Raw genomic sequence first — 230686 nt, 5'->3', positions numbered from 1 at the left:
TCATCCGGGGCAGACCCCGGGCCCGTTCATCGCAGCGGCCGACGCTCTGATGCACGCCTGGCGTGTGCACGGGGTGCGGGTGACCTCCCCGGAGCGGGGAATCGTGTTGATCACGGCGACCGCCCGGGATCCGCTGGAGCGGCCCGGTCTCGCATCGGCTCCGGTTGAGCTGCTGTGTGCGGTGGTCGGCGTGCTGGAGTCGGGCGGGGCTTGGGTGGTGGACCTGCGGCAGATTCCCCATTGGCTGATCACCGGGGCGACCCAGTCGGGCAAGTCCACTCTGCTTGCCCGGCTGGTGTGCCAGCTCGCCCCGCAGCCGGTCGCGCTGGTCGGCATCGACTGCAAGGGCGGCATGGAACTGGGCCTGTTCGGCGATCGGCTGACTGCGCTGACCACCAGCCGGCGGGAGGCGGTGGCGGTACTCGGCGCGCTTGTGGTCGAGATCCAGGGCCGGATGCGCATCTGCCGCCAGGCTGGGGCCCGCTCCACCTGGGAACTGCCGCACACGCGGCGACCGGTGCCCGTCGTGGTCATCGTCGACGAGCTCGCCGAGCTCTACCTGACCGACGGCACCAGGGAGGGCAAGGCGGAGGCGGAGCAGTGCTCCACCTACCTCCTGCGCCTCGGGCAGCTCGGCGCGGCCCTCGGTGTGCATCTCGTGGTCGCCGGGCAACGCGTCGGTTCCGACCTCGGGCCCGGGGTGACCGCGCTGCGCGCTCAGCTGGCCGGGCGGATCTGCCACCGCGTCAACGACCCCGCAACAGCGGAAATGACCCTGGGCGATCTCAACAAGGACGCCGTTGCCGTCGCCCAGTCCATCACCTCGCAAGAGAAGGGCGTGGCCGTGTGCACCGGGACGGAAGGCGGCTGGGACCGGGCCCGGTCCCACCTCACCACCACCGAAGAGGCGCGTAAGACCGCCACCGCCTACGCAGGCATGACGCCCGAACTGCCCGGCCTGGACCAGGCCCTGAAGGCCTCGGTAGGGAGTGAGATCCATGAGTGAGGAAGCCTCGATTCCCTTCGCCCTGGTCTTCGGGATCATCACCGTCCTCCTGGTGCGCTCCCGCGATGTGAAGACGTGGGAAGCCGTGATGATCGGCCTGTTCGGCCTCTACCTCGGCCAGACCCCCGTCATCTTCACCGTGGATGGCCTCGTGACCTGGCTCTTCTCCGGGTTCACCCACACCTGACAGGGAGCCGTATGCCGATGCGCCGCGTGCGCTGCCCCGTCTGCAAGGGCGAGCGCTACCGCAAGACCCGCACCGGACACCGGCGGCGCTGCCGCTGCTGCCGCGGGACCGGAACCATCCGCTGACCCAACCGGCCAACTGGCCATCCAACGAGGAGTGATCGCCATGGACACAGCCCACCCATCCACCGTCCGTGCCGCTGCGGCGGCCCAACCGGGAAGGTCCCCACCATCACCGCCGACATCACCTCGGCTGACAGACGCGCCGTGCTCGACCGCGCGGCGCGTCTGCGTCAGCTCCCCGAAGTCGACCAAGACACCATCCGCCTCGCCCAAGACCCGCAGTTCGCCCGCTGGCTGGAACAAATCACCGCCACCGGCGGCTGCGCCCACCCCATCCACCTCACCGGCGCCACCACCGTCCGCGACACCCACAGCGGCGAAATCCTGCACCACTACGACACCACCACCGAACCGGGCGAACGGCTCCTCGTCCGCTGCCGCAACCGACGCGCCACCGTCTGCCCGCCCTGCTCCCGCCTCCACGCCGGAGACACCTTCCACCTGGTGCGCGCCGGACTCGTCGGCGGCAAGACCGTCCCCGCCCACGTACGGGAACATCCCCGGCTCTTCGTCACCCTCACCGCCCCCGGATTCGGCCCGGTACACCACATCACCACCGGCACAGAGCGCTGCCGCCCCCGCCGCGCCGGGCAGTGCGAACACGGGCAGCCTGTCGGCTGCTCCGCCCGGCACACCGACACTGACCCCCTCGTCGGCCAGCCGCTGTGCCCCGACTGCTACGACTACCCGGGCCACGTCCTGTGGCACGCCCACACCGGGGAGCTCTGGGCCCGCTTCACCCGTACCGTCCGCCGCACCCTCGCCTCAGCCGCCGGGATCGCACAGACCCGCTTCCCCGACCACGCCCGGCTCTCCTTCGCCAAAGTCGCCGAGTACCAGAAGCGCGCAGCCATCCACGTCCACGCCGTCGTGCGCCTCGACGGCCCGGCCGGTCCCCACGACCCGCCCCCGCCCTGGGCAACCGCCGACACGCTCACCACTGCCGTCTGCTCTGCTGCACGCGCCGTCACGGTCCACAGCCCCTACAGCCCGGCCACCGGACAACACATCCTGCGGTGGGGCACCCAACTCGACGCCAGGCCACTGCGTGCCTTCGACGACGCCGACGGACTCTCAGACGACGCGGTCGCCGCGTACGTGGCCAAGTACGTCACCAAGGGCGCGGCCGACACTGCCGCCGGCACCGACTACCGGCTGACCTCCGCCGACGACATCGAGACCGCCGTGGTCTCCCCACACCTGCGATCTCTCATGCGCGCCTGCTGGCGACTCGGCGGCCTGCCCGAATTCGCACCCCTACGGCTCCGGGAGTGGGCACACACCCTCGGCTACCGCGGCCACATCCTCACCAAATCCCGCGCCTATTCCACCACCTACACCACCCTGCGCGCCGAACGCGCCGAACACGAACGCACCGCCGCCGGGGCCGATCTGCCCGACGAGCCCGAGGCGGTCACTGACGCGAACTGGCGTTACATCGCCTCCGGTCACACTCCCGGAGCGGCACTCATCGCGGCAGGAGTCGCCGAAGACCTCAGCCGTAACCGGGAGATCGCCCACGAAGAGATCAGCCGATGGGCGGTGGACTGATGGCGCGACAGAACCCCGAGAAGTGGAGACGTGCTGTTGAACGAGAAGCGGCGAAGATCCCTAAACGCATAGGGCCGAAGAGCGCTGCCCGTCTGGCGCGGCTCCTCGGCCCCGGTTCGGTTGATCGTTAGGGGAGTGGGTTCGGCTTGACCTCGACGCGGTCTGTATCGAACCCTCGGCCTCGCGTCTTGGGAGGGTGCACGATGACGGCGGAGAAGAGGAACCGGTAAATCGCGTTCATGCGGGCGTAGTTCTCCCGCCTCTCCAGCTCCGTCCAGTTGGCCTCGGCATCCGGGCCCGCGATGCCTTCGAGCACAGCCACCGGCCGCTGAACGGTCCTGCGCTGGCGTTCCTTCATCCTCTTGACGATGACGCCACGCATCGACTGGTACTCGCTCGTAGAGAGATCATCGTCAAGCCAGAGCTGATTCAACTCTTTGAGCTTCTTCTCGTCCTTCTCTTCGGCCTCCACGTCGGCTTCCGGGCGCACCGTGCTGACGAGCGGGCGGCCGGATACATCGATCTCCGTTAGCCCCTTGACCGCGACATCTCGCATGAACCTCTCCAGCGGCCCGGCTGATACGGAACGACCACACCTCTGCTCGCCGTTCAGCGCCGCTCGGGTGCACCGGTAGTACGCGTACCTGCCGCCGTTCGTGCCGGCCATGCGCATCCCGCAAGTGCAGGTGGCCACTCCACGGAGCAGGTAGTAACGATCGGGCCGTTTACGTTCCTTGTCGATGCGCGCGGCGCGGTGCTTCCGGTACTGCTGTACTTCGTCCCACTGTCCCCGATCGATGATGGCGGGCCAAGTGCCCGGCCCGATCTCCTCGCCCTGATGAACACGAATGCTGGCGACGTAGTTGGAGGACAGCAGGTGTCGCACGTTCTCCGGCTGCCAGCGCTTCCCTTTGGACGTCGGGACCTTGCGGGCGTGGAGGTCCTGAGCGATCGCACTGGGTGACTCCCCGTCCAGGTAACGGCGGTAGACCTCCCGCACGATCTCGGCTTCCTCCTCGATGATCGCGTGCCCGCTCCTGGTGTATCCGTACGGGCGATTCCCGATGTGCGGAGTGCCCGCCTCGGCCATTTCCTTGAACGCGTCCTTGAGCCGACGCGATGTGTCATCGGATGAACGGCAGGCATGTGCGACTTCGATGCGCAGGATGAAACGGTCGTCCGGGTCGGACAAGTCACGACGGTTGGCCTCGCCGTGCAACAGGACGCGTTTGTCCTCGGCTATGGACAAGAGCTCTTCAAGGTCCTTCGGCTGCCGCATCAGCCGGTCCGGGTGATAAACGATCACGTGCCGGATGGCACCCTCGCTCATCATTTTGAGCATCTCGTCCCAACCCGGACGCTTGCGGTTGCGCTGCCAGGCTGAACGGTTGTTGTCCACGTAGACGTGTTCCGGCGCGATGCGTAATTGCAGGCGCTCGGCGACCTCCCGACAGATGCGCTCCTGTCGGTCTACACCGGTCTGATCGTCGTCCTTCACGTGCGAGATCCGGCAGTAGATCGCCGCGTCATCGCCGGGAGTGACGCTCACCTTGCTCTTAGATCGGCTCATGACAAATACGGTACGAGCCAGGTATGACTGACGACTCGCGCAGCGCCGCTATCGGAGCGAGCGGCGCTCGGGTCTGCGCCCACAGCACCAACGAGTAGGCGGCGATGGACAGCACCGCGCCGAGCAGTCCGCGCGCCGCGTACGGGCGCAGCTTGGCGAGCAGACCGCCCCGGTGGACATAGAGCGTGTACGCCGGGATCAGCGACCCCTCCAGGATCATCAGCCAGGCGATATAGCCGAGCGGCGTGCCCGACGCACGTACGCCCACACCGTCCACGACCGTGTAGGCGGCGATCGAAAGACCGGTCGCCAGCGCGGCGAGCAACGCGGGCCAGTGCGGGCGGGTACCCGAGCCCCGGATGCCCCACAGAGCCACGCCGACGAGTCCCGCCGAGGCAAGCACCACCCCGGCCAGCTGCCAGCCGTTCAGGCTCTCGCCGATGAACAGCGCAGCGAGCACGGTCACCACCAGTGGCGCGGTACCCCGGGCGATCGGATACATCTGGCCGAAGTCGCCCAGGCTGAACGACCGCATCAGCAGCGTCTGGTAGCCGATGTGGAGCAGCGCGGAGGCGATCAGGTACGGCCAGGCGCCGGCCTCGGGCAGCGGCGAGAAACAGGCCAGCACGGCCCCGATCACCGTGCCGCCGCCGGCGATCAGTGTGAAGGCGACCAACTGATCGGTGATGGTATGGGCGATTGCGTTCCAGCCGGCGTGTGTGACCGCGGCTATCAGGACCGCCGTGGCGACGAGAACCGTCACGCCGTGCGCTCGCGTACATCCACCAGCGTGCCGCCCGCGTGCGCGATCAGCGTCTTGGGGTCGAGCGGGAAGACCGTGTGCTGGGTCCCCGCCGCCGCCCGCACCACGGCGTGGTCGAGCAGTCCGCGGCTGGCCGGCACTGGCGTCCTGGTGGCATGGCCGAAGGGCGGTACGCCGCCGATCGCGTAGCCGGTGGTCTCCCGGACGAGATCGGCGAGCTCGCGCAGAGCCTCGGCGAAACGGGGGCGCGCGTCGGTGTGGTGACTGCTCATGGCCCGCACGCTAGCGGTAGTTGTACGGGCCATGCGAGCTGCTTTTCCGGTCGGCCGGCGGGTCGGCGGGCCTGTTTCCTCGCCGACCGGCGGGTCAGTGGGCCTGCCTTGTCGGCCGGCGGGTCAGCGGGCCTGCAGCACCGAGGCGACCACCGGGCCTGCCGCGTCGCCGCCGTGCCCGCCGGACTGCACGACCGCGGCCGCCGCCAGATCGTCGGCGTATCCGGTGAACCAGCTGTTGGACTTGCCCTGTCCGTCGACCTCCGCCGAGCCGGTCTTGGCGCCCTTCTCGCCGCGGACCCCGGCCATCGCGGCCTGGCCCGTGCCGTACTGCGCGGTGGCGCTCATCATCTCGCGCAGCGCCCTCGCGATGGAGCCGGGCAGCGGCTGCGCGGTGGCCAGTTCACGGTGGTCGAGGGACTGCGGGACGATCACCGGCTGGTGGAAGACGCCGCTCTTCGCGGTGGCGGTGATGGACGCCATGTTGAGCGCGTTCATCGTGACCTTGCCCTGTCCGATGTACGAGGCCGCGGTCTCCGCGCCCGCCGACTCGGGCACATTGCCGTCGACGGTGACGATGCCCGTCTGCCAGTCGAGGCCGATGCCGAAGTACTTACGGGCGGTGCTGCCCAGCGCCGTACCGGCGATGTTCTTCTCGGTGAGCGGCTTGACGGCCTTGATGAAGGCGGTGTTGCAGGAGCGGCGGAAGCTGTCCTTGAGAGTGCCGTTCTTGATCTCGAACTTCTTGAGATTCTCGAACGTCACTCCCTCCCACGAAACGGTCGGCGGGCACTCGACCTTGGCGCCCGGGCCCTGGACGATCCCGTTGTCCATCAACATCGTCGCGGACACGATCTTCATCGTGGAGCCAGGAGCCTGCGCGCCCTGCACCGCCGCGTTGAAGCCGCTCGCCGGGTTGTTGGCGATCGCCCGGATCTCACCCGTACTCGGCTTCACCGCGACGACCGAAGCCTGCGAGTACTTCTTCACCGCCCGCTCGGCGGCCGCCTGCACATCCGCGTCCAAGGTGGTGGTCAGCTTGCCCTCCTTGCCCTTGGTCAGGGTCAGCAGGGTCTGGTCGGGCGTGGAGGCGTTCGCGGACGAGATGACCAGCTCCACGCCCGCGGTGCCGCCCGCGTCCTCGCCGTACTTCTTGCGCAGGCTGTCCAGGACGGGTCCGAGCGACGGGTACTTCTCCTTCGTCAGCTCCCGGCCACCGCGGTCGACGGCCTTGATCGGCGGTTCCGAGGCCTCGCCCGTCTTGAGGCTGGTGCCCTTCGTCAGCTTCGGGTGAACCACCGTCGGCGCCCAGTCGACGAGCGGCCTGCCGGTGGTCTGCCCCCGCACCACGGTCAGCGCGGAGGCGTACGACCAGGGCTTGCTCTGCCCTTCGTACGTCACCGTCGCCTTGACGGTGAACGGCACCGTCGCGCCGACTGCCGTACCCGGAGTGATCACGGCGGCGGAGACACGGGCCTGATCGCGGTAGCCGGCGATGAGCGGCTCGGCTTCGGCGGCGTTGTTGGTCAGCTGAGCTGCTTCCGGAGCCTTGCCCCCGGCCCACGCCGCCAGGAAGTCCTTGGCGGTCTCGCTGATCTCGTCCGTACTGGGCGGCCCGGTCTTCTTGGGCGCCGATGCCGACTTGGTGTCGGCCCCGCCACCGCCGCCACCGCCGGTCAGCCCGCTGTACAGGTTGTAGCCGCCGTAGCCCACGCCACCGGCGACCACCAGAAACACGCCGCCGACGACGGCGACTTTCGCTCCACTGCGCATTGCTGCGGTCCCTCCCCCATGAGCGCACCTCCGTGACCTGCCTATTGAAAAGCGTGTTCAAGGAGACGCATCGCGTGCACTCTACGGGACAGGAGTTACGGGGGCTGTGGCTGTTATCGGACCGCGACGATCGGGCCGGGCGAGGTGAGTCTCAACCGGTTGCGAAGGATTTCGATCCGCCACCGCCGAAGGAGCCAAGCCCGGCGGGTCAGGTCCATCGGGCGGCGCCATCGACATCCTCGCAACCTGTGGATGTCAGCCGCGGCCAGGGCGTGTCGTCCGGATCTTCCGAAGGAGGCCGGCCAGGAGACGAACCAGGTTGCGTCCTCGTTCCTGCCGGGCCTCCCGGTCGGCGAAACTGCGGTCCATGAGCTCGGTTCGCCGCGGGTCCAGCGCGGCGAGCGCCGGATGCGTGAGGGAACGGCAGCGGTCACCGAGCCGATCGGTCCTGGCCGGCGCGGGGCGCATCGCCCGCCACGCGCCGGGCAGGGCGAGAAGGGCCGTGACTGGGCCGTGTGGCAGCACTGCCTCAGCGGCGGCGCAGACGCAGCGCGGTGAGCACGCCGCCGGCGCCGATCAGGGCGGCGGCCAGGGCCGCGTACCGGGTGGTGTCGGAGGAGCCCGTGGAGGCGAGCGCACCGGTGGTGGTGACGGGGGTGTTCGCGCCGGTTGTCGCCGTGGCCGTGGCCGTGGCCGAGGCGGACGGAGTCGGGGACGCGGACGCCGATGCCGTGGGCGACGGCGTGGCGGACGGGGTCGCCGACGGCGTTCCGCCCGGCGTCGTGGTGCCGCGCTCGGGGGCGATGGTGATCGCGCCGTCCGCGCCCAGGAACGGCGTCCTGTTGCCCTCGGTCAGCGAGCTCGACGCGTGCAGCTTCAGCTTGAGCGGCTTCTGGATGCCCTTGAAGTCGACCACGCTCACGCGAAGGGTGGTGCGGTGCACGATGAAGTTCTTGCCGATGTCCGACAGCTGCCACTTGTTCTGGCCGTCGATCCGGGTGGCCCTGACGTAGCTGCCGTCGGCCGCGAGCTCCTCGACCACGAGCTGGGGGACGGACCGCGTGTCGTCGGGGCCCTGCTCGACCTCCAGCGTCGTCTCCAGGTCGGAGTCGAACGTCGCCGTGCCCTTGAGCTGGTGGATCAGGGAGACCTGGCCGTACGTGCCGGGCTTGATGGGCGTCTTCGGGTCGGACAGAAGGCGCAGACTGGCCGGACCGGACTCGACCTTCGGGCTGGTCTCGAAGACGAGGACGTCGTCCTTCTCGCGCTGGGCGTGGTCGAGCAGGTCGGCCGCGTTCAGCTTCAGGTTGCCGTTGTTGGAGGGGTACTTCTTGCCGAGGCCGACGGACACCTTCCAGCTCAGCTCGCCCTTGGCGGGCACCGAGAACGAGTCGCCCTTCTGCTTTCCGGCCGGGTAGAAGAGGCCCTGCGCAGAGCCGTCCTGCTGCATGACGTAGTCGTCCGTCGCCGGGGCGTTCACCGGCTCCACGTCGAAGACGATGTGGGAGGACGCCACGGGGCTCGCACCGTCCGAGTCGGCGACCATCCACGGCAGGAAGTCGACCGCCTTGTCCGAGGAGTTCTTCACGGTGAACGTGAACGTCTCGGTGGCCCCGCCCCGGGCCAGCGGTCCGGCCGGCGCCGGGGTGCCCAGCTCAATCGTGAGGGGCTTGCCCGAGGCCACCGGCGCGGCATACGCGGTGAGCGGGACGAGGGTGGTGCCGACGGCGGCGGCGACGGTGAGAGCGGCGGCGGAGGCGAAGCGAGCGGACATGGTGGACTCCCCCCAAGGAATCGACTAGGGGCCGGGCTTCCGCTGGATGGGCGGGCGCCGGCCGAACGCAGGAGCAGCGCGGCGAAGTGCCGCGGCAAGGTGAAGCAGATGAGAGGTGGTACGGGACAGCGCAAAGGGAACGAGGCAGTGCGGGTGGAACTGATCGGGCAGCGCGGAGAGGCTTACCCGGTGGTGCGTGGCGCGAGAACTCGCCTTCCGTCCGGCCCTGTTCGGTTCCGGCTGTGCGGCGATGTGCTCATCCTCACCCATCAAGATCGACCGGACAACCCCGCACTGTCACCACTCTGCAACAGCGCCCGTCCGCCAGAACTCACCGTTGACCTGGGCGTCCTGGCCGGGCGGGACCGCGGCGGGGAACCTGGCCCGACGCTCAACCGGCGTTCGGGGTCGGGAAGATCCTGTCCCACCGACCACGACGGCGGGTGCCGCACCAACCGGTGCCGCACCCGCCGTCGTTCCTGCTACACCCAGGTGTCCAGCCACATCCTGTTCCGCCACTCCTCCACCGGGATCGGCCTCCCCGTGTACAGCGGATAGAAGTAGATGAAGTTCCAGATGATCAGCAGCACCAGCACCCCCGCGCCGATGGCGCCGATCGCCCGCCTGCGTTCGTCCGAGCCCGGCGGGCCCAGGATCGCGCCGATCATCATCGCGACCGCCAGACACAGGAACGGCACGAACACGACCGCGTAGAACAGGAAGATCGTGCGTTCCTGGTAGAAGAACCACGGCACCCAGCCCGCCGCGATGCCGCAGGCGATGGCGCCCGCGCGCCAGTCCCGGCGGAACAGCCAGCGCCACAGGATGTAGCAGACCGCGAAGCAGGCCGCCCACCACAGCAGCGGTGTGCCGAGTGCCAGTACCTCGCGGGCGCACTTGTCCGCAGTGTCCGACGGGCAGCCTTTGGTGCCCGCGTTCGGGTCCTCGTAGAAGTACGAGACCGGGCGGCCCAGCACGATCCAGCTCCACGGGTTCGACTGGTACGTGTGGCCGGAGGTCAGGTTGACGTGGAACTCGTAGACCTCGTTCTCGTAGTGCCACAGGCTGCGCAGCCAGTCCGGCAGCCAGGTCCAGCTGCCGCCCTTGCCGTCCTTCTCGGCCCAGTTCCTGAAGTAGCCCTTGTCCGTGACGATCCAGCCGGTCCAGGACGCGATGTACGTCACGATCGCGACCGGCACCGTCGAGACGAAGGCCGGCACCACGTCCTTCTTCAGCACCGTCCGGTACGGCTGCACCGCACCCGCCGTCCGGCGGGCGCCCACGTCCCACAGGACGGTCATCAGGCAGAACGCGACCATCACATACAGGCCGTTCCACTTGGTGCCGGCTGCCAGGCCCAGCATCAGGCCCGCCGCCAGCCGCCAGGGACGCCAGCCGAGGCGCAGCGTCTCCGCGACCGTCGCATCAGGGCGCAGCACGCCCTCCTCGTCCGTCGGCAGCGCCGCCGCGAGCCGTCGGCGCGCCCAGTCCCGGTCGATGAGCAGGCAGCCGAAGGCGGCCAGCACGAAGAACATCAACACCTGGTCGAGCAGCGCCGTGCGGCTCATCACGAAGTGCAGTCCGTCCACGGTGAGCAGCGCACCCGCCAGACAGCCCAGGAACGTCGAGCGGAACAGCCGCCGCCCGATCCGGCAGAGCATCAGCACCGACAGTGTGCCGAGCAGGAAGACCATGAAGCGCCAGCCGAAGGGCGAGAACCCGAAGAAATGCTCGCCGATGCCGATGACCCACTTGCCGACCGGCGGATGCACCACATAGCCGGGGTCGGTCGGGACAGAGACGCTCGACGGGGTCTCGAGGATCTGTCTGTCGATGTCCTTCGGCCAGCTGCCCTCGTACCCCTGATTGATCAGGGCCCAGGCGTCCTTGGCGTAGTACGTCTCGTCGAATATCACCGCATCCGGCTGGCCGAGGTTCCAGAACCGCAGCACGCCCGCGACCAGCGCCACCAGCAGCGGGCCGCCCCAGGCAGCCCAGCGCAGCAGCGGGTTCGCGACCGACGGCGGGATGCCGAAGACCGGCCACAGCCGCTCGGAGGGGCGCGTGTAGGGCGGCGCCAGGCGTTCGCGCAGCCCGATCACGGGCCGGGGCACGTAGCCGAATCTGCGCAGCCGCTGCTGCCAGCCGGGTGGCTGCTGATCGGCGTCCTTGCCCTGCTGGGTCTGTGGCGCGGTACTGGTCACCGCGCCATCGTAGGGAACGCGGCTGTGCGAGTCGTACGTCCGGTCCTGCGAGGATGGCGTACGTGACAACTGTGCTCTCCCGGGGAACGGCCCCCGGACCCCCGACAGGCGTGCTCGTACTCGCAGGGACCCCCATCGGTGATGTCGCCGACGCGCCGCCCCGGCTCGCCGCCGAGCTGGAGCGCGCCGACATCGTGGCCGCGGAGGACACCCGGCGGCTGCGCCGGCTCACGCAGGCGCTCGGGGTGCACACGCGGGGGCGTGTCGTGTCGTACTTCGAGGGCAATGAGTCCGCCCGTACGCCGGAGCTGGTCGAGGCGCTGACCGGCGGCTCCCGGGTGCTGCTGGTCACCGACGCCGGCATGCCGTCCGTCTCCGACCCCGGTTACCGGCTGGTCGCCGCCGCCGTTGAGCAGGACATCAAGGTCACGGCGGTGCCCGGCCCGTCCGCCGTACTGACCGCGCTGGCCCTGTCCGGGCTGCCCGTGGACCGCTTCTGCTTCGAGGGTTTCCTGCCGCGCAAGGCGGGCGAGCGGCTCGGCCGGCTGCGCGAGGTCGAGAACGAGCGGCGCACTCTCGTCTACTTCGAGGCCCCGCACCGGCTCGACGACACCCTCGCCGCGATGGCCGAGGTGTTCGGCGCCGAGCGCCGGGCCGCCGTCTGCCGCGAGCTGACGAAGACGTACGAGGAGATCAAGCGCGGAGGTCTCGGTGAGCTGGCGGACTGGGCGGCCGACGGCGTACGTGGCGAGATCACTGTTGTCGTCGAGGGCGCTCCCGAGTCGGGGCCCGGGGATCTCGACCCGGCCGAGCTGGTGCGCAGGGTGCGGGTGCGGGAGGAGGCAGGCGAACGGCGCAAGGAGGCCATTGCGGCGGTCGCCGCCGAGGCGGGGCTTCCCAAGCGCGAGGTCTTCGATGCCGTGGTGGCGGCAAAGAATGCGGATCGGCCGGTCCCTGTGGAGGGTAAAGGACTATCGTAAAAAGCAAAGCGCAGACCGTGCCTTGAGCCTTTCTGCATGGGAAGACCAAAGACCAGACCATTAATCGACAGGGACTGATGCGCTCCCGCCCGGATGGGCGTCCACTGAGTCAGTGGAGAGGAGCTGGCATGAGTGAGATCACAGGCACCGCCAAGGTCCACGAGGCGTACGCCTTCGCCTGCATGCATTGCGGGCACGGCTGGGAGCAGTCCTACGAGATAGAGCACCACGTCGACGCCACCGGCCAGGAGTTTGTTGTCTATACGGCCGCGGGCGCCCGGGTGCCGTCCCCGCTCTCGAGCCCGAACTGCCTCAACTGCGGCGGACATGTCGTACGGATCATGCGGTCCGGACAGGTCTCCTCAGTGCGCAACCTGATGTCGCCGGCACCCGCCGCGAAGAAGTCCGTCCAGGCCGCTGCCGCGCCGCGGGAGCGCGAGTCGGTGGAGCGCCCGCCGTTGGAGAGTGAAGCGGCGATGCCCGAAGTGGCGGGCGCCGAAAAGACCCGGACGGCCGAACCTCACCACTGGCACCTCTCCGACCTCCTGCACCCCTTCCACCACCGCAAGTGAGGCTGTTCCACCAGGAGTGAGACGGGGGGCGCGAGCCTCGTAGGATCGCGCCATGAGTTCGAAGTCCGCACCACCGCTGCCCGAACCGCTCGGCGTGCCGGTCGCCGATTCGCACACCCACCTGGACATGCAGGAAGGCACGGTCGAGGAGGCGCTGGCGAGGGCCGCGGCCGTCGGCGTGACCGCGGTGGTCCAGGTGGGCTGCGACATCAAGGGTTCCCGCTGGGCCGCGGAGACGGCAGCCGCGCACGACAGCGTGCACGCCGCGGTCGCCCTGCACCCCAACGAGGCTCCGCGCATCGTGCACGGCGACCAGGGCACTGGGGGAGGCGGGTCGCGGCACGGTGCGCGCGACGCCGGCGGCGACAGCGCGCTGGACGACGCGCTCGCCGAGATCGACCGGCTGGCCGCCCTCCCGCAGGTGCGCGCGGTCGGCGAGACCGGGCTGGACTTCTTCCGTACGGGCCCCGGGGGCGTGGCCGCTCAGGAGCGCTCCTTCCGGGCCCATATCGAGATCGCCAAACGGCACGGCAAGGCGCTGGTCATCCACGACCGGGAGGCGCACGCCGACGTCCTGCGGATCCTCGCCGAGGAGGGCGCCCCGGAGCGCACCGTCTTCCACTGCTATTCGGGTGACGCGGAAATGGCCGAAGTGTGCGCGGCAGCAGGCTATTTCATGTCCTTTGCCGGGAACGTGACCTTCAAGAACGCGCAGCCGCTGCGCGACGCGCTCGCCGTTGCCCCGGCGGAGCTCGTACTCGTCGAAACGGATGCGCCGTTTCTCACGCCGGCGCCGTACCGCGGACGGCCCAATGCGCCATATCTCATTCCGGTCACGCTGCGGGCGATGGCGGCGGTGAAGGGCCTCGACGAGGACACGCTGGCCGCGGCGATTTCGGCCAATACGGCTCGCGCATTTGATTACTGAGGGATAACGCGAACCCGCCGCCGGCTCCGGCGGCGGGTTCGGCGCAGGACAGTCCCGCGACACTGCGTAGTCGAGCCGCTTTGGATAGTGACCGTAGCTCCGCTAGTGTCCCGGCCCGCAACGCCATCTGGCGGACCGGACCGGACCTACGGAGCGTCGTGAACAATTCGCAGGGCAGTGACCGAGGCGGGCGCGACTGTCGTCGTGCCGCCGCCAGCACGGCGGAGCCGCACGAAGGGCCCGGGCCGGCACCTTACGAAGCGCCTGAGCTCACGCGGTACGAAGCGTCCGGGCCGGCACCTTACGAAGCGCCTGAGCTCACGCGGTACGTATCGCCCCCGTCGTCGCACGAAGCACCCGGGCCGAGCCCGTACGAAGCACCCGGGCCGTCGCTGCCGCGCCAGAGCCCGGGTCCCGCCGCCGTGCCGGCCGTGGACGTCCCCGCCGGGGCGGGTGGCCGTGCCGAGGCCCGTCGCGCCGCCCGCCGCCGCAGGACCGTGCAGAAGCCCGACACCCTGCGCCGGCTCATCCCGCAGGCCCTCGTCGTCGCCTTTCTGGCGGGTGGCACCTCGGCCTTCGTCGCCAACGACAAGGCGGTACGGCTCAGCATCGACGGCGTACCGCGCACCATGCACACCTTCGCCGACGATGTGCAGGAGCTCCTCGAGGACGAGGGCCTCCATGTCACCGGGCACGACATCATCGCCCCGGCCCCCGGCGCGGCCCTCGCCAGCGGCGACGAGATCATCGTCCGCTACGGCCGGCCCGTGATGCTCACCCTCGACGGTCAGCGCCGCCGGGTGTGGACCACCGCCCGTACCGTCGACGGCGCGCTGCGCCAGCTCGGAGTGCGGGCCGATGGCGCCTATCTGTCCGCCTCCCGCTCCTCGCCGATCTCCCGCACGGGCCTCGCGCTGGACGTACGGACCGAGCGGACGGTGACCTTCATGGCCGACGGGCGCGAGCGCGCCATCCGTACGAACGCGGCGAGTGTGCGCGAGGCGCTGGACGAGGCCGGCATCGAGCTGCGCGGGCAGGACACCACCTCCGTACCGCTCACCGGCTTTCCGCGCGACGGCCAGACGATCACCGTTATGCGGATCACCACCGCCGAGGAGATCCGCGAGGAGCCGATCGACTTCGAGACCGAGCGGACCGGGGACTCCTCGCTCTTGGCGGGCACCGACGTCGTCGCGCGGCCGGGCCGGCCGGGCGCGCGACGGGTCACATACTTCCTGCGGACGGTCAACGGGGTGCGGCAGAAGCCGAAGAAGATCGCCGAGGAGGTGGTGCGGGAGCCCGTCACCCAGCAGGTGAAGGTGGGCACCAAGCGGCTGCCGGACTCCGTGCAGGGCGCGGACGGGCTGAACTGGGACGCTCTCGCGCGCTGCGAGTCGGGCGGTCGGCCGGGGGCGGTCGATCCCTCGGGCACCTACGGCGGGCTGTACCAGTTCGACACCAGGACCTGGCATGCGCTGGGCGGCAGCGGGCGGCCGCAGGACGCGCCCGCGACGGAACAGACGTACCGGGCGAAGAAGCTCTTCGTGCAAAGGGGGGCGAGTCCGTGGCCGCACTGCGGCCGTAGGCTGTATCGGTGAGCACCACTGAGCCCGACGCACTCCTCGGCCCCGCCGACATCCGTGAACTGGCCGCAGCGCTGGGCGTACGCCCCACCAAGCAGCGCGGTCAGAACTTCGTCATCGACGCCAATACGGTCCGCCGGATCGTACGGACCGCCGGGGTGCGGGAAGGCGACGTCGTCGTCGAGGTCGGCCCCGGGCTCGGGTCGCTGACCCTGGCGCTGCTGGAGTCGGCGGACCGGGTTGTTGCCGTCGAGATCGACGATGTGCTGGCGGGCGCGCTGCCGTCGACGATCGCGGCCCGGATGCCGGCGCGCGCCGAACGCTTCTCGCTGGTCCACTCCGACGCGATGCAGGTGCGGGAGCTGCCGGGTCCGGCGCCGACCGCGCTGGTCGCGAACCTGCCGTACAACGTCGCTGTTCCTGTCCTCCTCCATATGCTGGACCGCTTCCCGACGATCGAGCGGACGCTGGTGATGGTCCAGGCGGAGGTCGCGGACCGGCTCGCGGCCAAGCCGGGCAACAAGGTGTACGGAGTGCCTTCGGTGAAGGCGAACTGGTACGCGCAGGTGAAGCGGGCCGGCTCGATCGGCCGGAACGTCTTCTGGCCGGCCCCGAATGTGGACTCGGGGCTCGTGTCCCTGGTCCGCCGCACCGAGCCGGTGAAGACCACGGCCTCGAAGGCGGAGGTCTTCGCGGTGGTCGACGCGGCGTTCGCGCAGCGCCGCAAGACACTGCGGGCGGCGCTGGCGGGCTGGGCCGGATCGCCGGCGGCGGCGGAGGCGGCGCTGGTCGAGGCCGGCATCTCCCCGCAGGCGCGCGGGGAAGCGCTGACGGTGGAGGAGTTCGCACGGATCGCGGAGGCCAAGGCGTGAGCGTCACGGTACGGGTCCCTGCGAAGGTGAATGTCCAGCTGGCGGTGGGCGGGGCGCGGCCCGACGGCTTCCACGACCTCGCGAATGTCTTCCTGGCGGTCGGCCTGTACGACGAGGTCACGGTGACCCCGGCCGAGTCGCTGACGATCACGTGCTCGGGCCCGGACGCGCATCAAGTTCCCCTGGACCGTACGAACTTGGCGGCGCGCGCGGCCGAACTGCTCGCGGCCCGCCACGGCCTGTCCCCGGACGTCCACATCCACATCGCCAAGGACATCCCTGTCGCGGGCGGTATGGCCGGCGGCAGCGCGGACGGCGCGGGTGCGCTGCTGGCGTGCGACGCGCTGTGGGGTGTTGGCTCGTCGCGCTCCGAACTTCTCGCGATCTGCGCCGAGTTGGGCAGCGATGTGCCGTTCAGCCTGGTGGGCGGCGCGGCGCTGGGCACCGGTCGCGGCGAGCAGCTGACCGAGCTGGCGGTCGGCGGGGACTTCCACTGGGTGTTCGCGGTGGCGGACGGCGGACTGTCGACCCCCGCGGTGTACGGCGAGTTCGACCGCCTCAACGAAGGCATCGCCGTCCCCGCGCCGGTCGCCTCCCCCGCGCTGCTCGAGGCCCTGCGTACGGGCGACGCCTCGGCGCTGGCGGGCGCGCTCGTCAATGACCTGCAGCCTGCGGCGCTCTCGCTGCGGCCTTCGCTGTCTGCCACCCTCGCGGCGGGCACGGCGGCGGGCGCACTCGCGTCCCTGGTCTCGGGCTCGGGCCCGACGACGGCGTTCCTGACGAAGGACGAGGACGCGGCGCGGGGAGTGGCGCAGGCGCTGCTGTCCTCGGGCACGTGCCGCACGGCGAGGGTGGCGCCGTCCCCGGCGACAGGTGCGGTGCTGGTGTAAGGCGGTTCCGGCCCGGAGGCGTCCCGCATCCCATGCTCGAGCGCGGGTGGGCGGGATACTCAGATCCGGGTTGAGTACGAGCGCCCTCACATGCCCCCGCACCCCCGCGGCACCGTACTCGCATGGGATCAAGCGTTCGTGAGCTCGCCGCTGCCACGCCCGGGACCCGGGACCGGTACATCGACCTGCTGAGGGTCGCCTCGCTGGGGACCGTCGTGCTCGGGCACTGGCTGATGGCCGTCGTCGCCGGGGACGGCGTCGGGAATCTCCTCGCCGTCGTGCCCGAGCTGCAGCCGCTCACCTGGGGCCTGCAGATCATGCCGGTGTTCTTCTTCGTCGGCGGCTTCTCGCACGCCCTCTCGTACCGCTCCCTCACCCGGAAGACCGACGGCTCCGTCTACGCCGCATTCCTGCGGGCCCGGCTGCAGCGGCTGCTGCGGCCCACCATGGTCTTCATCCTGGTCTGGGGCACGGCCGCGCTGCTCGTCCAGCTTCTCGGCGACGGCGGTGACTCGACCGGGCTGACCGGCACAGCGCTGCGGCTGGTCGCCCAGCCGCTCTGGTTCATCGGGATCTACCTGGCGATGGTCGCCTTCACGCCGCCGCTGCTGAGGCTGCACGAGCGTTACGGCTGGGGCGCCTTTGCCGCGCTCGTCGCCGGTGCCGCGCTCGTCGACGGACTGCGCTTCCTCGGCGGGGTGCCGTTCGTCGAGTTCCTGAACTTCGCCTTCGTCTGGCTCGCCGTCCACCAGCTCGGCTTCCTACGCGCCGACGGCCGGATCCGGATGCCCTCCGCGCTCGCGGCCGCGGGACTCGCCGGCGCCGCGGGCCTGGTCGCGTTCGGCCCGTACCCCCTGAGCATGGTCGGGATGCCCGGCGAGAAGGTCTCCAACATGGCCCCGCCCACCCTCGCGCTCCTCTTCCACGGCCTGTGGCTGGTCGGCGCGGTGGAGCTGCTCCGTACGCCCGGTACGCGCTTCGTGCAGCGGGCCCGGGTCTGGCGGGCCGTCGTCGCCGCCAACGGCATCGCGATGACCGCGTTCCTGTGGCATCTCACCGCGATGCTCGGCGTGTACGGCGCGATGATCGCCCTCGGCATACCGCTGCCCGTCCCCGCCTCCGCCGCCTGGTGGGCGCAGGTCCCGTTCCGTATCGCCGTGGCCGCCGTGGTGACCGCGCTGCTCGTCGCCGCCTTCCGCACCTTCGAGCGGCCGGTGAGCGCGGCCTCCGGGGCCGCGGGGAAGGGCGGATCGGGGCCCGCCGCCGCCCTTGGGATCACGCTCTGCCTGTTCGGCGTGCTCGGTCTGTCGATGGTGGGCTTCGGCGGCATGCTGCAGGGCAAGTCCGCGATGCTGGTCGCCGTACGCGTCACCGCGCCCGTCGCCGTCGCCATGGCGCTCATCGGCTGGCTGCTGGTCGAGACGGCGGGCAGAGGCCGCCGGACCGCTTCCTAGGAGCCGCTTCCCGGGCGACCGCCGCAGGTCACGCGCGCAAGGGATGTGCCCGGTCGCAGCCCGGCCGTGGGCCGGGCTGCGACGGGCCCAGGATCAGGGAGCGTTGATCAGATCGTGCGGAGGTACCGTCACCGTGCGGGCGCCGGGCTTACCGCCCAGAACGACCTTCCGCAGGGCGACGTTGTTCTTCAGGTTCGTCTCCTGGAGGCGGTGTTCGGGGTTGGCGATCACCTGGATGAAGTAGGTGCCGTTCGGCAGGTCGGTGACGTCGAAGGACTGTCCGGGACGGTACTGGGTGTACGTGTCGCCGGAGCCGACGTCGAGGACCTCGCGCACGGACACCGAGTTCTGCTCGCCGCAGGCGGTCGACAGATCAGTGTTGTTCGGGTGCCAGTTGGCGTTCTTCACCGTGTAGTCGACGGCGTCGGTGTTGGCCAGACAGAAGGCCTCCTTGCCGCTGCGCACGATCTCGGCCTGGTTGGCGCTCAGCAGGCGGTAGCTGGCGAAGTCCTTGAAGTGCCAGTGTTCGTGACCCACGCGCGGGTCCCATTCCATGCTGCCCGTGGGCGTGTACCCGATCTGCTTGCCGTTGGCGTCGTAGAAGTACTGGTAGGCGTCCATCAGGTTCTTGCCGGGGCTGCGGAAACCGTCGACGACCAGTGGGGCGGGGCCCGCGTTCCAGACGTTGGCGCTGAAGGCCAGATAGTCCTTGCCGGGGGCGTCCCCGTCCTCGCCGTCGGAGATGGCGATATCCCATGCCGGGAGCGAACGCAGGTCCGGCTTCGGCACGTTGGGCACGCTCGCCCGGCCGGTCGGGCGGTGGGCGTTGGCCTTCAGCGCGGGCGCGTTCCGGGAGCCGTCGGTGTGCCCGGGACCGTCTCCCAGGTGCGTCGCCCTGCCGAGGTCCTCCAGAGCGTGCGACAGCGCGGGCGGCGCGGGGGAGTCCGCACCGCGTCCGTCGACGCCGTGGTGGCCCGCGTGGGCCGACGCCGCGGCGCCGTGCCCCGAGTGCCCGGCCATCGCCGAGTGGGCCGAGCGTGAGGCCGCCGGCCCGCCCCCGCCCTCGGCGATCTGCCGTACCTTCACCTTGATCGTCTTCTGCTCGTCCGCCATGCCGAACAGGTCACGGTAGGTCTTCGCCACGGAGACCTTGGCGATGTAGTCGCCGGGAGGCAGATCGGCCGGCTGTGATGCGCCGCCCCGGCTCGTGTTGGCCGCCCAGCCGTTCTCGACGCCCCACACGGAGCCGAGCGTGAAGGGGTTCCTGGGGCATTCCTCGGGATACTTCGAGGTGGCCGGCGCGTCCGGCCGGATCCGTCCGGCCGCGCTGTTCGGGCAGAACGCCTGCGTGGTGTCCAGCACCTTCGCGCCGGACGCCTTGCTGATCGTCACCTTGAGGAAGCCCGGCAGGCCGGAGAAGTCCTTCACCAGACCCGCCGGAAGGGGCTTGGTCCGCGTCTTCTTCCCCTCGTGGATGATCTGCGCGGCGGTCACGGGCTTCTTGTAGGACGGGCGCGTCACCTTGAACTCCAGCGGCCCCCCGTCGACCGTGACGTACGTCCCGAGGTCCAGAGAAACCCCGGGCTCGCCCTCCCAGCGGTCGAGTGTCACGGAGCTGGAGGCGGCGATCAGCTTGAGCTTGGGTGCGGTGGTCGTCGGCGCCGCTTTGGCGAGCGGAGCGGCCCCGGTCCCGGCAGCGACCGCGGTGAGTGCCGCGGCGACGGCCGCTGTACGGCGTAGGCGGGTACCAGAGGATATGGGATGTCTGGTCATCGGTTCCTCGTCTGCGAGTGCCACGATGGCATCGGACTGGTCAGAGCCCACGGCCGACCGGCCGGGCACGCCCCCGACGTGCCCGCTCCCCCAGGTGTGGTCCGGTACGACCTGTGTGGCCTGTGAGAGCTGAGCAGGGGTGTCCTGGTTGCTCGCGGCAGGCAGGCGCTGAAACGTTGGCCGAAAAGCGGCCGCGGCCCGTCTGCGGACCGTCCACGGGCAAGTCGGATCCCGGTGATCCCCGGCTGTCCGGAACAGGCCCGGGACGGCGACTACGCTGGACGTCGATCCGTCCCCCGTCCCAGGAGTGAAATGGCCGTCAACCTCGTCAATGTCGAGGCAGTCAGCAAGGTGTACGGAACACGTGCCCTGCTGGACAAGGTCTCCCTCGGCGTGTCCGAGGGAGACCGCATCGGCGTCGTCGGCCGCAACGGCGACGGCAAGACCACCCTCATCCGGATGCTCGCCAAGCTGGAGGAGCCCGACACGGGACGGGTCACCCAGAGCGGCGGGCTGCGGCTCGGGGTGCTCACCCAGCACGACTCCCTCGACCCCGAGGCAACCGTCCGGCACGAGGTCATCGGCGACCTCGCCGACCACGAGTGGGCGGGCAACGCCAAGATCCGTGACGTACTCACCGGGCTCTTCGGCGACCTGCACCTGCCGGGCTTCGAACAGGGCCTCGACACCGTCATCGGGCCGCTCTCCGGCGGTGAGCGCCGCCGGATCGCGCTCGCCAAGCTGCTCATCGCCGAGCAGGACCTGATCGTCCTCGACGAGCCCACCAACCACCTCGACGTGGAGGGCATCGCCTGGCTGGCGAAGCATCTGCAGGCGCGCCGCTCGGCGCTCGTCTGCGTCACCCACGACCGCTGGTTCCTCGACCAGGTCTGCACGCGGATGTGGGACGTCCAGCGCGGCGCGGTGCACGAGTACGAGGGCGGCTACAGCGACTACGTCTTCGCGCGCGCCGAGCGCGAGCGCATCGCGGCGACGGAAGAAGTCAAGCGGCAGAACCTGATGCGCAAGGAGCTCGCCTGGCTGCGGCGCGGCGCTCCGGCCCGTACCTCCAAGCCGCGTTACCGCATCGAGGCCGCGAACGAGCTGATCGCCGATGTGCCGCCGCCGCGCGACACCTCTGAGCTGAGGAAGTTCGCCAACGCCCGCCTCGGCAAGACCGTCTTCGACCTGGAGGACGTGACCGTCCAGGCAGGCCCGAAGGTGCTGCTGAAGCACCTCACCTGGCAGCTCGGCCCCGGCGACCGTATCGGCCTCGTCGGAGTGAACGGCGCCGGCAAGACCTCGCTGCTGCGCGCCTTGGCGGACGCGGCCCGCAGCGACGGCGACAAGCAGCCCGTCGGCGGCCGCGTCATCGTCGGCAAGACCGTGAAGCTGGCCTACCTATCCCAGGAGGTCGGCGAACTCGACCCGGCCCTGCGGGTACTAGAGGCCGTGCAGCAGGTACGCGACCGGGTCGACCTCGGCAAGGGCCGCGAGATGACCGCGGGCCAGCTGTGCGAGCAGTTCGGCTTCACCAAGGACAAGCAGTGGACGCCGGTGGGTGACCTCTCCGGCGGTGAGCGGCGCAGGCTGCAGATTCTGCGGCTGCTGATGGACGAGCCGAACGTCCTCTTCCTCGACGAGCCCACCAACGACCTCGACATCGAGACGCTGACCCAGCTCGAGGACCTGCTCGACGGCTGGCCGGGCTCGATGGTCGTCATCTCGCACGACCGCTTCTTCATCGAGCGGACGACGGACCGGACGTTCGCGCTGCTCGGCGACGCCACGCTGCGGATGCTGCCGCGCGGTATCGACGAGTATCTGGAGCGCAGGCAGCGGATGATCGAGGCCGCCGTGCCGACGCCGGCGCCCGCTTCGGCCGCGGGGGAGAAGCCGGCGGCCAAGTCGTCGGGCGACGCCCGCGCGGCGAAGAAGGAACTGCAGAAGCTCGAGCGGCAGCTGAACAAGATCTCCGACCGGGAGACCAACCTGCACGCCCAAATCGCCGATAACGCCACGGACTTCGGGAAGGTGGCGAAACTGGATGCGGAGCTGCGTGAACTGATCGTCGAGCGCGATGAGTTGGAGATGCGCTGGCTCGAACTCGCCGAGGAGGCGTAGAGAAGCCGTGCAGAGCGCGTAACAACCGCATCACGGGCCGGTCCTCCCTTGGGAACAGGGGCGGACCGGCCCCTTGTTCGAGTGGGGCCGAGTGATAGAAAGAAGCCCGCTCGACTGACCTGAAACAGCAGAATCCATGGCCAAATCGCTCCCTTCCGGAGCAAACGCTCGCCGGAGCTGCGCGGGAGACCGGCTCGAGCGGTAGGCCGCACCAAGGGGGAAGTACCGCATGACGCAGCCGCCCGGCCAGCAACAGCCGCAGGGTGGCTCAGGCGTTTCCCAGGACTCGCGGCACGGGTTTCCTCAGCCGCCGGCCCAGCCTCCGCGGATGCCGCCCACGCAGCCCGGCTGCGGCTACCCGCAGCGGGCTTCCGGTCCGCCGGGTCCGTACGACCGGCCGCCCCGCCCCTGCGGTCAGCAGCCGGGGCCGTACAGCGGCTACTTGACCGAGCCGCAGTACCCGGGCGCACCCACCCCGCCCGGCGGTGGCTCCGGCTTCTTCAGGGGCGGGCCCTCGGCGCGGCTGTCGCGGTCCGAGATCGGGGCCGGCTTCACCGAACCGCGGACGGTGTATGCGGACGGCCGCTACTTCCTCACCGCTACCAGTGTCAGCGCGCTCAAAGATGCCGAGGAGAGGGAGACGAAAACACTGATGGCCTTCGGCAAGTGACCGCGTTCTGAGTCATTCGGACATCCCAACTCCTTCTCCCATCTCCCCATTTCCAGAGGTAAACACTCATGACACAGCCGCCGAACCAGCCGCCGCAGCCGCCTAACCAGCCTCCCCAGGGAGGCTTCGGGGCTCCTCAGCCGCCCGCGCAGCCGCCGCAGATGCCGCCCGCCCCGCAGGGGCCGCCGCCGCAGATGCCGCCCGCGCCGCCGGCCGGCGCACCGGCTCCGGGTTACGGATATCCGCAGCAGCAGCAGCCCGCCCAGCCCGGTTACGGCTACCCGCAGCAGGCCCCCGGCCAGCCGGGCCCGTACAGCCAGCAGCCCGGCCCGTACCAGCAGCCCGGCCCGTACGGCCAGCAGCCGGGTCCCTACGGCGGCTACCCGGCCCAGCCGCAGTACCCGGGCGCGCCCACCCCGCCAGGGGGCGGCGGTGGCATCGGCGGCTTCTTCAAGGGCAAGCCCGGCGCCATCGTCGGCGCGGCCGTCGCCGCGCTGCTGGTGATCGGCGGCGGCACCTACTTCGCCCTCAGCGGCGGTGACGACGAGAAGAACGACAAGCAGAACGTCAGCAAGAGCGACGACCCCAAGCCGCAGGGCTCGGAGTCCGTCGACCAGGGCGACGGCAGCGGCGACGGCCGCGAGGCCAACGACGACCTCAACGCCGGGCGCAAGCCCGGCGAGGCGAAGGTCCTGTTCCTGACGAAGAACGATGTCGACCTGCCGCGCAACGGCGCCGAGGTGTTCGGCCCGTGGGTCGTCGGCGACACCGTCGTCAAAGGCATGTACAAGGAGGTCGTCGGCTATTCGGCGACCGACGGCAAGAAGAAGTGGAGCCTGCCGCTCGGCACCGAGATCTGCTCCGCGCCCGCGCAGACCTCGGCCGACGGCAAGATCGTCGTGGGGGTCAAGGACGGCCTCACCGAGAGGTCCAAGTGCCTCAATCTGCAGATGATCGACCTCAAGACCGGCAAGGCGGGCTGGAAGAAGCCGATTCCCAAGGCCAGTGGCGCCTTCAGCTCGCTCTCCGACTTCACTCTGTCGATCAGCGGCAACACCCTCGCGGCGGGCGGTACCGGAAACTCCTACGGCTTCTCGATGGCCGACGGCAAGCAGCTCTTCAAGGGACCCACGGACGGCTGCAAGCCGTTCGCCTTCGCGGGCGGCCCCAAGCTGATCGCCGCGGCGAGCTGCCCGACGTCGGACTACGACAAGCCCAAGCAGCAGCTGTCGGAGGTCGACCCGGCCACCGGTAAGGCCAAGTGGACGTACAACACTCCGGTCGGCTGGGAGATCGACAAGGTCTACTCGGCCAGCCCGCTGGTCATCTCCCTGACGCAGCGTGAGCCGAAGAAGTGGTCCATCGTGGCGCTGAAGGACAACGGCACGGTGCGCTCGCAGATCGACGGCGGCAAGGACAAGTTCCAGCCGCGTTGCGGCGGTGGGTTCGTGGTCTTCGGCCAGAACCTCGAGGGCTGCACCGGCGTCGCCGCCGACGCGAGCACGTTCTACATGGCGACCGAGCCCGCCCGGGCCGGCGGGGCCAACGAGGTCGTCGCGTTCAGCCTCGACACCGGCAAGCCCAAGTGGCGTTCGCCCGCAGGCGGCGACACGTCGATGACGCCGCTGGGCATGCAGGACGGGAACGTACTCGTCTACAAGGGAGCGTCGTACGACAAGGGCGGTGCGGTCGCGACGATCGCGCCGACGGGTGGCGCGCCGAAGGTGCTGCTGCAGCACCCGGCCTCGACCGCCGAGATCGAGAACTCCTTCTACTCCGCCAAGATGGTCTTCGCGGACGGCCGGTTCTTCCTCGCCAGCGGCCGCGTCAGCGCCAGCAATGACGCGGAGGAGAAGGAGACGAAGACCATGATGGCCTTCGGCAAGTGACCGCGTGCTGAGTCCGTCAGACAAAACTCCCGTTCTTCAGAGGTAAGTACGCCATGACGCAGCCACCACCCCCACCGAACCAGCCACCGAATCAGCCGCCGGGACAGCCGCCGCAGGGCGGGTTCGGTGCTCCGCAGGATCCGCCCCCCGGCGGCTTCGGAGCCCCGACGCCGCCTCCCGCGCAGAACCCTTCGTACGGCTACCCGCAGCCGCAGCCGCAGCCGCCCGCCCAGCCGTCGCAGGGCCAGCCCGGTTACGGCTATCCGCAGGCGCCGGGCCAGGTGCCCGGTTACGGCTACCCGCAGGCGCCTCCGGCCGGAGCGCCGCCGGCCCAGCCGGGCTACGGCTACCCGACCACGCCCATGCAGCCGCAGTACATGCAGCCTCAGCCCGGCGGCAGTGGCGGCGGTGGCGGCAAGAAGCTGAGCACGCAGATGCAGATCATCATCGCGGCGTCCCTCGCCGTGGTGCTGATCGTCGTCGGCGGCATCTGGTTCGCCTCCAAGGACGACGGCGGCGGCAAGACGGACGACAGCAAGAGCAGCTCGGGCGGCAGTTCCCAGGGCCCCAACGGCGGTTCCACCGGCGGCGGGAAGGCCGCCGACGGCGCCGGCAAGGAGCAGGCGCCCGCGAACATCCACTCCAAAGTGGCCTTCCAGCTGCCGGAACCCGCGCGCACCGACCTCACGAGCGTCAAGGGTTCCTGGGTCACCGACAAGGCCTACGTCAAGCCAGGGGTCAACTCCCTTGTCGGCTACGACGCGGCCAAGGGCACCCCGCTGTGGACCCTCCCGCTCGCGGGCCAGATCTGCGCGGCTTCCCGGCACCTCTCCGAGGACAACAAGGCCGCGATCGTCTTCGAGGCCGCCAAGCGGACTCCGCCGAAGAACTACCAGCCGTGCACCGAGGTCGGCGTCGTCGATCTCGGCACCGGCAAACTGCTGTGGAGCAAGTCCGTCACCGGCGCCTCCAGCGGTGACGGCAAGGTCAATTTCACCGAGGTCACCCAGAGCGGTACCACGGTCGCCGGGGGCGGCACCGACGGCGGCGCGGCGTTCGACCTCAACAGCGGCGCCGTCCGCTGGAAGCCCACGGCCAATGCCGAGGGCTGCTACGACATGGGGTACGGCGGGGGCCCGGCGCTCGTCGCCGCCCGCAAATGCGGTTCGTACGACAACCCGCAGGTCATCATCCAGGGCCTGAACCCGGCCAACGGCACCCCGCTGTTCTCGTACAAGATGCCGCCCGGCGTCGGCTACGCGAGCGTCATCTCCACCAAGCCACTGGTCGTCGCCGCAGACGTCGGCGACACCGGTTCGGGCGGCATCTCGGACTTCTTCTCGCTCGACGACAAGGGTGCGCTGCGCGCCAAGATCTCGGCGACGGGTGACAAGTTCCAGGCCAGGTGCGGCTCCACCGAGGTCGAGACCTGCCAGAAGGCCGTCGTCGGAAACGGCAGGCTCTACCTGCCGACCGCGGACCACGAGGGCACGGGCGAGTACGGCGACACCAACGAGATCGTGTCCTACGACCTCGCCACCGGAAAGCCCACCAGCGACCGTGCGGACGCGGGCGACCGCTACACGATGTTCCCGATCCGGATGGACGGCGGCAACATCATCGCGTACAAGTGGCCTCCCTACGACAAGGGCGGCCAGATCGTCAGCATCGACGGCAGCACCTTCAAGCAGACGGTGCTGATGGACAATCCGGCCGACAAGGCGGTACGGGAGGCGGAGACCAGCTTCTCCACGGACTTCGCCGAGTACCGCTATGCGAACGGCCGCCTGTACGTGGGCGCGGTCCTGATGAGCAAGCCGTCGTCGTCCTCGTCCTCGTTCGGGAAGAAGTACCTGGCTGTCGCCTTCAGCACGGCGGACTGATCTCCGACAGGGCGCATGCCGCACGCGGCACAATTCCGGCCAGTGGCCCGGTACATCGGTTCTCCGATGTACCGGGCCACGGTCATGACAAGCGCTGTTGTGGCCCTGTTTGGCGAAGAATTCGGCATTCTGGGGGGCTTCTGCCGAGTTAGGGGCGCGCCACGTCGAACAAGCGTGTAGCTTGCCGGGTCAGGAGGGCCGGGGGGCCAGCTCGCGGGGATGGGGGTTGCTCGATGGGCGTGCGGCTCGTAGTGGTCGATGATCACCGACTGCTCGCCGAGGCACTCGCCTCGGCCTTGAAGCTGCGTGGGCACCGGGTGCTCGCGGCGGCCGCTCCCGCGGCCGGGGCGGCCGAGCTGGTGGTGGCCCGAGCGCCCGAGGTGTGCCTGATGGGCACGGCGACACCCGCGGAACCGGGCGCCTTCGACCCGATCGTGAAGATCAAGCGGGAGCGCCCTCAGGTGGCTGTGGTGGTCCTCGGCCCGGTGCCGAGCCCACGGGGGATCGCCGCGGCCTTCGCGGCCGGCGCCTCCGGCTACGTACGTCACGATGAGCGGATCGAGGGCGTCGAGCGGGCGATGGTCAAGGCGCGGGCGGGCGAGGCGGTGGTGGCTCCGCAGCTGCTGCAGGGCGCGTTCGCCGAGCTGCTCAACCCGGCCGCGCAGCCGGATGACGAGGGCCAGCGACTGCTGCACCTGCTCACTCCGCGCGAGGTCGAGGTACTGGTCAGGGTCGCTGAGGGCGAGGACACCCGGCTGATCGCGGCCGGGATGGGGATAGCCCCGAGCACGGCTCGTACGCATGTGCAGCGGGTGCTGATGAAACTGGGAGTGGGCTCCCGGCTGGAGGCGGCGGCGTTGGCGGCGCGCACCGGACTGCTGGACCGGGCGACGACCGTCTCGTCGCCGGGACCGGCGGCGGAGTAGGCGTTACGCGTCCTCGGGGGATCTGCGTCCTCGGGTCTGCGTCCTCGGGTCCGTGGCCTCGGAGTCTGTGGTCGCGGGGTCTGTGGTCGCGGGGTCTGTGGCCCTCGGACTTGGGCGCGGCGTAGAGCGTGCCGAGGGCGATCAGGAGCGCGCAAGACGAATAGCGCGCAGGACGAATAGGGGCGACGATCGCCGAGGCGCGGCCCGCGCCGCCCTTCCGGAGATGTCCAGCGCCTTCCTGATGGCTGTTGGCCCTGGTCGCCGCCGTCCCCGTACCGAAGACCGGTACGGCCGGCCCCGGTTCTCACCCACGGTTCGCCTGTTTCACCCAGGGTTGAAATGTCCTAAGTAAGCGCATGCTGCATGCCCATTGACGACGACTGTTGGCTTGTGATTTGTTATGTGCGGTTCTGTTTGCTGGGAGGCTGAGGGAGCTCCAGAGTGAAGAAGACGTCGACCCGGCTCGCCGACGGTCGTGAGCTGCTCTACTACGACTCCCGCGATGACGCCGTACGCGACGCCGTCGACCTGCGGCCGCTCGACCCGATCTCCACCATCTCCGAGGTCCGCCGCGACCCGCTGCTCGGCGACTCGGTCGCCATCGCCTCGCACCGTCAGGGCCGCACCTACCACCCGCCGGCCGACGCATGCCCGCTCTGCCCGTCCAGGGACGGCCGCCTCAGCGAGATCCCGGCCGCCGACTACGACGTCGCCGTCTTCGAGAACCGCTTTCCGTCCCTGGCCGGCGACTCCGGCCGCTGCGAGGTCGTCTGCTTCACCTCCGACCACGACGCGTCGTTCGCCGACCTCGGAGAGGAACAGGCCTCGCTGGTGCTGGAGGCCTGGACCGACCGCACCGCCGAGCTCGCCGGACTTCCACAGGTGGAGCAGGTCTTCTGCTTCGAGAACCGAGGCGCCGAGATCGGGGTGACGCTGGGGCACCCGCACGGCCAGATCTACGCGTACCCCTTCGTCACCCCGCGCACCGCGCTGATGCTGCGCTCGGCCGCCGGACACCGGGCGGAGACCGGCCGCAATCTTTTCGACGACCTTGTCGCGCGCGAGCGTGAGCAGCGCGTACGGGTGGTGCTGGAGGGCCGGCACTGGGTCGCGTTCGTGCCGTATGCGGCGCACTGGCCGTACGAGGTGCATCTGTACCCGCTGCGGCGCGTGCCGGACCTGCGGGCGCTGGACGACGCGGCGCGCACAGAGTTCCCACAGATCTATCTGGAACTGTTGAGGCGCTTCGACCGGATCTTCGGTGCGGGCGAACCGCCGACGCCGTACATCGCGGCATGGCACCAGGCGCCCTTCGCAGATGCCGGCCGGAGTGACTTCGGACTCCATCTCGAGCTTTTCACCGTCCGCCGGGCTTCCGGCAAGCTCAAGTTCCTCGCGGGTTCCGAGTCCGGTATGAGCGTGTTCATCAATGACGTGCCGCCGGAAACCGCGGCTGAGAGACTGCGAGAGGTAGCGAGCGAGTGAGCAGCATGCCGCAGAAGAAGTACCTTGTCACCGGCGGTGCGGGATACGTCGGCAGCGTGGTGGCGCAGCATCTGCTGGAAGCCGGCCACCGGGTGACCGTGCTCGACGACCTCTCGACCGGGTTCCTGGAAGGGGTTCCGGCGGACGCCGAGTTCATCGAGGGCCGGATCCAGGACGCGGCCAAGTGGCTGGATTCCTCGTACGACGCGGTGCTGCACTTCGCGGCCTTCTCGCAGGTCGGCGAGTCGGTGGTCAACCCCGAGAAGTACTGGACGAACAACGTCGGCGGGACCACGGCGCTGCTTGCCGCCATGCGGTACGCGGGTGTCCGCAAGCTGGTCTTCTCGTCCACCGCGGCGACGTACGGCGAGCCGGTCTCCACACTGATCACCGAGACCGACCCGATGGCTCCCACCAGTCCGTACGGCGCATCCAAGCTCGCCGTCGACCACATGATCACGGGCGAGGCCGGGGCGCACGGCCTCGCGGCCGTGTCCCTTCGGTACTTCAACGTGGCGGGCGCGTACGGCCCGTCGGGGAACATCATGTGCGGCGAACGCCACGACCCCGAGTCGCATCTCATCCCGCTGGTGCTGCAGGTCGCCCTCGGCAAACGCGAGTCCATCTCGGTGTTCGGTGACGACTACCCGACCCCGGACGGCACCTGTGTCCGCGACTACATCCATGTCGCCGACCTCGCCGAGGCGCATCTGCTCGCGCTGGACGCGGCGACCGCCGGCGAACACCTGATCTGCAACCTCGGCAACGGCAACGGCTTCTCGGTCCGCGAGGTCATCGAAACCGTACGCCGGGTCACCGGCCATCCGGTCCCGGAGGTCGTGGCCCCGCGCCGCGGCGGCGACCCGGCGGTGCTCGTCGCCTCGGCGGCCACCGCGCACAGACGCCTGGGCTGGCAGCCGAGCCGCGCGGACCTGGCGGGCATCGTCTCGGACGCCTGGGCCTTCGCCCGTGGGAGGGAGAACGCGTCATGAGGGACGGTGTGTGGGCGGCCCCCGGCCGGGTGAACCTGATCGGTGAACACACCGACTACAACGACGGTTTCGTGCTGCCCTTCGCGCTGCCGCACACCACGGTCGTCACTGCGGCGCGCCGCGACGACGGCGTACTGCGACTGCACTCGGCGGATGTCGGGGGCGGACCGGTCGAACTGCGCGTAGGCGACCTCGCACCGGGCCGGGGCCCGGGCGGCTGGACCGACTACCCGGCGGGCGTCGTCTGGGCGCTGCGCGAGGCGGGCCACGCGGCCGGCGGCGCGGACCTGCACTACGAGTCCACCGTACCCACGGGCGCCGGCCTCTCCTCCTCCGCGGCGCTCGAGGTCGTCACGGCTCTCGCGCTGAACGATCTGTACGAACTGGGCCTGGAGCGGTGGCGGATGGCCCGGCTGTGCCGGCGCGCCGAGAATGTCTACGTCGGCGCGCCCACCGGGATCATGGACCAGACGGCCTCGGCGTGCTGCACGGCCGGACACGCGCTGCACCTGGACACCCGGGACCTGTCCCAGCGCCAGATCCCCTTCGATCCGGCGGCGCTGGGACTGGAACTCCTGGTCGTCGACACGCGCGTCAAGCACGCCCACAGCGACGGCGAGTACGGCAGACGCCGCGCCGGCTGCGAGGCGGCGGCGGCGGCGCTCGGCGTTGCCGCGCTGCGGGACATTCCGTACGAGGGTCTGGCCCGGGCGCTGGACCGGCTGGACGATCCGCGGGTGCGCGCTCTGGTGCGGCATGTCGTGACCGAGGACCACCGGGTCGAGCGGGTGATCGGCCTCCTGCGGGCGGGCGAGGTGCGCGCCATGGGCCCGGTGCTGACGGAGGGGCATGCCTCGCTGCGGGACGACTTCCGGGTCTCCTGCCCGGAACTGGACCTGGTGGTCGGCACAGCGCTGGCGGCGGGCGCGCTGGGCGCGAGGATGACGGGCGGCGGCTTCGGCGGCTCGGTGATCGTCCTGTCGGATGTGCCGACGACGCCGACGGTCACGAAGTCGGTCCTGGAGGCGTTCGCGTCCGCGGGCCTCGCGGAACCGAGGATCTTCACGGCGACGCCTTCCCGGGGCGCCACGCGCCTGTCGTGAGCCGCCGGCCCGCTACGCCAGCCGCTTTGTGAGGATGAACTCCGTTGCCCCCGGGGGATAGTCCTCCACCCTGCCCACCACCGCGTACCCGCGTTTTCGGTAGAACTCCGGCGCCTGGAAGTCCCAGGTCTCCAGGCGTGCGTACAGGCACCCCCGGTCCTCCTTCGCCGTCCGTTCCGCCTCGTCCAGCAGCCGCGTGCCGAGGCCCGTGCCGCGGTGGGTGTCCGCGACCCAGAGCAGATCCACCTGGAGCCAGCGTCCCCAGGTGAGTGCCGTCAGTCCGCCCGCCGGCTCGGCCGTGCCCGGTTCCAGCGCCCAGACCTCCAGCGGCACTTCGTCGTCGTGCGGTGTACCCCGCAGCGCCCGCATCGCCGGTGACCGTCCCGTGTTGCTGCTGTCCAGCCGCTCACCGAGCAGCATCCGCCGATCTTTGTCGACTTCTGTCTCAATACGAAACATGTGGCACACCCTAAACACCCTGGCCAGTCAGTTCTGCAAATAACCTTCCGCTCCGGCCACCCATCCGTACGCTGATGCTCAGTACCGGTGGGGGCCGGTGCTGATCAGGGGGCGAGACAGTCGGGTACGACGCCCGGGGCGGGGTAGCAGTCACTGCGCGGCGGCGGCCGCGCGACCGCTGGATTACCCCAATTCCCGGGCGGCGTACCCGCACCGGTCCGTCTTCCGACACTGGGGGTGTCTGTGGTTCGTATCCGGGTCCTGGTGGTGGACGACCACCGCATCTTCGCCGAGTCACTCGCCGCCGCTCTCGCGGCCGAGCCCGATGTCGCCGCGGCCGGCAGCGGCCCCGCCGCGCTGCGGTGCCTGGAGCGGGCGGCCGCCGACGGCCGCAGATTCGATGTGATGCTGGTCGACGCCGACCTCGGCGCCCTCGCGGTGCCGGGCGGCCGTGCCGTCGCCCGTGCCGTGTCCGACAACGGCGAGGAGGGTCTCGTCGACGGTATATCCCTGGTCGCCGGCGTCCGCTCCGGCCAGCCCGCCGTCCGTACGGTCGTGCTCGCCGAGAAGGACGACCCGCGCCGCGCCGCGCTCGCACTCCAGGCCGGAGCCTCCGGCTGGGTCGCCAAGGACTGCTCGCTGCAGCGGCTGCTCGCGGTGATTCGGGGGGTGTTGAGGGACGAGACCCACTTGCCCCCGGCCCTGCTCACCGGCGTACTGCGAGAGCTGACCGCGGCCCGCAAGCACCGCACCGACAGTGAGCGGCTCGTCGAGTCCCTCACGCCGCGCGAGCGTGAGGTACTGCGCTGCATGGTCGCGGGGCTGGGGCGCAAAGCAGTGGCCGAGCGCCTTTTCCTGTCCCCGCACACCGTCCGTACGCATATGCAGAACGTTCTGGGGAAGCTGGGCGTGCACTCCACGCTCGCCGCGGTCGCTCTCGCGCGCCGCGCCGGCGTCGGTCCGGTCGACCTAGCCGGGGACGTTGTCGAACGGGGCGGTCAACTGGCGTAGCAGCGCGGCCAGTTCAGCCCGCTGGGCGCGTGACAGTTCGGACAGGATCGCGCGCTCCTGTGCGAGGAGCCCGGCCAGTGCCTGGTCGGCGCGGTCCCGCCCCTCGGGTGTGAGGCGCACCAGCACACCGCGCCGGTCGCTGGGGTCGGGCAGCCGCTCGACCAGGTCCTTCTTCGCGAGCCGGTCGATGCGGTTGGTCATGGTGCCTGAGGTGACCAGGGTCTGGGTCAGCAGCTGTCCCGGCGAGAGCTGATACGGAGCCCCCGCGCGCCGCAGCGAGGTGAGTACATCGAACTCCCACGGCTCCAGATTGTGCTCGGAGAAGGCGAGCCGACGGGCCCGGTCGAGATGGCGGGCGAGCCGGGAGACACGGCTGAGCACCTCGAGCGGTTCCACGTCGAGGTCGGGGCGCTCACGGCGCCATGCTGCGACCAGTCGATCGACCTCGTCCTCCATGTCGATCAGTGTAGAGGGTCTGTCGACGTGAAGTCTCTTGACATCAAGATATATTCGGGCGCAGGCTTGGGCATGGTCGGGCCGGAACCTCGTTCCGCTTCGGCACACCGTTCCTGCAAGGGGGCTCGAACATGCATTCCGCACCAACCTGGGATCCGCATCAGTACCTGCGCTACGCCGGGCACAGAACGCGCCCATTCGTGGATCTTCTCGCCCGAATACCCCGGCTGCCCAATGGCGACCGGCCCGCCCGGATAGCCGACATCGGCTGCGGCCCCGGCAATGTCACCGCGCTCATCGCCGACCGCTGGCCCACCGCCCACATCACCGGTTTCGACCTCTCTCCCGAGATGCTCGCGATCGCGGAGAAGGAGCACGCGGGCGCCACATCCGGCGGCGGCCGGCTGGACTTCCGGCCCGCCGATGCCGCGCACTGGACGCCCGACGAACCGTACGACCTGATCGTCTCCAACGCGGCACTGCAGTGGGTGCCGAACCATCCCGAGTCCTTCCCGGTCTGGATCGAGGGCCTCGCTCCCGGCGGCACCTTCGCCTTACAGGTCCCCGGCAACTTCACCTCCCCCAGCCACGCCCTCCTCGGCGAGCTCTGCGCCACCCCGCAGTGGCGCGCCCGGCTCGGCGACCGCGGGCGGCGCTTCGTCCATGTCCTGGATCCCGCCGACTACCTCGGCCGTCTGGTGGATCTCGGCTGCGAGACGGACGCCTGGGAGACCACATATCTCCAACTCCTCGCCGGGGAGGATCCGGTGCTGGACTGGGTGAAGGGTACGGCGCTGCGTCCGGTCCTCACCGAGTTCGGCGACGATGCCGCAGCCGCCGCCGAGTTCCTGGGTCAGTACCGCGACCTGCTCCGCAAGGCCTATCCCCCGGGTCCGCACGGCACGGTGTTCCCGTTCCGCCGGATCTTCGCCGTCGCACGGAAGAGGTACTGATGCTCACCGCCGTCGACCATGTCCAACTGGCCGCGCCGCCCGGCTCGGAGGACGCTCTGCGTGCGTACTACGCCGATGTCCTGGGTATGACGGAAATTCCCAAGCCACCGGTACTGGCGGCCCGCGGCGGCTGCTGGTTCCAGCAGGGTCCCGTCCAGCTCCATCTCGGCATCGAGGCGGACTTCCGGGCGGCCGGGAAGGCCCACCCCGGACTGCGGGTCACCGGCATCGGGGCGTACGCGGCTCGGCTGGAGGAGCGCGGCGCGAAGGTGGTCTGGGACGATGGCCTCCCCGGCCACCGCCGTTTCTACTCCGAGGACCCGGTGGGCAACCGGCTGGAGTTCCTGGAGCCGGTGTAGCGGCGGGTATGCGCGGACCGACGCGCACCACGGACGGCGAGGGGTTTTCCCTGGAGTAGGGCTTCAGGGAAGGCCCCTCGCCTTGGTGCGGTGCGACGTCAGCCGCTCAGAACGACTGCATCAGCCGCCGGACGGAGGCAGCCGGACCAATCGCTGGACAGCCGGCCGGATCAGCAGCCGCCGAGGCCCGCGAAGCGCGCGGTGATGGCCACGGTCTCGGAGTGCCAGTGGCCCGGCGCGTAGGTCTCACAGGGGCCGTCGGTGTGCCGGTCCCACTTGAAGTAGTAGCGGTACGTCCCACGGCTGCAGTTGTTGGTCACCCGCGTCGTCGTGGTGGCCCAGCTCGACGTGTTCTTGATGGTGATGCACGACGGTACGGCGGTGGCCTGGGCGGGCGCTGCGGCCGCCGGGGCCACGCCCATCACGCCGGCGATGGCTCCGGTGGCCATGAGAACGGCGGCAGGGCGCGCCAGTGACTTGAGGCTCTTGGGCATGCGGAATTTCCCCTCTTCTTCGGGTTGGTCGGACCCGCTCTCGGGTTGGTCGGGCCCGAGCGATGGCGAAGGTACGTCTGTTGCGAGGGGGGAAGAAAGAGTTCCGAATGGCCTTTGCGCAGTTCCATGGCCAATGGTCGAAAAAGCGGCCTGTGGAACGGCGGGTAAATGGCCTGTACAGAGCAGTGGTTGGCTGAATGCTGGTGGGGGGCAGGGGCCGGAAACAATCTCCGACTTCCGTGAACCGATCCGCCCCGCCCGTCCGATGAGGGGATGTGGCGTACGTGGAGGGGCAGCAACCCAGTGACGGGGAACTGCTGCGTGCAGTGGAGGACGGCGACAGCCGTGCCTTCGAGCTGCTCTACCGGCGTTACGAGCCGTGGTTGGTCGCCCGGCTCCAGTACCGGTGTCCTGATCCCGGCGTTGTCGACGACGTCGTACAGGAGACCTTCCTCGCCGTATGGCGGGGCACCGCGCGCTACCGCGAGGAGCCGGGCGCGGACGCGGCCGGCTGGCTGTGGCGCATCGGATCCCGTCGGCTCGTCGACATCCAGCGGGGACACGGCGCACGGCAGCGGCTGACCCGGGCACTCGGCCGGTTCCGGCACCAGGAACAGCCGTCCGCCGAGGACGAGGTGCTGCACGGCATCCCGCACGGCGAACTCGCGTACGCCCTCGAGAAGTTGCCGGCGGAACTCAAGGCGGTGCTGCAGGCCACCGTGGTCGACGGCCTCACCACCGCCGAGGCCGCGAAAGTGCTGCGGATTCCGGCAGGCACCGTCAAAACCCGTGCGATGAGGGCACGCCAGCGGCTCCGGAAGGAGCTGGCATGAGCGGATCGGAAAAGGACATGAGGGGCGCAGGAGAGGAGCAGGCGATGACTTCCCCGTGGGACACCGGCAGCCGGGGGAGCGCAGCACGTCCCCTGCCGCACAGCGGCGTGCACCTTCCGGACGCCCTGCTGCGTGACTACACCGCCGGGGAGCTCGGCCCGCCCGCTCTCGCCGGCTCCGAAGGGCATCTGGCACGGTGCGCGCACTGCCGGGCACGGCTCGCCGCGTACGCCGACACCTCGCGCACCGAGGCCGGCTGGGCACGGTTGTCCATCGCCAAGGACGTGCCCCGGCCGGGGCCCGCGGAGCGTGCGCTGCACCGGCTGCGGGTACCCGGCCACACGGCACGGCTGATCACCGCGACACCCGCACTGCGCCGTTCCTGGCTCACGGCAGCCGTGGTCACGCTGCTGCTCGCCCTGGTCGTGGCCAGGCTGGGGCACGCGGCCTCCGCCTCGCTGCCGTTCTTCGTGGTGGCGCCCGCGCTGCCGGTGATCGGAGTCGCCCTCTCCTTCGGCCCCCGCAGCGACCCGATGTACGAGATCACCCTCGTCACCCCTGTGTACGGCCTGCGGCTGCTGATGCTGCGCACGGTCGCCGTGGTCACCACGGCCATGGTCCCCACCGCCGCCGCTGCGGTGGCGCTGCCCGGGCCCGCCCTGGAGACGCTCGGCTGGCTGCTGCCCTCCCTCGCGCTGACCTCGATCACGCTGGCGCTGTCGGCGCGCATCGACCCCACCGCGGCGGCCGGCGTCGTCGGCGGGGCCTGGACACTCTGCCTGCTGGCGGCCTTCGGGCCCGTACAGGACGCGCTGCTCAGCGCCACCGGACAACTGTCCGCGGCCGGAGTGCTCGCCGCCGCCACCGTCTCCATCACCCTGACCCGCACCCGGTACGACCGGGACACCCAGCACGCACGCGCGTGAACCGGAAGGACATCCCGATGACCCCAGCCGCGGTCACCGTCCGCGAACTCGAAGTGAACTACCGGAGCTTCAGGGCACTGGCCGGGGTGTCCTTCACCCTGGGAGCCGGCGTGACCGGGCTCTTGGGCCCGAACGGCGCCGGCAAGACGACCCTGTTGCGGACGCTCGCCACCGCGGCGCTGCCCGACGGCGGCGACATCTCGGTGCTCGGCAAGGACCCGCGGACGCCCGAGGGGCGGCTCGGGATCCGGCGCCGCCTCGGCTATCTGCCGCAGGACCCCGGCTTCCACCCGGCCTTCACCGCCTTCGAGTTCGTCGACTACGTCGCCATCCTCAAAGAGCTGACCGACCGCGCCGCCAGGCACCGCGAAGTCCTGCGCGTGCTCGACGCGGTCGGGCTGCCGGGCCGGCGCGGCAAGAAGATCAAGCAGCTCTCCGGCGGTATGCGCCAGCGGGTCGCGCTGGCCGCGGCCCTCGTCGGCGACCCCGAATTCCTCATCCTGGACGAGCCGACCGTCGGCCTCGACCCCGAACAGCGGCTGCGGTTCCGGGAGCTGATCGCCGACCTCGGCGACGGCCGCACCGTACTGCTGTCCACCCACCAGACCGAGGACGTCGCCGCGCTCTGCCGCCGCGTCGTCGTACTGGACCACGGCACCGTGAAGTTCGACGGCGAGCCGCCGGCGCTCGCGGCCGTCGCCGCCGGCCGCGTATGGAGCAGCGCCGAACGGGACCCGCGGGCCCTCGCGGGATGGCGCACCGGAGTCGGAACCGTGCGGAACATCGGCACCGCTCCCTCCGGCGCTCCCCTCCTCGAACCCACGCTGGAGGACGGCTACCTGCTGCTCCTCGACGCCACCGCCCAGAAGGAGCACGCGGCATGACCGTCGTCGGCGATGCCCGCCGGGGCCACGCGGACCGGGCGGCGGCCCCGGCCGGGCGGAACGGGACGAGCGGTGCGGTCCTCGCGCTGGCCCGCGTGGAAACGCTGTGCCTGCTGCGCCACCCGGCGATGCTCGGCGCCCTGGCCGGCTATCTCGCGCTGTGGGGCTACGCCCTGGCGACCGGGGACGCGGCGAACCGCTACCCGGTCCTGCAGGACAGCTCCCGCTACATCCAGCTGCCGACCCTGCTGCTCGCCGCCGGCACGCTGCTCGCCGCCGACTTCGGTGTGCTGCGGGCCGTCCGCCACGGCGTGGAGCCCGTGTACGAGGTGCTGGTCGTCGGCGCCCGCGGCCGCGGCCTCGCCCATCTGCTGGCGGTGCTCCCCGCGGCCCTGCTCTGCGCGGGCCTCAGCCTCGCCAGGATCGGCCACCTCGCCGCCAAGCCGGGAGCCGTCGGCACCGTCCAGTGGCTCGAGGTGGCGACCGGCCCCGCCGTGGTACTCCTCGCCGGGGTCCTCGGGGTGCTGCTCGCGCGCCTGTTCCCGACTCCCTCCGCGGCTTCGCTCGCACTGGCCCTGCTCGCGGTGTTCACCTTCATCGCCGCCGTCCAGAACACTGCCGGCTGGCGCTGGCTGGCCGTCGTCGCCATCGAGGACGAGTTCGCCCAGCCGCTGCCGTCGGCGCTGGTCGGCAGGCCGGCCGGACTGCACCTGCTGTGGCTGACCGGCCTGACCGCGCTGCTCGCCGCGTGCGCCCTGCTGCGGGGCCGGCCGGGCGCGGCGCCACAGCCGCCGCGCCGCGGCACGCGGCCGCTCTGGGCTGTGGCCGCCGTCGCCGCGGTCGTGGCCGTGGTCGCGGGCGCAGTGCAGATGCGGCCACTGCCGGACAGCGTCGTACGGGCCAGGGCCGACGTCACCGAGCACCCGGCCGCCGGCCAGCAGTGCGCGACCAGGGGGAGCGTCACCTACTGCGCCTTCCCCGAGTTCAAGGGGCGGGTGACCGAGTGGGACGGCGTGGTGCGCGGCGTTCTCGCCCGTACACCGCACGCCGTGGCCGACGCCCGCTACTCCGTACGCCAGCGGATCTTCCGGGACGGCATCGAGGCGCATGCCAACATGCCGCTGCCGTACGCCGCCTGGGACACCGACGACCGCAGGGAAGGGACGCCGGGCGCCGTTCCCGTCGGCACCTGGTGGAGCGCGGGCAATGCGGGACAGGACGCGGAGAGCGACGCGGTGGCCGAGTTCTCGGCGCTGTTCGCCTACCGCGTGGTGACGGGCACGCTGCCGCGGGGGGAGCGCGGGACCACCGTCTGCGGCGCCCGCGCCGTACTGACCCTGTGGCTCGCCGGGCAGGCCACCGGCGATTCCAGGGCCGCCCTCAAGGATCTTGTCGGCCGCACGACAGGAGGACTGAGCCTGCTGGTCCTCGAATCGGCAAGCGGACTCGACTTCGACGCCAGGGAACGGGAGTTCGCGCTGAAGCTGCTGGCCGAGCCGTCCGACCGGCTCGGTGAGCGGGTGAAGGCGTCGTGGCGCGAACTGACCGCGGCCGGGACCACCACCGACCGTGCCGCCGAGCTCCTTGGAGTACGCGCGCCCGCGCAGGTTCCGGCCGGCGAGCGGGCCTGCGCATGAGCACCCGAAGGCTGTGGCCGCTGCTCCTGCCGTACGCCCTGCGCTCCGCCCGGACGCTGCCGCTGCTGATCGCCGTGACGGCCGCGGTGCTGCTGCTGGGCGTCCCGGCCCTGGTCTCCGGCGGTATGCGGCTCGTCGACGTCGTCCTGCTGATCCGTTCCGCGGCCGTGCTGATCGCGGTGGGCGCGGCATTCCTGCTGGACGACCCGGCCGCCCGCACGACGGAAGTGGTGCCGACTCCGCGCTGGGTGGTGCACGGGCTGCGGATCTTCGTCGCGCTGCTCGGGGCGGCCGCAGGCTGGACGGCGGTGCTGCTCCTGGGTGCCATGGCGGTGAATCCGGACGAGCGGCCACTGCTCCCGCAGCCCGGCCTCACCCTGGAGGCGGCGGCACTGCTGACGATGGTGATCGCGCTTGCCGCCCTCGGGTTCCGGCTCAGCACGGGCAACGGCACCGGAGCGGGCACCGGCGGCGGTGCGCTGGCGGCACCGGGCGTGGTGATGTGCGTGATCGTGTCCGTGCTGCTGCCCCTGCCGGAGACCCTGGATCCGTTCGCCCAGCCGCTGTCGGCGGGATGGGATCCGTCGCGCCGCGTCTGGGCCCTGGTGCTGTGTGTCGCGGTCGTCGCGGCGGTGGCCCTGTGCCGCGAGAGGGCCCCCGGGCAGCGCGCCCTCGGCCTGCGCGCCCTCGGGCGGCGCGGCTGACGCCGCCTGTGCGCTCGCTCCGGGGCCGAGCCGGAGCCGGCGCGGCTCAGTCCCGGCGCGCTTCATTTTCGGCGCGGCTCAGTTCTTGCGGTGCCCTATCAACCGCGGCTTCGCCTCCAGGCTGCCCAGACCGTGCCAGGCCAGATTCACCAGATGCGCCGCGACCTCCGCCTTCTTCGGGCGGCGGGCGTCCACCCACCACTGGCCCGTCAGCGCGACCATGCCGACGAGCGCCTGCGCATAGAGAGGCGCGAGCTTCGGATCGAACCCGCGGGCCTTGAATTCCAGACCCAGAATGTCCTCGACCTGGGTCGCGATATCGCTGATCAGCGACGCGAACGTACCGGTCGACTGAGCGACCGGGGAATCGCGCACCAGGATGCGGAAACCGTCCGTGTACGTCTCGATGTAGTCGAGCAGCGCGAAGGCGGCCTGTTCCAGCAGCTCGCGCGGGTGCCCCGCGGTCAGCGCGCTCGTCACCATGTCCAGCAGCTGGCGCATCTCGCGGTCGACCACGACGGCGTAGAGGCCCTCCTTGCCGCCGAAGTGCTCGTACACCACCGGCTTGGAGACGCCGGCCTTCGCGGCGATCTCCTCGACCGAGGTGCCCTCGAAGCCCTTCTCGGCGAAGAGGCTACGGCCGATGTCCAACAGCTGTTCCCGGCGTTCCGCCCCCGTCATGCGGACGCGGCGGGCGCGCCGACTCCCCGAGGGCCGGTTCTTGTCCGTACTGCTGGTACCGCCGTCGATCGCCACGTGCTCAATCATGCCGCCTCGGCGGAGTCGTTCTGGCGCCGGGCGTCGATACGTGACGCATCCGGCCAGCGCACGTCGTACGCCCAGCCCAGCTGCTCGAACCAGCGGATCAGCCGGGCGCTGGAGTCGATCTGGCCGCGCAGCACGCCGTGGCGCGCGCTCGTCGGCTCGGCGTGGTGCAGGTTGTGCCAGGACTCTCCGCAGGACAGCACCGCCAGCCACCACACGTTGCCCGAGCGGTCGCGGGACTTGAAGGGGCGCTTGCCGACCGCGTGGCAGATGGAGTTGATCGACCAGGTGACGTGGTGGAGCAGGCAGACACGGACCAGGGAACCCCAGAAGAAGGCCGTGAACGCACCCCACCAGGACATCGTGACCAGGCCGCCGACCAGGGGCGGGATCGCGAGGGAGAGGATCGTCCAGTAGAGGAAGTCGCGGGAGATGCGACGGAGCGCGGGGTCCTTGATCAGATCAGGCGCGTACTTGTGCTGGGGCGTGCGCTCCTCGTCGAACATCCAGGCGATGTGCGCCCACCACAGGCCCTTCATCAGCGCCGGCACGGTCTCTCCGAAGCGCCACGGCGAGTGCGGGTCGCCCTCGGCGTCGGAGAACTTGTGGTGCTTGCGGTGGTCCGCCACCCAGCGGACCAGCGGGCCTTCGACCGCCAGCGAACCCATGACCGCGAGAGCGATCCGGAGAGGACGCTTCGCCTTGAAGGAGCCGTGGGTGAAATAACGGTGGAAGCCGATCGTGATGCCGTGGCAGCCGATGTAGTACATCGCCACCAGCAGGCCGATATCGAGCCAGCTCATACCCCAGCCCCAGGCCAGTGGCACAGCGGCGAGCAGTGCGACAAAGGGCACCGTGATGAACAGCAGCAGGGCGATCTGCTCGAGCGACCGCTTTTTGTCCCCGCCCAGCGTGGCGAAGGGGAGGTCGTCGGCTGCCGTCGGCTTGGGGGCGTCGTCCAGCAGATCCGGGCTTGTGGCCATGGGGGTCCCCTGTGGGGTGAGAGGTGGGGGCGGAAGAGTGAGGCTACGGGTGCGTAACCTACGCCATCGTAAGTATGGCAGGGCGCGGCCCGTCGGCAAGAGACCTGTGGATAACGTCAGGGAAATGGACACCTATCCTGGGTGTCGTCGGACAGCGCGGTCCGCAGCCTCCAGACCCCTCCAGACGTGCTCAAACACTGCAAGGAGCCGCACCTGTGAGCAGTGCCGACCAGACCCCCACCGCCAGCGCCGAGCTGCGTGCCGACATCCGCCGACTGGGCGATCTGCTGGGCGAGACCCTCGTCCGGCAGGAGGGCCCCGAGCTCCTCGAGCTCGTCGAGCGGGTCCGCGCCCTGACGCGCAGCGACGGTGAGGCCGCAGCCGAGCTGCTCGGCGACACCGACCTTGACACCGCGGCCAAGCTGGTGCGCGCCTTCTCCATCTACTTCCATCTGGCCAATGTCACCGAGCAGGTGCACCGCGGCCATGAGATGCGCGAGCGGCGGGCCGCCGAGGGGGGGCTGCTGTCCCGTACCGCGGACATGCTCAAGGACGCCGACCCCGAACACCTGCGCGAGACCGTCAGGAATCTGAACGTCCGGCCCGTGTTCACCGCGCACCCGACCGAGGCGGCGCGGCGTTCCGTACTGAACAAGCTGCGCCGTATCGCCGAGCTGCTCGAGACCCCGGTCATCGCTGCCGACCGGCGCCGGCACGATCTGCGGCTGGCCGAGAACATCGACCTCATCTGGCAGACCGACGAGCTGCGTGTGGTGCGGCCCGAGCCGGCCGACGAGGCGCGCAACGCCATCTACTACCTCGACGAGCTGCACTCGGGCGCCGTCGGCGACGTGCTGGAGGACCTGGCCGCCGAGCTGGAGCGGGTCGGCGTCGAACTGCCCGCGGGCACCAGGCCGTTGACCTTCGGCACCTGGATCGGCGGCGACCGCGACGGCAACCCCAATGTCACCCCCGCGGTGACCTGGGAGGTGCTGATCCTCCAGCACGAGCACGGCATCACGGACGCGATCGTGGTCATCGACCATCTGCGCGGGCTGCTCTCCAACTCCATCCGCTACGCGGGCGCGACGGAGGAGCTGCTGACGTCGCTGCAGACGGATCTGGAGCGGCTGCCCGAGATCAGCCCCCGCTACAAGCGGCTCAACGCCGAGGAGCCGTACCGCCTCAAGGCCACCTGCATCCGGCAGAAGCTCGTCAACACCCGCGAGCGGCTCGCCAAGGGCACGCCCCACGAGGCGGGCCGCGACTACCTCGGCACCGCCGAGCTGCTGCACGACCTCACCCTGATCCAGACGTCGCTGCGCGCACACCGCGGCGGCCTCTTCGCCGACGGCGTGCTGGACCGTACGATCCGCACCCTCGCGGCCTTCGGGCTGCAGCTCGCGACGATGGACGTACGCGAGCACGCCGACGCACACCACCACGCGCTCGGGCAGCTCTTCGACCGGCTCGGCGAGGAGTCCTGGCGGTACGCCGACATGCCGCGCGACTACCGGCAGAAGCTGCTGGCGAAGGAACTGCGCTCGCGGCGACCGCTGGCCCCGACGCCCGCGCCGCTGGATGCCGCCGGCGAGAAGACCCTGGGGGTCTTCCACACCGTCAGGGAGGCCTTCGAGCGCTTCGGGCCGGAGGTCATCGAGTCGTACATCATCTCGATGTGCCAGGGCGCGGACGACGTCTTCGCGGCGGCGGTGCTGGCGCGCGAAGCCGGTCTGATCGATCTGCACGCGGGCTGGGCCAGGATCGGCATCGTGCCGCTGCTCGAGACGACGGACGAGCTGAAGGCCGCGGACGTCATCCTCGACGCCATGCTCGCCGACCCCTCGTACCGCCGGCTCGTCTCGCTCAGGGGCGACGTCCAGGAGGTCATGCTCGGGTACTCCGACTCGTCCAAGTTCGGCGGCATCACGACGTCGCAGTGGGAGATCCACCGGGCGCAGCGGCGGCTGCGCGATGTGGCGCACCGGTACGGTGTGCGGCTGCGGCTCTTCCATGGCCGCGGTGGCACGGTCGGCCGCGGCGGCGGCCCCTCCCACGACGCGATCCTCGCCCAGCCGTGGGGCACGCTCGAGGGCGAGATCAAGGTGACCGAGCAGGGCGAAGTCATCTCCGACAAGTATCTGATCCCGTCGCTGGCCAGGGAGAACCTGGAGCTGACGGTCGCGGCCACGCTGCAGGCCTCGGCGCTGCACACGGCGCCGCGCCAGTCCGACGAGGCGCTGGCGCGCTGGGACGCGGCGATGGACACGGTGTCGGATGCCGCGCACGCGGCGTACCGGCGTCTGGTCGAGGACCCCGACCTGCCCGCGTACTTCTTCGCGGCCACCCCGGTGGACCAGCTGGCCGACCTCCACCTGGGCTCGCGCCCGTCCCGCCGGCCGGACTCGGGCGCGGGTCTCGACGGCCTCCGCGCCATCCCGTGGGTCTTCGGCTGGACGCAGTCGCGGCAGATCGTGCCGGGCTGGTTCGGCGTCGGGTCGGGGCTGAAGGCACTGCGCGAGGCGGGCCTGGACACGGTCCTGGACGAGATGCACGAGCAGTGGCACTTCTTCCGCAACTTCCTCGCCAATGTCGAGATGACACTGGCGAAGACCGATCTGCGGATCGCCCGCCACTACGTCGACACGCTCGTGCCCGAGCACCTGAAGCATGTCTTTGCCACGATCGAGGCGGAGCACGCGCTGACGGTACGGGAGGTCCTGCGGATCACGGGCGGCGAGCGGCTGCTCGACTCCAACCCCGCGCTGCAGCAGACGTTCGGCATCCGGGACGCGTACCTGGACCCGATCTCCTACCTCCAGGTCTCGCTGCTGGCCCGCCAGCGCGCGTCGGCGGAGCTCGGCGAGGAGCCGGACCCGCTGCTGGCCAGGGCGCTGCTCCTGACGGTGAACGGTGTGGCGGCGGGCCTGCGCAACACGGGCTGACGCCCGAGGTCCGATGCCTGACGGCTGCCCCGCGCCATCCGGCGCGGGGCAGCCGTCACGCCCGGGGGTTGCGCCCCGCACCGGCTGCCGGACAAGTCGCCGGTCCGGGATGCGGGGTGTCCCCGCCGGAGTTCCGGCGGGGACACCTTTCTCCGTGCTCCTCAGGGCTTTCTCAGTGCCGCTGGGCAGAGCGGCGACGGGCCAGCAGATAGCCGCCGCCCGTGACCAGCGCGGCCGCGAGCGCCGCGAGCATGCCGACGGGCGCGCCGTTGCCGGTCTCGGCGAGGTCGCCGGAGGTGCCGTCGGCGCTCGGGGCCGTGCTCGGCCTCGACTCGCCTGCCGCGGTCGCGGCCGGCGTGGACGGCTGCTCGCTCGGCTGCCGGCTCGGCTGCTCGCCCGGCTTGTCGCTCGCCGTGGCGCTCGGCTTGTCGTCCGGCTTCGAGTCCTCGCCCGCGCAGTCGGTCCAGAAGACCTTGTGCTTGGCCCGGCCGTGCTCGCCGTCGAAGTTCCAGAACAGCTTGTAGTGGCCGTCGGGCAGGCCCAGATCCGTGGACCTGCCGTGGCCGTCGCCGTCGAGTGTCAGCGAACCGGACTGGACCGTCTCGCCCTTGACATCGGCGGTCGGGGCCCAGGCCTCGATGTGCCAGTCGACCTGCTGACCGGCGTCGAACCCGAAGGCGTCGAGATAGAAGGAGCAGACGTGCGGCTCGTTCTTGCGGAGTTCGTCACCGGTCGTGGCGTCGTGGATTTTCACGGTGCCGTTGTCGCCGGGAGGGGTGGCTAGCGCGGAAGGAGCAGTCAGCAGCGAGAGCGCCGCTGCCGCCACCAGTGCGCCGGAGGACGTGAGAGTGCGCATGGGCAGTCCAACGTGAGAGAGGACGGATGCCGTGGGGGGCGGCTCAGCGTCCTGTGAACCCGCGAGCCGGTCAAGATACCTCGTGACGCATCCGTCCCAAGCACTGCCACTTGTCCCAATAGTCCCGGATAACGATCAGGTGAATGTGACGTTCCGGTACGGCGGTCGGGGCCTTCAGAGCGCGAAGAACGCACCCATCAGCAGCGCCCCGCCCGCCGCCGCCGTGGCCCAGGCCAGGCGCGTCAGCCGGAGTCCGCCGCCGATCACCAGGCCGGCCAGGACCAGCGCGCCGCCGAGCGGCAGCCAGGCGTACAGGGCGCCCGCCGTACCCGTCCGTACCGCCTCGTCCGTGCCGGGCTTCACCACGACCGCGAGCTTCGCGCCCTTGCGCACGGCGACCGATTTGTCGATGGTCACATGGGAGCGGGGAGCGGCCGTGTCCTCGGGCTCGTACGGGCCCGTGCAGGTCTCCTCGCCGCAGCTGGCGATCTTCAGGGTGCCGTGTTCACGGCCCTTGGCCAGCAGTACGTGCTGGGCCGTGCCCCAGGACGACCAGACGCCGGCGGCAAGCAGCAGCGCGGCGACACAGGACATGGCGGCCCGCCGGCCGTAAAGGAGCATGCGAGTCCCGGCGCTTCGGGAGTGTCCCCTGGAAGTGAGGTGCATGGGCGGCGATCCTTGGCCATGCAAGCGCGCTCGGTCAACTTGCCGCCTGGTTTTATCAGGAGTTGTACGTACTTTGAGCCCGCTCCAGGCCCTCGGTCACCAGACACTCCACCGCATCCGCCGTGCGGTCCACGAGATACCCGAGCTCCTTGCGCTCCGTGGACGAGAAGTCCTTGAGCACAAAGTCCGCCACCTGCATCCGGCCCGGCGGACGGCCGATCCCGAACCGCACCCGGTGATAGTCCGCGCCCATCGACTTGGTCATCGACTTCAGACCGTTGTGCCCGTTGTCACCGCCACCGAGCTTCAGCCGCAGCATGCCGTAGTCGATGTCCAGCTCGTCGTGGATCGCGACGATATTGGCGGTCGGCACCTTGTAGAAGTCGCGCAGCGAGGTGACCGGGCCACCGGAGAGATTCATGTACGACATGGGCTTGGCCAGCACGACCCGGCACCCACTCGGACCCGGCGCGCCGATCCGGCCCTCGACGAGCTGCGCCTGCGCCTTCTGCGCACGCTTGAACTTGCCGCCCATGCGCTCGGCGAGAAGGTCGGCGACCATGAACCCGACGTTGTGCCGGTTCGCGGCGTAGTCGGGCCCGGGGTTGCCGAGCCCCACGATGAGCCAGGGGGCGTTCGCGTCGGACATCTGCGCTGCGTCTCCTCGCATACGGCATACGAACAGGTACGGGTACAGAAACAGATACAGGAAAACGGGGTGGCGGGCCGCAGCCCGCCACCCCGTTCAGCCAAGCCGAACAGAAGGTACGGCTCAGGCCTCGGCGGCCTCTTCGCCCTCGCCCTCGGCCTCGGCGCTCGGCTCCTCGGCCTGCGACGCCAGGATCTGCAGGACGACGGTGTCGTCCTCGACGGCCAGGGTCGTGCCGGAGGGCAGCGGGATGTCCTTGGCGAGGATCGAGTCACCGGCCGCGAGGCCCGCGACGGAGACCGTGACGGACTCGGGGATGTGCGTGGCCTCGGCCTCGACCGGCAGGGCCTTCAGCACGTGCTCGAGCAGGAAGCCACCCGGGGCCAGCTCACCCTCGGTGTGGACGGGGATCTCGACGTTGACCTTCTCGCCGCGCGTCACGAGGAGCAGGTCGACGTGCTCGATGGAGCCCTTCAGCGGGTCGCGCTGCACCGACTTCGGGATGGCGAGCTCGTTCTTGCCCTCGATGTCCAGGGAGAGCAGAACGTTCGAGGTGCGCAGGGCGAGCTGCAGCTCGTGGCCCGGCAGCGTGATGTGGATCGGGTCGGAACCGTGGCCGTAGAGAACGCCGGGAACCTTGTGGTCGCGGCGGATGCGACGGGCAGCACCCTTGCCGAACTCGGAACGGGGCTCGGCGGCGAGCTTCACCTCGGACATGTGCACTCCTCGTATTGCAGACAGATCTGGTGGAGGTCACCCGGCCACGACAGGCCTGCTACGAAGAGCGCGTCGATAACGGACCGCCGTACCCATGAGTACGGCCTCCCTCGCCGAGCAACCCGCACAGTCTACTCGGAGCCCCCCGAGTCACCCAATCGATCAAGGCCGATGCGGCGCGGACATGAGGCGGCGGGCATGAGGCGGCAGGCATGAGGCGGCAGGCACGAGACCGCAGGCCGCGGGCGTGAGAACGAGGGCGTGAGACCGCGGGCAGGCATGAAGAACGGGCCGCCCCCGAGCGGGAGCGGCCCGTTCTCGTCATGCACTCAGCCCTGCTCCTCGAAGAGGCTCGTCACCGAACCGTCCTCGAACACCTCACGCACCGCGCGCGCGATCGTCGGCGCGATCGACAGCACCGTGATCTTGTCGAGCTCCAGGTCGCCCGGGTCGGGCAGCGTGTTCGTGAAGACGAACTCGCTCACCTTGGAGTTCTTCAGACGGTCCGCCGCGGGTCCGGACAGGATGCCGTGCGTCGCCGTGACGATGACGTCCTCCGCGCCGTGCGTGAAGAGCGCGTCCGCCGCGGCGCAGATCGTGCCACCGGTGTCGATCATGTCGTCGACGAGCACGCATACGCGGCCCTTGACCTCACCCACGACCTCGTGCACGGTCACCTGGTTGGCGACGTCCTTGTCGCGACGCTTGTGGACGATCGCCAGCGGGGCGTCGAGGCGGTCGCACCAGCGGTCGGCGACGCGCACGCGGCCGGCGTCGGGGGAGACGACGGTGAGCTTGCTGCGGTCCACCTTCGCGCCCACGTAGTCGGCGAGCACCGGCAGCGCGGAGAGGTGGTCCACCGGGCCGTCGAAGAAGCCCTGGATCTGGTCGGTGTGCAGATCGACCGTGAGGATGCGGTGAGCGCCCGCGGTCTTCAGCAGGTCGGCGACCAGCCGGGCCGAGATCGGCTCACGGCCGCGGTGCTTCTTGTCCTGCCGGGCGTAGCCGTACGACGGGATGATCACGGTGATGCTCCGGGCCGAGGCTCGCTTCAGAGCATCGAGCATGATCAGTTGTTCCATGATCCACTTGTTGATGGGAGCCGTGTGGCTCTGCATCAGGAAGCAGTCGGCACCACGGGCCGACTCCTGGAAGCGGACGTAGATCTCGCCGTTCGCGAAGTCGAAAGCCTTCGTCGGCACCAGGCCGACACCCAGCTGATGTGCGACCTCCTCGGCCAGCTCGGGGTGGGCGCGGCCGGAGAAGAGCATCAGCTTCTTCTCGCCGGTCGTCTTGATCCCGGTCACAGCACTGTCTCCTCAGACGTGTTCTCTGGCCACGGGCGTACTGATCGCGAGCCAGCCGAATTTGCGTGCACGTATCACGGTACGCCGAGTTGGACGCACCTGTTTCCGGTCAGTTCCCCTCGGCGACGTGTTTCGTTGCCACTTGAGCTGCCTGGGCGGATGCACTGCCGGGGCGCTTGCGGGCCACCCAGCCCTCGATATTCCGCTGCTGGCCGCGGGCGACGGCGAGCGAACCGGCAGGCACATCCTTGGTGATGACCGAACCCGCCGCGGTGTACGCGCCGTCCCCGATGGTGACGGGAGCCACAAACATGTTGTCCGAGCCGGTCTTGCAGTGCGATCCGATCGTGGTGTGGTGCTTGGCCTCGCCGTCGTAGTTCACGAAGACGCTCGCGGCGCCGATGTTCGTGTACTCGCCGATCGTCGCGTCACCGACATAGGAAAGGTGCGGCACCTTGGTGCCCTCGCCGATCGTGGCGTTCTTCATCTCCACGTACGTACCGGCCTTGGCCTTCACGCCGAGCTTGGTGCCGGGCCTGAGATACGCGTACGGGCCGACCGACGCCCGCTCGCCGACCACCGCGGAGTCCGCGACGGTGTTGTCCACCCGGGCGCCCGCGCCGACGACCGTGTCCTTCAGCCGGGAGTTGGGGCCGACCTCGGCGCCCTCGGCGAGATGCGAGGCGCCCAGAAGCTGCGTACCGGGGTGCACGATCGCGTCCCGCTCGAACGTCACCGTCACATCCACGAGCACGGACCCGGGGTCGACGACCGTGACACCGGCCATCATCGCCCGCTCGAGGAGTCGCTCATTGAGCAGCTTGCGCGCCTCGGCCAGCTGTACGCGGTTGTTGATGCCGAGGATCTCCCGGTGGTCGCCGGCGACGGACGCGCCGACCCGGTGACCGGCCTCGCGCAGTATCCCCAGCACATCGGTGAGGTACTCCTCGCCCTGGCTGTTGTCCGTACGCACCTTGCCGAGCGCGTCCGCGAGGAGCTGCCCGTCGAAGGCGAAGACGCCGGAGTTGATCTCCCGGATCGTGCGCTGGTCGTCGGTGGCGTCCTTGTGCTCGACGATCGTGGTGACGGCGCCGGTGGCGCTGTCGCGCACGATGCGGCCGTAGCCGGTCGAGTCGGGGACCTCGGCCGTGAGCACGGTGACGGCATTGCCGTCGGCGGCGTGCGTGGCGGCGAGCGCGGTCAGGGTCTCGCCGGAGAGCAGGGGAGTGTCGCCGCATACGACGACGACGGTGCCCTCGGGGGTCTGGCCGAGCTCCTCGAGCGCCATCCGGACGGCGTGCCCGGTGCCGTTCTGCTCGGCCTGGTAGGCGGTGCGGGTGCCGGCGTACTGCTCGGTCAGATGGCCCTTGACCTGCTCACTCGCATGGCCGACAACGACGACGAGATGCTCGGGATCCAGCTCGCGGGCCGCGGAGACGACATGTCCGACGAGCGAGCGCCCGCAGATTTCGTGCAGGACCTTGGGGGTCTTCGACTTCATGCGGGTGCCCTCACCCGCTGCGAGGACGACGACGGCTGCCGGGCGGTTGGCGCTCACGTGAATGCCCTTCGGCTTCGGGTGGTGGACATCCGAAGGATACCGGGGGGTTTCGGGGGCGAAATAAGTGCGGGTCCTGACCGTCGAGGTCAGGACCCGCACTTGTGGCTCCCGGGGAAGGAATCGAACCCTCATTCAATGGACCAAAACCATTTGTCCTGCCTTTAGACGACCCGGGATAGATTGCGCCCTATGTCCGATTTTGATGATCGGGTGCAAGGGCAGCCACTACTATGCCGCACCACCAGCCCTCGACGCGACGGTACAGGTCCGCACTCTGCAGAACCCGCACGACGAGGCAGCCTCGATACTCCTCGCCAACGTTTTTGCGCTGGGTCTTCGGATTGTGCTTCTTGAGCGACGTCTTGCCGAACGCGGCAGTGTCTGCGCCGGTGAGTTCTGCCCAGTAGCGCTCTGCGCCTGCCACGTTGGCGGATTCATGGATGTGTACGTGAAAGCGCAGGCGATCCGCGCTCACGCCCAGCAGGCGGAGCCATGCCAGGTACACCTTGATCATGTGGGGGTCGCTGTTGATGAAGGTGACCCTCTCTTGCCGGCGGTGCTCTTTGGCTTTGGATCCCTCGGCCCAATAGAGGCCGACGCCGAGCAGGAAGAGCTCCCGGTCGGACATCTCGCCGATGTCGTCCGTCGCTACCTTCTTGGTCTGCTGCCGCTCCGTCTCGCGTCGCCGGAGGGTGGCTTCCCAGCCGCGCCCGGCGATCGCCGAGGCTTCTTCGCGGGTGCGCCGACGCTCCGGCTTCGGCAGATCCCGTACCCAGAGCGAGATCGAACTCTTCGAGCACCCCAGCTCCACCTGTATCCGGTCGTACGTCATGCCCTGCAGCCGCAGCTCCCGCGCCTTCTCCCGCAGGTCGTCCTTCGCGTTCGGCCGCTTCGTCCATTCCGGTGGAGGCTCGCCCTCCAGCAGCCTGTTGAGGATGTCGTTGTTGTCGACGAAGAGCCGGTCGCGGATCTGGCGGCGGCTGAGGCCTTCCCGTCGCAGCGCGATCGCCTGCTCGCGGAGGCCCTCGAAGTCGGCGTACTTGCCGTGGATCTCTGTCATACGGCGAGCGTCGTCCGGAATGCGGACGTCCGGGTCGAAAGTCCGCTCGATTCACCGGATCGTGCGATCACGGGCTGTTTCGTGCGTGTTCGAACTCGTTCCGTGCTGTCGCACTCCCAGGAAAATGACTCGCGCCCGCCCGTAGGCTGGAGGACATGACCGTAACGGGGGCACACCAGGACGGCACGGGCGCGACCACCCGTAGCTGGCTGTGGTGGGGACGGCGGCGCAGTGCCGCCTTGGATGTGGGGCTGGGACTCGTCTCGGCCCTCGAGTGCGCTCTGGAGGGTGTGGGGTTCGCCGACAAGGCCGCGATTCCCGTACCCGTCGGAGTGCTGTTCGGGCTGATCGTCGGGTCCGTGCTGGTGTTGCGGCGGCGCTGGCCGATCGCCGTGGTGCTGGTGTCGATCGCGACCACGCCCGCCGAGATGGGCTATCTGATGGGCGTGGTCGGGCTCTATTCGCTCGCCGCCTCCGAAGTGCCGCGCCGGATCACCGCAACGCTCGCCGGGATGTCGCTGGCGGCGACCCTGATCGTGACGTTCGTACGCGTACGGCAGGACGTGTCGTCCGCGGACTTCGATCCGGAGCCCGGAGCCTGGTACGTACCGACGGTGGCCGGCTTCATGGCGCTCGGGCTGACCGCGCCGCCCGTGCTTTTCGGCCTCTACATAGGGGCCAGGCGGCGGCTGATGGAGAGCCTCAGGGAGCGCGCGGTCAGCCTGGAGCAGGAGCTGTCGCTGCTGGCCGACCGGGCCGAGCAGCGGGCGGAGTGGGCGCGTACCGAGGAGCGGACCCGGATCGCGCGGGAGATGCACGACGTCGTGGCACACCGGGTGAGCCTGATGGTGGTGCATGCGGCGGCCCTGCAGGCGGTCGCGCTGAAGGATCCGCAGAAGGCCGTGAAGAACGCCGCGCTGGTGGGGGACATGGGGCGGCAGGCGCTCACCGAGCTGCGGGAGATGCTCGGCGTACTGCGGGCCGGGGAGAACGAACAGCGGGTGGTGACTCCGGTGCCGTTGGCAGCGGTCGCTGCGGCGGCTGCGGCGGCTGCGGCGGCTGCGGCCGACGACGGGCCGTCTCTCGCGGACCTCGAGGGTCTGGTCGGGCAGTCCCGGCAGGCGGGGATGGTCGTGGAACTCGCGGTGCAGGGCGAGGCGCGGGAGTACGCGCCGGAGGTCGAGCAGACCGCGTACCGGGTGGTCCAGGAGGCCCTGACGAACGTCCACAAGCACGCGGCCGGCGCGAAGGTGATGGTGCGGCTCGCGCACCGCGGTGCCGAGGTCGCGATGCAGGTGGAGAACGGCGCACCGGACGCGAGCGGTACTTCCGCCGCCGCGGGGTTGCCGAGCGGCGGCAACGGCCTGGTGGGGATGCGGGAGCGGGTGCTGGCGCTCGGCGGGGTGTTTGTGTCGGGGCCGACGGACGCGGGCGGTTTCCGGGTGTCGGCGGTGCTGCCGGACCGGGACGGGCACGCCGAGCAGGTCTGAGGGGGCGGGGGCCGGGAGGGCTCGGGTTCCGGTCCGGGTCCAGGTCCGGGGTCCAGGTCCGGGGTCCAGGTCCGGGTCCAGGTCCGGGTCCAGGTCCGGATGGGGCTCCGGCTCGGTCCGGGCCGGCGGGTCTCGCGGCGGCGCGCTCGGTGGCCGTTCGCCGCGGTCGCTCAGCCCAGCGTCAGTCGGGCCGGCTGGATGCCCGTGACCATGGTGGCCAGCGCCTGGTCGATGTCCGGCCCGAGGTACCAGTCACCGGTGTGATCGAGGCTGTAGACCCGGCCCTCGGCATCGATGGCGAGTACGGCCTGGCTGTCGCCCTCCTCCCCGAGCGGCGAGATCTCCGTGTCGAGCGCGCGCCCCAGGTCCGCGAGAGTGCGTGCGAGGTGGAGCCCGGCGAGCGGGTCGAAGTGCATCGGTGTGGGCGCCGTCTGCCGCCCAGGACCCGGCGCCGTCACGCGCAGTCCGCCGAACTCCGCCCAGGCCTCGACGGCCGCCGGGGAGACCGCGTGCCGGTGGCCCGCGGGCGAGGCGTACGAGCGCAGGGTGTCGGCCCAGTGCTCGGCCTGCTTGATGTCCCAACGGCCGGGCTGCCAGCCCGCGTCGCGCAGGGCGGCGTCGACGGCGACCGGGAACCGGGTGGTGCTGAGGTGGTCGGGCATTGGTGCGGGGTCAGCCGTTCTCGGTCGCGGTCGGGTCGACGGGACGTACGCCGAAATGGTCGAGCATCGCCGCACAGGAACGGCAGGGCGGTGCGTAACTGCCGTGCAGCGGATCGCCGTCCTCGCGGATACGACGTGCCGTCAGTTTCGCCTGTTTGAGTGTCCGCTTCGCCTCGCTGTGGGTCAGCGGTTTGCGCTGGGCCCGTTTCGAGCGTTGAGCCTCGGCGGCGGAGAGATGGCGCGAGAGCAGGATCGCCTCGGGGCAGCGGCCGGTGAAGCGTTCGCGCTGGCCGCTGGTGAGGGTGTCGAGGAAATCCTGTACGAGCGCGTGGAGTACGGGTGGCTGATCGGCCTTGCCCGCGGTGCAGGTGAGGGTCTCGCCGCGTACGGAGAGTGCCGCCGCCACGGCGGGCAGAATCCCGTCGCGTCGGTGACCCAGTGCGGGCGGGCGACCGGTGTCCGTGCTGCTCCAACTGAGGCGCGGATCACCTGAAGTACTTGGTTGCGCTGTGTGCATGGTGCGCTCGTTCCCTCCCTGCACTCCCCCGAGTTGCGGGACAGCCTGCCAAATGGGAAGGGGGGTGTGGAAGCTGGGGCACTGAAACGTGTCGCCGCTTCGCCGTTCGGTCACCCGAACGTGACCCTTCGTGATGGAAGCGGAGCGTCGGTCTTCCCTATTGCACCACCGCATAGGCTGTCCTGAACCAGCCGGAACGCAGCAGGGGGCATACCGCCATGACGACAGGTCGGCAAGGGCTGGGGGCACCTCCCGGCCCCCGGACCGGGGGACAAACCGCGCCACCGAATGCGGCCTACGCCGGGCAAGTCGTGAACTTTCCGGACCCGGTCCGGGCCTCCCGCCACCCCAGGGGTGTGCGGGTGGACGACAACGGCTATCCGGTCTTCTCGCCGTACGCGCGTGCCGCCGCCGAGATCGCGGAGCCCCCGGAGGGCTTCGGCGTGGACGAGCTGCGGCTGACCGATTACGTATCGGCGAATGCGGCGCTGCACGCCGACGGCCATGCGCTGTGGGACACGATTCCTTCGGTGGCCACTCCACACGGCTGGACCTGGCACCACGTGCCGGGCACCCGTCGGATGGAGCTGGTCCCGGTCGAGGTGAAGGCGTTGCTGCGGCACCACGGAGGTCTCGCGACGACGCCGGTCGACCAGAGCAAGCGGGGTACGCGTCCGCTGCAGGAGACCCGGCCCGCGCACTTCGGTCTGCCGAAGGGCGTGGTGTCGGTGACCGAGCAGCAACTGCTGAGCGTCGAGGAGGATCTGGGCTACCGGCTGCCGGGGGCGTACCGCTCCTTCCTGAAGGCCGCTGGCGGCTGCGCCCCGGTCGGGGTGGCGCTCGACGCCGAACTTGGGCTGCTGGTCGACCAGCCGTTCTTCACGGTGCGGGACGAGGCCGCGGTCAATGACCTGCTGTACGTCAACAAGTGCCTGCGGGACCATCTGACCAAGGATTACTTGGGAGTTGCGTTCGTCCAGGGCGGGATTCTGGCGGTGAAGGTCAGGGGCTCGGCAACGGGCTCGGTCTGGTTCTGCGCGTACGACGACGCGCGGGACCAGGACGGCTGGAGTGTGCAGGAGCGCATGGAGCGGCTGCTGCTGCCGTGCGGCGACGACTTCGACGGTTTTCTGCAGCGTCTGGCGGGCAATCCGCCGGAGCTGGAGACCGTGGCGAACCTGATGGTGGACGGCGGCTTCAGCAGCGCCGTCCCGATCTCGGACGAGGGGTGACGGTCCGATGGTGACCTTCGCGCAGGCGCAGGAGCGCGCGGAAGAGTGGGTCAACGGCGATGTGCCCGCGTACCAGCACCGCGAGGTGCGGGTAAGGGAGTTCGAGCTGGGCTTCGTGGTCTGGGCGGAGGACCGCGAGGGCGGGGTCCGTTCGGACGGCGGGCAGCAGCGGCTGGTGATCGCCCGGGACAGCGGTGAGGCGACGCTGTGGCCGGGACTGCCGGTGGGTGAGGTGATCCGCCGGTACGAGGAGGAGTACGGGATACAGGATGAGACCGCGGCGGCGCCGGAGCCGCCGCAGCGTATCGACCTGAATCAGACGTCGTTCCTGTTGAGCCCGCCGGAGTGGCTCCAGGAGGCGGCGGACAAGATCGGGATCCCGGACCGCAGGTCGCCGGAGCGCGCTTCGGGTGCGGCGCCCGGCGCGGATTCGGGCATGCCTTCGGGGCCGCCTTCACATTCGGGGCCGTCTTCCAGTGCGCCTTCTGGGTCGCCGGAGCCCGCGGCTGCGGCTGCCCGCCCGCCGTCGGCGGGGGCCGACTGGTCCGCCCCCGGGTCACCGCCGCAGGACAGCAACGCCTCGCAGGCGGGCGGAAGTTCGTCCGCGCCGGGCTCGGCATGGCCCGAGGCCGGCTCCTCCGGTGGCAATGCCTCGCAGGGTGGGTCCGTGTGGCCCAGCGCCGGTGGTGGCGGCGACTACGAGCCGACGGCTTCCGAGGGTGTGCCCGCCACACCGTCCGGAGCGACTCCGTGGACGGACACCAGCGCCGGCTCCGAGGATGCGTCCGTCCCGTTGCCGGCCACGGTGTTCGCGCCGCCGATCTCCGGGACCGACGACGATGACGCCCGGACGCCTGTCACCGGTGCGGATGCGCCCACCGCGCTGATGTCGGGCGGCAGCCAGCTGCCGCGGACCGCCGTCGCCCCGGCGCTGAACCCGCAGCCCGGCGGGCCCCAGACGCCCCAGACCCCTCAGACGCCACAAGATCCGTATTCGCTCCAGTCACCCCGGACTCCGCAGTCGCCGCCGCCCGGTGCGCCCGCACGCCCGAGCCCGGGGGCCGGTGACATCGCCGACGCGGCGACGAGCAAGGCGGTCGTACCGCCGCGCGCCTCGCGCGGCAGCGGCCCCACGACTCCGCCGCCGCCCGGTGCTCCCGGTACTCCGGGTGTGCGGCCGGGAGCGACGCCGCCGCCGTCGGGTCCGGGTGCGCCCGGTGCTCCGGCGGGCGGATATCTGCCGACGCAGCTCGTCTCGCAGCTCGGTCAGGAGGGCCCGCAGCCGCCCGGTGCTCCGACACCGCCCGGTCCGCCGGGTGGCGGTGTGCACCATGCGGCGACGATGCTGGCCGGACCCGCGCAGATGGGTCCGGGCGCGCCTCAGCCGCCCGGTCCTCCGGGGGCTCCGGGTGCGCCCGGGGTCCCGCAGCCGCCCGGTCCTCCGGGTGTGCCCGGTGCTCCGACACCGCCCGGTCCGCCGGGTGGCGGTGCCCACCATGCCGCGACGATGCTGGCCGGACCCGCACAGATGGGGCCGGGCGCGCCTCAGCCGCCCGGTGCACCTCACGGCGCGCCGCCCGGTTCCGTACCGCATGCACCGCTGCCGGGTGGCCCGCCGCCCGCGTACGGATATCCGCAGCAGCCCAGCGGTATGCCGACTGTCGGCCCCGGCTACCAGGCCGTACTGCGCTACCGCGCGCCCGACGGTTCCGAGGCCCAGTTGATCCGCCGCTCGGCGCCGGGAACTCCGCACCCGGAGTGGCAGATCCTGCACGAGCTGCGCGCCATGAACGTGCCGCCGCAGCAGGTGCTCGAGCTCCACACAGAGCTGGAGTCGTGCGAGCTGCCCGGCGGCTACTGCGCCCGGATGATCCGGGAAACCTGGCCACAGGTGCGGATCACATCCGTCGCGCCGTACGGCAGGGATCACGCCAGCCGGCAGCAGGGCATGCAGCATCTGCTCACCCACCAGGGGGAGTTGCATCAGGTCGCGGACGGTCCGGCGCGCCCCGCGCCGGTCCGGGCCCCGCTGCCGCAGCTGCCGCCGGCCCCGCCGATCCCTCCGGAAGGGATCGCGCAGGAGCTGGTGGCCGCGTTCGGCCCGCAGGGCATCTGCCGGTTCGACCAGCGGGCCGTCTCGCGTCAGGGCGTACCGGAGATCGTGGCGGCCACCCTGGTCTGGGCGGGTCTGCCGGGCGACTTCAACCCGTTCTTCTGGGCGCAGCCGGCCCAGCCGGTCGTCCCTACGCTGGCGGAGCTCGCGGCGCAGCGTCAGCTGCAGCCGGCGGCGGACGCGGGCTCGTACCTGGTGGTGGGCAGCGACTTCGGCCGGGCGATCTGTGTCCAGTACGGCACGGCGCACATAGTGGCGGTACCGGTGGAGGCGGGCCCGGGCGGCCAGCCGGTGGCGCCGCAGTTCGTGAACAGCGGCCTGCCGGAGTTCGTACGGTGTCTGGCTCTGCTCGGCCGGATGTGGCGGCTGCGCTTCAACCTCAACCCGGAGCAGGCAGGCCGCTGGACGGTCGATTTCCAGGCACAGCTCGCGGCCCTGGACCCGGCGGCGCTGGCGTCGCCGGAGAGCTGGTGGTCGGTGCTGCTCGAGCAGATGTGGGACGGACTGCTGTAAGGCGACGGTATGGATGAGGGGCGCCCGGCCTGTGCGACACAGGCCGGGCGCCTTCTTGTCTGCCGACCTGCCTGCCGCAGTCGTCCGCCGCGGTCGTCCGCCAACACACCGAGACGGTGTTCACCAGATCTTCACGGACATCACGCTCACTCAGGCGCCGGGGACGGGTTGGCAGGAGGGGCTGAGGAAGTACGGAGGGGCAATGGCGGGCCGGGTGCGCCGCCGCTTGTCCGGTTCCGGCTTCTTTCGCCGAATGGCGCATCCTTGACCGGTGCCGATGGGTAAAGTGTCGCGTTATGGCCACTTAGCTCGGATCCGGCAGGATGTGCGCCAATTGCGTTGTGCGTCGGAGAGGCTTGAAGGATGAGTGCTGCATCGGTGTCACCTCACGGCTTCGTCGCCGTACGGGGCCGTGGCTACCACATGGGGAAGACCGACGCCTGCGTCACCGCCCTGTCCCAGGACCGCGACGACGCCTGGGAGCGTGCCGCGCGTCTCACCGTCCTCGCCAGGGAGATGGAGGCGGAGGCCGTCGCCCTGCGCGAGGTCGTCAAGGCGCTCCCACCGCAGACGTACGAAAGTCTCGGCAGTCGCGCCCAGTACCTGCTGGCGTTGACCGTTGAGGAGGCCGAGCAGCTGCTGGCCGCGACGCGGGACGAGGCCCAGGCCATCTGGAACGCCGCCGACGAGGGCGCTCGCCAGATGTACGAGGAGGCGCGTGTGTACGCCGAGGAGCTCCGGGCGGAGACCGAGGCGCGCGTTCAGCAGATCTCGCTCGCCGCGCAGACCGCGGCCGACGAGGCGCGTATCGAGGCCCGCCTCGAGGTGAAGGAGCGGCGTGGCGAGGTCGTGGCCGCCTGGAAGGAGACGCGCCGCCGCTGCGAAGGCATGCTGGCCGACCTGGAGCGGGACCAGGCCGAGCGCCGGGAGGCGATGGAGCGCGAACTCGCGTACCACGAGGCCGAGTTGAATGCCCGCCACGCCGAGCTCGCCGCTTATGCCGAGGCCGGGCTCGCCGAGGCCGAGCGCACCCTCGCCGAGGCGGACGAGAACACCCGCCCCGGCCAGGAGGACGCGGAGGCGCGAGCCGCCGCGCTGATCGCCGAGGCCAGGGCCCGCGAGGAGCGGATCGCGCGCGAGACGGAGCGGGTGCTGCGCGAGCACGACAGGTCCCGCGAGGAGATGGACGCGCATATGGCGCACATCCGCAACAGTCTGGCGACGCTGACGGGCCGCGCGGCGGCTGAGGGCTGAAAGGCCGCACGCCGCACGCGTGTTCGCGCAATTTGTGTCATCCATTGCCCTGGCATGGTCATCGCATGGGCAAATCTTGATCACGCTCTTCTAGGGTCGGGGTTTGCAGCGCGTGAAGACAACGGGGGTGCTTCGCATGGGCGATGGCAAGGGCGACGGCAAAGTCCTGGAAATCAACACGGCCGACATCAAGTTGACGGCGCCGGTCTTCCACGAGCAGGCCAAGAACCTCAGTACGGCCTTGACGACGCTGGTCACCACCCTGGACGGGCTCGGTGCGCCCTGGGGAGACGACGAGCCGGGCAAGAAGTTCTACGACGGCTACCACCCTCAGCAGAAGGCCATCGAGCGGGCCGCCGGCATCCTCGTCCTCGGACTGACCAGCATTCATGAGGCGATGTCGGACATGGCGGACGGGCATGTCGACAACGAGCGTTTGATCGTCGGGATGTTCACCAAGGCGAAGGCGAAGATCGACGGCGAGGACGCCAAGTGAACGTCGAGGACGAGGCCAAGGAGATCCTGCTCAAGCTCGGCATGTGGTGGCCCGACGCCGATCCCGGCGCCCTGCGCAAGGCCGCCGACGCCTGGCGGACCTTCGCCGGTGCCGTCGACGACGTACGGACCCCGGTCAACAACGCGGCCACATCGCTCATCCACAACAACAAGGGTGAGGCGATCGACGCGTTCGAGGTGTTCTGGGGGCGCTACGCCAAGGGGAAGGACGCGGGCTGGCTCAGTGACATGGCGAAGGCGGCCCGCAAGATGGCGGAGGTGCTGGACAAGCTTGCCGGCGCCGTCGATGACGCCATCAACAAGCTTCGGACAGAGCTGGCCATCGACGCCACCATCATCGTGGCAGGCCTCGGGCTCGCCTGGTTCACGGCGGGCATATCGGCGGGCGCCGCGGCCGTAGCCGCCGAAGCCGTCCTCGAACTCGCCGGCACTCTGGGCATCGCCGTCACGGCCACGGTCGCGGAAATCGCCGCGGGCACGCTGGTCGCCGCGGCCTTCGGTGGCGTGGAGTCGGTGGCCGTCGACCTCGCCGTCGCCCAGCCGCTGAAGATCGCCACGGGGTTGCAGACGGGCTTCAGCCTGGACGAGATCAATGCCGCGGCGAAGGACGGCATGATCTACGGCGGGGCGTTCGGCGCGGGGGGCGGTGTGGCCAAGGCCGGCGTCGAGGGGAGCCTGTTCGGGAAATTCAACGAGGTGCCGCTGATGCTGCGGCCGCCGACTCTGCGGCCCGACCTGGTCGAACTCGGACCTGCGGCCCGCCCGGCCAGGAGGACGCCGTGCGTCGGGGAACCGATCGACGTGGCGACCGGCGCCATGCTGATGACGCAGACCGATCTCACGCTGCCGGCGAGCCTCCCACTGGTTTTTGAGCGCACCCACCTGTCCACGTACCGCGGGGGAATGTCCTTCGGGCCCACCTGGGTCTCCAACCTCGACGAGTGCATCCAACTCGACGCCGAGGGCGTCGTGTTCGCCGCCGCGGACGGCATGCGCCTTGTCTATCCGGTGCCTCGGGTGAGTGAACCCGTCCTCCCGGCGAAGGGCGCCATGTGGCCGTTGGAGTGGGACGGCAAGCCCGACGGTGTCATGACCATCACCGACCCGGACTCCGGGGTCGTACGAAGCTTCAGCAGTCCCGTTCCCTCGGACACGCTCGGAACGGTCCACCTCCCCGTGGACAGCTGGCACGACCGCAACGGCGCGCGCATCGACGTCGAACGCACTGCCGACGGCATCCCCACCGCGCTGCGCCACTCCGGCGGCTACTACCTCGCCGTCGACACCCAGGGCCCGCGCATCACCGCCCTGCGCCTGCTCGACGAGACCCCGTCACGGTACGAGCCGACACTGCACGACCGCGGCGGTACGGTCGTGATGCGCTACGGGTACGACGCGGCGGGCAACCTCACCGAGATCATCAACTCCAGTGGCGAACCATTGCGTTTCACCTACGACGCGGAGGGCCGGGTCACTTCCTGGACGGACCGCAACGGCACGTCGTTCGCGTACTTCTACGACGCCCGTGGCCGCGTCGAGCGCACCGAGGGCAGCGACGGCTTCCTTTCCGGGGCCCTCGCCTACGACGACGAGTCGCGCACGACCACGTACACCGACTCGCTCGGCCGGCGGTCCACGCATCGCCACAACTCCGAGGGCCAGGTCGTCGAGGAGACCGACCCGCTCGGCCACACGACGCGCACCGAGTGGCACGAGAGGGGCGACAGGCCGCTCTCGGTCACGGATCCGCTGGGCCGCACGACGCGCTACGCATACGACGAGGCGGGCAACCTCACCGCGGTAACCCTGCCGGACGAGTCCCTTGCCCGAGCCACGTACAACACGCTCGGCCACCCCACGGAGGTCGTCGAGCCCGGCGGTGCGACCTGGCGCCACACGTACGACGAACTGGGCAACCTGCTCAGCACGATCGACCCCGTCGGTGCCGAAACGCGGTGCGACTACGACGAGTTGGGCCGGCTGTCAGCGATCACCGACGCCCTGGGCCATACGCGCACCGTCACGTCGAACGCGGCCGGACTGCCGATCGCCGTAACCGACGAGGTCGGGCATGTGACGGAGGTGCGCAGGGACACCTTCGGCCGGGTCATGGAGGTGACCGACCCGCTGGGTCATGTCACCCGCATGGGCTGGACGACCGAAGGCAAGCCGAAGTGGCGCCAGTACGCGGACGGCGCCCGGGAGTCCTGGACCTGGGACGGAGAGGGCAACCTCCGCTCCCACACCGATCCCGCGGGCAATGTCACCCGCCACACCGCCACGCACTTCGACGTCCCGGCCACCCGGATCGACCCGGACGGCACGACGTACGCCTTTGCCTATGACACCGAGATGCGGCTGACGGGGGTCACCAACCCGCAGGGGCTGACCTGGTCGTATACGTACGACCAGGCGGGCCGTCTGGTCGCGGAGACCGACTTCAACGGCCGGACGCTGACGTACACGAATGATGCGGCGGGCGGTCTGGTGTCGCGTACGAATGGCGCGGGCGAGACGCTGCGCTTCACCCGGGACGTGCTCGGCCGCGTGACGGAGCAGCGGACCGAATCGGGCGGCATCACCACGTACGCATACGGCACGACGGGCCATCTGACCCACACGGCCAATGCGGACGCCGAGGTCGCCATAGACCGCGACGTGCTGGGCCGTACGCTCACGGAAACCGTCAACGGCCGTACGACCAGCTACGCGTACGACGTTCTGGGTCGCCGGACCCTGAGGGTCACTCCGTCCGGGCTGAGCTCGGGGTGGTCCTACGACCCGGCAGGCCGCCCGACGGAACTCCGCTCCGACGCGGGTGAGCTGACCTTCACGCACGACGCCGCGGGCCGCGAGACGGAACGCCGCCTCGGGGAAGTCGTCGCCCTCAGCCAGGCCTGGGATGTCACCGACCGCCTCGCCACCCAGTCCCTGACGGCGCGCTCGGAGGACGCGGACCGGCTCCTCCAGCACCGCGCCTACGCCTACCGCGAGGATGGCTACCTCACCGAGATCCGCGAACTGACCTCCGGCACCCGCCGTTTCGACCTCGACCGCATGGGCCGGGTCACGGGCGTACGGGCGCACGGCTGGACCGAGACATACGCCTACGACGCGGCGGGCAACCTGGCGCACGCCACGGCCCCCGCGCACGAGGCCCCGGGCGACCGCGAATTCGAGGGCACCCTCATCCGTCGCGCGGGCCGCACTTCGTACGACCATGACGCGCAGGGCCGCCTGATCCGCAGAACCCGCAAGCTCCTCAACGGGCAGCGACTCTCCTGGACGTACGCCTGGAATGCCGAGGACCGCCTGGTCGAGGCGGTGACTCCGGGCGGCGAGCGCTGGCGGTACACGTACGACCCGCTGGGCCGCCGAATATCCAAGCAGCGCCTGGCGGACGACGGCTCGGCCGCCGAGCGCACGGACTTCAGCTGGGACGACACCCGCCTGGCGGAGCAGATGGCGCCCGACGGCAGGGTCACCACCTGGGACTACGCCCCGGGCAGCCATCGCCCCCTCACCCAGACCGACCACAAGCCCCTGGTCCGGGAGCCGGGCGGATCCCTGCTCTCGAAGCTGGCGGAGGACACGTCGGCCGACTACGGCACCCGCTTCCACGCCGTCATCACGGACGCGGTAGGTACCCCCGCCGAACTGATCGGCCCCGACGGCGAATTGACCTGGCAACGCCGCACAGCCCTCTGGGGCACGGCCTTCCCCGCCCCGACGGACGCGGCGCCCGTGGACTGCCCTCTCCGCTTCCCGGGCCAGTACGCCGACTCCGAAACGGGCCTGAATTACAACCACTTCCGCTACTACGACCCGGAAACCGGGCGGTACCTGTCGCCGGATCCTCTCGGCCTCACCCCCGCCCCCAACCCCGCCACCTATACGCATAACCCTCACTCATGGGTTGATCCACTCGGTCTCGCTCCCTACGACAATCGCGTACTCCAAGGAGTTGACCACCAGCTCAGGGAAGCTGAGGGAGGCAAGGTCAATCATTACCTGGCCGGGATTGGGGACGATGACGTCAAGCTGGAAAAATATTTGATGGGCAAGCGGGACACGCCGGCTGACTACATCGACACCAGAACCCAAAAGGAGATCATCATCGACAGGAGTATTCGTGATGCGAACGGAGATCCTGTGGTCATTATTCGCGGTCCGAGTATGATTCACTCGTACCATATTCCCGAAACCGACATCTTCAAGTATTCAAACGGCGAGACACCCAACTGGAGGCGCGCACCGTGACGTCGGGAAGATATCCGGGGTACGAATCTGTGTCGCGCGTCGGTGGTGAGCGACTTATCTACCCGAATCCAGTCCCGGCGGAATTGAGGTCTTATGGGGTGGAGCTGCGAGCCGCCGAATGGCCGGTGAGGTTCGGTGGTCGCCATTCCGCGATTTCCCGCCTCGACCTCATGTGTAGATGGCAATCGCTCCGCGGATTGGCCTATATTCAGGCGGTATCGACTTCTTGTGCATCGCAAGAACTGTTGCAGGACATTGAGGTGCGTCCGAGCGGTCCGGGTGTCGGCTCGGAGATCTTTCCAGACTTGATTGAGAGGCTGGAGCGGCAGGCGCGGAAAGTTCCCGATGAGCTGCTGGAAATCATCTTGCGAAACTGCGCCCCGCTACTCGCGGGCGACCCGTATTCTGGGTTTGCGGTATCCGCAGGGTTGGCGTCGGGTTCCAGACCGTCCTTGGAAGATGGCATTGAACGAGCCGCCGCAATCAGCAGCTTCTGGTTCGGCGTGCCACAAGCCCGTCCCGCATTGGCCATGGCGTGGAATGTCGGCTCATTCATTGGAGAATGGTTGAGTTGGTCGGATGGGCGTGTCGACACGGAGAAAAGTCTCGGGATCGGGATTCATCCGGCTCCGGAACGGCCCGACCCGGAGGACTTGCCCAGCTGGCTCATGGAGTTCATCCCGTGGGGCTCGACGTCATCTGATCAGACTTGATCTGATCCTTCGTTGACGGTCAGTAGTAAGAGGATAGATGTGCAAATCGGTGGGTAAATGGCTCGGAAATCACATTTTACCGCCCCGTGAAATGGTCCACGAATCAGTATGGGAACGGAATCAAGTGAAGCTTGAGACGCTGGCGGATCACGCTGGATTCGGCCCCGCTCGGGCGGCCGGGACGCATGCGCCGTCGCCGGTGTTCATCGCCGTCATGGTGCTGGGCGGCCTGATCGCCGTGTGGTGCGGTGCGAGCTGGGCGTTCAATGTGCGGGGCATCGCTACACGGCGGGCCGAGAACATCAGGCAGCGCTACCAGCTGGGCGGGGCGCAGCTGGGGCAGCTGGACAGGTCGCCCTCGATGTGGGCTCAGCCGTGGTACCAACGGCTGATGGGGGCGTTCATGGCCTTCGCAGGCCTGGTGATGGTGCTCGCGGGCGCCGCGCTCTGGCATCTCGGCTGACTGAGGCACCTGCGCGGCCGGACAGCGCGCCGGCCGCGCTTCCTGCGGGAGCACGGCCGCCCCGCTGCCCGGGCCCGGGTGAGCGGCGGGGCTGAGCCGCCGGTGGCCGCGCTCCCTCACCTGCCGACAGGAACCGGCGGGCGTCCCTGCCTTATGCCCGGGGCACTCGGATTGCGACCCGCGCGCCGAGGACGTACGCATTGCCGTCCGCGAACTCCACCCGCTTGCGCCGCCCACTCACCTCTCGTCCGCCCCCGCTCCCGCCGGGTCCTGTCGCCAAGGCAGTTCTTCCGCTCCGAACCTGCGACGGCTGCGAGCGCGCCTTCCGGTCCCAGGACCCGGACGACCGCTGCCGCGAGTGCCGGCCGACCGTTCTGATGGCGGCATGAGAGCAGGGCGGGTCCGGATTCGCGTGACCCCGGGGCGCGCAGCGAAGGAAGGCTGAGGCTCCGCTGCCGGGTGTGTCACTCCACCGACGCGGGCGGCTCATCCGGGACGACGGGCTTGTTCTCGCAGCCGAAGCTGTCCGCCACCACCTTGGCGGAGTGCAGCAGGTGCGTGAGGTGGACCCGGGCGCCGGTGTCGCCGGTGAGCGTGTCGGTCAGCCGGCCTTCGACAGGAATCTCGTTCTCCTGCTTCGCAGGCGTGCCGGGGATCTTGCACTTGACGTACACGCGGTAGCTGACCCCGCCGTCGCGGTCCTTCCCGTGAACCAGCTTGACGTCGGAGTTCACCGGTGTCTCGATCGCCTTGTCGCCGGCTGCGGAAACCTCGTCCAAGGGGGTGTCGAATGTGAAGTAGGAGGGCCCGTAACGGATTTCGAGCTGCTTCTTCGCGTCCGCGACGTCCGTTCTCGCCAAGCAGACATCGGCCCTCTGGAATGTAGGGGCTCCGGTATCTTCGGGGCCCCAGTTCTCCACCTGCCGGTAGAACAGCGCACGCGCGCTCTTCAGATCGTCGGGGACCTTCAGGCGTGCCTTGCCCCCCGTGTGGTCCTTGAGCCATTTCAGTCCGCCGTTGCCCAGGAGTTCGTTGCAGGTGGAGTCGTCGGGGGCAGCGTCCTCGACCTTGTCCTTGCCCTTGGCCTGGTCCTTGTCGGCCGTGCATGCGCCCGCACCCAGCAGGAGCACGGCCACGGCGGCAAGCGTGAGATGCCTCTTCATGGTCACCAGCCCCGGGCGTCGTCAGTGTCGCCGATTTTGCCGCCGTCGTTGTACTTGGTCTCAGCCTGCGAGGCCCAGGATTCGAATTCCTTCCCGCTTATCCCGTGTGCCTCTGCGTAGTTCAGGAGAGGGGTCATCGCGTTTCTGCTTCCGTCGTACTTGGCCTTGTCGATGCCCGCGACCGAATCGTCGTAGTTGTCGAACTCGTGGTCCTGGAGCCACTGGAGCGTGTTCGTGGAGATCTGGGTGTTGGCTGCGCCCCCGATCGTCTCGATGGCGAGAGGGACGGCGACCAGCGCTGCCCCACCGGTGGGGACGATCATGGCGGTCGCGACGCCGACACCGACGCCGACCGCGGCTTCGCCGGCGAATTTGCGCCACTCGCCCTGCTTTTCGAGTTCCAGATTCCTCTGGGTCTTGTCATCGGCGAATTCCTTGCCGATGGCCTCGGCGCGTGCCTCATCCAGAAGCCCGTGCATCCTGACGCTCTTCAGACCCGCGTTCATCGCGTCGTCGCGGTTGTCGCCGTGTGCGGACATCGAGCTGGCGCCGTACACCTGCTGGGCCGTGGAAACGGTCTCGTACGAACCCTCGTCGGAGGCCAGGGCGCGCAGGAAGTTCGTGCTGCTCGTCTCGCCGAAGTCATGGAGATGACCCGCCTTGGCTCCGTAAAATGCGTCCCTGCCCGAAGCCTCGCCCGTGCCTCCCCAGTCGCCCATGGAGTAGTTGAGGCTGTCGATATGGCCGGCCGCCATATTTGCCAGGCTGTCGCGGATCCCGTCCTGCTTGTCGATCGTGTCGGCCGTCTTGTAGTGGTCGACGACCTGGTCCATGAGCAGGGTGCGCTGGTCCCGGGCCACCTTTTCCTCGTCGGTGTTCATCGGCGGGACGGACGGAGGGTCCTGGTCGTAGGCGTACCCGAGCGTCCCCGACTCCAGTGCGTGGCCCAGGTTCTTGAACCCCGTCGTCTTCCCGTCATCGTCGGTCGGCCACTCGCGCGCGCCCTCGCCGTCCTTGTTGACCAGGTAGTCCCAGTTGTTCATCGCGTCGTCGCCCTGGCCGGACGAGCCGTTGAAGAACTGCAGGGAGGCTTCCGGGTTGTGGCCGAGCGCCTCCATCAGGTTGGCGACCGGGTCGCTGTCCGGCTTGGTGCCGCCGGGCGGGTAGGAGAGCTGGGCCGGGTTGAAGCGGTTCTCCCAGAGCTCTTTCGGGCCGCCCAGCACCGGGTCGTCGGACTTGCGCTCGAACTCGAGCATCTTCTCGCCGTACTTGTTGAGGAAGGCCGTGTCCCACTTGCCTTCGGTCATCAGCGGGCCCAGGACCTGGAAGCCGTACGGTGCGCTGGGGATGCCGCTCCTGGCCTTGATCGGATCGTCGCCCAGCTCGATCATCCGGTCCTTCCACGCCTGCATTTCAGGGGTGTCGGCACGGGTGGCGTTGGCGAGGGTGATACCCAGGTTGTCCTGCACCTTGGCGAGGATCTTCGCGCGATCGCCGTCCGGGTCCGGCGTACGCCCCTTGCCCGGGTCGGCGAGGCTGCGCCAGAACTCGAGCGTGCCTTCGGGCCCCAGCTTGGTCGCGAACCGCTCGGCGAAGGCGGGATTGTCGCGGTGGTACTTGGAGATCTCGTTGAAGCGCTTCAGCTCGTCGTCGGTCATCCCGTCGCCCTTGGACGCGAGCTTCACCATCGCGTCGGCGTCCTCGATGCCCTGCTGCCGGTCGGCGTCCTTGAGGCCCTTGTAGCCCGTCTCGTCGAAGTCGTACTTGCTCTGGGCGTGCTTGCGCAGCGCACGCGCGGCGATCCGGTCGGTCTCGTTCGCCGCCTCCAGGATCCTGCCGACCTCGCGTGCCGCTTGGTCGACCTCTTCCTGGCTGGTCTGCTCCTTGGGGCCGCCCTCCACCTCGCGTTGCGGGCCGGAGTACATCGCGCCGCCCTTGTCGTCGATGTAGACGTTCTTCTTGGCCCACGTGTCGATCGTGGTCTTCAGATCTTCCTTGTGCTTCTTCAGGTTGGCGTGGGCCTCTTCAAGGATCTTGTGGATGCTGCGGGCCTCGGTGACCATGTCGTCGAACTGGCGCGCCGTGGTGGTGGTGAACTGCTTGGTGACGGTGGCGTTGTCACCCTTCCAGTCCGCGGCGTTGGCCTTGCGCTCCAGATCGGCGGCGTTGATGCCGCCGTCACCCCCGTCGGCGAGGGTGACCAGCTTGTTGAGCATCTGCTGCCACTGCGTGACCGCGGTGTTCAGCTTGCTGAGGTTGAGATCCTGCAGTTCCTGGCACGTCACCATGTCGAGCTACCCGTTTCCCCGTTGCCCTCGTCGTTACTTGATCTGGTCGTAGATGCGCGAGATGGACATCGTCTTGCCGTCCGCGCCCTGCATTCCCAGAACGATCTTTTTCTCCTGCTTCGCGTGGGTGGAGCTCGAATAGTCGAGGTGGTTGGAAATGTGCCCGCAGGCCTCCTTGAGGGTGGCCAGCTTGGTGCTCCAGGCGTCGTGCACCTCGAGGAGGCCCGCACCCATGTCCAGCCCGCCGTTGAAGAGCTCGTTGGAGGCTTCGAAGGTGGCCACGCGGGCATGATCGCCGTCGGTCGACAGTTGCTCGCGCAACGAGCGAGCCATGTCGCCGAGCTTGCCCAACTCGTCGTCATGGACGGTCAGGTCACTGTTCCCGCCACCCGAGCCGCCGCCTTCGGCCGGCAGTTGATTCAGCCGGGTCCGCGCCGAACTGGACTTGGCCTGCTCCCACTCGTCCCATGCCATTGACAGCCCCCGTCGCGTTCTCGTCATCTTCCTGCGATGTGCATGACCACACTCCGCTCCACGGTAGCCATGCGTCATGAGCAAAGGGCAGGGAGGGCCGTCCTGGGCGGAGGAACTTCACAGAGATCGCACAAAGTGCGGCTCCTGATGCTCATTCGGGGTCGGCGAGGACCGGGAAGCGCCTCGGCGCGACGAAGACGAGGACCAGCAGTGCCAGGCCCGCCGCCGTTGCCGCGCCCAGGTAGACGTAGTCCACCGCCGCGTCCACCGCCCGCCGGAGATGGTCCGACGCCTGTGCCGTCAGCGAGGACGGATCAGCCAGGGCGTGCGCGACCGAGTCCAGGTCGCCCGCGGTGCCCAGACGGGAGGCGAGGACCGTGTTGGCGATGGCGCCGAAGAGCGCGGCGCCCATGCTCTGGCCGACCTGGCGGCAGAAGAGGACGGAGGCCGTGGTGGTGCCGCGTTCCGACCAGCCGACCGTCGACTGGACGCCGACGATCAGCGGGAGCTGGAACAGGCCGAGCGCCCCGCCCAGCAGCAGCATGAGCAGGGCCGGCTGCCAGGGCTCGCCCGGGTAGGGGAGGAGCGGGAAGGCGGCAAGGATCAAGCCGGCCAGGGAGATACCGATGATCGCGGTCTGCCGGAAGCCGACGCGGTTGTAGACATGATTGGACAGCGCGGCGCTGACCGGCCAGCTCAGGGTCATCACCGAGAGCACGAAGCCCGCCGCGATCGGGCCGAGGCCGAGGACGGACTGCGCGTAGGTGGGGAGGAAGACCGTCGGTGCGACCATCAGGAGTCCCAGCGCTCCCAGCGCGAGGTTCACCGCGGCGATGGTGCGGCGGCGCCAGACCCAGCCCGGGATGATCGGCTCCGCGGCCCGGCGTTCGATGACGACGGTAAGGGCGACGAGGACCGCGCTGGTGCCGAACAGGGCGAGCGAGGGTGCGGAGAGCCAGGGCCAGGCGATGCCGCCCTGGACGAGTGCGGTGAGCATGAGGGTTCCGGCGCCGAAGATGGCGAGGGCGCCGGGCCAGTCGATCCGGGGGCGGGCGGCCGGGTCCGTACGGGACGGTTCGCGCAGATGGCGGGCGACCAGCCAGAGGGCGACCGCGCCGACCGGGAGGTTGATCAGGAAGATCCAGCGCCAGTCGGCGTACGAGGCCAGCAGGCCGCCGATCGCAGGTCCGGCCACCGCGGCACTCGCCCATACCGTCGACAACTTCGCCTGGATCTTGGGGCGTTCCTTGAGCGGATAGAGATCGGCGGCGATGGTCTGCACCGTGCCCTGGAGAGCCCCGCCGCCCAGCCCCTGCACCACCCGGAAGGCGATCAGCGCGGCCATGCTCCAGGCTCCGGCGCACAGCAGTGAGCCGAGGAGGAAGAGGACGATGCCGGCGATCAGGACGGGCTTGCGGCCGAAGGTGTCGGAGAGCTTCCCGTACACCGGAAGGGTCACCGTGACGGCGAGCAGATAGCCGGAGAAGAGCCAGGAGAAGACCGAGAAGCCACCGAGGTCGCCGACGATCTGCGGTACGGCGGTGGAGACGATGGTGCCATCGAGCGCGGCGAGCGCCATGCCGAGCATCAGCGCCGCGACGACCGGGCCCCGGCCGCGCGGGGTGGCGGAGGCCTCGGTCGCCGCCCCGGATGTCTCGCTGTCGGTGCTGTCGGTGCTGTCGGTGCTGTCGGTGCTGCCGCCGGTGGCGCCCACCCCTAGATCCTTTCACCTTGCACGTATTTCCCCGGACACCTTCTCACTTGAGCCTCACGCAGGGGGAGGGTGCACGCTCACCGAGTGCGGGTCCACCCGGAGGTGGAGTTCCCCTAGGGGCTCCTCCTTACTGATAGCCAGGGGGCGTTCGTCCCGGGGGACGACGAGGAGGAGCGGCTCGATTCCTTAGCTTGTTCTTACGGCGCAGCTGAGGCCCGCACCACCGGGGGGTGGGGAAAACCCCCGGTTCAAGACTGCGCTGCGCACCAGCGCGCCGGACCGCTTCCGCCGACAGACTCGAACCGCACGCGGCGACAACCGCTCATCACTGATTGAGGAGACATACCGTGACAACGGCTGTGACCATTCCCCCGCATGGGGACACCGGAGGGCGTACGGCCGTCGCCGCGCGAGGGCGTCAGGTCGTCAAGGCGTACGGCTCGGGGGAGACCCGCGTCGTCGCGCTCGACCACGTCGACGTCGACATAGCCAGCGGACAGTTCACCGCGATCATGGGCCCGTCGGGCTCCGGCAAGTCGACGTTGATGCACTGCCTGGCCGGCCTCGACACCGTCACCTCGGGCGAGATCTACCTCGACGAAACCGAGATCACCAAGCTCAAGGACAAGAAGCTCACGCAGCTGCGCCGGGACCGGATCGGTTTCATCTTCCAGGCCTTCAACCTGCTGCCGACGCTCAACGCCCTGGAGAACATCACGCTCCCGATGGACATTGCCGGCCGCAAGCCGGACGCCGGTTGGCTCAACCGGGTCGTGGAGACGGTGGGCCTGTCCGACCGCCTCAAGCACCGGCCCACCCAGCTCTCCGGCGGACAGCAGCAGCGCGTCGCGGTGGCCAGGGCGCTCGCCGCCCGCCCCCAGATCATCTTCGGCGACGAGCCGACCGGAAACCTCGACTCCCGCGCGGGCGCCGAGGTCCTGGGCTTCCTGCGCCGCTCGGTGGACGAGCTGGGCCAGACCATCGTGATGGTCACGCACGACCCGGTGGCCGCCTCGTACGCCGACCGGGTCCTCTACCTCGCCGACGGCCGGATCGTCGACGAGATGTTCCGGCCGACCGCCGACGCCGTACTGGACCGGATGAAGGACTTCGACGCGCGCGGGCGGACGTCGTGACCGTATGGAAGACCTCGATGCGCAACTTCTTCGCGCACAAGGGGCGGATGGCGCTCTCGGCGGTGGCGGTGCTGCTGTCGGTGGCCTTTGTGTCGGGGACGCTCGTCTTCACCGACACGATGAACACGACGTTCGACAAGCTCTTCGCCGCGACCGCCTCCGATGTCACGGTCAGCCCCAAGGGCTCCGGCGACGACGACAATCCGCGTACCGGCAAGCCCGAGTCGCTGCCCGCCTCGCTCGTCGACAAGGTGGCGAAGGCCGAAGGCGCCAAGTCCGCCGAGGGCTCGGTCTCCAGCATGAGCGTGACCGTCGTCAACTCCGCGAACAAGGACATGGGTTCCAGCAACGGTGCCCCGACGATCGCCGGCAACTGGAACCAGAACGACCTCAAGGCGATGGAGATCAGCTCCGGCCACGCACCGCGCGGCCCCACCGAGGTGATGGTCGACGCCGACACCGCCGAGAAGCACCATCTGAAGCTCGGCGACGAACTGCGCACCATCTCCGTCACCGGCGACCTCACCGCCAGGATCACGGGCATCGCCTCCTTCAAGGTCACCAACCCGGGCGCGGCGGTCGTCTACTTCGACACCGCCACCGCGCAGCGTGAACTGCTCGGGAAGGAAGGCCTGTTCACGGGTGTCTCCGTCACAGCCGCGGCGGGTGTCAGCGACGAGCAGCTCAAGCAGAACGTCGCGAAGACCCTGGACGGCACATACAAGCTGCAGACGGCGAAGGAGGCCGCCGACTCGAGCCGTGAAGATGTCGGCTCCTTCCTCGACGTCATGAAGTACGCGATGCTCGGCTTCGCCGGGATCGCCCTCCTCGTCGGCATCTTCCTGATCGTCAACACCTTCTCGATGCTGGTCGCCCAGCGCACCCGCGAGATCGGCCTGATGCGGGCCATCGGCTCCAGCCGCAAGCAGATCAACCGTTCCGTACTGCTCGAGGCGCTGCTGCTCGGCATCATCGGCTCCATCGCCGGCGTCGCCGCAGGTGTGGGGCTGGCCGTCGGGCTGATGAAGCTGATGGGTTCCATGGGCATGGAGCTCTCCACCAGGGACCTGACCGTGAAGTGGACGACCCCGGTGGTCGGACTCGTACTCGGCATCGTCGTCACCGTCGTCGCCGCGTACATCCCGGCCCGGCGGGGCGGGAAGATCTCCCCGATGGCAGCCCTGCGCGACGCCGGTACACCGGCCGACGGCAAGGCCGGCCGGATCCGGGCCGGGATCGGCCTGCTCCTCACGGGTGCCGGTGCCGCGGCGCTCCTTGTCGCGACGCAGGCCGACAAGGCGAGCGAGGGCTCGATCTTCCTCGGCCTGGGCGTGGTCCTCTCGCTCCTCGGCTTCGTCGTCATCGGCCCGCTGCTCGCCGGTGTGGTGGTACGGGCGCTCAGCGCGGTCGTGCTGCGGATGTTCGGCCCGGTCGGGCGGCTCGCGGAGCGCAACGCGCTGCGCAACCCGCGGCGCACCGGAGCCACCGGCGCCGCCCTGATGATCGGCCTCGCGCTGGTGGCATGCCTCTCGGTGGTCGGCTCCTCGATGGTGGCCTCGGCAACGGACGAGCTCGACAGGTCGGTCGGCGCCGACTTCATCATCTCGTCCGGCAAGAACCAGCCGATCATGCCGCAGGTCGAGAAGGCCCTGCAGAAGGCCCCGCACATCGAACACGTCACCAACTACAAGGGCGTGGCGGCGAAGCTGACCGCCCCTGACGGCAAGACGGAGGACGAGGAAGTCATCGCCGCCAACCCGACGTACGCACAGGATCTGCGCCGCGAGACCGTCGCGGGCGAGCTGTCGGCGGCGTACGGCAAGGACGCGATGTCGGTGGGCGACCGCTACGCCAAGGAACACGGCATCAAGGTCGGCGACGAGATCAAGGTCGCGTTCAAGAACGGCCGGACCGCCGGGCTGAAGGTCGCGGCGATCACCTCCGACGACACGAACGTCGACAAGGGCGCGATGTACACCAACATCACGACCGCCGCACAGTACGTCCCCGCCGACAAGATGCCGAAGAACATGATCATGTTCGCGAAGGCGGAGGACGGCAAGGAGAAGGAGGCGTACGCGTCCCTCAAGGCGTCGGTCGTCAAGTACCCGCAGTACAAGGTGCAGAACCAGACCGACTTCAAGCAGGACCTGAAGGACCAGATCGGCCAGTTGCTGAACATCGTCTACGGGCTGCTGGCGCTCGCGATCATCGTCGCGGTGCTGGGTGTGGTGAACACCCTGGCTCTCTCCGTGGTCGAGCGGACCCGGGAGATCGGCCTGATGCGGGCCATCGGCCTCTCGCGCCGCCAGCTGCGCCGGATGATCCGCCTGGAATCCGTGGTCATCGCGCTCTTCGGCGCCCTGCTGGGCCTCGGCCTCGGCATGGGCTGGGGCACGGCGGCCCAGAAGCTGCTGGCGCTCGAGGGCCTGGGAGTGCTGGAGATCCCGTGGACGACGATCATCACGGTCTTTGTGGGCTCTGCGTTCGTGGGTCTGTTCGCGGCACTGGTACCCGCGTTCAGGGCGGGCAGGATGAACGTCCTGAACGCGATCGCCACGGAGTAGGAAGCGTGGCGATACGGTAGGGGGCCCGGCCCCGGGGAGTTCCTCCAAACTCCCCGGGGCCGGGGTTTTTCTTGCGGCTTCGGGCCCGGTGCCCGAGGCCCCCCGGTCGGCGTGCCCGGCGTCGGCCCCGTCGGCTCCTGGGCGATCCGGTCGGGGCCCGTCGGCCCCCGGCGACCCGGTGAGCCGCGCCGCCGCCGCGCCCCGTCATGGCCACGACATGGACAAGGAACGCGGCCGCGTCCGTACGGCGGCGGGCCGTGTCCCCGCCCCGCGAGGGTTCCGGACGCGGCTGTCAGTCGGCGGCCGTAGGCTGGAAGCACCCCGGCCCGTTCGACGTGTCGGGCGGTTCGCGTTGCCCACTCCCCGGATGGAAGCCCTTCATGAGCCTGCACGGTCTGCTCGATGCCGTCGTACGTGACCCGGCGCTCGCCGAAGCGGTGAAGGCTGCCGCGGACGGTCACCGTATGCATGTCGACCTGGTCGGCCCGCCCGCCGCGCGCCCCCTCGCGGTGGCCGCGCTCGCCCGGGAGGCCGGGCGCCCGGTGCTGGCCGTCACGGCGACCGGGCGGGAGGCCGAGGACCTGGCGGCCGCGTTGCGCTCGCTGCTGCCCGAGGAGGGCATCGCCGAGTACCCCTCGTGGGAGACCCTCCCGCACGAGCGGCTCTCGCCCCGCTCCGACACCGTGGGCCGCCGGCTCGCGGTGCTGCGCAGGCTGGCCCACCCGGCACAGGACGACCCCGCCGCCGGGCCGGTGTCGGTCGTGGTCGCGCCCATCCGCTCCGTACTGCAGCCGCAGGTCAAGGGGCTCGGCGACCTGGAGCCGGTGGCTCTGCGCACCGGGCAGTCCGCCGACCTCGGCGAGGTCACCGAGGCGCTGGCCGCAGCCGCGTACTCCCGGGTCGAACTGGTCGAGAAGCGCGGTGAGTTCGCTGTTCGCGGCGGCATCCTGGACGTCTTCCCGCCGACCGAGGAGCACCCGCTTCGGGTGGAGTTCTGGGGCGACGACGTCGAGGAGATCCGTTACTTCAAGATCGCGGACCAGCGCTCGCTCGAGGTCGCGGAACACGGGCTGTGGGCGCCGCCCTGTCGCGAGCTGCTGCTGACCGACGACGTACGGGAAAGGGCCGCGGCCCTCGCCGAGCAGCACCCGGAGCTCGGTGAGCTGCTCGGCAAGATCGCCGAGGGCATCGCTGTCGAGGGGATGGAGGCCCTCGCGCCGGTCCTCGTCGACGACATGGAGCTGCTGCTCGATGTACTGCCCAAGGGCTCGATGGCCGTGGTCTGCGACCCGGAGCGGGTGCGGTCGCGGGCCGCGGACCTGGTGGCGACGAGCCAGGAGTTCCTGCAGGCATCCTGGGCGGCGACGGCCGGCGGTGGCGACGCCCCGATCGATGTCGGCGCAGCGTCGCTGTGGGGCATCGCGGATGTACGGGACCGGGCGCGCGAGCTCGGGATGATGTGGTGGTCCGTCTCGCCGTTCGCGGCCGACGAAGAGCTGTCGGACGAGACCGTCAAGCTGGGGATGCACGCCCCGGAGACGTACCGCGGCGACACCGCGCGGGCGCTCGCCGACACCAAGGGCTGGCTGGCGGACGGCTGGCGCACGGTGTACGTGACAGAGGCGCACGGCCCCGCGGCCCGTACGGTCGAAGTGCTGGGCGGCGAAGGCATCGCGGCCCGCTTCGACGCCGACCTCGACGAGATCTCCCCGTCCGTCGTCCATGTGTCGTGCGGCTCGATCGACTACGGCTTCATCGACCCGGGCCTCAAGCTCGCCGTGCTGACGGAGACCGACCTGTCGGGCCAGAAGGCGGCCGGCAAGGACGGCCAGCGGATGCCCACCCGCCGTCGCAAGACCATCGACCCGCTCACTCTGGAGGCGGGCGACTACGTCGTTCACGAGCAGCACGGCGTGGGCCGCTACATCGAGATGGTGCAGCGGACCGTGCAGAACGCCACCCGCGAGTATCTGCTCGTCGAGTACGCCCCGGCCAAGCGCGGCCAGCCCGGCGACCGGCTCTACATTCCCACCGACCAGCTGGAGCAGGTCACCAAGTACGTCGGGGGCGAGGCCCCGACCCTGCACCGGCTCGGCGGCGCGGACTGGACGAAGACCAAGGCGCGTGCGAAGAAGGCGGTCAAGGAGATCGCCGCCGACCTGATCAAGCTCTACTCGGCGCGGATGGCGGCGCCCGGCCATGCCTTCGGCCCGGACACCCCCTGGCAGCGGGAGCTGGAGGACGCCTTCGTGTATGTGGAGACGCCCGACCAGCTCTCCACGATCGCCGAGGTCAAGGAGGACATGGAGAAGACGGTCCCGATGGACCGGCTGATCTGCGGCGACGTCGGTTACGGAAAGACGGAGATCGCGGTACGGGCGGCCTTCAAGGCGGTCCAGGACGGCAAGCAGGTCGCGGTTCTGGTGCCGACGACACTGCTGGTGCAGCAGCACTTCGGCACGTTCTCCGAGCGTTACTCCCAATTCCCTGTGAATGTGCGGGCGTTGAGCCGTTTCCAGTCGGACGCGGAAGCGAAGGCGACACTGGAGGGCCTGCGGGACGGCTCGGTCGACATCGTCATCGGCACGCACCGGCTGTTCTCGTCCGAGACCACGTTCAAGGACCTGGGACTGGTCATCGTCGACGAGGAGCAGCGCTTCGGCGTCGAACACAAGGAGCAGCTGAAGAAGCTGCGCGCCAACGTCGACGTACTGACGATGTCCGCGACACCCATCCCTCGCACCTTGGAGATGGCGGTCACCGGCATCCGCGAGATGTCGACGATCACCACGCCGCCGGAGGAGCGCCACCCGGTGCTCACTTTCGTGGGGCCTTACGAGGAGAAGCAGCTCGGCGCGGCGATCCGCCGGGAACTGCTGCGCGAGGGGCAGGTCTTCTACATCCACAACCGAGTGGAGTCGATCGACCGGGCGGCGGCCCGGCTGCGCGAGATCGTGCCCGAGGCCCGTATCGCGACCGCCCACGGCCAGATGCCCGAGTCGGCGCTCGAGCAGGTCGTGGTGGACTTCTGGGAGAAGAAGTTCGACGTGCTCGTCTCCACGACGATCGTCGAGTCCGGCATCGACATCTCCAACGCGAACACGCTGATCGTCGAGCGCGGCGACAACTTCGGTCTCTCGCAGCTGCATCAGCTGCGCGGCCGCGTGGGCCGGGGCCGCGAGCGCGGTTACGCCTACTTCCTCTACCCGCCGGAGAAGCCGCTCACCGAGACCGCCCACGAGCGCCTCGCGACGATCGCCCAGCACACCGAGATGGGCGCCGGAATGTATGTCGCGATGAAGGACCTGGAGATCCGCGGCGCGGGCAATCTGCTGGGCGGCGAGCAGTCCGGCCATATCGCGGGTGTCGGCTTCGACCTGTACATCCGCATGGTGGGCGAGGCGGTGGCGGACTACCGCGCCGCGGTCGACGGTGGCGTGGAGGAGGAGCCCCCGCTCGAGGTCAAGATCGAGCTCCCGGTCGACGCGCATGTTCCGCACGACTACGCACCGGGCGAGCGGCTGCGTCTGCAGGCGTACCGCGCGATCGCCTCGGCGAACTCCGAGGAGGACATCAAGGCGGTCCGTGAGGAACTCACCGACCGCTACGGCAAGCTCCCGGAACCGGTGGAGAACCTGCTCCTGGTGGCGGGCCTGCGGATGCTGGCCCGGGCGTGCGGGGTCGGCGAGATCGTGCTCCAGGGCCCGAACATCCGCTTCGCGCCGGTGGAGTTGAGGGAGTCGCAGGAGCTGCGGCTGAAGCGTCTGTATCCGCGTACGGTGATCAAGCCGGCGGTCCACCAGATCCTGGTCCCGCGCCCGACAGCGGGGAAGATCGGCGGCAAGCCGGTGGTGGGGCGCGAACTGCTGGCGTGGACGGGCGAGTTCCTCACGACGATTCTGGGTTCGTAGGGCTCCTGTCGTCGCCGGCCGTCGAACCCTTCGGCCGGGCTCCGAAGGTCACGCCGGTCAGGGCGCGGAAGACCTCCTCGGGGTCGCGGTCGCCCACCGGCCGGTCCAGGTTGTGGCTCAGCAGCAGCGTGGCGAATCCGTGGGCGACCGACCACGCCGCGATACCCATCAGGCCGTCGTCCTCTACGGGGGTGCGGTCCGCGACTCCCGCGCGGAGTTCCTCCGCGGCCCGGGCCCTGGCCGCCAGGAGTTCCGGGTCGTCGGGGCGGTACAGGTCCGGCTGGAACATCACCTGGAAGTGCGCGGGGTGCCCGATCGCGAAACGGACGTAGTGCACGCCCCGTTCGCGCAGGTCGGGGGCGTCGGCCAGGGAGGCGGCCAGGAGGCCGTAGCCCTCCGTCGCGATCGCCGTGAGCAGGCCGCTGCGGTCTTTGAAGTGGTGGGCGGGGGCCGCGTGGGAGACGCCCGCGCGACGGGCCAGGTCGCGCAGGCTCAGGGCCGAGGGGCCTTCGGTGCGGATGACGTCGAGGGCGGCGGTGAGGACGGCCCGCCGCAGATCTCCGTGGTGGTACGTGCGCTCGCTCATGGGATCAGGCTACGCGGGATCTAGGCATTGACAAGTTCAGAGTGGAAGGGCAATCTTGTCGGTGGCAAGATGAGAGATGGGCGGAGGAGACATGTCCGAGGAACTGGGCCGGGTCCGTCAGATGTGGCATCTGCTGGAGCCCCTGCACGCCGTGCTCTACTACGCGCCGCAGGTGTTCGACGAGGTGGCCGCGCTGGGCTGCGAGACCGGGGAGCGCTGGCCGAGCTACTTCGCGCTGCGGTCCGCTCCGCTCGGTTCGCCCGGAGCCCGGCAGGTGGCCTCGGCGTTCTACAGCTTCAGCCCGCGCATGGTCGCCGAGCACGTCCCCGTTGCGTGGGACATCGCCGCGCCGGACAAGGTGCTCGCGGCCCGGCTGCGCGGGATCGACCGGGCGTACCGCACGATATTCGGCGAGAACGCGGACAGCCCCGAGTTCGCGGAGGCCGCCGCCCTCGCCCGCAGGGCCGCTGAGGCTGTGAACACCGAAGGGCGGCCCCTCGCCGCCGCCAATGCCGAGCTGTCCTGGCCGGACGCACCGCATCTCGTGCTCTGGCAGGCCGCGACCATCCTGCGCGAGCACCGCGGGGACGGCCATCTCGCCGCACTTCTGACCGCCGGTCTCGACCCCGTCGAGGCGCTGGTCTCCTTCGCGGGCATCGGTGCGGCCCCGGCGGAGACCTTCACGAGCCGCGGCTGGAGCGGGGAGGAGTGGGACGCGGCGCGTGAACGGCTCGTGGCGCGCGGGCTCCTGGACGCGGACGGTGCGGCGACCGAGGCCGGGCGGGAGCTGCGGGCCGAGGTCGAGCGGCGTACGGACGAACTGGCCGCCGCGCCCTGGGCGGCTCTCGCGGACGAGGACCGCGACCGCCTCGTCGAGTTGCTCGGGCCGCTCTGGGTCGAGGTGCTGGGCACGGGCCTGCTGCCCGGAGTGACCACGCTCGGCATCGGCAAGGTGTGAGGCCACGGACAGCGCCGGGCCGCCGCGCACGGGCCCGTGCGCGCCGGGCCCGGAACGGCACACCGCCCGCGGGGGCCGGCTCGGCTCCGTGGGCGGTGCGTGTGCGGATGTGTATCTCTGTGCGCGTATCGCTGTTGCTCTCCTCGGGACAGGTGGATTGCAGACTTGGTGCTTTCGACGCTACGCGCCCCCTCCGCCTTCCGCGCGCCGAAGCGCGGCATGAACGATCCCATAGCGGTTGATAGCAGAGCATAGGCTCCGTAATGCTCCCGAACTGATCTGCCCCGTACGGGACTTGAGTAGGGTGCGAGCGTGAACAGACTCGGGGTACGAATATCGCGCGTGCTCGCAGGCGGACTGACGGCAGTCGTGGCGGGGACACTGCTCGCAGGCTGCGAAGGCGGCGGACTCACCGGGGACGCCAAGCCCTCGGACGCCGCCTCCGTGCCCTCCGCCGGCGGCTCGGGCTCCGGCACCAGCCCGCTCGTCAACCCCCAGGGGACGAAGCCCGGCCTCGCCCCCCTCGCCTCCGAACAGGACAGGGCCGCCGCCCGCCGGCTGATCGAGAAGGTGTCCACCAAGGGCCGCGGCCCGAAGACCGGTTACGCCCGGGACCGCTTCGGATACGCCTGGATGGACACGGCCGACGGGGTGCCGCTGGCACGGAACGGCTGCGATACGCGGAACGATCTGCTCGCCCGCGACGGCCGCGAGCTGCGCTACCGCTCAGGATCCGACTGCGTGGTCATCGCCATGACGCTGAACGATCCGTACACCGGCACCGTCATCGACTGGAAGAAGCAGAAGGCATCGGCGGTCCAGATCGACCATGTCATCCCGCTCTCCTACGGCTGGCAGATGGGCGCGGCCCGCTGGGACAGGACGAAGCGGCAGCGGCTGGCCAACGACCCGTTGAACCTGCTGCCCGTTGAGGGCAGCGCCAACAGCTCGAAGAGCGACTCGGGCCCGGCGTCCTGGCTGCCGCCGAACAAGCGGATCCGCTGCTCGTACGCGGTACGGGTCGCGCAGGTGGCGGTCAAGTACGAACTGCCGGTGACGACGGCGGACAAGAAGACGATGCTCGCGCAGTGCGGCGGCTGAACCAGGCCGTTGCCGGGGGAACGGAAAGAGGCCGCCTCGGAGGCGGCCTCTTCGCCCGGGGGGCGGCGGCGGGTCAGAGCTTCAGCTCCCACTGCGATGCGTCGTACGAGATGCCGGGGCTGACCTCGACCGTGAGGATCGTGGCGTCGGCCGGGGCGTCGAAGGCGTACTTCACCGTGGCCTTCTTTCCGGGCAGGATCTTGCCGCTGAAGCCGTCGCCGACCCCTTGGTCGAAGATCTGCTCGGACTTGACGCCGTCCTTGCCGGCGCGGGCCTCGGCGGTCAGCAGGGCGGCGTCGAACTTCTCCTTGCCGGCGTTCTCGATCACGACGGTCACCACGTAGGCCTTGTGGCCCTTGGTGTGCCCGGCGGCGAACTCGCTGGGAGTGAAGTCCTTGGGCGCGGAGACGGTGACCTTCAAGTCGTCGTCGTAGATGGAGGTGTCGCCCGCCGCGAGGGTGTCGGCCGCCTTGGCCTTGTCGTCGCTCTTGGGCTTGTCCGCCGTGTCGCCCTTGCCCTTGTCACCCTTTCCGGCGGCCGGTGCCTTCGACGCCGTGGTGCCCGAGGTGGCCTTGTTGATCTCGTCCACCGCGTCGCCCACGGCCTTGAAGGTGATCACCGCGCCGACGATCGAGAGGATCAGCGCGACCAGTCCGAGGATCGCTCCGGTCGTGGTCACGCCCTTGTTGGCGGCCTCGCCGCGCTTCACGCGGCCGCGGCCCGACAGGCCCAGGATCAGGGCGATCAGGCCGAGGATGCCGGCCAGCCAGAAGAAGAAGGGGATCAGGCCGGAGATGGTTCCGATGATCCCGAGCACCAGCGCGGCCGTGCCGAGCCCACCCCGCAGCTGCTGCGGGGCCGGGGCGTAGGGGCCGGCGCCGGGCGGCTGCTGCGGGTCGTACTGAGGCTGCTGCGTGGAGTGGGACATGGGTGCCCTCCCTGACGTGGAGTGTGGCCGGGGCCTCGGCGTGAGCCCCGTTCAGCGCGCCGTGTGGCGACGGGTCAATAAGAGCAGAGGCTGTGAACCGAGTCAACATTGTTCACGGAATCGTGATTTGCTCACACTGTGAAGAGGTTTCTCTTGTGCGCGCGGCTATGCTCGGCGACACAACAGGCAGGTGCGGATCAGCGCTCACGCGAGGGAGTCAGCCAGGTGCCGGACAGAGCGAGCGAGGTGACGGCGGCCGAAATCGCCCGGCTGGCGGGAGTCGGACGCGCCGCGGTCAGCAACTGGCGGCGCCGTCACGCCGACTTCCCCAAGCCGGTCGGCGGCACGGAGACAAGCCCGTCGTTCGCACTCCCCGAGGTCGAGCAGTGGCTCCGTGACCAGGGCAAGCTCGCAGAAATCCCGCTCCGTGAAAGGGTTTGGCAACATCTCGCGGATCATCTCGCGGGCCCCGTACCGGCGTTGGTGCAGGCGGGCTGCACACTGCTGCTCGTGAGGGACCGTCACCCGGCCTGGCTGGAGCTGACGGCGGTCTCGGACGAGCGCCTGGCGGAGTTGCTGCCCGCCGCGCTGGAGCAGGTACTCACGGCGCGCTTCGGCGAGGACGCGGTGGGGCTCTTCATGGAAGTGTTCACAGCGCAGACGGGCCCGGCGACGCGTACAGAACCGCTCACAGAGGCGGTGGGCTCCTCCTCCGGGCCGGAGGCGCCGTTGCCGGCGTCCGTTCCCTTCCTGCGTGGTGTCGCCGAGCTGGCCGCCGAACTCGGCGCACGTCAGGCCTTCGAGTTTCTGCTGGGGCGGTACCTGGACGCCAACCCGCGGCAGTACACCCTCACCCCGCCCGGACCCGCCGCGCTCATGGCCGGGCTTGCCGGGGCCGGCGCCCGCGACGTACTCGATCCCGCTGCCGGGACCGGGACACTGCTGCGCGCCGTCGAACGCCCCAACGCCCTGTACGCACAGGACGCCGACCCCGACCTCGCCGCGCTCACCGGTCTGCGCCTCGCCCTGCACTCCGACGCCACCGTGCGCGCCCGCGCGGGCGACACCCTGCGCGGCGACGCGTTCCCGAAGCCCGCCTTCGACGCTGTGCTCTGCCACCCGCCGTTCAACGAGCGCAACTGGGGCCACGACGAACTCGCCTACGACCCCCGCTGGGAGTACGGCTTCCCGGCCCGTACCGAGTCCGAACTGGCCTGGGTCCAGCACACGCTCGCCCGGCTGCGCCCCGGCGGCGCCGCCGTGCTGCTGATGCCGCCCGCGGCCGCGTCCCGCCGTTCCGGCCGCCGTATCCGCGCCGGGCTGCTGCGCCGCGGTGCGCTGCGGGCCGTCATCGCCCTGCCCGCCGGCGCCGCGCCCCCGTACGGCATCCCCCTGCACATCTGGGTGCTGCGCAAGCCGGATCCGGGCCGGGCGGCTCCGCCCGAGCTGCTGTTCGTCGACACCGCGGAGCTCGCCGGGGCGGGCGGTGGCCGCGACAAGCTCGACTGGCAGGCCGTCCACAGCGCCGTACTCGATGCCTGGCAGCCCTTCGACAAGCACGGCACTGCCGAGGAGCAGCCGGGCGTCAGCCGCTCGGTCCCCGTCATCGAACTCCTCGACGACGACGTGGACCTGGCCCCCGCCCGGCACCTGCCGCCCCCGGCCGCCGCCGGCGGCGCGGACGAGCTGCTGCGGGTGCGGGACCGGCTGGCCGACACCCTCCGGCTGACCCGAGAGCTCACTCCCGCGCCCGCCGCCCACGCGGAGCCCGTGCCCTGGCCCGCCACCACCGTCGGCGAACTGGCCCGCGCGGGAGCGCTGGTGATCAGCGCGGGCGGCACTGGCAGTACGAGCACCGAGGCCGTGCCCGTACTCACCGAGCAGGACGTGCTCTCCGGCACCGCGCCCTCGGGCACGCTTCCCGAAGGCCCCGACGAGGAGCCCGTACGCCTCGAGGAGGGCGATGTCGTCGTGCCCGTGCTCGGTGGCGGATCCGTCGTACGCGTCATCGACGAGGCAACCGCGGGAGCGGCCCTGGGCCGTAACCTCCAGCTGTTGCACCCCGATCCGGCCGCGCTCGACCCCTGGTTCCTCGCCGGCTTCCTCCGCGGCACCGCCAACACCCGGCAGGCCAGCAGCTATGCGTCGACCGCGACCCGACTCGATGTCCGGCGGCTCCAGCTGCCCCGGCTGCCGCTCGCCGACCAGCAGCGCTACGGCGAACGCTTCCGTGCGCTCGCCGAATTCGAGGACGCTCTCAAGCAGGCCGGGCGGCTCGGCGAGCAGCTCGTCCAGGGGCTGTACGACGGGCTGACGGACGGCACGGTCACGCGGGAGTGAGAGCCGGGGCGTGACGCATCGGACATCGGGTCCGTACAACCCAGGACCCGATGTCCGTGTCGGTGTATACGCTCGTCCCCTATCTGCCTCGTCCCCAGGCCCCCAGGAGCAGTAATGCACGGCCACGGCTATGCGCCGCCGCAGCCCAAGCGACCGCCCACCGCGCTGCTCATCGCCATACGCGTACTCTTCGTGGCGCTCGCGCTGCTCAGCTTCGGCATGCTCGCCTGGGGCACGATGCTGCGAATAGCGATCCTGCGCCGCCGAAGGCTCGACTGGCTGCTGTTCTGGGTCAGCCTCGCCATCGCCGTCACCGCGCTTGTCGTCATCGGCGAATACGGTCCCGACGCCGGGGCCGAGTCGGCCGAGCAGGACGAGATGACCGCCCTCGACCTTGTGTTCCTGCCGCTTCTGCTCGGGCTCGCGATCGGGGTGCCCACGCACTATCTGGTGGCCGACATCCGCCATTACCAGGAACCCCGGACGGGCTGGGCGCCGCCGCCCTACGCCGCGCCGACCGTGCCGTACGGGCTGCCGCCGCAGCCGGGGCAGACGCCGCAGACATCCCGGACGCCGCCCACATCCCAGACGCCTCAGCCATCCCAGAGGCCGGGATACGGCTACCCGCCCGTCCCGCCGCAGTCCCCGCCCCCGGTTCCGCCGCAGTCCCCTGCCGACAAGCCCCGTATCGACCAGGTGCGTGCCGAGCTCGACGAGCTCAGCGACTACCTCCGCAAGGAGCAGGGCCGGTGAACGGACGCGTCATCGGGGGCCGTTACGAGCTCTCGACCGTCATCGGCCAGGGCGGCATGGGGCAGGTCTGGACGGCCTACGACGGCCGCCTCGACCGCCGCGTCGCCGTCAAGCTGCTCCGCCCCGACCACATGGCGGCGGCCACCGACGCCGACGAGATGCGCCGCCGCTTCGTCCGCGAGTGCCGGGTCACCGCGCAGGTCTCCCATCCCGGCCTGGTCACCGTCCATGACGCGGGCAGCGACGAGGACGACCTCTATCTCGTCATGCAGTACGTCGAGGGCGCGGACCTCGCCGACCATCTCGCCGAGCACGACCCGTACCCGTGGCAGTGGGCCGTCTCGGTCGCCGCCCAGCTCTGTGCCGTGCTCGCCGCCGTGCACGCCGTGCCGATCGTCCACCGTGACCTCAAACCGCGGAATGTGATGGTCAAGCCCGATGGCACGGTCACCGTCCTCGACCTCGGTGTCGCCTCCGTCATCGACACCGACACCACCCGCCTCACCCACACCGGATCGCCCATCGGCAGCCCTGCCTATATGGCCCCCGAGCAGGCGATGGGCGGCGCGGTCGGCCCGTACACCGATCTCTACGCGCTCGGTGTGCTGCTGCACGAACTCCTCAGCGGGAACGTCCCGTTCGCGGGCTCCACCGCCCTCGGCGTGCTGCACCGCCATCTCTACGAGCCGCCGCTCCCGGTCCGCCAGCTGCGCCCCGAGATACCCGAGCCGCTCGAAGCGCTCGTGCTGCGCCTGCTCGCCAAGGACCCGCAGCACCGCCCGTCCGGTGCGCAAGAGGTGTACGAGTCGCTCGCACCGCTGCTGCCGAGTCGCGGTGCGCCCGGCGGTCCGCTCGACCCGACCCGCCCGTTTCTGCGCCCGCACGCCCCGTGGCCTGACCGGGTCACCGGCCCGCCCCCGGATCCCCGCTCCGCCGCCCCGGTGGCGCCCCGCCCGGATGTGGCGGCCGCGGTCGACGAGGTCAAGCGCCTCCTCGGCGAGGGCAGCATCACCCAGGCCGTGGACATCCTCGGCGGGATCCTCCCGGCGGCCGCCGCCGAGCACGGTGAGCACTCGCCGGTCGTACGGATCCTGCGCAAGCAGTACGCGACGACGCTGCTGGACGACGGGCAGTACCGGCGTGCGCTGCCCGAGCTGCGGCGGCTCGCCGACGACCGGACCGCCGAGGCGGGCCCGGCCGACCCGCAGACGCTGCAGTTCCGCTACGACGCCGCACTCTGCCTGGAACAGCTGGGTGAGGCGGCCGCCGCTCTCGCGGAGTACCGGGCCGTGCTGCCGTACTACGAGAACCAGCAGGCCTCCGACCCCGCCCGCGCCTTCGACGTACGCCACCGCATCGGGAATCTGCTGCTCGCGGTGGGTGACCATGCGGCGGCGCGGCAGCAGCTGCAGGCCCTGCTGTACGACGCGGAGCGGACGTACGGGCCCTACCACCAGCTGCCGGTCGAGCTGCGGCGTGCGCTCGACCGGCAGCAGCAGTTTCACAGTGGCTGACCGGGCCGGCCGGTCACATCCGGGCGTGCCCCTGCGGTGACAGCGTGTCGAAGGGCAGCCGGACGGTGGTGGCCGTCCCGGTGTCCGCGTTCGACGACCGCAGCGCGGTCAGCTCCTGATCGGTCAATGCCCGCCGCACGAGACGGAATTCGTCCAGGGAGCCCTTGAACCGTTCCACGCCGTCCGGCCGCGTGCCCAGCTGGATCCCGGACACCGCGAAGCTGTCCCCGTACGTCACCGAGCCGGCCGGCACCGGAGCGTCGTCCAGCAGCTTGCCGTCCACCGAGAGGGACAGCAGACCGCCGGAGCGCTCGAGTGCGACATGGTGCCAGGCGCCGTCGCCGAAACCGGACGCGCTGCCGCTGTCGGCCCCGTACAGCTGGACCGTGGCGGTGTCCGTCTGGAGGAGTGCGGTGAGCCGGTCCTGGGAGGGCTGGGCCCGCAGCCACAACTGCCGTTCCGCGCCACCCACCCCGTACGACCACAGGATGACCTGGCTGCCGGTTGTGGGGCCGGCGGTGTACTTGAGCCAAGTCGCGACCGTGAAGTCGCCGCCGCCCAGCGCCTTGTCGGAGCCATAGGGCAGTTCGACGCTGTCGTCCGTGCCGTCGAGCGGCAGCCCGGAGCCGAACCTGCCCCCGCCCGACCAGGACGAGGGCAGTGCACCGCCCCGGACATAGGCGTGGCTGCAGTGGACGGAGGAGTCGGGCGTCGCGGGCCCGGACGCCGGCCGTGCGACCGAGTGGACCTCGGTGTTGCCGGCCTCCATCGACCACCACAGCGCGGGCGGGTCGGCCGGATAGCCGCCGGCCGAACCCGCCGCGGATCCGGTCACCTTCTTCAACTCGGCTTCCGTGAGGGCGCGCCGGTAGAGCCGGACGTCGTCGAGACGGCCGGTGAGGATGTCGAGACTGCCCGGCTTGGACCCGACCCGGACCCCCTCCGGATTCGCGGCGCTGGTCAGGGACCCGGACAGACCGGCAGCCTCGGTGGCGGGGGCCCCGTCCACGCTCAGCCGCAGCCGGTCGCCGCTGCGGCTGACGGCCAGCAGATGCCATGTGCCGTCGCCGTAGGCGACCGAGGTCCCGGGGTCGGGCAGAGCGATCTGGACGGGCCCCGCCGCGGTTTCCGCCCAGGCGAACAGCCGGTCCTGGGCGGGCTGGGCGCGCACCCACAGGGCAGGCTGCCCGGACGTGGAGCCGTAGGCCCACAGCAGCGCCGAGTTCGGGGTCGACGCGGTCGCCGAGTGCGAGAACCACAGCGTGTAGGTGAAGTCGTCCGCCCCGACATCGAGGGTGGGGACGTACGGCGTCTCGACACCGGGCCGGGTGGCCGAGACGCCGATCGCGCCCTTGCCGATCCGGCCCGCGTCCTCGTCGGGCAGTCCGCCGAGGAGGGTGCCGTCGGCGCAGTGCCCGGAGACATCGTCCTCGACGCCGACCGACGTCAGCGCGGGCACGTCGGCGGTGTCGGCGACCTGGAAGGCCAGCCGGACGGACTGGGCGGCCTCCGCGTCCCGCGCGCTGTTCGCCGTGCGCAGCGCATCCAGCTGAGCGTCGGTGAGGACTGTCCGGTGGACCCGGAATTCGTCGATCGAGCCGGTGAAGTACTCGCCGGCGCCCGCGTCCGGCTTGGCACCGAGACGGATACCGTCGACGCCCTTGGCGCGGGTGTCGGTCAGCGAGCCGGTGACCCCGGTCGCGATGGCGGGGATCCTGCCGTCCACGGAGATACGGATCTGGTCGGCGGAGCGCACCAGCGACAGCTGGTGCCAGGCACCGTCGCCGTACGCAGTCGAGGTCCCGGCGTCGGGCAGCGGTATCTGCACCGAGCCCGCGGCGGTCTCCGCGAGGGCCAGGATCCGGTCCTGGGCGGGCTGCGCGCGGATCCACAGCTGCGGCTTGCCCGTGCCGAATCCGTACGCCCACATCAGCGCCTGCTGCGGGCTGCTCGCGGTCGCCGAGTACCGGAAGAAGAACGAGTATGTGACATCACCCGCACCCGGATCGAGGGACGGGGTGTAGGGGAGATCGGCGAAGTCGCCCGTTCCGTCCAGCGCCAGGCCCTGGCCGAAGCGCCCGGCGCCGAGCGCCGAACTGCCGCCCAGATAAGCGTCGTTCGCCTCGGGACCGGAGTCGGGCGTGGTGCGGCCGGCGGCCGGCGACGGCTGCGGATTCGGCGAGCCGGTGAAGGTGCCCGGCACGCCGACCGAGCCGGGCGTGAAGCGGTTGAAGTAGATGTTCGCGGCGGAGAAGTCGGTGCCTCCCTCGTAGACGAGCCCGAGCTGTCCGTCACCGAGCTCGGCCATGTCCGAGTAGCCCGCGCGCTTGTTGTTGATCAGGCCGCCGGACGCGTCGCGCCAGGTGGCACCGCGGTCCGTCGAGTAACGGATGCGCATGGACTGCCGGTCGGTGGCGTGGGAGGGAGCGGCGAAGACGAGCGTGTCGCCGGGCACACTCCGGTAGGTCTGCCGCAACGCGAGCACGGAGCCCTGCACCTGGGGGGTGACCAGGCCGGGCACGAGTCGCTGCGCGGGGACGGTGACACCGCCGTCGGTGCTGACCGCATGGCTGCGGTGTCCTGCGTCGGTGTTGTTCCGGGCGGCGATGTAGACACCGCCGTCGTCGAGTTCGGCGACGGCCGGCTCGCCCGGCAGCAGTACGTCCTTCTCGAAGGAGTCGGCGGTTTCGCTGGTCTTCCAGTGAGCGCCGTGGTCGTCGCTGTAGATGAGGCCGACGTACTGCGAATGGGACGTGGGACTCTCGTACGCGCCGACCACCAGCCGGCCCTTGGCGGGGCCGTTGCGCAGCTGGATGCCGTGCGCGGGCCCCGTGCCGTACCAGCCCACGTCCCCGCCGCTGAACCGCGGCAGTGGCACCGGAGTATCGAAGCTGAGACCGTCGTCCGTGCTGCGCTGCAGCCACGGCAGACGCTTGCCGCCGGGCTCGGCGGTGGCCGGCTCCGAGGTGGAGAGCAGGAAGACCTCCCCGGTCGTCCCGTCGGCGACGGGCGAGGCGTTGCCCCTGGTGTACGGAGCCTCCCGGTCGCTCTCGCTGCCGGAGAGCGCCACGCGCACCGGGCCCCAGGTGCGCCCCTCGTTGGTGGAGCGGCGGACCACGATGTCGATGGCACCGCGGTCGGCGCACGAGGGGGACTTGCGGCCCTCGGCGAAGGCGAGGAGCGTGCCGGCCTTGGTGCGTACGAGGGAGGGGATGCGGAAGCAGCCGTAGCCCGCGGTACCGGAGCGGAAGAGGATCTGCTCGGTGCCGGTCAGGGCGTCGGCGGATTTCTGGGTGCCGCTGGCGGCGGCGGGTGGTGCGGTGACCGAAGGGGCGGCGGTGGCCGCGAGCAGAAGGCTCAGCCCCACCAGGGCGGTTCTGAGCCGGGTTCGTATGTGGGCCAAGGGATTTCGGGCCTTTCTCGTTATGGCCTCGGGCACAACGCCGACCGCCGTCCGGTCCTTGCGGGACCGGACGGCGGTAGGTGTCGTGTGCCGTTTACGGGCGGGGCAGCGCGCGGCCGGTGAAGGCCGGTGCCTTGTCCCCGGCGCGCATCGCGCTCAGCGACGAGGTCTGCTGCACCTGGTAGACGCGGGTCTGGTTGTCGGCCGTACGGAAGGAGTACGCCCAGGTCGGGCCGGTCGCGTTGGTGTAGGTGAACGCGGTGGGCTCGGTGGCGGAGGCCTCGAAGGAGGCCTGCTGCCAGGTGCGCCAGGTGCCGCTGCCCTGGACAGTCTCACCCGTGTTGTAGGTGTAGCCGTCCTCGCCGCGTACGACGATCTCGGTGAGTCCGGTGAGCGGGGAGATCACGGCGCTGGGGGAGCCGTTGGCGGTGAGCCCCTCGACGGTGCTCCACTCGCCGTAGGTGCTGCCCTCGGCGGACTGGGCCGTGGTCACCACCTTGCCGAGACCGTCCGTGGCGAAGACGCGGAGACGGTAGCCGGGGTAGATGACCACGGTCGGCGTGCCGGTGACGGCCTGCGCGCCCAGCGACGACCAGGAGGAGAGCGAACCGGCCTCCTTGAACAGCGCGGTGCTCAGGACCCCGGAGGCGTTCTTGCCGAAGAGCTGGATGCCGTCCCGTACGGTCACGGCGGTGAAGGGACCGGTGAAGCCGGAGCCCGCGAGCGGTGTCCAGCCCATGAAGTCCACGTTGGCACGCTGCTGGATGCGGTACCAGGGCTTGCCGTCCGCGTCCGCGGAGAACTGCACCAGGAGACCGGACGGGGTCCTGGCGGTGACGGCGTGCTGCGCCATCGCGCCCGCGAGATCGATCCAGTTGCCCCAGTCCGCACCGGACTTGGCGGTCTGGTTGCGCTGCCAGACGCTGCCGGAGGTGTTGTGCCCGGTGACGACCACGCGTCCGTCGGTGTGCTCGGCCAGCGTCGGTTGCCCGGAGAACGCCTCGTTGCCGGAGATGGTCGTCCACTGGACGCCGTTGATGTCGTTCGGATCGCCCATCCGGCCGTGCACGAGACGGCCGATGTTGTCGGTGTACGCCAGCTCCAGGGAGCCGGCCGAGGACTGCATCACCGAGGCCCGGCTGTAGTTCTCCAGCGGCACGGACGGCGAGGCCGGGGTGTGGTTGACATCGATCCGGCAGGCGTCGGGCGCGCCGGACACCGACGTGAACGCGGCCCAGCCGCTCGCCTCGAGCTGCTTGTTGTAGACCGGGAAGTCGCGGATGCCCTCGTCGAAGCGGTAGTACGTGACCGCGCCGTTGCCCTTGACACGGAAGAGCGTGTCGCCGCCGAAGGAGGTGATCGTCTTGGAGTCGCTCCAGTCGGCCGCGGACTCCAGGACATGCCGCTCGATCCAGCGCTGGCTGGTCACGTCGTAGCGGGAGCGGTAGAGCTTGCCGTCGGTCGCCGAGCGGCCGTAGATCACGCCCTTGTCGGCGGCGTAGATCGCGTCGTAGCGGTCCCAGCCCATGTCGACGATCTTTCCGCTGCCGGTGATGAAGTCCCCGGCAGCGGCGTCGTACTTGTACCAGCGCAGTCCGCCGGTGGAGCCCGCCAGCGTCCAGATGTAGCCGCCGCGGTCGATGGTGATCTCATCGGTCTTGCCCGCGGCCTTGAACTCCGTGAAGCCGGAGCTGATCTTCTTGTGGTGGACGTCCCAGGTCGCCGAGGCGCTGATGCGATGGGAGTAGTAGAGGCCGTCCGACTTGATCCCGTAGAAGGTGGCGGCCGGGCCCGCCATCATCTGGCCGTAGCCGGTCCAGGTGGAGTCGATGACGCTCCCGTTCGGCAGCGCGGCGCCCGTCATGGGCGTCGGCATGTCCTGCCGGTACAGCTTGCCCGCCGGGTCCAGCGTGTACGTCGGGCCGGTGGTGGTGCAGGTCACCGGCGCGTTGGCCGCCTGGGCGGTTCCGGCGGGCAGCGCCACGAGCACGGGAACGGCGACGGCAAGGGCTGCGGTCAGGGCAGTGCGTCTTATGTGAGCACGCGGTGAAATCCTCGTCATGGGCTGGACGTTAGGCGTCGAATGGTGAACGGTGCGGTGGCCCTCAGATGAACAAGATCCCTTGCAAGCTCACGAGTTGATGAACAGTCAGTGTGACTTCTGTAGTTGGCTGTTGTTCGTGTCGCTGGTGGTGTCTGCGGCTTCCGGGGCGCGGCGCGACCGCTTGCGGACCCCGGGCAGCAACGCCATCAGTACGAGCCCCAGCAGGCCCGTGGATCCCATCGCCGCACCCGCCTTCAGGCCGGGAGGGCGGAAGGAGCAGTCCACCCGTGTCGTGGAGCCGTCCAGCGGTACGGCGACGAGCCCCAGGTGGGAGCCGGCCGGCTTGCCGTTGCAGGTCCAGCCCGCGATCCGGGTCGCGGCGAGGACAGCAGTCCCCTTGGTGCCGGGCGGGAGCTCTGCCCGTACGCCGCTGTCGGACACCTCGACCGAGAGCGCGCCGGTCCTCTTCAGCCGGTCCACGGCGGCGGTCAGCTTCGCCCGGTCCAGACAGCCGAGCGTCGTGCGGTGGGGGTCCTTGCTGTAACCGACCTTCTCGCCCGGCGAGTTCACCGTCCCGAGCGACGTGAGCGCGGCACGCCGCTTCGGCTGTCCGCCGCGCAGCGTCACCCACGGCGAGTCGCCGAGCCTTGCCCTGCCGGTGTAGTCGGGTGCCCAGAGGAAGACCTCGCTGCCGACCGGGCAGGAGCCACCGGCGGGGGTGTCGTAGACCGCGGAGCCGAGCAGCCGCTCCTGGTTGCGGAAGGGGTTCCAGTCGTACCGCGGCTCGGCCCCGGGCGGCCGCACGGTCACCAGCGGCGGCACCTGCTCGGCCCGGGTCGCCTCCGGGTGCTTCCCGGGAGCGGTGCGCACCCGTGCTCCGACGGCGAAGATCGCGTCCGTGACCGGGTTGTCGAGGGACTGCACACTGCGGCCGTTGGACGTCCAGCCCGCGCCGAGTGCGGCCAGCGTGCGCGTGTACACATCCGGGGTGTGGCTGCTGTAGTACTGGCCGCCCTGGCCGCCCAGCAGGACCGGATCGTTCCCGGTGATCTGGTCGCGGCCGGGGTCGGTGCGGTAGCGCGGCCAGCCGTCGGCCTTCGCCACCGCCGCCGCGCGCTCGCTGTGGGGCTCGCCCCAGGCCGGGTAGTCGTCCAGCCTGCCGAGCTTCATCCGGTCGGCGTATGCGGTGGTCGCCGCGGCCTGGCCGACCAGCGTGCCGCTGAGCAGCAGCGCGGCGAGGACGGTGTATGTGCCACGGCCGGCCAGGAGCAGACCGCCGACGACCGCCGCGAACCCGGCCGCGAACAGCAGAAGCGTCCAGACGGTGACCAGCTCACTGGTGGCGCCGGCGAGCGCGGTCGCCGTGACCACGGCGCCGCCGCCGAGCAGGGCACGCCGCCCCGGCCAGTCGGAGGAGAGACAGATCCAGGCGGCGATCACCAGGATTCCGGCGAAGACGAAGGTCTGCCGGTACGGGCTGCCGTTGGGCGTCGCGAAGACATGCCACACCAGATGGGTCGGCCCCCACTGGAGGGAGAGCGCGACCGACACGGCAAGACCGGTCCACACCCAGCGCTCGCGCCGCGGGACGGCGCCGTTGAAGGCGAGCGTGCACGCCAGCAGCAGCGCACCGCTGCCCAGGAAGACGGCGGGAGTGAAGAAGCTGTACGTCGCGGGCAGCGTCCGCGCGAACACATCGGCCCAGCCGGCCGGCGAGAACTGCCTCGTCCACCCCGGATAGGCGTGCTGGGAACCGAGGAAGACGGGGATGAGCACGGGCCCTGCCAGCGCGATACCGAGCAGCACGGTCCGGGTGGCCCGCAGCAGCGCCCGCATCCGCTCCCGTGCGTCCGTATCCGCCGTCAGCAGCCGCACCGCGAGCACCAGTGCGGCCCCGATGGTCGCCATGTAGGCGGTGTAGAAGTTGGCGATCCACGCCACCGCGACGATCAACGGGCCGAGCAGCGGCCGCCGTGCCGTGCGCGCCCACTCGCCGGCCAGGCACAGCAGGGGGAAGGCGACCAGGCCGTCCATCCACATGGGGTTGTACGAGGCCTCGACGACCGACCAACCGCACAGTGCGTACGAGCCGCCGAGCACCGCCGCCATCCACCAGCGTCCGCCCTGGTGCAGGGAGAACAGCAGCCAGGTCATGGCAGCGGCCGCCGCCGCCATCTTCAGCAGTGTGACCACATAGACGGCGAGATCGATCTCGTCCCGCGGGAAGAGCCCGACCAGCAGGGAGAACGGGCTGGTCAGATAGGTCCCGAGGTCGGGAAGGAAGCTGGTTCCGTAGCCGGACTGCCAGTTGAGCAGCAGCCCACCGTCCGCACGGCCATGCAGCAGATCCCACAGATGGGCATGGAACGGCACAAACTGATTGCCGAGGTCGTTCACGCTGCGGGTGTGCGGTCCGAAGGGGAAGCTGCGGGCGACGGCGTCACCGCCGCACACGGTCCCCACGGTGATCAGCGCGGCGAGGGCGGCGGCGCGGCCGCGCGCGGATTGCAGAGTCGACATGATTCCTTGAATATGCCAGCGCCGATCGTGAAAACATCCACCGGGAAGCCCAGTTCACGCAATGGTCGCCTACGCGTCACGCAGGGAATCCGCACGGGACATTCGGGTGGGATGTTGTTCTTCCGTGCTGATCTCGATAGTTGTTCCGTGCTTCAACGAAGAGGAGATCATCGGCCGCTTCCATGAACATGTGACCGCAGAACTCTCCCTGCTCGGGGACGAATTCGAGTTGGTCTATGTGGACGACGGAAGCCAGGACCGGACGCTCCCTCTCCTCGAGGAGATCGCCGCGGCCGACCCTCGTACCCGCTATGTCTCCTTCAGCCGCAACTTCGGCAAGGAAGCGGCGATGCTCGCCGGCCTCCAGCATGCCGAGGGAGACGCCGTCGTCATCATGGATGCCGACCTCCAGCACCCGCCGGAGCTGGTCCGGCGCATGCTGCAGCTGCACCGGGAGGGATTCGACCAGGTCATCGCCCGGCGCACCCGCAAGGGCGACCGGGTTACCCGCACCGTCACCGCCCGCGCCTACTACTGGCTGATCAACCGCCTCGTCGACGTGGAACTCGTTGACGGCGTGGGCGATTTCCGGCTGCTGTCGCGCCGTACCGTGGATGCGATCCTCGAACTCACCGAGTACAACCGGTTCTCCAAGGGCATCTTCGCCTGGGTCGGATTCCGCACCACGACCTTCGAGTACGAGAATGCGCTGCGTGAGCAGGGACGCTCCAAATGGAGTTTCGGAAAGCTGCTCAACTACGGCCTCGACGGTCTTCTCTCCTTCAACAACAAGCCGTTGCGGGCCGCCGTCTATCTCGGGCTGCTGCTTGTCACGCTCGCCATGGCGTATGCCGCCTGGATTGTCGGTGTCGCCCTGGTGAACGGCGTGGACACCCCCGGGTATGTCACCCTTCTGGTGGCGGTCACCGCACTCGCCGGCGTACAGATGCTGATGCTGGGGGTGGTCGGCGAGTACGTCGGCCGTATTTACTACGAGGTGAAGCGGCGACCGCACTTCCTGGTGAAGGCCACCAACGCCGACCTTCCGCACCAGCAGGAAGGAGAGCGGCGTACACGCACGGGGGAGCTCGTAAAACGATGACGGTCCAGGTCCAGATGGTCAGATTCGCCCTGGTAGGGGTGGTGAACACCGGGACGTACTACGGGATCTATCTGGCCCTGCTGACCTGGCTGCCGTATGTCGCGGCGCATGTCATCGCCTTCGCGCTCAGCATGGTCGGGTCCTTCTTCCTGACCTCGTACTTCACCTACAGGACCCGGCCGACCTGGCGGAAGTTCCTGCTCTTCCCGCTCACCAACGCCGCGAACTTCGTCGTCACCACGATCGGCGTCTATCTGCTGGTGGACGTACTGCACTTCGGCAGCCGCTACGCGCCGCTGATCGCGGCGGGCGCGGCGATCCCGATCACCTTTGTGGTCTCCCGGACGATCATGCTCCGACCGGAGCCGGCCCCGCGCGGGCGGGAGCCGGAGCCGGAGCGGGTCCCGCAGGCCTGATGCGGGCCGGACTCACGGGGGCGGCCGGCCGGCCGCCCCCGAGTCGTCACTGCTGGACCTGGTAGATACGGGTCTGGTTGTCGGCCGTACGGAAGGAGTAGGCCCAGGTCGGGCCGCTCGCGTTGGTGTACGCGAAGGCCGTGGGCTCGGTCGCCGCGGTCTCGACGCTCACCGACCTCCAGGTGCGCCAGGCTCCGCTGCCCTGAGTGGTCTCACCGGTGCTGTAGATGGTGTCGTCGGCGCCGCGGACGACGATCTCGGTGATGCCGTTGAGCGGGGAGATCACCGCGCTCGGAGAGCCCTTGGCCGTCAGGTCGCCGACCGGGGTCCAGTCGCCGTACGCCCCGCCCGCGGTGGACTGGGTGGTGCTCACCACAGTGCCGTTCGGGTCGGTGGCGAAGACGCGGATGCGGTAGCCGGGGTAGACGACCGGGGCCGGGGTGCCGGTGATCGCCTGCGCGCCCAGCGGGGTCCAGGCCGACAGGGTGCCGTCGTCCTTGAAGAGGGCGGTGTTCAGCAGGCCGGAGGCGTCCTTGCCGAAGAGCTGGATTCCGTCCTGCACGACCACGGTCGTGAAGGGGCCGGTGAAGCCGGTGCCGGCCAGGGGCATCCAGCCCTTGAAGCTGCCGTTGGCCGCGGCCTGGAGGCGGTACCAGGGCTTCCCGTCCTTGTCCGCGGCGAACTGCGCCAACAGCCCGGACGGGGTCTTGGCGGTGACGGCCTGCTGCGCCATCGCGCCCGCGAGGTCGGTCCAGCTGCCCCAGTCCGCAGCGGACTTGGCGGTCTGGTTGCGCTGCCAGACACTGCCGGAGGTGTTGTGCGCGCTGACGACCACCCGGCCGTCGGTGTGCTCGGCCAGCGACGGCTGCCCGGTGAAGGCGTTCTCGTTACCGGAGAGCGTCGTCCACTGCACGTCGTTGATGTTGGACGCGTCCTTCATCCGGCCGTGCACCAGACGGCCGATGTTGTCCGTGTACGCGATCTCCAGCGATCCGGTCGAGGATTGCATCACCGAGGCGCGGGTGTACGTCTCCTGAGCGCGCGCGGGTGCCGCGGGCGTGTGACCGGCCAGGATCTTGCAGCTGTCGGGCGCGGCGGAGACGCTGAGCAGGTTCTGCCAGCCCGAGGTGCCGACCTGGACCCTGTTCACCGGCCAGGTCCGGTTGTTCTCGTCGAAGCGGTAGTAGTACGCCTCGCCGGTGGTCTTCACCGCCAGCAGGGTGTCGCCGCCGTTGGAGCTGAGCGACTTGAACTGGCGCCAGTCGCTCGTGCTCACCTCCACATGGCGCTCGGTCCAGCGCTGGCTGGTGGCGTCGTAGCGGGAGCGGTAGAGCTTGCCGTCGGTCGCCGAACGACCGTAGATCACGCCGTCGTCGGCCGCGGTGATCAGGTCGTAGCGGTTCCAGCCCGTGTCGACCACGCCACCGGTGGAGGCGGCGTTCCAGACGTCGCCGGAACCGTCGTACTGGTACAGGTTCAGCTGGCCGTTGTTGAGCAGGACCCACATCCGTCCGGACCGGTCGACGGTGACCTGGTTGCGGTCCGCCGCGTCCGCCAGCCAGCCGAAGTCGCTGGTGATCTTCCTGACGCTCACGGGCCAGGTGCCGGTGGCGTTGTCCCGCCGGCCGTAGTACGTGCCGTCCGCCTTGAACAGGTAGAACTTCCCGTGCGGGCCGGAGAGCACCAGCGGGTAGAGGTTCCAACTGGAGCCGATGGTGGTGGGGTTGACGTAGCCACCGGCCCCGTCGATCGGTGACTTCAGCTTGTACTGGAGCAGCGACCCCGCGCTGTTCACCGCGTGCGTTGGTCCGCCCGCGACGCAGCTCGCCGCGTCGGCGGCCTGTGCGGTGCCGGGAAGCGCGATGAGCAGTGGCAGGGCTGCGGCTGCGGCCGTGGCCACCACCGTCAGTCGGCGGGGTCTGTGATGCAAGTTGTATGTCATGTGAATCCTTGCTGTCCTTCCGTCAAATAACGTGGTGAAGCCGTCTCTTGAGGATCCAAGGCGGCGGAAGCCCCTCCAATGTCAGCCAGCCGTCTCCGTGGCGACCACGAACACTTCGTCCGGGCGCCGGAAGGAAGATCGCACCGTTACCGATGGCTGACACCGTCCCGGATGGCCTTTGAACGGCCGACCGGTTCGCGCCTCTGCGCCGCGTTCATCCGCCGCGTCGGTGCGTTAGGGCACGGCAATTGCCCTTGGGCTGTCGGCCTGAGCATCCGCACAACGTTGTGCCGGCACGTTGGACCGGGTCCCTGCCACGTGGCAGGGACCCGCCCTTACGCCCAACGGAGAGGCGCTCCGCGTTCGCCGCACTGGACGGTCGCACGGAGCCGCTGTTCTCGCGGTGCCGACCCAGTGGCCGGTCGGCTCAGCGCCCGTCGGTGAGTACCTGGGCGGTGGGTGCCCAGTACCCGTTCAGTCCGCCGGCGGTGATCCGGACCATGGGCCTGCCGTTCACGACGGCCCTGCGGTCGAAGGGGGCGTTGGACTCCTTGGCGAACTTCACCGTCTTGGTGGAGCCGGTCGTCCCGTCGGTGCCGAACTTGACGCAGGTGACTTCCACATTGGCGGGGAAGGTCGCGGTGCGCTGCGGGAGGTAGGTGGTGGAGACGTACTCACCGCGCAGGAAGGCCTTCGGGAACGCCTCGCCGATCCACCAGCCCGCGTACGCACCGGCGTTGATGCGGTAGTAGATGCCGCGGCCCATGATGCGGCGGCGTACGTTGACCGGCGCCTGGGTGGCCTTGGAGAAGGTCACCTTCTTCGTGGCCAGCTGCTTGTCTGCCTTCGAGGAGGACCAGCCGAAGCTGTCCGCCGCGCCGAGGGTGTCGAGCTTGTAGAGGGTGTGCGTGCCGGCGGCGATGGCCGCGACGGAGCCCGAGCGCAGGCCGTACGCCGGGAAGTCGTCGATCAGCTGGTCGTGCCGGTTGGCGATGGTGGGGCTGCCGGTCTGCCAGTGCAGCTGCCGCAGCAGGTTGATGTGGTGCTGGTGGTAGGTCGGCGCGGGTATCCGGTGGGTGTCGCAGTAGTACGAGAACCAGCGGGTGTTCCGCAGCCGGGGGAAGTGGTCACGGATCGTGGTGAGCGAACCGTCGTACAGCTGCTCCGCCAGCGGATTGCCGGTTGCCTGGAAGTAGTCCCAGATGCCGAACATGGCGAAGATCATGCCGTTGTAGGTGTAGTCCGAGGTGCCCGGGGCGTTGATCGGATACTCCTGTATCCACAGGTACCCGTTCTTGTCCTTGTTCACCGCCCACGGCTTGGCGTCGTCGGCGCGCAGCAGCGAGGCGAAGGCTCCGTCGGCGGCCGCCTTGTAGAGCGTGCGCTCCTGCTCGGTGAGCCCGTCGAGCTGGGAGAGCTGGGTGAAGAGGCTGATGGCCTCACCCTGCGCCATGCCGGAGTACCAGGGCGCCTTGTAGGTGATGCCGCTGTGCGCCGCGTGCGTGAAGTTGAAGGGGTACGGGAAGTACCAGGCGCCGCGGGCCTCCACCCGCTTCTCGATCAGACGGTCCGCCTGTGCCTTGGCGCGCTTGAGGAAGAGCGCCTTGCGGGCGGCGTCCTTCTCGGTGCGGTAGCTGGTGATGCAGCCCAGACCGAACTGGATCTGGGTGACGGGCTGGTCGTACCCGGCCGCAGTCTTGTTCGGCCGGTACTGGACGACGCCCTTGCTGTCCAGATACACGTGCTCGCTGTTGGGCGTGACATTCGCCCAGCTCGTCGGGCGGTCCCGCCACGGCCGCAGCGCCTCGGGCAGGTCGGTCACGCACTTGTAGCCGGACGTCTTGAACTCGAACGGCAGGGCCGTCGGTACGGAGTCCTCGACGACCTTCGGGTTCACCGGCTCGTCGGCGTACGGTATGTCCACCCGGGCGCCGGGTTTGGAGAGAGTGCCCTCGGACATCTGGTCCGGCAGCGGCGGCAGCGGCGCGGTATCGCCGCCCGGTGCCGCAGGCAGGCTCAGCGCGAGCGACCTCGGCATCCCGCCGAAGGGGTCCGGCTTCGGCGTCTCGAACACCCCGGTCGCCATGGCGGTGAAGGTCCCCCCGCCCGCCACGGCTGCGCCGGCGACGGTGCCCCCGGCCACACGGATAAAGCGTCTGCGGCCAATATCGACACGTCTTTTTCCAGCCATGACTGAAACCCCCCACGGGCATCAAGTATCAGTGAATAGAGAGACCTTATGCGACCTGTGCGGAAGTTGTGACGCCTACATGGCGATCCTGCAAGCCCGTTGTTCGCGTCGGCGAGACGTCGTCCCCTCGCCGACGCGAACAACAGGGAGTGTGACCGGCAGGTCAGCGCCCGTCGCTCAGCACCTGAGAGCTCGGTGCCCAGAAGCCTGAGAGTCCGCCTGCTGTGATGTACACCATGGGCCGGCCATTGACTACGGATCTTCTGTCGAAGGGGGCGTTCGAGTCATTGGCGAACTCAACCGTCTTCGTTCCGATGACTGTGCCGTATGCGTCAATCTTCTGGCAGGCGATACTCACGTTTGCTGGGAATGTGGCAGTTCGTTCCGGCCGGTAGACGGACCGGAACCACTCCCCCAGGAGGTACACCTTGGGGAAGAACTCCGGTACGTACCAGCCCGCGTACGCACCTGCGTTGATCAGGTAGTGCACTCCGCGCCCCTCGATCCGCAGCCGCTCCGCCACCGGGGCCTGTGTGTTGCGCGCGAAGGACACAGCCTTGGAGGCAGTCACCTCTCCGGCGCCGTCGAATTTGTAGAGCGTGTAGCTGCCCGCGGTGAAGGCCGCCGTCCCGCCGGCCGGGCCCAGACTCGGGTGCGGGTAGTCGTCCATCAGCACGTCCGACAGATAGGCGTGGCGGACACTGCCGGACAGCCAGTGCAGCTGACGCAACAGGTTGATGTGGATGGGGTGGTAGGAGGAGGACGGAATCTGGTGGGTCCGGCAGTAGTGCGAGAGCCATCCCTTGTTCCGCATGACGGGGAAGTAGGCGTTGACGGTGGTCAGCGCACCGTCGAAGAGCTGTTCGGCAAGCGGGTTGCGGGTGAGCTGGTAGTAGTCCCACAGTCCCAGAGCCGCGAACATGAAGCCGTTGAAGGTGTAATCGGACGTACCGGGGGAGTCGATGGGGTACTCGTGGATCCAGAGGTATCCAGAATCGTCCTTGGCCACCACCCACGGCTTCGCGTCGTCCGCCCGCAGTAGTGAAGCGAACGCGCCGTCGGCTGCAGCTTTGTAGGAGGTGCTTTCCTCATCCGAAACGGCACCCAGCTCAACCAGTTGGGAGAAAAGGCTCAGAGCCTCACCCTGAGCCATTCCGGAATACCAGGGTGCCTTGTAGGCAATGCCGGTGTGTACGGCTTGGGTCCAGTCGAACGGGTAGGGGAAGTACCAGGCGCCACGCGCTTCCACCCTCCTGTCGATCAGACGCTTGGCCTGAGCCGCGGCGCGGTTCAGATAGAAGACGTCGCCGGTCTGCCGGTAACTCGTGATGTTCTGCAGGCCGAACTGGATCTGCCCGACCGGGTGGTCGTACAGCTTCCCGGCCACATCGAACATCCGGACCCCCTCCGCGTCGTGCGGTGCCGTGTCGACCTTCTCGGCGCCCCGGTCGCGCCACGGCTGCATGGATTCCGGTACGTCTAAGGCACACGTGTATCCAGATGTCTTGAACGCGAAGGGCAGAGTGGTCGGGACGTCGCCTTCGACCCTTGCCGAGCGAAGCGGCTTATTGGCGTAGGGAATGCGCGTCGAGCTGCGTGGTACGCCTGCCCGCCCCTCCCTCAGCGGATCGGGCAGCGGCGGCACCGGCATGCTGGGATTTCCCGGTATCGCCCGCCCCACTGGCGTTGGTTGGAGATCGCGAGCCGAGGCAGTGGACGCGACGCCACCAACGACACCCATACCCGCCGCAGCGGTTCCCGCGAACTGGATGAATCGCCGGCGGTCGATCCCGCTCGGAATACGGCTGGACATGAAGCAGTCCCCTCGTGATGTCGGTCTCTGCAATGGGCGGAACCTGTCGGGGCGGCCCGGGCCGCCCCGACAGGCCGGGGGACTACTTCGACGCGGCGTAGGCGTGCCTGGCGAATGACGGCGCGCCGGCGGATCGAGAAACGCTCGCGGAGCGTGTGTCCAGGCTGTAAACCAAGGTGCTGTTGTTCGCAGTGCGGAAGACGTAGGCCCAGTTGTCGGCGCTTCCGGTGCTGTAGACGAACGCCGTGGGGTCGGTGGCGAGAGTCTCCGGCACGGTTGTGCTCCACGTGCGCCACGAGGCGGCTCCCGGTGCCGTCTCGCCCGTGGCATAGAGGTGGTTGTCCGTGCCGCGGACCACAACCTGGATGAAGCCGTCCAGCGGGTTGATCACCGCACTGGGGGGCCCCGCGGCCGTCACTCCGTTCAGGGGGGACCATGCGCCGAAGACGCCGCCTTCTGTGGACTGACCGGCCGTGATGACCGTGCCATTCGCGTCGGTTGCGAATACGCGGATGCGGGAGCCGGGGAACACGACTACGGACGGGGTGCCGGTGACCGTCTGCGTGCCGAGAGGTGTCCAGGCGGAGACCGTGCCGTCCTCCTTGAACACGGCTGTGATCAGCACCCCGGCGGTGTTTCTGCCGAAGAGCTGGACACCGTCACGTACGGTCGCAGCTGTGAGGGGGCCGGAGAAAGTCGAGCCAGGCAGCGGCATCCAGCCCATGTATTCCTCGTTCTCCTTGGGCGGGATGCGGTACCAGGCGTTGCCGCCCGCATCCACGGAAAACAGGGCGACTGCGCCGCTGGGAGCCTTGGCGCTGGCTGGATGCTGCGCCATCGCACCGCCCAGATCCTTCCAGGGGTTCCAGTCGGCGCTGCCCTTCTCCTTCTGGACGCGCTGCTGGATTCCCCCCGAGGCGGTGTGGGCAGTCACGACAACTCGTCCGTCGGCGAGCTCGTTCAGCGCGGGCTGGCCCGAGAATGCTTCGTCACCGGAAATGGTCGTCCACTGTGCGCCGTTCAGGTTCGCCACATCCGTGCGGCCGTGCTTCAAGGTGCCGTTCTGATCGCTGTATGCCAGTTCCAGAGTCGAGACCTCAAGGGCGGATGTACGGCTGTAGTCCTCGAGGGGGACGGACGGGGACGCCGGAGTGTGGTTCTTGGTGAGCTTGCAGTTGTCCGGCCGTGACGTGACATTGGTGAAGTTCTGCCAGCCACCGGCGGCAACTTCTTTCGCGACGACCGGCCATGTGTCCGTGTTCTCGTCGTAGCGGTAGTGCAGCGCTTCCCCCGAGGTCTTCACAGCCAGGAGGGTGTCACCACCACCGGCTGTGATCGTCTTGAAGGTCCCCCATGCCGCCGAGCCGACCAGCACGTGGCGCTCGAGCCAGCGCTGGCTCGTGTAGTCGAAACGAGAGCGGTACAGCTTGCCGTCGGCCGCACGTCCGTAGAGCACGCCGGCGTCGCCGGCGGTGATCAGGTTGTACCGGTTCCACCCCTTGTCCACGACCTTGAGGGAGCGGAGGCCGCCGGTGGTACCGATGGTCGAGTCGTACCGGTAGGCGTACAACTGGCCGAGGTTGTCCGATACCCACAGCCATCCATTGCGGTCCACGGTTGCCTGGTCGTGGTCCGCGGCGTTGGCCAGCCAGCCCAGGGCGGTGCTGATCTTCTTCGGGGCGACGTCCCACGTGCCGCTCGTGGTGCGGTGGGCGTAGTAGGTCCCGTCCGACTTGAAGGCGTAGAACTCGCCGGCCGGACCGGCGAGCACCTTGCCGTAGGCGCCCCAATTCGTGGCGATCTTGCTGTACGCGGAGAACGTCGATCCGGTCAGCGGCGTGGCCATGCTGTACTGCAGAAGGTCACCCGACGAATTGGTGACGAAGGTGAGGCCGTTGGCGGAGCATGTTGCGGACTCCGCGGCCTGGGCCGCCCCCGGCGCGAGCGCGAGCAGTGACATCGAGCAGGCGACCGCGGTGGCTGCAACGGTCAGGCTGCGGCGTCTCCATGAACCGACGATGGGCATGATGATCTTCCCCCCTGGGACAAGTAACCGTGATGTGCGAGCAGTTGGCCTTGCGGTCACCTTGCGTATCGGTTGGGTAACGTTCCGGTGGTATGCTCACACAAACATTCGACAGGCTAGTCACATGTGTCTCAAGATCTCTACATTGTTCTGACTTCTGTCCTGGGGGGGACCGCCGGTGTACCGGACGCGTGTGCGCAATTTCCTGATGACCAAGTTGCGTCGCAGCAGATGGTTCAAGGTCATCGGCGCCGCCGTCGCCCTGGTGATCGCGGTGGGGTCGCTCGCCGTGGCCGGTGTGGGTTTCCCGCTCTTCCCGGAGGCGCCTGCCGCCGCCGAGGGGCCGGGGCAGCGCTGGGGCAGTGCGGAGGGGCGCAGCCACTTCGCCGACGGCTCGGGCAACAGCGAGGCGCCGGAGTCGCTGCGCTCCAAGTACCCACTGAAGAGCCCGCCTTCGGCGAGACCCGCCGCCCGGCGCAACACCGCCGAGGTGTCCTCACCGCCCGCGCCGAAGGTGAAGGGTTTCGACCGCAGGACCAGCCGGGAGATCGTCTCTGAGCGTGATGCGCGCAGTCGTACCTACGCGAACCAGGACGGCACCAGCACCAGTGAGCTGTCGACGACTCCCATCAACTACCGTGACGAGCAGGGCATCTGGCGGCCCATCGACGCGAGCCTGGGGAAGGCCGAAGGCGGCTGGGCCAATGCCGCAGACTCCGTGCGCCTGCGGATCGCCGACCGGTCCGACGCCTCGGAACTCGCGTCGGTCACCCTCCCCTCAGGCGAATCCTTCGGCTACGGGCTGAGCGGCGCGGCCGCCGCCCGGGGCAGCGTCGACGGGAACCGTGTCGCGTACGAGAAGGTTCTGCCCGCCACCGATCTGTGGCTGGACTCGCAGGCCGGCGGGGTCAAGGAGACCCTCGTGCTGCGCTCCGCCGATGCCCCCGGCAGCTTCGTCTTCCCTCTGCGCCTGACCGGCCTCACCGCCAAGTCTGTTGAAGGAACGATTGTCCTCGCCGACTCCGAAGGCCGCACCAAGGTCGTCGTGCCGGCAGGCTTCATGGAGGACGCCAAGGGCGCGGTCTCCCACGGCGTGCGCTACGACATCGTCCAGGAGGGCGGGACGCAGGCGCTGAGGGTCAGCGCCGACGACGCCTGGCTCACGGATCCCGCCCGCGCCTATCCGGTCCGCCTCGACCCCTCCGTCGACACGACTGCGGCCTCCACGTCCATGTACGTGCGTGACGGCGGTGGGTCCGTCGTCGGTTCCAGCGAGCTTCAGGTGGGCAAGGGGCCGACGGGTGCCACATACTCCTTCCTTGGCTTCCCGGGCCTGGACGAGGAGCTCAGACGGCACCGGATCTTCGGAGCCCAGCTGCAGATCGTGAACTTCGACTCGGCGTCCTGCAAGCCGCGTTCGGTCTCGGTGCATCCGGTGACCGGATCGTGGTCCGCCGGCACCGGAACGTCGTATCCGGGCCCCTCGGTCGGTAGCGCACTGGCATCCAAGTCCTTCGCCTACGGCTATATCGGCTTCGGGCAGTCGCAGTCCGGCTGTCCGGCCTCCGGGGAGCTGTTCGACCTCGGCAAGGGCGGCCGCGACCTGGTACAGCGCTGGGTGGACGGTACCCAGCCCAACTACGGTCTGTCACTGCGCGCTTCGGCCTCCGATTCCCTGGCGTTCAAGAAGTTCACCGGCCACTCCACCGCGAATCCGCCGAAGCTGTTCGTCACCCACTCGCCCTACAGCGCGACGTACGCCTTTCCCAAGCCCGTGCCCGACCCCCCGGTGCTGCAGAACCAGGCCGGCAAGATCAAGATCTCCGTCACCAACAAGGGCGCAGAGACCTGGACGCCGAGCGGCTACTACCTCGCGTACCGGGCCTACAACTCCAAGGGCAAGCTGGTCACCCAGCAGCGCGCGGCCAACCTCGCCGGCAATGTCGCCTACGGCGCGAAGGTCACCCTGGACGCGACCATCAAGGCGCTGCCCCCGGGCACGTACATGCTCGACTTCACCATGGTGCGCCAGGGCGGCAAGGTCTTCACCGACGAGCAGGTACCCCCCGGCCGACTGACCCTCCAGGTCTTCGACATCGCGCCGGTAGTCAAGGAGCAGTTTCCGCCCAACGGCTACCAGGCGCAGACGCTGACCCCGCAGCTGTGGGCGAGCGGTGTGGACATCGACGCGCCGGCCGGCTCGTCGCTCCAGTACAAGTACGAGATCTGTGAGGCCGACAAAGACGGCAAGCCGACCGGCTGCACCACCTCCGCCTACCAGACGAGCTCGGCCTATCCGATTCCCGCCGGACGGCTGAAGTGGGGCAAGACCTATCTGTGGCGCGGCTTCGTCAAGGACGCCTCCAACGAGTTGCCGACCGCGCAGATCGCGCTGGTCGCAGCCGTCCCGCAGCCGGAGATCACCTCACGGCTCTCGGAGGCGCAGGGCAAGGAGTTCGACCCGAACGTCGGCAACTTCACGAGCGCGGCGATCGACGCCTCGATCACCGGCGTGGGTCCCGAGCTCACCCTGGTGCGGACGTACAACAGCCTCGACCCGCGGCGTGACCTCGCCTTCGGTGCGGGTTGGTCGACCCGGTACGACATGCGGCTCACCCCGGACGACGACGGCACGGGCAATGTTGTCATCCGCTATCCGGACGGCCAGGACGTCCGCTTCGGCAAGAACTCCGACGGCACGTTCGCGCCACCACCGGGCCGCTTCGCCAAACTGACCCTCGACTCGACGTCCCTCACCTACAAGCTGCAGGACAAATCAGGTACCACCTATGACTTCAGTACCTCGGGCCTGCTGACGAAGGTCACCGACAAGTACTCGAACGCCATCTCCTACACCTACAGCTCGGGCAAGCTCACCACCGCGGTCAACGCACGCAGCGGCCGTTCGCTGACCTTCACCTGGACCGGCGCGCACGTCACCAAGGTGTCGACGAACGCCGTCGACGGAGCTGCGCTGAGCTGGACGTACACCTACACCGGCGATCTGCTCGACAAGGTCTGCGACCCGACGGGGGGCTGTACGCAGTACACCCACGGCTCGGGCAGCCACTACGGCACCACGGTCCTCGATTCCCGTCCCGAGTCCTACTGGAAACTCGGCGAGGACGAAGGGACCGCGGCCAACAGCACCATCGAGGCCAACCTCGGCAAGGACCGGGGTACGTACTCCAACGTCACGCTCGGCGCGGCCGGATCGATTGCGGGCGACCCCGGCGCGGCTGCCGGCTTCAACGGGACGACCTCCCGTATCGACCTGCCCTCCGGCACCCTGAAGAAGAGCAGGGACGCCGCCGTCGAAGTGTGGTTCAAGACCGTCACCTCCGGAGTCGGTGGACCGCTCGTCGGCTATCAGAACAAGGCGTGGGGCACGGCGCCCACCAGCGGTGTGCCCTTGCTCTACGTCGGCTCGGACGGAAAGCTGCGCGGTCAGTTCTCCACCGGAACCGTCGCCCCGATGACCGACATCACGAAGAACGTGAACGACGGCAAGTGGCACCATGCCGTGCTGTCGGCCTCCGGCTCCACGCAGAGCCTCTACCTTGACGGCAAACTGTCGGGAACCATCACCGGCAAGCAGCTCGTACAGGGTGACCTGACGTACAACCAGATCGGTGCGGCCGGCGCCACCACGCCCGCCTCCTGGCCGGGCTGGGGATCCACCGTCACGAGGTCCTTCGCAGGAACAATCGACGACGTCGCCGTCTACCACCACCCCCTCGGCTCCGCCGCCGTCGCCGGCCACTACCGCGAGGGCGGCCGCGCCGCCGACGTACTGACGAAGACGACGCTGCCCTCGGGCCGTATCGCCTCCGAAGTGCAGTACGACACCACCCGAGACCGCGTCGAGGAGTACACCGACCGCAACGGCGGCACCTGGAAGATCGGCGCCCCGGCTGTCTTCGGCAACGACAAGGACCTGCGGCGCACCATCGAGGTCCACGACCCGATGGACTCCCCCTACTTCTACGAGTACGACGGCATGACGTCGCGGATGCTGCGCTACGGCGAACCGATGGCGCTCGGTGCCCGCGAGCCGGCCACCCCCTCGCCCTCCCCTTCGTCCAGCAATCCGCCCGGCGAGTTCTGCACCGTGCCGGACCCCGGCGATCCCTCGTTCTGTACTACGCCCCCCAGCAACCCCGGGGCCGAGCCGGACTTTGTCCGTCATCCCGTGGACGGGGTGGCGATCCGCCTGTTCGAGTACAACGACAACGGCTTCCAGACCCTGATCATCAGTGAGAACGGTGACAAGGTCAGCCTCGGCTACGACGACCGCGGCAATGTCATCAGCCGCACCACCTGCCGGGCCAAGGACGACTGCCAGACCTCGTACACGACCTACCCGGTGGCGTCCGGCGACTTCGACCTGCGGGCCGACCAGCCGTCCGAGACGCGGGACGGTCGCTCGACGGGCCCGACGGACAATCGCTTCCGCACTCAGTACCAGTACAACGCGAGTGGCGCGCTGACCCAGCAGACGGCGGCCGACGCCGGCACGGTCAAGAACACATACACGACCGGCGCCGAGCCGGCCGTCGGCGGTGGCAACACACCCACCGGGCTGCCGCTGACCACGACCGACCCGCGCGGCAAGATCACCCGCTACCAGTACTTCAAGTCCGGTGACATGGCCACCGTGACCGAACCGTCCGGCCTGGTCACGAAGTTCACCTACGACACGCTCGGCCGCAAGCTCACCGAGACAGTGATCTCGGACGCGCAGCCGGCCGGCATCAGCAAGACCATCACCTACGACAAGCTCTCCCATGTCGTCTCGACGACGGACGCTGCGGCCACCAACGCCGTCACGCTCGCCAAGCACCAGCAGAAGACCGTCAGCACCTACGACGCCGACGGAAACGTGGTGCGTACCGAGGTCAGTGACCTCGTCGGCGGCGATGCCCCGCGCGTGATGACGTTCGAGATGGATGACCACGGCCGTCCCGAGAAGGCGGTCGACGCCGAGGGCAGCGAGACGACGTACACCTACGACGCCCTCGGCAACAAGACCTCGATGGTCGATGCCAACGGCAACAAGTTCAGCTATGTCTACACCGCGCGGAACATGATGGCGGAGACGCGGCTGCACGACTGGGAAGACGACGGCGGCGACAACGACTACACCGTGCTCCAGTCGTACGCGTACGACATGGGCGGCCGGGTCGCCCGGCACACCGACTCGATGGGTCGCACCCTGGTCTACCAGTACTTCGGGGACGACCTCATCAAGTCCATCACCATGAAGGACTTCCACAACCCCGACGGCACCAAGCGCGACATCCTCGTCGAGTCCAACACCTATGACGGTGCCGGTAACGTCCTGACGGAGACGGCCAACAACGGCAAGCTCGTCACGCAGTACGCGTACGACGCGGTGGGTCGCAAGAAGTCCGAGGTCACCGATCCCGGTAACTTGTCGCGGCGCACCGACTTCACCTACGACCTGGCCGGCAACGTACTCACCACTGCCACCAGCGGCTCGGCTTCGAACGTTCCCTGGCCGACGAGCGCCAACGCCGAAACGGTCCGCTACCAGTACGACGACGGTGGCAACGCGACCTACGAAACCGTCGATGGCAGCAACGGCTCGCGAACGACACGCTACGAGTACGACCAGCGCGGCCTGGCCAAGTCGAAGACGGACCCGGCCGGCAACAAGACGGAGTACGCCTACGACGAGCTGGGTCGTCCTCTGTCGGTCGGCGCTCCCGCTGTCCAGACGGAGTCGAACGGCTCCGCCCCCGTCTCCTCGCGCCCCACCACGTACACCGGCTACGACGCCTTCGGCGCGGTCACGGAGTCGGTCGACGCGTTGGGCAACACGAACCGCACGTCCTATGACCGGCTCGGCCGTGCGGTCACGAGCACCGCTCCGTCCTACACCGCCCCGGGTACGTCGGACACGGTCACACCGGCGACCAGCAACAAGTACGACGCGCTGGGCAATGTGGTGGAGGCCACCGACCCGCTGGGCCGTGTCTCCAAATTCACCTACGACCGCCAGAACCGCATGATGGTCAAGGACGTCCCGGTCGGCACCGGCGACGAGCGCGCGCAGTGGAAGTACACCTACACGCGCACCGGTGAGGTCCTCTCGGTCACCGACCCGAACGGGAGCCGGGCCGAGACCACGTACGACGACCTCGACCGTCCGGTCACCACCACGCAGATCGAGCGCAAGCCGTTGCCCGGCGCGTTCACGAGTCGTAGTGAGTACGACGACGCGGGCAATGTGGTGAAGCAGACCTCACCGACCGGCGCCGCCAGTCAGTTCACGTACGACGCGCTCGGCCAGATGACCCAGCTGATCGACCCGAGCGGCACCAAGACCGTCCTCGGCTACGACATGAGCGGCCGGGAGGTGCGTCGCAGTGACGCCCTGGGCCGCACCTCGGCCAAGGTCTACGACCGGCTGGGGCAGCTCGTGGAGGACTCGGACCTCGATGCGGCGAACAGCCAGCTGCGGAAGGTCTCCTACGGGTACGACGAGGCGGGCAACCTCACTTCGTCGACCAACGCGCTCAACCACACGACGACGTACGCGTATGACGCGCTGAACCGGCTGACCAGCCAGACCGAACCGGTCTCGGCGACCAAGTCGATCACCACGTCCTTCGGCTACGACGCGCTGGGCAACCGCACCCGCTACACCGACGGCCGCGGCAACAAGACTCTCTACACCGTCAACAGCCTCGGGCTGGCGGAATCGGTGATCGAGCCGGCCACCGACCGCGACCCGTCGCCGGAGGCCCGCACCTGGACCACCGCGTACGACCAGCTCGGCCAGGTGGTGAAGCTGACCGCGCCGGGCGGAGTACTGCGCGAGCGCGAGTACGACAAGGCCGGACAGCTGATCCGCGAGACCGGTTCGGGCGCCGAGGTCGCGACGCCGGAGAAGAAGTTCCAGTACGACCCGGCGGGACGCCTCACCAAGGCGTCGTCGCCGAAGGGCGACAACACCTACGAGTACGACGACCGGGGCTCACTGCTCAAGGCGGACGGACCTTCCGGAAAGGCCGAGTACGGATACAACGACGACGGCCAGCTCGTCAGCCGGACAGACGCGTCCGGCACGGCGGGCTTCACCTACGTCAAGCAGCAGCTGAACTCGGCGACAGACCCGCTCACAGGCGCGACGCAGAGCTACGGCTACGACGGCGCGGGCGCTGTCAAGCAGGTCAACTACGCCGCGGGCCAGTCCCGTTCCTTCACCTACGACAATCTGGGCCGCCTCGACACCGACACCGTCAAGGGCAGCGGCGGTGGCACGGTCGCATCGACCGACTACGGCTACGACACCGACGATCACCTGACGTCGAAGACGACAGTCGGCACGGCGAAGGCCGGGGAGAACACCTACGGCTACGACGACGCCGGCCGCCTCGCGGCCTGGACGGGCGAGGGCCAGACCACACAGTACGACTGGGACGACAGCGGCAACCGCGTCAAGAACGGCAGCAAGACCGCCACGTACGACGAGCGCAACCGGCTGCTGTCCGACGGGGACTACACCTACGACCACACCCCGCGGGGCACGCTGGCCACCCGTACCAGCTCGGGTCTGACGGAGAACTTCACCTTCGACGCCTTCGACCGGATGACCAAGGCGGGGGAGTCGGGTACGGAGTACACCTACGACTCCATGGACCGGGTGGCCTCCCGCAACGGCGTGGACTTCAGCTACGCGGGCATGGCCCCGGACCCGGTGAAGGACAACTCCTCCACATATGGCCGCGGTGCGGCGGACGAGCTGCTGTCGGTCGCGGAGGGCACGGGACCTGCGCAGCTGACGATCTCCGACAAGCACGGAGATGTCGTCGGTGACCTGTCGCCGACGAACGGTGCGGCGGCCTCCCTCACACAGTCGACGGCGTACGACCCCTTCGGCCAGAAGCTGGGCACGGGCGATGTCTCGGGCAACGCGGGATACCAGGGCGACTACACGGACCCGGACACCGACCAGGTGAACATGGGGGCGCGCTGGTACGACCCGGCCACCGGCGCATTCGACTCCCGCGACTCGTATCAATCCACCTCTGGTGCCTCGATCCTGTCGAACCGGTACACGTACGGCGCGGGCGCGCCGATGGATTACACGGATCCGGACGGCCACTTCCCGTGCTTCGGCTGGGGAGCCTGTGAAAAGGCCGAGAAGTGGGTGAGCAAGAAGGTCTCGCAGGGCACGAGCTACGTCTACAAGGGCGCCCGCGCGGTCAAGAACGGCGTCATGTTCGCGGTGCGGCACCCGGGCGCCGCGCTGAGGAACTCGTTCAACTTCCTTGGCAGGGCCGCGAGCTGGGCCTATGAGAAGTCGGGCCTGAAGTCGGTCGTCAACGGTCTCGCAAGCGCGGCCAGGTGGGTCGGTCAGAAGACCGGGTTCACTCAATGGGCGCGTGAGAAGGCGGCGGAGGCACGCAGAGCGGCCTATCAGGCGAAGGCGTACGTCACAAAGAAGGCGAAGCAGGCGGCATCATTCGCTGCCAAGCACAACCCGATCCCGCAGATCGTGGCTGCGGCGAGGCCGCTGATGGCGGTGGCCAAGGCGATCGTCACGGCTGACCCGAACCTCCCGGCGATCCTGGTGGGCGCGGCGCGCGACGTGGTCGCGGACGTCGCCAAGGCGACGGACGCGATTCGCGACGCGGTGGTCGAGCAGGTCGGCAACGTCGTGGAGACCGTCCGTGACGCGGTGGACTGGGGCGCGGTCTGGGACGGCGTGAAGACCGTCGGCAATGTGATCGGCGAGGTCACGGGCTTCAACGACATCAAGAACTGCGTGACCAAGGGCGACATGGAGGCGTGTGCCTGGGCGGTGGCGACGGTTGCCGGTATGGCACTGGGCGGCGCGGGGGCGGGCTTGGTCCGGGCGGCGAAGGCCGGGCGGATGGCGTCGAAGGCGGCGAAGTACGCGGACGAGATCGCGAAGGCCGCGAACAAGGTGGACGAAGCCGTCGACAAGGTCGAGACAGCAGTCGACGCCGTGGAGTGCGCCACGACCGTGGCGTCGGCGAACAGCTTCACAGCCGGTACCGAAGTGCTGATGGCCGACGGCAGTCTGAAACCGATCGAAGAGGTCGACGCCGGCGACGAGGTCATCGCGACGGATCCGACGACGGGCAAGACCTCCAAGGAGGAGGTCACCGACACCATCGTCGGTAAGGGCGAGAAGGACCTGGTCGAGCTGACGGTCGACACGGACGGAGACAAGGGCGACGCGACCGCCAAGATCACCGCGACGGAGGGGCACCCGTTCTGGGTCCCGTCCCTGAAGAAGTGGCAGAAGGCCGGTGACCTTAAGCCGGGCCAGTGGCTCGAGACGGGATCGGGCACCTGGGTCCAGGTGGACGCGGTCCGTGCGTGGACACAGCAGGCGGCGGTTTACAACCTCACCGTCGACGTGGCCCACACCTACTACGTCGCGGCCGGCGATTCAGCGGTCCTTGTACACAATGCGAAGCGGGGAAACAGGAGTGACCCCGAGCAGGTGTGCAGCATTGGCGAGTATGCGGTTGAGTCCATTCCTGCCAGGAGCAAGTCTCAGAAGTTTGATGAGAGTCCTGGTGGCGAGCGAGACCAGATCAACCGACTAGGCAGCCTTTTCGGGTGTCATACTTGTGGCCGCAAGTTCCCGTTCGGCTCGAAGAAGGGGAACTACGTTCCGGATCACCAGCCCATCAGCTCGTGGGTGCCGGACGGATACCCTCAGCGGCTCTACCCGCAATGCCTGGAGTGCAGCAGGAAGCAGGCAGGGTGGGCACGTCAGCTGGCACCTATCATGAGACCGATCTACGAGGAGGCAGCCAAGTTGAAGGGATACATCGGTGGGAGCTCTTAAGTGGGTTGAGTCGGAAGGCGGGCCACTGATTGTCCTTGAGCGGGAGGCGATGAATTCCTGGAACGGGTACAGGGGCTCCGACTACGAGAATGCGTGCGAAGTCGAGGAATACGTAGGTCTGGTGGAGTTCGGGGAACGGTCCAGCCCATTCTTGGCTCTGGCGATCAACGACGATCCCCTTCCCGCATCCTTCCTGAAGGAATTCAGCGCCGTGGTCCAGTGGATGGCGGCTTCCTCGGAAGAACGGCTCGTGGCCGCGGTACGCGACGGTATCGGTCTGATCGACGACTGGGCCGAGGGCGCGTGCATGAGAATTATCAAGTCCGTCGTGGTCTTTGACGCCGCACTGCCGGGCGACGAAACCGACGGGGATCTGCTGGTCCTGGATCTGGAGCCCGGTGCCTATCGGATCAAGACTGCTGACATCGAGACGCTCGAAGGAGTCTGCGCTCGAGTGCATGCATTCGAGCGCGAGGCCGACTGAGAGCCCGTAACAGCGGGGCGCGCCCCGGCGTGCCTTCTGGACGGACCGGAGGGGCGGTCAATGGGCCGGCGCGGCAGCCCCTTTGTGCAGCTTCCCTATGTGAGGCCTCTTGCTTGATGACGGAGAGTGAAGTGAGGGCCGTGCTGGGCGAACTCGGGTTCCTCGACCGGAGAAGCTTCAGCCTGATCGACTACCGCCATGGTCACACCCACGCCATTCTCCGCGGCTTCCCTGAGCTCGGCCCTGAGTCGGACGACGGCTTCGAAGGGACCGTTCTGGAGGTCTACTTCGCCGGGGTCGACCGGATCTCCTGCTGGAAGGACATGGGCGCCCTCCACCTGCGTGTGGCGCATGACGAGGAGCGGTTGGTCCTGGAGGGGCGTGTCGGGCCGATCGAGGAGGACTCGTCCGTCTTCCTGTTGGAGCCGGGCTCCATCGAGAGCTATGTGATCGCCGGCCGGGTCTACTGGGCGGAGTTCCGGCTCCCCTTCAACGCGCTCAGCCCGCTGGACACCCGGAACAAAGAGGAGGCCGGGGAGTACCCCCGGTCGGAGGCGCCGTTCAGTCGGCCCGCTGACGGATGCCGGGCGGGCAGAGAGCGACGGACGTCTTCAGGTGCCGATGGGACGGCAGGGAAATGGCAGGGATGAGGTGGCCATGGGGAGTCTGTTGAGGGGCTTGCCCTGCGTCCGATGGGGGGAGCTGCACGGTGCCCAGGCGCCTGCGCGCGATATTCCGGCCCTCTTGTCCAAGGTGGCGTGGGGGGACGAGGAGACGGGAAGTCTCGCCGTGGACGAACTCGGAGACCGCGTGTGCGCCATGGGGTTCGTCGTGGCCGAGGCGACCGCTCCCGCAGTGCCGTTTCTCCTGGAACTGGCCGGTGCGCCTTCGGTGCGGTGCAAGGCAGAGCTCTTGGATCTGCTCACCCGCATCCTCACGGCGAAGCAGTGGAGTGAAGCGGCCGCCGCGGCTGGACCAGGCAGCTCTTCGTACAAGGAGCAGCCCGGCTGGGAGGTGGCGTCCAGGCAGGCCGTGCTGGCCGGGCGACATGTTGTCGAAGGGCTGGCTGATGCCGTGCGGCCCGGGGTAGCAGCGGCTGCCGCCCGGCTGCTGTGTGCCTTCGACGATGTTTCCTCCGGCTCTGAGCGGGCGACCGAAGGGACCTGGAAGCCATGAGAGCCTCGCTCCTTGAACTGGCGCGCCATGACTGGGCCGGTCTGCGGTGTGGGTGCGGAGAGTCGGGCGCCCATCTCCCGGAGACTTCTCCAAGCTCCTCCGAGCCAGGGCGGTCGAGGAGACCGTGGGGCACAGGCTGGACGGCCACCTGGAAGAGCAGTCGATGCTGTTCCAGGTGGCACCGCACGCCGTTCCGGTGATCCTGGCAGCGCTCCAGGAGGATCTGCCGAGGTTCGTCAGGAACCATCTGCTGACCGTGCTGTGGCGGCTGGTGACGGGGGAGTCCCACCGCAGCGAGGCCGAGGCCGGTCTTCCCGACCTCGAAGAGGACTGCTGCGCGGCGGCATGGGAAGGGATCTGGCAGCTCTACCAGGAGGCAGCCTCCGGGGATGTGGAAACGGCGCTCGACATTCTTGAGTTCGTGGATCTCGACGAGCAGCGCTTCGAGTACTTCCGGTCCGCCCTTGCCGCCCGCCTGAAGCGACACCAGTCGTAGCGGCAGCGGTCCGTCGTTCCGCGCATCCGCAACCGCAGGCGAATCGTTTGGCGAATCAGTGGCCCAGACCCCTGGGACTGCCTACCATCGATCACCGCAGGGCCTTGTGCACCGAAGCACAATCACGCCGGGAGGCTCCTTTGCACCGCCGCCGTCGCACCGTGCTCACCGTCTCCGCCGCGCCCCTCCTCTCCGCCTGCGGCAATAGCGCGCACCCAGGACCGGGACAACGGTGGTCGGCTGAACAGCCGCGACGCTATGTCCGCGCGAGTGAACAGGCCCGGCAATACAATTGGCGCCTGCAAGCCGTGCAACTCGTCTAAGCAGGACAAGCCGATCGGGATGGGGCCGGGGGAGTGGTGGCCCCCAGGTTGGCAACCCGGAGTGTATTGGCCATATGGAGGCAAGCCCCGATGGAACTCTGTTCAACACCCGCCGAGCTGTTCGTCAGGCAGTGGGGGGAGCCACTGCGTGAGGCGCTCTTTCAAACGCGTGATGGTTACGCGATCCGTGTTTTTAAGTGGGTCGAGGGGGAAGGCGAGGAAGAGCTGACTCTCTACCGCACTTCGGGTGTCTGCGACATTCCTGTGCCGGGCGCAGTCGAGACGCATCGCCAGGAGTTCTTTCTGGGATGCGACCCGGAGTGTGATGAAATCGCTCGAATTGATCGCCCAGTTGGGCCTCTATTCCGCAAGGACAGGCAAGGCTCTTTCGGCTCAGAATATCTATCGGTCGGACAGTCTTCTCTGGTCGGGGACTGAACTGGCGGGTTTCGTGATCACGCGTCCGTTCGATGATGAATTGACGAGCATGGTGTTGGCCGACGGGAGGCACGTCGAATTCTTGATGCTTGTGCCAGCTTTTTCTTTCGAGCTCGATTTTGCATCAAGTCATGGAATTGAGGCGCTGGTTACGGCTCAGGAACAGGCCGGGGTTGAGTTCTGGGATCCTTACCGGAAGCCGGTTTCGCTGACGCCGCCCGAATGAGAAACCGAGGGCTGAAAGGTCGTATGCGGGCCTGCCCCTTGGCTGCTAGCGCTAGAAATGGAAAGACGGATGCAACTGTGAACATCGAACGGGCAGTGGCAGAGATCGAGAACGTCGAAGACTTTTCCGATCTCTCTATGGCATGGCGATGGGCGCCCACGTCAAGGTTTGTTTTCTCCCTGGCGCTGGCCCTTGAAGGTGACCGGGCCTGCCAGATGAATACTCTCGATGCTTTCGATGAAGGTCTGGTCAGGGCAGTCATTGAGTTCTCACGGCGGCATCGCCTTGGGCGTGGACAGGATGCGTCACCGCTCTCCGTGGCTCCCGGATTCGCGTACGCGTCCTATGGATTCGATGCCGTGGCGGCGGTTCCTCCTGCTGTTCACGGATACCACATCGGGCGGAATGAGGCCTTGAATGAGGTTGTTACCGCAGTTTTCCCGGCATACCAGTGCGAGTTCTCTGGTAATGAGCTTATCGAGGAAACGGTGTATCGGTTCAAGCGAATGCTACGGCCGACCGTAATTTCTCGTCCACCAGTCCCCTACCTTCGCATGCGGTATGAGAACAGCAAGACGGGAGGGGGTAGCGTAGGCCCGTACCGCGGATTCGCCACCCACGATGTTCTCATCAGGGAACTGGGGCTCCTTGAGGTGCCACTGGAAGCTTCGTGGAATTCGAAAACTTCCGCGGCGAAGTCTGGCGCATCGAATGGGATGGTTCCTGGTTCCTGAATGGAGTACGCCAGGACGCTCGGTTGTCTGAGGGCTGGGTGATGGCCTCGCTGGGATGTTCGCCGTAGGGAGAGGGCTGTCTGATGGAAACAGTGCAGTGCGGGCCGACGCTGCGCAGCACGCCATCGAGACTGTCGCGGTGCGCGATCCTCATCGAGCCTGAAGACCCGGAGGGTGATCCTTACGACCGGGTCGCGGCTGAGCACTGACTCAGAAGCCATCCAGATTCGTACGGGCCCCAAAGAGCTCGTAGGGTCGCCAGCTGCCTGCCGGAGTGGGAGGCGGCGGACGACGCGTTGGCAGAGGCCGTCAGAGCCGAGGCGGAGTTCCGCAAAAACAGGCGTTGTTGGCGCTCAAGCTGTGGCGGGGTACTGGCTGAGGAGGTCGGCCACTTCGGGCAGGTCCTTGAAGTCGGCCAGCCGCTTCAGCACGACCCGCGTGCGGCCGTCCGTGCGGTCGCTGGCGACGTCGGTGGACATGCGGATCATGCGTCTGGCGGTGGCTGCGGCTTCCTCGGGCTCGTTCGCGTCGGCGAGAGCCATAGCCAGCCACGAGAGGTACAGGGCCAGTTCCCGGGCGTGGCTGGTGTCGTACCTGCCGAGTGCGTCATTGAGCAGCGGCACCGCGCGCAAGGGGCGATGCAGCTCCGTATACACGCGGGCTTCCATGACGTGAAGCTCCTCGGCGCTCACCCAGTACAGGTAACCGGGCTCCTCGGTGCCGGGCGTGTGGTCGGGGATCGCCTCCCCTGCCGCACCGAGTGCCCGCATTGCCGGTTGAGCCTGCCCGGCCTGCGTGTGCGCCCACGCAACTCGATCGAGGTACAGGGCTCGGGCCCGGGGCGGCGCGTCGGCGGCCTGGTGGGCTGCGGCCTGCGCCATGGCGACCCCTTCGAGGGGGTCGCCGACGTTCGACACCTGGTACGCCAGCGACCCCAGGAGATTGCCCGCGAGGGTGGAGTCACCGGCCTGGTCCGCTGCCGAGAGGCCGAGTCGGTAGATGCGTACGGCCTCCTCATGCTCGCCGGCGTCTGACGCGATCCAACCCGCGATCTGAGCCAATTCGCCCACGGCCGAGAGGAGCTGACGGCCTGTTGCGTCCGTGAACGTCGATTCGCGGTACAGGGTGACGGCCGACCGTAGCTCGCGCATCGCGCGGCCGATCAGGTCGCGCCCGTAGACCACATCGTCGGCGAGCCGCAGCCCGTGAACGCGGCTGGTCAGGTCGTCAACAGTGCTGGCACCGATACGGCGACCCTCTCGGACCTGCAACGGGGCGAGCGGGTCACCCTTGGGCAGGAAGTCGGCCGCGGTCGGCATGGGTGCCGGGTCAGGTGGCTTGGCGACAGCCGTGGCGCGCTCCAACACCTCAACGTCAATGTGGAACGCGGCGGCCAGGAAGGGCAACCAGTCGCGAGGCGTCCGACGTCCGGTCTCCCATCGGTAGATGTGCTGGCGGTCGAGGGTGGCCACTCCACCGGCGGCGTGGTTCAGCTTCCGGGCGAGGTCAGCTTGCGAGAGGCCACGCTCTTTGCGCAGCCTCCGAATCATCGGCCCGATGGGCTCCCCGCCTGTCATAGCTCCATTGTGGATTACAGAGAGGACTACAGGTAGGCACTCTGCGTTGCGACCTTTGTCGCGATTCGCTGGTGGACACGCCAGATCACCGCCAGCAGAACGGACAGGGACCATGCCGACACTCGGTCACGCGGAGATGCCGTACCCAAAGGGGACGCTCGTTGAGGACAAGATCTCGCACCGCACGGGCGAACTGATGGGAGTGCTCGAGGAGCGCACCGAGGAAGGGCAGTTGATCAAGCGTGAGGCGTACGTGCGGCCGGAGGGTGGCGGTATGGAATGGGAAGTGCCGTTGGCTCAGATCAAGCTCGTGAGGGACGGCTCATGACTACGCCGACCAAGCTGGCGGCCATCATCAAGCCGGGCGACGTGATCGGCTACGAGGGGGAGTGGCGCGTGGCCAAGGCCGTTAGACCGGTACTGCTGCCGATGGGCGGGTTAGCGGTGGTCGTGGCCTGGGAGCAAGGCGGTTCTGCCCGCTTCCCGGCTGGGGATGAGCTGCTCCTGGGGGAGGCAAAAGCCGCCCCCGTAGATCGTCCCGACTTCGATGGCTAAGCCGAGTCTGGCCCCTCAACTCTCCTGGAGACTAGGTTCGTTGGGCTTGCTTCTGCTCCAAGGCAGTTCGGGCCGATGACGGCGCGGCGCGCGACGTGGTCGCGGACGTCGCCAAGGCGACGGACGCGATCCGCGACGCGGTGGTCGAGCAGGTCGGCAATGTCGTGGAGACCGTCCGTGAGGCGGTGGACTGGGGCGCGGTCTGGGACGGCGTGAAGACCGTCGGCAATGTGATCGGCGAGGTCACGGGCTTCAACGACATCAAGAACTGCGTCACCAAGGGCGACATGGAGGCGTGTGCCTGGGCGGTCGCGACGGTTGCCGGTATGGCACTGGGCGGCGCGGGGGCGGGGCTGGTCCGGGCGGCGAAGGCCGGGCGGATGGCGTCGAAGGCGGCGAAGTACGCGGACGAGATCGCGAAGGCCGCGAACAAGCTCGAAAAGGTCGAGGAAAAGGTCGACAAGATCGAGTCTGCGGTGGAGTGCGCGAGCACAGCCATGGATGTGGCGTCGCTGGCCACGGGCAACAGTTTTGTGCCCGGTACCAGAGTCTTGATGGCCGACGGCACCCGTAAACCGATCGAGAAGGTCGAGGCCGGCGACCAGGTCCTTGCGACCGATCCGACGACCGGCAAGACCTCCAAGCAGGAAGTCACCGACACGATCAAGGGTCGCGGCCTGAAGAAGCTGGTCCGACTCACGGTCGACACCGACGGCGACAAGGGCAGCGCCACAGACACCATCACAGCCACAGCCGGCCACCCCTTCTGGGTGCCGTCCCTGAAGAAGTGGCAGAAGGCCGGCGAACTCAAGCCCGGCCAATGGCTCCAGACCGGCAACGGCACCTGGGTCCAGGTCGACGCGGTCCAGGCATGGACCCAGCAGGCCGCCGTCTACAACCTCACCATCGACACCGCCCACACGTACTACGTGGCGGCAGGGGCCACGCCAGTCCTCGTCCACAACTGCGACCATGTCGTCCTGGGCGTGGGCAAGCACTCCGACGCGCTCGCCAGGAAGCTCGGGGGCAGAACCTTCAACAAGGGCTTCACGCCCGGACGGGAATACAACCGGCCGCACCCGGACGGCGACGGTCGCCCTGAGTGGATGGTCGAGGTGAGCAACGCCATCAGGAAGCCCGAGACACGCCTGTCGGTCTCACTGGACGGCATCACCGGTGCCACGAGCGGTGACCATGCGTTGTCCATGCTGATGGAGCGGGGGGTCCCGGTGTTCAGGAAGGGCTGGGAAGAAGGCGTGAAGCACGGAAACCAGACGGCCTGGGAAATGGGTAACCTCAGAATGGCCGTCATTACAGGTCAGCGTAAGTACGACTCGGTGGACTGGCACTACGGCGGGGAATCGTTTAGGCCGACCCGACCTGACTGGGCCGACTGATACAGAATGATCCTTTGGCTTCGGGCAGCTGAAACGGGTTGCTGCCCGAAGCCGGCCCAGGCGACGAAAGCTGACGGGAAGGTACGATGGCGGACAGAGCTGGTGCAGGCAGCGGTGGGCAGACTCCCGTTCCTGTTGACGCGACCCACTATCAGGACGTCGCCGCCGCGGGTGGCCTCGTCGCCGCACTGGGGAAGGCGGCTGATGAGCAAGGCTTCGCCATCGGTCCGATTGCCCCGCCGGGGCACCTTGATGAGTTGATCCGCGCATGGGCGGTCACGAATCGGGGCACCTTCCTCGTTTCTGCCGACTCAACGACCAAGCGTGTATTTCGTATCTCCATCTGGGCTCCTGGCGTTGAACTTGGAAGCGGGGCCTGCGGGAATCTGAATGACGTGGCAGCCGCGGTGCACGGCTGGAGTTCAGGAAAGCCAGTGCAGGAGATGGTCGAAACGTGGCCCTTCATTGAGTTTGAGCCGCTGGCCGAGGCCCACCTGAGTGGCCATGCGGTCGCGACCGCATGGCGCTTGATGCTCGAGAAGCACCCCAGGGTGCAGCTGGCGGACGCGGAATTGACTGCAGCAGCTCACGCCCAGCCGCGTCTTCGGCAGTTGTTCCCGATCGCGAGCCACGGTTGGTTCCATTTCAGCCGTTGCACGCGAGATCCGTTCTCCAATGATCTGCCCATGGTGGGTCCGGTGGACGGAGGGTGGCGTGTGTACGGTGCGGATGCCGGGACGATTGGTGATGTGGCCACCGCGGCCGAGGCAGCCGCACTGGTTGTGGCCCATCTGCCCCATGACATCGGACCTGCGGTCGAAGGGCAGCTGCCGCCGAGTCAGCCTTGACCGGCGATCAGTCCCCGACCGGCGGCGGCCGCCGGGCAGGCGGAGAGCGACGGATGTCTTCGGGTGCGCCATCGAGGGCCGGCTGAAGCGGCATCATGCCGCGCCGGGCAGGGCCGGGCGCATCCGCAACCGTAGGCGAATCGTTTGGCGAATCAGTGGCCCAGACCCCTGAGACTGCCTACCATCGATCACCGCAGGGTCTTGTGCACCGAAGCACAATCACGCCGGGAGGCTCCTTTGCACCGCCGCCGTCGCACCGCGCTCGCCGTCTCCGCCGCGCTTCTCGTCGCCGCGCCCCTCCTGTCCGCCTGCGCCGGTGACGCGCACCCAGGGGCCGCCGCCGTCGTCGGGGGCGAGCGGATCGAGGTGGCCACCGTCCAGGCGAAGGTGAAGGACGTACGCGCCGCCCAGCAGCGCTCCCCGCAGTCCGCCCAGCTCATCAAGGACAGCGGGCAGCTCAGCCGCGCCAAGCTCTATGACCTCATCGTCGACCAGGTCGTCCAGCGCGCCGCCGACGATGCCGACGTCAAGGTCAGCCGCAAGGAAGTCCAGGACGGCCGGGCCACCCTGGCCAAGCAGTCCGGTGGCGAGGAGCAGCTCTCCGCCATGTATCTGCAGCAGCGCGGTGTCGCTCCGGCCCAGCTCGATGGCGTCGTACGCCGCGACATCCTGGTGAACAAGCTCGCCGTCTCCCTCGGCGCGACGAACACCCCCGAAGGTCAGCAGAAGCTCAACCAGGCCTTCACCGCCGCGGCCAAGGCGCTGCACATCGACGTCAACCCGCGCTACGGCGCCTGGGACAATCAGAAGCTCGAGCTCGGCAGCTACAAGGCCCCCTGGATCACCCAGGTAACCAAGGAGCCGGAGCCCGTCGAGGCGGGCGCGTAACGGTGCGAGGTAGGTTCGACGGGTGACCACAGAAGCGCCCGTTGCCTCCGGCCGTATCGTCCTGCTGACCGCCAGCCACCGCGTCGCGCCCGGGCTGCTGTCCTGGCCCGCGTGGCAGACGCTGCACGCCGCGGACCGGGTGCTGTGCGCAGATGAGGGGCATCCGCAGCTGCCGTATCTGCGCGACGCGGGCGTTGAGGTCGAGATCGCCGCGCCCACCGCACAGGAGCTCGTCGACTTCTGCGCCGGGGGTACCTCCCGGGCCGAAGGCTCTGGGGGAGGCCGTACCGTCGTGGTCGTCCAGTCCGGCGAGGGCGACCGGACCCTGACCGACGGGCTCGCCCGGCTTGCCGGGTCCGGGCGGGTGCAGATGCCGGATCTGGAGCTGCTCCCCGGTTCGTACGACCTGCCCGGCGCCCGCCTCATCGACCTCGTCCAGGTCATGGACCGGATCAGGCTCGAGTGCCCGTGGTCCTCGCAGCAGACCCACAAGGGCCTCGCCAAGTACGGCATCGAGGAGGCGTACGAACTCGTCGAGGCGATCGAGGACGGCGACCGGGACGAGCTGCGGGAGGAGCTCGGGGACGTACTTCTCCAGGTCGTCTTCCACGCGCGCATCGCGGAGGAGGATCAGGACGAGCCGTTCTCCGTCGACGACGTCGCCGGGACGATCGTGGAGAAGCTGATCCACCGCCATCCGCATGTGTTCGGTGACGAGAGCGCCGAGACGCCACAGGACGTGAAGGAGCACTGGCTCCGCACAAAGGCGGTGGAGAAGCAGCGTGACTCGGTCACGGACGGCGTGCCGCTGAGCCAGCCAGGCCTCGCGCTCGCCGCGAAGCTCGCGGGCCGGGTCCGTACCGCCGGCCTGAGCGTGGCGCGGCCCGTCGGAGAGGGCATCGGGTACGAGCTGCTGGCCCTCGCCATCCAGGCGGAGGCGGTCGGCACCGATCCGGAAGCCGCGCTGCGCGCCGCCGCCCGGGCTTACCGGGATGCGATCCGCGCGGCGGAGGGGCATGTCGGTTAGTCCCGTTGTAGTCCCGTTGTAGTCCCGTTGCCGGGCAGTGGTGCCGCGGGGGTGCCGACATGGGGCCACCGACGGATTCATCTGCCTGCGGTTCCAGGGACTCAGGCCCTGGCGGACCCGTGTTGATGCCGCCGGGTTCCCTGGAGTGCCGGCCAGGGACCGGTGCCGACCAGCCGGGAACGGTCGACCGCCTGCGGCAACCGGGCATCGGCCCGGAACGTCCCAGCGGACATGACGACCACCGGCACACCGCCCTCCTTGTCTGCGCCGACCTGGCCGTACTGCGCACGCGGTGCGGACCCGACCAGCGACCCGGTCGGCTGCCGCGGCCGTCAGGCAGAGCCGTACGACGCATGTCTCGCTCACCTCACGAACGCCGATCGGGCCACCTACCTCAGCGCCCTGGCGCCCGGCAGCGACCTTGATCACCGCAGCACCTCCATCTCACAGAGCCTGCTGCAGCAACTCCTGGACGCGCTTCGGGACCCCACCACCGGACAACCCCGCCTCGGCAACGTCAGGTTCAGCGGGGCGACGTTCTCCGACGGCGCCGGGTTCGACGAGGTGACGTTCTCCGGTGACACCGTGTTCAGTGGGGCGACGTTCTCCGCCGATGCCAGGTTCGACGAGTCGATGTTCTCCGGCTACGCCGCGTTCAGTGGGGCGACGTTCTCCGCCGACGCCAGGTTCGACAGGGCAACGTTCGCCGGTGACACCGTGTTCAGTGGGGCGACGTTCTCCGACGGCGCCGGGTTCGACGAGGTGACGTTCTCCGGCTACGCCGGGTTCGACGAGGTGACGTTCTCCGCCGACGCCAGGTTCAACAGGGCAACGTTCTCCGGCGTCGCCGGTTTTGATGAGGCGACGTTCTCCGCCCGCGCCCGATTCGGCGGGGCGACGTTCTGCGCCCGCGCCGGCTTCGATCGGGCGATGTTCTCCGCCCGCGCCGGCTTCGACGGGGCGACGTTCGAGACGGCTTCGCAGCTGGGCCCCCTCGTCTGCAAGGGAGCCCTCGGCCTGTCCGGAGCACGGTTCGGCAGCCCCGTAACCGTCGAGGCAGCAGCAACCCGCCTCGAGTGCCGGCGAACGCGATGGGACTCCACCGCAGCCCTTCGGCTGAGATACGCCACTGTCGACCTCAGCGACGCGGTATTCGAGTATCCGCTGAGTGTCACCGCTCGGACCGCCCCCTTCACCGATACGGCCGGAACAGCCTTGGCAGAGGAGGATCTGGTCAGCAGTGATCCAAGGGTACGTATGGCGTCCCTGCGGGGAGCGGACGCGGCGCACCTGGTGCTCCACGACGTGGACCTCAGCGCCTGCCTGCTGTCCGGCACAGTGCACCTCGACCAGCTGCGGCTGGAAGGGGAATGCCGTCTTGCGCCCGCCCCGTCCGGTCTGCGAAGGCATGGTGTGCTTCTTGCACGGTGGACCGCACGGCAGACGCTGGCCGAGGAGCAGCACTGGCGTGCCGCACGGAGACGGTCGGGGTGGACGGCGGCGCCGGCCGGGCTGGAGGTGGTGGGTCCGGCGGGACTGGCGCCGGTGTACCGGCAGCTGCGGAAGTCCTTTGAGGACAGCAAGAACGAGCCGGATGCCGCCGATTTCTATTACGGCGAGATGGAGATGCGACGCCACGACCACCAACGGCCCGGTGCCGAGCGCGCGCTGCTGGCTTTGTACTGGGCGATGTCCGGGTACGGTCTGCGGGCGTCGCGCGCGCTGGGCTGGCTGCTCGGTTCCATGGCTGCCACCGTGCTGGTCATGATGCTGTGGGGGCTTCCGGCGGACGACCCGAAGCCCGCCACCACCGGACGGGTGACCGGGCAGGACATTTCACTGACCACCGACAGGCCCGACCCGCTCAACCCCACCGGCTCGCTCTCCTCCCGGCTCACCTCCGATCGGTGGGAGAAGTCCCTGCGTATCGTGGTGAACTCAGTAGTCTTTCGCTCCTCGGGCCGGGACCTGACCACCGTCGGCACTTACACCGAGATGGCATCGCGGCTGGCCGAGCCCGTACTGCTCGGACTTGCCGTTCTCGCCGTCCGTGGACGGGTCAAGCGGTAGGCGTGACCCCCAGCATTCCGGCGCACCGCAGGCACTGGACGCGAAGCCGGACAACGTCGCGAAGCCGGATAACGTCGGGGCGTGAATGACGCCGCACCCGCCCCCGAACTCTTCACCTGGGAGTTCGCCACCGACCCCTACCCCGCCTATGCCTGGCTGCGTGAGCACGCTCCCGTACACCGCACCCGGCTCCCCAGCGGGGTCGAGGCATGGCTGGTGACCCGGTACGCCGACGCCAAGCAGGCGCTTGCCGACCAGCGGCTGTCCAAGAACCCGGTGCACCATGCCGAGCCCGCGCACGCCAAGGGGAAGACGGGCATCCCGGGCGAGCGCAAGGCAGAGCTGATGACGCATCTGCTGAACATCGATCCGCCGGACCACACCCGGCTGAGGCGGCTGGTGTCGAAGGCGTTCACCCCGCGCCGGGTCGCCGAGTTCGCGCCGCGGGTGCAGGAGTTGACGGACCGGCTCATTGACACAATCTTCGAAAATCAGCACAGCGCGGAGAAGGGGGAGGCGGACCTCATTCATGAGTTCGCGTTCCCGCTCCCCATCTATGCCATCTGCGACATGCTCGGCGTCCCCCGCGAGGACCAGGACGACTTCCGTGACTGGGCGGGGATGATGATCCGGCACGGCGGCGGGCCGCGCGGCGGTGTCGCTCGTTCTGTGAAGAAGATGCGTGGCTATCTCGCGGAACTCATCCACCGCAAAAGGGAAGACCTGGGGCAAGGCGGGGACGACGACCTCATCTCGGGTCTGATCCGCGCCGGCGACCACGGTGAGCACCTCACCGAGAACGAGGCCGCGGCCATGGCCTTCATTCTTCTCTTCGCGGGCTTCGAGACGACGGTCAATCTCATCGGCAACGGCGTGTACGCGCTGCTGCGCAATCCGGGGCAGCGGGAGCGGCTCCAGGTCTCGCTCGCGGCGGGGGAGAGTGAGCTGCTCGAGACGGGTGTCGAGGAACTGCTGCGGTACGACGGGCCGGTGGAGCTCGCGACCTGGCGGTTCGCCACGCAGCCGCTCAGCATCGGCGGACAGGACATCGCCGCCGGTGACCCCGTACTCGTCGTGCTCGCCGCGGCCGACCGGGACCCGGAGCGGTTCGCGGACCCGGACACTCTCGACCTCTCCCGGCGCGACAACCAGCATCTCGGGTACGGGCACGGCATCCACTACTGCCTCGGTGCGCCGCTCGCCAGGCTGGAGGGGCAGACGGCACTGGCGACGCTGCTCCGCAGGATGCCCGACTTGCGGCTTGCGGGTGATCCGGATGATTTGCGGTGGCGTGGGGGGCTCATTATGCGCGGATTGCGCACTCTGCCCGTTGAGTTCACACCTCGACGAATCTGACGGTGCGTCAAGACTGTGACTTTCACGTGATCTCCGCTGCATCGACTTGTGACTCACGTTCGAATGCGGCTACGTTCACCGTCGTCCCACCAGTCACGTCTGCAGAGGGTCCGCAGACATGGCTGTTGTCACGTCTGTAGTCACGCGAAAGGCAACCGCATGCGCTCCGGGAACGGACGGCACCGCCGACCCCGCCAGGCTCCGGCCATCGTCGTCGCGGCGGGAGTGACGGGATCGGCCATCGCCATCCCGCTGCTCGGCGCCGGATCGGCCTCCGCCGCCGATGCCGCCACGTGGGACCGCGTCGCGGAGTGCGAGAGCGGCGGCATGTGGAGTGCCGACCTCGGTAACGGGTTCTACGGCGGTCTGCAGTTCACCCAGGAGACCTGGCAGGACTTCGGCGGGACGGCCTACGCGCCCACCGCCGACCTCGCGAGCCGCTCCCAGCAGATCGCGGTCGCGGAGAAGGTCCTCGACGCGCAGGGTCCCCAGGCGTGGGCCACCTGTTCGCTGATCGCGGGGCTGACCAACGACGGCGCCGCGACCGGCGTCGACCCCGGCGCCCTGCCGTCGCCGGGGCAGAGCGCTCCCTCGCAGTCGGCCACGACCGCGAAGCCCTCCGCCGGGGCCGCCGAGTCCGCCGAGCCGTCCGCGGACCCCTCCGCGCCGGCGACCCCCAAGGCGTCGACCCAGCCGTCCGGGTCGGCGGACCCGGGCGCGGGGCAGGACGCCGGCGCCGACAGCGGCACCGGAAAGCACCGTGGCACTCCGGAGGAGACAGAGCCGGGCAATACGGACAATCAGCGCGAAGACGGCCGCCATGCCTCGCGAGGTGACAGTGCGGCACGTGACGAGGCCGACAAGACCGGCAAGGCGGACGCCGTGCCCGGCGAGTACACCGTCCGCCCCGGCGACAGCCTGTGGGCCATCGCCGACGAGCAGAAGCTGGCCGGTGGCTGGTCCGCGATCTATGAGGCGAACCGGAAGACCGTCGGTATCGATCCGGACCTCATCCACCCCGGCCAGAGCCTCGATCTGGATCTGAGGTAGCGGCAGTTCGCGGATATATGTCCGAGTTTGACCAAGTGAGACATGGGTCTCTTTGTCCCAACTGGTATATCTCGCCCCCCTGATTGGGTCGTTCCGCTTCTCACCTGCGGAAACGAGAGTTCCCTGAGTGGCGGAATGGGCGATTTCTCCCCGATGTTCGTCTTTGAACATCGGGGAGAGCTGTGTCTACGGTCGGAACCGCTCGCCACCGCGGGCACCACTGACCGTCACGCCGAATCCTGCCGCCGGTCGGGGGGAGCAGTCGTTCGCACAGAGCGCCGAAGGCAGGAGCGGGGGACCCAAGGTAAGCGCCGGGCCCGGCCGTTGAGAGCAGTACGCAACGGCCCACGGACCGGCTTGGGGTGAAGTCGCGCCACGACGCGCGGCCGGGCAACTCACTTGGCCCGAACCCGACAGCTCACCTCGCAGGCGTCGGTGAGGAGTCGTTCCATGCTGTTTTCCAGCAAGAGCAAGCACCGCCGCCCGGCCGCTTTGAATCGGACTGCCCGCATCGCCGCGCTCGCCGGTGTCACCGGTGCCGTCGTCGCCGCCCCGCTGATGGGCGCCACCTCGGCCTCCGCCGCGACCGCCTCCGAGTGGGACCAGGTCGCCCAGTGCGAGGCCGGCGGCAACTGGTCCATCAACACCGGCAACGGTTTCTACGGCGGCCTGCAGTTCTCGGCCTCCACCTGGGCCGCGTACGGCGGCACGGCGTACGCCTCCTCCGCCGACCAGGCCTCCAAGTCCCAGCAGATAGCGGTCGCCGAGAAGGTCCTGGCCGGCCAGGGCAAGGGTGCCTGGCCCAACTGCGGCGTCGGCCTGTCCAACACCCCCTTCGACGGCGGCTCCGCCGACTCCGGCACCACGCAGCCCGCCCCGCAGCCCGCCCCGAAGCGCGCCGAGGCCCCCACCACGCGCTCCGAGCGCCCCGCCGCCCCGGTGAAGTCCGCGAAGCCCGCCGCCAAGGGTTTCAAGAAGGGTGACGGCGAGTACAAGGTGAAGGCAGGCGACACCCTGGGCACGATCGCCGAGGCCCAGAAGGTCAAGGGCGGCTGGAAGAAGCTGTTCGACCTCAACAAGGACATCGTCGAGCGCGCCGACGTGATCTTCCCGGGCCAGCAGCTCCACCTGAGCTGACCCCCGGGTCCTGAACGCCCCGGTCCGGCGCGTCTTCCCCCGTACGCGCCGGGCCGGGGCTCTGTCTGTCCCCGGCCGGTACCGGTGGCCGCGGGTCTCTCCGCCGGCCCTCGTGGCGTTACCCGCAGGTAGTTCACGTGCTGTTTGTCCTGCGTCGCGAGTCTTCGCGCCGTTTTTCGTCCCAGCGGGCGGGCAACGGCCGGCCGATGCCGTGGAGCCGGTTAGGCTCATGTCGCAAGGCCAAGAGACCCTGCATTCTCAGCGTCACATCCCAGAAGGAGATGCTCGTGCCGTCCATCGACGTCGTCGTAGCCCGGGAAATCCTGGACTCCCGAGGCAACCCCACGGTCGAGGTCGAGGTTGGCCTCGACGACGGCAGCACGGGCCGTGCTGCTGTTCCGTCCGGCGCCTCCACCGGTGCGTTCGAGGCTCTTGAGCTCCGCGACGGTGACCAGAACCGCTACCAGGGCAAGGGCGTGGAGAAGGCTGTCCTCGCCGTCATCGAGCAGATCGGCCCGGAGCTCGTCGGCTACGACGCCACCGAGCAGCGCCTGATCGACCAGGCGATGTTCGACCTGGACGCCACTCCGGACAAGTCCTCCCTCGGCGCCAATGCCATCCTCGGCGTCTCCCTCGCCGTCGCGCACGCCGCCTCCGAGGCCTCCGACCTGCCGCTCTTCCGCTACCTCGGCGGCCCGAACGCGCACCTGCTGCCCGTTCCGATGATGAACATCCTGAACGGCGGCTCGCACGCCGACTCCAACGTGGACATCCAGGAGTTCATGATCGCGCCGATCGGCGCCGAGTCCTTCTCCGAGGCTCTGCGCTGGGGCGCCGAGGTCTACCACACCCTCAAGTCCGTCCTGAAGACCAAGGGCCTCTCCACCGGCCTCGGCGACGAGGGCGGCTTCGCGCCGAACCTGGAGTCCAACCGCGCCGCCCTGGACCTCATCCTCGAGGCCATCAAGCAGGCCGGTTACGCCCCGGGCAAGGACATCGCGCTCGCGCTCGACGTCGCCGCGTCCGAGTTCTACAAGGACGGCCTGTACGAGTTCGAGGGCAAGTCCCGCTCCGCCGCCGAGATGACCGAGTACTACGAGGAGCTCGTGGCGGCCTACCCGCTCGTCTCCATCGAGGACCCGCTCTTCGAGGACGACTGGGCCGGCTGGAAGGTCCTCACCGACAAGCTGGGCGCCAAGGTCCAGATCGTCGGCGACGACCTGTTCGTCACCAACCCGGAGCGTCTGGCCCGCGGTATCGAGGACGGCGCCGCGAACGCCCTGCTCGTCAAGGTGAACCAGATCGGTTCGCTGACCGAGACCCTGGACGCCGTGGAGCTCGCCCAGCGCAGCGGCTTCAAGTGCATGATGTCCCACCGCTCCGGCGAGACCGAGGACGTCACCATCGCCGACCTGGCCGTCGCCACCAACTGCGGCCAGATCAAGACCGGCGCCCCGGCCCGCTCCGAGCGCGTCGCCAAGTACAACCAGCTGCTGCGTATCGAGGAGATCCTCGACGACGCCGCGGTGTACGCCGGCCGCTCCGCCTTCCCGCGCTTCAAGGGCTGATCACCGGCTGAGGCCCTGCCGTTCGCCCTGTGCATCCAGAGAAGTGAATGGGTCGCAAAGGCGTAGTGAAGCCAAGCGTCCCCGGTCGCGGTCCCGTACCGTGTCCGGGGACGTATGCGCGTAAAGGGGAGGCGAGACCATGGCACGCAAAGGGGACCAGGACCGGTTCTCCACCGCGACCAGGCTGCGGGTGCTCGGCGAGCAGACCGCGGCTCGCGTCTACCGTTCCCAGAACCGCCGGCAGGACCGCCGCTCCCGGCTCACCGGCCGGGCGGCGTTTCTGACCCTGGTGATCTGCTCGCTGGTCGTAGCGCTCGCGTACCCGATGCGTCAGTACGTCTCCCAGCGCGCCGACATCGCCGACCAGAAGCGCCGGATGGGCGACGCCAAGCAGCAGGTCGAGCGGCTCAGGGACGAGAAGGCGCGCCTCCAGGACGACAGGTACGTCGAGCGGCTGGCCCGCGAGCACCTGCACTTCGTGCTTCCGGGAGAGACTGGGTACACGGTGGTCGACCCGGAGGCCGCCGAGCGCCGCCGTACCGACGAAGGGGCGGCGGACCGCCCCTGGTACTCGAACGTCTGGGACGGCGTCGACAACGCCGACCGCAAGTAAGCAGTCAAGTAGAACCAAGGCAGGCATGGAAACGCCCCCTCCCACCACCGACCCCACTCCGCCGACCGACGCGGACATCGCCGCGTTCAAGGAGCAGCTCGGCCGTCCGCCGCGCGGTCTGCGCACGATCGCGCACCGCTGCCCGTGCGGACAGCCGGATGTCGTCGAGACCGCTCCGCGGCTCCCGGACGGCACACCGTTCCCGACGCTGTACTACCTGACCTGCCCGCGGGCCGCGTCGGCGATCGGCACGCTCGAGGCGAACGGCGTCATGAAGGAGATGACCGACCGTCTCGCGACCGACCCGGAGCTGGCTGCCGCATACCGCGCCGCCCACGAGGACTACATCGCGCGCCGCGACGCCATCGACGTGCTGCAGGGCTTCCCCAGCGCGGGCGGCATGCCCGACCGGGTGAAGTGCCTGCACGTGCTGGTCGCCCACTCGCTCGCGGCCGGCCCCGGGGTCAACCCGCTGGGCGACGAGGCGATCGCCCTGCTCCCCGAGTGGTGGCGCAAGGGCCCCTGTGTCGCGCCTTGCGGAGAGGTCGCGCCCGGGGAAGAGGTCGCGTCCGGTGAAGACGGGGACGTCGCGTCCGGTGAAGAAGGGGACAAGGAGTGACCCGGGTCGCCGCCATCGACTGCGGTACGAACTCCATCCGCCTCCTCGTCGCCGACGCGGACCGGGAGACGGGCGAGCTGGTCGACCTGGACCGGCGGATGATCATTGTCCGGCTGGGCCAGGGCGTGGACCGCACCGGACGGCTCGCGCCCGAGGCGCTGGAGCGGACCTTCGCCGCCTGCCGCGAGTACGCCGCCGTCATCAAGGAGCACGGTGCCGAGAAGCTCCGCTTCGTGGCCACCTCCGCCTCGCGTGATGCCGAGAACCGTGACGAGTTCGTCCGCGGCGTCCTCGACATCCTCGGCGTCGAGCCCGAGGTGATCACCGGCGATCAGGAGGCGGAGTTCTCCTTCACCGGTGCCACCGGGGGCCTGCCCGGCCACGAGGAGCGTCTGGTCGTGGACATCGGGGGCGGCTCGACCGAGTTCGTCGTCGGCGAGGAGCGCGTGCTGGCCGCGCGGTCGGTCGACATCGGCTGCGTACGGCTGACGGAGCGGCACATCCACAACGATCCGCCGACGGCCGGCGAGATCGCCGCGATCCGCTCGGACATCCGGGCCGCGCTCGACGTGGCGGAGGAGACCGTCCCGCTCCGCGAGGCGCGCACCCTGGTCGGTCTCGCCGGATCGGTGACGACGGTCGCGGGGATCGCGCTCGGCCTCGACTCGTACGACTCGGCGAAGATCCACCACGCCCGGATCCCGTACGAGCAGGTGGTCAGGATCAGCGACACGCTGCTGGAGTCCACTCATGAACAGCGCGCCGCGTACCGGGTCATGCACCCGGGCCGGGTGGATGTCATCGGCGCCGGAGCGCTGGTACTGAGGGAGATCATGGAGCGGATCGGCGCGCGCGAAGTGGTCGTCAGCGAGCACGACATCCTCGACGGGATCGCCTGGTCCGTCGCCTAGAGACCGGTCTTTCGACTGCGGCGCGACGAACTTCGTGAAGTTCTTCACAAGGAATTGGGCCATGTTGGGGGCCGTGGGGGGTCGAAAGCCCTCCGCGGCTCGCCCGGCGGCCCCGAGCACGCGCATTCCGGACAGAACCAGGAGTGTCGCGGGGGAGTGAACCAGGGCAGTGGTCCACCCCCGGAAGGCCCCTTAGGGGCCAGCTCACGAGGGGCGAACAATGTTTGCCTTTACACCGTGGTCCCCCTCCGGCGCCATGACCTCGGTCACGTGGGCGGGGCAGTGTAGCAGAGGTATGCCGAGACCTTGTGAAGGGGCTCACGAGCACCCCCTCCAAGGGGGGTGGATACTCGATGGCATGAGCACCACGGAGCGTCCCAGGATCCTCGTTGTAGGCGGTGGGTACGTAGGCCTGTACGCAGCTCGACGCATTCTGAAGAAGATGCGTTACGCGGAAGCGACCGTCACGGTCGTGGATCCGCGCTCGTACATGACGTACCAGCCCTTCCTCCCCGAAGCCGCCGCCGGCAGCATCTCGCCGAGGCACGTCGTCGTACCGCTGCGACGCGTCCTGCCCAAGGCCGAGGTGCTCACCGGTCGGGTTACCACCATCGATCAGGACCGCAAGGTCGCCACGATCTCGCCGCTCGTCGGCGAGGCGTACGAGCTGCCCTTCGACTACCTGATCGTCGCGCTCGGCGCGGTCTCCCGCACCTTCCCGATCCCCGGCCTCGCCGAGCAGGGCATCGGTATGAAGGGCATCGAGGAGGCCATCGGCCTGCGCAACCACGTTCTCGAGCAGCTCGACAAGGCCGACTCGACGACCGATGAGGACGTTCGCCGCAAGGCGCTCACCTTCGTCTTCGTGGGCGGTGGCTTCGCCGGCGCCGAGACCATCGGCGAGGTGGAGGACCTGGCGCGCGACGCGGCCAAGTACTACACGAACGTCAAGCGCGAGGACATGCGCTTCATCCTGGTCGACGCGGCCGACAAGATCCTTCCCGAGGTGGGCCCGAAGCTGGGCAAGTACGGCAAGGAGCACCTCGAGGGCCGCGGCATCGAGATCTACCTGTCGACGTCGATGGACTCCTGCGTGGACGGCCACGTGGTGCTGAAGAACGGCCTCGAGGTCGACTCCAGCACCATCGTGTGGACCGCCGGTGTGAAGCCGAACCCGGCGCTGGTCCGCTACGGCCTGCCGCTGGGACCCCGCGGCCACGTCGACACCACGACGACGCTGCAGGTCCAGGGCACCGACTACGTCTGGGCCGCCGGCGACAACGCCCAGGTCCCGGACCTCGCGGCCCGCAAGGCCGGCGTGGAGAACGCCTGGTGCCCGCCGAACGCGCAGCACGCGCTGCGTCAGGCGCGGCTCCTCGGCGACAACGTCATCTCCGGTATGCGGGGCTTCCCGCAGAAGGAGTACAGCCACGCCAACAAGGGTGCGGTGGCCGGTCTCGGCCTGCACAAGGGCGTCGCGATGATCGTCATGGGCAAGGTGAAGATCAAGCTCAAGGGCCGGCTCGCCTGGTACATGCACCGTGGCTACCACGGCATGGCGATGCCGACCTGGAACCGCAAGATCCGCGTCTTCGCCGACTGGACGCTTGCGATGTTCCTCAAGCGTGAGGTCGTCTCCCTCGGCGCGATGGAGACGCCGCGCGAGGAGTTCTACGAGGCTGCGAAGCCGGCACCGGCGGCCGTACCGAAGCCGGAAGTGCAGAAGGCGGAAGCCGAGAAGGCCAAGGCCTCCTAGCCGCAGCAACACGTCCTGCCCCGAAGGGGTCGCCCGCCATCCGTGGTGCGGGCGGCCCCTTCGGCGTGCGCGGTACACCTCTCCGTTGCGGAGGGCCTCAGGCAGCCGGCCCGTCGTCCGGACGGGTATGTGTGGCATGCAGGTGATTTGCTCGGGCATTGCGTGATGTCGGGAAGCGCGCAGGGTGGTCGGATTGTTCTCTGGAGTGCACCGCGCAGCTTCGGGGCGTGGTGCGCAGCATTTCTGGGATCCACCGTCACGGAGGTGTGCGCCATGGCCGACGCCGCGCTGCGGCTGACCACTCTTGCCGAGGAGTTGCTCGGCGACCCGCTACCGGTCCGCATCCGGGCCTGGGACGGCAGCGAGTCCGGGCCGCCAGGCACTCCCGTTCTCGTCATCCGGCACCGGCGTGCGCTGCGCCGGCTGTTGTGGCGGCCGGGAGAGCTGGGGCTGGCCCGGGCCTGGGTGGCCGGGGAGATTGATGTGGACGGCGATCTGTACACCGCGCTCGACCTGCTCGCAGGGGTCCTGTGGGAGCGCGGCGGCGAGACCAAGGACCGGGTCCACGCCCTCCGCGACCCGCGGCTGCGCGCCGCCGCCCGCGGGCTGCTGAAGATCGGCGGGACGCTGCCGCCGCCGCCCCCGCCCGCCGAGGAAGTCCGGCGGCGCGTGGGGCCGCTGCACACCAAGCGCCGTGACAAGCAGGCCATCAGCCACCACTACGACGTCGGCAACGACTTCTACGCGCTGATGCTCGGGCCGTCGATGGTCTACTCGTGTGCGTACTGGGAGCACGAGGACAGCCGTCTCGAAGACGCTCAGCGCGACAAGCTCGACCTCATCTGCCGCAAGCTCGCCCTGAAGGAGGGGGACCGGCTCCTCGACGTCGGCTGCGGCTGGGGTGCCATGGCGATCCATGCCGCCCGCGAGTACGGCGTCCAGGCAATCGGCGTCACCCTCTCCCATGAGCAGGCCGCCTTCGCCCGCAAGCGCATCGCCGAAGAGGGCCTCACCGACCGGATCGAGATCCGGGTTCAGGACTACCGGGACGTCAGGGACGGTCCGTACGACGCCATTTCCTCCATCGGTATGGCCGAACACGTCGGTGAGGTCCGCTACCACGAGTACGCCGAGCAGCTCTTCTCGCTCCTCAAGCCCGGCGGCCGACTGCTCAACCATCAGATCGCCCGCCGTCCCGAGAGGGACGAATCCACCTACCAGGTGGACGAGTTCATCGACCGGTACGTTTTCCCGGACGGCGAGCTGGCCCCGCTCGGCCGTACCGTGGGCACGCTCGAGGAAGCCGGCTTCGAGGTCCGCGACGTCGAGTCGATCCGCGAGCACTACGCGCTCACGCTGCGCCACTGGGTTGCCGGCCTGGAGGCCAACTGGCGCAAGGCGGTGCGGCTGAGCACTCCTGGCCGCGCCCGTGTCTGGCGGCTCTATATGGCCGCCTGCGCGATCTCCTTCGAGCGCAACAGGATCGGGGTCAACCAGATCCTGGCCGTGAGGACGCCGGAGAGCGGCAACTCCCGGCTGCCGCTGCGTACGCGCGAATGGAACGGGACCGGGTGAGCCGACCGGGGGTCAACTGCCCTTCACCAGGGCGAGGTTGATACGTTCGACCCTTCAGGCTCGGAGATCGGGGCGGGGGCGCTGAGGCCGAAAGGCCCCGCGCCCCCGCCTTCTTTTGTGTGCGCACGGGCGCACCCCGCTGTCTGATTTGTCATGTATGCGTAATAATGAAAGGAAGAGCCACTTGCGCCGCCACACGAGATGGCTTCTGGGCCTCACCGCCGCGCTCCTGTCCGCCGCCACGCTCTCCACGGCCACCGCCTCCGCGGGAACCGACGCGCTCGCCGTCACCACGACCGCCACCTTCAACAACCCGGCAGGTACCACCGCCGAACAGGACAAGGTCCGCGACCACATCGTGAACCTGATCAATGACGCCCAGTCGGGCACCTCGATCACGGTGTCGATGTACAACTTCACCGACGATGTCGTCAGTGACGCGCTGGTCGCCGCCAAGCAGCGCGGCGTCTCGGTCCGGGTGATCCTCGACCACACCACCCTGACAACGGACGGGAACGAGTACGCCACGCTCACCGGCGGACTGGGCACCGACCGCACCAAGACCTCGTGGGTCTACGCCTGTCCCGCCGGACGCGGCTGCATCGGCAGCCGGAAGCTGCCCGGCGACGACGGCGCGATCAACCACAACAAGATCTTCCTGTTCTCCCGGGTGGGAGGCGCGGACAATGTGGTCGTACAGGCCTCGGCCAATATGACCGGCCTCCAGCGCACCGAGCTCTTCAACAACGCGGTGACGATCGTCGACTCCGGGCTCTACGGCATCTATCAGGCCTACTTCGCCGACCTGCTCAAGTACGGCACATCGAGCGGTCTGAGCGACTACTACCAGACCCCGTCGAGCGGCCCGTACAAGGCGTACTTCTTCCCGCGCAAGGAAACCGCGGGCACCCAGTTCGACGGCGACGCCGCCACCGACACCGTCAAGCTGATCCTCGACAAGGTCGGCTGCGCCGGCGGCACCGAAGTACGGATGGCGGCCAACCTCTTCTACCGCAAGGAGGTCGCCACCAAGCTCGTCTCTCTCGTGGGCGCCGGCTGCTCCGTGAGCCTTGCACACGACGGGAACCCGGGAACGGCGGATACGCCGGGCTCGCTGGGCAAGACCGTGGAGGGCATCATCTCCGGCAAGCTCACCAAGCGCGTGGAGTGCTGGGAGAACTCGCCGTCGGGCGCCAAGATCGGTCTGCACTCCAAGTACCTGATGGTCAGCGGCACATACGACGGGGTGGCCGGCAAGAAGCTGGTCTGGACGGGCAGTCACAACTACTCGTATCAGGCGCTCCGCTCCAACGACGAGACACTGCTCAAGATCGACAACGTGGCGCTCTACAACCAGTTCAAGACCAACCACGACCAGCTGATGAGCTACTGCGCCGGCACCTGACGGCGTCGGGCGGCGATCCGGGCGCCCGCGATCAGGACACACCTGATCCGGGCGCCCGCGATCAGGACACACGTGTTCCGGGCGCGAGGGATCCGGACGGGAGCACAAGGGGCCCCGCGACCTGCCCAGGTCGCGGGGCCCCTTGTGGCGTACCGGACTTACTCGGTCTTGATCGCCGTGAGCATGTTCAGCCTGGCGGCACTGCGCGCCGGCCACAGCGCGGCCAGCACCCCGACCACACCGGCGAGCAGCAGGAAGATCCCGATCCGGTCCCACGGCACGACCAGCGCGTACCCGGGGATCTCCTTCCTGATCGTCTCGCCGATCGCCCAGGCCAGGAAGGACCCGAGCCCGACACCGATCACCGCGCCGAAGACCGAGATCACCACCGCTTCCAGGCGGATCATCCGCTTGACCTTGCCGCGGTCCAGGCCGATCGCGCGCAGCATGCCGATCTCCTGCTGACGCTCGAAGACGGACATCGCGAGGGTGTTGATGACGCCGAGCACCGCGATGATCAGGGCCATCGCCAGCAGTCCGTACATGATGTTCAGCGCGGTGTTGATGAAGCCGCCGAACGTGTTCCGGATGTCCTGCTGGTCCTTGATGCTCATCGCCGGGCTGTCACCCAGCGCGTTCACCAGCGCCTGCTCGTTCGCCTCGGTCGGTCCGCCGTCCATCTTCACCCAGACCTCGGGGATGTACGGCTTCGCCTCGTACGGAGCGACGACGTCCGTGGACAGCAGCACCGGCGAGAGGAACTCGTTGTCGGTGTAGACCGCGCCGACCGTCAGGTTCTTCGTCTCGGCCTTGCCGCCGTCACTGTCGTTCCCGAACTTCACCGCCAGCGAGTCACCGGTCTTCCAGCCGTTGGACTTCGCGGTCTTCTCGGCGACCGCGATCCGGCCCTTGCCGAGGGTGGCCATGGAGCCGGAGACCGTCTTGAGGTCGAAGACCTTCTCCACGTCGCCCGGAGTGACGGCGGAGGCGGAGTGCCATTCGCCCTTGATCTCCAGTGAGGTGGCCTGCTGCGGGGAGACCGCGCTGACGCCCTTCGCCTTCTCCAGCGCGGTCAGCGCCGACTTGTCCAGCGCACCGCCGCCGGCCATCGTCACCATGTAGTCGGCCTTGATGTTGTCCGTGGTCATCTTGTCCACGGCACGGCCCATCGTGACGCCGAGCACCGAGAGGCCGGTGACCAGGGTCAGGCCGATGGCCAGCGCCGAGGCGGTGGCTCCGGTACGGCGCGGATTACGGACCGCGTTCTGGCCGGCCAGCTTGCCGGACACCCCGAACACACGGTGCAGCAGCGGACGCGCCAGCGCGATCACGGGACGGGACAGCAGCGGAATCAGCACGATGATGCCGATCATCGCCAGGAACGCGCCGGCCCCGATGAGCATCCGGCCGTCCTTGCCGGCCGCCGCGCCGCCGAGGATGCCGGCCGCGCCGAGCAGCGTGATCGCGCCACCGATGGAGTTCCGTACGACCAGCGACTTGGTGGTCGCCACCGCGTGCACGCTGCTCATCGCCGCCACCGGCGGGATCTTCGCGGCCCGGCGGGCGGGCAGCCACGCGGCGAGCACGGTGACCAGCACACCGACCGCGAGGGCGGAGGCGATCGCGGTCGGCGAGATGATCAGCGGACCCGCGGGCACCTTCGCACCGAAGGTGCTCATCGCGGAACGCAGCCCGGTCGCCAGCCCGATGCCGAGAACGAAACCGATCACGGAGGCGAGCGCGCCGACGACCAGCGCCTCGAGCATCACCGAGCGCTTGACCTGGCGGCGCGACGCACCGACGGCGCGCATCAGCGCCAGCTCCCTGGTGCGCTGGGCGACCAGCATGGTGAAGGTGTTGGCGATGAGGAAGACGCCGACGAAGAGTGCGATGGCGGCGAAGGCGAGCAGCATCGTGTTGAGGTTGGACAGTCCTTCCTCGATCATCCTGGCCTGGTCGTCGGCGAGCTGCTTGCCGGTCTGTGCCTCGGCGTCCTTGGGCAGCAGCGGCGCGACCTCGTCCAGGATCTTCTGGTCGGAGGCTCCGGCCGTGGCGGCGACGGTGACGTCCTTGAAGTAGCCGGGCTGCAGGTACAGCTTCTGCGCGACCGGAGTGTCGAAGAGGACGAGGCTGCCGCCGGCGTTGACCCCGCCGTCCTCGGTGGTGAAGACACCGGAGAGGGTGTACTCCTTCACCGGGCCGTTGGTCGCGACCCGCACGGTGTCCCCGACCCGGTACTCGCCCTTGGCCGCGGAGTCCTGGTCGAGGGCGATCTGACCGTCCTTCACCGGGCCGGAGCCGTCGGTGAAGGTGTACTGGGCGTCCTTGCCGTCCTTGCCGGGGGCGAAGTTCGCACCGGTGTTGGACCAGCCGTTGCCGATCAGCTTGCCGTCCTGGTCGGCGACGCCGGCGAAGCCGGAGACCCGCCCGGTGGCGTCGGCGACCCCGTCCAGACTCCGGATCTTCTCCAGGGTCCTGGTGTCGATCCCGGCCTTCTTCTTGCCGTCGCTCTGGCCGGTGTACGTGGTGACGGCGACCGCGACGTTGTCGTAGCTCTTGGCCGACTGCTTGCGGTAGGCGTTGCCGAGGGTGTCGGTGAATACCAGGGTGCCGGAAACGAAGGCCACGCCGAGCATCACGGCGAGTACGGTCATCAGCAGTCTGGCCTTGTGCGCGAGCACATTGCGCAGGGCGGTACGGAACATGTCTGTGTCAGTCCTGTGTGAGAGCCGGAGTCTGCGTGTCAGCGGTCGTTCAGCTGGTCCGGCCCTTGGCGTCGAACTCCTTCATCCGGTCGAGGACGCCGTCCGCGGTGGGGTGCAGCATCTCGTCGACGATCCGGCCGTCGGCCAGGAAGATCACCCGGTCGGCGTAGGAGGCGGCCACCGGGTCGTGCGTGACCATGACGACGGTCTGCCCCAGCTCCCGTACGGAGTTGCGCAGGAAGCCCAGTACCTCCGCGCCGGAGCGCGAGTCCAGGTTTCCGGTCGGCTCGTCACCGAAGATGATCTCCGGCTGCGAGGCCAGGGCGCGGGCGACGGCGACGCGCTGCTGCTGGCCGCCGGAGAGCTCGGTGGGGCGGTGGCTGAGGCGGTCCTGCAGGCCCACCATCTCGATGACCTGCTGCAGCCACTGCTTGTCGGGCTTGCGGCCCGCTATGTCCATCGGGAGGGTGATGTTCTCCAGACCGGTCAGCGTCGGCAGCAGGTTGAACGCCTGGAAGATGAAGCCGATCTTGTCCCGGCGCAGCTGGGTCAGCTGCTTGTCCTTGAGCGACCCGAGCTCGGTCTCACCGATCCGTACGGACCCGGAGCTGAAGCTGTCCAGTCCGGCCACGCAGTGCATCAGCGTGGACTTGCCGGAGCCCGACGGGCCCATGATCGCGGTGAACTCCGCCTGCCGGAAGTCCACGGTGACCCGGTCCAGCGCGACCACCTGGGTCTCGCCCTGTCCGTACACCTTGGACAGATCCGTGGCGCGGGCGGCCACTGCGGTGGCGCGGTGAGCGAGGGGGGTGGTGGTCACGAGGTGAGCTCCTGTCGAGGTGTGCTGAGGGGACCACCCCATCCTGTCCGGCGCCCCGCCGCGGATCGTCAGTCCCGGTGCCCGTTCCCGGGGCCCACTTGGGTCGGACCGCGCGGCCCGTCCCTCCTCCTTTGGTATGACGGCGTCCCTGAGACGCGGGGAGGCGAGTTTCCGTCATTCCCTGGTGGGTGCGGGGGCGGCCGGCGGCCGTGCGGGGCGGGTAGGAATGCCCTCCTACCTGCACTGACGCACCCTCAGAAGCCAATAAAATAAGACAACATCGGGCCACAGGGCCCGCAGGGAGGTAGATCAACCCGGATAGGCTCAGGGGCTGAAGCGGACCGCACGCCATGCCCGGATGGTGGAATGCAGACACGGCGAGCTTAAACCTCGCTGCCCCTCGGGGGCGTGCCGGTTCAAGTCCGGCTCCGGGCACTTCATCGCCCGTTCCACCTGCCGCTGACCGCCCCGGCGGGGCGCCGTCCTGGATGCGGTCCCGGTCACGATCCTGGAAAGATCCTCCCCGAGCACTAGAGTGTTCCTTTTGCCTTCGCATTACTCTTATCGTCAAGGCCGCGCAGGGTGGCCATGGAGGAGTGAAATGAGGAGCAGTAACCCGGTCTTCTCGCGACGGGGGTTCAGCCGCGACAACGGCTACGCGGGGTTCAACGCGCAGCAGCCGCAGGCCGGGGGCCCCGCCGTAGGAAGCAACCCCTACGCCCAGGGCACGGGCTACCCGTACGCGACCAACCCTTACGCACCGGCGGACACGCAGTACGGCGCCGGTCCGCAGGCTCCCGCCCGCCCCAATGCGATGACCATCGACGATGTCGTGGCGCGTACCGCCATGACGCTCGGTACGGTCGTCCTCACCGCGGTGCTCGCCTGGGTCCTGCTGCCCGTCGACGCGGCCAATATCGGCAAGTCGTACGGCATCGCGATCGGCGCGGCCCTGGTCGCCATGGTCCTTTCGCTCATCCAGGCGTTCAAGCGCAAGCCGGTGCCGGCGCTCATCCTGGCCTACGCGGCCTTCGAGGGTGTCTTCCTCGGAGTGATCTCCAGCGCCGTCAGCACCTACATCGGCCCGGGCACGGTGGTGCAGGCCGTCATGGGCACCATGTGTGTCTTCGTCGGTGTGCTCATCGCGTACAAGACCCGGCTCATCCGGGTCAACCGCCGCTTCTACGGCTTCGTGATGGCAGCAGCCATCGGCTTCCTGCTGCTCATGGCCGTGAACCTGCTGTTCGCCGTGTTCGGCGGCGGTGACGGCCTCGGCTTCCGCAGCGGGGGCCTCGGCATCCTCTTCGGTGTCATCGGCATCCTCCTCGGCGCGTGCTTCCTGGCCCTCGACTTCAAGCAGGTCGAGGACGGGGTCACGTACGGCGCTCCGCGCGAGGAGTCCTGGCTGGCGGCCTTCGGCCTCACCATGACCCTGGTGTGGATCTACCTGGAGATGCTGCGACTGCTGTCGATCCTCAACGGCGACGACTGACGCAGCCGGCTGTACTTGTGCGAAGGGCCCGCAGGCAACCGCCTGTGGGCCCTTCGGCGGTTTCGGCACTCCTGGAGCGGGCTAGAGCAGTTTGCGGGCTGCCCGCCTCAGGTCGTACTCATGGATGATCGCTTTGGCATGTCCGTAGGCGAGGTTGTGCTCGCTCCGGAGCCAGCTGACCTTCTCCTCGAAGCGGAAGAGCGATGGCCCTTCATCGACGGTGCGAAGCCAGTCGGAGATTTCACGACCGGTGCAGTGGGGGATTCGGGAGAGCAGATTTCGATGGGTCTCATCGGAGAAGACTTGGGACATCGGCGCCTCCGGACGCGTTGCGCGTGTGCTCCTTCCCGCCACCGTGCCTGAGCGTTCGCGTATTGGCAACAGTCCGGGGGCGGCGCGTAGGGTCGCGGCGTGTTTGATACGACTGAGCTGACGGCCGCCGTGGACCGCTTCGCCGACCGGTTGCGGGCGGCCCCGCAGAGCCGTCTGCGGCGTGGTGCGGCCGCCGAAGGGCTGGCACTGGCCAGGGAATTGGCGCTGCGGGCCCAGCGGATCGAAACCCCGGACAGGGCGCCGCGGATCATGCCCGACGTGGGTCTGTTCGCGGTTGCGGATCAACTGATTGTGGCCGGGCATGATTTGGCCGAGGCATTGCGAGCGGCCCCGTCCGGTTCCCTGGCGCAGGTGGACGAGGCCGTGAGTCTGGTGCGGGCGGCAGCGGCCCGGGCGGGGCTGTAGCCCGGCCGGGGGACCGGGCTAGAGGGACGCGATCACGCGGTCCGCGAGGATGTACACGCTCTCCTCGCCGCACGCGAAGGTCAGGGCGTAAGCGCCGGAGACACCGGAGCCGCCCAGCAGCACCGGGCCGTCGCCCACGCGCACCGCCTCGGCGAGCCTCTCCGCCGTCTCCCGGTGGCCGGGGGTCAGACAGAGCGTCGTGCCGTCGGCGAAGGCGTAGACGTCGAGCGTGCCGAGCGGGCCGGGACGTACGTCCGTGAGCTCGGTACCCGTCTCCGCGAGCTCCTCGAGGCGCGCCACGGTGCGCTCGTGGTCGGTGACCACCGGTGTCTGGACCGGCACGAAGTCGGGGTGCGAGGGGTGGCGGCGGCGGGCGGCGGCCAGCTCCGGGGAGTCCTCGGCGAACTCCGTCACCTCGGGCAGGTCCGCCAGGTCGTCGAACGCCTCGGCCGCCTCGAAGTCCATCGCCTCCAGGCCGACGAAGTCCGCCTGGCGTGGTACGTAGAACGGGAGCTCCTCGCCGGGCGAGGACAGGCCGCCGAGCAGCGAGGGGGCGTCCGCCGCGTCGCGGGTCTCCTGCGCCGCCCAGAAGGCACGGGCCTCGGCCAGCTCCCGCTCCCGCTCCTCGGCGAGTGCCTCCGCGACGGCGGCGCGTATCTCGGCGGCGGGGGCGGAGCGAGCCTGCGGTACGACCGCGAGGCGGCTGCTGCCGTGCGTCGCGGCCAGCTCCGCGCGCAGAGCGGTTACCTGCCCGCGCAGACGGTGTGCGGCGTGCAGGGCGGCGGCCCCCACGGCCGTGGCGGTGGCCGTGGTAAGCAGCAGGACAAGAGGCATGGCGCTCACTGACTTACTCCCGGTTTCATCGATCCCCCCCGACTTCCTACATCAGCTTGCGGTGAACCCGCTCGTCCTGTCAGTGCATTACGTCACGAATTGGACAGGACTTTTGCCCCCGTGTTTAGCGGGAAAACCACTCTGACCTGGGGAAACGAATCTCCCCCAGGGGATAGGTCACATCCTGGGGGAGATTCAGTCACGACTTGAGCTCCGAAGGGCCCGAGAAGTGCCTCAGCTCAGGCGCTCGATGACCATCGCCATGCCCTGGCCGCCGCCCACGCACATGGTCTCCAGAGCGAACTGCTTGTCGTGGAACTGCAGGCTGTTGATGAGCGTGCCGGTGATCCGCGCGCCCGTCATGCCGAAGGGGTGGCCTACGGCGATGGCGCCACCGTTGATGTTCAGCTTGTCCAGCGGGATGCCGAGGTCCTTGTAGGAGGGGATCACCTGGGCGGCGAAGGCCTCGTTGATCTCGAACAGGTCGATGTCGTCGACGGACAGTCCGGCGCGGGACAGGGCCTGCTTGCTGGCCTCGACGGGTCCGTAGCCCATGATCTCGGGGGAGAGGCCGGAGACACCGGTGGAGACGATCCGCGCCAGCGGGGTAAGGCCGAGCTCCCGTGCCTTGGTGTCGCTCATGATGACGAGCGCCGCGGCGCCGTCGTTGAGCGGGCAGCAGTTGCCGGCCGTGACCAGGCCGTCGGGACGGAAGACGGGCTTGAGGCCCTCCACGGCCTCCAGGGTGACTCCGGCGCGCGGGCCGTCGTCCTTGGAGACGACCGTGCCGTCCGGGGTCGTCACCGGAGTGATCTCGCGCTCCCAGAAGCCGTTCTTGATGGCTTCCTCGGCGAGGTTCTGCGACCGTACGCCGAACTCGTCCATCTCCCGGCGGGTCACGCCCTTCAGGCGGGCCAGGTTCTCGGCGGTCTGGCCCATCGCGATGTACGCGTCGGGCATCAGCCCGTCCTCGCGCGGGTCGTGCCAGCCCGCGCCCTCGCTCTGGGCGACGGCGGCGGTACGGGCCTGGGCCTCGTCGAAGAGGGGGTTCTGGGTGCCCGGCATCCCGTCGGAGGAGCCCTTGACGGTGCGGGACACCGTCTCGACACCGGCCGAGATGAAGACGTCGCCCTCGCCGGCCTTGATGGCGTGCAGCGCCATGCGGGAGGTCTGCAGGGACGAGGAACAGTAGCGGGTGATGGTGCAGCCCGGCAGGTGGTCCATGCCCATCTGCACAGCCACGATGCGACCCAGGTTGTGCCCCTGCTCGCCGCCGGGACCGCCGCAGCCGAGCATCAGGTCGTCGATGTCGCGCGGGTCGAGCTCGGGCACCTTGGCGAGCGCGGCCTTGATGATCTCGGCGGTCAGGTCGTCCGGCCGTACCTCCTTCAAGGACCCCTTGAAGGCGCGACCGATGGGTGAGCGGGCAGCGGAGACGATCACGGCTTCGGGCATCACGGACTCCATGAGGGCGAGGGTACGCAGGACTGTCTGGGAAGTTACCCGTACGTATCGCCTGGGTCACCGTGCGGACCGTGTGATGCGGACCTCTTTTCTAAGCGTCCGCTCAGTCCGGACGTTCCGGTGTCCGTTTACGCCCGGTGTGCCTCCGATGCCGCCGGCTCGGTCGTCGGTGACGGCGCCGGGAGGCGCCTGCGCCTGCGGTGCTTCAGCAGTGCCCATGGCGCCCTCGCGGCCGTGACCTCGGTGCCCGCCTCCGCCGCCGCTGTCGCAGCCGCCCTGGCAACCGGCAGCATGCCTTCGTTGCGGTCCGCCTCCGGGTGGTCCGACTCCGGCCACAGGCCCAGCACCGCGCAGAGCGTCGGCAGCATCGCCATCGCCGCCGTCGCGTATCCCTCCGCCGAGGGGTGGTAGTTGTCGGCGCCGAACATCTCGCGCGGGTTCGCCGCGAATTCTGGGCCCAGCAGGTCGCCCAGCGACACCGTGCGGCCGCCCTGCTCCACCACCACGATCGTCTGGGCCGCGGCCAGCTGCCGCGAGACCCGGCGGGCCAGCCAGCGCAGCGGCTGGTACACCGGCTCGATCGTGCCCAGATCGGGGCAGGTGCCCACCACCACCTCCGCGCCCGCCGTACGCAGCCTGCGCACCGCGGAGGACAGATACCGGACGGATTGCGTGGGTGGCATCCGGTGCGTGACGTCATTCGCGCCAATCATGATCACGCAGACGTCGGGCGTACGGGTCCGGTCCGCCAGCAGCAGCGTGACCTGGCGGTCCAGATCGTCCGACATCGCGCCCGGAAGCGCGATATTGAGTACCTCCACCGGCCGCTCCGCCACCGCCGCCAGGCCCGACGCGAGCAGCGCCCCCGGCGTCTGGCCGGCCCGGCGCACGCCCTGACCGGCCGCCGTCGAGTCGCCGAGTACTACCAGGAGCAGCGGATCCGAGCGCCCGAAGTCCAGCCCGTACATGCCGTCGCCGCGCGGCGGGACGGGGGCCTTGCCTCCGCCCACCGAGCGTTTCGCCAGCTGTACCTCGGCCAGCACCAGCCCCACGGCCGCCGCCCCGAGCAGCCCGATGCTGCCACCGCCGTAGGCCGCACCAGCGGCGATGCGTCGTGCCACCCTCGCCCTCGACACAGTCCGAGCCACCTCCTCGTAGCCACCTCGTAGCCGAACGTCAGCCATCGGCGGTCATCAGCTAACTGCCCCGTAGGTACCGTCGCCCAATCCCGCGCTCGTCCGCTTACGCTGGCGGCACCACTACGGAGATCCCGGAGAAACATTGTGCGCATCCACCACTCGATGATCAGTCTTGTCGGCAATACCCCGCTGGTGAAGCTGAACAGCGTGACCGCAGGCATCCAGGCGACCGTCCTGGCCAAGGTCGAGTACTTCAACCCCGGCGGCTCGGTGAAGGACCGGATCGCCCTGCGCATGATCGAGGCGGCCGAGCAGAGCGGCGCGCTGCAGCCCGGCGGCACGATTGTGGAGCCGACCAGCGGAAACACCGGTGTCGGGCTTGCGATCGTGGCCCAGCAGAAGGGCTACAAGTGCATCTTCGTCTGCCCGGACAAGGTGTCCACGGACAAGATCAATGTGCTCCGTGCGTACGGTGCCGAGGTCGTCGTCTGCCCCACGGCCGTCGACCCGGACCACCCTGACTCCTACTACAACGTCTCGGACCGCCTGGTGCGGGAGACCCCGGGCGCCTGGAAGCCCGACCAGTACTCCAACCCGAACAACCCCCGTTCGCACTACGAGAGCACCGGTCCTGAGCTCTGGGACCAGACGGACGGGCGGATCACCCACTTCGTCGCGGGCGTCGGCACGGGCGGCACGATTTCCGGGACCGGCCGCTACCTCAAGGAGGTCAGCGACGGGACGGTCCAGATCATCGGCGCGGATCCGGAGGGCTCCGTGTACTCCGGCGGCTCCGGCCGGCCGTACCTCGTCGAGGGTGTCGGCGAGGACTTCTGGCCGAGTGCGTACGACCGGACGGTGACCGACGAGATCGTCGCCGTCTCCGACAAGGACTCCTTCCAGATGACGCGCCGCCTCGCCAAGGAGGAGGGGCTGCTCGTCGGCGGCTCGTGCGGCATGGCGGTGGTCGCGGCGCTCCGCGTGGCCGAGCGGCTCGGCCCCGACGACATCGTGGTCGTCCTGCTGCCGGACAGCGGCCGCGGCTACCTCAGCAAGATCTTCAACGACGAGTGGATGGCGGACTACGGATTCCTGGAGGGTGAGGGCCCGTCCGCGAGCGTCACCGAGGTGCTCAGGCACAAGGAGGGCGGCAAGATCCCGAGCCTGGTGCACATGCACCCGGAGGAGACCGTCGGCGAGGCGATCGAGGTGCTGCGCGAGTACGGCGTCTCGCAGATGCCGATCGTCAAGCCGGGGGCGGGACACCCGGACGTGATGGCCGCGGAGGTCATCGGCTCGGTCGTCGAGCGGGAACTGCTGGACGCGCTGTTCACGCAGCGCGCCTCGCTGACCGACCCGCTGGAGAAGCACATGTCCTCGCCGCTGCCGCAGGTCGGCTCGGGCGAGCCGGTCGGCGACCTGATGAAGGTGCTCGGCGAGGCGGACGCGGCGATCGTGCTGGTCGAGGGGAAGCCGACGGGTGTGGTGAGCCGTCAGGACCTGCTGGCGTTCCTGGCGATGGGCGGCAAGTAGCGGCGCAACCGCGCACGTTTTCCGCTGTGCCTTCCCGGGAGGCAACCTCCCGGACCTCCCGGTCGCGAAAAAGGTACGAGCGCGTCACGTTCGCGCAGCACCCGCTTAACACGAGTCAGGCACATTGGTGGATGTCGGCAGGGGGACCGGGCAGGTAACCCGGCCGGCACCACAGCGGCGTCTAGGACCTCCGGAGCGGCTCCCGGACCTCCCAAGACGCCCTGGACGCGGCGACCGGCCCTGACCCGGGACCGTGTCCCACGCGGGGACCGCCGTCGTCCCGCCCTCCGGCTCGCCGGGGGTGCGGCGGTCCCCGCCAAGACTTTTCGGCCCGGGTCGCCTCCGGGGCGCCGTGGCCGAGCCCGGTTCCGGGGTGCGGACCACCAGCGGCCCGTGCTGCCCGGCAGGCGTACGGGTGCTAGTCCTCCCAGTCGGACTTCTGAGGCTGCTGCCGGCGGATCCACGGCCAGCCCCTGGCCGCGTGTACCGCGTTCACGCCGACGATGCCGAGCCAGGTGACCACCAGCCCTTTGAAGTCGGCGTTCACCACGCCGATCGCCGACAGCGGGATGGCCAGGATCATCGAGATGATGCCGAAGCCGAAGCGCTCCCCGAAATTCGCTTCCGTGGAGTGCGGCGGGCGGGCGCCCCGGGCGACCACCATCTGCTGCTCGGCGAGCTGGCGCCGGACACGGCGGTCCACCGTGCCGTCGAGCCGCTGCTCGACCTTCTCCAGGAACGATTCGACGAGCGCGGACTCGTATTCCTCCCCCAGCTCGCGGCGGGCGTGCAGGGTGGCGTCGAGCTCTTTCTTGAGCTCAGGGTCGCGGGCTTCCATAGCCGTTCACGCTACGTGCGGCGGGCGGTCGCGTCAGTGGGGCTAACCCCTGTTTTTCCCTGGGGGTACCCGGTGGATGGACAGCGGGTACCGCTGGGTCCACGGCGCACGCGGCGGGACCACGGCGCGGACAAGGAGAAGAGCCCGTCGCGGCAGGGCGGGACGCGGGACCGTCCTCGCCCCACCCCGTCAGGACCTGCCGCTGCGCCGGGGTGGGTCGGAGCCGGTACGGGCGCCTTACTTCCCGGTGAGGCCGGCCGGCAGGCCGACCTTCTCGAGCAGCTCCGCCGCCCGCGCCCGCGCCTTGCGCCGGCCCCAGCCCAGCAGCAGCGGCACGGTCGCGATGTTGTCGAGGATCGTGCGGTGCGGGAAGAGGCCGGACTGCTGGATGACGTATCCGATGGAGCGGCGCAGCTCCGCGGCGTCCTGCGTCAGGACGTCCTTGCCGCCCGCGCGGATCGTGCCCGAGGTCGGATCGACCATCCGGTTGATCATGCGGAGCGTGGTGGTCTTACCGCACCCGGAGGAACCGCCAGGACGGTGATACCGGCTGCCGTGGTGCCGTTGGGAAGCGCTCCGGGGGTCCGGGGGTGCCCCCCGGAGAGACGCAGCACTGCTTCGAATTTGATCATCACTCGTCCCTTGCCCGGCCTGCATATGGTCATGCAGAGTTCTCGGTGTCTGAATAAATTGTCAATGCCCCGGGGTAAATCACTGGTGACGGATGCTCGGGAAGCAAGATGAGCCGCCCGAAAAGGAGGGGATTACGCGTGATGTCGTCCCACATCGTGGACTCGCCCACCGGCATCGTGGTCCTCGACGGACAGAGCCTCCCGGTCGCGGACATCGTCCGACTGGCCGATGGCGCGGCCCGTCCCGTACCCGGATCCGAGGCGATCAAGCGCGTCGAGGTCTCCTGGGACGCGGCGCGGGAGCTCGCCGCTTCGGGCCGGGTCTACGGGCGCTCCACCGGCGTCGGTGCCAACCGGAACGAGGACGTGCCGACCGGGGCCGCCGCCGATCACGGGCTGCGGCTGCTGCGCTCGCACGCCGGCGCGATCGGCGATCCGCTGCCGGCCCGACAGGTCCGCGCCATGCTCGCCGTACGGGCCAACCAGTTGCTCGCGGGCGGTGCCGGGCTGCGGCCCGGCGTCGTCACCGCGCTCTGCGAGGCGCTGGAGAGCGGCGCGTACCCCGTCGTCAACGAGTTCGGCTCGGTCGGCACCGGCGATATCGCGGCCCTGGCCCAGATGGGCCTCGCGCTGGCCGGTGAACATCCCTGGGAGGGCGGCCCGCCGCCCGAGGCGCAGGCCCTCGACAACAACGACGCCCTGGCCCTGATCAGCTCCAACGCCCTCACCCTCGGGCAGGCCGCGCTCGCCCTGGACGAGCTGCGCGCACTCGTCTCGGCCACCGAGCTGGTCGCCGCGCTCTCGCTGCTCGCGGTCGACGGCTCGTACGAGGCGTACGCGGAACCCGTGCACGCGGCCCGGCCGCACCCCGGCACGTACGCCGTCGCCGCCAGGATGCGGCAGCTGCTCGGCGCGCCCGAGCGGCCCACGCCGCCGCTCGGACGGATACAGGATCCGTACGGATTCCGCTGTCTGCCGCAGATCCACGGGCCGGCGCAGGACGCGGCGGACGCGCTGGAGCGGACCCTCGCCGTCGAGATCAACGCGGCCGCCGAGAACCCGCTGATCCGCGCCGCCGACATGGCCGCGTATCACCACGGCGGCTTCTACATGGCCCAACTCGCCCTGGACCTGGACCACTTCAGGCTCGCGATCAGTCAGACCGCGCGACTGTCCACCTCCCGGCTCTCCGCCCTGAACGAGCCCGCCTTCACCCGGCTGCGGCCCTTCCTCGCGGACGCGGAGGCTGCGAGCTCCGGCGTGATGATCCTCGAGTACGCCGCCGGCGCGGCCCTCGGCGATCTGCGGGCCTTTTCCGCACCCGCCTCGCTCGGCCACGCGGTACTGTCCCGGGGCGTCGAGGAACAGGCCAGCTTCGCCTCGTTGGCGGCGCGCCAGACTCTGCGGGCGGGCGGCGCGTACCGGCTCGTCGTCGGCTGCGAACTCGTTGCCGCCGTACGGGCGTTGCGCCAGCGCGGGCTGCGGCCCGATCCGGAGCTTCCGGTGGGCAGGGCCTTCGAGCTGGCCGAGGCCGTACTGGACGACGAGCTCGCCGACCGGCCGCTGACCGATGATGTGACGGCGGCGGCCGCGCTGCTCGACCGGTTCACGGACCTGGCGACGGAGATGACGGACCTGATGAGGGGGATGGCATGAGCGACAGCCCTGCCGCACGGCTGCAGCAGCTCTTCGAGGGGCACCGGCTCACTCCCACCCAGCGGCGTATCGCACACAGCATGGTGCGCCGGGCCGGTGACGCGCCGTTCCTGTCCAGCGTGGAGCTCGCCGAACTGGCGGGGGTCAGCCAGCCGTCCGTCACCCGATTCGCCGTCGCGCTCGGCTTCGACGGCTATCCGGCGCTGCGCAAGTATCTGCGGGAGGTCGCGCCCGCGGAGAGCGAGGGCGGGAAGGACGGGTACAACGAGTACCAGCAGGCGGTGCAGGCCGAGATCGAGAACCTCTCCCATCTGGCCGAACTGCTCGCCGACCCGGCCCCGGTCGAGCGCGCGGGCCGGCTGCTCGCCGCGTCCCGCCCGCTCCCGGTGCTCGGCCTGCGCGCCGCGTCCTCGCAGGCCCGCGGCTTCGCGTACTTCGCGGCCAAGGTGCATCCGGATGTGCGCCTCCTCGACGAGGGCGGCACGCTGCTCGCCGACCGCATCGACGCGGCCCGCACGGCCGGCGCGAGCGCGCTGCTCTGCTTCGCACTGCCGCGCCACCCGAAGGAGGTCGTGGAGGCGCTGGCGTACGCGCGCTCGGCGGGTCTGAAGGTGGTGACGGTCGCGGACTCGGCGTTCGCACCGGTGGCGGGCCACAGCGACCTGCTGATCCCCGCGGCGGTCGGCACGGGGCTGGCCTTCGACACGGCGTGCGCGCCGATGCTGCTGGGCCGGGTGCTGCTGGAGGCGATGTGCGACGACCTGCCGGACGCGCAGGCGCGTCTGGAGGAGTTCGACACGAGAGCGGCGGCGCGGGGCCTGTTCGTGGAGTAGCCGGGCCTGTTGGTGAGCAGCGGGGCTCCGCCCCGTGGCCCCGCTGCTCCACGCCGGGACAGGCTTCATGAGGAGCCCGTCCCGGCGGTGGATGACACAGGGGCGGTCAGACCTCCAGCTCGGCCTCGATCTTCCTCAGCTGGTGCCTGGCCATGGCAAGGTTCGCCCGGTCCTTGTCGAGTGCCAGGTAGAGGAAGAGACCGTTGGTCCCGCGGCCCTTGAGCAGCCGGATCAGGTGGTACTGCGAGCTGAGGGTGATCAGGATGTCCTCGATACCGTCCTTGAGCCCGAGCTGCTCCATGGTGCGTACCTTGGCGCGCACCACATCGGTGTTGCCCGCCGCGGCGACCGACAGGTCCAGGTCCTTTCCGCCGCCGACAGTGCCGAGGGCCATTCCGCTGGTGTAGTCGACGAGTGCGGCGCCGATGGCGCCCTCGATGACAGTGGTGGCTTCCTTGAGGGCGCGTTCGGTGTTGGCCATGAGATGCGCACTTCCTTTCCGTCTGCTGGGTGTTCGTGATGGTGTGTCGGTCATGGGTCAGGTGTTCTCCGGTCGTTCGAGTGCGCCGTCGACCAGCTCGCCGATGCGGGCGCCGGAGCGGCGGGCCTCGAGGTGGAGCCGTCCCACGTTGATGCGTGGCTCGGCCAGGAGGGTGAGGACGGCCGAGGAGCCTGCCGCGTAGGTCGCGACGTATCCCCGTTCGCCCCGGACCAGTAGCTCGCGGAAGCCCCCCTGCCCGGTGGCCTCGGTCAGCCGCAGCGCGACGCCGAGGGCGGCGGCGGTCAGCGCGGCGACGCTCTCCGCGTCCGTGGAGTCCGCCGCCAGCACGAGTCCGTCCGTGCTGGCGGCGAGTACGCCGGTCAGCTGCGGCACGCGCACGCGCAGTTTCTTCAGTTCAGCGAGCACGTCGGCCTCGGCCGTCATGAGCTGTCTCCTCTCGGCGCGCAGCCTCAGTGCGCGCCTCATGACGGTGTGCAAGGGACCTGGTGGGCGGAGCGGTGCGTCACAGGGTTGCCTCCAGGGCGTCGCGGAGCCGGCGGAGCAGGGCGGAGTCCAGGACGGACGGGGGCTCGGCGGTCTCGGGGGCGGCAGCGGGCTCGCCGGGCGTCGCGATGAGCCCCTCGGCGGCCAGCCTCCGGACCTCGAGCAGGGTGTTGAAGGCGGGACGTCCCAGTTTCCGGGCGACCGCGGCCGGCGTGCGTACGCCGTCGGCGAGGTCCAGCAACGACTGCCGGCGGGGGCCGACCGCCCGTCCCGCGGTGTGCGGGGAGCGCTCGAGCGGCGCGGTGTCGACCGCGGGGTAGGGCCATACGGAGTCCAGCAGCCGGCTGCGCCGCTGGGCCTCGCGTTCGACGACCTGTGTGGGCACCGGCCGCACCCGGCCGATCCAGTGGGCGACGCCGTAGCGGAAGCGGCTCGGACCACTGGCGGGCGCCAGGGCGAAGAAGGCCGCGTCGAACAGCGCGCCGAGATGGCAGATCTCCAGCTCGCCGCCCGCCACTTGGCCGCTGTCGACGAGGAAGCGGGCGACCTCGCGGCGCGACCCCGCCTGCGCCACCGCCTCCGCCCAGCTCCCGGGCTCCAGCCGGCCGCTCGCCGTCAGCAGGACGTCGAGTCCGGGCGCGTCGGGGCTCTCGGCGTGCACGACCTGGCCGTCGGCCAGATAGAGGGCGCCGTGGTCGCGTACGAGAACGCCGGTGGCCCGCTCGTCCGCGAGTCTGACGAGCATCGGGGATATGGCCGCTCTCATCCGAGCACCAGCCTCTCGGCCAGGTTCTGCAGGCGCAGCCGGGCCAGTGCGAGATTGCCCAGATCCCGGTCGAGCCACAGATGGAGGAACACGCTGCTGTCGAAGGTGGTCTCCACGAAACGCATCACGTGATAGCCGGTGCGGGTGGTGACGATGAGGTCCTCGACGGGCGGCCCCTCGTTCTTGCTGTCGCCCTTGCCCCGGCCCGCGCCCTCGCTCCCGTACGCCGTGGGCTCCGCCGGCGCGAACGTCGTGTACTCGGTGGCCATCCGGGCCAGTTCGGCCGTCTCCGCGGCGGTGGCCTCGTGGTCGCTGCCCGGCGACTCGCCGACCGCGCCGAGAGCGAGCCCGCTGATCCAGTCCACGATGGATGCTCCGCGTGCGCCCGGCACCAGCATGGCTTCGAGCAGGCACTCGTCGATTCCGGGCACGCGGATTCCCCTCTCCGCCACGGCGCGCCGCGCACTGATGTGCGGCAGTGACGGAGAGGTTACGCAACGTGGCCACTGCTGGGGGGAGTTGGGGCATTTTCCATCGGAACATGCCGCTGCCCCGATAAGGTCCGCGGGCCACCGCCTGCTCCTGAGTGCCGAGAGCGGGCCCTCAGGCATGCCCGTACGCGGGCGGTCGGCTCAGTTCCCGAGGCCGATCGCCAGGACCGAGACGAAGATGATCCCGGCGAGGGCGTACGGCGCCCGGAAAGCACCGTGCCCATGGCGCGCGGCAGGATGCGGCGTGAGCGGCAGGGGCCCGGGAGGTTCAGGGGGCGGTCAGTGCGTCCGCGTGCGCGCCGCCCGACTCGGCGACGATCTCCTCCAGGCTCTGCGGGTCCCGGACGGTGGTGAACCGCACCGGCCCGTCCGCGGCGGTGACAAATCCGTGGACGCCGGGCCGGGGCAGGCTGTTGTAGCCGTAGTGGTTCGAGAAGTAGTACGCGCCGGTGTCCAGCGCCGCGATCACATCACCCTGCTCCAGCAGCGGCAGCGGGCGCGCCTCGGCGAGCAGGTCGCCGGCGAAGCAGGCGGGTCCCGCGATGTCCTGCACGACGGCCGCCCCCGCCTTCGGACGGCCCCCGGCGTCGTACGCGACGATGCGCAGTGGCCACGAGGAGGGGTCGTACACGGTACGGGTCGCGATCTGGACGCCTGCGTGGGTGACCGCGATGGGGCGCGACCCGGCGGTCTTGGCGTACTCGACGCGGGCGAGGACCGTGCCGTGCTTGGCGAGGAGGGACCGGCCGAACTCGGTGACGAGGCCGTAGCGGCCGTCGAGCAGCCCGGGGACCTGCTCCTTCAGCAGCCGGGCGTACTCGGCGAAGGTGGGCGACTGTTCGTCGGAGGCGAAATTGACCGGGAGGCCGCCGCCGATGTCGACGGTGTCGATCTGCTGCCGGCCGGCCGCGGCGTTGATCTCCTCGGCCAGCTCGTGCACGGCCAGGATGCCCTGCGCCATCAGGGTCAGCGGCATGCCCTGCGAGCCGGAGTGAGCATGCAGCCTGGTCAGCCACGGGCGGTCGAGATACGCGCGTACGACCCGGTCGCGGGCGCCTTCGTCACGCAGCGCGACACCGAATTTGGAGGTCGCGGTGGCCGTCGACAGGGCTCCGATGGCACCGCCGCCGACCTGTGGATTGACGCGCAGGCCGAGCGGGGACCGGATGGCGGTGCCCTGGACGAGGGCGTCGATGTGCGCGAGCTCCTGCCAATTGTCGGCGTTGACGGCGATACCGAGTGTGAGGGCCTCGCGCAGTTCGGCGGGCGTCTTGGCGGGAGAGTCGAGGACCGTGTGGTCGCTCCCCACGCCGGCGGCGCGGGCCAGCGCCAGCTCGCCCGGGCTCGCGACCTCCGCGCCGATGCCTTCGGCGTGCAGCAGTGCGAGCACGGGGACCAGCGGCGCGGCCTTCACGGCGAAGGCGTGCAGTACGGGGGCGTCGGTGACGGCGGCGAAGGCGGCCCGCAGCGCGGCGGCCGAGGCGCGGATGCCGGCCACGTCGAGGAGCGCGGCGACCGGCTGTGCCTCGCTGAGAAGTCCCTGCTCCACTGCCGCTCGTACGGCTTGATCCCGACGGTCTGAAGGCATGTGCGCCAGCCAATCACCCGGCAAGCCGCATCGCAGCTGTTGACTAAGACTATTCAGACGGACAAGATGTGAATAGATAAGCCAACAGTCATGGTCGCAGTCGCGAGGAGGCATTGCCATGTCAGGACCCCGCCCCGTACGGGCACCGCGCGGTACGGAACTGAGCGCCCTGGGATGGCAGCAGGAAGCCGCCCTCCGCATGCTCCAGAACAACCTCGACCCCGAGGTCGCCGAGCATCCCGACAAGCTCGTCGTCTACGGCGGCACCGGCAAGGCGGCCCGCGACTGGCGCTCCTTCGACGCGATGGTGCGCACGCTGCAGACGCTGAAGCAGGACGAGACGATGCTTGTCCAGTCCGGGCGTCCGGTCGGCGTGATGCAGACGCACGAATGGGCGCCGCGGGTGCTCATCGCCAACTCCAACCTGGTCGGCGACTGGGCGAACTGGGAGGAGTTCCGGCGGCTGGAGCAGCTGGGTCTGACCATGTACGGCCAGATGACGGCCGGCTCCTGGATCTACATCGGCACGCAGGGCATCCTGCAGGGCACGTACGAGACGTTCGCGGCGGTCGCCGCCAAGAAGTTCGGCGGCACGCTCGCCGGGACGATCACGCTGACCGCCGGTCTGGGCGGCATGGGCGGCGCGCAGCCGCTCGCCGTGACGATGAACGACGGCGTCGCGATCTGCATCGACGTCGACCCGCGCGCGATCGAGCGCCGTATCGAGCACCGCTACCTGGACGTGCGCGCGAACTCGCTGGAGCACGCGCTCCAGCTCGCCGTCGAGGCCCGCGACGCCCGCAAGCCGCTCTCCATCGGCCTGCTCGGCAACGCCGCGGAACTGCTGCCGCGCATGCTCGCCGAAGGTGCGCCGATCGACATCGTGACCGACCAGACCTCGGCCCACGACCCGCTGGCCTACCTGCCCCTGGGCATCGACTTCGACGACATGGCTTCGTACGCCGCCGAGAAGCCCGCCGACTTCACACAGCGCGCCCGCGAGTCCATGGCCCGCCATGTGGAGGCGATGGTCGGCTTCATGGACGCCGGCGCCGAGGTCTTCGACTACGGCAACTCCATCCGTGGCGAGGCCCAACTGGCCGGTTACGAGCGGGCGTTCGCCTTCCCCGGCTTTGTGCCCGCGTATATCCGGCCGCTGTTCTGCGAGGGCAAGGGCCCGTTCCGGTGGGCGGCCCTGTCCGGCGAGGCCTCGGACATCCACAAGACCGACAAGGCGATGCTCGAGCTCTTCCCGGAGAACGAGTCGCTGCACCGCTGGATCAAGATGGCCGGCGAGCGCGTCCACTTCCAGGGTCTGCCGGCGCGTATCTGCTGGCTCGGCTACGGCGAGCGCGACAAGGCGGGCGAGCGCTTCAACGACATGGTGGCCTCCGGTGAGCTGGCCGCCCCGCTGGTGATCGGCCGCGACCACCTGGACTGCGGCTCCGTCGCATCCCCCTACCGCGAGACCGAGGCCATGCTGGACGGGTCGGACGCCATCGCCGACTGGCCGCTGCTCAACGCCATGGTCAACGTGGCCTCGGGCGCGAGCTGGGTGTCGATCCACCACGGCGGTGGCGTCGGCATGGGCCGCTCCATCCACGCCGGCCAGGTCTCGGTGGCGGACGGCACGAAGCTCGCGGGCGAGAAGATCCGCCGCGTACTGACGAACGACCCGGGCATGGGCGTCATCCGCCACGTGGACGCGGGCTACGACATCGCGGAGTCGGTCGCGGACGAGCTCGGTGTGCGTGTCCCGATGCGCGAGGGCGACCAGGCGTGACCGTGAACGCTCCCGGCAACACCCCCGCCGGACCGGCGGGGGCCTCCTTCCACGAGATGTGGCGGGACCTCGAACCCATCGGCCGCGACGCGGACACCCGCGGCTACCGCCGCTACGCCTGGACCGGCGCCGACGCCGACTGCCGCGCCTGGTTCAAGGCACAGGCCGACTCCCGAGGCCTGACCTACGAGCTCGACCGCAACGGCAACCAGTGGGCCTGGCTCGGCGACCCGCTCGCCGAGGGTGCCGTCGTCACCGGCTCCCACCTGGACTCGGTCCCCGACGGCGGTGCCTTCGACGGCCCGCTCGGCGTGGTCTCCTCCTTCGCCGCACTCGACGAACTGCGCGCCAGAGGAGCCCGGTTCACGAAGCCGATCGCCATCACCAACTTCGGCGACGAGGAGGGCGCCCGCTTCGGTCTCGCCTGCGTGGGCTCGCGTCTCGCCTCCGGACAGCTGACGCGCGAAGCGGCGTACGGGCTGCGCGACGGCGACGGGGTGTCGCTCCCGCAGGCCATGGCGGAGGCCGGGTACGACCCGTCCACCATCGGTCCCGACCCCGAACGGCTCGCCCGTATCGGCGCGTTCGTCGAGCTCCATGTCGAGCAGGGCCGGGCGCTCGACCTGTCAGGTGACCGCGTCGGCATCGCATCCGCGATCTGGCCGCACGGCCGCTGGCGGTTCGACTTCCACGGCGAGGCCAACCACGCGGGCACGACGCGGCTCGTCGACCGCCGCGACCCGATGCTGACATACGCCGAGACGGTCCTCGCGGCCCGCCGCGAGGCCGAACTCGCGGGCGCGGTCGCCACGTTCGGCAAGATCTCCGTCGAGCCGAACGCCGTCAACGCGATCCCGTCGCTGGTGCGCGGCTGGCTGGACTCGCGCGCCGCCGACCAGTCCACGCTCGACACGGTCGTCTCCGCGATCGAGCGGGCGGCGAAGGAGCGGGCCGAGCGGGACGGCGTCGACCTGCGTGTCGTGCGCGAGTCCTTCACCCCGGTGATCGAGTTCGAGCACGCGCTGCGCGACGAGATGAACAAGATCCTCGGCGGCTCCGTCCCCGTGCTCGGCACGGGCGCGGGACACGACGCGGGAATCCTGTCCGGCGCCATCCCGACAGCCATGCTGTTCGTACGGAACCCGACAGGCGTCTCGCACTCCCCGGCCGAGTCGGCGGCCGAGGACGACTGCGTCGCCGGGGTCATCGCGCTCGCCGACGTACTGGAGGGTCTCGCGTGCAGATGACGTACTGGCTGGAACATGCCTGGCTCGGCACACATGTCGAGCCGGGCGTGGCCCTGGACGTGACGGACGGCCGGATCACCGCCGTACGCACCGAGGTCGGCGCCCCGCCGCCGGGCGCGGTCGTGCTGCGGGGCTTCACGATCCCCGGCCTCGCGAACGCCCACTCGCATGCTTTCCACCGGGGCCTGCGCGGCCTCGTCCAGGTCGGGTCGGGGACTTTCTGGACCTGGCGCGAGTTCATGTACGGGGTCGCTTCACGGCTGACACCGGAGTCGTACCACGCGCTGGCACGGGCGGTGTACGCGGAGATGGCGCTGGCGGGGATCACGGCGGTCGGCGAGTTCCACTATGTGCATCACGCGCCGGGCGGCACCCCGTATGCCGAGCCCAACGCCATGGGAGAGGCGCTGATCGCCGCCGCCGCGGACGCGGGCATCCGGATCACCCTGCTCGACACGGCGTATCTGTCGTCCGCCATCGGGAACAAGCACACCGGGGAGCCGCCGACCGCGCATCAGCTTCGCTTCTCCGACGGCACGGCGGAGGCGTGGGCGCAGCGCGCCTCGCTGCTGAAGGACGGTGACACGGTACGGATCGGGGCGGCGATCCACTCCGTACGGGCGGTTCCGGCGGAGCAGCTGTCCACCGTCGCTTCCTGGGCAGCCGCACGGAACGCCCCCCTTCATGTCCACCTCTCCGAGCAGACCGCGGAGAACGACGCCTGTCTGGCCGCGCACGGGTGCACACCGGCCCGGCTGCTCGCCGACCACGGTGTGCTCGGCCCCCGGACGACGGGCGTCCACAACACGCATCTGACGCACGAGGACATCGCGCTGGTCGGCGGGAGCGGGACGGGCACCTGCATGTGCCCGACGACCGAGCGGGACTTGGCGGACGGCATCGGGCCCGCGGCCGACCTCCAGCGCGAGGGCTCCCCGCTCTCGCTCGGCAGCGACAGCCACGCGGTGATCGACCTGCTGGAAGAGGCCCGCGCGATGGAGCTGGACGAACGCCTGCGAACCCGTACGCGCGGCCACTGGACGGCCGCGTCGCTGCTGCGCGCCGCCACGGAGGACGGGCACGCGGCGCTGGGCTGGGACGAGGCGGGGCGCCTGGAGGCCGGCGCGCTCGCCGACTTCACGACGGTGGCCCTCGACACCGTACGCACGGCGGGGCCGCTGCCGCGACTGGCCGCGGAGACGGCGGTGTTCGCGGCGACGGCCGCGGACGTGCGGCACACGGTCGTGGCGGGCCGCCACGTGGTCCGCGACGGCTCCCACACCCTGGTCCCGGACGTCCCGTCGGCCTTGTCGGAAGCGATCGCGGCCCTGCGCGCATGACGTTGAACTTCCCCCACCCCGCCCCTGTGTCCGGGGGCGAAGCCCCCAGTCACGGGAAGGGGCGGGGAAGGGCAATGACCCTCGGAGAGGAACCCATGACCACCACCGTCATCACCAACATCGGCAGCCTCGTCACCAACGACCCCGCCCTCGGCGACGGAACCCCCATCGGCCTCCTCCAGGACGCCGCAGTAGTCGTCGACGGCGACCACGTCGCCTGGGTCGGGCCCACCGCCGACGCCCCGGCAGCCGATGACGCCGTCGACGCCGCCGGGCGCGCCGTCATCCCCGGCTTCGTCGACTCCCACTCCCACCTCCTCTTCGCCGGCGACCGCACTCAGGAGTTCAACGCCCGGATGTCCGGCCGTGCCTACTCCGCCGGCGGCATCCGCACCACCGTCGCCGCGACCCGCGCGGCCGGCGACGAGGCTCTCGAAGCGAACCTCACGCACTACCTCCGCGAGGCCCTCCGCCAGGGCACCACAACCTTCGAGACCAAGTCCGGCTACGGGCTCACCGTCGAGGACGAGGCTCGCGCCCTGCGCATCGCCGCGCTCCACACCGACGAGGTCACCTACCTCGGCGCGCACATCGTCCCGCCCGACTACGCCGACGACCCCGCGGCGTACGTCGCCCTGGTCACCGGCGAGATGCTCGACGCCTGTGCTCCGTACGCCCGTTGGGTCGATGTCTTCTGCGAGAAGGGCGCCTTCGACGGCGACCAGGCCCGCGCGATCCTCACCGCCGGCAAGGCGAAGGGCCTGCACCCTCGCGTCCATGCCAACCAGCTCAGCTACGGCCCCGGCGTGCAGCTCGCCGTCGAGCTCGACGCCGCTTCCGCCGACCACTGCACGCACCTCACCGACGCGGACGTCGACGCGCTCGCCAACAGCGCGACCGTCGCCACGCTCCTCCCCGGCGCGGAGTTCTCCACCCGCGCACAGTGGCCCGACGCCCGCCGCCTGCTGGACGCGGGCGTGACCGTCGCGCTGTCCACGGACTGCAACCCGGGCTCGTCCTTCACGTCCTCCGTTCCGTTCTGTATCGCGCTCGCCGTACGGGACATGGGCATGACTCCGGACGAGGCGATCTGGTCCGCGACGGCCGGCGGCGCGGCGGCCCTGCGCCGTACCGACATCGGCCGCGTCACCCCCGGCGCCCGCGCCGACCTCGCCCTGCTCGAGGCCCCGAGCCATGTCCACCTGGCCTACCGGCCGGGCGTGCCGCTCGTCTCGGAGGTCTGGCGTCAGGGCAAGAGGTGCCGGTAACTGCCCGGATGCTCGGCCAGGTACTCGGTGAAGCTCTGCGCCGGACGGCCCGTCAGCCGCGGGACAACGTCGGACACGGTGGCCGTCTCGCCGTTGGCGATGGCTTCGTAGGAGGACACCCAGCCGGCGACCTCCCACTCCTCCGCGCCGTACCCGGCCCGTGAGGCGTACGCCTCCGCGCGCGTCTCGGCCACGTAGGTGATCGGACGCCCGCTGACCCGGGTCAGCTCCGCGGCGACCTCGTCGAGGGAGAGCGCCTCGGGTCCGGTGACGTCGTACGTCGCCCCGTCGTGCCCTTCCCCGAGTAGCACGGCAGCGGCGACATCCGCGATGTCCTCGTGCGCCACCGCCCCGACCCGCCCGTCCCCGGCGGGCCCGCGGATGACCCCGTCCGCGGCGGCCAGGGTGGGCAGCACGGCCATATAGAGGTTGTCGCGGAGGAAGGTGTACGCGAGCCCCGTGCCCCGGATGTACTCCTCGGTGTGCCAGTGATCGCGCGCGAAGGTGAAGGTGGCATTGGGCGCGGCGCCGATGAACGACACGTACACGATCCGCTCGACTCCCGCCGCGACGGCCGCGTCCACGGCGGTGATGTGCTCCCGCACCCGGTCGGCCGCCTCGTGTGCCGACACCAGGAAGAGCGTGTCGGCCCCTTCGATCGCCCGGCGCATGGCCTCCCCGTCCCCGTATGCCGCCGACGGCGCCTTGACGCACCTGGCGAGGTCCGGAAGCCGTCCGGGATCCCGCCCCAGCAGCCGCGCGCCCACCCCCCGCCCGGAGAGCCGCCGAGCGAGACGCCCGCCGATCTGTCCGCCTGCTCCGGTGACGGCGATGGCTGGGGGCATGGGCGCGTCCTCTCGTCGTGCTGCTTGTTCAGAGACTACGGCCGGGGCCCCGCAACAGCGCGCACGATCAGCGTGCGCCGGTTGACAGCTCGCCGGGATGTGGAAACTGCGGCCCCGGTGCAAGAACACTCAGGCCGCGCGGAGTTCGGCGATCACCTTGATGGCCTCGGCGGTCAGGTCGGCCGGGCACCCCCAGTAGTCGTAGATGCCGCCACGGCCACGGTTGCTGCCGCAGACGACGAAGACCCCCGTGCCCAGCCGCGCTTTGAGACGAGTGGCCAACCAGCCGACGAATCCGCTGTTGTCCGTGGCGTCGGGGAAGTGGAAGGAGAAGATCCCGAACCGTTCGGCATCACCACCGTCCGACGGGGCGGGAACCAGGCGGCACCAGCTGTCGGCGTCACGGACCATCGCCAATGTGTCGGCCGTGAGAGCCGGAGGCCGGTCGGCCGGGAACTCCTCGAAGGACCAGAGCCCCTCATGGACCATGAAGTCGGCCTCCGAGACCACGCGTTGGAGACGTTCTTCGGTCTGCTGGGCGGTCTCGACACTGACACTGACCACGAGCGTGCTCCTCGATGCCTGGGATTCCTGCCGCGGAACCGAAGGCTAACTCCCCTTGTCCGAGGGCCCGGTGTCCGCCGTGCCCGCCGGTCCGGTGCCCGCCGCGCCCGCCGGCCCGGCACCCGCCGCGTCCGTCGGCCCCGTGCCCTCAGGGGGCGGGCCGTCGGCCGGCGTCTCCGCGGCATGTTCGAGACGCGCGTTCATGATCAGCACGACGCCCCCGCCCAGCGACCACACCCCCAGCAGCAGCGGCGTCAGCCACGCGGTCAACGGCCCCGCCAGCGACACCACCGCCACCACGAAGCCCGCCCAGCCGAGCCACGCCGGGATCGTCCGGGTCTGCTGGCCCGCGCGCCAGAGCGCGAACAGCATCACCGCCGCCCCCGCCATCGCCGCGATCATCGCTCCGTACGCCACGTTCAGCAGCAGGAACGCGAGCAGCGCGGTCTCCGGGAGCACTGGGAACGCCGCGGAGTGGTTCGCCGTGATGCCGAAGATGTTCCCGGCGACCGCCCCGACCATGAGCAGTGCGGTGAAGGCCGTGCCGCCCACCAGCACCAGGTGGGAGCGGTTGCCGGCCAGCCGGGCGAGGGCGACCACGAAGAACAGGAAGAGCAGGCCCGACACCAGAAGTACCAGGGCCGTGGCCTCCGACAGGCCCTGATTGCTGTCGTCGATGTAGTAGAAGAAGACGCGCCTGAGCGCGCCGCTTCCCCTGGTGTCCGGTGTGCCCATCCACAGAGCCTGCCCGGCGATCAGCAGCGCTCCGGCCACCAGCCCGGCTATCCCGGACCAGAGGTCCCTGTGCTGAGCGGGCAGGGCAGGTTCTGTTCCTTGCGACGCCATCATTGTTGCCTCCCACGGGGTATCCCCGAGAAAGGGTCTTTGTCCCATTTTCTCACTGACGGCCGAGTCGGCACGGCGGGGCGTGACAGAGTGAGCCGATGAGGACCATAGGGCTGATCGGCGGAATGAGCTGGGAATCCAGCGCCGAGTACTACCGGCTGCTCAACGAGCTGGTACGGGAACGCCTCGGCGGGCTGCACTCCGCCAAGTGCGTTCTCCACTCCGTCGACTTCGCCGAGGTCGAGGAGCTCCAGGTCGCGGGGGAGTGGGAGCGCGCCGGTGAGATCCTCGCCGAGGCCGCACAGGGGCTCCAGGCCGCGGGCGCGGACCTCTTGCTGATCTGTACGAACACCATGCACAAGGTCGCGGGACAGGTGGAGGCCGCCGTCTCCGTCCCGCTGCTGCATCTCGCGGACGCCACCGCCGATGCCGTACGCGCGCAGGGGCTCAGCCGGGTCGGGCTGCTCGGAACCGCGTTCACCATGGAGCAGGACTTCTACCGGGACCGGCTGGCCGGACACGGACTCGAGGTGCTCACGCCCGACACGGAAGGGCGTGCCCTGGTGCACCGGGTGATCTACGAGGAGCTGTGCCGCGGAGTCGTACGGGACGAGTCCCGAGCCGCCTATCGGGACGTCATCGGCCAACTCGTCGCCGCCGGCGCGGAGGGCGTCGTACTGGGGTGCACCGAGATCGAGTTGCTCATCGGGGAGAAGGACAGCCCGGTGCCGGTGTTTCCGACGACCCGGCTGCATGCCGAGGCGGCCGTGGCCGCCGCTCTGGGCGGGCACTGACGCCCGCCCGGAGCATGCGCCTCAGGCCCGGGGCCGTACCGGCAACTCCCGCACGCTGTTGCCCACAAAGCTCGCGTGCCTGCGCAACTCCGCCTCCGGGACCGCCAGATCCAGCTCCGGGAAGCGCGTGAACAGCCGCTCCAGCGCGATCGTCGCCTCCATCCGCGCCAGCGGCGAACCCAGGCAGTAGTGCGGGCCGTGGCCCAGCGACAGATGCCGGGCGCCGCCGGTCCTGGTGATGTCGAAACGGTCCGCGTCAGGGCCGTGCGCCGACTTGTCACGACCGGCTGCCGAGTAACCGGCAAGCACCGGAGTGCCCTTGGGGATCACCGTTCCGCCGACCGTAAGATCCCGGGTCGGATAGCGGAACGGGAAGTAGCTGACCGGGCTGTCCCAGCGCAGCGTCTCCTCGACCACGTCCGACCAGGTCGCCTTGCCGGACTGCACCAGTTCCAGCTGGTCCCGGTGGGCGCACACCGCGCGTACGGCATTGGTGATCAGGTTCAGCGTCGTCTCGTGCCCGGCGATGATCATCAGCAGCAGGGTGCCGATCAGTTCGTGCCGGCTGAGCCTGTCGCCGTCCTCCTCGCGGGCCGCGATCAGCGCGCTGGTCAGATCGTCGCCCGGGTTCTCCATACGGGTCGCGGCGACCGTCCCGAGCACCGCCACCAGCTCGCGGTTCGCGTCCATCGCCTCCTCCGGGCCGATGGACGTGTTCACCACCTGGTTCGACAGATGGTGCAGCCGGTCCTGGTGCTCGGCGTCCACGCCGAGGAGTTCGCAGATCACCCCCATCGGCAGGGGCAGTGCGAAGTGTGTCCGCAGATCGGCGACGCCCCCGCCCGCGGCGGCCGCCTCGCCCAGGCCGTCGAGGAGCTGTGCCGTCACCGTCTCGATCCGCGGCCTCAGCTCCCCCACCCGGCGGGCCGTGAACGCCTTGCTCACCAGCGAGCGCAGCCGCCGGTGGTCCGCGTCGTCGGCGGTGGTCATTCCTTGCACCGTCGCGAAGGTCTTCAGCGGCCAGCCGTCGGGTATCTCCCCGTCGCGCAGCGCGGTGAAGTGCGCCGCTCCCTTCGCTACGTCGGGATGGGCGAGGAACTCCTTGAGCGCGGCATGGCCGAGCACCGCCATGCCCGCCACTTCGCCGGGGAGCACGACCGGTGCGACCGCGCCCCCGGCGAGCAGCCGGGCGTTGTCCGCGTGCGGGCAGCCTCCGGCCGGGTCCATCCGGTGCGCGGTGTCACGTGAGGTGGTCAACTGGGCTCTCCTGACTGCGGCATGCGATCCAGCCGGCCAGTGCGGCTGAGACGGCCGCGATCACCGCGACGCAGGGCCGGGATCCGGATCCGTACACGTCGAACGCCCCTGAGTGACCGGGAGCATTCAGATAGTACGAGCTGCCGGCCTTGTTCGAATACGGGTCGTTCAACTCCTGCCGGAGTGCTGAATAGTCGATTCCGGCACTCGAACACCTCGCGTATCCCCTTTTCTTACTCCTTCACGGAACGGTCACAAGAAGTGCGATGCTCCCTACCCTGTCGGGATATGGGCCGGTAGCGTCCTGTCCTGGGGAAAAGCTCATGGGGAGGGACCGGGGGGGTCGAGTTGAGCGGTGTACGCATTCGTGTCGTGAAACCGGACGAGCTGGGCGAGAGAGAGATCGAGGCCTGGCGGGAGCTGCGCGCCAAGACCGGCGCACCCGCCAATCCGTTCATGGAGCCGGAGTTCACCCTCACCGTCGGCCGCGTGCGGCCCGCGGCCAGGGTGGCGGTGCTGTGGGAGGACAGGGAGCCCGTCGGCTTCTTTCCGTACGAACGAGGGCCACTGGGCCACGGACGCGCGATCGGTCTGGGGGTCTCCGACTGCCAGGGCGCCGTGCTCCGCTCCGGCCTCACCATCGCGCCCCGTGAGCTGCTGCGCGCCTGCGGGCTGTCGGCGTGGGAATTCGACAACCTCGAGGCGAGCCAGGGCATGTTCGTGCCTGATGCCGCAGAGGAATACGCCTCTCCCGTGATCGACATCGGCGCGGGATACCCGGCGTACGAGGAGGTCCTGCGCGCGCAGTCGCCCAAGTTCCTCAAGACCACCCTGGCCAAGGAACGCCGGCTGGGGCGGCAGGCGGGCCAGGTGCGGTTCGTCTTCGACGAGCGCGACCCGGCCGCGCTGCGTGCGCTCATGGAGTGGAAATCCGCGCAGTACCGCAGGACCGGCCGCCGGGACCGCTTCGCACAGGAGTGGATCAACACCCTGGTCCGGCTGCTGCACGCGACACGCACGTCCGGCTGCTCCGGAGTGCTGTCCGTGCTGTATGTCGCCGACCGGCCCGTCGCCGCACACTTCGGGCTGCGCTCGCGCACCGTGCTGTCCTGCTGGTTCCCGGCGTACGACGTCGAGTTCGCCAAGTACTCGCCGGGTCTGATCCTGCATCTGCGGATGGCGGAGTCCGCCGCCGCCGAGGGCATCGGAATGCTCGACCTGGGGCGCGGGGCCGCCGAGTACAAGGACGCGCTGAAGACCGGTGAGCTACGGGTCCACGAGGGCTCCTCGGCCCTGCCGGGGGCGCGGGCGGCCCTGTACTGGCTGAGCCGCGAACCGTCGCGCCGCGCGCACAGTTTCGTACGCAGCAGGCCGCGGCTGGCCGGATACGCGCAGAAGGCGCTGAACCAGGTCGGCAAGTTGCGGGGCAACTGAACAGCCGGAACATCCGAGCAGGCGGGGGATTCGCATGCCGAGCACACCACAGAGGCCACCGGGACCGCAGAGACAGTGGCCGGCCGAGATCCAGGTGGCCGAGCTGGATCTGGACGGCCTCGACGGCGCCGTCCTGCGGTTCGGACCCGGGCCGGGCGGGGGTCAGCCCGTCCGGGGCGGTGATGTCTACGCACTCGTCCGGCTCCGCGGCAGGCCCGTCGCCACCGTCGTCTGCACCGTCCCGCCCGGGCGGGACCCGGCCGATGTCGTCGCCGCGGCCGCCCGCGCCAAGCTCGCACACGATGTGCCGCCGGCCTCTTGGGCTGCCCACGAGGAATCCACCCACGGCGCGGCAACCCCTCCGGGTGCCCACGAGGAAACCACCCACCGGGCAGCAACCACCAACGCCCCCGGCCCACCTGGGCCACAAGACCCCGCACACGCCCCCGGCCCACCTGGGCCACAAGACCCCGCACACGCCCCCGGCCCACCTGGGCCACAAGACCCCGCACACGCCCCCGGCCCACCTGGGCCACAGGACCCCGCACACGCCCCCGGCCCACCTGGGCCACAGGACCGGGTGACCATCGTCGTCGCAACCCGCGAGCGCGCCGATCAGCTCGCCCGCGCGCTCGATTCGCTGCTCGCCCAGGACCACCCGGACTTCGAGATCGTCGTCGTCGACAACGCGCCCGTCACCAACGCCACCCACGACCTGGTCGAGCACAAATACGGGGAGCGCGTCCGGTACGTCCGTGAGCCCGTACCGGGTCTCGCCGTCGCCCACAACCGCGGGGTCGCCGCCGCCGACGGCGCGGTCATCGCCTTCACCGACGACGACGTCGTCGCCGATCCGCACTGGCTCACCGCGCTGACCGCGCCCTTCGCCGGCGATCCGGGCCTGGGCTGTGCGACAGGGCTGATCCTGCCCGCCCGGCTGCGCACACCCGCGCAGATCCTCCTCGAGAGCCACGGCGGCTTCGCCAAGGGCTTCACACCGCGCCAGTACGACCCGGCACACCCGCCCGCCGGCGAACCGCTCTTCCCGTTCACCGCGGGCAGTTTCGGCTCCGGCGCCAATATGGCCTTCCGCGCCACGGTGCTGCGCGAGATCGGCGGCTTCGACCCCGCCACCGGCACCGGCACTCCGGCCAGGGGCGGCGACGACCTGTACGCCTTCGTCAGCGTCCTCGCCGCCGGGCACCGGCTGCGCTACACCCCCGACGCGCTGGTCTGGCACCACCACCGCGAGAGCTGGCAGGACCTGAAGAACCAGGCGTACGGCTACGGCGCAGGCCTCACCGCGTATCTCACTGCCGTCCTGGTCCGCCGGCCCGCGCTGCTGCCCGCGCTGCTCAGAAAGCTGCCGCGCGGACTCGCGCACGCCCGCTCCATCACCGCACACCGCGACGCGGGCGGCGCAGCGGTGCCCGGGGAGCACGGGGTGCAGAACTATCAGTGGCCGCGCCATCTCTCCCGGCTCGAGCGGCGCGGCATGCTGGCCGGGCCGATCGGGTATGCCAAGGCACGCCGACGAGTACGCGGCGTTCCGCTCCCGTGGGGCAGCAGGCCGCAACGGGACGAACGGTGAGAGGCGCTGGTACGACAATGCCCCGGATCCCCGTACTGCTCTACCACGCAGTGATGGACGAGCCGCCCGACTGGATCGCCGAGTTCACCGTCACGCCACGGGAGTTCGGCGCGCAGTTGGACGCGATCGTGGCCAGCGGCCGCACCCCGGTCACCATCGGCGCGCTCGCGGACCAGCTCGCCGGCCGTGCCCCGGTGCCGTCCCGGCCCGTCGTCCTCACCTTCGACGACGGCTTCGCCGATCTGCCGCGGTCCACCGCCGAGGCGCTCGCCTCACGCGCACTGCCCGCCACCGCGTATCTCACCACCGGGGCCATCACCCCGGGCCGGCGCAGTCTGCTGCCGCCCGCGCCGATGATGACCCTCTCGCAGGCGCCACTGCTGGAGCAGCACGGAATGGAGGTGGGCGCGCACACCGTGACCCACCCGCAGCTGGACACCCTTCCGCCGCAGGCACTCCACCGTGAACTGCGCGAGCCCAAGGGGGTTCTGGAGGACGTCCTCGGCCATCGGGTGACACACCTGGCCTATCCGCACGGCTACAACAGCCGCGCGGTGCGCGAGGCCGCCGCCCGCGCGGGCTATGCGTCGGCGGTCGCGGTGCGGCACGCACTGAGCTCGGACACCGACGAGACGTACCGCATCGCCCGCCTCATACTGCGCCGCAGCCACACCGTCGCGGACGTCGAGGCGTGGATGGACGGTCGCGGCGCGCCGGTCGCGCCGTTCCCCGACTCGCTGCCGACTGTCGGGTGGCGGCTCTACCGGCGGGCCCGCGCGGTCTTGAAGGGCCCGGTCTTCGCGGGGTAGCGGGGGCAGCTGGGCAACCGGGGCAGAGAGCCACGCAAACACGAAATCAGTTCCTATACTTCGCTGAAGGGACAGCGGCGTGACGGCCGCGACCACATCCGTGGGGGGAGTCGCACTGTGCGTCAACGCGTGCCCGCACCGCTCACAGGGCGCAGCTCGCCCTCGCCCGCCCTGGACGCCACCGGCCAGGAATCACCCGGCGACACCGCCCGGCCGCGCACCCGCAGGCCGCCCGACCTGCTGCGACCCGACCTTCTTCTCAGCTGGCTGCCGCTGCTCCTCGGCATCGGCCTCTGGCTGTACGCGCTGCCGCGCATCGGATTCCGCTCCATGGGCGACTACGGCCTCCTCGACCGGCTCCCCGCCGCCTTCTACCTCTCGCTACTGGTTCTGACCTGCGGCTTCCTGCTCAGTCTGCGCCGCGCCGGTACCGCCCCCTGGTGGCCCGCCATCTACTGCGTCGGACTGCTCTTCGCGCTCAAGGCGGCGCCCGCCGTGCTGTACGACTCGGTGCGCTACCCCTGGGCCTCCAAGCACGACGCGGTCATCAACCAGCTGCTGCTCAACGGCGAACTGCGGCCGAACGCCGCCCTGTCGGGCAACATGTCGGCGTACGACCAGTGGCCCGGCTTCTTCTCACTCAACGCCGCCCTGGTGCGCACCTTCGGCGTCCAGGGCGCGACCGCCTACCTCAACTGGGCGCCGATCGTGCTCGGCCTGCTGGTCATGCCGGTGCTGGTCCTGATCTACCGCACCTTCACCGAGGACTGGCGGCTGGTGTGGACAGCCCTGTGGATCTTCCAGGCCGCCAACTGGGTCGGGCAGGACTATCTGGCCCCGCAGGGCTTCGCCTATCTGCTGCATCTGACCGTACTGGCCGTGGTGCTGCGCCATTTCGTACGGCCGGGCTCCGCGGGCAGACTGCGCGACCGTACCTGTCTCGATCCGGTGGCCGCCCCCGTGCCGCCGCCCACCGGGGTGCGCCAGCGGGCCGTCTGCATCGCCATCCTCGCCCCGCTCATCGCCGCGATCAACGCCTCTCACCAGCTCACGCCGGTCATGCTGTGCGTCTCGCTGCTCGGCCTCACCCTCACCCGCCGCTACCGCAACTACGGGCTGCTCGTCGTCGCCGGGCTGCTGATGCTGATCTGGGACCTGACGATGGGGCGGCCGCTGTTCGTCGAGACGCTGAGCACCCTGCGCGACTCGATCGGCGATCTCATGCAGAACTCCCGGGCGGGGTACGCCGGACAGCTCACCGGGCCCGGGCCCGAGCTGGCCGGGCGCGCCAATGTGGTGATGGTGCTTGCGGTCGCGGCTCTTGCCGGGATCGCGGTGGTGACGCGGCGCCGGCTGACCCGGAGCGCGTTGCCGCTGCTGCTGGTGTCTGCCGCTCCCGTACCGATGTTCGCCGTCAACGACTACGGCGGCGAAATGCTGTTCCGCGTCTACCTCTTCGGGCTTCCGGGCGCGGCGTTCTTCGCGGCGGCGGCACTCGTTCCCGCTGTCGTAGGGGCCCGCAGGCCGCTGACCCGGGCCGGTACCGTCCGGCGCCGGATCGCAGCCGTCGCACTGCCGCTGGTGCTGTTGGCGCTGGTCGCGGGCTTCATGCCGTCGTACTACGGCAAGGAGAAGATGTACTACACGCCGCCCGCCGAGACGGCGATGGTCACCCGGACCATCGACCGGGCCGCGGGGGGCACGCTGATTCTTGCCACCACCGGCTCGTTCCCGCAGGCACTGCACCGCTACGACCGGCTGGAGCACTGGTTCTTCGCCGAGCAGGAACTGCCGGAGAACGAGAAGATGCTGAAGGACCCGGCCGGATATCTGGCCAAGGGGATCGCGCGCGGCACCAAGGCGTACGTCATCCTCACCCGGACCCAGGACATCTACACCGCGGGCGAAGGCCTGCTGCCGCCCGGCGGCTTCGCCGCACTGCGCTCGCGCCTGTCGGCGTCACCGCTGTTCAAGGTCGTCGAGGAGCAGCCGTACGGCGTCGTACTCGAATACCGGCCAGGAGACCCACGAGGCTCCCGAAGCGGGGGGATCACCCGATGAAGGTCCATCAGAACCAGCTCAGAGCGGCCGTGGCGGTCTCCGGTTGGGTGGCCCTCGCCGCGACCCTGCTGCCCGGCGGTTCGCCGCTGCGATGGGTACCGGTGCTGCTCTTCGTCTGTTTCGGGCCCGGCTTCGCCATGCTCTATCCGCAGCCCAGCGGACTGCGGTCCGGCGCCCGTCTGGAGGCGTTCGCGCTGGCCGCGCCGATCAGCCTGTCGCTCGGTGTGCTCACCGCCACCTCGCTCTACCTGGTCAGGGCCTTCTCGGCCACCGCCTTCCTGGTGTCGCTGGCCGCCTTCGCGACCATCGTCGCCGCGCTGCCCGGCCTGCCGCTGCCCGCCGCCACTCAGGGCGCCGCCGAGCGGGTCAAACGCAGGCCCGCGGGCGGTGGCTGATGAACGCCCGCCACGCGGGGCCCCGCAAGCGGGCATACACCGCCGTCGTCCTGGTCGCCGTGGCGCTGCTGGTCGCCGGGCTCGGTGTCTGGGCGGGTGACCTCGACGGTACGGCGGGGAAGGGGGACGACGCCCGCTCGGCGGGCCGGGATCTGCCCCGGAACGCGGCGTCCGGCGAGCTGCCGGCCGGGTCCTGCGCACCGGACGAGAAGCTGGTCGCACGGTGCGGGGCCTGGTGGGGCGCCTACATCCCGTACGACCGGAACAGCTCCCTCACGAAACCGGTGCACGCGTTCGAGAAGAAGATCGGCCGCAAGCTGGATCTCGTCTACACGTACCACGACATGTCGGGCGGCAAGGCCGACGGCGAACTGCTCACCGCCGACGAGCAGGAGCTCGGCAGGGACCGCCTGCTGATGCTGGCCTGGGAGTCCACGGTGTGGAAGGAACCGCACCACGCGAACTACACGGAGACCCAGCTCGGCTGGAAGAACATCGCCTCAGGGAAGTACGACGCCGAGATCATCGACCCGCAGATCCGCCGCCTCAAGGCGTACGGCAAGCGGGTCTTCTTCTCCTTCGACCAGGAGGTAGACGCCCGTATCAAGGAGGGCGCGGGTACCCCGGCCGAGTATGTCGCCGCCTACCGGCATCTGCACGACCGGTTCCGGAAGCTGGGCGCCGGCAACGTCGTCTGGGTGTGGACGGTCTCCGGCTATCTGGGCAGCGCCGACGTGATGAAACAGCTCTATCCGGGCGACGACTACGTCGACTGGATCGGCATGGACCAGTACAACTACTTCGGCTGCCACGACACCACCGACTGGAACGACTTCGACGAGACCCAGCGGCCCACCTACGACTGGCTGCTGGAGAACATCTCGGCGAAGAAACCGCTGATGCTGGCGGAGTTCGCCACCGCGCCCGACCCGGCGGACCCGGACCGGCAGCGCGGCTGGTACTCGGCCATCCCCGAAGTCATCGGGACCATGCCGAAGGTGAAGGCGATGGTCCACTGGAACCGGGCGACCTCCGCCGAGGCGAGATGCGACCTCACCGTCAACGAGGGCCCGGCGCTGGAGGGTTACCGGAAGGCGGGCGCCGACCGCTACTTCAAGCAGGCGGTGCCGACCCGCTGACAGCACGCGGGCCGGTGCGGCGGCGCCGTACTGCGGCACCGGCCGCCGCTGCCGCGTACAGGCCGGCGAATCCGGCGAACACCGGCAGCGCGGCGGCCGCCACCGTGTCCTGTGCCGCCCACCCTGCCACCGCCAGCACCCACACCGCGCCCGCCGTGAGCCGCTCGCCCGCGCCCGTCGCGCGCAGCGCCACCGCCGCGAGCCCGAGGCAGAGCACCTGGAGCGCGGCGGGCAGCACGCTCAGGACGCCGGCCGGGCCGTCCAGGCCCGCCGCATCGGCGAGGAAGTCCGCGAACGCTTCGGCCCACGAGCCCGCGGCCGGCTCCGGCCGGATGCCGAGCAGCAGCGGCGAGGTGTGCAGCGCGGCGACCGTCACCAGCAGGGCCGCGCCGGTCAGGGCGGGCCGCGGCCGCTGGAGCGCGACGGCCGCGCAGTACACGACGACCAGCAGGATGCCCGCGGTGAGCGTGACCGGCGGCAGCGCGTCGAGCAGCTCGCCGCCGGACAGCCCGTGCCGGCCGAGGTCCTCGGCGCGGGAGAGCGGAATCCAGAAGAGCGCGGCGGCCAGCCCGAGCCACAGCCACAGCCAGCTGGTCAGCCGGACCTCGTCGCCGTCGGGTGCGGCGGGCCGCTCGTTCGCGGGCTCGTGTACGTACACAGGAATGCCGAGTGCGGGTGTCGCGGTGTCGTGCCCGCCCCGCAGGTACGTGGTCCGGTGCGCCCAGTCGGATCCGAACTCCCGTTCGTCCCGGTCGGCCCGCTCGCGCCGCTCGGCGGCCTTCCGGGCCCAGTTCGTGCCGTACTCGATCTCCTTCCCGGGCCCCCGGTGCAGCAGCCGGCCCAGCCGCGAGGGCTTCGGCTCGCGGCCCGCCAGCGCGGCGCGCAGCCCCGGCGCCGACACCGCGGCCATCAGCGTCATCGAGAGCAGCATCGCCAGGCCCGCTCCGGGGATCCCGACGGTGCCGAGCAGCAGTGCGGCGCTGCCCAGCACCAGCGCGCACATCGCGCCCTGCAACGCCGCGAGCACGCCCGTACGCCCCTGTACGCGCAGCACTCCTATGTACAGCTCGACGGCCACCCGCGGCAGCGCGGCCGCGGCCAGCAGCCGCAGCACCGTGGTGCCGTGCTCGGCGTAGGTGTGGCCGAACGGGGCGAGGATCTGCGGGGCGAGAACGACGAGGAACAGCACGACCGGCACCAGCAGCACGGTCATCCGGCGCAGTGCGCCGCGTACCCCGGCGGCCAGCGTCTCCGGGTTGTGCGAGGCGTGGGCGGTCAGCGAGGAGGCCATGTTGATGGCCATGAACTCCATTGTCCCGCCGACGGTGTACGCGATGTAGAAGTACGCGTTGTGCGCGGCGTCGAAGTGGATCGCGACCATCACCGGCAGCAGATTGATCATCGCCAGCGAGAACAGTGACCCCACCGAGTCACCGGCGAGGAAGCGCCTGATTTCGCGGAGGCTGGGCGGTTCGCGGTCGCTGTCGGCCGCGGCCTGCCGCGGGATGAGCCTGCGGAAGATCAGCCAGCCCAGCGGCAGTACGGACAGGCCGATGGCCGCGGCCCAGGAGACGAAGATGCCGAGGACGGGCATGGCGGTGGCGAAGAGGGCGAGCAGCAGCAGCTTGCCGATGGAGAAGACGGCGTTGCCGACGGGCACCCACACGGCCTTGCGCAGCCCGGTCAGCACCCCGTCCTGGAGGGTCAGCAGCGCCCAGGCGACGCAGGACGCGGTGAAGACCGCGCCCGCCGGGAGTCCGCCGAGAGGCGCGTACGAAGGCCCCCAGAGGTCCAGCGTGAACAGGAACGCCACGGAGGCGAGGCACACCACCAGCGAGCTGGCCGCGTACGCCCGCCACACCAGCGGCCCGGTGGCCCGTCCGGCCCGTGGCACGTACCGCACCACCGCGCCGATCATCGTGGTCGCGGTGATGGAGGCCAGCAGCCGCATCGCGGCGATGGCGGCGGAGCCCTCGCCGACCGACTCCTTGGTGTAGTACCGGGCGGCGACCAGCCAGAAGCCGAGGCCGAGCGCGGCGGAGACGCCGGTGGAGAGCATCAGCGCGTAGGCGTTGCGGAACATGGAGTCACCGCTGGGTGCCGCGCTCACCGGCGCTTCGGCCGCCCCGGACAGGTCCGGGGCGGCGGGCTCGGCCGGCGGCACGGCATCCGACGGCTTGCGCAGCCGGGTGGTGTCAGACACCGTGCTCGCCCTGTGTGGGCGGCGCGGTTTCGGCTCTTCCGGGCGGTCGGGCGGGCCGTGCGCGCAGTTCCGTGAGGACGGATATCACCTGTTCCGCGCGGAGCGGATCGACGGGCAGGGCGTGCCGGGCGAACCAGGCGGCCGGGGCCGGCGCGGGCGAGGGGTCGGTGAAGACCTCGCCGGCGTACGCGTCGAGCGGCGGGTCGTAGAGGTAGCCGACCGTGATCCGGCGGCGGGCGAGTGCGGCGATGGCCGCGTCACGGTCTTCGACCAGCAGCGGCACCCGGAACAGCGGCTGCGCCGGTCCCGGCCGCGGCAGCGCCCACTCGGTGGCGGACAGCCGCCGGGTGCCGGCGAGGTGCGCGGCCAGCCGCTGGTCGAGGCGGGTCAGCAGCCGCTGCGTACGCCGCAGCCGCAGCCCGCCGGGTCTGAGCCGGTAGTCGTGCATGTCCACGCGTATCCAGGAGTGGAAGTCCGCGAGCGCGGGTGCGGCGGACATCGCCTGCTTGAGCTCGCCCGGCCGCAGTTCCATCCGGATGTCCTCGCGCTCCTCGAGACCGAGCAGCCGTTGGGTGGCGCGGGCCGCCCGGACGAGTCGCAGTCCGCGTACACCGGCCTCGGCGTACGGTCGCAGGCCGTAGGAGATCTCCGCCGACAGCCGTGCCGGTTCGAGGAGTTCGTCCCGTGCCCGCTCCAGTGCCGGCCGCAGCGCCGGATCCGCGACAGCGAGGAATCCGCCGGTCTTGGCCCCGGTGTGCTTGGAGAGGCTGAATACGGAGGCGTCACCGAAGGTGCCCACCGGCCGCCGGGCCACCTCGCTGCCGATCGCGTGCGCGGCGTCCTCGATGAGCGGGATCCCCAACTGGTCGCAGCGGGCGCGGAGTTCGGGGACGGGATCTGGATTTCCGTACAGATTGGTGGTGATTACGGCGGACAGCCCGCGCCATACGGAGTCGGGGACGGCGGCCGTGTCGATGGACCCGTCCCCGGCGTTGAGCGGGGCCTGGACGGGCCGCAGTCCGGCGGCGAGCACCACGAAGAAGATGACGTCGTCGTTGACCGGCGACATCAGCACCCGCCCGCCGGGCGGGCACCAGTGGCGCAGTGCCACATAGAGCCCGGTACGGCACGACGGCACGTACAGACATTCCCTGCCCAGACGGCGGCCCATCAGCGCTTCCAGTGGTGCGTACGCCGTAGGGCAGCCCTCCCCAAGAGCCATGTTCGTCCCCCCACCTACCCCTGGCTCAATGTGGACCAATCGGGACTGCCCCGTCAATAACGGGGAAGGGCCCATTCCTTGACGGAATGGGCCCTTCCAACGGCCTGGGCGGCGCGTCCCCGTTCACTCCTCCAGCGTCAGGCCCTTCCGGAGCCTGACCAGCGTGCGGGACAGCAGCCGGGACACATGCATCTGCGAGATTCCGAGCTCCTCGCCGATCTCCGACTGCGTCATATTGGCGACGAAACGCAGGGAGAGGATTTTACGGTCCCGTGGCGGAAGGCTTGCGATCAGCGGCTTCAGCGACTCGACGTACTCGATGCCCTCGAGTCCGTGATCCTCGTAGCCGATGCGGTCCGCGAGCGCGCCCTCGGTCTCGTCCTCTTCGGGCTGGGCGTCCAGCGAGCTCGCGGTGTACGCGTTGCTCGCGGCCATGCCCTCGACGACCTCGTCGTTGCTGATGCCGAGCTGCTGCGCCAGTTCGCCGATGGTGGGCGCGCGGTCGAGCTGCTGGGCGAGTTCGTCGCCGGCCTTCGCGAGGTCGAGCCGCAGCTCCTGGAGGCGGCGCGGTACCCGCACGGACCAACTGGTGTCGCGGAAGAATCGCTTGATCTCGCCGACGATGGTCGGCATCGCGAAGGTCGGGAACTCGACGCCGCGGCTGAGTTCGAAGCGGTCGATCGCCTTGATCAGGCCGATCGTGCCGACCTGGATGATGTCCTCCATCGGTTCACTGCGGGAGCGGAACCGGGAGGCGGCGAACTTGACCAGCGCCAGGTTGAGTTCGACGAGAGTGTTACGCACGTAGGCGTACTCGTGCGTGCCCTCCTCGAGGGACTCGAGGCGCCCGAACAGCGTCTTCGACAGGGCGCGCGCGTCCAGGGGCCCCACCTCGTTGAAAGGGGGGATCACCGGGAGTCCGTCCAGCCCGTCCAGCCCGTCCGGGCTCTCCAGGTTCTCGGATTCGATTGCGGGGGTGGGCAGTGCCGACGGCACGGTGGGGGTACGCGATGCGTCGAGCCGGGGTGCCATGGTCTCCTCCATCGTTCTCGGCATATGGCCGCCGATGCCAATACCTGTCTGCTGCGGTGAGCGGCGCCTCCAAAGCCGGCCGTGTCGGTTGTGTCTTTACTAGGCCTACCCGGTCGGCATGGACAGTTGCAAGTGTCATATGTCCTATGTGTCGGATTTGGTAGAGAGTTCGGCTACCCGTCGGCGTACTAAAGGCGTACTGTTCGTCGGGCGTCCGCGCCGTCCACCGACGGTGCTCGACGCAGGGAACGGCACTCCGATGACATGACGGCGACGCGGCGTACGACGCAGCGCGACACGGCGAAGAGGGACGGGCATGGACCGCGGGACGGTCGGCAGTGCGAACCTGGGCCGGCTTCAGGTCGAGGTTCGGACCGAAGGTCACAGCGAGGTGGTGAAACCGGCGGGTGAGTTGGATCACCACACGGCCGAATTGTTGCGCACGCCACTGGACGAAGCGCTCGATCAGGGCCGGGTACGACTGGTCATCGACTGTTCGGAGCTCGAGTTCTGCGACTCCACCGGGCTCAATGTGCTGCTCGGCGCGCGGTTGAAGGCCGAGGCGGCCGGGGGCGGGGTCCATCTGGCCGGGATGCTGCCCGTGGTGGCCAGGGTTTTCGAGATCACCGGAGCAGAGGCGGTCTTCACGGTGCATGATTCCCTCGAAGCGGCCCTCTCCGGCTGATCGTCCCCCCTGTTGTCCGCATCACGCGCGCCGCGTAGGCGTGGTAGGTGTTGTCATCATTCGGCAGGGCAGGAGAACCCCGCGGAAGGTTGATAACTCAGCACTCTGTGTAGTCATGTCATGGCAAATCGGTGAATCGGTGAGGTGAAGCGCTGATGAGCACCACCCGGCAGCAACCGCCGGGCGACGCCGGCCCCGAGCCGAACGGCGCCGGCCCTGCCTCCCGGGCACCCGGCGCGGTGCGCAGTGTTGCCCTGGGCAGCGCCAGCGGCATCGTTCCGCTGGCCCGCGATTTCACCCGTCAGGCGCTGCGCGACTGGGGCTGGCTGCCCGCCGCCAGCGCCGACCGGCGGGCGGCGGCGGAGGATGTGCTGCTGGTCGTGTCCGAACTGGTCACCAACGCCTGCCTGCACGCCGAGGGCCCGGAAGAGCTGAAAGTCCGCTGCGACGGGAAAGTGCTGCGCCTGGAGGTCTCCGACCGCGGCGCGGGCCAGCCCTCCCCGCGTACCCCGCACCGGGCCGGACGGCCCGGCGGACACGGGATGTTCATCGTCCAACGTCTCTGCCTGGACTGGGGAGTTGTACGAGTGCCCGGCGCGCCGGGCAAGACGGTCTGGGCGGAGCTCGCCGCACCGTCCTAGCTCGCCGCGCGGCGGTCCACGACAGGTTTTGAATCTCTTGTAGAGCACGTCAATACGGCGTGCTCTTTGTCTTCCCTCCCCAAGGTCCCAGGCGTACCTTGAGCGCCCGATCTGATGTGTCGTCAGTAACTTCGGGGACATCCGGCAGTAACTTCCGGCATGAGGGGAACTCGAGGTGTCGTACCAGAAGCGGACAGCTCTCTCGCTGGCAGCAGCGGTGGCGGGCTCGGTGGTGCTGATGGCCGCCCCTGCCGCCCATGCCAGTGTCGTTGACGTCGACTACCAGTGTCAGACCCCGATCGGGCCAAAAGGCGCGGTCTCGCCGATCGACATCAAGAGCGTCAGGAGCGGTGCCGGCTACCGGCTGACGATGTCCTTCCAGAAGGGCGTCTCCTCCAGCCCGGTGGAGCTCGGCAAGGGCGCGATGAAGCCGAGCGCGCTGATCAGGCTGGGAGGCGCGGAGGAAGGTTCGGTCGCGGTCTCCGGGCCCGCTAACGAGGCGGCGATCCCGGCCAACACCCCCATCAAGATCAATGACTTGACGGGGACGTACACCCCGAAGAAGAGCGGCAGGGCCACCTTCACCGCGGGAGTGCTTACGATCAAGGCGCTCGGTACGACGACGACGTGCACGCCCAGGAACAACCCCAAGCCCTCGCTGGAACTCGACGTCAAGGCCGCGGGCGGCGGTTCGGGCGACGGCAGTTCCGACGGCGGCATGCAGAACGCCCAGTCGGGCGGCGAACTCCCCAAGACCGGCCCGCTCGACTCGGCCCTCGCGCTCGGCACGCTCGGCGGGACGGTCCTGCTGGCCGGGGCGGCCGGGGTGCTGTGGCTGACCCGGCGCGGACAGCGCACCGCGAGCTGACCCGTGCACGTGCGCTCATGCCTCGCCGCCGTCGCCGCGCTGCTGTGTGCGCTCTGCGTGCTGTGTGCCCCTGCCGCGTGGGCGTCCGACGAACCGACGTGGACGGCGGAACCGGCGGCGGGCGGTGGCAGACGGTACGTCTATATGGAGGGCGTGCCCGGCACCGTCCTCGAGGACAAGCTGTCCGTGACGAACCGGGGCGCGAAACCGCTCGCCGTGCGGCTCCGGTCCGCCGACCTGATCAACACCGCGGGCGGTGCGCCCGCGGTACGGGGCGCGCGGCGCTCCAGTGCCGCGGGCACCTGGATCACGCTCGCCGCGAACCGGCTGACGGTCCCGCCACGTACGAGGGCGGAGGTCCCCTTCTCGGTCACGGTCCCTGCGGGCGCGCTCCCCGGAGACCACCCGGGTGCGGTCGTGGTGGAGTCCGGCGACCGTGAGGCGGGCGTACGGATCCAGCTGCGCGTGAGCGGCCCGACTCTGGCAGCGCTCACGGTCGAGGACGTGTCGGTCTCCCGTGGCGCGATCCGCTACAGCCTGGTGAACCGCGGCAACACGGCCCTGACCCCGCGCCTCGCAGTCCGGGCGGACGGCCTCTTCGGCGAGGTGCTGCGCCGGCCGCCCCGCACGCTCTCGGTGGAGCTGCTGCCCGGTCGGCGCGTATCCCTTGCGGAGAAGTGGCCGGACCCGCCGTCGCTGGACTCCGTGGACGTCCGCGTCCAGGTCACGGCAGAGGGCGCCGCGCGGAGCGAGGCGACGGCATCGGCGACATTCGTTCCGTGGCTGTGGGTGGCGGCGGGGGCAGTGGCGCTGGTGGCAGCGGTCGGCACCACATCCTGGCTGATGTACCGCCGGCATCCTGCGGATCCCGGCCCGACGCCTGAACAGACCAGCAGCGAGGATGAGTTGGCGAGGTCGGGAGCATGACGATGTACGAAGCCGGCGTGCCCGGAGCCGACGTGGCGGAGGGCCGGGGGCTTGTCCCTGATTCAGGGAAGGTGCGGGGTGGGGGAGTCGTCACGGCCGGCGCCCCGAAGACGCTCGTCCTCCCTCCCGTCCTCCTCACCGCCCTGCTCCTCGCCCTGCTCCCTCTGCTGCTCCTGCCCGCACTCCCCGCCTCCGCGGCCGACGCAAAGCCCGAGGTCAAGCTCTCCCGGGCGCAGGCCGGCAAGGGCGGCGACATCACCATCAGCGGCACCGGATGGCGGCCGGGCACGCTCCTCATGATGCTCATCTGCGGGCAGGCTCTGCCCGCCGGAGGCGTGATCGGTGGCACCAACTCCTGCGCCAACTCCGACGGCCGCGCCGTCACCACCGACGCCAAGGGGTCCTTCAGCAAGGAGATGCCGGTCGCGGAGCCGCCCAAGCCCTGCCCCTGCGTGGTGCACGTGGCGACCGTGACCGGTGAACAGACTGTCGTCGATGCCCCGTTCACCGTCGCCGGCCATCCCACCGCGCCGCTGCCGCGGCAGACCGGCGCGGGCAGGCTGGCCGTCCTCGCCGCCGCCCGGCTCGAGGGCGACTCCGGTGTCCTCGTCTTCTTCGGCGCCCCGCCGTCCCGCCGCCTCGAGTTCACCGTCGGCAACCTCGGCTCAGCACCCGTGCGCGACCCTGTGTTCCAGGTCGGCACCGCGCACGGCGTCTTCGCCCCGCAGTGGGAGGAGCAGCAGTGGCGCGGCACCATCGCGCCGGGTCAGAAAGTGCAGGTCAAGCTGCCGGTCCAGCTGTCCGCCGGGGCACACGGCGACTATCAGGTCTCCGTGAAGTACGGCACCAAGGTGCTCGTCGAACAGCCGTGGGGCATCGGCCGGCCGTGGGGCGTCACGATTTTCTGGCTGCTGTTGGCCGTCGTCGTACCGGCCGCCGTCTTCCGTATCGGCATGGCGATCGTGGACCGCCTCCGCCCGCGCGGCAACGGCCGCCACCGCACCGTCCGACTGCCCGCGTTCCGCCGCCCCGGCTCCCGGTCCCGCACGCGGCCTCCCGCGGCGCCGAAGAGCACCACAACCACCACGGCGGCTCTGCCGTGGTTCACACCTGACTCCGCACCGTCAGAGAACCGGTCCACGACGAAGGGACATTCGTGAGCACGCAACGGAGGATGAGCGCGGCCGGAGTCGCGCTGATGCTCGGCGGCGCGGGGATTGTGCTGGCCGCGAGCCCCGCCCAGGCAGCCGAGGTCTCGTACAGGACGGAGTGCATCCCGCCGCCCATCTCGGGCCTGCCACCCGTGCAGGGCACCACCAAGGTCGAGATCACCGCGCCGGCCGAGGCCAAGGTGGGCGATGAGGTCGAAGTGGTGTGGAGGTTCGTCGAGGCGGCTTCGAAGAACCCCGACATCCTCGACCTGGAGAAGGACACGGTGAAGCCCACCGGCACGCTCAAGGCGGCCGGCGCGCAGACCGCGGACATCGCGATGGAGGGGCCGCGGACGAACCCGCCGATCCCCAAGAACAGCCCGATGAAGCTGTCCGACATGAAGGGCAAGGTCAAGCTGACCAAGGCGGGCGAGGTCACGCTGACGCCCGACGCGTACAACATCAACGTCTCCAAGCCGATGTCCACCGACACCAAGTGCACGCCGAAGGAGACGGTCAAGGCCGGGGCGACGATCAAGGTGTCGGACGGCGGTGGTACGTCCGGCGGCACGTCGAGCGGCGGAACCACCTCGGGTGGTACGACAACCTCCGGCGGCACCACCACTTCCGGCGGCACGACTTCCGGAGGTACGAGCTCCGGCGGTACGACCTCCGGCGGTGGCGACGGCGGCCGGAGCGACTTCCCCGGCAAGGAGGTCGCGGTGACCTTCGCGTGCAAGTCGCCGGGACCGGCGAACATCAACTCCAAGGTGACAATCAACGCCAAGAAGAACGGCGGCAGTTATGACCTGGTCGTCAAGACCGCCAAGGGCGTCATGAACAGTCCGGCGGCGCTCCCCGCGGGTGCCCTCAAGCCGTCCATGGCGGTTCTTCTCGGCGGCGTCGACAAGGGCACCGTCCCCGTCACGGGCCCCGCCAACAAGGACCCGCTGGAGCAGGGAAAGCCGGTGGACCTGCCTGATATGACCGGGACGTACAAACCGGGCGCCAGCGGCAAGTCCACGCTCAGCCCGGGCACCCTCACGATCGACGTCACCCTGGGCGGCCAGAAGATCAGCATCCCGTGCACGGTCAAGGGCTCGGCGGCCGTCTCCCTCGAGCTCGACACCGCGGCCCAGCCGGGCGGCGCGTCGGGCGGCGACAGCGGCGGCGGCACCACGTCCGGCGGCGCGGCCTCCGGCGGCTCTGCGAGCACGAGCGGCGGCCTCGCCCAGACGGGCGCCGAGGACAACGGCGCGCTGCGCGCACTGGCCCTGGTCGCCGGAACGGTGATCCTGCTGGGCGGGGCGGTGTTCACGTTCACCCCGTGGCGCCGACTGCGGGGAATCCGCTGACCTGCCCCTGAGCAGCACACTTCCGGCCCGCCCCGGGCGGGCGGGCCGAAAGTGGATCTTGCTCAAATGTTGCTCAGATCGACCCGCGCAGGTTGCTTCGCCATGATCCGAGTGGATACGTTCCCTGCATTCGCCTGAGCTAAGGCGAAGTTGGCTGATCGGCCGGAATTGCAGCTTGACGAGACATGACCCTCCGTCGCGCTGCCCGGCCGCGGAAAGGAAGCAAATGCGCTGGGGGAAGAAGTTCGCCACGGGAACGCTCGCCGTGATGATGGGGGCTGCGGGGACCGGACTGATCGCGGCAGCTCCGGCTCAGGCGGCCGGCAAGTACAGCTGTAAGGGCTACGCGTCGATGGACAAGCTCGGGCGTCCCACGGCCTACTCGACGTGCAAAGCCGGCGGCGGCAAGGCTGTCAGCAAGCACCGGGTGAAGCTTACGTGCGACCAGGTGCAGGGGGCCCGCGAGCACGTGGTGACGCACACCGTGTACGGCCCGTGGGTGGGCCCCGGCCAGAAGTCCAATGTTCGCTGCGGCTTCAAGAACTATCTGCGTGGGTTCGGCGTTCAGGCGAAGTGACCGACACAGGGTGAGACGGGACTGGCCCGGCACGCTAGGCGTGCCGGGCCAGTCCCGTCTCAGTGGTTGCCGCGCGTCAGTGCACGCCACCCATGAGCGGCTGAACCTTCTTGCGGTACATGAAGATCGCGAGGCCCGCGAGCGCGGCGAGCACGCCCTGGCTGGCGAACCAGCCCTGCGTATCGGTCGGCGCGCCGATCAGCTGGACCAGCGCGATGAGCGAGTCGCCGGCGGTGACGGCCAGGAAGAAGACACCCATCATCTGGGAGGCGTACTTCTGCGGGGCCAGCTTGGTGGTCAGCGACAGGCCGACCGGAGAGAGGCACAGCTCACCGATGGTCTGGATGAAGTACACGCCGACCAGCCACATCGGGGAGACGCGAGCGTCGCCCGCGGCCATGCCCTGCGCCACCATCATCACGCCGAAGGAGGCACCGATCAGTACCAGGGCTGCGGCGAACTTCGAGAGCGTGGTCGGCTCCTTGTCGCGCTTGTTCAGCGCGACCCACATCCAGGCGAAGAGCGGGGCCAGAGCCATCACGAACAGCGGGTTCAGGGACTGGAACCAGCTCTCCGGGAAGCTGAAGCCGAACAGCGTCGACTGGGTGTCGTTCTTCGCGAAGAGCGACAGCGTCGAACCGGTCTGGTCGTAGATCGCCCAGAAGACGGCGGCGGCGACGAAGAACCAGATGTAACCGGACATCCGGCGCTGCTCGACGTCCGACAGGTCCTTGTCCCGCTTGATGCGGAGCAGGTAGTACGCCGGCAGCACGAGGCCCAGGATGGTCAGCGGCCACAGCGCCCAGTTGATGGTGAACAGACCGGCGAGGCCGACGATGGCGTACGCGGCACCCGCGACGCCCAGCCAGATCAGCGACTTCTTGATCGTGCCGGCCCGCTCCTCGGCAGACAGCGGGGCCGGGACCTTGTGCGACTCCTCGCTCAGGTGGCGGAAGCCCAGGAAGTAGAAGAGCAGACCGATGGCCATACCCACACCGGCCATGGCGAAGCCGAGGTGCCAGCTGACCTTCTGGCCGACCCAGCCGATCGTCAGCGGGGCGGCGAAGGCACCAAGGTTGATGCCCATGTAGAAGATCGTGAAGCCACCGTCACGGCGCGGGTCGTTCTTGTCCGGGTACAGGTGGCCGACCATCGTGGAGATGTTGGCCTTCAGGACACCCGAACCGGCTGCGATCAGCGCGAGACCGACGAAGAAGGAGATCTCCGCGGGGACCGCCAGCAGGAAGTGGCCGGTCATGATGATTACGCCCGCGACGGCCACGGCCTTGCGTGCGCCCCAGACCCGGTCACCAAGCCAGCCGCCCGGCAGGGCGAGCAGATACACCATCGCGTTGTAGACGGAGTAGATGGCGACGGCGGTCGCGTCGTTGAAGCCGAGTCCACCGTCTGCCACGTTCGTGGCCAGGTAGAGCACGAGCAGGGCCCGCATGCCGTAGAAGCTGTAACGCTCCCACATCTCTGTCATGAACAGGTTGGCCAGGCCGCGGGGGTGGCCGAGGAAGGTCTTCTCGGACTCAGCGGAGCTGGCCGGGTCCTTCGTCAGGCTGGACGCCATGGTCGATCCTTGCTTGCTCGGGACGCGGTGCTTTGTGAGCGGTACGCGCCCGGTGTGGGGGTGGCCGGCACCGGCAACGGGTGTGCCCCACCCCACGCCTGAGGGGTTCACTCCGCAGAAGCGGGAGTCGAGGGGCAGTCCGCACCGGGATCCACGCCTCGCGCGCTGTGTCGCGCACCAGGCCCGGTCCATAGGTCATTCACTGTCTTCGAGGCCGGCAGAGCCAACCTCCGGCAGCAGAGAGACCCTTGGCGCGCTCGGCAGGCCAAAGGTCCCGTGTACTACTACAGGCGTCTCGCCACCATACGACACGACACAGTGGCATATGAAAGGACTTGAGACATGGATCACAGGATCCATAGGCAACCGCTGCCCTGATTCGAAGGCGGCAACCATGATTGCATCCCAGACCCGCAGGCCTTGACGATCACGCCCCAACCAGCGAGTAACGCGGACTACCATCACCCACATGACCCGTGTACTGCTCGCCGAGGACGACGCTTCCATCTCGGAGCCGCTGGCCCGCGCCCTACGCCGGGAAGGTTACGAGGTCGAGGTGCGCGAGGACGGTCCGACCGCGCTCGAGGCCGGACTTGTGGGGGGCGTGGACCTGGTCGTCCTCGACCTCGGACTGCCCGGCATGGACGGCCTGGAGGTCGCCAGGCGGCTGCGTGCCGAAGGCCACACCGTGCCCGTCCTGGTGCTGACCGCCCGTGCCGACGAGGTGGACACCGTAGTGGGCCTGGACGCCGGCGCCGACGACTACGTGACCAAGCCGTTCCGGCTCGCCGAGCTGCTCGCCCGGGTGCGTGCCCTGCTGCGGCGCGGCGCCACCGAGCCGGTCCCGGCGCCCGCCACCCACGGCGTACGGATCGACGTCGAGTCGCACCGGGCCTGGATGGGCGACGAGGAGCTCCAGCTCACCGCCAAGGAGTTCGACCTGCTGCGGGTCCTGGTCAGGGACGCGGGCCGGGTGGTCACCCGCGACCAGCTGATGCGCGAGGTCTGGGACACCACGTGGTGGTCGTCCACGAAGACGCTGGACATGCACATCTCCTGGCTGCGCAAGAAGCTCGGCGACGATGCGGCGAACCCGCGCTATATCGCCACCGTCCGGGGTGTGGGCTTCCGCTTCGAGAAGAGCTGAGGCACGGGGGCGGAGCCCGCCCCGGACAGAAACCGCGCCACGACGCCTACGCTGAAGTACGGGCACTCCCCGTACCCCGCGTCCCGCCCGGAGGGCACTTTGCGTCGCCGCCTCATCAACTCCACGCTCGCCGTCGTGCTCGTCGTCATCGCCGTCTTCGGGGTCTCCCTCGTCCTCGTCGAGACCCGCACCATCAGCAGCAGCGCCCAGGAGAGCGTGGACTCCGAGGCCCTCCGGCTCATCAGCATCGTCGACAGCCGCCTCATCGGCGGCGAGCCCGTCAATCCGGACATCCTGGCCGAACAGAGCGGTGCCAAGCGCTACGCGCTGATCCAGATCCCCGGCCGCTCGCCCATCGAGATCGGCAAGCGCCCCTCCGGCAGTGTCATCCGCGGCGTCGCGCGCGGCGAGCGCGGTGAGTCCGTCACTGTCGAGGAGTCCCGTTCCTCCGTCACCCGAGAGGTCGGCCGGACTCTGCTGATCATCGGCGGAGTCGCGCTGCTCGCGGTCATCGCCGCCGTACTGCTCGCCGTACGCCAGGCGAACCGGCTCGGCTCGCCGCTCACCGATCTCGCCGAGACCGCCGAGCGTCTCGGCTCGGGCGACCCGCGCCCCCGCCACAAGCGCTACGGCGTCCCCGAGCTCGACCGGGTCGCCGACGTCCTCGACTCCAGCGCCGAGCGCATCGCGCGGATGCTGACCGCCGAGCGCCGGCTCGCCGCGGACGCCTCGCACCAGCTCCGTACGCCGCTGACGGCGCTCTCCATGCGGCTGGAGGAGATCACCGTCGCCGAGGACCTCGAGACGGTGAAGGAGGAGGCGAGCATCGCGCTCGCCCAGGTGGAACGGCTCACCGACGTGGTGGAGCGGCTGCTCACCAACTCCCGTGATCCGCGCACCGGTTCCGCCGTCGTCTTCGATCTGGACGAGGTCGTCAAGCAGCAGCTGGAGGAGTGGCGGCCGGCCTACCGCAGCGTGGGCCGGGCGATCGTCTGCTCGGGGCGGCAGGGCATGCGCGCCGTCGGCACTCCGGGCGCGGTCGCCCAGGTCCTCGCCGCGCTGATCGAGAACTCGCTCATGCACGGCGGCGGCACCGTCGCCGTCCGCACCCGCGTCACCGGCAACCAGGCCGTCGTCGAAGTCACCGACGAGGGCCCCGGAGTGCCGGCCGACCTCGGCGCGCGGATCTTCGAGCGGACCATCAGCGGCCGCAACTCCACCGGCATCGGACTGGCCGTGGCCCGCGATCTGGCGGAGGCGGACGGCGGGCGGCTCGAGCTGCTCCAGCAGTACCCGCCGGTCTTCGCACTCTTCCTGAGCCGCGTGCAGCGCAGCCACCATGACGGCCACACGCCGACGGTCAGATAGCCGTCGGGCGGCAGGGGGCGGCCTCGGCTCGGCGCCGGACCGGGCTCGGCGCATGCCCGGGCTCGGCGTGCGAGCAGACTCAGCGCGCGACCCGGTCGGGCTGCGGCTGCCGCTGCCCGAGGAAGGACTCCGCGGTCTGTACGGCCTCGCGGGCCGGCAGCGCCCGGAACACCCAGGTGCGGTACGACCAGAAGCGGAACAGCGTCGCGATGCCGATACCGAGGAACTTGAACACATTGCTCTGGAGCGGACTGTCCCAGCCGAACCCGTACGTCGCGGCGTAGAGCACCCCGCTCTGGATCACGAGCCCGACCAGGCTGAACAGGAAGAAGAGCGTCAGCTCCTTGGTCCTGCGGCCCTTGTCGCGGTCCCGGTAGGTGAAGTAGCGGAAGCCCAGATAGTTGAAGGCGATGGCGACGACCGTGGCCACGATGCTCGCCCGTACGACGGGCAGGTCCGTGAGAGTCCGTACGAGATTGAAGACTCCCAGGTCCACCAGGAGCCCCACACCACCAACCGCGCCGAACTTCGCGAACTCGCGCGTGAGCTGTTCGAGCCGCACACGCAGTGCGCTTCGTTCACTCATGGTGATCGCTCAGCCCCGTTCGGGTCGGTGTCGTCAACTCAGCCATGCTAACCAGCACTCCCAGGAGTTGCCTGCGGACGTTTGCAAAGGAGTGGCGATGTTGTGACGAGGGCTACGGCGGCCCGGGCCCGCAGGAGGCAGGGCCACCGTGGGCGGCGGATACCCTAAGAGGGTGACGTTCCCGGTAGTCGGCATGGTCGGCGGCGGTCAGCTCGCCCGTATGACCCACGAGGCGGGCATCCCCCTCGGCATCAGATTCAAGCTCCTCAGTGACACTCCGCAGGACTCGGCGGCCCAGGTGGTCAGCGAGGTCGTCATCGGCGACTATCGCGACCTGGACACGCTGCGTGAGTTCGCGCGGGGCTGTGACGTGATCACTTTCGATCACGAGCATGTCCCGATCGAGCACCTGCGGGCCCTGGAGACGGACGGCATCCCCGTCCGTCCGGGGTCCGGGGCCTTGGTGCATGCGCAGGACAAGGGCGTGATGCGCGCCAAGCTCGACGAGCTCGGTGCGCCCAGCCCGCGCCACCGCATCGTCGCGGACCCCGCCGATGTGTCGGCGTTCGCCGAGGAGGTGGGCGGCTTCCCCGTCATCCTCAAGACGGTGCGCGGCGGCTACGACGGCAAGGGCGTCTGGTTCGTCCGTACGCAGCACGACGCCGAGGCCCCGTTCCGGGCCGGTGTCCCCGTCCTCGCGGAGGAGAAGGTCGACTTCACCCGCGAGCTCGCGGCGAACATCGTCCGCTCCCCGCACGGCCAGGCCGTCGCCTATCCCGTCGTCGAGTCCCAGCAGGTCGACGGCGTCTGCGACACGGTGATCGCGCCCGCGCCGAATCTGCCGGAGGCGCTCGCGGGACAGGCACAGGAGCTTGCCCTGCGGATCGCGAAGGACCTCGGCGTCGTCGGCCATCTCGCGGTCGAGCTCTTCGAGACGACCGACGGCCGCATCCTGGTCAACGAGCTCGCCATGCGCCCGCACAACTCCGGCCACTGGACCCAGGACGGCGCAGTCACCTCGCAGTTCGCCAACCATGTCCGCGCCATCCTCGACCTCCCGCTCGGCGACCCGCGCCCGCGGAGCGGCTGGACGGTCATGTGCAATGTGCTGGGGGGCGACTACCCCGACATGTACGCGGCCTATCTGCACTGCATGGCCCGCGACCCACAGCTCAAGATCCATATGTATGGCAAGGACGTGAAGCCCGGCCGCAAGGTGGGGCACGTCAACACCTACGGCGACGATCTGGACGACGTGCTGGAGCGCGCCCGTCACGCAGCCGGCTATCTCAGAGGAACGATCACGGAATGACCAGCCCCGCAGCCAGCCCCCTCGTCGGCATCGTCATGGGCTCGGACTCCGACTGGCCCGTCATGGAGGCCGCCGCGCAGGCCCTCGAAGAGTTCGAGATTCCCTTCGAGGTGGATGTCGTCTCCGCGCACCGGATGCCGCGCGAGATGATCGCGTACGGCGAGGAGGCCGACGGCCGCGGCCTCAAGGCGATCATCGCGGGCGCCGGGGGAGCGGCCCATCTGCCGGGCATGCTCGCTTCCGTCACCCCGCTGCCGGTGATCGGCGTGCCGGTGCCGCTGAAGTACCTCGACGGGATGGACTCCCTGCTCTCCATCGTGCAGATGCCGGCGGGCGTGCCCGTGGCCACCGTCTCCGTCGCCGGCGCCCGTAACGCCGGTCTGCTCGCGGCCCGCATCCTGGCTACCCACGACAGCGAACTCCTCGCCCGTATGCGGGAGTTCCAGCAGGAGCTGAACGACCAGGCCACCGAGAAGGGCAAACGGCTGCGCACCAAGGTCGAGGGTGCGGGCGCCTTCGGCTTCGGGAAGTAAGAGGCAATGGACTCAGCCACGGACTTTCTGATCGCGGCGCGCGAACTCCTCGCCGCCCACCCCGTCGTCGACGGCCACAACGACCTGCCCTGGGCGCTGCGCCAGCATGTCCGCTACGACCTGGACCTCCTCGACATCTCCGCCGACCAGACCGGCCGACTGCACACCGACATCCCGAGGCTGCGCTCCGGCGGGGTCGGCGCGCAGTTCTGGTCCGTGTACGTACGCAGCGACATGGCCGGCGACGATGCGGTCAGCGCGACCCTCGAGCAGATCGACGGGGTGCGCCAGCTCCTTGAGCGCTATCCGGCGGACCTGGCCGCGGCCCTGAGCGCCGACGATATGGAGAAGGCGCGTGGCGAGGGCCGTATCGCCTCGCTCATGGGCGCCGAGGGCGGCCACTCCATCAACAACTCCCTCGCCACCCTGCGGGCCCTGTTCGCGCTGGGCGTCCGCTATATGACGCTCACCCACAACGACAACATCGCGTGGGCGGACTCGGCGACCGACGAGGTGGGCGTCGGCGGTCTGTCGGCCTTCGGCCATGAAGTCGTACGGGAGATGAACCGTGTCGGCATGCTGGTCGACCTCTCGCACGTCGCCGAATCGACGATGCGGGACGCGCTCGCCACCTCGGTCGCGCCGGTCGTCTTCTCGCACTCCTCGTCCCGGGCCATATGCGACCACGTGCGCAACATTCCCGACGAGGTGCTGGCCCAGCTGCCTGCCAACGGCGGTATCGCCATGGCGACGTTCGTACCGAAGTTCATCCTCCCGGCGGCCGTCGAGTGGACCCTGGCCGCGGACGAGAACATGCGCGCGCACGGCCTCCACCACCTGGACACCACACGGGAGGCGATGAAGGTCCATCAGGCCTTCGAGGCGGCGAACCCCCGGCCGATGGCGACGGCCGCGACGGTCGCCGACCATCTCGACCATATGCGCGAGGTCGCCGGCATCGACCACATCGGCATCGGCGGCGACTTCGACGGCACGGCCTTCACCCCGGCCGGGCTCGAGGACGTCGCCGGCTACCCGAACCTGATCGCGGAGCTGCTGCGCCGCGGCTGGTCCGACGCCGATCTGGCGAAGCTCACCTGGCAGAACGCGGTGCGCACTCTGCGCGCGGCGGAGGACGTCGCCCGCGACCTCCAGAGGGGCCGCGGACCGTCCAACGCGACGATCGAGCAGCTCGACGGCTGAGTGCGTTCGGGGGTACGGGAACGAGGCGCCGTACCCCCGAACGCACCACCCTGCCGTGAACCCTCGCCGCTCCCGTGCCACGGTGGCCCTACGGCACCGCCGTCGAAGCTCGGAGCACCCAGACATGGCAGATCTCGAGGACGACCCCCATGCCGCCACCGCCGCGGTCGGTGATCTCGACAGCCCGCTCCCGCCCAGCACGGGAGTGCCGGCCGGGCGGCCCGCGCAGGCAGAGCCTGCCGGAAGCCTTGAACGCGCCCGCGAACTCCTCGCCGCGCACCCCATAGCCGACGGTCACAGCGGACTGGCCCGGGCGCTGAAATACGCCTCCGGGTACGAGTACGACATCGAACTGGGCGAGCGCGTGCTGGAGACCGACATCCCGCGGCTGCGCGACGGATGCGTCGGCGCGCAGTTCCTGTCCCTGCACGTGCCGCCCGAGCTGACCGGGGAACGTGCACTGAGCGCCACCCTGGAACAGATCGACCTGGTCCGCTCCCTGGTGGCCTCCTGCCCCGAGGGCCTGCGCCTCGCGCTGAGTGCCGACGACCTGGCCGACGCCCGCAACTGCGGCCGCGTCGCCACCCTGCTCGGCCCGGTGGCGGGCCCGGCGCTGAGCGACTCGCTGGGCACGCTGCGGGCGTTCCACGCCCTCGGCGTCCGCAGCCTCACCCTCGCGGGCACCAGCTGGACGCAGGGCACCGGGCTGACCCGCTTCGGCCACGAGGTCGTTCGCGAGATGAACCGCCTCGGTGTCCTCGTCGACCTCGCCGGCTGCTCGGCCGACACGATGCGCCGTACGCTCGCGGTCGCCGGGGCGCCTGTGGTCGTCTCGCACCACCCGGCGCGGGTCCCTGACGATGTGCTGGGCCTGCTGCGTGCCAACCGTGGCGTGTGCATGGTCGCGTGCACGGCCACGACGATCCGTGAGACGGCGGACCGCCTGGACCACGTCCGCGAGGTGGCGGGCCCGGAGTCGGTCGGCCTCAGCGGCGCCTACGACACCGGAACCCCGCACGCCCCGGGACTGGGCGATGTGTCCTGCTTCCCCCGGGTGATCGCCGAACTCCTCGACCGCGACTGGCCGGAGCCGGATATCGAGGCCCTGACCTGGTCGAACGTGTCCCGGGTGCTACGGGACGCGGAGTTCCTGGCCCGCGCCACGCAGCCGCGCCGCGGGCCGTCGACGGCAACGCTGCCGACGCTGGACGCCTGAACCCCGGCGCGCGGGCCGCCCCTCAGCGCGCGCCGCCCCTCAGCAGGCGCAGAGGCAGAACGGATGGCCCGCCGGATCCGCGTACACCCGCCAGGACCGTGCCCTGTCCTCCGCGTCCAGCACCGTCGCGCCCAGCGCCAGTACCCGCTTCTCCGCCGCGTCCAGATCCTCCACCGTCAGGTCCAGGTGGAACTGCTGCGAGCCGTCGGGAGCCGGCCACTTCGGCGGTACGAAGCCGGGCGCGGCCTGGAAGGCCAGCGGGGTGCCCGGGGCTTCTGCCAGGTCGACCCAGCCCTCGCCGTCGTCCTGGACCCGGCCGCCCAGCAGCGCGGCGTAGAAACGGCCGAGTGCGACGGGATCGGGACAGTCCAGAACGACGGTCCCCAGCGTGGCGATGGCCATGGTTTCCTCCTCGGTCGGTGTACCGGTTACCGCTAAGCACTAGTAACAGGTAACGGTTACTTGATGCTCTCCTATTGGAGGTAACGTCGCAACCATGAATGAGAAGGCGCCAGCACCGGGCAGCCTGTCGCTGGTCGAGGCCCTGGTGAACACGCTGGACGTCGAGACCGGCACCGACGCTCTGGACACGACGGAGGGCCGCGCCGTCTTCGGTCTCGCCGAGCGGGACGTCCCCGCCGCCCGCGAACTCCGCGAGGCCCTGCGCGCCGCCTGCCTGGCGCACGCGGGCCACCGCGCACCGGACCGCTCGCCGGCGGTACTCGACAGCTTCCTGGCCGAGGCGCCCCTGCTGGTGACGGTGGCCGAGGACGGCACGGCCGCGCTCCGTCCGGCGATCCCGGACACGCTCGTCTCCCGTATCGCCGAGGCACTCGCGGCCGCGGCCGCCGACGGGACCTGGGTACGCCTCAAGGCATGCGAGGCCGAGGACTGCCAGTGGGCGTACTACGACCGCAGCCCGGCAGGCCGCCGCCGCTGGTGCTCGATGTCGGTCTGCGGCGCCCGCGCCAAGATGCGCACCTACAGGGCGCGCCGGTCGGACCCGGACGCCTCGGTCTGACAACCCGGGGGCCGACCCGACCTGACAACCCGGGGGCCGACCGCGGGCACGGGCCCGCACGCTCCGATCCGCCTCGCCCCCCGACGTGGCCGCTCAGGCGCGCGGGCGGCCCATCGCCCGGTACGTCCAGCCCGCCTCGCGCCAGTGCGCGCTGTCCAGCGCGTTCCGCCCGTCCAGGATGATCCGGCTGGTCGCGACCTCGCCCAGCGCCACCGCGTCCAGCTCGCGGAACTCGCGCCACTCCGTCAGGTGCAGCACCACATCCGCGCCGCGCACCGCGTCCAGCGCCGACTCCGCGTAGGCCAGCGTCGGGAAGAGGCGGCGCGCGTTCTCCATGCCCTTCGGGTCGTACACCGTCACCTGGCCGCCCTGCAGATGGATCTGGCCCGCCACATTCAGCGCCGGTGAATCCCGTACGTCGTCCGAGTCCGGCTTGAACGTCGCGCCCAGCACGGCAACCCGCTTCCCCAGGAAGGAGTCACCGCCCACCGCGTCCCGCGCCAGTTCCACCATGTGACCGCGCCGCCGCATATTGATCGAGTCGACCTCCCGCAGGAAGGTCAGCGCCTGGTCGGCGCCCAGCTCACCGGCGCGCGCCATGAACGCGCGGATGTCCTTCGGCAGACATCCGCCGCCGAAGCCGATCCCGGCCCGCAGGAACTTGGAGCCGATCCGCTCGTCGTAACCGATCGCCTCGGCCAGCTTCACTACATCGCCGTCCGCGGCCTCGCACACCTCCGCCATCGCGTTGATGAACGAGATCTTCGTCGCGAGGAAGGAGTTCGCGGAGGTCTTCACCAGTTCGGCGGTCGGGAAGTCCATCACCACGAACGGCGACCCTTCGCCGACCGGCGTCGCGTACACCTCGCGCAGCAGCTTCTCCGCGCGCTCGCTCTCCACGCCGACCACGATCCGGTCGGGGTGCAGCGTGTCCCGGACGGCGAAGCCCTCGCGCAGGAACTCCGGGTTCCACGCCAGCTCCGCGTCCGCGCCCACCGGAGCCAGCTCGACGAGCAGCTCCGCCAGCCGGGCCGCGCTGCCGACCGGCACGGTCGACTTGCCGACGACCAGCGCCGGCCGCTTCAGCTGCGGCGCGAGTGAGGTGAAGGCGCGGTCCACGTACGACATGTCGCAGGCGTACTCGCCGTGCTTCTGCGGAGTGTTCACGCAGACGAAATGAACGTCGCCGAACTCCCCGATCTCCTCCCAGGAGGTCGTGAAACGCAGCCGGCCGCTCGATCCCTCGATCCCGGCGACATGCTTGGCGAGCAGGTCCTCGAGTCCCGGCTCGTACATGGGGACCTTGCCGGCCGACAGCATCTCGATCTTCTCGGGAACGACATCGAGGCCGAGCACTTCGAAACCCAGCTCCGCCATGGCCGCGGCGTGTGTGGCGCCGAGATATCCGGTGCCGATCACGGTGATCTTGAGGGCCATGCGGTGCTCCAGTGAAGTGCGGGCTCAGGTGCGCTGCCCGAGCATAGCCGGGGCACGTACCGTGGTCATGGTGACCGTGGGCGGGGGCGTCGGCGGTTGCTGCCGGTGGCCGGTGGGGTTTCGCGGGCGGTCTTCTGCGGGGGGACGGTTCCCGCTGTCGTCAAGCTCACGTATGCCTGGGAGCAGCAAGACCACTAAAATCAGGTTACTTAACGGTAGTTAGCGTCACTGGGGAGTGAGAGACCTTGGCCGGATCGGCTGATTTCGACCTGTACCGCCCGTCCGAAGAGCACGACATGCTCCGCGACGCCATCCGCTCGCTCGCCGAGGCGAAGATCGCGCCGTTCGCCGCCGAGGTCGACGAGCAGGCCCGCTTCCCGCAGGAGGCTCTGGACGCGCTGGTCTCCGCCGATCTGCACGCGGTCCACGTCCCGGAGGAGTACGGCGGCGCCGGCGCCGACGCGCTGGCGACCGTGATCGTCATCGAGGAGGTGGCCCGCGTCTGCGCGTCCTCCTCCCTCATTCCGGCTGTCAACAAGCTCGGCTCCCTCCCCGTGATCCTCTCGGGCGGCGAAGACCTCAAGAAGAGGTACCTGGGCCCGCTGGCCCAGGGCGACGGCATGTTCTCGTACTGCCTCTCCGAGCCGGACGCCGGCTCCGACGCCGCCGGTATGAAGACGAAGGCCGTACGCGACGGGGACTTCTGGGTCCTCAACGGCGTGAAGCGCTGGATCACCAACGCCGGTGTCTCCGAGTACTACACGGTCATGGCGGTCACCGACCCGACCAAGCGCTCCAAGGGCATCAGCGCCTTCGTCGTCGAGAAGTCGGACGAAGGTGTCTCCTTCGGCGCCCCGGAGAAGAAGCTCGGCATCAAGGGCTCCCCGACCCGTGAGGTCTACCTCGACAACGTCCGCATCCCCGCGGACCGCATGATCGGCGAGGAGGGCACCGGCTTCGCCACGGCGATGAAGACCCTGGATCACACCCGCATCACGATCGCGGCCCAGGCCCTCGGCATCGCCCAGGGCGCGCTGGACTACGCCAAGGGCTACGTCCAGGAGCGCAAGCAGTTCGGCAAGCCGATCGCCGACTTCCAGGGCATCCAGTTCATGCTCGCCGACATGGCCATGAAGCTCGAGGCCGCCCGCCAGCTCACCTACTCCGCGGCCGCCAAGTCGGAGCGTGTCGACGGCGACCTGACCTTCTTCGGCGCGGCGGCGAAGTGCTTCGCCTCCGACGTCGCGATGGAGGTCACCACGGACGCGGTCCAGCTGCTCGGCGGCTACGGCTACACCCGTGACTACCCGGTCGAGCGCATGATGCGCGATGCCAAGATCACCCAGATCTACGAGGGCACGAACCAGGTCCAGCGGATCGTGATGGCCCGCAACCTGCCGTAACCGCAGGGAAGTTCACGCACAGAGGCACCCTTCGGGGTGCCTCTGTCATTTCCGCCCGCCACGGGCTTCACCGGGGCCGGGTTTCATGATGGACTGGCGGTTACCTGATAACTGTGGTTAAGGGGTAACCATGGGGTCGTTGGCGCGCGACCGGGACTTCCGGCTGTTCTGGGCCGGACACACCGTCTCCGCCGTCGGGACGCACGTCACCGCCGTCGCCCTCCCCCTCACCGCGGCCCTCACCCTCGACGCGGGAGCCGCCGGCGTCAGCGCCGTCGCCACCGCCGGCTATCTGCCCAGCGTCGCCCTGCCGCTCCTCGCCGGGCACTGGCTGGAGCACCGGCGCAGGCGCCCCGTGATGATCGCGGCCGACGTGCTGCGGGCCGCCGCGCTCGGGGCGGTGCCAGTGGCCTGGGGGTTCGGCGCGATGTCGCTCGGGCTGCTGGTGGCGGTCGCCCTCGTCGTCGGCGCGGCGAGCGTCGTCTTCGACATCGCGAGCTTCGCGTACGTACCGGACCTGGTCGAAGACGCCGAACTCGCCGCGGCCAACCGCGCTTTGCAGGGATCGTCGACGGCCGCACAGGTCGGCGGGCCGGGCATCGCCGGTCTGCTCGTGCAGCTCCTCGGGCCTGCCTTCGCCGTCCTCGCCGACGCCCTCTCGTATGTCGCGAGCGCACTCGGCATCGCGGGCGCCCGGCGGGCCGAGCCCGAGCCCGCCGCCCAGGACGCCAGGCCCGGCATCGGGGAAGGGGTGCGGCAGATCCGGGTCAGCCCGTTCCTGCGCTCGCTCACCGCCCACGCAGCGCTCTACAACGCGTCCGCGCAGATCCTCGTCGTCAATCTGGTCGTCCTCGCGGTCAAGGAGCGCGGACTGTCCGCCGGCGGCTACGGCCTGGCGCTGAGCGCGGGTGGCGCCGGGGCCTTCCTGGGCGCAATGCTCGGCCTGCGGGTCGCGGCCCGGCTCGGCTACGGCCGCGCCTTCGCCGTATCGCTCGTCCTGTCCACGGGTGTGCCGCTCGCGCTGCCCCTGCTGCCCGGGCGCGGTCTGTCGTACGGAGTGCTGCTCGCCGCCTGCCAGCTGCTCTCCGGCATCGGGCTCGGCAGCGCCAATGTGCTGTCCGTCACGATCCGGCAGCTGCTGATCCCCAGGACAGCGCTCGCGCGCAGCAACGGCGCGTACCGCACCTTCACCTTCGGCGTGCTCCCGCTCGGCGCTGCGCTCGGCGGTGTCCTGGGCGGGGCGCTCGGCAGCACCGGAGCCATGGCGGTCGGCAGCGCGGGCATCGCCCTGTCCGCGCTGCCGATGTTCACCCGCGAGATCCGGACCCTGCGCGACCCTCACGCACAGCGGGCCGCCGCTTCCGGCGGCACCGCCGTGGGGGTCAGCGGTCCGAGGTGACCGTGACCTTCTCGTCGTTCTTCAGCTGCTGCACGAGCTGCTTGACCTTCTCCTTGTCCCAGACCAGGTTCCCGCCCGTGCTGCCCGAGATCGGCATGTTCATGGACTTGCCCTCGCCGCCCGTGACGCCCTTCATCGCGAAGAACATCTTGCCCAGCGACCACAGGGACATGTCCTTGTCGACGATGAGCGTGTCCAGGCCCGCGCCCATGGTCGGGTAGAGCTTGAACGGGTTGAGGATCGTGCCCGGCGTCGCCGTCTGGCTCGCCAGGGACGCGAGGAACTTCTGCTGGTTCTTCGTACGGTCCAGGTCGCTGCCCGCGAACGCGTACCGCGTCCGTACGAAGGCCAGCGACTGCTCGCCGTTGAGGGTCTGCTTGCCCGCCTGGAAGTCCGCGCCCGAGTTCTTGTCCTTGAAGGCCTTCGGGATGTCGATCTCGACGCCGCCGATCGCGTCCACGATGTTCGCGAAACCCGCGAAGCCGATCTCGACGTAGTGGTCGATGCGCAGGCCCGTGTTGTGCTCCACCGTGCGGACCAGCAGCTCCGGGCCGTCCTCCGCGTAAGCGGCGTTCAACTTGGTGTGCCGGCCCTTCGCCGGGAACAGCTTGCCGGAGTCCGAGCCCTTGAAGGACGGTATCTCCACGTCCGAGTCGCGCGGCAGCGAGATCAGCGTCGGGCCGTTCGAGCCGTCGTGCAGGATCATCATCGAGTCGGTCCGCTTGCCCTCGGCCGAGCCCGTGTGGAGCTTCTTCTTCTCGTCGGCCGACATGCCCTCACGGCTGTCGGAACCCACGATCAGATAGTTCGTGCCCTCGCCGCTGCCCGGCCGCTCGATGACCTTGGCGAGGTCGACCTCGCGCTTGAGCTTGGAGTCGGCCCAGAAGTACGTGCCTATGGAGACCGCGAGCAGCAGTACGACCAGCGTCAGCGAACCTATCTTGAGCCGGCGGCGCCAGTCCGGGGCCGGGCCGCTGCGCGGCGGACGGCCGTACGGAGGGCCTCCGTCGCCGCCCTGGCCGCCGCCCGGGGAGCCGTAGACCTGGCCCGTGTTGTAGCCGCTGTCGTACGCCTGCTGGTCATAGCCATCGTCGTACCCCCGCGACTGCGGCGGGACGCCGCCGCGCTGCGGAGGGGCAGGCCGCTGGACATGGCGCATCACGCGCGCGCCCTCGGGCTGCGCGCCCGAGCTGCCGCGTCCATAGCCGCGTCCGTTTCCGTTGCCGCGGTCGTCGGACCACCCATCGGGCCAATCGTTCATGCGGACCAGTGTGCAGTCATCGCCCCCGTGCCTCACAGGGCGTGTGGGGAATAGCACCAGGGCTGTTGCGAAGCTGATGCAATGTGGCCCGGCATATGGTGGTCCGCATGACAGATCAGGCCCAGCGCCCGGAGACAGAGATACCGGGCAAGCCCACCGCAGCGTCCCGTACCACCCTTAGCCACATCATGACCGGCAGTGACACCAATCTCCTCGGCACGGTGCACGGCGGCGTGATCATGAAGCTGGTGGACGACGCGGCGGGCGCGGTCGCCGGGCGCCACTCGGGCGGGCCGGCGGTCACCGCCTCCATGGACGAGATGGTCTTCCTGGAGCCGGTCAGGGTCGGTGATCTGGTTCATGTGAAGGCCCAGGTCAACTGGACAGGACGGTCCTCGATGGAGGTCGGCGTACGGGTCCTGGCCGAGCGCTGGAACGAGTCCACCCCGGCGCAGCAGGTCGGCAGCGCCTATCTCGTCTTCGCGGCGGTCGACGGCGACGGCAAGCCCCGTCGCGTACCGCCCGTGATCCCCGAGACCGAGCGCGACCGGCGGCGCTACCAGGAGGCGCAGATCCGCCGCACACACCGCCTCGCCCGGCGCCGCGCGATCAAGGAGCTGCGGGAGAAGCGCGCCGCCGAGGGCATCGAGGACTGACCGGGCCTCACGGGCAGACGACCTGGTCTCCGGTGGCCGCGGCGAACCTGCCCCGGTACACCTCCTCCGCCCGCACCGGCGTGACGCCCTTGTAGTCCCGCCCCGCTGTCACCTTCAGTGTCGGCCCCTGCCGCTTGACCGCCCGCAGCTCGCACCCCGGCAGCGCGGCCGCGAGCGACTTCGCCGAGCGGTCCCAGCGTGGGTCGTACGTCACATAGGTGCGGCGCACCTCGCGGCTCCCGCCGTTCAGCGGCGTGCGAGTGGTGTTGAAGCCGGTGGAGTGCAGGGCAGTGTCGACCGTCCTGCCGAGTCCGTCGGTGGGCGTGCCGTTGTAGACCTGCACGCGGATCTGCCGCGGCGGCACATCGACCACCGTCGCCTTCCGCGTCTTCGGCGGGTGCGGCGCGAGCGGCTTGTCCTCGCGCAGCATCTGGAAGAGCTTCTCCGACTTCGCGCGGTCCCACTTCACCGTGGAGCCGAGGCCCTTGGTCCATCTGCCGGCGGGGCGGACCGGCACGGACGTGAACTCCGACGAGGCGGGCGTGAAGTCGCGCATCGCCTCGCCGAGCGCGAGCATCTCCTCCGGTCCGAAGCCCCGGTCGGCCCGTACGGAGTTCAGCATCGTCGAGGCGACATCCCGGAACTTGACCGGGTTCAGCAGGACGCCGCTGCTGCTCGCCTGGTGGATGAGAGCCGCGAGAAAGCGCTGCTGGCGCTGCATCCGGCCCAGGTCCGCGGTCCCGTCGATATGGCGCGAGCGCACATACTGCAGCGCCTGGCCGCCGGTGAGCCTGTGCGTGCCGACGCCCAGATTCAGACCGGTGTACGAGTCCTTCAGCGGCCTGGCGTTGCAGATCTCCACCCCGCCCAGCGTGTCCACCGTCTTCATGAAGCTGGTGAAGTCGACCTCCAGATAGTGGTCGATCTTCACCTTGGTCATGTGCTCGACAGTCCGCACCGTCAGGCCCGGCCCGCCTTCCGAGTACACCGCGTTGAGCTTGATCGGGTGTGGTTTGTGGTGCTTGCCGGTGGCGGCGACGGTGTGCTCGGGGATCTCGGTGTAGCTGTCCCGCGGCAGGCTCACCACACTCGCGCGCTCCCGGTCCGCCGAGATGTGCACCAGCATGATCGTGTCGGTGCAGCGGCAGGGCGCGCCGCCCAGACGGTACTTCCGCTTCTCCTGCGGCGTGATCTTGTCGCGCCCGTCGGTGCCGACGAGGAGCAGATTCATGCCGTGGCCCCCGTCGGGCCGGTTCTTCATGTCCCTGAACGGGTCGATGCGGCCGATGCCGGTGTCCACGCTCGTCATCACCGCATGCCCGATGCCGCCCGCGCTCAGCACCAGGACCGAGAGCGATGTCGCCACCCGCATTCCCCAGCGGGGCCGCTTCACCGGCCGTCTGCTCCCGGCCGGCCGTCTCTTCCCGGCCGGCCGTCCGGTCCTGGGCTGAGCGGTCGGCTGCGGACGGCGGGAGCGGGGCGGCGTGGGCACGTGGGACACCTCCGCGAGTGACAGGGATCGCGAGCACCGTAGGCCCATACGATCTGCGACAACGGGCAGCGACCCGGCCGCCGCGCGTCCGTGTCCCCCGTTCGCGGTAACGTGGCGACCGATGAACGCCACACCCGCTGTCTCCGTGATCATGCCGGTCCTCAACGAGGAGCGGCATCTGCGTGACTCCGTCCGTCACATCCTCGAGCAGGATTACGACGGCGAGATGGAGGTGGTGATCGCGCTCGGACCGTCCACGGACCGCACCGACGAGATCGCCGCCGAGCTCGTACGGGAGGACCCCCGCGTCCACACCGTCCCGAACCCCACCGGCCGCACGCCGGCCGCGCTGAATGCCGCCATCAAGGCATCGCGCCATCCGATCGTGGTACGGGTCGACGGGCACGGCATGCTGTCGGCCAACTACATCGCCACCGCCGTCCGGCTCCTGGAGGAGACCGGCGCGCAGAACGTCGGCGGCATCATGCACGCCGAGGGCGAGAACGACTGGGAGCACGCGGTCGCGGCCGCCATGACCTCGAAAATAGGCGTGGGCAACGCCGCCTTCCACACCGGCGGCACGGCGGCCCCGGCCGAAACCGTGTATCTGGGTGTCTTCCGGCGCGAGGCGCTGGAGCAACAGGGCGGCTACAACGAGGAGTTCATCCGCGCCCAGGACTGGGAGCTGAACTTCCGCATCCGCGAGGCGGGCGGCCTCATCTGGTTCTCGCCGGAGCTCAAGGTCCAGTACCGGCCGCGCCCCTCCGTGAAGGCGCTGGCCAAGCAGTACAAGGACTACGGCCGCTGGCGCCATGTCGTCGCCCGCTACCACTCCGGTTCCATCAACCTCCGCTACCTCGCCCCGCCGACCGCCCTCTGCGCGATCGCCGCGGGCCTCGTGCTCGGCGCTGCCCTCAGCTCGTGGGGCTTTGTGGTGCCGGCCGGCTATCTGGCCGCGATCGCCGCCGGATCCGTCCCCGCGGGCAGGGGCCTGCCGCTGAAGGCGCGACTGCAGATCCCCGTCGCGCTGGCCACGATGCACATGTCGTGGGGGTACGGCTTCCTCACCAGCCCGCGATCGCTGGCGAAGAAGGTCATCGCGAGCCGCCGTCCGGCTGTGCGGACGGCCTCCGCCTGATACGCAGGAAGAGCCCCGGGTACGCATCGCGTGCCCGGGGCCCTTCGCGTACGACCTACCAGGTGAAGCCGGCCTGCACTGGCATGCACGCCGTCTTGTCCTCGCCGTTCAGGGGCTTCGCCGACGTCGGCGTCTTGTTGTCCTGCTGCCCCGCCGACTTCGGATAGGCATCTCCCTGACGCCAGTCCGCGCCCACGATCAGGCTGATGCCGGTGACCTCGGTCGACTTCTTCACCGAAGTCAGCGGAATCCCGAGGGATTTGGCGACCGCCTGCGCATCGCCCTCCAGCTCGGCGTTGGAGAAGCGGATGACCGTCTTCTTCTGCGGGTTGGTCGTGCTGTCGGCCTTGGCCAGGGCGTACCCCTTACCGGTCAGGACCCCGGCGACCGCTGTCGCACGGCCCTTCTCGGCTATCTGTCCGTCGCCCCCGGTGCCGTTCTGCACCATCACCGCGATCTCACCGGTCGCCGCCGCCGGGTCCTTGGACACGGCCGGGGTGGTGGTCGGCCGCTTCTTCGGGGCCTTGCCGTCCAGCGGAATGTCCTCGCGGACCATCCGGAACAGCTGCTCGGCATCGCCTGGCTGGGGCTCGACCTTCCCCTCGAAGCGCGTGGAGTAGAAGTTCGGCATCGTGGTCATGGTGATCCGGCCGGTGGGAACGCTCTTGAGCTCCTCGCCCAGGTCGTACAGGTCCTTGACGGTGTTGATGCCCTTGTCGACGGTGAGCGCGTCGATGGCGGCCTCGGCGAGGTTGCGCAGCTTGGCCGGGTCGGTGAGCTTGGTGTTCTTGCGCAGCTCCCGGACCATCGAGTTCATGTACATGTGCTGCGCGCGTGTGCGGGCGAGGTCGGTGCCGTCGTCGAAGCCGTAGCGCGTACGCAGCCATTGCAGGGCCTGCTCGCCCTTGACCGGGTGTGTGCCCGCCTCCAGCTTGAGGCCGGAGCCCTGGCCTTTCTTGTTGCGCGAGTAGACGTTCTTCTCGACGCAGACCGGGACGCCGCCGATGGCGTCGGCCATGGAGACCACACCCGCGAAGTCGATCATCATGAAGTGGTCGATGGTGATGCCCGTGAGCTCGTACCAGGTGGCCACCGTGCAGCCGGGTCCGCCACGGCCCAGCGACTCGTTGGTCGGCGCCTCCCTGGTGGCGCGGTACGTCTTGCCGGTGTCGGGGTCCTTGCACTCCGGTATCTTCAGCACGGTGTCGCGCGGCATGCTGATCACCGAAATGTTGCTGCGGTCGGCCGAGACGTGCACCAGCATCTGTACGTCCGCCAACGGCACGCCGTTGAACGTCTCCTTGGCGCCGCCGAGCTCCTGGTTCTTCTTGGAGTTCCGCGCGTCCGAGCCGATCAGCAGGATGTTCAGCGGCGTCTGACCCGCGGCGTTGGCCTGGTGCTCGCGCATCTTGCCGCCGAGCGTGAGGTCGTCCTTCTTGAGCTTGCTGTTGAGGTGCTCGTAGTACAGATAACCGGCCCCCGCCGTGCCGAGTATCAGCAGCGACAGCACGGACGCGACCCACCGCAGTATCCGGCGCTTGCCGCGTTTCTCGCGCCGTCTCGGGCCACCGCGCCGGTGGCCGCTCTCCGCGCCGCCGTCGCCGTTCTCCGTCGCGGTGTCGTCGCCGCCCGGCTGGTCGTGCCGGTCCTGGCGGCCGATCGTGTCCGTGCGGCCCTTGGGAGCCTCCCCTCCCTCGCCGTACAGGCTGTCGTCCCATCCCAGTTCACGGGCCTGCCGGACGCGGTCCCGCGTCCCCTCCCCCCGCACCCTGTTCTGTCCCACCCCGGGTCCCCCCTGTCGTTCAGGCTCTCCCCATGACCCGGTGTTCCGGCGTCATTTGGCACATACCTGTTTGTCTGCTTCTACCTTCTGCACACCCTCCGGCGCCTTGGCCGGACCGGTGATGGGCACCCCTGCGCCCTTGTAGTCGGAGCCGAGGGTCAGCGTCATCGCCGCACGCCCCACGGCATCCTTCGTGCCCGGCTTCAGTGCCGCGGCCGGCAGACCCATCAGGTCCGCGAGCTTGCGGGCCTGATCGGCCTGGTTCGGTGCGTACGTCAGCGTCGTCCTGCCGAGCTTCTGCGGGGCGTTGCCCTCATTGCTCGACTTCAGTACGCCTTCCTCGTTCTGCAGCCAGGTCAGGGTCGCCAGTGCCGCGCCCTGCGTCTCGCTGCCGTTGAAGACCGCGACCCGTACCTCGGAGGCGGCCGCCCTGGTCCCCGTGAGCAGGCCCTGCTGCTTGTTCTTGGCGTCCTGCTCCTTCTGCTTCACCTCGGTGAGCGAGGTGTCGTTCTGCATCATCGAGAACAGCGGCTTGGCCTTGGACTCATTGAGCAGCACGGTCGCGCCGTCGGTGTTGTCGACCACCGGCACCGTCGCGAACGTGATGTTCTTCGGATTCACCTTCGAGAGCTCCATACCGAGATCGCGGAGCCTGGAGATCTTCCCTATCCCGCTGTCGACCGTGAGCGCCTTGGTGGCGGCCTCGGCCAGGTCCCACATCTTGCTGGGGCTGGAGAGGGTGTCGCTGGACTTCATCTTCCGGATCAGCGAGCTCAGGAACTGCTGCTGGATCTCGATCCGGCTCAGGTCGCCGCCGAAGCCCACCGAGTGACGGGTGCGGACGAAGGCGAGCGCCTGCTCCCCTTCGAGGACGTGCTTGCCCGCCGGCAGGTTGAGCTTGGAGTCCTTGTCATGGATGTCCTTGGCGAGACAGACCTCGACGCCGCCGACGGCTGTCGTCATCGACTTCACCGCGTTGAAGTCGGCCATCATGAAGTGGTCGACGGTGAGTCCGGTGAGCGCCTTGACCGTACGCATGGTGCAGCCCGGGTCGCGGCCCTCCTGGCCGAGGCTCTCGTTGAACCGGGTCTTGTGCGTACCACGTATGACCTTGGCGCCGTCCGCGGTCTTGGTCTCGCAGTCCGGGATGTCGGTGATCAGGTCACGCGGGATGGACAGCGCGGTCGCGTTGGTCCGGTCCTTGGATACATGGAAGAGGATCGAGGTGTCGGCGTGGCCGACGCTGTTCTTGTCGCCGTAGCCGTCGTTGCCCTTGCCGGACCGCTTGTCCGTGCCGATCACCAGGATGTTGACGGCCTGGTCCTTCTTGAAGCCGCCGCTGCCCGCGCCTGTGACGTCGACCGTGTTCAGGTTCGAGTTGAAGTGCTGGTAGACGAGGTACGCACCGATGGAGCCGGCGGCGACGACGAAGGCCATCACGCCGCCCGTCCACAGCAGCGCCTTCTTCTTGCGCGACTTGGGCTGCTTGCGCTTGCGGCGGCCCGCAGTGGGGGGCGGCGTACCGCCGGAGCCGCTGCCCGCGCGGCGAGAGCGCTGGCCCGGGACCTCACGTCCCGGAGTCTCGCGGCCGGGAACCTCCCTGCCCGGCGCCTCCTGTCCGGGCACGCCGGGACTGCGGCGCGTCGAACTTCGCGGTGCCGGGGTTCTGGGAGCCGTGGATTTCGCAGCCGACGACTGCTGTCCGGATTGGTCCAGTCGCAGTTCGTAATTGCCTGTCTGCGGGTTGAATACCCACTGGTCGGCGGGGTCGATCTCGTCCGCCCGCCCACGGCTTTGCGCATCCACGGTTGCCTGAGTCCTCCGTCGGTGCCACGCGAGGCGCCTCCCCCGAAGGGCGCTCGGTCTTTCGGTCCTGCAGTGCGCGACCCAAGGTCGGAAGCACCGGATCGCGTCACACTATCCGCCCAGTTCAGCGTCGGGCGACGCTCGTGACAAATTCCACGTCCCTTACAAGCGGGCATTCCGCCCAATCGTCATGGACTGCCGACTCCGGCTTGGCCATCGCTTTACCCGCACATGCCCGCGGCCGCATTCGTGCCGGAGAAAGTCGGCGTCGGATTCGGGCCCCCGGACGCGCTCTCGTCGGTCCCGGCGGAGGACTGCTGCGAATCATTTCCGGATCCCGCATCTTTGTCCTTCTTTCCGGCGACGACGGCGACGGGTGTGTCCTCCCGCAGCCGTTTGAAGAGCTGGGCGGCCCTGGACTCGATGAGCTCGTCGCGGTTCGGGTCGGCGCGGTACGGCTGCCGGGGAACTGTCAGGAACTGCACCTTTTCCGTCGGAATGTTACGAACCGAGCGGGTCAGGTCGTACAGGTCTCTGAGCGAGTCGAGACCCGGATCAGTGGTCAGCGACTTGGTCGCCGCGTCCAGTACCGGGTAGAGCCGGATCGGATTGAGCAGTACACCGTTGCTCTGCACCTTCTTCACCAGCGCACCGAGGAACTGCTGCTGGCGGTCCATGCGTTCGGTGTCGCTGCCGTTGCCGATGGACTTGCGGACCCGTACGAAACCCAGGGCCTGCTCACCGTTGAGCGCCTGCTTTCCCGCGGGAAGCTTGAGGTGCGCGTCTGCGTCGTCGATCGGCTCCTTGAGGCAGACCTCGACCCCGTGCACGGCGTTGACCATGTCCTTGAAGCCGCTGAAGTCGACCACCATGTGGTGGTCGATGCGGATCCCGGTGAAGCGCTCGACGGTGCGGATCGTGCAGGCCGTACCGCCGAACTCGAAGGCCCAGTTGAACTGCGAGAACTGCTCCTTCGTGCGGGTCCCGTCCGGTCTGTGGCAGCTCGGGATGGTCACCATCAGGTCGCGCGGGATGGACATCGCCGTCGCGCTCTGCCGGTTCGCGGCGATATGCAGCAGGATCGTGGTGTCGGAGCGCTGGCTGCCGCCGTCGTCGCGGCCGTACTTGCTGTTGCCCTCGCCGGAGCGGGTGTCGGAGCCGAGCAGCAGGATGTTCTGCGCGCCGTGCGCGACGGGCGTCGGGCGCTCCTTCTCGTATGTCTCGAGCTCGGCGGCGGCGGTGGTGTCGGTGGTGATGTTGCCGTCGAGCTTGCGGTAGAACCACCAGCCGACGCCGGCCGCGGCGAGCACGACGACGGAGGTGCCGAGCGCGGTCCAACGCATCCAGCGGTGCTTGTGGTTGGGGGTTCCGGCAGGGGCGTCGCCGTCCGTGCCGTCCGCGCCGTCGGTGTCGGCCGGCTGTCCGTCGGCGGCGGACGTCGTGGCCGGGGCCTCGTCCTGCAGCCCACCGGCCGTACCGGCTTCGCTCTTCGGGACCTCGTTCTCGGCGGCGTCGCCCGTCGGGACTGTGTCCGCCGCGTCCGCCGTGTCCGCCGCGTCTGTCGCGCCCGCCGTGCCGGCCTCGGGCCCAGACGTTCCGGCGGTCGGCTCGTCGTCGGCCGGCTTGTCCGGTTCGGCGGGCGTGCCAGCACTGTCCGTCACGTCTGCGTCCATCCTTCATGGCGTCGGCGGCGCGCTGGGTCGCCGATCGCAGGACTAGACGGCTGAACCTCACGCTTGGTTGTCTTTTGAAGCACGGGTATCGCCGATCATCTACCGGAGTTGATGCTGAGGCCCGGGGGCTCGGCCCGTATGTGCGCCACACGAGTGGACCTCAGAGGCTTCTCATACCGCGGTGTTGGTGACGCGCTCGCTTTCGATCCGCTTCTCGAGGCCCTCTTGGGACAGCTTGCCGAGATGGCGGCACAGCACCACCGACCCGCCGGCCGCCAGCGGCGCGAACAGCCCTGCCGACAGCCCCTCCCAGGAGTCGTACGCGCGTCCCGTCAGCAGTCGCGAACCGTGCGAAAGCCCCAAATCGGCAGCATCCGCGCGGGCCCGCTCGACCAGTTGCGCGCCCGTCAGCTCCAAGCCGCCGACGGCGAGCGCGGGCGCGGCCGGGTCCACCGGCGCGTAGGGGGCGAAGCGGTCGCCCTGCCCCGGCACCTCCACCGCGTAGTCGGCGAAGCCCGCCGGCGGCTGCGGGAAACGGCCGCCCAGCGGCCGGAGCGCGAGAGCGACCCGCTCCCCGGAACAGGCCCGCGCCGCCTCCAGCGTGTCCGGGCCGCTGACCACGAGATCGGCGTCCGCCGGGTCGCCGCCCACCTCCACGCTCACCCCGACCGAGGAGCAGGCGAGCAGCCAGACCGCGCTCTGCCAGTGCGCGGGAAGCAGCAGCGCGAGCCGGTCACCGGGCGCGGCGGCAAGATCGCCCTGGAGCAGATTCGCTGTCTTGGCCACCCAATTGGCGAAGGTGGCCACGGACAATTCGACGCGCTCACCGGTGGCGTCGTCGTAGAAGGTGACCAAGGGGCGCGCCGGGTCCGCGGCGAGCGCGGATCGCAGCAGGTCGGCAGGGGTACGGTCGCTGGCGTTCACGCGCGCAAGCGTACGCGGCACGGTGCCGGACAGGCCGCCGTACCGGTGATGCGTACACCCCTCGGGCCGATGCGCCGTCAATTTCCTTGAGGAGCGAAGTCGGCGGGCCCGGCTCAGGATCGAAGCCATGCGTGGATTCCTAGCTTCTTCGATCGGCGTCGCGTGCACTGTCGCGCTCGTACTCCCGCTCTCGCTGGCCTCCGGCGCTGCCGCCGTGGCGCCCCGGGCACCCGATGTGCCCGGCTCCACCCAGTCCCTGCCACTCGCGCCCATCGACGAGACGGATCCGGGCCGGTCCCTCGGGCCCGCGGCGGAACAGGGGCTGACCCGTCGTGACGTCAGACCGTTCTCCTTGGTCGGCGTCGTCTGGGACGACGTGAACGCCGTACTCCACGGCAGCGTCCAGGTCCGCACCAGAGCCGTCGGCTCCGGCGCGTGGTCCGGCTGGCAGGACGTGGAGACCCACAATGACGAGCACCGCGCCGATCCCGGCACCAGGGAGAGCGAATGGGGGAGGGTCCGCGGCGCCACGGCCCCGCTCTGGGTCGGAGCCTCGGACGGCGTCGAGGTACGCGTCAGCGCGGAGGCTGCGGGACCGTGGCCGCTGCCGGAAGGACTCAGCCTCGAACTCGTCGATCCCGGCGGGGACTCGGTGGCCGCCCAGGCCCCGCCCGCGGGCGGGGAGGGGGAGGTGGGGACCGGCGACGACGTGACGATGTCGGAGGAGGATGTGATCCCGGCGCTTTCCCGGGCCGAGACGGAAGCGGACGCGAAAGCGGCAGGCGCGATCGGCGCCCTGGAAGCGAGTCCGTACATCGGGCCGCGCCCGCGCATCATCACGCGCAAGGGATGGGGCGCGGACGAGTCGCTGCGGGAGCCGGGCTTCGTCTACACCAATTCCGTGAAGGTCGCCTTCGTGCACCACACCGCCACCGGCAACAGCTACACCTGCGCCCAGGCGCCCTCTGTCCTGCGCAGTATCTACCGCTACCACGTAGTGAGCAGTGGCTGGCGCGACTTCGGCTACAACTTCGCCGTCGACAAGTGCGGAAACATCTACGAAGGGCGCGCGGGAGGTGTGGCCAATCCGGTCCTCGGCGCGCACACTCTGGGATTTAACACGGACAGCACGGGAATCGCCGTGCTCGGCACGTACAGTCTGTCCACCCCGCCCGCGGCTGCGGTGAACGCCATCGCGCAGCTGACCGCCTGGAAGCTCGGGCTGTACGGAATCGACCCGCGCGGCAAGTCGGTGCTGACGTCGGGAGGAAGCGGCAAGTACGCGAAGGGCAAGAACGTCAGCTTCAACACCATCTCCGGGCACCGGGACGCATTCTTCACGGAATGCCCGGGAAGCCTTCTCTACGGCAAGCTCGGCGCGGCCCGGACCTCCTCGGCGGTGTTGCAGGGCCGCAGCTGACGGGGAAGGCGCCGACCAACTGCATACACTGCCGGTCTCGAACGAGTGACCATTGCCGGCTCCATCAGGAAGCAGAGACGACAAGGTGACAGAAGCGATCCTCCTGGTCGGCGGCAAGGGCACCCGGTTGCGCCCGCTCACCGTCAATACGCCGAAGCCGATGGTTCCGGCGGCAGGTGTCCCGTTCCTGACGCATCAGCTGGCGCGTGCGCGGGCGGCCGGGGTCGAGCACATCGTGCTGGCCACGTCGTACCTGGCCGAGGTCTTCGAGCCGTACTTCGGCGACGGCTCCTCGCTCGGCCTCCACCTGGAGTACGTCACCGAGGAGGAGCCGCTCGGCACGGGCGGGGCGATCCGCAATGTCGCGTCGCGGCTGCACTCGGGCCCGGAGGATCCGGTCCTGATCTTCAACGGCGACATCCTGACGGGCCTGGACATCGCTGCGCTCGTCGCCACGCACCGGTCGTCCGGCGCGGACGTCTCGCTCCATCTCACCCGGGTCGAGGATCCGCGGGCATTCGGTCTGGTGCCCACGGACTCTTCCGGCCGTGTCACGGCCTTCCTGGAGAAGCCCCAGACACCGGAGGAGATCGTCACCGACCAGATCAACGCCGGCGCGTACGTCTTCCGCCGCTCGGTCATCGACACCATCCCGACGGGCCGCCCGGTCTCGGTCGAACGCGAGACCTTCCCGGACCTGCTGTCCTCCGGAGCCCACCTCCAGGGCATGGTCGACTCCACGTACTGGCTCGATCTCGGCACCCCGCAGGCCTTCGTCCGCGGCTCGGCCGACCTGGTCATGGGGCGCGCCCCGTCCCCGGCGGTCCCGGGCCGTTGCGGCGACCGCCTGGTCCTTCCGTCGGCGACAGTGGCGCCCGACGCGAAACTGACGGGCGGCACGGTGATCGGCGGTGGCGCCCGGATCGGCGGCGGCACCCGCATCGACGGCAGCGCGGTCCTGGAGGGCGCGGTGGTGGAGGAGGGCGCGGTGATCTCCGCCTCCCTGATCGGCGCGGGCGCGAGAGTCGGAGCCCGCACGGTCCTGTCGGGCGTGGTGGTCGGCGACGGCGCGTCGGTGGGCGCGGACAACGAGCTCCGCGACGGCGCGAGGGTGTGGTGCGACGCGGTGCTGCCGTCGTCGTCGGTGCGGTTCTCTTCGGACCAGTAGCCACGTGGGCCTGGCCGAGGACCGCCTACCCTCATAGGACACCCGATCCCCGAGGACCCCGACCGTGGCAGGACGCTTCAGCCCCCGCCCCACCCGCACCACTGTGCGAGGCGGCTACACCGCCGTCCCCTCCGGCGTCCCCGCGCAGACGCGGGGCGGGTCCCGCACGCGGTGCTGGACGCCGCCCGGGCCCCTCGACCTCGGGATCGTGCTCGGGCCGCTCCGTCGCGGCCCCGGCGACCCCACCTTCCGTACCACCCCGGACGGCTCCGTCTGGCGTGCCACCCTTACGCCCGCAGGGCCCGGAACCCTCCGCGTCGCCCTGCACGCGAGCGCCGGCGCCGCCGAGGCCGAGGCCTGGGGCCCCGGCGCCGACTGGCTGCTCGAGCACCTCCCCGCGCTGCTCGGCGAGGCTGACGACCCCGCCGCCTTCACCCCGCGCCACCGCCTCGTCGCCGCGTCCCAGCACCGCCGCCCCGGCCTCCGCCTGACCCGCACCGGCCTGGTCCTGGAATCGCTCATCCCCTCGATCCTGGAGCAGAAGGTCACCGCGGACGAGGCGTACCGCGCCTGGCGGCTGCTCGTGCGGAAGTACGGCGAGCCCGCGCCCGGCCCGGCACCGCGTATGTGCGTGATGCCCGAGCCCCGCAGCTGGGCGCTGATCCCTTCCTGGGAGTGGCACCGTGCGGGCGTCGACAACAAGCGCGCATCGACGATCCTGCGCGCGGTCCGTGTCGCCCGACGTCTGGAGGAGGCCGCAGCGATGGAGCCCCAACAGGCCCAGGCAAGACTGGAGTTGATCCCCGGCATCGGCCCCTGGACCTCCACCGAAACGGTTCAGCGCAGCAACGGTGCCCCCGACGCCGTCACCGTCGGCGATCTGCATCTGCCCGGCATCGTCGGTTACGCGCTCGCGGGCGACCGCGACGCGGACGACGCGGCGATGCTCGAACTCCTGGCCCCGTACGCCGGCCAGCGCCACCGGGCCGCCCGCCTGATCCTGCTGAGCGACCGCACCCCGGCCCGCCGCGTGCCCAAGATGCCCCGCACCGACATCTCCAAGCTGTAGCTAGCGCACCTCGATGAAGGCCGAAGCCTCCCGCGCCGGCCGTTCCTTCGGCGCTCCGGCCGCGTGCCCGACCGCCACCGCGCCCATCGGATCCCATCCGGCCGGCAGTCCCAGCACGTCCCGGACGACCTCGCGGCAGAACATCGTGGACGACACCCATGCCGAGCCGAGCCGTTCACCCGCCAGCGCCACCAGGAAGTTCTGCACGCCCGCGCCCGCCGCGACCACGAACATCTCGCGCTCTGCGGTATCGCGCCGCGGATCCCCGTAGTGGTGCGCGCCGTCCATCACCAGACACGGCACGACCAGATACGGCGCCTTGCGCAGCACGTCCCCGCGCCGCACCCGCCTGGCGACCGACTCCTCCGACTTGCCGTCGCGCCGCAGGTCAGCGATCCACGCGTCCCGCATCGCGTCGAGCAACCCGGTGCGCGCCGAAGCGGATTCGAGGAGCACGAACCGCCAGGGCGTCGTGTGATGCGGTGCCGGAGCCGTCACTGCCGCAGCGACGGCGCGGCGCACCGCCCCGCCGTCCACCGGCTCGTGGGTGAACTCCCGCACCGTACGGCGCTGGGTGACCGCCTCCCGTACCGCCTCTGAGGTCCCCAGCCGGAACATGTCGTCGGCCGCGGCCCGGACCATGGCCCGCGCTCCCTCGGCCGCGTCGGCCACCAGATGCGGCAGACCGCGCACCACCGCGACCGGCAGCCCCTCCGTCTTGCCCTTCACCAGGTCGCCCGCCGCGGCCAGTTCATCCGCGGTGGCGACGACGGTCGCGCTCAGCGGATTGCCGTGCGCGTCGGCCCCGCCGCGCAGATCGTCCAGCACCCGCACGCCCGCCGCGCCGATCGCGACATCGGTCAGACCGTTGCGCCAGGGCCGGCCGAAGGTATCCGTGACGATCACGCCGACGTCGACGCCGAGCGATGCCCGCAGCCCCTCGCGGATCGCCCGCGCCGAGGCATCAGGATCGGCGGGCAGCAACAGCACTGTTCCGGCAGGGGTGTTGGAGGCGTCGACGCCGGCCGCGGCCATCACCAGGCCCTGCCGGTTCTCGACGATCCGCAGGGGGCCGCGCCGCGCCACCACCCGTACCGTCTCCGCGTCGATGGCCGCCTCGCGGTCGGCCGCCTCGACGATCCGCCCCTCCGCCTTGCTCACGATCTTCGAGGTGACGAGCAGTACGTCGCCGTCCACCAGCTCGGGCGAGGCCGCGGTGATCAGCTTCGCGAGGTCGTCGCCCGGCCGGACCTCCGCAAGACCGGGCAGCGCCCAGACCCGGTAGGAGGGCGGGTTCACGCCCGTACTTCCTCGGCCAGTGCCAGCGCCTGACGCGCCATCTCGGCGGTCGCGTCCACATCCGTCATCAGCAGCGGCACGGCCCGGCAGCGGATCCCCGCCGCCTCGACCGCCGCCACCGCGCCCGCGTCCACCGTGTCGACCAGCCAGCCGTCGAGCAGCCCCGAGCCGTAGTGCTGGGCGACGGCCGCGGCCGTCGCCTCCACGCCCACCGCCGCCAGGACCTTGTCGGCCATGCCGCGCACCGGCGCGTCCCCGACGATGGGGGACAGGCCCACGACCGGGACGCCCGCCTCGGCGATGGCCTCGCGGATCCCGGGAACGGCCAGGATCGTGCCGACGCTGACGACGGGGTTGGACGGCGGGAAGATGACGACGTCGGCGGCGGCGATCGCCTCCAGCACCCCGGGCGCCGGCTTCGCCTGGTCCGCGCCGACGGGCACGACGGCCTCCGCGGCCACGGACGCCCGCAGCTTCACCCAGTACTCCTGGAAGTGGATGACCTTGCGCTCGCCCGGCCCCGCGGCGGAGCCGCTGTCCGGCACGGTGACGGCGACATGCGTCTCTACACGGTCGTCGGACATCGGCAGCAGCCGTACGCCCGGGTTCCAGCGCGCGCAGAGCGCCTCGGTGACGGCGCTGAGCGGATAGCCCGCGCCCAGCATCTGCGTACGGACGATGTGCGTGGCGAAGTCGCGGTCGCCGAGGCCGAACCACTCGGGTCCCACGCCGTACGCGGCGAGCTCGCTCTTGACCTGGAAGGTCTCGTCCGTACGCCCCCAGCCCTGCTCCTCGTTGATGCCACCGCCGAGGGTGTACATCACGGTGTCGAGGTCGGGGCAGACCTTCAGTCCGAACAGATGGATGTCGTCGCCGGTGTTGCCGATCACCGTGACGTCCGCTTCGGGCGCGGCCTGCTTGAGACCACGGAGGAAACGGGCGCCGCCGATGCCGCCGGCCAGAACCACAATGCGCATGCGGACAGTCTGTCAGGCGGAGCCTGATCCCATGAGGGTGGTGGTCGGGATGGGGGCACCTCCCCGCGGTAGCCGGGGGAGGGGGGTGTCAGGCGGGGACGGCCTTCCGTTCCGCCGGGGAGCGCCCCTGGCATTGCGCATGGGCGACCCCGGCGCTGTGCATCGGCATCTCGGTCAGCCCCGGGTAGTAGATGTGCAGGCTGACGGCCGGTTCGAACCAATCGTTGACGACCTCGTGCACATAGCCGGGCGCGAACACCCGCTGCGAGCCGGCCGACAGGGACCGGGAGGTCTCCGCGGTGCGCTCGGTGAGTTCGCCGTCGAGGACGGTCAGCACACCGGAGGAGAGTCCGTGGTCGTGCAGTCCGCTGCCCTGGCCCGGGACCCAGGACAGCAGCCACACCTCGTAGCCCGGACCGGTGCGCAGCCGGTGGTACCAGCGGGTGGTGGTGTCGTACTGGACGAGGTGGGCCCACTGCGCGCGGTCGGCGGCGATGGAGCGGGCCAGGCCGACGAAGTCGGCGACAGTGGCCGGGTGCTCGGGGGCGGGCTGGAGGAGGTGCTGTACGGCGAGGATGTCGCCGGCGATCTGGAGGTCGCTGTCGCTGTTCATGGGTGCGGTGGTTCCTCGGCAGAGAACGTGAGTTGCAGTGCTGGGGGTCCCCCCGGACGGATTTTGGGGGAGGGTGTCGCAGGACATGCGGTGCATACGGCGATGAGCTGTACGCGGTGGTGAAGCTGGAGCGCTAAGGCATCAACAGCTGGAACAGCAACAGCGCGCCTGGACAGCGCTGCGGAACCCACGGATGTGGGTTGCGAAGGGCGCTGAGGTCACTGGCATGCAATCAAAGGTGACGGGTGGGTTCAATACTGTCAACCCAATGACCGATTTGGCGGTAATGTTTCACCTCATCCGGTTACTGGGTGCGGAGAAAGGTTTGTGCAGTCGCTGCCGCGGAGACATGGCGCAGCAACCGCGCTCGCAAACGCCGTTGCGGTCCCGTGATCGGACTGTGATCCGGATCGCTTCAGTGGCTCGATGTGCAACAAGATCGAACCCTGCGACGTCTCCTCTGTGCGAGAGGGAGAGTGCGGGGCAGGCTGCTGACCGGTGTCAGGTTTTTCATGATTTGAACACTTTCCGCATAGCTTTGGTTCCCCAGAGTGAATACCGGGCCCAATAGCAGATCTCGGCTTGACTGGCTCGGAGCACCACACTTGTAATTTCACTCGTGTCGTTCGGCCGAAAAGCGACACCGGCAACATCACGGGGACGCAAAAACAGACGAGGGGCGCACATGACCGAGCTGTTCGAACAACTGCTGGTCGAGGACGCGGACGAGGAACTCGGCTGGCAGGAGCGCGCGTTGTGCGCCCAGACCGATCCCGAGTCCTTCTTCCCTGAGAAGGGCGGATCCACCCGCGAGGCCAAGAAGGTCTGCCTCGCCTGCGAGGTCCGCCCCGAGTGTCTCGAGTACGCCCTCGCCAACGACGAGCGATTCGGTATCTGGGGCGGCCTGTCCGAACGCGAACGCCGCCGGCTGAAGAAGGCCGCCGTCTGAACACCGAACCGATACCCGAGACCCGACCAAACACCACAAGCCCGTACGTAAACCACGGTCCGCCGGCTGCGCACTCCCAGCAGTCGGCGGACTGTTCTGTCCCACCCGTCGCCCGGCCACCACCCCCCAACGAGTCGCTTCGCGCCGCAGCGCTTTTTCATACCGTTAGTGTGGGGCCCCGTCCGAGATGCTCCAGCGCCCCTACGGGGCGACCCCCCGGCCGGAGGGCCCGTACCTCAATGTCCCCCACCTCAGCCGCGTTTGTTCCCGCACACCCGCCAGAGTTCCCGCGGCATGTCGTCACCGCCGTGCTCGTCTCCCACGACGGTGCACGCTGGCTCCCCGACGCCCTCGCCGGACTCCTCGGCCAGGAACGCCCCGTACAGAACGTCGTCGCCGCCGACACCGGCAGCGCCGACGACTCCGCTCGGCTGGTCACCGAAGCACTCGGCTCCGAACGCGTACTGCACCTCGCCCGCCGCACCGGCTTCGGCACCGCCGTCGACGAAGCGGCCCGCACCGCGGGTGTACTCACCCCCGACGACCTGCCCTATCTGAAGCGGCCCAGCGGCTGGGACCCGGTCAGCAGGAGCTGGCGCGACGACGCCTACGACCTGCCCGAGCTGCCTCACGGCGAACCCGTCCAATGGCTGTGGCTCCTCCACGACGACAGCGCACCGGAACCCGGCGCCCTCGCCGAACTCCTGCGCGTCGCCGACTCCGACGAGTACGCCGCCATCATCGGACCCAAACTCCGCGGCTGGTACGACCGCAAACAGCTCCTCGAAGCGGGCGTCTCCATCGCCAACAGCGGACGCCGCTGGACCGGACTCGACCGGCGCGAACAGGACCAGGGACAGCACGACCAGATCCGCTCCGTCCTCTCCGTCTCCTCCGCCGGCATGCTCATCCGCCGCGACGTCTTCGATGAGCTCGGTGGCTTCGACCGACGACTGCCCCTCATGCGCGACGACGTCGACATCTGCTGGCGCGCCCACGCCGCGGGACACCGCGTCCTCATCGCCCCCGACGCGGTCATGCGGCACGCCGAAGCCGCCGCCCGCGAACGCCGCACCGTCGACTGCGCGGGACGCTCCGTCGCCAGCCCGCACCGGGTCGACAAGGCCGGCGCCGTCTACACGCTCCTCACCAACTCACGCGGCGCCGCCCTCCCGTACGTACTCCTGCGCATCGTCATCGGCACCCTGCTGCGCACCCTCGCCTACCTCGTCGGAAAAGTCCCCGGCCAGGCCGTCGACGAAGTCATGGGACTCTTCGGCACCCTGCTGCGGCCCGAACGGATCATCGCCGGGCGCCGCAGGCGCTCTCGGCGAGCGGTCGAGGCCGGCGAACTGCGCCCCCTCTTCCCGCCGCCGGGCGCGACCCTCCGCGCCACCGTCGAACAGGTCGCGGGCCACTTCGGCAGCGGCTCCGACGCCGACTCCGGCGGCTCCCGGCACGGCGCCGTCGAATCCGGACCCGGCGGCGACGACGCGGACTTCCTCGAGATCGAACAGTTCGCCCGCCTGAAGAAAATCGGGCGCAAGCCCGGACCGGTGCTCTTCGCCGTCCTGCTCATCGTCTCCCTCGTCGCCTGCCGCGGACTCTTCGGCAGCGGCGCCCTCGCGGGCGGCGCACTGCTGCCCGCCCCCGCCGACGTCTGGGACCTCTGGGCCCGCTACGCCGACAACTGGCACCCCCTCGGCACCGGCGGCACCCAGACCGCACCGCCCTACCTCGCGGTGCTCGCGGCCCTCTCCACCCTCTTCCTCGGCTCCACCGGCTTCGCACTCACCGTGCTGCTCGTCTGCTCGGTCCCGCTCGCCGGACTCACCGCCTACTTCGCCTCCCGCCCCATCGTCGAGTCCCGGCTGCTGCGGGCCTGGGCGAGCATCGCGTACGCCTTCCTGCCCGCGGCGACCGGCGCACTCGCCACCGGACGGCTCGGCACCGCCGTACTCGCGATCCTGCTGCCCCTCATCGCACGCGCCGGTGTCGCCGCCCACGGACTGCGCGGCGGCCACGGCGGCGGGCGCGGAAGCTGGCGCGCCACCTGGGCCTACGCCCTCCTGCTGACCTTCACGATGGCGTTCACGCCCATCGTGTGGCCGATCGCGCTCGTCCTCGGCATCGGCGTCCTCGTGCTGCGACGCGACGACATCACGGCGTACGGGCTGCGCTTCCTGGCCGCCGTCGGCACCCCGCTTCTCGTGCTCGCGCCCTGGTCGCTGACCCTGCTCACCGGCCCGTCCGGTTTCTTCCGTGAAGCCGGACTCGAATTCGGCACCGGATCGGCCTCCGCACTCGACCTCCTCGGCATGAGCCCGGGCGGCCCCAAGGCCGCGGGCGGAATCCTGCTCATCGGCATAGTCCTGGCCGCACTCGCGGCGCTGCTGCGCGGCGAACGGCAGTTCGCCGTCCGCACGGCCTGGGCCGCCGCACTCGTCGCACTGATCTTCGCGGCACTCGCCAACGGCTCCGGCTGGGCGGGACCCGCCACCCTCGTCTACGGCATCGCGCTGCTCGCCGCCGCCGTCCTCGGCGCAGAAGGCGGCCGCTCCCGCGTCGCCGCCCAGAACTTCGGCTGGCGCCAGCCCGTCGCGGCCCTCATCGCGCTCGCCGCCGGCGTCGCCCCCCTCCTCGCCGCAGGCAACTGGATGCTCAGCGGCGCCGCAGGACCGCTGCAGCGACGCGACCCCGTCCAGGTGCCCGCCTTCGTCGCCGAAGAGAGCGACACCCGCGACCAGCCACGCACCCTCGTCCTCGGCGGAGCCTCCGCCGCCAAGGTCTCGTACACCCTCGTACGAGGCTCCGGCAGCCGCCTCGGCGACGCCGAACTGGCCGAGGCCGGCGGCAGCGACGGCCGCCTCGACAAGGTCGTCGCCAACCTCGTCGCGGGCTCCGGCGCCGACCAGACCAGCCAGCTCAGCGGCTTCGCGATCCGGTACGTGCTCGTACGCGACGGCGCGCCGCGCCAGACCAGCCGCGTCCTCGACGCGACCCCGGGCCTCAGCCGCCTCAGCCAGCTCGACGGCAGCGCACTGTGGCGCGTCGACCGCCAGGTCGCGCGGGCCACCATCGTCACCGGCAAGACCGACCCCCTCCCCGTCGCCGCCGACCCGGTCGAGGCCCACGCCAAGATCGCGGCCGGCACGTCCGGACGCGTGCTGCGCATCGCGGACAGTGCCGACGAAGGCTGGCAGGCCACGCTCGACGGCCGCGTACTGCCGAAGACCACCGTCGACGGCTGGGCCCAGGGCTTCGAACTGCCCGCCGAGGGCGGCCGGCTGGACCTGACGTACGACGCCCCCGCCACCCACACGGCCTGGATCTGGATCCAGGGCGCACTCGCACTGGTGCTGCTGGTGCTCGCGCTTCCGGGCCGGCGCCGGGAGATCGACGACGATCTGCCGGAGGAGGAGATCGTCGTACCGGCCCAGCCGGTGGAGGGCGAGGGCCGCAGGGCACGCAGACTGCGCGCGCAGGCAGAGGCCGAGTCGGAGACGGAAGTGGGGACGGCCGAGCAGGGTCAGGGCTATGCCGACCCGGACCAGGACCTCTACGCCCGGCCCGCCGCACAGCAGCCCGAGCAGCAGCCGACGCAGTACGCGGCAGTGCCCCAGCAGCAGTACGGCGAATGGGACGCGCAGTCGTACGCGGACAACGGGTACACCACCCCGTACAACAGCGAGCAGTACCAGGGCGGTGCCCAGTACGGCGCCGAGCAGTACGGCGACGGACAGCAATACAGCGACGGACAGCAGTACGGCGCTGCGGACCAGTACCAGCAGCAGCCGTACCAGGCCGACCCGTACCACGCCGCGACCTACGGGGACGGGCAGTACCAGGAGGGCCAGTACGACCCCTACGGGCAGCAGGGCGGACAGCCCTACGCCGACGGCAGCGAGACCGAACAGCATCCCGGCAACACTTCGCGAGGCGAGTCAGAGTGAAGCGCACAACCATCTCCCTGATCGCGACCACCGTCGCACTCGCAGCGATCACCGGCTTCGCCGCGCTCACCGCACCGGACGGCGGCTCGTCGGCAGAAGCCGAGGCCGCGGCGCGGCTGCCCGTCGAACGCTCCAGCCTGCTCTGCCCGGCGCCCAGCAGCTCGGAGATCGCGGAGACCGCTTACACGTCGTTCACCCCGGCCGGGAAGACCGCAGACGCGAAGGACGGCGACGCGAAGGGCGGCGTGGCGGAACTGAAGCCGTCCGCCGCCACCCTGGCCGACCCCGACACCGCGCCCAAGAAGGACGAAGCGAAGAAGAAGGACACGGCCAAGGGCGGGGCAGGGAAGGACGGTGCCGCGTCGGGCGCGAAGAAGCCGGTGCCCGACAAGGCGGTGCTCGCGCTGAAGGAGCCCGGCAAGCCCGTCGCCGCCAAGGCCGGCGGCGGCGAGGCCCCCGCCCTCGTCGGCACCGCCACCGGCCGCCTCGCACCCGGCTGGACCGCGCAGCAGACCACCACGGTCCCGGCGGGCGGCTCGCGCGGCGTGCTCGGCGTCAGCTGCACCGCGCCGGACACCGACTTCTGGTTCCCGGGTGCCTCCACCGCCGAGAACCGCCAGGACTACGTCCACCTCACCAACCCGGACCCGACGGCGGCCGTCGCCGACATCGAGCTGTACGGCAAGGACGGCGCCCTCAAGACCACACTGACCGAGGGCATCCCGGTCCCCGCCGGGTCCAGCGTCCCGGTCCTGCTCTCCACGCTGACCTCCGAGCCCGCCGCGGATCTGACCGTCCATGTCACCACCCGCACGGGCCGCGTCGGCGCGGTGGTGCGGTCCGCCGACGACAAGACGGGCAGCGACTGGCTGGCGGCCTCGGCCGATCCGTCGGACACCGCGGTACTGCCGGGCATCCCCGCGGACGCCACCTCGGTCCAGCTGGTGGCCTTCGCGCCCGGCGACGACGACGCCGATCTGAAGGTGCAGCTGGCGGGCGCGACCGGCCGGATCACCCCCGCCGGACACGAGACGCTGCACATCAAGTCCGGCATGACCGCGGCCGTCGACCTGAAGGACGTGACCAAGGGCGAGGCCGGATCACTGATCCTCAGCCCGGCGCAGAGCAGTGAGACGACCCCGGTGGTGGCGGCGCTGCGCGTCGTGCGCGGCAAGGGCGACAAGCAGGAGGTCGCCTTCATCCCGGCGACCGCACCCGTGGGGGAGCGGGCGACCGCGGCCGACAACCGCGCCAAGGGCTCGATCCTCTCCCTGACCGCGCCGGACGGCGGCGCACAGGTCAAGGTCACCGCCTCGGCGGGTACGGAGGGCGGCACTCAGGCCGTCAAGACGTACACGGTCAAGGCCGGTACGACACTGGCGGTCGCCCCGCCGGTGCCGGCCGGCCTCAAGGGCTCGTACGCGCTCACCGTCGAGACGGTGTCGGGCGGCCCGGTACACGCCTCACGCACGCTCACGCTGCCGCAGGACGGCATCCCGATGTTCACGGTGCAGACACTGCCGTACGACCGCGGGACGGTGGCGGTGCCGGAGGCGGAGCAGGACCTGTCGGTTCTGGACGACTGACGACATCGGCCGGCAGCGGAGCGACCTCTGCCGGTCGTCGGTCAGTCCTGTCCGTACCGCGGGTCGACCGACTCCGGCGCCAGCCCCAGCAGCTCGGCCACCTGCTCCACGACCACCTCGTGCACCAGCAGCGCGCGCTCGTCGCGATTCTTTGTCCGGATCTCGACGGGCCGCCGGTAGACCACGATCTGCGCCCGCCGTTCCTTGTCCGCGGCAGCCGAGCTGCCCAGCGGCACCGAGTCGTCCGGCGCGCCCGGCACGTCCAGTACGAGGAAATCGACGTCGGCGAGCTGTGGCCACCGCCGCTCCAGCCGCTCCACCGAGTCCTGAACCAGGTCCCGGAAGGACTCGGCCCGGCTGGCGGCGAGGGGCACCTGGGGCGGGGCGACCGGCCCGCGCATCCCGCGGCCGTGGCGGTCGCGGCGACGCGGCCGTGGTTCGGACTGGCGGGGCGGCACAGAACTGTCCATCACTGACGCAGGGTAACTCTCACCGGCCTGCGGCGATCGGGTCGGCGCCCCCGGGACGGAGCATGTCGCTAATTGAACATTCCGGCCAAGCTTGGGCTCGATTGCGTACCTCCCCACGATCGCCGATCTCATCGTGATTGACCTTATTTACCCCAAGTCATGACCGCATCACCGGCGGTCGTCGTCGGCGCACTTCTCCTCCCGTGCAGGTCAGGGCAGTTGCTCCAGCAGCGTCTATGGCAGACGTCACAGCACGACACGGTGGAGTGACCTGGTGGAGAGTCGTCGCAGCCCGCTCAAGAGTGCGGTACCGTCCAACGTCGTGAGCCCTGTACGTCGCTGTTCGCGCACCGCGTGCGGCCGCCCCGCCGTCGCGACACTGACGTACGTCTATGCCGATTCGACCGCGGTCCTCGGCCCGCTCGCCACGTATGCCGAGCCCCACTGCTACGACCTGTGTGCCGAACACAGTGAGCGCCTGACCGCACCGCGCGGCTGGGAGGTTGTGCGGCTCGCCGACGGCTCCGCCCCGTCCCGCCCCAGTGGCGACGATCTCGAGGCGCTCGCCAATGCCGTGAGGGAAGCGGCCCGCCCGCAGGGACGGACCGCCGAGGCCGGCGCGCAGAACGGCCGCCGGACGGCGGACCCGATGGAGGTCGCGCGCCGGGGCCATCTGCGGGTACTGCGTTCCCCGGACTCCTGAGCCTCGCGCCACTGAAGCGCGCGCCCCCCGCAGTGCCCTGACCTCAACCGAGCCCGCCGCCATCGGCGCCCGCGCTCGCCCGCGGATTCGCCTTTACGGCAGCCCAGTTCGCGGTGCCACCCAGGTACTGGCCCAACTCGCCGACCCCCGAGCGGCGTTGGCGGTCGCGGCGGCGCCGGTCGCGGTGCCGGGCGCGCGGGCCGGCCGAGGAGCCGGTACGGGCCGCGGTGCTCACCGGCGCAAGAGACAGAGCGCCTCGGTACCGGGCCGGACGCTGCCTTAGTTTGTGCGGGTAGTTTGATGTGACCGCAGAGACTTCAGGAAGGTTGGCCCGTGACTGCTGATCTGTCGCAGATCGTGAAGGCGTACGACGTCCGCGGGGTGGTGCCGGATCAGTGGGACGAGGCCCTGGCCGAGCTGTTCGGGGCCGCCTTCGTCCAGGTGACGGACGCGGACGCGATCGTCGTCGGCCATGACATGCGGCCGTCGTCGCCAGGACTTTCGGGGGCGTTCGCGCGCGGGGCCGCGGCCCGCGGCGCGGATGTCACCCTGATCGGCCTGTGCTCGACGGACCAGCTGTACTTCGCTTCGGGGGAGCTGGGTCTGCCCGGCGCGATGTTCACCGCCTCGCACAACCCGGCGCAGTACAACGGCATCAAGATGTGCCGGGCGGGCGCCGCACCGGTGGGCCAGGACACGGGCCTCGCGGACATCCGCGCGCTCGTCGAGTCCTGGTCCGAACAGGGCGCGCCGGCGGCGGCCGAGGTGGCGGGCACGGTGACCGAGCGGGACACGCTGACGGACTACGCCGCGCATCTGCTGTCCCTGGTGGACCTGTCGGCGATGCGTCCGCTGAAGGTGGTCGTGGACGCGGGCAACGGTATGGGCGGCCACACGGTCCCGACCGTCTTCTCGTCCCTGCCCCTCACCCTCGTACCGATGTACTTCGAGCTCGACGGCACCTTCCCCAACCACGAGGCGAACCCGCTGGACCCGCGGAACATCGTCGACCTCCAGGCCCGCGTCCGGTCCGAGGGCGCGGACCTGGGCCTGGCCTTCGACGGCGACGCGGACCGCTGCTTCGTCGTGGACGAGCGCGGCGAGGGCATCTCACCGTCGGCGATCACGGCGCTGGTGGCGGCGCGAGAGCTGGCCAAGCACCCCGGTGGCACGGTGATCCACAACCTGATCACGTCGTGGTCGGTCCCGGAGGTCGTCCGCGAGAACGGCGGCACTCCGGCCCGTACGCGAGTCGGCCACTCCTTCATCAAGGAGGAGATGGCCCGTACGGGAGCGATCTTCGGCGGCGAGCACTCGGCGCACTACTACTTCCGGGACTTCTGGAACGCGGACACCGGCATGCTGGCGGCCCTGCATGTACTGGCGGCGCTGGGCGCGCAGAACGGCACGCTTTCGTCGCTGGTCGCGGAGTACGACAGGTACACGGGCTCGGGGGAGATCAACTCCACCGTCGACGACCAGGCGGGCCGTACGGCGGCGGTGAAGACGGCCTTCGGAGCGCGCGAGGACGTGACGACCGACGAACTGGACGGCCTGACGGTGGCGACGGCGGACTGGTGGTTCAACCTCCGCCCTTCGAACACCGAGCCACTGTTGCGCCTGAACGTGGAGGCGCGGGACGAGGCGACGATGGCGAAGGTACGGGACGAGGTCCTGGCACTGGTCCGGGCTACCTGACCTGAGTGAGCCCCGCCGGTTGACGGGTTGGGACTGCCGACGGCGGGACGTGTGTGCTGGTGGGGCCCGGGGCGGCGGTCGGGCCGGGGCTCCGGGTCCGGCCGGGCGGCGCGAAGAGCTACTGCGCCGGGGTGTCCGGGGGTCCGGCCGGGCGGCGCGAAGCTGCCGCCCCTGAGATGTGTGGGTACGCCGTACCCCCACGCCCCAAGGGCGGTGGGAAACGCCCGAGGCCGGGGGCAGAGCCCCGGTTTCGGGAAGCGGCGTGTAGGGGAACGCCCCGCGCAGCGGCCCCACCCGCACCGCCCGTACCCACACCCGCCCAACCCCACCCGCACCCGGCACCCCCGCACCGCCCATCCGGAACGCCCCGCACTCCGCCCCCCGCACCGACCCACCCCAGAACGCGCCGCACCCCGCCCCCCGGCGGTAGGCTGACGTGGCTCAATCCGCATGACCGCGACCGCATGTTCGAAGCGTCTTCGACATGCGACATGCCCGAAGGGACACCCCACACATGCCGCTCGAAGCCGGCCTCCTGGAGATCCTCGCCTGCCCGGCCTGCCACGCTCCGCTCAGCGACCGCACGGCAGCCGACACACCCGAGCTGATCTGCACCGGCAAGGACTGCGGCCTGGCCTACCCGGTGAGGGACGCCATCCCCGTCCTCCTCGTCGACGAGGCACGCCGCCCGGCGTAACCGGCACCACGCGCGCACCGGGACCACGCGCGGGACCACGCGCGCACCGGCACCACACGCGGACCGCACCCCGCAGCAACCGCACCCCGTACGAACCGCACCACAGCGAAATAACCGCACAACAACCAAATCCCCCCGCACGCGCACGGCGATCGGAGGCCCACCCCCATGCTCGACGAGTCGCTCCTCGATGCCCCGGATGCCTTGGCCCGAGCCGATCGCCGAGGCCTCCTACGAGGGGCCGCCGAGGCCGGGGCGCGCGTACGCACCGCCGCCAGGCACGCCGCCGAGGCAGGTATCGCCGAGATCAAGCCCGAGGGCCGCCCCCGGGCCGTACTCATCGCGGGCTCAGGAACCGCCGCCACCGGCGTCGCCGACCTGGTCAGCGCGCTCGCCGGCGCCACCGCCCCCGTCGCCCGGCTCGCCCCCACCGGCGTAGCTCCGGCCGCCGGCGCCCTGCGCTGGGCCCTGCCCGGCTGGGCCGGCTCCCTGGACCTGCTCCTCATCACGACCATCGACGGCAGCGAACCAGGCCTGGCCCTCCTGGCCGAGCAGGCGTATCGCCGCGGCTGCACCGTCGTCGCGGTGGCCCCCGAACGCTCCCCGCTCTCCGAGGCGGTCGACGGTACGCACGGCCTGGTCGTCCCCATGGCCAACGCCCCGCACGAGATGTACGAGGAGGGGACCCTGGCCGCGAGCCCCGGCGCGCTGTGGGCGCTGTTCACTCCGCTCCTCGCGCTTCTCGACCGCGTCGGCGTACTCGAGGCGCCTCCGGAAACCCTCGCCAAGGTGGCCGACCGCCTCGACGCCACCGCCGAACGGTGCGGCCCGGCCATCGCGACGTACAGCAATCCCGCCAAGACGCTCGCTGCCGAGCTCGCCGACAGCCTCCCGCTCATCTGGACGGAGGGCGTCGGCGCCGCCCCCGCGGGCCGCCGCTTCGCCGCCGTAGTGGCCGAGCTGGCCGGCCGCCCCGCACTGGTCGCGGAACTCCCCGAGGCGCTCCCCGCCCACGGAGTGCTCCTCGCGGGCGCGCTCGCGGCAGGCGCCGACCCGGAGGACTTCTTCCGCGATCGCGTCGAGGAGCAGCAGGCCCTGCGCGCCCGCGTCGTACTTCTGCGCGACCGGCCCATCGGCGGCCTCACCGCCGCGCCCGCCGCCCGCGAACTGGCGCTCGGTCACGACACCCCGATCAGCGAACTCGAACCGGATGGTGGCACCGAGCTGGAGTCGATCGCCGAGCTCCTCGCCGTCACCGACTTCGCGGCTGTCTATCTCGCCCTGACGGCCTCGGGCGCTCAGGCGTCCTGAGAAACCCGAGTGCGGCCATACCCGGCTACCTGGGCACCGGAGAACCCGGAGTACCAGAGAACCCCGGCACCTGAGAACACGGGTCACGAGCACCTGAGAACACAAGTACTGAGAACTCAAGGAAGAACATGGACCGCCTCTCCAACACCGTGCGCCCCTACGCCTGGGGCTCCACGACCGCCATCCCGGACCTGCTCGGCGTTGCCCCCACCGGCGAGCCACAGGCCGAGATGTGGATGGGCGCCCACCCGGGAGCGCCTTCCCGCGTAACCCGCAGCACAACGGGCCAGCCGCTGTCCGACGTCATCGACGCCGATCCGGTACGCGAACTCGGCTCCGCGGCCGTAGAGAAATTCGGACCGCGCCTCCCCTTCCTCCTCAAGATCCTCGCGGCCGGCGCCCCTCTCTCACTCCAGGTCCACCCGAACCTCGCGCAGGCGAAGGAGGGCTACGCCGCCGAGGTGAGCGCGGGCGTCCCGATCGACGCCCCGCACCGCAACTACAAGGACACCAACCACAAGCCCGAATTGATCTGCGCGCTCACGCCCTTCGACGGCCTGTGCGGATTCCGTGTGCCCGTCGAGGCCGCCGATCTCCTCGCCGGACTCGAGGTGGACTCGCTCAAGCCGTACGTCGATCTCCTCCACGCCCACCCGGAAGAGGCCGCGCTCCGCGAGGTACTGACCGCCGTCCTGAGCGCCGACCCGGCCGAGATGGCCGCCACCGTCACCGAAGCGGCGGCCGCCGCGGAACACCTCGGCGGCGCCTACGCCCCGTACGCCGCGATCGCACACCACTTCCCCGGCGATCCGGGCGTCATCGCTGCCATGCTGCTCAACTACGTCCAGCTGCAGCCCGGCGAGGCCATGTTCCTCGGCGCCGGCGTGCCGCACGCGTATCTGGGCGGCCTCGGCGTCGAGATCATGGCCAACTCCGACAATGTGCTGCGCTGCGGACTCACTCCCAAGCATGTGGACGTCCCCGAACTGCTGCGCATCGTCCGCTTCGAGGCCACCGAGCCGGGCGTTCTGCGTCCGGAGGCCTCGCCCTCGGGCGAGGAGGTCTACGACACCCCGATCGACGAGTTCCGGCTCTCCCGCTACGCACAGGCCCCGGGCGCGGCGCCCCGCGATCTCACCGCCCCCACCCCACAGATCCTGCTCTGCACGGCGGGCAGCGTGACGGTGGCCGGCGTGCCTGGGGGGAGTGTGACTGAGGGAAGCGCGACTGCCGGCAGTACGACGGCCGGTGAGCTGACCCTCGCCCCCGGCGAGGCGGCCTTTGTCCCGGCGGGGGACAAGACGGAGATCTCCGGCACGGGATCCGGTTCCGGCACCGTGTTCCGGGCGACTGTGGTGGCCTGACGCGGCGCCATTTTCGAGGGCTGCAACAATGGCGCATCGCAAAGACCGGGCAAAGCCAGGGCGGCGACCGAGGCAAGTACGAAGGGACATCCGGCACACATGAGCGCGTCAGGCGGAACAAAGGCGATCGTGGCGGCACTGGGCGCCAACCTCGCAATCGCGGTAGCGAAGTTCGTTGCGTTCCTCTTCAGCGGCTCGTCGTCGATGCTCGCGGAGAGCGTGCACTCGCTCGCGGACTCCGGAAACCAGGGGCTGCTGCTCCTCGGCGGCAAGAAGGCCAAGCGCGAGGCGACCCCGCAGCACCCCTTCGGCTACGGCCGTGAGCGCTACATCTACGCCTTCCTCGTCTCCATCGTGCTCTTCTCGGTGGGTGGCATGTTCGCGATCTACGAGGGCTACGAGAAGATCAAGCACCCGCACGAGATCGAGGCCTGGTACTGGCCGATCGGCGTCCTCGTCTTCGCGATCATCGCCGAGTCCTTCTCCTTCCGTACCGCGATCAAGGAGTCCAACGAGACGCGCGGCAGTCACTCGTGGACCGAATTCGTCCGCCGCGCCAAGGCCCCGGAGCTTCCGGTCGTCCTCCTGGAGGACCTGGGCGCGCTGGTCGGTCTGGTCCTGGCGCTCATCGGCGTGGGCCTCGCCCTGGGTACGGGCAACGGCGTCTGGGACGGCATCGGCACCCTCTGCATCGGCATCCTGCTCATCGTGATCGCGCTGGTCCTGGCGGCCGAGACGAAGTCCCTGCTGCTGGGCGAGGCGGCCGGCACGGACGATGTCGAGAAGATCAAGGCGGCCATCGTGGACGGTGATGTGGTCACCGGCATCATTCACATGCGTACGCTCCACCTCGGCCCGGAGGAACTGCTGGTCGCGGCGAAGATCGCGGTCAAGCACGACGACACGGCCTCCGAAGTCGCCGACGCGATCAATGCCGCCGAGGACCGCATCCGTAACGCGGTCCCGATCGCCCGAGTGATCTACCTGGAGCCGGACATCTACAGCGAGTCGGCGGCCGCGGCGGGCATCAACCCGGCGAAGGCCCCGGGCGGCTCGGGCCCGGAGACCGCCCACTGATCTCCCGTCGGCAACGGCTTGGGCCCCGCGCGTTCGCGCGGGGCCCTTTCGTTTTCCGTGCGGGCTACTGGATCTCGCGCAGCACGCCGAGGACCGCCGTCTCGTCGGGTGCGGCGGTCAGCCGCTCCCGGAAGCCGGTGTCCATGAGCTTGCGCGACAGCAGCGCCAGGATCCGCAGGTGTTCATCGCCGGCGGCCGCCTCCGGCACCGTGATCATGAAGATCAGCTTGGCCTTCGTACCGTCGAGCGAACCCCACTCCACGCCCTCCGCCGACCGCGCGAACCCGACGATCGGCGCGGTGACCGCATCAGTCTTGGCGTGCGGGACGGCGATCTCCTCGCCGAGCCCGGTGGTGCCCTGGTCCTCGCGGGCGAAGGCAGCCGCCACGAGCGCGTCGGAATCGGCGACCTTGCCGGTGCCGGCGAGCATCGCGGCCATCTCGCGGATGGCGTCTTCCTTGCTGCCGGCCGCCAGCTGGACCTTGACGGTCTGCGAAGTCAGGTATCCGGACAGCACATCGTCATCGGCCCGTTCTGCCGGTTCGGTGTGCTCGGTCCGCTCGGTCCGCTC

General features: G+C 69.8%; 183 protein-coding genes, 2 tRNA genes, 3 pseudogenes and 1 riboswitch (2 of these 189 only partly in view). Of the genes and pseudogenes, 116 read left to right on the top strand and 72 right to left on the bottom strand.

The features are described 5' to 3' along the window. The 3 genes from OG966_RS16800 to OG966_RS16790 form a co-directional block, all read left to right on the top strand. A protein-coding gene (locus OG966_RS16800; protein ID WP_326655249.1) for an FtsK/SpoIIIE domain-containing protein crosses the window boundary here: on the top strand, positions 1–1006 show its 3' portion. 302 nt of this gene lie to the left of the window's left edge; the window shows 1006 of its 1308 coding nt (coding positions 303–1308); the start codon falls outside the window, past its left edge; the stop codon is at positions 1004–1006. Further along, complete coding sequence (locus OG966_RS16795; RefSeq protein ID WP_326650473.1) at positions 999–1193, top strand: hypothetical protein; 195 nt, start codon at positions 999–1001, stop codon at positions 1191–1193. Before OG966_RS16800 ends, OG966_RS16795 begins: the two co-directional genes overlap by 8 nt. Positions 1194–1459: 266 nt before the next feature. After that, positions 1460–2866: a replication initiator gene (locus tag OG966_RS16790; RefSeq protein WP_326650472.1), complete on the top strand. Its 1407-nt coding sequence runs from the start codon at positions 1460–1462 to the stop codon at positions 2864–2866. Positions 2867–2993: 127 nt separating this feature from the next. Here OG966_RS16790 and OG966_RS16785 read toward each other — a convergent pair whose 3' ends face one another. From OG966_RS16785 to OG966_RS16760, 6 genes and pseudogenes are all read right to left on the bottom strand, one after another. Continuing rightward, the gene (locus OG966_RS16785) at positions 2994–4436 is read right to left on the bottom strand and encodes a recombinase family protein (RefSeq protein WP_326650471.1); all 1443 of its coding nucleotides are present in this window, start codon (positions 4434–4436) and stop codon (positions 2994–2996) included. Positions 4437–4449: 13 nt separating this feature from the next. Then, positions 4450–5199 (bottom strand): annotated as a pseudogene (locus OG966_RS16780) (EamA family transporter); the annotation flags it as partial. Then, a pseudogene (locus OG966_RS16775) lies at positions 5196–5414 on the bottom strand (YbaK/EbsC family protein); the annotation flags it as partial. The pseudogenes OG966_RS16775 and OG966_RS16780, both read right to left, overlap by 4 nt. Before the next feature lie 180 nt (positions 5415–5594). After that, positions 5595–7244 carry a penicillin-binding transpeptidase domain-containing protein gene (locus tag OG966_RS16770; protein WP_326650470.1) on the bottom strand — a complete coding sequence of 550 codons (1650 nt, stop codon included), beginning with the start codon at positions 7242–7244 and terminating at the stop codon, positions 5595–5597. A gap of 529 nt (positions 7245–7773) precedes the next feature. Further along, positions 7774–9018, bottom strand: a complete 1245-nt coding sequence (locus tag OG966_RS16765; protein ID WP_326650468.1) for a hypothetical protein — start codon at positions 9016–9018, stop codon at positions 7774–7776. 482 nt (positions 9019–9500) lie between these two features. Beyond that, positions 9501–11222, bottom strand: a complete 1722-nt coding sequence (locus tag OG966_RS16760; RefSeq protein WP_326650467.1) for a dolichyl-phosphate-mannose--protein mannosyltransferase — start codon at positions 11220–11222, stop codon at positions 9501–9503. A 62-nt stretch (positions 11223–11284) separates the two neighbouring features. Here OG966_RS16760 and rsmI point away from each other — a divergent pair, with 62 nt between their 5' ends. From rsmI to OG966_RS16725, 7 genes are all read left to right on the top strand, one after another. Next, positions 11285–12202 (top strand): 16S rRNA (cytidine(1402)-2'-O)-methyltransferase, encoded by a 918-nt coding sequence (gene rsmI, locus OG966_RS16755; protein WP_326650466.1) that lies wholly within the window; start codon positions 11285–11287, stop codon positions 12200–12202. Positions 12203–12330: 128 nt separating this feature from the next. Further along, entirely contained in the window at positions 12331–12774 is a 444-nt protein-coding gene (locus OG966_RS16750; RefSeq protein WP_326650465.1) for a hypothetical protein, read from the top strand. Positions 12775–12826: 52 nt separating this feature from the next. Beyond that, positions 12827–13702 (top strand): TatD family hydrolase, encoded by an 876-nt coding sequence (locus tag OG966_RS16745; protein WP_326650464.1) that lies wholly within the window; start codon positions 12827–12829, stop codon positions 13700–13702. Between the two features lie 392 nt (positions 13703–14094). Beyond that, a complete protein-coding gene (locus OG966_RS16740; RefSeq protein ID WP_326655247.1) occupies positions 14095–15300 on the top strand; it encodes a ubiquitin-like domain-containing protein in 1206 nt (401 codons plus the stop codon). Then, positions 15297–16157, top strand: coding sequence for a 16S rRNA (adenine(1518)-N(6)/adenine(1519)-N(6))-dimethyltransferase RsmA (gene rsmA, locus OG966_RS16735; RefSeq protein WP_326650463.1), 861 nt, complete (start codon positions 15297–15299; stop codon positions 16155–16157). Before OG966_RS16740 ends, rsmA begins: the two co-directional genes overlap by 4 nt. Then, entirely contained in the window at positions 16154–17047 is an 894-nt protein-coding gene (locus OG966_RS16730) for a 4-(cytidine 5'-diphospho)-2-C-methyl-D-erythritol kinase (RefSeq protein ID WP_326650461.1), read from the top strand. The genes rsmA and OG966_RS16730 overlap by 4 nt, the downstream gene beginning before the upstream one ends. A 122-nt stretch (positions 17048–17169) precedes the next feature. Then, the gene (locus OG966_RS16725) at positions 17170–18501 is read left to right on the top strand and encodes an acyltransferase family protein (RefSeq protein WP_326650460.1); all 1332 of its coding nucleotides are present in this window, start codon (positions 17170–17172) and stop codon (positions 18499–18501) included. Positions 18502–18594: 93 nt separating this feature from the next. On the opposite strand, the gene OG966_RS16720 is transcribed toward OG966_RS16725, so the two are convergent. After that, a complete protein-coding gene (locus OG966_RS16720) occupies positions 18595–20274 on the bottom strand; it encodes a lysyl oxidase family protein (protein ID WP_326655246.1) in 1680 nt (559 codons plus the stop codon). A gap of 312 nt (positions 20275–20586) precedes the next feature. Between OG966_RS16720 and OG966_RS16715 the strand changes: the two genes are divergently transcribed. The 8 genes from OG966_RS16715 to galK all read left to right on the top strand — a co-directional run bounded on the left by OG966_RS16715 (position 20587) and on the right by galK (position 31346). Beyond that, the gene (locus tag OG966_RS16715) at positions 20587–22398 is read left to right on the top strand and encodes an ABC-F family ATP-binding cassette domain-containing protein (RefSeq protein WP_326650459.1); all 1812 of its coding nucleotides are present in this window, start codon (positions 20587–20589) and stop codon (positions 22396–22398) included. Between the two features lie 328 nt (positions 22399–22726). After that, positions 22727–23068 carry a hypothetical protein gene (locus OG966_RS16710; RefSeq protein WP_326650458.1) on the top strand — a complete coding sequence of 114 codons (342 nt, stop codon included), beginning with the start codon at positions 22727–22729 and terminating at the stop codon, positions 23066–23068. A 68-nt stretch (positions 23069–23136) separates the two neighbouring features. Next, positions 23137–24957 carry a PQQ-binding-like beta-propeller repeat protein gene (locus OG966_RS16705; protein ID WP_326650457.1) on the top strand — a complete coding sequence of 607 codons (1821 nt, stop codon included), beginning with the start codon at positions 23137–23139 and terminating at the stop codon, positions 24955–24957. A gap of 53 nt (positions 24958–25010) precedes the next feature. Beyond that, positions 25011–26840, top strand: coding sequence for an outer membrane protein assembly factor BamB family protein (locus tag OG966_RS16700; protein WP_326650456.1), 1830 nt, complete (start codon positions 25011–25013; stop codon positions 26838–26840). A gap of 233 nt (positions 26841–27073) precedes the next feature. After that, a complete protein-coding gene (locus OG966_RS16695) occupies positions 27074–27766 on the top strand; it encodes a helix-turn-helix transcriptional regulator (RefSeq protein ID WP_326650454.1) in 693 nt (230 codons plus the stop codon). A gap of 441 nt (positions 27767–28207) precedes the next feature. Beyond that, positions 28208–29251 carry a galactose-1-phosphate uridylyltransferase gene (gene galT, locus OG966_RS16690; protein WP_326650453.1) on the top strand — a complete coding sequence of 348 codons (1044 nt, stop codon included), beginning with the start codon at positions 28208–28210 and terminating at the stop codon, positions 29249–29251. A gap of 5 nt (positions 29252–29256) precedes the next feature. Further along, the gene (galE, locus tag OG966_RS16685) at positions 29257–30243 is read left to right on the top strand and encodes a UDP-glucose 4-epimerase GalE (protein ID WP_326655245.1); all 987 of its coding nucleotides are present in this window, start codon (positions 29257–29259) and stop codon (positions 30241–30243) included. After that, complete coding sequence (gene galK / locus OG966_RS16680; protein ID WP_326650452.1) at positions 30240–31346, top strand: galactokinase; 1107 nt, start codon at positions 30240–30242, stop codon at positions 31344–31346. The genes galE and galK overlap by 4 nt, the downstream gene beginning before the upstream one ends. A gap of 12 nt (positions 31347–31358) precedes the next feature. Here the strand turns inward: galK and OG966_RS16675 are convergent, their stop codons facing one another. Continuing rightward, positions 31359–31805 carry a GNAT family N-acetyltransferase gene (locus tag OG966_RS16675; RefSeq protein WP_326650451.1) on the bottom strand — a complete coding sequence of 149 codons (447 nt, stop codon included), beginning with the start codon at positions 31803–31805 and terminating at the stop codon, positions 31359–31361. Between the two features lie 243 nt (positions 31806–32048). Between OG966_RS16675 and OG966_RS16670 the strand changes: the two genes are divergently transcribed. Beyond that, positions 32049–32816 carry a response regulator transcription factor gene (locus tag OG966_RS16670; RefSeq protein ID WP_326655243.1) on the top strand — a complete coding sequence of 256 codons (768 nt, stop codon included), beginning with the start codon at positions 32049–32051 and terminating at the stop codon, positions 32814–32816. Here the strand turns inward: OG966_RS16670 and tamR are convergent. Then, positions 32775–33272, bottom strand: coding sequence for a MarR family transcriptional regulator TamR (tamR, locus tag OG966_RS16665; protein ID WP_324973496.1), 498 nt, complete (start codon positions 33270–33272; stop codon positions 32775–32777). The two genes, OG966_RS16670 and tamR, sit on opposite strands and share 42 nt — an antisense overlap. Before the next feature lie 131 nt (positions 33273–33403). On the opposite strand from tamR, the gene OG966_RS16660 reads away from it, so the two are divergent. After that, positions 33404–34225, top strand: coding sequence for a trans-aconitate 2-methyltransferase (locus OG966_RS16660; protein WP_326650450.1), 822 nt, complete (start codon positions 33404–33406; stop codon positions 34223–34225). Next, positions 34225–34584, top strand: coding sequence for a VOC family protein (locus OG966_RS16655; RefSeq protein WP_326650449.1), 360 nt, complete (start codon positions 34225–34227; stop codon positions 34582–34584). The genes OG966_RS16660 and OG966_RS16655 overlap by 1 nt, the downstream gene beginning before the upstream one ends. Before the next feature lie 170 nt (positions 34585–34754). Here the strand turns inward: OG966_RS16655 and OG966_RS16650 are convergent, their stop codons facing one another. Continuing rightward, positions 34755–35078, bottom strand: a complete 324-nt coding sequence (locus OG966_RS16650) for a hypothetical protein (RefSeq protein ID WP_326650448.1) — start codon at positions 35076–35078, stop codon at positions 34755–34757. A gap of 284 nt (positions 35079–35362) precedes the next feature. Between OG966_RS16650 and OG966_RS16645 the strand changes: the two genes are divergently transcribed. The 5 genes from OG966_RS16645 to OG966_RS16625 are packed head-to-tail and all read left to right on the top strand — an operon-like array spanning position 35363 to position 40062. Next, entirely contained in the window at positions 35363–35911 is a 549-nt protein-coding gene (locus OG966_RS16645) for an RNA polymerase sigma factor (RefSeq protein ID WP_326655242.1), read from the top strand. Then, on the top strand, positions 35908–36837 hold the full coding sequence (locus OG966_RS16640; protein WP_326650447.1) for a zf-HC2 domain-containing protein: 930 nt from the start codon (positions 35908–35910) through the stop codon (positions 36835–36837). Before OG966_RS16645 ends, OG966_RS16640 begins: the two co-directional genes overlap by 4 nt. Before the next feature lie 17 nt (positions 36838–36854). Then, a complete protein-coding gene (locus OG966_RS16635; RefSeq protein ID WP_326650445.1) occupies positions 36855–37721 on the top strand; it encodes an ABC transporter ATP-binding protein in 867 nt (288 codons plus the stop codon). Continuing rightward, a complete protein-coding gene (locus tag OG966_RS16630; protein ID WP_326650444.1) occupies positions 37718–39358 on the top strand; it encodes an ABC transporter permease in 1641 nt (546 codons plus the stop codon). The genes OG966_RS16635 and OG966_RS16630 overlap by 4 nt, the downstream gene beginning before the upstream one ends. Further along, on the top strand, positions 39355–40062 hold the full coding sequence (locus OG966_RS16625; protein WP_326650442.1) for a hypothetical protein: 708 nt from the start codon (positions 39355–39357) through the stop codon (positions 40060–40062). The genes OG966_RS16630 and OG966_RS16625 overlap by 4 nt, the downstream gene beginning before the upstream one ends. A 78-nt stretch (positions 40063–40140) precedes the next feature. On the opposite strand, the gene OG966_RS16620 is transcribed toward OG966_RS16625, so the two are convergent. Next, positions 40141–40830, bottom strand: coding sequence for a TetR/AcrR family transcriptional regulator (locus tag OG966_RS16620; protein WP_326650441.1), 690 nt, complete (start codon positions 40828–40830; stop codon positions 40141–40143). Then, a complete protein-coding gene (locus OG966_RS16615) occupies positions 40827–41810 on the bottom strand; it encodes an acyl-CoA desaturase (protein WP_326650439.1) in 984 nt (327 codons plus the stop codon). The genes OG966_RS16620 and OG966_RS16615 overlap by 4 nt, the downstream gene beginning before the upstream one ends. A gap of 215 nt (positions 41811–42025) precedes the next feature. Here OG966_RS16615 and ppc point away from each other — a divergent pair, with 215 nt between their 5' ends. Then, positions 42026–44755 (top strand): phosphoenolpyruvate carboxylase, encoded by a 2730-nt coding sequence (gene ppc, locus OG966_RS16610; RefSeq protein ID WP_326650438.1) that lies wholly within the window; start codon positions 42026–42028, stop codon positions 44753–44755. A 172-nt stretch (positions 44756–44927) separates the two neighbouring features. Here ppc and OG966_RS16605 read toward each other — a convergent pair whose 3' ends face one another. The 8 genes from OG966_RS16605 to OG966_RS16570 form a co-directional block, all read right to left on the bottom strand. Next, positions 44928–45611 carry an LPXTG cell wall anchor domain-containing protein gene (locus OG966_RS16605; protein WP_326650436.1) on the bottom strand — a complete coding sequence of 228 codons (684 nt, stop codon included), beginning with the start codon at positions 45609–45611 and terminating at the stop codon, positions 44928–44930. A gap of 174 nt (positions 45612–45785) precedes the next feature. Further along, a complete protein-coding gene (locus OG966_RS16600) occupies positions 45786–46277 on the bottom strand; it encodes a hypothetical protein (protein ID WP_326650435.1) in 492 nt (163 codons plus the stop codon). 55 nt (positions 46278–46332) lie between these two features. Continuing rightward, a complete protein-coding gene (gene pth, locus OG966_RS16595; RefSeq protein WP_326650434.1) occupies positions 46333–46926 on the bottom strand; it encodes an aminoacyl-tRNA hydrolase in 594 nt (197 codons plus the stop codon). Between the two features lie 123 nt (positions 46927–47049). Next, the gene (locus tag OG966_RS16590) at positions 47050–47643 is read right to left on the bottom strand and encodes a 50S ribosomal protein L25/general stress protein Ctc (protein ID WP_326650433.1); all 594 of its coding nucleotides are present in this window, start codon (positions 47641–47643) and stop codon (positions 47050–47052) included. Between the two features lie 329 nt (positions 47644–47972). Continuing rightward, positions 47973–48950 carry a ribose-phosphate diphosphokinase gene (locus tag OG966_RS16585; RefSeq protein WP_326650432.1) on the bottom strand — a complete coding sequence of 326 codons (978 nt, stop codon included), beginning with the start codon at positions 48948–48950 and terminating at the stop codon, positions 47973–47975. 109 nt (positions 48951–49059) lie between these two features. Further along, entirely contained in the window at positions 49060–50508 is a 1449-nt protein-coding gene (glmU, locus tag OG966_RS16580) for a bifunctional UDP-N-acetylglucosamine diphosphorylase/glucosamine-1-phosphate N-acetyltransferase GlmU (protein ID WP_326650431.1), read from the bottom strand. A 105-nt stretch (positions 50509–50613) separates the two neighbouring features. Further along, positions 50614–50687: transfer RNA gene (locus OG966_RS16575), tRNA-Gln, on the bottom strand. Between the two features lie 11 nt (positions 50688–50698). After that, positions 50699–51571: a hypothetical protein gene (locus tag OG966_RS16570; RefSeq protein ID WP_326650430.1), complete on the bottom strand. Its 873-nt coding sequence runs from the start codon at positions 51569–51571 to the stop codon at positions 50699–50701. A gap of 155 nt (positions 51572–51726) precedes the next feature. On the opposite strand from OG966_RS16570, the gene OG966_RS16565 reads away from it, so the two are divergent. Further along, positions 51727–53061: a sensor histidine kinase gene (locus tag OG966_RS16565; protein ID WP_326650428.1), complete on the top strand. Its 1335-nt coding sequence runs from the start codon at positions 51727–51729 to the stop codon at positions 53059–53061. Positions 53062–53231: 170 nt separating this feature from the next. Here OG966_RS16565 and OG966_RS16560 read toward each other — a convergent pair whose 3' ends face one another. After that, positions 53232–53723, bottom strand: coding sequence for an SUKH-3 domain-containing protein (locus OG966_RS16560; protein ID WP_326650426.1), 492 nt, complete (start codon positions 53721–53723; stop codon positions 53232–53234). 10 nt (positions 53724–53733) lie between these two features. Beyond that, positions 53734–54240: a YwqJ-related putative deaminase gene (locus OG966_RS16555; protein WP_326650424.1), complete on the bottom strand. Its 507-nt coding sequence runs from the start codon at positions 54238–54240 to the stop codon at positions 53734–53736. A gap of 218 nt (positions 54241–54458) precedes the next feature. Between OG966_RS16555 and OG966_RS16550 the strand changes: the two genes are divergently transcribed. From OG966_RS16550 to OG966_RS16520, 7 genes are all read left to right on the top strand, one after another. Next, positions 54459–55472, top strand: coding sequence for an SMI1/KNR4 family protein (locus OG966_RS16550; protein WP_326650423.1), 1014 nt, complete (start codon positions 54459–54461; stop codon positions 55470–55472). A 7-nt stretch (positions 55473–55479) separates the two neighbouring features. Beyond that, a complete protein-coding gene (locus OG966_RS16545) occupies positions 55480–58098 on the top strand; it encodes an SUKH-4 family immunity protein (protein WP_326650422.1) in 2619 nt (872 codons plus the stop codon). Between the two features lie 363 nt (positions 58099–58461). After that, positions 58462–59352, top strand: coding sequence for a cellulose-binding protein (locus OG966_RS16540; protein WP_326650421.1), 891 nt, complete (start codon positions 58462–58464; stop codon positions 59350–59352). 136 nt (positions 59353–59488) lie between these two features. Continuing rightward, positions 59489–59848 (top strand): hypothetical protein, encoded by a 360-nt coding sequence (locus OG966_RS16535; protein WP_326650420.1) that lies wholly within the window; start codon positions 59489–59491, stop codon positions 59846–59848. Next, positions 59845–64128, top strand: coding sequence for an RHS repeat-associated core domain-containing protein (locus OG966_RS16530; protein WP_326650419.1), 4284 nt, complete (start codon positions 59845–59847; stop codon positions 64126–64128). Before OG966_RS16535 ends, OG966_RS16530 begins: the two co-directional genes overlap by 4 nt. 98 nt (positions 64129–64226) lie before the next feature. Beyond that, positions 64227–64841: a hypothetical protein gene (locus OG966_RS16525; protein WP_326650417.1), complete on the top strand. Its 615-nt coding sequence runs from the start codon at positions 64227–64229 to the stop codon at positions 64839–64841. A 124-nt stretch (positions 64842–64965) separates the two neighbouring features. After that, complete coding sequence (locus OG966_RS16520; protein WP_326650415.1) at positions 64966–65304, top strand: hypothetical protein; 339 nt, start codon at positions 64966–64968, stop codon at positions 65302–65304. Positions 65305–65768: 464 nt separating this feature from the next. Here the strand turns inward: OG966_RS16520 and OG966_RS16515 are convergent, their stop codons facing one another. From OG966_RS16515 to OG966_RS16500, 4 genes are all read right to left on the bottom strand, one after another. Beyond that, positions 65769–66467 carry a hypothetical protein gene (locus OG966_RS16515; protein WP_326650414.1) on the bottom strand — a complete coding sequence of 233 codons (699 nt, stop codon included), beginning with the start codon at positions 66465–66467 and terminating at the stop codon, positions 65769–65771. 2 nt (positions 66468–66469) lie between these two features. Further along, positions 66470–68755: a DUF6571 family protein gene (locus OG966_RS16510; protein ID WP_326650413.1), complete on the bottom strand. Its 2286-nt coding sequence runs from the start codon at positions 68753–68755 to the stop codon at positions 66470–66472. 33 nt (positions 68756–68788) lie between these two features. After that, positions 68789–69229 (bottom strand): hypothetical protein, encoded by a 441-nt coding sequence (locus OG966_RS16505; RefSeq protein ID WP_326650412.1) that lies wholly within the window; start codon positions 69227–69229, stop codon positions 68789–68791. Positions 69230–69380: 151 nt separating this feature from the next. Further along, entirely contained in the window at positions 69381–70943 is a 1563-nt protein-coding gene (locus tag OG966_RS16500) for an MFS transporter (RefSeq protein WP_326650410.1), read from the bottom strand. A 347-nt stretch (positions 70944–71290) separates the two neighbouring features. Here OG966_RS16500 and OG966_RS16495 point away from each other — a divergent pair, with 347 nt between their 5' ends. The 3 genes from OG966_RS16495 to mfd all read left to right on the top strand — a co-directional run bounded on the left by OG966_RS16495 (position 71291) and on the right by mfd (position 78557). Next, on the top strand, positions 71291–72079 hold the full coding sequence (locus OG966_RS16495) for an ABC transporter ATP-binding protein (RefSeq protein WP_326650409.1): 789 nt from the start codon (positions 71291–71293) through the stop codon (positions 72077–72079). Then, entirely contained in the window at positions 72076–74646 is a 2571-nt protein-coding gene (locus OG966_RS16490) for an ABC transporter permease (protein WP_326650408.1), read from the top strand. The genes OG966_RS16495 and OG966_RS16490 overlap by 4 nt, the downstream gene beginning before the upstream one ends. A 380-nt stretch (positions 74647–75026) precedes the next feature. Continuing rightward, complete coding sequence (gene mfd, locus OG966_RS16485; RefSeq protein ID WP_326650407.1) at positions 75027–78557, top strand: transcription-repair coupling factor; 3531 nt, start codon at positions 75027–75029, stop codon at positions 78555–78557. Here the strand turns inward: mfd and OG966_RS16480 are convergent. Next, entirely contained in the window at positions 78535–79143 is a 609-nt protein-coding gene (locus OG966_RS16480; protein WP_326650405.1) for a TetR/AcrR family transcriptional regulator, read from the bottom strand. The two genes, mfd and OG966_RS16480, sit on opposite strands and share 23 nt — an antisense overlap. A gap of 91 nt (positions 79144–79234) precedes the next feature. Here OG966_RS16480 and OG966_RS16475 point away from each other — a divergent pair, with 91 nt between their 5' ends. Beyond that, a complete protein-coding gene (locus tag OG966_RS16475; RefSeq protein WP_326650404.1) occupies positions 79235–80101 on the top strand; it encodes an SCO6745 family protein in 867 nt (288 codons plus the stop codon). A gap of 312 nt (positions 80102–80413) precedes the next feature. Continuing rightward, positions 80414–81202 carry an HNH endonuclease family protein gene (locus tag OG966_RS16470; RefSeq protein ID WP_326650403.1) on the top strand — a complete coding sequence of 263 codons (789 nt, stop codon included), beginning with the start codon at positions 80414–80416 and terminating at the stop codon, positions 81200–81202. Between the two features lie 73 nt (positions 81203–81275). Here OG966_RS16470 and OG966_RS16465 read toward each other — a convergent pair whose 3' ends face one another. Then, a complete protein-coding gene (locus tag OG966_RS16465) occupies positions 81276–82130 on the bottom strand; it encodes a DUF4352 domain-containing protein (protein WP_326650402.1) in 855 nt (284 codons plus the stop codon). Positions 82131–82355: 225 nt separating this feature from the next. Between OG966_RS16465 and OG966_RS16460 the strand changes: the two genes are divergently transcribed. From OG966_RS16460 to OG966_RS16450, 3 genes are all read left to right on the top strand, one after another. Beyond that, entirely contained in the window at positions 82356–84470 is a 2115-nt protein-coding gene (locus OG966_RS16460) for an N-6 DNA methylase (protein WP_326650401.1), read from the top strand. Between the two features lie 114 nt (positions 84471–84584). Beyond that, positions 84585–85223, top strand: coding sequence for a hypothetical protein (locus OG966_RS16455; RefSeq protein WP_326650400.1), 639 nt, complete (start codon positions 84585–84587; stop codon positions 85221–85223). After that, positions 85220–86737: a serine/threonine-protein kinase gene (locus OG966_RS16450; protein ID WP_326650399.1), complete on the top strand. Its 1518-nt coding sequence runs from the start codon at positions 85220–85222 to the stop codon at positions 86735–86737. The genes OG966_RS16455 and OG966_RS16450 overlap by 4 nt, the downstream gene beginning before the upstream one ends. A gap of 13 nt (positions 86738–86750) precedes the next feature. Here the strand turns inward: OG966_RS16450 and OG966_RS16445 are convergent, their stop codons facing one another. The 3 genes from OG966_RS16445 to OG966_RS16435 form a co-directional block, all read right to left on the bottom strand. Next, a complete protein-coding gene (locus tag OG966_RS16445) occupies positions 86751–90140 on the bottom strand; it encodes a LamG-like jellyroll fold domain-containing protein (protein WP_326650398.1) in 3390 nt (1129 codons plus the stop codon). 94 nt (positions 90141–90234) lie between these two features. Further along, positions 90235–92202 carry a tachylectin-related carbohydrate-binding protein gene (locus OG966_RS16440; protein WP_326650397.1) on the bottom strand — a complete coding sequence of 656 codons (1968 nt, stop codon included), beginning with the start codon at positions 92200–92202 and terminating at the stop codon, positions 90235–90237. A gap of 87 nt (positions 92203–92289) precedes the next feature. After that, complete coding sequence (locus OG966_RS16435) at positions 92290–94704, bottom strand: YfhO family protein (protein ID WP_326650396.1); 2415 nt, start codon at positions 94702–94704, stop codon at positions 92290–92292. A gap of 124 nt (positions 94705–94828) precedes the next feature. Between OG966_RS16435 and OG966_RS16430 the strand changes: the two genes are divergently transcribed. Both OG966_RS16430 and OG966_RS16425 read left to right on the top strand, forming a co-directional pair. Further along, positions 94829–95806 (top strand): glycosyltransferase family 2 protein, encoded by a 978-nt coding sequence (locus tag OG966_RS16430; RefSeq protein ID WP_326650394.1) that lies wholly within the window; start codon positions 94829–94831, stop codon positions 95804–95806. Beyond that, a complete protein-coding gene (locus OG966_RS16425; RefSeq protein ID WP_326650393.1) occupies positions 95803–96222 on the top strand; it encodes a GtrA family protein in 420 nt (139 codons plus the stop codon). The genes OG966_RS16430 and OG966_RS16425 overlap by 4 nt, the downstream gene beginning before the upstream one ends. A 46-nt stretch (positions 96223–96268) precedes the next feature. Here OG966_RS16425 and OG966_RS16420 read toward each other — a convergent pair whose 3' ends face one another. The 4 genes from OG966_RS16420 to OG966_RS16405 form a co-directional block, all read right to left on the bottom strand. Beyond that, positions 96269–98164 (bottom strand): tachylectin-related carbohydrate-binding protein, encoded by a 1896-nt coding sequence (locus OG966_RS16420; protein WP_326650392.1) that lies wholly within the window; start codon positions 98162–98164, stop codon positions 96269–96271. Between the two features lie 427 nt (positions 98165–98591). Further along, entirely contained in the window at positions 98592–100307 is a 1716-nt protein-coding gene (locus OG966_RS16415; RefSeq protein ID WP_326650391.1) for a D-glucuronyl C5-epimerase family protein, read from the bottom strand. A 211-nt stretch (positions 100308–100518) separates the two neighbouring features. Further along, positions 100519–101820, bottom strand: a complete 1302-nt coding sequence (locus tag OG966_RS16410) for a D-glucuronyl C5-epimerase family protein (protein WP_326650390.1) — start codon at positions 101818–101820, stop codon at positions 100519–100521. A gap of 430 nt (positions 101821–102250) precedes the next feature. After that, the gene (locus tag OG966_RS16405; RefSeq protein WP_326650389.1) at positions 102251–104194 is read right to left on the bottom strand and encodes a tachylectin-related carbohydrate-binding protein; all 1944 of its coding nucleotides are present in this window, start codon (positions 104192–104194) and stop codon (positions 102251–102253) included. Between the two features lie 208 nt (positions 104195–104402). Between OG966_RS16405 and OG966_RS16400 the strand changes: the two genes are divergently transcribed. The 7 genes from OG966_RS16400 (at position 104403) to OG966_RS16370 (ending at position 117927) form a co-directional block, all read left to right on the top strand. Continuing rightward, positions 104403–114050, top strand: coding sequence for a polymorphic toxin-type HINT domain-containing protein (locus OG966_RS16400; protein ID WP_326650388.1), 9648 nt, complete (start codon positions 104403–104405; stop codon positions 114048–114050). Continuing rightward, positions 114037–114534 carry an Imm21 family immunity protein gene (locus OG966_RS16395; RefSeq protein WP_326650387.1) on the top strand — a complete coding sequence of 166 codons (498 nt, stop codon included), beginning with the start codon at positions 114037–114039 and terminating at the stop codon, positions 114532–114534. The genes OG966_RS16400 and OG966_RS16395 overlap by 14 nt, the downstream gene beginning before the upstream one ends. 116 nt (positions 114535–114650) lie before the next feature. Further along, complete coding sequence (locus tag OG966_RS16390; RefSeq protein WP_326650385.1) at positions 114651–115184, top strand: hypothetical protein; 534 nt, start codon at positions 114651–114653, stop codon at positions 115182–115184. Positions 115185–115287: 103 nt separating this feature from the next. Continuing rightward, positions 115288–115710 (top strand): hypothetical protein, encoded by a 423-nt coding sequence (locus OG966_RS16385; RefSeq protein ID WP_326655241.1) that lies wholly within the window; start codon positions 115288–115290, stop codon positions 115708–115710. A gap of 124 nt (positions 115711–115834) precedes the next feature. Continuing rightward, positions 115835–116206 carry a hypothetical protein gene (locus OG966_RS16380; protein WP_326650383.1) on the top strand — a complete coding sequence of 124 codons (372 nt, stop codon included), beginning with the start codon at positions 115835–115837 and terminating at the stop codon, positions 116204–116206. Positions 116207–116854: 648 nt separating this feature from the next. Then, positions 116855–117193, top strand: a complete 339-nt coding sequence (locus OG966_RS16375; RefSeq protein WP_326650381.1) for a suppressor of fused domain protein — start codon at positions 116855–116857, stop codon at positions 117191–117193. Between the two features lie 77 nt (positions 117194–117270). Then, entirely contained in the window at positions 117271–117927 is a 657-nt protein-coding gene (locus OG966_RS16370; RefSeq protein WP_326650380.1) for a hypothetical protein, read from the top strand. 353 nt (positions 117928–118280) lie between these two features. Here OG966_RS16370 and OG966_RS16365 read toward each other — a convergent pair whose 3' ends face one another. Beyond that, positions 118281–119504: a helix-turn-helix transcriptional regulator gene (locus OG966_RS16365; RefSeq protein WP_326650379.1), complete on the bottom strand. Its 1224-nt coding sequence runs from the start codon at positions 119502–119504 to the stop codon at positions 118281–118283. A gap of 112 nt (positions 119505–119616) precedes the next feature. On the opposite strand from OG966_RS16365, the gene OG966_RS16360 reads away from it, so the two are divergent. The 17 genes from OG966_RS16360 to OG966_RS16280 all read left to right on the top strand — a co-directional run bounded on the left by OG966_RS16360 (position 119617) and on the right by OG966_RS16280 (position 138279). After that, positions 119617–119832 (top strand): hypothetical protein, encoded by a 216-nt coding sequence (locus tag OG966_RS16360; protein ID WP_326650378.1) that lies wholly within the window; start codon positions 119617–119619, stop codon positions 119830–119832. Then, on the top strand, positions 119829–120059 hold the full coding sequence (locus OG966_RS16355) for a hypothetical protein (protein WP_326650377.1): 231 nt from the start codon (positions 119829–119831) through the stop codon (positions 120057–120059). The genes OG966_RS16360 and OG966_RS16355 overlap by 4 nt, the downstream gene beginning before the upstream one ends. Positions 120060–120154: 95 nt before the next feature. After that, on the top strand, positions 120155–121456 hold the full coding sequence (locus OG966_RS16350) for a polymorphic toxin-type HINT domain-containing protein (RefSeq protein ID WP_326650376.1): 1302 nt from the start codon (positions 120155–120157) through the stop codon (positions 121454–121456). 86 nt (positions 121457–121542) lie between these two features. Beyond that, a complete protein-coding gene (locus tag OG966_RS16345) occupies positions 121543–122304 on the top strand; it encodes a DUF6193 family natural product biosynthesis protein (protein WP_326650375.1) in 762 nt (253 codons plus the stop codon). Between the two features lie 237 nt (positions 122305–122541). After that, the gene (locus OG966_RS16340) at positions 122542–123192 is read left to right on the top strand and encodes a SurA N-terminal domain-containing protein (RefSeq protein ID WP_326650374.1); all 651 of its coding nucleotides are present in this window, start codon (positions 122542–122544) and stop codon (positions 123190–123192) included. A gap of 22 nt (positions 123193–123214) precedes the next feature. Beyond that, positions 123215–124219: a nucleoside triphosphate pyrophosphohydrolase gene (locus OG966_RS16335; RefSeq protein ID WP_326650373.1), complete on the top strand. Its 1005-nt coding sequence runs from the start codon at positions 123215–123217 to the stop codon at positions 124217–124219. A gap of 231 nt (positions 124220–124450) precedes the next feature. Beyond that, positions 124451–126289, top strand: a complete 1839-nt coding sequence (locus OG966_RS16330) for a pentapeptide repeat-containing protein (RefSeq protein WP_326650372.1) — start codon at positions 124451–124453, stop codon at positions 126287–126289. An 81-nt stretch (positions 126290–126370) separates the two neighbouring features. After that, complete coding sequence (locus tag OG966_RS16325) at positions 126371–127645, top strand: cytochrome P450 family protein (RefSeq protein ID WP_326650371.1); 1275 nt, start codon at positions 126371–126373, stop codon at positions 127643–127645. 159 nt (positions 127646–127804) lie between these two features. Next, entirely contained in the window at positions 127805–128695 is an 891-nt protein-coding gene (locus OG966_RS16320) for a transglycosylase family protein (protein ID WP_326650370.1), read from the top strand. A gap of 266 nt (positions 128696–128961) precedes the next feature. Beyond that, a riboswitch (cyclic di-AMP (ydaO/yuaA leader) is annotated at positions 128962–129142 on the top strand. Between the two features lie 3 nt (positions 129143–129145). Beyond that, a complete protein-coding gene (locus OG966_RS16315; RefSeq protein WP_326650369.1) occupies positions 129146–129832 on the top strand; it encodes a transglycosylase family protein in 687 nt (228 codons plus the stop codon). A gap of 281 nt (positions 129833–130113) precedes the next feature. Next, on the top strand, positions 130114–131400 hold the full coding sequence (gene eno, locus OG966_RS16310) for a phosphopyruvate hydratase (protein ID WP_326650368.1): 1287 nt from the start codon (positions 130114–130116) through the stop codon (positions 131398–131400). Positions 131401–131539: 139 nt separating this feature from the next. Next, positions 131540–132013 carry an FtsB family cell division protein gene (locus tag OG966_RS16305; RefSeq protein WP_326650367.1) on the top strand — a complete coding sequence of 158 codons (474 nt, stop codon included), beginning with the start codon at positions 131540–131542 and terminating at the stop codon, positions 132011–132013. 25 nt (positions 132014–132038) lie between these two features. Then, positions 132039–132632: a DUF501 domain-containing protein gene (locus OG966_RS16300; protein ID WP_326650366.1), complete on the top strand. Its 594-nt coding sequence runs from the start codon at positions 132039–132041 to the stop codon at positions 132630–132632. Further along, positions 132629–133543 carry a Ppx/GppA phosphatase family protein gene (locus OG966_RS16295; RefSeq protein WP_326650365.1) on the top strand — a complete coding sequence of 305 codons (915 nt, stop codon included), beginning with the start codon at positions 132629–132631 and terminating at the stop codon, positions 133541–133543. Before OG966_RS16300 ends, OG966_RS16295 begins: the two co-directional genes overlap by 4 nt. Before the next feature lie 358 nt (positions 133544–133901). After that, positions 133902–135299 carry an NAD(P)/FAD-dependent oxidoreductase gene (locus OG966_RS16290; RefSeq protein WP_326650364.1) on the top strand — a complete coding sequence of 466 codons (1398 nt, stop codon included), beginning with the start codon at positions 133902–133904 and terminating at the stop codon, positions 135297–135299. A gap of 273 nt (positions 135300–135572) precedes the next feature. Further along, complete coding sequence (locus OG966_RS16285; protein WP_326650363.1) at positions 135573–136874, top strand: cyclopropane-fatty-acyl-phospholipid synthase family protein; 1302 nt, start codon at positions 135573–135575, stop codon at positions 136872–136874. Between the two features lie 184 nt (positions 136875–137058). Then, entirely contained in the window at positions 137059–138279 is a 1221-nt protein-coding gene (locus OG966_RS16280) for a phospholipase D-like domain-containing protein (protein ID WP_326650362.1), read from the top strand. Between the two features lie 158 nt (positions 138280–138437). Here OG966_RS16280 and OG966_RS16275 read toward each other — a convergent pair whose 3' ends face one another. Further along, positions 138438–140984, bottom strand: coding sequence for an ABC transporter permease (locus tag OG966_RS16275; RefSeq protein ID WP_326650361.1), 2547 nt, complete (start codon positions 140982–140984; stop codon positions 138438–138440). A 49-nt stretch (positions 140985–141033) separates the two neighbouring features. Continuing rightward, positions 141034–141804 (bottom strand): ABC transporter ATP-binding protein, encoded by a 771-nt coding sequence (locus tag OG966_RS16270; protein WP_326650360.1) that lies wholly within the window; start codon positions 141802–141804, stop codon positions 141034–141036. Positions 141805–142156: 352 nt separating this feature from the next. Here OG966_RS16270 and OG966_RS16265 point away from each other — a divergent pair. Next, a tRNA-Leu gene (locus tag OG966_RS16265) sits at positions 142157–142239 on the top strand. Between the two features lie 166 nt (positions 142240–142405). Continuing rightward, on the top strand, positions 142406–143296 hold the full coding sequence (locus tag OG966_RS16260; RefSeq protein WP_326650359.1) for a Bax inhibitor-1/YccA family protein: 891 nt from the start codon (positions 142406–142408) through the stop codon (positions 143294–143296). An 81-nt stretch (positions 143297–143377) separates the two neighbouring features. Here the strand turns inward: OG966_RS16260 and OG966_RS16255 are convergent, their stop codons facing one another. Beyond that, complete coding sequence (locus OG966_RS16255) at positions 143378–143608, bottom strand: DUF4287 domain-containing protein (protein WP_326650358.1); 231 nt, start codon at positions 143606–143608, stop codon at positions 143378–143380. Positions 143609–143707: 99 nt separating this feature from the next. Between OG966_RS16255 and OG966_RS16250 the strand changes: the two genes are divergently transcribed. Beyond that, the gene (locus OG966_RS16250) at positions 143708–144034 is read left to right on the top strand and encodes a hypothetical protein (RefSeq protein ID WP_326650356.1); all 327 of its coding nucleotides are present in this window, start codon (positions 143708–143710) and stop codon (positions 144032–144034) included. Between the two features lie 18 nt (positions 144035–144052). On the opposite strand, the gene OG966_RS16245 is transcribed toward OG966_RS16250, so the two are convergent. From OG966_RS16245 to OG966_RS16235, 3 genes are all read right to left on the bottom strand, one after another. Further along, positions 144053–144868 carry a hypothetical protein gene (locus tag OG966_RS16245; protein ID WP_326655240.1) on the bottom strand — a complete coding sequence of 272 codons (816 nt, stop codon included), beginning with the start codon at positions 144866–144868 and terminating at the stop codon, positions 144053–144055. Between the two features lie 234 nt (positions 144869–145102). Then, positions 145103–146323 carry an acetyl-CoA C-acetyltransferase gene (locus OG966_RS16240; protein ID WP_326655239.1) on the bottom strand — a complete coding sequence of 407 codons (1221 nt, stop codon included), beginning with the start codon at positions 146321–146323 and terminating at the stop codon, positions 145103–145105. Between the two features lie 137 nt (positions 146324–146460). Then, complete coding sequence (locus tag OG966_RS16235) at positions 146461–147453, bottom strand: SGNH/GDSL hydrolase family protein (protein ID WP_326650355.1); 993 nt, start codon at positions 147451–147453, stop codon at positions 146461–146463. Between the two features lie 162 nt (positions 147454–147615). On the opposite strand from OG966_RS16235, the gene OG966_RS16230 reads away from it, so the two are divergent. Next, positions 147616–149004, top strand: coding sequence for a cystathionine beta-synthase (locus OG966_RS16230; protein WP_326650354.1), 1389 nt, complete (start codon positions 147616–147618; stop codon positions 149002–149004). A gap of 418 nt (positions 149005–149422) precedes the next feature. Here OG966_RS16230 and OG966_RS16225 read toward each other — a convergent pair whose 3' ends face one another. Further along, positions 149423–149842: a hypothetical protein gene (locus OG966_RS16225; protein WP_326650353.1), complete on the bottom strand. Its 420-nt coding sequence runs from the start codon at positions 149840–149842 to the stop codon at positions 149423–149425. Between the two features lie 255 nt (positions 149843–150097). Then, positions 150098–150474, bottom strand: a pseudogene (locus OG966_RS16220) (ATP-binding cassette domain-containing protein); the annotation flags it as partial. 141 nt (positions 150475–150615) lie between these two features. On the opposite strand from OG966_RS16220, the gene OG966_RS16215 reads away from it, so the two are divergent. Both OG966_RS16215 and OG966_RS16210 read left to right on the top strand, forming a co-directional pair. Continuing rightward, positions 150616–152130, top strand: coding sequence for an aromatic amino acid ammonia-lyase (locus tag OG966_RS16215; protein ID WP_326650352.1), 1515 nt, complete (start codon positions 150616–150618; stop codon positions 152128–152130). Further along, the gene (locus OG966_RS16210) at positions 152127–152963 is read left to right on the top strand and encodes a MurR/RpiR family transcriptional regulator (RefSeq protein WP_326650351.1); all 837 of its coding nucleotides are present in this window, start codon (positions 152127–152129) and stop codon (positions 152961–152963) included. The genes OG966_RS16215 and OG966_RS16210 overlap by 4 nt, the downstream gene beginning before the upstream one ends. A gap of 106 nt (positions 152964–153069) precedes the next feature. Here OG966_RS16210 and OG966_RS16205 read toward each other — a convergent pair whose 3' ends face one another. The 5 genes from OG966_RS16205 to OG966_RS16185 form a co-directional block, all read right to left on the bottom strand. Further along, positions 153070–153444, bottom strand: coding sequence for a hypothetical protein (locus tag OG966_RS16205; protein ID WP_326650350.1), 375 nt, complete (start codon positions 153442–153444; stop codon positions 153070–153072). 57 nt (positions 153445–153501) lie between these two features. Continuing rightward, positions 153502–153930, bottom strand: a complete 429-nt coding sequence (locus OG966_RS16200) for a roadblock/LC7 domain-containing protein (RefSeq protein WP_326650348.1) — start codon at positions 153928–153930, stop codon at positions 153502–153504. Between the two features lie 37 nt (positions 153931–153967). Further along, positions 153968–154693 carry a transcriptional regulator gene (locus OG966_RS16195; protein ID WP_326650347.1) on the bottom strand — a complete coding sequence of 242 codons (726 nt, stop codon included), beginning with the start codon at positions 154691–154693 and terminating at the stop codon, positions 153968–153970. Between the two features lie 17 nt (positions 154694–154710). After that, positions 154711–155145 carry a hypothetical protein gene (locus tag OG966_RS16190; RefSeq protein WP_326650346.1) on the bottom strand — a complete coding sequence of 145 codons (435 nt, stop codon included), beginning with the start codon at positions 155143–155145 and terminating at the stop codon, positions 154711–154713. Positions 155146–155473: 328 nt separating this feature from the next. Beyond that, complete coding sequence (locus OG966_RS16185) at positions 155474–156793, bottom strand: diaminopimelate decarboxylase (protein ID WP_326650345.1); 1320 nt, start codon at positions 156791–156793, stop codon at positions 155474–155476. Between the two features lie 118 nt (positions 156794–156911). On the opposite strand from OG966_RS16185, the gene hutU reads away from it, so the two are divergent. The 4 genes from hutU to hutI all read left to right on the top strand — a co-directional run bounded on the left by hutU (position 156912) and on the right by hutI (position 162431). Then, positions 156912–158576: a urocanate hydratase gene (hutU, locus tag OG966_RS16180; RefSeq protein WP_326650344.1), complete on the top strand. Its 1665-nt coding sequence runs from the start codon at positions 156912–156914 to the stop codon at positions 158574–158576. 56 nt (positions 158577–158632) lie between these two features. Continuing rightward, the gene (locus OG966_RS16175; protein WP_326655238.1) at positions 158633–159823 is read left to right on the top strand and encodes an allantoate amidohydrolase; all 1191 of its coding nucleotides are present in this window, start codon (positions 158633–158635) and stop codon (positions 159821–159823) included. Continuing rightward, the gene (locus tag OG966_RS16170; protein WP_326655237.1) at positions 159820–161163 is read left to right on the top strand and encodes a formimidoylglutamate deiminase; all 1344 of its coding nucleotides are present in this window, start codon (positions 159820–159822) and stop codon (positions 161161–161163) included. Before OG966_RS16175 ends, OG966_RS16170 begins: the two co-directional genes overlap by 4 nt. 95 nt (positions 161164–161258) lie before the next feature. Continuing rightward, positions 161259–162431 carry an imidazolonepropionase gene (hutI, locus tag OG966_RS16165; RefSeq protein ID WP_326650343.1) on the top strand — a complete coding sequence of 391 codons (1173 nt, stop codon included), beginning with the start codon at positions 161259–161261 and terminating at the stop codon, positions 162429–162431. Here the strand turns inward: hutI and OG966_RS16160 are convergent. From OG966_RS16160 to OG966_RS16150, 3 genes are all read right to left on the bottom strand, one after another. After that, complete coding sequence (locus OG966_RS16160; RefSeq protein WP_326650342.1) at positions 162410–163276, bottom strand: SDR family oxidoreductase; 867 nt, start codon at positions 163274–163276, stop codon at positions 162410–162412. The two genes, hutI and OG966_RS16160, sit on opposite strands and share 22 nt — an antisense overlap. 129 nt (positions 163277–163405) lie before the next feature. Then, on the bottom strand, positions 163406–163840 hold the full coding sequence (locus tag OG966_RS16155) for a DUF6196 family protein (protein ID WP_326650341.1): 435 nt from the start codon (positions 163838–163840) through the stop codon (positions 163406–163408). A 45-nt stretch (positions 163841–163885) separates the two neighbouring features. Beyond that, positions 163886–164689 (bottom strand): hypothetical protein, encoded by an 804-nt coding sequence (locus OG966_RS16150; protein ID WP_326650340.1) that lies wholly within the window; start codon positions 164687–164689, stop codon positions 163886–163888. 95 nt (positions 164690–164784) lie between these two features. Here OG966_RS16150 and OG966_RS16145 point away from each other — a divergent pair, with 95 nt between their 5' ends. Continuing rightward, a complete protein-coding gene (locus tag OG966_RS16145) occupies positions 164785–165480 on the top strand; it encodes an aspartate/glutamate racemase family protein (protein WP_326650339.1) in 696 nt (231 codons plus the stop codon). Between the two features lie 21 nt (positions 165481–165501). Here the strand turns inward: OG966_RS16145 and OG966_RS16140 are convergent, their stop codons facing one another. Further along, on the bottom strand, positions 165502–166707 hold the full coding sequence (locus tag OG966_RS16140) for a cytochrome P450 family protein (RefSeq protein WP_326655235.1): 1206 nt from the start codon (positions 166705–166707) through the stop codon (positions 165502–165504). A 393-nt stretch (positions 166708–167100) separates the two neighbouring features. Here OG966_RS16140 and OG966_RS16135 point away from each other — a divergent pair, with 393 nt between their 5' ends. From OG966_RS16135 to OG966_RS16110, 6 genes are all read left to right on the top strand, one after another. After that, positions 167101–168171, top strand: a complete 1071-nt coding sequence (locus tag OG966_RS16135) for a GNAT family N-acetyltransferase (protein ID WP_326655234.1) — start codon at positions 167101–167103, stop codon at positions 168169–168171. Between the two features lie 88 nt (positions 168172–168259). Further along, positions 168260–169762: a glycosyltransferase family 2 protein gene (locus OG966_RS16130; protein ID WP_442806808.1), complete on the top strand. Its 1503-nt coding sequence runs from the start codon at positions 168260–168262 to the stop codon at positions 169760–169762. A gap of 17 nt (positions 169763–169779) precedes the next feature. Continuing rightward, positions 169780–170571 (top strand): polysaccharide deacetylase family protein, encoded by a 792-nt coding sequence (locus tag OG966_RS16125; RefSeq protein WP_326650336.1) that lies wholly within the window; start codon positions 169780–169782, stop codon positions 170569–170571. A gap of 117 nt (positions 170572–170688) precedes the next feature. Then, positions 170689–172632, top strand: a complete 1944-nt coding sequence (locus OG966_RS16120; protein ID WP_326650335.1) for a hypothetical protein — start codon at positions 170689–170691, stop codon at positions 172630–172632. Continuing rightward, positions 172629–173027 carry a hypothetical protein gene (locus OG966_RS16115; protein ID WP_326650334.1) on the top strand — a complete coding sequence of 133 codons (399 nt, stop codon included), beginning with the start codon at positions 172629–172631 and terminating at the stop codon, positions 173025–173027. Before OG966_RS16120 ends, OG966_RS16115 begins: the two co-directional genes overlap by 4 nt. Beyond that, positions 173027–174166, top strand: a complete 1140-nt coding sequence (locus OG966_RS16110; RefSeq protein WP_326650333.1) for a glycoside hydrolase family 26 protein — start codon at positions 173027–173029, stop codon at positions 174164–174166. The genes OG966_RS16115 and OG966_RS16110 overlap by 1 nt, the downstream gene beginning before the upstream one ends. Here the strand turns inward: OG966_RS16110 and OG966_RS16105 are convergent. The 3 genes from OG966_RS16105 to OG966_RS16095 all read right to left on the bottom strand — a co-directional run bounded on the left by OG966_RS16105 (position 174141) and on the right by OG966_RS16095 (position 178623). Further along, positions 174141–176369, bottom strand: coding sequence for a lipopolysaccharide biosynthesis protein (locus OG966_RS16105; RefSeq protein WP_442806713.1), 2229 nt, complete (start codon positions 176367–176369; stop codon positions 174141–174143). The genes OG966_RS16110 and OG966_RS16105 overlap by 26 nt on opposite strands. Beyond that, a complete protein-coding gene (locus OG966_RS16100) occupies positions 176362–177540 on the bottom strand; it encodes a DegT/DnrJ/EryC1/StrS family aminotransferase (protein WP_326655231.1) in 1179 nt (392 codons plus the stop codon). Before OG966_RS16100 ends, OG966_RS16105 begins: the two co-directional genes overlap by 8 nt. A 174-nt stretch (positions 177541–177714) precedes the next feature. Further along, complete coding sequence (locus OG966_RS16095; protein ID WP_406733858.1) at positions 177715–178623, bottom strand: RNA polymerase sigma factor SigF; 909 nt, start codon at positions 178621–178623, stop codon at positions 177715–177717. A 316-nt stretch (positions 178624–178939) separates the two neighbouring features. On the opposite strand from OG966_RS16095, the gene OG966_RS16090 reads away from it, so the two are divergent. The 7 genes from OG966_RS16090 (at position 178940) to OG966_RS16060 (ending at position 184827) form a co-directional block, all read left to right on the top strand. Then, positions 178940–179308 carry an STAS domain-containing protein gene (locus tag OG966_RS16090; protein WP_326650331.1) on the top strand — a complete coding sequence of 123 codons (369 nt, stop codon included), beginning with the start codon at positions 178940–178942 and terminating at the stop codon, positions 179306–179308. Positions 179309–179463: 155 nt separating this feature from the next. After that, on the top strand, positions 179464–179949 hold the full coding sequence (locus tag OG966_RS16085; protein ID WP_326650329.1) for an ATP-binding protein: 486 nt from the start codon (positions 179464–179466) through the stop codon (positions 179947–179949). Positions 179950–180124: 175 nt separating this feature from the next. Further along, the gene (locus OG966_RS16080) at positions 180125–180817 is read left to right on the top strand and encodes a peptidase (RefSeq protein WP_326650328.1); all 693 of its coding nucleotides are present in this window, start codon (positions 180125–180127) and stop codon (positions 180815–180817) included. Positions 180818–180820: 3 nt separating this feature from the next. After that, complete coding sequence (locus OG966_RS16075) at positions 180821–181744, top strand: COG1470 family protein (protein ID WP_326650327.1); 924 nt, start codon at positions 180821–180823, stop codon at positions 181742–181744. Then, complete coding sequence (locus tag OG966_RS16070) at positions 181741–182904, top strand: hypothetical protein (protein WP_326650325.1); 1164 nt, start codon at positions 181741–181743, stop codon at positions 182902–182904. The genes OG966_RS16075 and OG966_RS16070 overlap by 4 nt, the downstream gene beginning before the upstream one ends. A gap of 14 nt (positions 182905–182918) precedes the next feature. Continuing rightward, entirely contained in the window at positions 182919–184250 is a 1332-nt protein-coding gene (locus tag OG966_RS16065) for a hypothetical protein (protein WP_326655230.1), read from the top strand. 226 nt (positions 184251–184476) lie between these two features. Continuing rightward, on the top strand, positions 184477–184827 hold the full coding sequence (locus OG966_RS16060; RefSeq protein ID WP_326650324.1) for a hypothetical protein: 351 nt from the start codon (positions 184477–184479) through the stop codon (positions 184825–184827). A 76-nt stretch (positions 184828–184903) separates the two neighbouring features. Here the strand turns inward: OG966_RS16060 and OG966_RS16055 are convergent, their stop codons facing one another. After that, positions 184904–186403 (bottom strand): peptide MFS transporter, encoded by a 1500-nt coding sequence (locus OG966_RS16055; RefSeq protein ID WP_326650323.1) that lies wholly within the window; start codon positions 186401–186403, stop codon positions 184904–184906. A gap of 469 nt (positions 186404–186872) precedes the next feature. Between OG966_RS16055 and OG966_RS16050 the strand changes: the two genes are divergently transcribed. After that, entirely contained in the window at positions 186873–187550 is a 678-nt protein-coding gene (locus OG966_RS16050; protein ID WP_326650322.1) for a response regulator transcription factor, read from the top strand. 99 nt (positions 187551–187649) lie between these two features. Continuing rightward, on the top strand, positions 187650–188918 hold the full coding sequence (locus OG966_RS16045) for an ATP-binding protein (protein WP_326650321.1): 1269 nt from the start codon (positions 187650–187652) through the stop codon (positions 188916–188918). Between the two features lie 79 nt (positions 188919–188997). On the opposite strand, the gene OG966_RS16040 is transcribed toward OG966_RS16045, so the two are convergent. Then, positions 188998–189504 (bottom strand): GtrA family protein, encoded by a 507-nt coding sequence (locus tag OG966_RS16040; RefSeq protein ID WP_326650320.1) that lies wholly within the window; start codon positions 189502–189504, stop codon positions 188998–189000. A gap of 148 nt (positions 189505–189652) precedes the next feature. Between OG966_RS16040 and OG966_RS16035 the strand changes: the two genes are divergently transcribed. The 4 genes from OG966_RS16035 (at position 189653) to OG966_RS16020 (ending at position 193768) form a co-directional block, all read left to right on the top strand. Beyond that, positions 189653–190816, top strand: a complete 1164-nt coding sequence (locus OG966_RS16035; RefSeq protein WP_326650319.1) for a 5-(carboxyamino)imidazole ribonucleotide synthase — start codon at positions 189653–189655, stop codon at positions 190814–190816. Further along, on the top strand, positions 190813–191349 hold the full coding sequence (purE, locus tag OG966_RS16030; RefSeq protein WP_326650318.1) for a 5-(carboxyamino)imidazole ribonucleotide mutase: 537 nt from the start codon (positions 190813–190815) through the stop codon (positions 191347–191349). Before OG966_RS16035 ends, purE begins: the two co-directional genes overlap by 4 nt. Positions 191350–191355: 6 nt before the next feature. Then, on the top strand, positions 191356–192552 hold the full coding sequence (locus OG966_RS16025) for a dipeptidase (RefSeq protein ID WP_326650317.1): 1197 nt from the start codon (positions 191356–191358) through the stop codon (positions 192550–192552). A 124-nt stretch (positions 192553–192676) separates the two neighbouring features. Beyond that, entirely contained in the window at positions 192677–193768 is a 1092-nt protein-coding gene (locus OG966_RS16020; RefSeq protein ID WP_326650316.1) for a membrane dipeptidase, read from the top strand. Positions 193769–193807: 39 nt separating this feature from the next. Here the strand turns inward: OG966_RS16020 and OG966_RS16015 are convergent, their stop codons facing one another. Further along, complete coding sequence (locus OG966_RS16015; RefSeq protein WP_326650315.1) at positions 193808–194170, bottom strand: VOC family protein; 363 nt, start codon at positions 194168–194170, stop codon at positions 193808–193810. Between the two features lie 94 nt (positions 194171–194264). Here OG966_RS16015 and OG966_RS16010 point away from each other — a divergent pair, with 94 nt between their 5' ends. Further along, positions 194265–194789 (top strand): CGNR zinc finger domain-containing protein, encoded by a 525-nt coding sequence (locus tag OG966_RS16010; protein WP_326650314.1) that lies wholly within the window; start codon positions 194265–194267, stop codon positions 194787–194789. A gap of 93 nt (positions 194790–194882) precedes the next feature. Here OG966_RS16010 and OG966_RS16005 read toward each other — a convergent pair whose 3' ends face one another. Then, complete coding sequence (locus tag OG966_RS16005) at positions 194883–196226, bottom strand: UDP-glucose dehydrogenase family protein (RefSeq protein ID WP_326650313.1); 1344 nt, start codon at positions 196224–196226, stop codon at positions 194883–194885. Between the two features lie 245 nt (positions 196227–196471). On the opposite strand from OG966_RS16005, the gene OG966_RS16000 reads away from it, so the two are divergent. Then, positions 196472–197629, top strand: coding sequence for an acyl-CoA dehydrogenase family protein (locus tag OG966_RS16000; RefSeq protein WP_326650312.1), 1158 nt, complete (start codon positions 196472–196474; stop codon positions 197627–197629). A gap of 130 nt (positions 197630–197759) precedes the next feature. Then, a complete protein-coding gene (locus OG966_RS15995) occupies positions 197760–199028 on the top strand; it encodes an MFS transporter (RefSeq protein WP_326650311.1) in 1269 nt (422 codons plus the stop codon). On the opposite strand, the gene OG966_RS15990 is transcribed toward OG966_RS15995, so the two are convergent. Then, positions 199012–200289: an LCP family protein gene (locus OG966_RS15990; RefSeq protein WP_326650310.1), complete on the bottom strand. Its 1278-nt coding sequence runs from the start codon at positions 200287–200289 to the stop codon at positions 199012–199014. The two genes, OG966_RS15995 and OG966_RS15990, sit on opposite strands and share 17 nt — an antisense overlap. Positions 200290–200396: 107 nt before the next feature. On the opposite strand from OG966_RS15990, the gene OG966_RS15985 reads away from it, so the two are divergent. Then, positions 200397–200945 carry an acyl-CoA thioesterase gene (locus tag OG966_RS15985; protein WP_326650309.1) on the top strand — a complete coding sequence of 183 codons (549 nt, stop codon included), beginning with the start codon at positions 200397–200399 and terminating at the stop codon, positions 200943–200945. A gap of 7 nt (positions 200946–200952) precedes the next feature. On the opposite strand, the gene OG966_RS15980 is transcribed toward OG966_RS15985, so the two are convergent. Then, positions 200953–202437, bottom strand: a complete 1485-nt coding sequence (locus OG966_RS15980) for an LCP family protein (protein WP_442806712.1) — start codon at positions 202435–202437, stop codon at positions 200953–200955. Positions 202438–202558: 121 nt separating this feature from the next. On the opposite strand from OG966_RS15980, the gene OG966_RS15975 reads away from it, so the two are divergent. Next, positions 202559–203575, top strand: a complete 1017-nt coding sequence (locus OG966_RS15975) for a glycosyltransferase family 2 protein (RefSeq protein WP_326650308.1) — start codon at positions 202559–202561, stop codon at positions 203573–203575. A gap of 55 nt (positions 203576–203630) precedes the next feature. On the opposite strand, the gene OG966_RS15970 is transcribed toward OG966_RS15975, so the two are convergent. The 4 genes from OG966_RS15970 to OG966_RS15955 all read right to left on the bottom strand — a co-directional run bounded on the left by OG966_RS15970 (position 203631) and on the right by OG966_RS15955 (position 209761). Further along, on the bottom strand, positions 203631–205358 hold the full coding sequence (locus tag OG966_RS15970; RefSeq protein WP_326650307.1) for an LCP family protein: 1728 nt from the start codon (positions 205356–205358) through the stop codon (positions 203631–203633). A 51-nt stretch (positions 205359–205409) separates the two neighbouring features. Next, positions 205410–207164 (bottom strand): LCP family glycopolymer transferase, encoded by a 1755-nt coding sequence (locus OG966_RS15965; RefSeq protein ID WP_326650306.1) that lies wholly within the window; start codon positions 207162–207164, stop codon positions 205410–205412. Between the two features lie 221 nt (positions 207165–207385). Next, positions 207386–208825 carry an LCP family protein gene (locus OG966_RS15960; RefSeq protein WP_406731804.1) on the bottom strand — a complete coding sequence of 480 codons (1440 nt, stop codon included), beginning with the start codon at positions 208823–208825 and terminating at the stop codon, positions 207386–207388. 183 nt (positions 208826–209008) lie between these two features. Then, a complete protein-coding gene (locus OG966_RS15955; protein WP_326650304.1) occupies positions 209009–209761 on the bottom strand; it encodes a TIGR03089 family protein in 753 nt (250 codons plus the stop codon). Between the two features lie 127 nt (positions 209762–209888). Here OG966_RS15955 and OG966_RS15950 point away from each other — a divergent pair, with 127 nt between their 5' ends. The 3 genes from OG966_RS15950 (at position 209889) to OG966_RS15940 (ending at position 213418) form a co-directional block, all read left to right on the top strand. After that, positions 209889–211181: a peptidoglycan recognition protein family protein gene (locus OG966_RS15950; RefSeq protein ID WP_326650303.1), complete on the top strand. Its 1293-nt coding sequence runs from the start codon at positions 209889–209891 to the stop codon at positions 211179–211181. A gap of 85 nt (positions 211182–211266) precedes the next feature. Beyond that, a complete protein-coding gene (locus OG966_RS15945; protein ID WP_326650302.1) occupies positions 211267–212349 on the top strand; it encodes an NDP-sugar synthase in 1083 nt (360 codons plus the stop codon). A 64-nt stretch (positions 212350–212413) separates the two neighbouring features. Then, positions 212414–213418, top strand: a complete 1005-nt coding sequence (locus OG966_RS15940) for a DNA-3-methyladenine glycosylase family protein (RefSeq protein WP_326650301.1) — start codon at positions 212414–212416, stop codon at positions 213416–213418. On the opposite strand, the gene OG966_RS15935 is transcribed toward OG966_RS15940, so the two are convergent. From OG966_RS15935 to OG966_RS15925, 3 genes are all read right to left on the bottom strand, one after another. After that, positions 213419–214717, bottom strand: coding sequence for a coenzyme F420-0:L-glutamate ligase (locus OG966_RS15935; RefSeq protein WP_326650299.1), 1299 nt, complete (start codon positions 214715–214717; stop codon positions 213419–213421). Next, positions 214714–215694 (bottom strand): 2-phospho-L-lactate transferase, encoded by a 981-nt coding sequence (cofD, locus tag OG966_RS15930; protein ID WP_326650298.1) that lies wholly within the window; start codon positions 215692–215694, stop codon positions 214714–214716. The genes OG966_RS15935 and cofD overlap by 4 nt, the downstream gene beginning before the upstream one ends. Positions 215695–215782: 88 nt before the next feature. Then, the gene (locus tag OG966_RS15925; RefSeq protein WP_326650297.1) at positions 215783–216307 is read right to left on the bottom strand and encodes a cysteine dioxygenase; all 525 of its coding nucleotides are present in this window, start codon (positions 216305–216307) and stop codon (positions 215783–215785) included. A gap of 685 nt (positions 216308–216992) precedes the next feature. Between OG966_RS15925 and OG966_RS15920 the strand changes: the two genes are divergently transcribed. The 3 genes from OG966_RS15920 to OG966_RS15910 all read left to right on the top strand — a co-directional run bounded on the left by OG966_RS15920 (position 216993) and on the right by OG966_RS15910 (position 222795). Beyond that, positions 216993–217256 (top strand): WhiB family transcriptional regulator, encoded by a 264-nt coding sequence (locus tag OG966_RS15920; protein WP_326650296.1) that lies wholly within the window; start codon positions 216993–216995, stop codon positions 217254–217256. A 239-nt stretch (positions 217257–217495) separates the two neighbouring features. Beyond that, positions 217496–221209, top strand: a complete 3714-nt coding sequence (locus tag OG966_RS15915; protein ID WP_326650294.1) for a glycosyltransferase — start codon at positions 217496–217498, stop codon at positions 221207–221209. Beyond that, on the top strand, positions 221206–222795 hold the full coding sequence (locus OG966_RS15910; protein WP_326650293.1) for a DUF5719 family protein: 1590 nt from the start codon (positions 221206–221208) through the stop codon (positions 222793–222795). The genes OG966_RS15915 and OG966_RS15910 overlap by 4 nt, the downstream gene beginning before the upstream one ends. Before the next feature lie 41 nt (positions 222796–222836). Here OG966_RS15910 and OG966_RS15905 read toward each other — a convergent pair whose 3' ends face one another. After that, entirely contained in the window at positions 222837–223265 is a 429-nt protein-coding gene (locus OG966_RS15905) for a metallopeptidase family protein (RefSeq protein WP_326650292.1), read from the bottom strand. A gap of 274 nt (positions 223266–223539) precedes the next feature. Between OG966_RS15905 and OG966_RS15900 the strand changes: the two genes are divergently transcribed. Continuing rightward, the gene (locus OG966_RS15900; protein WP_326650291.1) at positions 223540–223968 is read left to right on the top strand and encodes a DUF3499 domain-containing protein; all 429 of its coding nucleotides are present in this window, start codon (positions 223540–223542) and stop codon (positions 223966–223968) included. A 43-nt stretch (positions 223969–224011) separates the two neighbouring features. On the opposite strand, the gene OG966_RS15895 is transcribed toward OG966_RS15900, so the two are convergent. Further along, positions 224012–224203 carry a hypothetical protein gene (locus tag OG966_RS15895; protein ID WP_326650290.1) on the bottom strand — a complete coding sequence of 64 codons (192 nt, stop codon included), beginning with the start codon at positions 224201–224203 and terminating at the stop codon, positions 224012–224014. Between the two features lie 98 nt (positions 224204–224301). Here OG966_RS15895 and OG966_RS15890 point away from each other — a divergent pair, with 98 nt between their 5' ends. From OG966_RS15890 to OG966_RS15870, 5 genes are all read left to right on the top strand, one after another. Then, positions 224302–225666, top strand: coding sequence for a phosphomannomutase/phosphoglucomutase (locus OG966_RS15890; RefSeq protein WP_326650289.1), 1365 nt, complete (start codon positions 224302–224304; stop codon positions 225664–225666). Positions 225667–226180: 514 nt separating this feature from the next. Continuing rightward, complete coding sequence (locus tag OG966_RS15885; RefSeq protein WP_326650288.1) at positions 226181–226363, top strand: Trm112 family protein; 183 nt, start codon at positions 226181–226183, stop codon at positions 226361–226363. A 168-nt stretch (positions 226364–226531) separates the two neighbouring features. Continuing rightward, on the top strand, positions 226532–227674 hold the full coding sequence (locus OG966_RS15880) for an SIS domain-containing protein (protein ID WP_326650287.1): 1143 nt from the start codon (positions 226532–226534) through the stop codon (positions 227672–227674). 128 nt (positions 227675–227802) lie between these two features. Further along, positions 227803–229038, top strand: coding sequence for a mannose-6-phosphate isomerase, class I (manA, locus tag OG966_RS15875; protein WP_326650286.1), 1236 nt, complete (start codon positions 227803–227805; stop codon positions 229036–229038). Between the two features lie 99 nt (positions 229039–229137). Then, the gene (locus tag OG966_RS15870) at positions 229138–230115 is read left to right on the top strand and encodes a cation diffusion facilitator family transporter (protein WP_326650285.1); all 978 of its coding nucleotides are present in this window, start codon (positions 229138–229140) and stop codon (positions 230113–230115) included. Positions 230116–230179: 64 nt separating this feature from the next. On the opposite strand, the gene OG966_RS15865 is transcribed toward OG966_RS15870, so the two are convergent. After that, positions 230180–230686 carry the 3' end of a fructose-specific PTS transporter subunit EIIC gene (locus OG966_RS15865; RefSeq protein WP_442806807.1) on the bottom strand. It continues 1566 nt past the right edge of the window, so the window shows 507 of its 2073 coding nt (coding positions 1567–2073); its start codon lies beyond the right edge, outside the window — the gene reads right to left on this strand; the stop codon is at positions 230180–230182.

Source organism: Streptomyces sp. NBC_01750, from assembly GCF_035918095.1.
GTDB lineage: Bacteria > Actinomycetota > Actinomycetes > Streptomycetales > Streptomycetaceae > Streptomyces.
Note: the sequence above shows the minus strand (reverse complement) of the source record. Positions and strands in the feature narration are given on the sequence as shown.

What these genes read in the sequence shown, in the direction of transcription:
- OG966_RS16330 (WP_326650372.1), top strand. Translation starts at nt 124,451, where the DNA reads ATGACGACCACCGGCACACCGCCCTCCTTGTCTGCGCCGACCTGGCCG.
- OG966_RS16050 (WP_326650322.1), top strand. Translation starts at nt 186,873, where the DNA reads ATGACCCGTGTACTGCTCGCCGAGGACGACGCTTCCATCTCGGAGCCG.
- OG966_RS16090 (WP_326650331.1), top strand. Translation starts at nt 178,940, where the DNA reads ATGGACCGCGGGACGGTCGGCAGTGCGAACCTGGGCCGGCTTCAGGTC.
- OG966_RS15925 (WP_326650297.1), bottom strand. Translation starts at nt 216,307, where the DNA reads ATGAACAGCGACAGCGACCTCCAGATCGCCGGCGACATCCTCGCCGTA.
- OG966_RS16515 (WP_326650414.1), bottom strand. Translation starts at nt 66,467, where the DNA reads ATGAAGAGGCATCTCACGCTTGCCGCCGTGGCCGTGCTCCTGCTGGGT.
- OG966_RS16590 (WP_326650433.1), bottom strand. Translation starts at nt 47,643, where the DNA reads ATGTCCGAGGTGAAGCTCGCCGCCGAGCCCCGTTCCGAGTTCGGCAAG.
- OG966_RS16435 (WP_326650396.1), bottom strand. Translation starts at nt 94,704, where the DNA reads ATGTCGACTCTGCAATCCGCGCGCGGCCGCGCCGCCGCCCTCGCCGCG.
- OG966_RS16210 (WP_326650351.1), top strand. Translation starts at nt 152,127, where the DNA reads ATGAGCGACAGCCCTGCCGCACGGCTGCAGCAGCTCTTCGAGGGGCAC.
- OG966_RS16545 (WP_326650422.1), top strand. Translation starts at nt 55,480, where the DNA reads ATGGTGACCTTCGCGCAGGCGCAGGAGCGCGCGGAAGAGTGGGTCAAC.
- OG966_RS15870 (WP_326650285.1), top strand. Translation starts at nt 229,138, where the DNA reads ATGAGCGCGTCAGGCGGAACAAAGGCGATCGTGGCGGCACTGGGCGCC.
- OG966_RS16055 (WP_326650323.1), bottom strand. Translation starts at nt 186,403, where the DNA reads ATGGCGTCCAGCCTGACGAAGGACCCGGCCAGCTCCGCTGAGTCCGAG.
- OG966_RS16185 (WP_326650345.1), bottom strand. Translation starts at nt 156,793, where the DNA reads ATGCCTTCAGACCGTCGGGATCAAGCCGTACGAGCGGCAGTGGAGCAG.
- OG966_RS16635 (WP_326650445.1), top strand. Translation starts at nt 36,855, where the DNA reads ATGACCCCAGCCGCGGTCACCGTCCGCGAACTCGAAGTGAACTACCGG.
- OG966_RS16245 (WP_326655240.1), bottom strand. Translation starts at nt 144,868, where the DNA reads ATGCCTCTTGTCCTGCTGCTTACCACGGCCACCGCCACGGCCGTGGGG.
- OG966_RS16540 (WP_326650421.1), top strand. Translation starts at nt 58,462, where the DNA reads ATGAGTGCTGCATCGGTGTCACCTCACGGCTTCGTCGCCGTACGGGGC.
- OG966_RS16560 (WP_326650426.1), bottom strand. Translation starts at nt 53,723, where the DNA reads ATGCCCGACCACCTCAGCACCACCCGGTTCCCGGTCGCCGTCGACGCC.
- OG966_RS15905 (WP_326650292.1), bottom strand. Translation starts at nt 223,265, where the DNA reads ATGGACAGTTCTGTGCCGCCCCGCCAGTCCGAACCACGGCCGCGTCGC.
- OG966_RS16720 (WP_326655246.1), bottom strand. Translation starts at nt 20,274, where the DNA reads ATGACCAGACATCCCATATCCTCTGGTACCCGCCTACGCCGTACAGCG.
- OG966_RS16410 (WP_326650390.1), bottom strand. Translation starts at nt 101,820, where the DNA reads ATGCAGCCGTGGCGCGACCGGGGCGCCGAGAAGGTCGACACGGCACCG.
- OG966_RS16345 (WP_326650375.1), top strand. Translation starts at nt 121,543, where the DNA reads ATGGCGGACAGAGCTGGTGCAGGCAGCGGTGGGCAGACTCCCGTTCCT.
- pth (WP_326650434.1), bottom strand. Translation starts at nt 46,926, where the DNA reads ATGTCCGACGCGAACGCCCCCTGGCTCATCGTGGGGCTCGGCAACCCC.
- OG966_RS16125 (WP_326650336.1), top strand. Translation starts at nt 169,780, where the DNA reads ATGCCCCGGATCCCCGTACTGCTCTACCACGCAGTGATGGACGAGCCG.
- OG966_RS16675 (WP_326650451.1), bottom strand. Translation starts at nt 31,805, where the DNA reads ATGTTTCGTATTGAGACAGAAGTCGACAAAGATCGGCGGATGCTGCTC.
- OG966_RS16275 (WP_326650361.1), bottom strand. Translation starts at nt 140,984, where the DNA reads ATGTTCCGTACCGCCCTGCGCAATGTGCTCGCGCACAAGGCCAGACTG.
- OG966_RS16010 (WP_326650314.1), top strand. Translation starts at nt 194,265, where the DNA reads ATGAATGAGAAGGCGCCAGCACCGGGCAGCCTGTCGCTGGTCGAGGCC.
- OG966_RS16255 (WP_326650358.1), bottom strand. Translation starts at nt 143,608, where the DNA reads ATGTCCCAAGTCTTCTCCGATGAGACCCATCGAAATCTGCTCTCCCGA.
- manA (WP_326650286.1), top strand. Translation starts at nt 227,803, where the DNA reads ATGGACCGCCTCTCCAACACCGTGCGCCCCTACGCCTGGGGCTCCACG.
- OG966_RS16285 (WP_326650363.1), top strand. Translation starts at nt 135,573, where the DNA reads ATGGCCGACGCCGCGCTGCGGCTGACCACTCTTGCCGAGGAGTTGCTC.
- OG966_RS16375 (WP_326650381.1), top strand. Translation starts at nt 116,855, where the DNA reads ATGAAATCGCTCGAATTGATCGCCCAGTTGGGCCTCTATTCCGCAAGG.
- OG966_RS16200 (WP_326650348.1), bottom strand. Translation starts at nt 153,930, where the DNA reads ATGAGGCGCGCACTGAGGCTGCGCGCCGAGAGGAGACAGCTCATGACG.
- OG966_RS16505 (WP_326650412.1), bottom strand. Translation starts at nt 69,229, where the DNA reads ATGGCATGGGACGAGTGGGAGCAGGCCAAGTCCAGTTCGGCGCGGACC.
- OG966_RS16150 (WP_326650340.1), bottom strand. Translation starts at nt 164,689, where the DNA reads ATGATGGCGTCGCAAGGAACAGAACCTGCCCTGCCCGCTCAGCACAGG.
- OG966_RS16440 (WP_326650397.1), bottom strand. Translation starts at nt 92,202, where the DNA reads ATGACGAGGATTTCACCGCGTGCTCACATAAGACGCACTGCCCTGACC.
- eno (WP_326650368.1), top strand. Translation starts at nt 130,114, where the DNA reads ATGCTCGTGCCGTCCATCGACGTCGTCGTAGCCCGGGAAATCCTGGAC.
- OG966_RS16570 (WP_326650430.1), bottom strand. Translation starts at nt 51,571, where the DNA reads ATGACAGAGATCCACGGCAAGTACGCCGACTTCGAGGGCCTCCGCGAG.
- OG966_RS16405 (WP_326650389.1), bottom strand. Translation starts at nt 104,194, where the DNA reads ATGCCCATCGTCGGTTCATGGAGACGCCGCAGCCTGACCGTTGCAGCC.
- OG966_RS16475 (WP_326650404.1), top strand. Translation starts at nt 79,235, where the DNA reads ATGTCCGAGGAACTGGGCCGGGTCCGTCAGATGTGGCATCTGCTGGAG.
- OG966_RS16065 (WP_326655230.1), top strand. Translation starts at nt 182,919, where the DNA reads ATGAGCGCGGCCGGAGTCGCGCTGATGCTCGGCGGCGCGGGGATTGTG.
- OG966_RS16300 (WP_326650366.1), top strand. Translation starts at nt 132,039, where the DNA reads ATGGAAACGCCCCCTCCCACCACCGACCCCACTCCGCCGACCGACGCG.
- OG966_RS15920 (WP_326650296.1), top strand. Translation starts at nt 216,993, where the DNA reads ATGACCGAGCTGTTCGAACAACTGCTGGTCGAGGACGCGGACGAGGAA.
- OG966_RS16400 (WP_326650388.1), top strand. Translation starts at nt 104,403, where the DNA reads ATGACCAAGTTGCGTCGCAGCAGATGGTTCAAGGTCATCGGCGCCGCC.
- OG966_RS16625 (WP_326650442.1), top strand. Translation starts at nt 39,355, where the DNA reads ATGAGCACCCGAAGGCTGTGGCCGCTGCTCCTGCCGTACGCCCTGCGC.
- OG966_RS16355 (WP_326650377.1), top strand. Translation starts at nt 119,829, where the DNA reads ATGACTACGCCGACCAAGCTGGCGGCCATCATCAAGCCGGGCGACGTG.
- OG966_RS16390 (WP_326650385.1), top strand. Translation starts at nt 114,651, where the DNA reads ATGACGGAGAGTGAAGTGAGGGCCGTGCTGGGCGAACTCGGGTTCCTC.
- OG966_RS15990 (WP_326650310.1), bottom strand. Translation starts at nt 200,289, where the DNA reads ATGAACGATTGGCCCGATGGGTGGTCCGACGACCGCGGCAACGGAAAC.
- OG966_RS16650 (WP_326650448.1), bottom strand. Translation starts at nt 35,078, where the DNA reads ATGCCCAAGAGCCTCAAGTCACTGGCGCGCCCTGCCGCCGTTCTCATG.
- purE (WP_326650318.1), top strand. Translation starts at nt 190,813, where the DNA reads ATGACCAGCCCCGCAGCCAGCCCCCTCGTCGGCATCGTCATGGGCTCG.
- OG966_RS16085 (WP_326650329.1), top strand. Translation starts at nt 179,464, where the DNA reads ATGAGCACCACCCGGCAGCAACCGCCGGGCGACGCCGGCCCCGAGCCG.
- OG966_RS16600 (WP_326650435.1), bottom strand. Translation starts at nt 46,277, where the DNA reads ATGCACCTCACTTCCAGGGGACACTCCCGAAGCGCCGGGACTCGCATG.
- OG966_RS16630 (WP_326650444.1), top strand. Translation starts at nt 37,718, where the DNA reads ATGACCGTCGTCGGCGATGCCCGCCGGGGCCACGCGGACCGGGCGGCG.
- OG966_RS15985 (WP_326650309.1), top strand. Translation starts at nt 200,397, where the DNA reads ATGACAGATCAGGCCCAGCGCCCGGAGACAGAGATACCGGGCAAGCCC.
- OG966_RS16480 (WP_326650405.1), bottom strand. Translation starts at nt 79,143, where the DNA reads ATGAGCGAGCGCACGTACCACCACGGAGATCTGCGGCGGGCCGTCCTC.
- OG966_RS16725 (WP_326650460.1), top strand. Translation starts at nt 17,170, where the DNA reads ATGGGATCAAGCGTTCGTGAGCTCGCCGCTGCCACGCCCGGGACCCGG.
- OG966_RS16195 (WP_326650347.1), bottom strand. Translation starts at nt 154,693, where the DNA reads ATGCTCGTCAGACTCGCGGACGAGCGGGCCACCGGCGTTCTCGTACGC.
- OG966_RS16750 (WP_326650465.1), top strand. Translation starts at nt 12,331, where the DNA reads ATGAGTGAGATCACAGGCACCGCCAAGGTCCACGAGGCGTACGCCTTC.
- OG966_RS16615 (WP_326650439.1), bottom strand. Translation starts at nt 41,810, where the DNA reads ATGGCCACAAGCCCGGATCTGCTGGACGACGCCCCCAAGCCGACGGCA.
- OG966_RS16205 (WP_326650350.1), bottom strand. Translation starts at nt 153,444, where the DNA reads ATGGCCAACACCGAACGCGCCCTCAAGGAAGCCACCACTGTCATCGAG.
- OG966_RS16785 (WP_326650471.1), bottom strand. Translation starts at nt 4,436, where the DNA reads ATGAGCCGATCTAAGAGCAAGGTGAGCGTCACTCCCGGCGATGACGCG.
- OG966_RS16025 (WP_326650317.1), top strand. Translation starts at nt 191,356, where the DNA reads ATGGACTCAGCCACGGACTTTCTGATCGCGGCGCGCGAACTCCTCGCC.
- OG966_RS16365 (WP_326650379.1), bottom strand. Translation starts at nt 119,504, where the DNA reads ATGACAGGCGGGGAGCCCATCGGGCCGATGATTCGGAGGCTGCGCAAA.
- OG966_RS16605 (WP_326650436.1), bottom strand. Translation starts at nt 45,611, where the DNA reads ATGCGCACTCTCACGTCCTCCGGCGCACTGGTGGCGGCAGCGGCGCTC.
- OG966_RS15975 (WP_326650308.1), top strand. Translation starts at nt 202,559, where the DNA reads ATGAACGCCACACCCGCTGTCTCCGTGATCATGCCGGTCCTCAACGAG.
- OG966_RS16320 (WP_326650370.1), top strand. Translation starts at nt 127,805, where the DNA reads ATGCGCTCCGGGAACGGACGGCACCGCCGACCCCGCCAGGCTCCGGCC.
- tamR (WP_324973496.1), bottom strand. Translation starts at nt 33,272, where the DNA reads ATGGAGGACGAGGTCGATCGACTGGTCGCAGCATGGCGCCGTGAGCGC.
- OG966_RS16465 (WP_326650402.1), bottom strand. Translation starts at nt 82,130, where the DNA reads ATGTCCCACTCCACGCAGCAGCCTCAGTACGACCCGCAGCAGCCGCCC.
- OG966_RS16425 (WP_326650393.1), top strand. Translation starts at nt 95,803, where the DNA reads ATGACGGTCCAGGTCCAGATGGTCAGATTCGCCCTGGTAGGGGTGGTG.
- OG966_RS16420 (WP_326650392.1), bottom strand. Translation starts at nt 98,164, where the DNA reads ATGACATACAACTTGCATCACAGACCCCGCCGACTGACGGTGGTGGCC.
- OG966_RS16260 (WP_326650359.1), top strand. Translation starts at nt 142,406, where the DNA reads ATGAGGAGCAGTAACCCGGTCTTCTCGCGACGGGGGTTCAGCCGCGAC.
- OG966_RS16795 (WP_326650473.1), top strand. Translation starts at nt 999, where the DNA reads ATGAGTGAGGAAGCCTCGATTCCCTTCGCCCTGGTCTTCGGGATCATC.
- OG966_RS16115 (WP_326650334.1), top strand. Translation starts at nt 172,629, where the DNA reads ATGAAGGTCCATCAGAACCAGCTCAGAGCGGCCGTGGCGGTCTCCGGT.
- OG966_RS16060 (WP_326650324.1), top strand. Translation starts at nt 184,477, where the DNA reads ATGCGCTGGGGGAAGAAGTTCGCCACGGGAACGCTCGCCGTGATGATG.
- OG966_RS16040 (WP_326650320.1), bottom strand. Translation starts at nt 189,504, where the DNA reads ATGAGTGAACGAAGCGCACTGCGTGTGCGGCTCGAACAGCTCACGCGC.
- OG966_RS16555 (WP_326650424.1), bottom strand. Translation starts at nt 54,240, where the DNA reads ATGCACACAGCGCAACCAAGTACTTCAGGTGATCCGCGCCTCAGTTGG.
- OG966_RS16710 (WP_326650458.1), top strand. Translation starts at nt 22,727, where the DNA reads ATGCCGCCCACGCAGCCCGGCTGCGGCTACCCGCAGCGGGCTTCCGGT.
- OG966_RS16550 (WP_326650423.1), top strand. Translation starts at nt 54,459, where the DNA reads ATGACGACAGGTCGGCAAGGGCTGGGGGCACCTCCCGGCCCCCGGACC.
- OG966_RS16215 (WP_326650352.1), top strand. Translation starts at nt 150,616, where the DNA reads ATGTCGTCCCACATCGTGGACTCGCCCACCGGCATCGTGGTCCTCGAC.
- mfd (WP_326650407.1), top strand. Translation starts at nt 75,027, where the DNA reads ATGAGCCTGCACGGTCTGCTCGATGCCGTCGTACGTGACCCGGCGCTC.
- OG966_RS16535 (WP_326650420.1), top strand. Translation starts at nt 59,489, where the DNA reads ATGGGCGATGGCAAGGGCGACGGCAAAGTCCTGGAAATCAACACGGCC.
- OG966_RS16095 (WP_406733858.1), bottom strand. Translation starts at nt 178,623, where the DNA reads ATGGCACCCCGGCTCGACGCATCGCGTACCCCCACCGTGCCGTCGGCA.
- OG966_RS16565 (WP_326650428.1), top strand. Translation starts at nt 51,727, where the DNA reads ATGACCGTAACGGGGGCACACCAGGACGGCACGGGCGCGACCACCCGT.
- OG966_RS16110 (WP_326650333.1), top strand. Translation starts at nt 173,027, where the DNA reads ATGAACGCCCGCCACGCGGGGCCCCGCAAGCGGGCATACACCGCCGTC.
- OG966_RS16765 (WP_326650468.1), bottom strand. Translation starts at nt 9,018, where the DNA reads ATGTCCGCTCGCTTCGCCTCCGCCGCCGCTCTCACCGTCGCCGCCGCC.
- OG966_RS16305 (WP_326650367.1), top strand. Translation starts at nt 131,540, where the DNA reads ATGGCACGCAAAGGGGACCAGGACCGGTTCTCCACCGCGACCAGGCTG.
- OG966_RS16455 (WP_326650400.1), top strand. Translation starts at nt 84,585, where the DNA reads ATGCACGGCCACGGCTATGCGCCGCCGCAGCCCAAGCGACCGCCCACC.
- OG966_RS16315 (WP_326650369.1), top strand. Translation starts at nt 129,146, where the DNA reads ATGCTGTTTTCCAGCAAGAGCAAGCACCGCCGCCCGGCCGCTTTGAAT.
- OG966_RS16160 (WP_326650342.1), bottom strand. Translation starts at nt 163,276, where the DNA reads ATGCCCCCAGCCATCGCCGTCACCGGAGCAGGCGGACAGATCGGCGGG.
- OG966_RS16745 (WP_326650464.1), top strand. Translation starts at nt 12,827, where the DNA reads ATGAGTTCGAAGTCCGCACCACCGCTGCCCGAACCGCTCGGCGTGCCG.
- OG966_RS16140 (WP_326655235.1), bottom strand. Translation starts at nt 166,707, where the DNA reads ATGGACCCGGCCGGAGGCTGCCCGCACGCGGACAACGCCCGGCTGCTC.
- OG966_RS16695 (WP_326650454.1), top strand. Translation starts at nt 27,074, where the DNA reads ATGGGCGTGCGGCTCGTAGTGGTCGATGATCACCGACTGCTCGCCGAG.
- OG966_RS15995 (WP_326650311.1), top strand. Translation starts at nt 197,760, where the DNA reads ATGGGGTCGTTGGCGCGCGACCGGGACTTCCGGCTGTTCTGGGCCGGA.
- OG966_RS15950 (WP_326650303.1), top strand. Translation starts at nt 209,889, where the DNA reads ATGCGTGGATTCCTAGCTTCTTCGATCGGCGTCGCGTGCACTGTCGCG.
- OG966_RS15885 (WP_326650288.1), top strand. Translation starts at nt 226,181, where the DNA reads ATGCCGCTCGAAGCCGGCCTCCTGGAGATCCTCGCCTGCCCGGCCTGC.
- OG966_RS16070 (WP_326650325.1), top strand. Translation starts at nt 181,741, where the DNA reads ATGACGATGTACGAAGCCGGCGTGCCCGGAGCCGACGTGGCGGAGGGC.
- OG966_RS16005 (WP_326650313.1), bottom strand. Translation starts at nt 196,226, where the DNA reads ATGGCCCTCAAGATCACCGTGATCGGCACCGGATATCTCGGCGCCACA.
- OG966_RS16700 (WP_326650456.1), top strand. Translation starts at nt 25,011, where the DNA reads ATGACGCAGCCACCACCCCCACCGAACCAGCCACCGAATCAGCCGCCG.
- OG966_RS15880 (WP_326650287.1), top strand. Translation starts at nt 226,532, where the DNA reads ATGCTCGACGAGTCGCTCCTCGATGCCCCGGATGCCTTGGCCCGAGCC.
- OG966_RS16020 (WP_326650316.1), top strand. Translation starts at nt 192,677, where the DNA reads ATGGCAGATCTCGAGGACGACCCCCATGCCGCCACCGCCGCGGTCGGT.
- galE (WP_326655245.1), top strand. Translation starts at nt 29,257, where the DNA reads ATGCCGCAGAAGAAGTACCTTGTCACCGGCGGTGCGGGATACGTCGGC.
- OG966_RS16290 (WP_326650364.1), top strand. Translation starts at nt 133,902, where the DNA reads ATGAGCACCACGGAGCGTCCCAGGATCCTCGTTGTAGGCGGTGGGTAC.
- OG966_RS16770 (WP_326650470.1), bottom strand. Translation starts at nt 7,244, where the DNA reads ATGCGCAGTGGAGCGAAAGTCGCCGTCGTCGGCGGCGTGTTTCTGGTG.
- OG966_RS16510 (WP_326650413.1), bottom strand. Translation starts at nt 68,755, where the DNA reads ATGGTGACGTGCCAGGAACTGCAGGATCTCAACCTCAGCAAGCTGAAC.
- OG966_RS16640 (WP_326650447.1), top strand. Translation starts at nt 35,908, where the DNA reads ATGAGCGGATCGGAAAAGGACATGAGGGGCGCAGGAGAGGAGCAGGCG.
- hutU (WP_326650344.1), top strand. Translation starts at nt 156,912, where the DNA reads ATGTCAGGACCCCGCCCCGTACGGGCACCGCGCGGTACGGAACTGAGC.
- OG966_RS16715 (WP_326650459.1), top strand. Translation starts at nt 20,587, where the DNA reads ATGGCCGTCAACCTCGTCAATGTCGAGGCAGTCAGCAAGGTGTACGGA.
- OG966_RS16100 (WP_326655231.1), bottom strand. Translation starts at nt 177,540, where the DNA reads ATGGGCCGCCGTCTGGGCAGGGAATGTCTGTACGTGCCGTCGTGCCGT.
- OG966_RS16240 (WP_326655239.1), bottom strand. Translation starts at nt 146,323, where the DNA reads ATGCCCGAAGCCGTGATCGTCTCCGCTGCCCGCTCACCCATCGGTCGC.
- OG966_RS16170 (WP_326655237.1), top strand. Translation starts at nt 159,820, where the DNA reads ATGACGTACTGGCTGGAACATGCCTGGCTCGGCACACATGTCGAGCCG.
- OG966_RS16145 (WP_326650339.1), top strand. Translation starts at nt 164,785, where the DNA reads ATGAGGACCATAGGGCTGATCGGCGGAATGAGCTGGGAATCCAGCGCC.
- OG966_RS16655 (WP_326650449.1), top strand. Translation starts at nt 34,225, where the DNA reads ATGCTCACCGCCGTCGACCATGTCCAACTGGCCGCGCCGCCCGGCTCG.
- OG966_RS16015 (WP_326650315.1), bottom strand. Translation starts at nt 194,170, where the DNA reads ATGGCCATCGCCACGCTGGGGACCGTCGTTCTGGACTGTCCCGATCCC.
- OG966_RS15915 (WP_326650294.1), top strand. Translation starts at nt 217,496, where the DNA reads ATGTCCCCCACCTCAGCCGCGTTTGTTCCCGCACACCCGCCAGAGTTC.
- galK (WP_326650452.1), top strand. Translation starts at nt 30,240, where the DNA reads ATGAGGGACGGTGTGTGGGCGGCCCCCGGCCGGGTGAACCTGATCGGT.
- OG966_RS16620 (WP_326650441.1), bottom strand. Translation starts at nt 40,830, where the DNA reads ATGATTGAGCACGTGGCGATCGACGGCGGTACCAGCAGTACGGACAAG.
- hutI (WP_326650343.1), top strand. Translation starts at nt 161,259, where the DNA reads ATGACCACCACCGTCATCACCAACATCGGCAGCCTCGTCACCAACGAC.
- OG966_RS16360 (WP_326650378.1), top strand. Translation starts at nt 119,617, where the DNA reads ATGCCGACACTCGGTCACGCGGAGATGCCGTACCCAAAGGGGACGCTC.
- OG966_RS16175 (WP_326655238.1), top strand. Translation starts at nt 158,633, where the DNA reads ATGTGGCGGGACCTCGAACCCATCGGCCGCGACGCGGACACCCGCGGC.
- OG966_RS16705 (WP_326650457.1), top strand. Translation starts at nt 23,137, where the DNA reads ATGACACAGCCGCCGAACCAGCCGCCGCAGCCGCCTAACCAGCCTCCC.
- OG966_RS16660 (WP_326650450.1), top strand. Translation starts at nt 33,404, where the DNA reads ATGCATTCCGCACCAACCTGGGATCCGCATCAGTACCTGCGCTACGCC.
- OG966_RS16225 (WP_326650353.1), bottom strand. Translation starts at nt 149,842, where the DNA reads ATGGAAGCCCGCGACCCTGAGCTCAAGAAAGAGCTCGACGCCACCCTG.
- cofD (WP_326650298.1), bottom strand. Translation starts at nt 215,694, where the DNA reads ATGCGCATTGTGGTTCTGGCCGGCGGCATCGGCGGCGCCCGTTTCCTC.